Raw genomic sequence first — 230,686 nt, forward strand, 5'->3', positions numbered from 1 at the left:
CAGCCGCATCGACACCGAGACCGCGCACTCCGCGCGGATCTACGACTACATCCTGGGCGGCACGGACTACTACCCGGCGGACCAGGAGGCCGGCGACGCGATGATCCGGGAGTGGCCGGCCATGCCCGTGCACATGCGGGCCAACCGTGACTTCATGAACCGCGCGGTGCGGTATCTGGCCCAAGAGGCGGGGATACGGCAGTTCCTCGACGTCGGTACGGGCATCCCGACCTCGCCCAACATCCACGAGATCGCGCAGGCGGCGGCTCCGGACTCGCGGGTCGTGTACGTCGACAACGACCCGCTCGTTCTCGCCCTCTCCCAGGGCCTGTTGGACAGCACGCCCCAGGGCCGGACGGCGTACGTCGAGGCGGACATGCTGGACCCGGCGGCCATTCTGCGCACCCCGGAGTTCCGCGAGACGCTCGACCTCGGTGCGCCGGTCGCGCTGACCGTGATCGCGATCGTGCACTTCGTGCTGGACGCGGACGACGCCGTGGGCATCGTGCGCCGGCTCCTCGAACCCCTGCCCTCCGGCAGCTACTTGGCGATGTCGATCGGTACGGCGGAGTTCGCGCCGGACGAGGTGGGCCGGGTCGCCCGTGAGTACGCGGCGCGTGGGATGCCGATGCGACTGCGTACGTATCCGGAGGCCGAGGAGTTCTTCGAGGGGCTCGAACTCGTCGGGCCGGGTATCGTCCAGGTCCACAAGTGGCGTCCGGACGGGACGGACGCCGAACCGATCAGGGACGAGGACATCGCGATGTACGGGGCGGTGGCCCGCAAGCCGTAACCACCCGTCCGTCCACCCGTAACCTCCTCGTCCACTTCCTCAACTTCCGTACGACGTCGAGATGATCACAATGCGGCAGCAACAACTCACTCCATGTCGCTGCTCACTTGACTACCAGCGGTCACACACGATTGGCTCCGAGCCAGCGGGAGTCTCCCGGTCGGCGCACCGCATACGGCACCGGGCGCACTCTCCCCGTCCTCCAGCTCGGCCGCACAGCGAGGTGCCGCACTCCCCATGAACACTCCCCCCTCACCTCACGCCCCCTTCCGTCTCATACGCGGTACCGCGCCGACCGTCGCCGTCGCGGTGTGTCTGCTGCTCTCCGGCTGCTCCGGAACCGGTGGCGGCAAGTCCGGCACGGACGCGGCCGGTGCCGCGGGCGGCGCGCGGCTCAAGATCGCGCTGGTCACCCACGCGAGCAAGGGCGACGCCTTCTGGCTGTTGGTGCAGAAGGGTGCCGAGGCCGCCGCGGACAAGGACAACGTCGACCTGACGTACGCGAGCGACCCCGACGCCACCGGTCAGGCCGAGCTCGTGCGGGACTCGATCCGGGACGGGGTCGACGGCATCGCGGTGACGCTCGCCAAACCGGACGCGATGAAGGCGCCGATCGCGCAGGCCAAGGCCTCGGACATCCCCGTGGTCGGCCTCAACTCCGGTATCGACTCCTGGCAGTCGGAGGGCGTCCTGGAGTTCTTCGGGCAGGACGAGAGCGTCGCGGGCCGCGCCGTCGGCCAGAAACTGGACGACCTCAAGGCAAAGCACGCCCTGTGCGTGATCCACGAGCGGGGCAATGTCGCCCTGGAGGCGCGCTGCGCGGGCGTGAAGAAGACGTTCACCGGCGCGACCGACATGCTCTATGTGGACGGCACCGACATGGACGCCGTGTCCGCGGGGGTCACGGACCGGCTGAAGCAGGACCCCAGCATCGACGAAGTGGTCATGCTGGGCGCCCAGTTCGCGCTGGCCGCGGTCAAGTCCGTGAAGGCGGCGGGCAGCAAGGCCAAGGTCGCGACCTTCGACCTCAACCAGGACCTGGTCAAGGCCGTGCAGAGCGGCGACATACAGTTCGCTGTCGATCAACAGCCGTATCTGCAGGGCTATCTGGCCGTGGACTCGTTGTGGCTGTACAAGACCAACGGCAACATCAGTGGCGGCGGGGCGGCTCCCGTGCTCACCGGCCCGGCGTTCGTGACGAAGACGAACGTCGGCGCGGTCGCGAAGTTCGCGGCCAACGGAACGCGCTGACCGGACACTTCGTACGAGGATGTAGCGAGGACGACCACGATGTCTCCACGGACAGGTGCCCGGCGCCGCGTCGGTTCCATACGTCTTTCCCTGATCCTGCTCGCCCTGGTCCCCAGCGTCACGCTGGCCGCCATGTGGGGTGTGACGACGACCCAGATGTTCACGGAGGGCCTGCGGCTGCGCTCGCAGACGGAGTTGAGCAGGTCGACCGGCGCCATGGGCACCGAGGCCGCGCTCGCGCTCCAGAAGGAGCGCAGTCTGTCGGCGGCGTGGATGGCGAATCCGCACGGCTCCCAGGCCGCGTTGGAGAGCCAGCGCGCGGCGACGGACAAGGCGGTGGCCCAACTCGTGCGCCAGTCCGGCGCGATCAAGAAGGCGCCGTCCCGGATCAGGGACCGGATGTACTCGGTCGTCGCGTCGGTGGACAGCCTGGAGTACTACCGGAGCCAGGTGGACAAGCCCACCGACATCACGGCCCAGCAGGTGCTGGACCAGTACACCTCGATCATCGACGACCAGATCCAGGCGTTCCAGCAACTGTCCCAGGTCGACGACGGCGACCTCACCTCGCAGGCGGAGCCGCTCGTCGCGCTGGAGCACGGCGCGGAGTTGGTCTCCCAGGAGGACGCGCAGCTGACGCTGGCCTGGCACTCCGGGCGGCTCGACAACGCGTCGTGGGAGCAGTTCGCCGAGCTGGTGCACGCGCGGCGCTGGCTGGTCCAGGACCAGATCTCCACCGGGTTCCAGGGTGCCGCCAAGACGCGGATCGAGCACATTCTGCAGAGCGTCGAGTGGAGCACCCTGGAGTCCACGGAGGACGCGGTGCTCACGGCCGGTACGGCGGGCAAGGCGGACGTGGACAACGGCTCGGCCGGCCGGATCGCCCTGCCCGACGGGCAGAAGCAGTGGAACGCGGCACTGACCCAAGTCGGCGACGAGTACACGGCGTTGATCAGGCAGCAGACGGCCGGACTTCTCGACCGCAGCTCCGACAAGGCACACAGCCTGCTCGTCACGGCCGCCTCGCTGAGCGCGGGCGGACTCGCCGCCCTGCTGCTGTGCGTCGGCATGTCCTGGCGGATCACCCGCTCCCTGTCCCGTCGCCTGCGCGGCCTGAAGATGGCCACTCTGGGCCTGGCCGAGGACCGACTGCCCGACGTGGTCGCCCGGCTGAACCGGGGCGAGAAGATCGACGTCGAGTCGGCGACCCCGCCACTGGACTACGGCGACGACGAACTCGGCCAGGTGGCCCAGGCGTTCAACACCGCACAGCGCACGGCCGTACACACCGCGGTCGAACTCGCCGACACCCGGCGCGGGTTCCAGAAGGTCATCCTCGGCATCGCCCGGCAGAGCCAGAACCTGGTCAACCTCCAGCTCACCAAGCTCGACCAGCTGGAGCGCCGGCACGACGACCCCGAGGTCCTGCGCGGTCTGTACGAACTGGACTCCACGGCAAGCCAGTTGCGCCGCTACGAGGAGAACCTCGTCGTCATCAGCGGTGAGCAGCCGCGTCGCAGCTGGACCGAGCCGGTCGCGCTGATCGACATCCTGCGCAGTGCCGTGGGCGAGGTCGCCGAGTACCAGCGGGTGGAGGTGCACACCGAGGAGGAGGTGTGCCTGGCGCCGCCCGCGGTCGCGGACGTGATCCACCTGCTGGCCGAGCTGATCGACAACGCGACCGTGTACTCCCCCTCGCCCAGCCCGGTCGGGGTACGGGCGGGGATGGTCGCCAAGGGGCTCGCCGTCGAGGTCGAGGACCGCGGGCTCGGCATGTCGGACGAGGACTACGCCTCGCTCAACGAACAGCTGGCGGTGGCCCCGCAGTTCGACGTGGTCGCCCTCGCCGACGACCTCCGGCTCGGCATGTTCGTGATCGCCCGGCTCGCCACCCGGCACGGCATCGCGGTGACGCTGCGCTCCTCGCCGTACGGCGGCACGACCGCGATCGTGCTGATCCCGCACGAGATCGTCGTACCCGAGCCGACCGACGAGTCCGCGCCGGATGCCTCCCCGGCCGTAGACGCCTCGGATGCCGACGATGTCGCGGGCGGCACCGGGGCCCTCGCGGCGAAGAAGGCCGCGGCCCTGGCCGAGCGGGCGGGCAGGGTGCCGAGTCCCGTGGCCGAGAGCCTGCCCGGCATTCCCCCGGCCCGCTCGCCCGAGCCCGAACCGGACACCGCCGATCTCGGCGGGCTCACCCCGTTGCCGCGGCGGGTGCCGCAGACCAGTCTGGCCAGCGAGTTGCGGGAGGAGGCCGGGCAGGTCGAGGAGGACACGGAGCTGGAAGACTTCACCGCGGAGCGTGCGGCCTCCTCGCTGGCCGGGTTCCAGCGTGGCACGTTCCAGGCGCGTGACGAGGACGCGCAACCGCAGTACGACCGGGAGGAAGCAGCCGCCTCCTCGACTCCGCCCGCCGATCGCTCATGAAGGACTCCGCCATGACACGTCCTGTCCCCGCCACGCACACCCAACTCGACCAGTTGCTCACCGGACTCGTGGACCGGGTGGCCGAGGTGAACCAGGCCGTCGTGCTGTCCGAGGACGGCCTGGTCGTCAGCAAGTCCACCGGGTTCCTGCGCGACGACGCCGAGCGGCTCGCGGCCACCGCGTCCGGGCTGATGAGCCTCAGCAAGGGAGTCAGCATGGACTTCCGGGGCGGTCCGGTACGCCAGGCGCTGATCGAGATGGCGAACAGCTATCTGATCCTCACCTCGGCGGGCCCCGGCGCCCATCTGGTCGTCCTGACCGGTCCGGGCGCGGACGTCGGGGTCGTGGCGTACCAGATGAACATGCTGGTGAAGAAGATAGGCGAGCATCTCAGCGCCGCGCCGCGGGCCAACGTCGGCCCCGCGGCCGGCTCCGGCGAGTGAGGTGAGCGGTGGCGACGCGGCGGGGCGGCTCGTAAGGCCGTTCACGCTGACCGGTGGCAGAACCCGGCCCAGCCGCGCCGATTTCACCCTCATCACCACGGTGACCGCGGTCGAACCGGTGCCCGCGCGGGCGCCCCGGCCGCAGCCGGAGCAGTCGCGCATCCTGCGGCTGTGCGCCGAGCCGCTGGCGGTGGCGGAGGTCGCCGCTCTTGTCGACCTTCCGGTGAGCGTGGTAGTGATCATGCTCTGTGACCTGCTGGAGGCGGGTCTGATCACGGCCCGGCCGCCGCACCCGGTCTCCCGTACCAGCCCGGACCTGGACCTGCTGCAGAAAGTGAGGGAGGGCCTTGGCCGGCTCTGACACCATCGCCCCGGCACCCGCGCCGCCCGAGACGGTCAAGATCCTGATCGCGGGGGGCTTCGGCGTCGGCAAGACCACCATGGTCGGTTCGGTGAGCGAGATCGCGCCGCTGCGCACCGAGGAACCGCTGACCGTGGCGGGCCTCGCCGTCGACGACCTCGACGGCATCGAGGAGAAGCGGGCCACCACCGTGGCCCTGGACTTCGGCCGGATCACCATCGGCCAGGACCTGGTGCTGTACCTGTTCGGCACCCCGGGCCAGCAGCGCTTCTGGTTCATGTGGAACGACCTGGCGCTCGGCGCGCTCGGCGCGGTGGTCCTGATCGACGTCCGCCGCCCGAAGTCCAGTTTCGCCGCCGTCGACTTCTTCGAACGCCGGGGCATCCCCTTCGTGGTGGGCGTGAACGGCTTCTACGGCGAACACCCGTATCCCGCGGAGGCGGTGCGCGAGGCGCTGGCCCTCCCGGAGGACGTCCGGGTGCTGCTGTGCGACGCGCGGGAGCGCGACTCGTGCCGGAACGTACTGATCGCGCTGCTCGACCAGTTGATCGCCGCCGCCATCGAGGACGGCGGGGGCGGCAAGCTCACTCGTCCGCCCCGCTGAGCGGCTCGTCCGACGAGGCGATGACCCGGGCCGTGAGGTCCGGGTCGGGCATGTCCCGGTCGAAGGGGAACATGGGCCGCCGGATGCGGTGATGCCCGAGCCTGCCGAGGTCCTGGTCGACTCCGCCCGGGGTGAGGGCCATCTTCCAGTCGGCGGCCATGGCGAAGAGTTCGGGTTCGAGATAGCCGATCTTGACGAGCACGAGAGCGGCGGAGCGCGGGTCCAGCTCCAGGTCGGTGAAGTCGTGTTCGTGGTGGTACGGCTTCCGCAACCGGGTCAGGACGACGTACACGCTGCCGACTCTGAGGACGACCTCGGTCTCCGCGTCCCGGTCGCCGTGCCGCACCGAGTGCACGACACCGGTGAGGGTGAGCGGGCCCGCGTGCCGGTCGTCGACCTCGGCGCCCGCCGTGACGGTGACGGTGGCACCGACGCCGGCTCGCTCCGCTGTGGCTACGGCGGACGGTCCGGGGAGCGACGCGTAGATGACCGTCGGGCCGTCGTCGTCCTTGAACTCCGGGCGTTCCAGAACCTGTTGGAGTCCCCAGGTGACGTCGCCCGCGCCGCCCGCGGTCGGGTTGTCGCCGGTGTCGCTGATGAAGTACGGGCGGGCGGGGGAGGTTAGAGCTTCGTCGAGGCAGTCGGCCAGGGTGCCGGTGGGGGCGACGAACTCGAAGTCGTGCCTTGCATCCCAGAAGCCGCGGGCCAACTGCTCGGCGCCGGTGGTTACTTGGGCGGCGGACGGACCCGTGACGACGACTGCGGCTCGGTTGCGGGGCTCGTCCGCCCAGGCGTAGCCGACCCAGATCGCCGCGTCGGTGACTCCTGCTTTCGCCTCGACCTCTTCTACGGCCGCGTACACGCTCTTCGCTGGTTCGATGCGGGTGGAGGTCTGTTCGCCTGCCAGCAGTACCGGGACCGGGATCCAGGCCTTGACCGGGCGGGGGGCGCGGCTCTGTAGGAGGTCTACGAGGTTGCGGGCGGCGCGCTCTTTTGTGTCCATGGCGTCCTCGTGCGGGGCCATGCGGTAGCAGGTGATCAGGTCGCTCTGGTGGACGAGTTCGCGGGAGACGTTGCCGTGCAGGTCCATGGAGGTCGACACGAGGGTGTTCGGGCCGACGGTTTCCCGGATGCGGGTCAGTAGGAGGGCTTCGGCGTCGTCCATGCCCTCTACTGTCATCGCGCCGTGGATGTCGTACCAGAGGCCGTCTATGGGGCCCAACTGGCTTAGACGTGCGATGAGTTCGTCGGTCAGGTCGGCGTATGCGGCTGCCGTTACCGTGCCGCCGGGGAGTGCCTTGCCGACAAGGGCTCCGCGCCAGTCTGCGGCTTCCCTCAGCGGGGTGCCGGGGGCGAGGAAGGGGTAGCGGGTCAACACGTCGGCGGCGCGCTGGGGGTGGAAGGCGGGGGCTTCTGTGCGGGCCGGGGAGAAGGTTGAGGATTCGATGCCCAGGCCTGCGATGGCGATGACGGGACGAGAAGAAGGCAATGGGGGCTCCAGGTTGTGGGTCGAGTGCGGGTGCGTGGGGGCTGGTCGCGCAGTTCCCCGCGCCCCTAAAAGCAGCTCATCGCGTCGCCGGTTTGTCAGTGACCGTCTGGAGTGCTTGCGCCAATGCCCTCTGTAGCGCGAACTGGCCTGCGCCCACCAGACCCGCGTCCGCGCCCAGGCTCGCGCGCTCGATCGCCAGGTGCTCGGTGACCAGGGGGTGGCAGCCCTCGTACAGCTGGCTGCGGACTGCCGCTACGAAGGGTTCCAGGGTGGAGAGGATGCCGCCCAGATAGACGGCGTCGGGGTTGAAGAAGTTGACGTTGGCGGCGAGGACCTGGCCGAGGTAGCGGCCGGCCTGGCGGACCGCTCGGGTTGCCTCGGGGTGGGCGTCGGTGGCCAGGCGTACGACGTCCTCGGTGGACGTCACGTCGAGGCCGCGCTCGCGCAGGATGCGTACCAGGGCGGCACCGGAGGCGACGGTCTCCAGGCAGCCGGTGTTGCCGCAGGAGCAGGGGATGTCGTGGGCGGCCTCGACCCGGACGTGGGTGATCTCGCCGGCGGCGCCGGTGCCGCCGCGGTAGAGGCGGCCGTCGGCGATGACGCCGGCGCCGATCGCCGTGCCCGTCTTGACCATGATCGACTGACGTCGTCCTGCGGGCTGCACGGTGTGTTCGCCGACGGCCATGCAGTTGGCGTCGTTCTCGATGGCCGCCGGGACACCGAACCGGTCCTCCAGCCAGGCCCGGACGGGGAAGCGGTTCCAGCCGGGCATGCGGGACGGGAGGGTGACGACGCCGTTCGCGACGTCGACCGGGCCCGGCAGTGAGAGGCCGACCCCGCGCAGCAGTTCAAGCCCGCGTCGCTCGGCGAGACCCTGGAGCGTGTCGGCCAGTCCGGGCAGCGCGGCCTCCGGGCCCTCGGCCGTCGGGAAGGGCACGGTCGACACGTCGGTGAGGCCGCCGCCGGGCAGCACGACGCCCACGTGCGCGTGCTTGCCGCCGAGCTCGGCCGCCACCGCGAATCCGTCGCTGCCGCCCAGCCGCAGCACCTTGCGCGGCCGGCCGCCGGTGGAGGAGCGGGTGCCGTGCTCGGCGACCAGTCCCAGGGACACCAGCTGGCCCACGGCGAGGGAGATCGTCGAGGGCGCGGCGCCGAGCAGTTCGGCGAGTTCGGTGCGGGTGGCGGCCTGCCCGGAGGCGAGGAGTTCGAGGACGTGCTCGGCCAGTGAGGAGACGCCCGAGGTGCCCTTGCGGCGGTGCGCACTTTTTTCAGGCATAGAGGAAGTTACTTCCGGATCGGCGATCGAGGCGACGAGCGTAAGCCACCCGAACGGGCTCCCGGCTTTTTTCAGAACAGCAGAAACAGGCTTTTTACAGCGGCACGACTGTTTCTTCGACACCAGGGGTCGTTGACTGTCCTCACTCCCGCCTCCGCCCCTCTTTTTCCGAGGAGAACCATGTCCCCTGTTCGCCAGAGACTCCTCGCAGGTGCCTCCCTGACCACGGCCTCGCTGCTGCTCGCGGGCTGTTCCGGGTCGAGCGGTACGTCGTCGTCCGGGTCCCACGACTCGATCAACTACGCGCTCCCCGCGAACTTCACCCCGAACTGGATCCTGCCGATCGGCACCGCGGCCCACCTCAACAGCAACAACGTCGCCATCGCGAGCTCGCTGTGGGAGCCGCTCATCGCCTACGACGGCTCGACCGGCAGCATGGGCTGGAACAAGAAGGGCTCGGTGGCGACCGCCGCCGCCTTCGCGGCCGACAACAAGAGCGTCACGATCACCCTCGGCGACCGGCACTGGAGCGACGGGAAGCCGATCACCTCCGCCGACGTGAAGTTCTGGTTCGACGTCATCAAGGCGAACAAGGCGCAGTGGGCGGGCTACAACCCGGGCAAGGCACCGGACAACTGGACTTCTTTCAAGACCGTGGACGCCAGTCACTTCACGATCACCTTCGACAAGGCCTACAACCCGCAGTGGATGCTGGCCAACGAGTTGAGCCTGATCAACCCGCTCCCCCAGCACGCCTGGGACAAGACCGGGGACGCCAAGAAGGACTGGACGTACCTCAACAACGCGGCGAAGAACATCAGCGGTTACGCCACGAACGCCCTGTGGAAGACGGTCAGCGGCCCGTACACCGTGAAGTCCTTCTCCACGGCCGGCAAGGTCGTCCTGAGCGCCAACTCGAAGTACGACGGCGGCGAGAAGCCCGCCATCCCCACCGTGAACCTCCTCCCCTTCACGACAGCGGACGCCGAGAAGAACGCGCTGCGGTCCGGGAGCGTCGACTACGGCTACATCGAGGCGACCGACCTCGACCAGAAGGCGAGCTTCACCGCACAGGGCTACACGGTGAAGCCGTGGTCGGGCTGGGCGATCACCTACATGCCGTACAACTTCAACAACCCTGCCATGGGTGCCGTGTTCAAGCAGCTGTACGCCCGGCAGGCCGTGCAGAAGTCCATCGACCAGAGCGCGTTGGCGAAGGTCATCTTCAACGGTACGGCGGTGCCCGGATACGGGCCGATTCCGCAGGCGCAGAGTTCGTCGTTCCTGTCGGCCACGCAGAAGAGCAACCCGTACCCGTTCTCGGCCTCGGCCGCCAAGTCCCTGCTCAGCAGCCACGGTTGGAGTGAACAGGGCGGGGTCATGACCTGCACCAGCCCCGGTAGTGGCGCCTCGCAGTGCGGTGAGGGGGTCGCCAAGGGGACGAAGTTCCAGATGCAGGTGCTCTCGCAGTCCGGTTCGACGGTGACGGACAACATGATGAGCGCGATCCAGTCCTCGCTGGCGAAGACCGGGATCAAGTTCTCCATCAAGACCGCGCCGGTCAACTCCGTTCTGTCGCAGACCCCGCAGTGCACGGCCTCGCAGTCGATCTGCAAGTGGCAGCTGTCCTTCTTCGGTACGGCGGGCAGTTGGTACTTCCCTGCCTTCCCGACCGGCGACTCCCTGTTCCAGTCCAAGGGCGGCGCGAACTTCGGCAACTACTCCAACGCCGAGGTCGACAAGCTCATCTCCGCGTCCACGACGTCGAGTTCGACCCAGGCCATCCAGGACTACAGCGCGGCCCTCGCCAAGGATCTGCCGGTGATCTGGCTGCCCGAGCCGGACTACCAGATCTCCGTGATCAAGAACGGCCTCGGCGGCTTCTCGCAGGACCCGCTCGCCAACTTCCACCCGGCACAGTGGAAGTGGACCAGCTGAGGCATGGACACCCTCCTGTACCTCACCCGGCGCATCGCCCAGGCGCTGGTCGTGATCCTCATCGTGACGGTCGTGGTGTTCGGCCTGCTGCACGCGCTGCCCGGGGGGCCCGCGCGCGGGATCCTCGGCCCGCAGGCCACGCCCCAGCAGATCACGCTGTTCAACCACGACCAGGGGCTCGACCGGCCGCTGCCCGTCCAATACCTGTACTACCTGCGGCAGTTGCTGCACGGTGACCTCGGCACGTCGTACACCCTGAACGAGGCAGTGTCCCAGCTCATCGAGCAACGGCTGCCGAAGACACTGGTGTTGACCGTGTTGTCCGCGGTTCTCGGGCTGGTGCTCGCCATTCCGTTGGGCATGTGGCAGGCCGTGCGGCGGAACAAGCCGGCCGACTATGTCATCACCACGTTGAGCTTCGTCGCGTACTCGACTCCCGTGTACTTCCTGGGACTTGTGCTGGTGCTGGTCTTCACGCAGATGCTGCGGTGGTTTCCCTCGCAGGCGCCGCAGGGGGACACGGTGGGTCAAGTGTTCGCGGATCCTGTGGCGTTGGTGCTGCCGGTGGTAACGGGGGCGGCTTCCATGGTCGCCGTGTTCAGTCGGTATATGCGGGCTGCGACGTTGGAGAACCTGTCCGAGGACTACGTGCGGACGGCTCGGGCGGGGGGTTCTCGGCAGCGGGCGATTCTCTTCAAGCACGTTTTCCGGAACTCGCTTACGCCGGTGATCGCGATGTTGGGGTATTACGTGCCGGTGCTGTTCGGTGGGGCGTTGGTTGTTGAGCAGCTGTTCAACTACCCCGGGATGGGGCTGCTGTTCTGGAGTGCGGCTCAGTCTTCGGATTACCCGGTGCTCCTCGGGTGCGTGCTCGTCATTTCCGTCGCGACTGTGGTGGGGACGTTGCTTGCGGATGTCGTTCAGAGGGTTGTTGATCCTCGGGTCAAAGGGGGCCGCGCGTGAGTGTTCAGAGTGCACGCCGGTGGGGGCTGGTCGCGCAGTTCCCCGCGCCCCTAAATGCGCGCTTCGCGCGCAACAAGCTTGCCGTGGCCGGTCTCGTAGTCATTGTCCTCTTTTTTCTGTTCTGCTTTGTGGGGCCGCTCCTTTACTCCACCGATCAGATCCATACCGACCTCACTCAGGTGAATCTCCATCCCAGCGGGGCGCATTGGCTTGGTACCGATGCTGTCGGGCATGACGAGCTGGGGCGGCTCATGTACGGCGGGAAGGTGTCGTTGCTCGTCGGGCTTGCCGCTGGGGTGCTTGCCACCGTGATCGGGACCTTGTGGGGGGCTGTCGCCGGGTATGCGGGCGGCTGGCTCGATGCCGTGATGATGCGGGTCGTGGACGCGGGGATCGCCATCCCGGCGCTGTTCATCCTGCTTGTCGTGTCTGCCATCACCACGCCCGGTGTGCCTGGGCTGATCGTGATTCTGGGGCTGGTGTCCTGGCTCGTGCCGTCGCGGTTGGTGCGGGCGGAGACGTTGACCTTGAAGAGCCGTGACTATGTGCTGACCCTGCGCGCCATCGGCGGTTCGCACAGCCGGGCCATCACCCGGCACATCCTGCCCAACTCGGTGTCGACGATCGTCGTCGCGGCCACCTTCCAGGTCGCCGACGCGATTCTGCTCGTCGCCTATGTGTCCTATCTGGGGCTGGGAGTTCAGCCGCCGTCGACCGACTGGGGCGGCATGCTCTCGGCCGGGCTGACGGCCGCGTACTCGGGACGCTGGTGGCTGATCGTGCCACCGGGCCTCGCGATCATCCTCGTCGTCTGCGCGTTCAACGCGGTGGGCGACGGGCTTCGTGACGCCTTCGACGTGAAGGGACGGGGATGAACAGCATCCTGGAGATAGAGAATCTGGGCGTCACCTTCTCCACCGAGAGCGGTGATGTGCCCGCCGTGCGTGGGGTGTCCCTGCGGGTGGCAGCGGGGGAGACTCTTGCCCTCGTCGGTGAGTCCGGGTCCGGGAAATCGACCGTGGCCCTTGCCGCGCTCGGGTTGTTGCCCGGCAACGCCCGTGCCTCCGGGGGCGTTTCGGTCGGCGGTACGGATGTCGTGGGGGCCGGTGAGGCCGAACTCGCGCGGCTGCGGGGGCGTACGGCTTCGATGGTGTTCCAGGAGCCGGCCACCGCCCTTGATCCGCTGACCCGAATCGGCAAGCAGATAGCGGAAGTTGTGCGGAATCATCGGGATGTGTCGCGGCAGGAGGCTGCTGCCGAGGCAGTTGGGTTGCTGCGCCGGGTCGGGATTCCCGAGCCTGAGCGGCGGGCTTCCGCCTTTCCGTTCCAGTTGTCCGGTGGGCAGCGGCAGCGGGTTGTCATCGCCATGGCCATCGCCAACTCGCCCGGGCTGCTCGTCGCGGACGAGCCGACCACCGCGCTCGATGTCACCGTGCAGGCCGAAATCCTCGATCTGCTACGGGCGTTGGCCGTCGACTCCGGGACCGGGGTACTGCTGGTCACGCACAACATGGGGGTCGTCGCCGACTTCGCCGACCGGGTCGCCGTGATGCTGGAGGGGGAGGTCGTGGAAACGGGGGCGGTGGAGGAAGTGCTGTTGCGGCCGACTCATGAGTACACGCGGCGGCTGTTGGCTGCTGTGCCTCGGCTGGCCGTGACCGGGAGTGGGAGTGTCGTGGGCAAGGAGGCCGAGGGGGCTTCCGTGGTCGAACTGCGGGATGTCTCCGTGCAGTTCGGGCGTGGGCCTCGTGCCGTACGGGCGCTGGAGGACGTGTCGCTGACCGTGCGGGCCGGTGAGACCGTGGGGCTCGTCGGTGAGTCCGGGTCGGGGAAGTCGACGGCGGCTCGGGTCGCGCTGGGGTTGGTCGCGCCGGAGTCGGGAGGCGTCTCACTCTTCGGGGCCGATCTGCGTAAGGCGCGGGGGCGGGCGCGACGGGCCCTGTTGGCCGGGGTCGGTGTGGTGTTGCAGGATCCGGTGGCCTCGCTGGACGCGCGGATGAGTGTCGCGGAGTGCGTGGCCGAGCCGTTGCGGGTGCATCGGCGTGGGATGGGGGTTGCCGAGCGGCGGGAGCGGGTTGCCGAGGTGCTCGAACTGGTGCGGCTGCCGCGGGAGTTGGCGCGGCGTGGGCCTCGCGAGTTGTCCGGTGGGCAGCGGCAGCGGGTGAGTCTGGCGCGGGCGCTGGTCCTCGAACCGCGGCTGCTGGTCGCGGACGAGCCGACGAGCGCGCTGGACGTGAGTGTGCAGCAGACCGTGTTGGAGGTGATCGCCGAGTTGCAGGCGGAGCTCGGGTTCGCGTGTCTTTTCGTGTCGCACGACCTTGCCGTGGTGCAGCAGTTCGCGGGGCGCGTCGTCGTGATGCGGAGCGGACGCGTCGAGGAACAGGGGCCGACCATGAGCACGTTGCTGCATCCGGAGACCGAGTACACGCGTCGGCTCATCGCCGCCGTACCGGTCCCTGATCCGGTGCTTCAGCGTGAACGGAGAGAGCGCCGGGTGGCGTTGGGGACGGAGGCCGGCGCGTGAGGGACTCTCCCCAGGTGATCGTCGGCGTCGACATCGGCGGGACGACCACCCAGGTCGTGCTGTGCACGGCCGAACTCGACGTCCTGGACCGGACGGAGGTGCCGACCCCGGCGAGTGAGGGCGGGGCGGCGATGCTCGCCGCCGCACTCTCCGCGCTACGGCTGCTGCTGGACCGTACGCCCGCCCGGTTGCTCGGGGTCGGGGTCGGTGCGGCCGGGCTCGTGGACGCGCGGGCCGGGCGGATCCTCGTGGCGAGCGACTCCTTTCGCGACTGGGCCGGGTTCGAGGTGACCGCTGCCGTCGAACAGGCCCTGGGCGTACCGGCGTTCCTCGACAACGACGTCAACGCGTTTCTGCGCGGGGAGGTCGCGAAGGGTGCGGTCGCGGGTGCGGAGAACGTGCTCGGGATGACGCTCGGCACGGGGGTGGGCGGGGCGCTGTGGCTGAATGGCGCCCTGTACGAGGGGCCGCGCGGGGCGGCGGGCGAGATCGGGCATGTGCCCGGGTTCGGCGAACTGCCGTGTACGTGCGGCGGTCGGGGGCATCTGGAGACCCTCGCCTCGGGGCGGTCGATCGCGGCGCGGTACGGGGAGCGGACGGGGCGTGGGCGCACCGCCCGCGAGGTCGCCGAGGCGGCCCACCTGGGCGACCCGGACGCGCTCGCCGTGTACGAGGCCGCGGGCCGCGGCATCGCCCGTGCGCTGCTGATCACGGCGGGGATGCTGGATGTCACGACGTGTGTGATCGGCGGAGGTGTCAGCCGGTCGTGGGCGCTGATCGAGTCGGCCGTCCGGGGGACCCTGGCGTTGGAGCCGCCGGTCAGCGGTCACCCGGTGCGGGTGCTGCCGACGCGGCTGGGCGGTGACGCGGTGGCGGTCGGGGCGGCGGCCCGGGCGCGGACGGAACTCCTGATCCACACAGGAGGCCCTCAGCAGACGCCCAGGTGAAGGACGAGAACCGGCCAAGCACGACTGTGTGATTGACGCGCACGCGCCCCATCTCTACCTTCTGATCGACTTACCGAACCCTGTTCGGGATGTCGAACGATATGAATCAATGGGCCGCTCGTATCCCCTGGAGAACACATGGCCGTCCCCCCTCTCCCCCACCCGTCCCGCCGCCTCTTCCTCGGCATGGCCGCGACCGTCCCCCTCGCGGCCACCGGTGCCCTCACCCTCGGCGCCGGCAGCGCCCAGGCGGCCACCAACTCGGCTTATGTCATGTGCTACTTCACCGAGTCGCCGACCTTCCTGGGCGCCAACTACGGCCTGCACCTGGCCGTCAGCCCCGACGGTCTGCAGTGGACCCCGCTCAACCAGAACGCCCCCGTCGCCACCCCCACGGCGGGCTCCCTCGGCCTGCGCGACCCGTTCATCCTGCGCAAGCAGGACGGCACGTTCGTGGTCCTCGCGACCGACCTCAACGGCACCGACTGGTCGTACGTCAGCCAGTACATCCACGTCTGGGACTCCGCCGACCTGCGCACCTTCACCGGCTACCGGCGGATGAAGGTGCACAGCCTGGACACCCACGCCTGGGCGCCGGAGTCCTTCTGGGACGCGGGGCGGGGTCAGTACGGCGTGATCTACTCGGCCGTCAACGACAGCGGCCACAACGTCATCATGGTCAACTACACCAGCGACTTCGTGACCGCCGGGGATCCGCAGGTGTTCTTCGATCCCGGTTACGACGTCATCGACGGTGATCTCGCCGTAGGCGTGAACGGCGTCAACTACCTCTACTTCAAGAAGAGTTCGACACTGGTCGGCGCGAAGTCCACGTCACTGGACCCGGGCAGCTTCACGGAGTTCAGCACGGCGGTCTCGCACAACGGCACCGAGGCCCCGACCTTGGTCAAATCCCTTGCGTCCAGCTCGACTTGGTACCTCTGGGGCGACACCTGGGACCCCAACGGCGTCTTCTACGCCTGGCAGACCAGCAGCCTCGCCGCGGGCACCTGGACGGCCGTGGACCAGAAGCTCTACACGCAGCCGCTCAACTCCAAGCACTGCGGCATCCAGCCGATCACCACGGCCGAGTACAACAACCTGATCGCCAAGTGGGGCACGCCCGCCTGGAACCGGCTCAAGTCCTACAACTACCCGGCCCGTTACGTCCGCCACTCCAACTTCGTCGGGCGGATAGACGAGTACGCCTTCGACCCGTACACCGACTCCCAGTGGACCCTGGTGCCGGGCCTCGCGGACTCGACCGGGGTGTCCTTCCAGTCGGTCAACTACCCGACCCGGTATCTGCGGCACTACAACTACGCGCTCCAACTCGACGTGAACGACGGCACGTCGACGTTCGCCGGAGACGCCACGTTCTACCGGACCGCAGGGCTCGCCGACTCCTCCTGGACGTCCTTCCGGTCGTACAACAACCCGACGCGCTACATCCGGCACTCCGACTTCGTCCTGCGCATCGACCCGATCTCGACGGCCACGGATCAGCAGGACGCGACGTTCTACGTCGGGTACTGAGCACGACGCGGGTGCCTCCCGGAGAACGGAGGCACCCGCGTCGGCCGGAGAGAAGTCCTAGTCCAGGCCGGCCGTCTTCAGCCAGGCCTTCGCCACGTCCAGCGGGTCCTTGTTCTGGGACTGGACCTTGGTGTCGAGGTCCAGCAGGGTCGCCGTGTCGAGCTTCGCGGAGACCGCGTTGAGGGCGGCGACGCCGGCCGCGGAGAGGCCGCTCTTGTAGACGAGGGGCTGCACGTTCTCGAAGCCGAAGAGCCTCTTCGGGTCCTGGAGCGTGACGTGCTTCTCCTTGACGATGGTCGGGTCCGTGCTGAAGAGGTCCGCCGCCTGCACGGTGTTCTTCTTCAGCGCCGCCGCGGTCAGCGGGCCGCCCGCGTCCAGCGCCTTGAAGGACTTGAACTCCAGGCCGTAGACGGACTTCAGGCCCACCAGGCCCTGCTGCCGGGTCTGGAACTCCGGCGAGGCACCGATGACCAGGTCCTTGGCGATGGACTTGAGGTCCGCAATGCTGGAGTCGGACGTGAGGCTGTACTTCTTCGCGGTCTCCGCGTTGAGCGTGACCGTGTCCTTGTCCTCCGCCGCCGCGGGGTCCAGCAGCGTCAGCTTGGTGTCCAGCTTGGCGTTGATCGCGGCCGTGGTCGCGGCGAGGGTCGCCGGGGTGGCCTTCGGGTCGAGGTAGGCCAGCAGGGCGCCGTTGTACTCGGGCAGCACCGTGATGGAGCCGTTCTTGAGCAGGCCGTAGGTGGTCTCGCGGCTGCCGATGTTCGGCTTGTAAGTGACCTTGACGCCCTTGGCCTTGAGGGCCTCGCCGTAGATGTCGGCGATCAGGATGCTCTCGGCGAAGTTGTTGGAGCCGACGACGACCGTGTCACCACTGGCCTTGCCGCCCGAGAGCGGGTTGTCGGACTTGCTGTCGGAGGACGAACCACATCCCGTGACAAGCGCAGCCGTCGCGGCGAGCGCGATGGCGGCCGCGCCGGGGTACCTAGTACTGGACCAGCTGTTCTTCGCTTTAGAAGTCACAATTCCCGTTCCGGGTTTGGATGTTGGCACAGGCGTGCAGGCATGGCTGTGGCGACCACGCGCGGGGCGTGAACGCCGCACTCCGCTGATCCAATCCAGCCGGTTCTTGGTCAGTCAAGAGAAGTCTGGTCACCGATTGGCCTCAATGGGTGCCCAGTTGTGAAGGCAACGTAAACAGACCGGTCACGAACACAGGCGCTTTGTAATTGATTCTTGACGTAGGGCGACGCACTTGATCGTTCAATGAGGCGGTAGTCTCCCCGGAGTTGGCGTCGGTCACAGCGGTGTGCGGGGGCCGCTTCGATCAAAAACAGTCACGCGCGTCGCTACGCGTCACGTGACGACACCCCACGAAGGAGGCCTGGTGTCCATACGGGGCTTCGCAGACCGTTGGCCCTTCAGGCGCAAGCTCAATCTGCTCGTCGGCGTTCCCCTCGCGGTGGTCGCGGTGCTGCTGGCGTATCTCATCACCGATGAGATCGGGCAGTCGACGGACGCGAGCGACGCGGCCCGGCTGGTCCGTGACAGCGGGCAGGTCGCCAAGCTGGTGAACCTCGTGGAGGCGGAGCACCAGGAGGCCATCCTGCTCTCCGTCCGCTTCGAGGCCACGAACGACGGCGGCACCCCCTCGCAGAGCGCCTACCGGACGGCCCAGGTGGCCGTGGACAAGCAGGTCGAGAAGGTGCGCGACACCTTCGGCGACCGGCTGCCGGACAGCGAGGCCCAGGCCCTGAAGGAGATCAACGGCCTGGAGACCCTGCGCGACACCGTCGAGCAGAGCTATCTGCCCGCCGACAACATCGACCCGGCGTACACCAGCGCCTCCGACGGCCTGATCGACGGGCTCGACCTCGAACACAACGCGAACCTCGCCACCACCTTCACCGGCAACCTGCTGGACTCCGTGCTGCGGGCCGATGCGGCCCACAGCTCGTTCGAGACCAGCGTGTTCTCGGCGACGACCGGTGACAGCAACGCGCTCATCGAGTTCAACAACGCGGTCGGCTCCTACGACCTCTACACCTACCAGGCGGCCAGGTTCGCCCGGTTCGCCACCGCGGACCAGGCCGACCAGCTCTCCGGCATCGAGCACACCCCGGCGCAGCGGCTGATCGCCGAGTCCTACGCCGAGTTGCAGATCGACCCCAGCGGGCTGCAGGCCGAGACGCCCGGCGCCGTCCGCAAGGCCTTCGCGGACGCCATGAGCGACTACCCCTTCTACCCGCAGCAGGCCGCGAGCCGGTTGAAGATCACCACCTCGCTCATCGGCCAGATCGCCACCCGCGCCGACAGCGCCTCCAGCTCCGCGTCCTGGCGCGCCGGACTGCTGCTGAACCTCGCGCTGATCGGCTTCGCGCTGTGGCTCGTCTTCGTGGTGATCGTGCGCCGCTCGGTGGTCCGCCCGGTGCAGGCCCTGACCGGTGCCGCGAAGCAGGTCGCCGAGGTCGCGGGCCGGGAACTCGCCCGCGTGGCCGACGACGACGCCGAGGACGACGGGCCGCCGCTGCTGCGCGACATGCCGGTCACCGCGAAGGACGAGATCGGTGACCTCGCCGAGGCCTTCAACCACGTGCAGACCACGGCCGCCGCACTGCTGGCCCGCCAGGTGGTCAGCCGGCGCAACGTCGCCGAGATGTTCGGCAACGTCGGCCGCCGCGTCAGCAACCTGACGACCCGTCAACTCGCCCTGATCGACGCGGTGGAGCGCGGCGAGACGGACCCGGCGCTCCTGGAGCGCCTCTACTCCATCGACCACATCGCCGTACGCCTGCGCCGCAACGCGGACAGTCTGATGCTGCTCGCCGGCATCCGCGAGACGGTGATGGACGGCGGGCCCACCGAGCTCACCAACGTCGTACGGGCCGCGCTGGGCCAGATCGAGGGCTTCCAGCGGGTGAGTCTGCGCGCCGACACCGAGGTCATGGTGGAGCCCGACATCATCGGCGACCTCACGCTGATGGTGGCCGAACTCCTGGAGAACGCGGTCTCGTTCTCGCCCGCGGGCAGCCCCGTCGAGGTGGTCGTACGGACCGACGGCGACGACGCGCTGATCGTGGTCGCCGACCACGGTCTCGGGATGAGCGCCGACCGCATCGCCGAGGAGAACGCCCGGCTGATCCGCCGCGAGCGACTCGACCTGGTGCCGACGAAGGTGCTGGGCCTGTTCGTGGTCGGTACGCTCGCCCGCCGCTGGGACATCGACGTCACGCTGGCCCGCACACCGGGCGGCGGTGTGACGTCCGAGATCACGATCCCGGCGACGCTGCTGCTGCGTATGAGCGCGCTGGCCTCCGGCAGTTCGGCGGGAGAACACGCAGGGTCGGACAAGGCGCTCACGTCCGCCGCCGCGGGGGCGGGGGCCGTCAACTCGGCCCAGGACCAAGCCCGTCCGGCCCCTTCCTGGGCCACCTCGGACTCCGGTCCACGGCCGTCGATCACCCTGAGCAGGCCCGAGCCGATCACACCTGAGCACGTGCGCGCCGATGAGGAGCCCACCCCGCTCCCCCGCAGGGTCTCCCGGTACGAGACGGCCACGACCGCCGCGGCACCGCCGACCCCGCCGCCGGGCGACTCCGCCCTCGACGACGGCCCCGGAGGCTCCCGGCCGCTACGGCGCCGGGTCCGGGGTGCCACCCTACGTACGGGCGCCGACGCCGCCGCCCAGCAAGCCGCCCGGCAGGCCCCCCGGCCCGCCGACGCGGACGCCGTCCGCTCGGCCCTCGAAGAGTTCGAGGCCGCCGTGGAGCAAGCGCATCGGGACAGCGACACACTCGCTGGCCTGCGCATCCCGGACGGGGACAACCCGCACGACCAGAACCACCTCCCGAAAGGAGCGGAGCAGTGAGTACGTCGACAGGTGACACTCCCACGGGGGGCACCACGCCGGCCGAACTGCAGGCAGCCGCGGCCGATTTCAACTGGCTGCTCAACCGTTTCGCGACGGAGACCGCGGGTGTCGTCGACGCCATCGCGGTGTCCTCCGACGGTCTGCTGATCGCCGTGGCCGAACTGCGTGAGCACGCCCACTCCGAACGCCTCGGGGCCATCGTCTCCGGCATCACCAGCCTGGCCGCCGGAGCTTCGGGCAACTACGGTCTCGGCGGCCTGAACAAGGTCATCATCGACCTGGAGGGCGGCCACGTCCTCGTCTCCGCGATCGGCAGCGGCGCCGTCCTCGGCGTCGTCACCGACAAGGAGGCCAAGCTCGGCAACATCGCCTACGAGATGACGCTGTTCGCCAACCGTGCCGGTTCCGCGCTCAACCCCCAGCTGGTGCTCCAGCTGAAGAACAGCGTCGGCGCCGCTTCGGCTCGGTGACCGGTCCCCGACCGGTCGAGAGAGGAACAGCCACACATGCCCGACGGCCGCACTCCCAGCGGTGCCGGCGCGGACGGGGCCACACCCCCGGGTCGCGATCCGGTACGCCCGCCCTCCGCCGTACGGCCGTTCCTGGTCACCGCCGGCCGGGTGGCGGGCGCGGGAGCTGCTGCCTCCGGGCGGCCGATCCCCGTCGAGACCCAGGTGGTGGCCACCGCCGCCGGGCTCGACGTGCTCGACCGGCTCTCCTTCGAGCAGCACGACATCGTCGCCGCCTGCCGGCAGCCGCAGTCCCTCGCGGAGATCGCGGCCCGGCTGCGGCTGCACCTGAACGTGGTGCGGGTCCTCGCCGAAGACCTGCGCGCCGCAGGGCAGTTGACGGTGCACGTGCCCAACTCCGACATCACCCATGACGCAACGGTCCTGCGAAGGGTCATCGATGGCCTCCGCGCCATCCCCAACTCCCGGGGAGTACTCCGTGACACCGACTGAACCGGTCGCCCGCGGTGCGGCGCAGACCGTGGTACGCCCGCCGCTGCCGGTGAAGATGGTCGTCGCGGGCGGCTTCGGCGTGGGCAAGACCACCACCGTGGGCGCGATCTCCGAGATCGAGCCGCTCACCACCGAGGCCGCCATCACCGAGGTCGCGGCGGGCGTGGACGACCTGTCCCACACCCCGCGCAAGACCACGACCACGGTGGCGATGGACTTCGGCTGCATCACCATCGACCCGACCCTGAAGCTGTATCTGTTCGGTACGCCCGGGCAGGACCGGTTCGGCTTCATGTGGGACGACATCGTGGAGGGCGCGGTCGGCGGTCTCGTCATCGTCGACACCCGCCGGCTCGACGACTGCTACGCGGCCGTCGACTACTTCGAGCACAAGCAGATCCCGTTCGCGGTCGCCCTGAACGCCTTCGACGGCAGGATCGAGCACTCCCTCGACGAGGTCCGCTGGGCGCTGGACGTCAACGAGCGCGTCCCGGTCATCGCCTTCGACGCGCGCGAACGCGGCTCGGTACGGGACGCGTTGCTGGTCGTACTGGAGCTGGCGCTGGCGCGCACCGAGAACTGACGGCAACGGAAAAGGAGTTGGGGAGGGCCGCCCTGGGCCCTCCCCAACTCCCTTTGTTCACAAGGGTTCGCAGGGGTTCTCAGTTGCTCCTACGAACCCCTGGCGACACCGTCAGCCGCGCGATGCCCCAGAAGACTCCCAGCGTCACCAGGGCCATCCCGGCGACCAGGGTGGCGCCGCCGACGACCTTCTCGTAGTTCTTCTGGTAGAGGCCGTCGATGATGTAGCGGCCGAGGCCGCCGAGGCTGACGTAGGCCGCGATGGTGGCCGTGGAGACGATCTGGATGGCTGCCGAGCGCAGGCCGCTGAGGATCAGCGGGAGGGCGACCGGGAGTTCCACCTGGAACAGGATGTTCGCCTCGTTCATGCCCATGCCGCGGGCCGCGTCGACCGGGGACGGGTCGACGGAGCGCATCGCCTCGTACGTGGTGACCAGGATCGGCGGTACGGCGAGGACGACCAGCGGGATCATCACCGGGACCAGGCCGAAGCCGATCAGCACGAACATCAGCACCAGCAGACCGAAGCTGGGCAGGGCGCGGGCGGCGGTGGCGATGAGCGAGAGGGTGTTGCCGCCGCGTCCGGTGTGGCCCGTCAGCAGGCCGACGGGGAGGCCGATGGCGGCGGCGATGGCGAGCGCGATCAGCGAGTACTGGAGGTGCTCGCGCAGCCGGGTGGGGATGCCGTCGTAGCCGTGCCAGTGGGTGCTGTCGCTGAAGAACAGGTTGATGTAGTGGAGTACGTTCACCGGGCTGCGTCCTCCAGTGCGAGTTCGGCCGGTTCCGGCCGGTCCTCGGCGGGGCGGGCCTTGCGGGTACCGCGCGGCATCCAGGGCGTGAGGAGCAGGCGTACGCCGACCAGGACGGCGTCCACGACGATGGCGAGGACGGCCGTGGTGATCACGGAGAGCCAGATCAGGCGTGGTTGGTGGTAGATCTGACCGTCGTTGAGCAGGTTGCCCAGGGCGCCCTGGTTGCCGATGAGCATGCCGACGCTGACGAGGGAGATGCTGGACACGGTCGCCACTCGCAGGCCGGCGATGATCGCGGGCACGGCGATCGGCAACTGCACCTGGAGGTACCGGCGTACGGGCCCGAGGCCCATCGCGGTGGCCGCGTCCAGGGTCTCCTGGGGCACCGAGCGGACGCCGTCCACGATCGCCGGGACGAACACCACGAGGCTGTAGACGCCGAGCGGGATCATCACGGTGGTCTCGGTCTGGCCGGTGTAGTCGATGAGGACGACGAAGAAGGCCAGCGAGGGAATCGCGTAGAGCACGGTCGTCACCCAGAGCACCGGCGGGTACAACCAGCGCAGCCGCACGCAGAGTTGGGCGATGGGCAGCGCGACCACCAGGCCGACGAGGACCGGGATGACGGCCTCGCGCAGGTGCAGGCCGATCAGGCCGAAGTAGCTGTTCTGGAGGTCGCTGGGGATGCGGAACCAGTCGTTCATCCGGCGACCTTCGCGCCGCTGCGACCCGCCGCGTGCGCACTCCGGATCGCCTCGCCCACGGCCTGCTGCGATACGACGCCGACGACCCGGCCGGTGCCGTCCACGCCGACCGCCCAGCCGGTGGGCGACAGCACGGACCCGTCGAGCGCGGCGCGCAGCGAGTCCTTGCCGGCCGCGAAGGGGCGGCCGTACGACAGGAGTCGGGCGGTGTCGACGGCCCCGGCGGTGAGTGCGTCGGGCTCGCTCCAGCCGAGCGGCCTGCCGTCCAGGTCGGTGACGAGGAGGTATGGCACGTCGGGGGTGGTGCGTTCGGCGATCTGCTCGGCGGTGGAGTCGACGGCGATGATCGGGGAGGTCTTGAGGTCGAGGCCCGCGGAGGAGAAGAAGGAGAGGCGGCGGATGCCCCGGTCGGTGCCGAGGAAGTCCTCGACGAAGGCATCGGCCGGGTCGGACAACAGCTCGGCGGGCGGGGCGAATTGGGCGAGCTTGCCACCGGTGCGCAGGACCGCGACCATCGTGCCGAGCTTGATGGCCTCGTCGATGTCATGGGTGACGAAGACGATGGTCTTGCCCAACTCCTCCTGGAGACGCAGGAGTTCGTCCTGGAGACCCTTGCGGACCACGGGGTCGACGGCGGAGAAGGGCTCGTCCATGAGGAGGACGGGTGGGTCGGCGGCGAGGGCTCGGGCGACGCCGACGCGCTGCTGCTGGCCGCCGGAGAGCTGGTACGGGTACCGCTTGGCGAGGGAGGCGTCGAGCCCCACCCGCTCCATGAGTTCGGTGGCCCGCGCCCTGGCCTTCTCCTTGCCCCAGCCGAGCATGCGGGGGACGGTCGCGATGTTGTCGACGATCGTGCGGTGCTGGAAGAGTCCGGCGTTCTGGATGACGTAACCCATCGACCGCCGCAGGGTGTTGACCGGCTGCTTGGTGATGTCCGCGCCGTCGAGGAGGATCGTCCCCTCGCTGGGGTCGATCATCCGGTTGATCATGCGCAGCGTCGTGGTCTTGCCGCAGCCCGAAGGGCCGACGAGGACGGTGATCGAGCGGTCCGGTATGTCCAAGGACAGTTGGTCGACCGCCACCGTGCCGTCCGGGTACCGCTTGGTGACTGAATCTATCCGTATCAAAGCGCCGAATACCCTTCGGATGTGGCAGAAACTGCCCGTTCCTGGCCGCTGTCTCAGGCCGTTGAGGGGAGAGTCTAGACGGCTTGTGTTGCGGGAACTTGGCGGGCACCTGAGGGGTTTTGGGTGCCGCTTCCTGGGGGTTCGACGCGGATTGACTGTGCCCTTCCTGTGAGTCCGCTGATTCTCATCGGTCGTTCAGTGAAGGCTCAGTGACCGCACAGACAGCGGCCGGATCGTCACCGTCATGAACGAACAGAACGCGGGAGGCGTCCGGCAGCGGTCGGTCGAGATCGTGGTGCCGGTCTACAACGAGGCGCACGTCCTCGCCGGCAGTGTCGGCCGTCTCCACGCATACCTCGAAGCATCCTTCCCGTTCCCGTTCACGATCACCGTGGCGGACAACGCGAGCACCGACGGCACCTGGCAGGAGGCGCTCGACCTCACCCAGCGGCTGCCGCACGTGCACGCCGTGCACCTCGACGCCAAGGGCCGGGGCCGCGCCCTGAAGCAGGTGTGGAGCCGGTCCGAGGCGGACGTGGTCGCGTACATGGACGTCGACCTGTCCACCGGCCTCGAAGGCTTCCTGCCCCTGGTCGCCCCGCTCCTGTCCGGCCACAGCGACGTGGCGATCGGCAGCCGCCTGCATCGGCAGTCGGCCGTCGAGCGCGGTGCCAAGCGCGAGTTCATCTCCCGCTCCTACAACCTCCTCCTCAAGGCAGGCCTCGCGGCCCGCTTCTCGGACGCGCAGTGCGGCTTCAAGGCCGTCCGCACCGAGGTGTTCCGGGCGCTCGCCCCGCACATCGAGGACAACGCCTGGTTCTTCGACACCGAACTTCTCGTCCTCGCCCAGCGCAACAGGCTCCGCATCCACGAGGTCCCGGTCGACTGGATCGACGACCCCGACAGCCGCGTCGACATCGTCCGTACCGCCCTCGACGACCTCAAGGGCATGCGCCGCATGTTCAAGCAGACCGTCACCGGCCGCGCCCGCATCGCCGCCGTACCCCACCGCACCCGCACCACCACCCCTGTCCTGCCCGTCGGGGCGCCCGCCTCTTCCGCGGAACACCTGGAGTACGCGTCATGACGACCCTCGCCCCGCCCCCCAGCCAGGAAGACGCCCGGCGCTCGCACCGGGCCGGCCCGCCCGCCGACGGCGGCGTCGCCGCCCGCGCCAGAAGGCTCTTCACGGGCCCGGAGGACGACCCGCGCTGGGCCCGCCCGGCCCTGTGGGCGATCCTGCTGCTGGCCACGGCGCTCTACGCCTGGAACCTCACCTCGATCACCGGCAACACCTTCTACGACGCGGCCGTCTACAGCGGCACCAAGAGCTGGAAGGCGTTCTTCTTCGGCGCGCTCGACTCCGGCAGCTTCATCACCGTCGACAAACCACCGTTCGCCCTGTGGGTGATGGGCCTCTCTGCCCGCGTATTCGGTTACGGCACCTGGCAGTTGATGCTCCCGATGGTCGCGGCCGGCACCGGCTCGGTGGCCCTCCTCTACCGGAGCGTCAAGCGGGACTTCGGCGCGGTGGCGGGCACGATCTCCGCACTGGTCCTCACCCTCACCCCGATCACGGTCGCCATCACCCGCGACACCAACCCGGACCCGATCCTCGTCCTCCTGATGATGCTCGGCGCGGTCGCCCTCCTGAAGGCCGTCCGCAACGGCAGGTTGATGCCCCTGGTCTGGTCGGCGGTCGCGATCGGCTTCGCGTTCAACACCAAGATGATGCAGGCGTACGTCGTCCTGCCCGCGTTCTTCGTCGTCTACCTCTGGGCGACGAACGTCTCCCTCGGCAAGCGCATCCGCAACCTCGCCGTCGCCACCGTCGCGCTGGTCGTCTCCAGCGCCTGGTGGATGGTGATCGTCGACCTGATCCCCGCGTCCTCCCGCCCCTACATCGGCGGCTCGACCGACAACACGGTGTGGGACCTGGTCATCGGCTACAACGGCTTCGGCCGCATCTTCGGCGCCAGCTCGTCGGTCGGCTCGCAGGGCAACGGGGCGAGCTTCGGCGGCAGTTCGGGCCTGTACCGGATGTTCAACGAGATCATGGGCGGCCAGATCTCCTGGCTGATCCCCTTCGCGGCCATCGCGTTGATCGCCGGCCTGGTACTGCGCGGACGCGCTCCCCGTACGGACGCCAAGCGGGCGGCGCTGCTGCTCTGGGGCGGCTGGTTCGTCTTCCACTTCCTGACGTTCTCGCTCGCCGAGGGCACCTTCCACCCGTACTACGTCACCGCCATGGCGCCCGGTATCGCGGCCCTGGCCGGTGCGGGCGGGGTGCTGCTGTACCGCGCCTTCCGTGAGGGCGCGGCTGCGAAGTGGGCCTGGGTGCTGCCGGTCGCCATCGCGGCCAGCTCCGTCTGGGCGGTCGTCCTGCTCCAGCGGGTGTCCGGCTCCGGCACGGTGTACACGGTCGCGGAGATCGTGGTCGCCGTGGCAGGCGCGGCTTCTGTACTCGGCCTGCTGGTCGGCCGGTTCACCAAGCGCCACCGCCTGATGGGCTTCGCGGCCCTCGCGGCGATCGTCGCCCTCCTCGCGGGTCCCGCGGCCTACTCGGTCTCGGCGGCGACCTCCTCGACCAACGGCACCAACCCGACGGCCGGTCCGAGCACGGGTGGCGGTATGGGTGGCGGCGGTGGCGGCATGGGCGGCGCTCCGAGCGGCACCAAGTCCGGTACGAAGCCCAGCGGTTCGGCCCCGTCCGGCACCAGGCCCTCGGGCACCGGTTCGGCGCCTTCCTCCTCCTCGAACTCCTCGAAGTCCGGTACGCAGCAGGCCGGCGGCGGTATGGGCGGCGGCTCCCAGGTCTCGTCCGAGATGATCACGTACCTCAAGAAGCACCAGGACGGGGCGACTTGGCTGCTGGCGGTGTCCACCGACCAGACGGCTTCCTCGATCATCCTGGAGTCGGGTCAGCCCGTGATCTCCATGGGCGGCTGGTCCGGCAGCGACAACGCCATGACCCTCGCCAAGCTCAAGTCCCTGGTGAAGTCCGGCAAGTTGCACTACATCATCGTCAGCAGCGACGGCGGCCAGGGCACGAACTCCGCGATCACGGCCTGGGTCAAGGCCCACGGCACGGCGGTCAAGTCCTCGGCGTACAGCACCAGTTCGTCGACCTCGTCGTCGACGAGCAGCGGCCTGTACCGCCTGGACGCCTCCGACGTCAGCTGAACCACCAGCCACATTTCCCGACAGGACGGGCCGCCGGTCACCCCGGCGGCCCGTCCGCTTGTCCGCATCCGCTTGTCCGCATCCGCTTGTCCGCATCCGCGCGATGAAGGGCGTAGCGGCAGGCCCGCGCGGCCTCACATCCGGGATCTCAGCACGTCGACCTCGCAGCCCGGCGCGAACGGGTCGAAGCCGTGCCCGCTCAGCCAGCGGACCACCAGCAGGCTTCGCAACGACCACCACGCGCGGATGACATCGAGGTCGACGTCGGTGCCATAGCCGGCGAGGAGGTCACCGAGGTGCTCCTCGTGTCCGAGCGTGAAGGTGGCGAGGTCGTACAGGGCGTCGCCCGGGCCCGCCTCGGACCAGTCGATGATGCCGGTGACCTCGTCGCCGTCGACGAAGACATGCGCGATCTGGAGGTCGCCGTGCGTGAACGCCGGAGTCCACGGCCGGAGCGCGGCCTCGGCGACCTGGCGGTTGCGGGTGACCAGGTCGGCGGGCAGGACGCCGTTCGTCACGAGCGACTCGCACTCGTCGTCGAGTTCCGCCGTCAACGCGTCGACGCCCTTTCCCCGGCCGGGCCAGGGCGGCAGGGGCGCGTCGTGCAGCTTCCGGATGGCGGCGCCCGCCGCGGCCCACGCCGCCGGCGACCCGGTCGACGGCCCGCCGAGGCGACCGAGTGTCGTCCCCGGGACCGCCGCGAGCGCGAGCGCGGGTGGCTTGTGCCACAGGACCTCCGGCGTCGGGACCGGCGCGAGGGCCATCGCCTCGACCTCGGCGTCGATGCGCGCACGATCGGCGTCCACCTTCAGGAACACGTCGCCCACGCGCAGGGTCGCGCGCTCGGAATGGGCGACGACGACTTCGACCTCATCCATGGGCGATCAGTATCCCGGGGACGATCGCCGACATCGCCGGGTTTATGCGTGCGCCTACGCGGCGACCGTCGCGACCGGGAATCCCGGTGTACGGCGGACCCGTCGCTCGGCGTCGACCGCGAACACCTCGCAGCCGGGCCGGGCGGCGGCCCAGTCGACGCCCTCCGGGCCCATCGCGAAGGCCGCGGTGGCCGTGGCATCGGCCTCCGTGAGCGAGGCGGCCACGACGGAGATGCTGAGCAGGCCGGTCGCGGGAGTGCCGGTGCGGCCGTCGACGATGTGGTCGCCGCGCTCGTAGCGCGCGGAGGTCGCCACCGCCCCGTCGGTCAGCTCAAGGACCGTGCAGAGCTGGTCGGCGTGTTCGGGGTGCCGTACGCCCACCCGCCACGGGCCGCCGGCCACGACCACGTCGCCGCCGGCGTTGAGGATGAAGCGCCGGGCCCCGGCGGCGGTGAGGAGTTCCGCCGCCCGCTGCACCGACCAGCCCTTGACGACCGCGCAGGGGTCGAGGGGCCGGCCGGGCAGCCGGACGTCGAAGGCACCGCCGGTCGCGATCCGGTACTGCTCGCAGAGGTCGAGCACCTCGGTCAAGTCCGCGCTGAGGTCCCGGAGTTGCAGCTCGCCGCGGTCGTAACGGCAGACCTCGCTGTCCGGGCGGAACGGGCTGAAGCGAGCGTCGACCTCGCGCAGCCAGGCGAACAGCGCGTCCGCCACCTTGTCCTCGATGCCCTCGTCGTCGACCCGCAACGACACCGGGAACCCCATCACATGCTCAACTCGGCGCATCTCACGCGCCCTTGGCGTCGATCGCGGCCTGGAGCGACTGGACGTAGGCGTCGCTGGTGATCGTGGCGCCGGACACCGTGTCGATCTTCGAACTCTGCGCCTTCAAGGTCTCCTCGATCAGCACCGGGACCGCCGCCGTGGTCTGCGGGTGGTCCGGCTGCTGGAGCATGCTCACGGAGCTGATCTTGTCGCCCTCGAAGGTCACCTGCACCTGCACGGTGCCCTTGGACGTGTTGATCGCGGTGCCCTGGACGACCATCTTCGAGGACGCGGAGGGGGTCGACGAAGACCCGGACGACGCCCCGGACGACGAAGTAGCCGTAGGAGTCGGCGTCGGTGTCGAGACCGCCTCCGTGGTCGTCGTACTTGTCGAACTCGTCGTCGTCCCGATGGACGGCTCATAGCGCCACACGGGGATCAGACCCGCGACGGACAGCACCAGGACAGGTATGACTCGCTTCACGATTCTTCTCTCATCCCGCCAGGCTGAAGCGTTCGAAGTGGATCTGCTGCTTGGGCACGCCCATGTCGCCGAGGCTGCGCAGCACCGCGTTCATCATCGGCGGCGGTCCGCACAGGAAGACGTCGCGGTCGGCGATGTCCGGTACGAGGCGGGCGAGTTCGCGTGGGGCGAGCTTGTCGGGGACGGGTGGGCCGGTGACCAGGTGGAGTTGGGCGCCCTTGGCCTGGGCGAGTTCCACCAGCTCGTCGTAGAGGACGGCGTCCCGGTCGGTGGCGACGCGGTAGATGACGACCGCGTGGCCCTCCAGGTCCTCCAGCAGGGCGCGGATCGGGGTGACGCCGACGCCGCCCGCGATGAGCAGGGACTCCGACTTCGTGCGGTGCAGGGTGGTGAAGGCGCCGTAGGGGCCCTCGGCGAAGACGCGGGTGCCGACCTTCAGGTGGCGCAATGCGGCCGTACCGTCGCCTGCCGTCTTGGCGGTGAGGCGGAGGCGGGTGCCGTCGGGGGCGGCCGAGAGGGAGAAGGGGTTGGCCTGCCACCAGCGATCCTTCGTCAGGAAGCGCCAGAGGAAGAACTGGCCTGCCTGGGCCGGGAGTTGGTGGAGGTCGCGGCCGGTGATGTAGATCGAGACGACGTTGTCGGACTCGGGGACCACCGCCTCCACCCGGAGCTGGTGGCGGAGGTTGCGCCACAGAGGGAGGATCACGCGGCCCAGGGCGACCGAGCCGAGCGCGACGCCCCACACCGCGTACCAGTACGTCGTGGCGGCGGACGACGCGGTGAACGTCGTACCGACCGCGACCTGGTGGGTGAAGGCGAGGACCACGGCCACGTAGGTGTAGAGGTGGATGAAGTGCCAGGTCTCGTAGGCGAGTCGGCGTCGCGCGTAGCGGGCGGAGGTCGCGCCGATGACGAGGATCAGGGCGAAGGCGACGAGCGCGCGCAGGATGCCCTCGGTGGTCTCGGCGAGGTCGACGACCTCGCCGACCGGGCCGGTGTCGGTGCCCTCCGCGTAGCCGAAGGCGATGAACACGAGGTGCCCGAGCAGCGTCCAGAGGAGCGCGAAGCCGGTCCAGCGGTGCCAGTTGGTGAGCCGGTCCATGCCGATCCGGCGGTCGAGCCAGGGCAGGCGGGCCACCAGCAGCAGCTGGAAGGCCATGACGAGCGCGCCGTAGAGGCCGAGGAGGCGGCCGATGACGATGAGCGCGTTGGAGGCGAATCCCGCTTGGGCGAAGAAGACGGTCACCACGGCGACGTTCGCGGCCAGCACGGCGTACAGGCCCGTGCGGGCCACCACCCTGGGGCGTATCGCCGTGGGGGGCGCAGGGGGTGATTGGACGGTCGTCACGGACGGCAGCTCCTTGATCGGGTCCTGGGAGTCGAGCTTGACCTCGGGGAGCTGTCTTTTTCCTGTCGGACAACTTTCAAGTGGTTATCGATGTGGGTGGGACGGTGACGCGGGTCTGGCGTCCACCGGTGCGTGACGCAGTATGAGCGGGTGGACAAAGTACGACTCCTCGTCGTGGACGACGACCCGCCGATCGCCGACCTTGTCGCGACGGTCGCCCGGTACGAGGGCTGGGAGGCCGCGTGCGCGTACTCCGGTGAGGAGGCGCTGACCGTGGCCGCCGAGTTCGAACCGGACATCGTGGTGCTCGACCTGATGCTGCCCGGCCTCGACGGTTTCGGTGTGCTGGACCGGCTGCGGCGGTCCGGGACGATGGTGCCGGTGGTGTTCCTCACGGCGCGGGACGCGGTCGCCGACCGGGTCGCGGGGCTGACGCGGGGCGGGGACGACTACCTGGTCAAGCCGTTCGCGGTGGAGGAGCTGATGGCCCGGCTGCGGACCGTGCTGCGACGCAGCGCCGGACCCGGTTTCCCGCGCTCCGTGCTGCGGGTCGCGGACCTGACGATGGACGAGGACACCCGCGAGGTGCGACGCGGCGACCACCTCATCACGCTCACCCCCACCGAGTACGAGGTCCTGCGCTATCTGATGCGCAAGTCGCCGACCGTGCTGACCAAGGCGCAGATCCTCGACCATGTGTGGGAGTACGGCTTCGGTGGCCGCTCGAACGTGGTGGAGCTGGTGGTCAGCCGCCTGCGCCGCAAGCTCGACGAGGGGCACGATCCGCTGATCCACACCGTCCGCGGCTTCGGGTACGTGATCCGGCAGGCCGCCGAATGATCCGACGACTGCGCCACAACTGGCGCCGGGTACGCCTGGGCACCCGCCTCGCACTGGGCGTGGGGGTGCTCTCGCTGATCGTGTTCGCGGTCGTGGGGACGGCGCTGACGATGTACATGCGGGACTATCTGGAACGCCAGGTCAGCGACCAGATGAAGCTCGTCCAGGTCGTCCAGTCCAAGGACGCGGCGGCCCACGGCATCGTCCAGCGCAAGCCGTACTACGGCTGGTACACGGCGGTCTACGACGTCTCGGGCACGACCCCGAAACTGCGCCAGCCCTCCGACGTACCGGACGACACCCGCGCGCTCACCGCCCTCGCCAAGACGATGGCGCACTCCACCACGGAGATCTCCCGCACGGTGACGATCGACGGCAAGGGCACCTACCGGCTGCGGGCCTGCGAGGTCGAACCCGGTGTGGTGCTGGTGAGCGCGGCACCGCTGGCGGACGTGCAGAGCACGGTACGGCAGCTGGTCACGGTGCAGGTGGTGGCGTTCGCGCTGGCGCTGCTGGTGCTGGTGGTCATAGGGCGGAACCTGCTGCGGCGCGGGCTGCGACCGCTCAGCGACATGGCGACCACGGCCCACGGCATCGCCTCGCACGACCTCAGCGAGTCGGCGGCCCGGCTGCCGCTCCGCGCCGAGCGGGGCGACGGCGGGCCCGAGGTGGAGGAGCTGCGCACCGCGTTCAACACGATGCTGGAGCACATCGACGACTCCCTCGCGGTGCGCGCGGAGGCGGAGCAGCGGCTGCGCCGGTTCGTCGCGGACGCCTCGCACGAGCTGCGGACGCCGCTGATGTCGGTGCGCGGCTACGCGGACCTGTTCCAGTACGCGGCGGCCAACGTGCCCGAGGAGCGGGACAAGCACCTGGCCCGGCTGCGCGCCGAGGCCGCCCGGATGGGCATCCTCCTCGACGACCTCCTGCTGCTGGCCCGGCTCGACGCGGCGGATGTGGAGACTCCGCTGCGGCCGGAGAACACGGACCTGGTGGAGCTGGTGGCGCAGGCCGCGGACGCCTTCCGTGCCGGGCACCGGGACCATCCGCTGACGGTGACGGTTCCGCCGTCCCCGGTCCCGCTGCGCGTCGACCCGATCCGTATCCGGCAGGTGCTCGACAACCTCCTCACCAACGCGGCCGTGCACACCCCGCCCGGGACGCAGGTGTCGGTGACCTTGTCGGTCGCCGCCGGCACGGCGTCGGTGCGGGTCGCCGACGCGGGCCCCGGCATCCCGGAGGCCGACCGGGACCAGGTCTTCGACCGCTTCTACCGGGTCGACAAGGCCCGCAGCCGCGACCGGGGCGGCAGCGGGCTGGGCCTCGCGGTGGCGCGGTCGCTGGCGAAGGCGCACGGCGGCTCGGTCGAGCTGACGTCGGAGCCCGGCGCGACGGTGTTCACGGTGACGATTCCGTTGGGGGCGGCTTCGTCCCGGTGAACGCGGGCAGCGATCCCGGTGAACGCGGGTAGCGTGCGCCTTCGCTCGCTCTAGCTCAGCGCGGGGCTTGTGCCTACCATGGGTGACGTGGCGTCACTTGAGGCTCAGGACCATCAACTGGCTCTGTTTTATCGGCAGTTGTCGTGCTTCGAACCCGAGAAGCCACCGTCACATCCCGCGCCACACGTTGTCGTAGGCCGCGTCCTCGACGCTCTTGCGCTGTCGTACGGCCTCCAGCTCCGTCACCGCGTCGTGCACGAGGGCGAGGACGGTGTCCAGTGCCTCGTCGGTGACCTTCGCGGAGTCCTCGTCCGACACCTCACGGATGCCGACGGCCGCGGCGAGCTGGGCGAGGACGGGTTCGCCGGTGGCCCAGCGGTCCGCGGCCCGGCTGCGGGCCGGGGAGTCGACCAGGGCGGTCCGGCCGGTGCGGACCGGGATCCAGCGCCCGCGCTGCCGGGCGACCAGGCCCTCCTTCTCCAGCGCGGCGAGATACGCCGAGGACAGGCCACGCCCCCGACGCCACAGCCAGTCCTCGACCGACTCGTACGGCGTCTCCCGCACAAGGGCGGTCGCGGCCTCGTCCAACAGGCCGTCCGCCAAGGGAACTTGGAGGTTCGGCACGATCAGGTCGCCGTCCAGCGTGATGGCTTCGGCGGCGAGAAGGTCGATCACCTCCGCTCCCGCGAGCGCGAGCGAAAGATCACCCGACTCGACGGGGCGGTCGGGCGCGACATCCATGGCAACGATCAGCAGGTCCCGCGGTGTGCTCATGGGTGCCAACCTAGCGCGGCTCATGCGAGGGGGCATCGACACCCAACGTTTACATAATTCCTTCCCGCAGTCGGTCATGTTTCGGGACCATGAGCCTCTGATGAATACCGGGGGCTTTTGGACCGCTTGCGCCACTGCGGTCCGAATGGTGTGTCCTCTGAAGGAAATTGACAGGGTTTTCGGTTGTTTGGGGAGCCACTCCGGCTGGCCGGATCATTTCCCTGGGCGGGGTGCTTACCTTTCCGTTGTTGACCGCCGAGTAACAGTGGGGCTAGCTTTCAATCAGCCATCTCGCGTCTTTGCGATTCCGTTCGGCGCCTTCAGGCCGAAACCCCCCACCGTGCAGTTTCACCGTTTATTCGGAGAATCATGACGTCTGTCGCGCGCGCCGAAGACTTGATCATCGGAATCACCCCGTTCCATGACCCGAATGCCAGACTCGCGGCGTCCGTCAGCCGCGCCGGTGGGCTCGGGGTTCTCGACCTGGGAATTGGCGACCGAAGATCCAGAGAGGCACTGGCGCGAATCCGACGCTGGTCCCCTGGCCCTTTCGGGGTACGAGTCGGGGCCCACTGCCGGATCCGTCCGGGGGAGCTCCCGACGGCCGCTGCCGGCGGCCCGCACACCGTCGTTCTCGCCGTGGACGCCCCGTGGCAGGTCGGCGAGATCGCCGCGGAGCACCGGGTGCTGGTCGAGGTCACCGACCCGGACCAGGCATCGGCCGCGGTCCGGGCCGGTGCGCACGGGCTGATCGCCCGAGGTGCCGAGAGCGGCGGCCGGGTGGGCGAGCTGAGCACCTTCGTGCTGCTCCAACGCCTGCTCGCCGAGCCCGGTGTGGACGTCCCGGTCTGGGCCTGCGGCGGCATCGGCCCCCGTACGGCGGTCGCGGCCGTCGCCGGTGGCGCGGCCGGGGTCGTCCTGGACAGCCAGTTGGCGCTGCTCGCCGAGTCGGGGCTGCCGGAGGCGACGGCAGCGGTACTGCGCTCGATGGACGGTTCCGAGACCACGGTGGTGGCCGGTCACCGGGTACTGCACCGGCGCGGCCCGGACGCCCCTCGGGTGCCGGCCGAGCGGGTGTCCGAACTGCTCGGGGCGCGCGATCCGCGCACCCAGTTACTGCCGGTCGGCCAGGACGGTTTCCTCGCCGCGCGGTTCGCCGAGCGCTGGGGCGACACGGGCCGGACGGTGCGCGAACTGACCTCTGTGATACGGGAGTTCGCACGGGACGCCGGGCAGGACTCCCTGCAGTACGAAGGACCGGCCGCGGCCTTGCGCGCTGGTTCGCCGATGAGCCGGACGCTGGGCACCCGACTCCCCATCGCTCAGGGCCCGATGACCCGCGTCAGCGACCAGGCGGAGTTCGCCGCGGCCGTCGCCGGTGGCGGTGCGCTGCCGTTCGTCGCGCTGGCGCTGTCGAGCGGCGAGCAGTCGCGGGCGGTGCTGGCCGAGACCCGCGCCGCCGTGGGCGAACAGCCCTGGGGCGTCGGAGTGCTCGGCTTCGCACAGGAGGAGATGCGGAACGCCCAGCTGGAAGCCGTACGGGAGTTGGGCCCCACGCACGCGATCATCGCGGGCGGACGCCCCTCGCAGGCCGAGGCGCTGGAGCGGGCCGGGATCTCCACCTTCCTGCATGTGCCCTCGCCGGGGCTGCTGCGGCAGTTCCTGGACGCGGGGGTGCGCAGGTTCGTGTTCGAGGGCTCCGAGTGCGGCGGCCATGTCGGGCCGCGCGCCAGCTTCCCGCTGTGGGAGGCCCAACTCGCGGTCCTGGACGACTTCTTGGCGACGGCCGAGGCCGGCACGGCGGAGCGTGTCGAGGTGTTCTTCGCGGGCGGCGTCCACGACGGACGCTCGGCGGCGATGGTGGCCGCGCTCGCCGCACCGCTCACCGCACGTGGCGCCGCCGTCGGCGTGCTGATGGGCACGGCCTATCTGTTCACGGAGGAGGCGGTGACGCGCGGGGCGGTCCAGCCCCTGTTCCAGGAGCAGGTCGTACGGGCCACTCGGACCGCGTTGCTGGAGACGGCACCCGGTCACGCCACCCGCTGTGTGCCGAGCCCGTTCAGCGACAACTACCTCGATTTCGAAGCCCAGTTGCGCGAGCAGGGCGTACCCGATCGGCAGATCTGGGAGAAGCTGGAGCGGCTCAACGTCGGGCGGCTGCGCATCGCCAGCAAGGGTGTCGAGCGGGATGCCGCCGGAGCACTGGCCGCCGTGGACGAGCAACGCCAGCTCGCCGAGGGGATGTTCATGGCCGGAGAGGTCGCCGTGCTGCGTACGGCGACCACCACCATCGACGCCCTGCACCGCTCGGTGACCGAAGAGGCCGCCGACTTCCTGGCCGAGAGCGCGCGAACTTCCCGCGCCCGCCTGGGCGTTGAGGAGACCGTCGAGCCGGAGGCCCCGGCCCCCCTGGACATCGCTGTCATCGGCATGGCGTGCATGTTCCCGCAGGCCCCCGACCTCCCCACGTTCTGGGCGAACATCCTCGGCGCACGCGACGCCGTCGACGAGGTCCTGCCCGACCGCTGGGACCCCGCCGTGCACTACTCGGCCGACAAGGACGGCGCCACCCCGTCGAAGTGGGGCGGCTTCCTCCCGCGCATCCCCTTCGACCCGCTGCGCTACGGCATCCCGCCGACCTCCCTCGGCAGCATCGAACCGGTCCAGCTGCTGGCCCTCGAAGCGGCCCGGCGCTCTCTGGAGGACGCCGGATACGGGGACCGGGGGCGGGAGTTCGACCGTGCGCGCACCTCCGTGGTGTTCGGCGCGGAGGCGGGCAGCGACCTGTCCAACGCGACCACGCTGCGTGCCGTACTGCCCTCCTACTTCGGGAAGATCCCGCAGGGCATCGAGGAGCAACTCCCCACGCTCACCGAGGACTCCTTCCCCGGCATGCTCTCCAATGTGATCTCGGGCCGTATCGCCAACCGGCTCGACCTCGGCGGGGCCAACTTCACGGTCGACGCGGCCTGTGCGTCCTCGCTGGCCGCCGTCGACGTCGCCTGCAAGGAACTCGTGGGCGGCACCAGCGACATCGTGCTGTGCGGGGGCGCCGACCTCCACAACGGCATCAACGACTACGTCCTCTTCGCCTCCGTGCACGCCCTGTCCCCCACCGGCCGCTCCCGCGCCTTCGACAGCTCGGCGGACGGCATCGCGCTCGGCGAGGGCGTCGCGTGCGTGGTCCTCAAGCGGCTCGCGGACGCGGAGCGGGACGGCGACCGGATCTACGGCGTGATCAAGGGAGTCGGCAGCTCCAGCGACGGCCGCTCACTGGGCCTGACGGCACCCCGGCCCGAGGGCCAGCGGGCCGCGCTGGAGCGGGCGTACCGCAACGCGGGTGTCTCCCCCGCCGAGGTCGGCCTGGTCGAGGCGCACGGCACCGGCACGGTCGTCGGCGACCGCACCGAACTCTCCATCCTCAGCGAGGTGTTCACCGAGTCCGGTGCGGAGACGGGCAGTTGTGCGCTCGGCTCGGTCAAGTCGCAGATCGGCCACACGAAGTGCGCCGCGGGACTCGCCGGTCTCATCAAGACCGTGCTGTCCCTCTACACCGGCGTCAAGCCGCCCACCCTGCACATGAAGCAGCCCAACTCGGCGTGGAAGGAGGACAGCAGCCCGTTCGTCTTCCACGCCCGGCCACGGCCCTGGGCGGCTCCCGCCGAGGAACGCGTCGCGGGGCTCAGCGCGTTCGGCTTCGGCGGCACCAACTTCCATACGGTGATCCAGGCTTACGGCGAAGCCGTACCGCCGGCGCAGGGGCTGGACGCGTGGCCCGCCGAGCTGTTCACGTTCCGGGGTGCGGACCGGGGGGCGGCGCGCCGGAGCATCGAGGAGACCCTGAAGCTCGCGGAGACGGGCCACTGGAAGCTGCGCGACCTCGCGCTGAGCGCGTCACGGCGCTCGGACGCCCGGCAGGAGCCGGTGCAGGTGGCCGTCGTGGCCCGGGATGTGGAGGGGCTGGCCGGGCAACTGCGGCGGGCCCTCGACGGCGAGCACGACCCCACCTCGGGAATCCATGTGGCGGAACCGGAAGGAGACACGGGCCAAGTCGCCTTCCTCTTCCCCGGCCAGGGCAGTCAGCGGCCCGGCATGCTCGCCGACGTGTTCATCGCGTTCCCCGAGCTGCAGCACTATCTGCACCTCGGCCGCGACCACGCCGACGCGCTCTACCCGCCCACCGCCTTCGACGACGCCGCCCGCGACCGCCAGCAGGCCGGTCTCACCGACACCCGGGTCGCACAACCCGCCCTGGGCATCGCCGGGTTGGCCGCCCACGCCCTGCTCACCGAGGCGGGCGTGCGGCCCGACATGGCGGCCGGGCACAGTTACGGCGAGCTGGTCGCCCTGTGCGCGGCCGGTGCGATCACACCGGAAGCACTGCTGGAGCTGAGCGCCGAACGCGCGGCGGCGATCCTCGAAGCCACCGGCGCGGACGACCCGGGGACCATGGCCGCCGTCGCGGCCGGTGCCGAGGACGTCGCGCAGGCCCTGAAGACGGCGGGCGCACCCGACTCGGTCGTGGTCGCCAACCACAACTCCCCGCGCCAGACGGTGATTTCGGGCCCCACGGAGGCAGTCGCCACAGCCGTACGGCTGCTGCGCGACGCCGGTCTCGGCGCCAAGCGCATCCCCGTCGCCTGCGCCTTCCACAGCCCGCTGGTGGCGGGGGCGGGCGCGCGGTTCGCGCAGGCCCTCGCGCAACGGCCGGTGCTCACACCCGAGTTCCCGGTGTGGTCCAACCGTACGGCGGCTCCGTACGGCGAGGGCGCCGACGAGGTCCGGGCCGAACTCGCCGCGCAGATAGGCTCCCCGGTCGGCTTCGTCGCGCAGATCGAGGCGATGTACGAGACGGGGGCGCGGGTCTTCGTCGAGGCCGGTCCCGGCTCTGTGCTCACCCGGCTGGTCGACCAGATCCTCGGCGACCGTCCGCACCGCACGGTCGCGTGCGAGCCGCGGCAGGACAGCGGGCTGCGCGGCTGGCTCGACGCACTGGCCCAACTGGCCGTCGCCGGGCTGCCGGTGCGTACCGGATGGCTGTTCAACGGGCGCGACGCCGTCGACGCGGCCCGTACTCCTGTGCCCTCGCGACCCGGCTGGACGGTCGACGGACAGCTGGTCCGTACCGCCGCCGGAGCACTTCTGCCCGGTGCCCTCGCACCGGCCCGACGCGTTGTGGAGACGACTGTGACGACGAACCCCCAGGACGGTGTGCCCGTCGCGGCGAACAGGGACGCGCTCATCTCCGAATTCCTGCGCACCAGCCGGGAGATGGTAGCCGCGCAACGGGACGTACTGATGACGTACTTCGGCGCGGTGCAGGGAGGGGCGCCGCAGGGAACATGGGTGCCCGCACCCGCGCCCGCCGTGATCGAGGCGCTGCCGCAGACACCCGCGCTACCGGCCGCTGTCGAGACTCCGGCCGCTCAACAGCCCACCGCACCACCGGAGTCAGCGCCCGAGGCCGTCACCGAGGCCGATGTTCTCCGAGTCGTCCTGGAGATCATCAGCGAACGCACCGGCTATCCCGTCGACATGATCGAGCCCGACCTCGACCTGGAGGCGGACCTCAGCATCGACTCCATCAAGCGCGCCGAGATCGCCGGTGAACTGGCCGGGCGGCTCGGCATCGGCGGCGGGATGGATGTCGCGACGCTCGACGACACGGAGTTGGAGGACCTGGCGAAGGCGCGTACGGCGGCCTCCGTCACGGCCTGGCTGTCGGCGCGGCTGACACAACCCGCAGCGGCCGACGAAACGCCCCCGAGTGTCAGCGCCCCCCAGGACGAGGTCACCGGCACCGCACCGAAGCGGCTCCAACTCCGGCCGGTACTGCTGGCACACCAGGACGGCGACAACCCGGCGGACCCGGCATCCGTGCTGAGCGGCCGACGGTTCGTCCTCTACGGCAACGGTGACGGTGACGGCTCGCAGGCGCTCGCGGCCCGGCTCGCCACGTACGGCGCCGACGCGGTGATCGTCGCCCCCGAGCACCAACTCACCGACGCCGACGGCGCGTTCGACGGCGTCCTGTATCTCGTGCCGCTCACGGCGTCGGCGCCTGTGCTGCCCGACGCGTTCCCCGTGTTCCAGGCCGCCCTGCGGCACGGGCCGCGCCAACTGCTCGCGGTACAGCGGGCGGACGGCGGATCGGCGGGGCTGCACGGACTGTTCCGTACGGTGGGACGGGAGTATCCGGACACCGTCGCCCGGGTCGTCGAGCTGGCGGACACCGCGCCGGCCGCCGTCGCCGATGCGCTGATCGCCGAACTGCTGGCGCCCGGCACCGAGCCCGTCGTGTTGCGAACGGCCGCCGGGCGGCACGGACTTGAGCTGGTCGAGACGCCCCTCGGCGCCCTCGCGACCAACGGTGCGGGACCGGCCGGTGACGGGGTCGCGGAGGCCGCCGCGATCGGGCTCGACCGCGACTCGGTGGTACTGCTGGTGGGCGGAGCGCGGGGCATCACCGCGAAGTTCGCCGTCGCGCTCGCCGCGGCCTCCCGCTGCCGTATCGAACTCCTCGGCAGGACCGCCGCTCCGGCCGGCCCCGAGGACCCGGTGACCGCGGGCGCCCGCACCCCGGCCGAACTGCGCGCCGCCCTCGCCCGCAAGGGCGGTGGACTCACGCCCGCCGAGATCAACCGCACCGCCGAACTCCTGCTCGCCCAGCGGGAGATCACCGCGACCCTGGACGAACTCTCGGCCCTCGGCAGCCAGGCCCGCTACCACTCCGTCGACTTCCGCGAACCGGACGCCGCACTCCAGGCCGTGAAGGAGATCCACGCCGAACACGGCCGGCTCGACGGTGTCGTCTACGCCGCCGGAGTCATCGAGGACCGGCTGATCGCCGAGAAGACCACCGAGTCCTTCCAGCGGGTCTACGGCACGAAGACGCACGGCGCCGAAACCCTGCTGTCGGCGCTGGAGGAACTGCCGAACGGGCCCGCGTTCGCGGTGCTGTTCGGCTCCATCTCGGCGGTCCTCGGCAACCGGGGCCAGGTCGACTACGCCGCCGCCAACGACGCCCTCCAGAGCCTGGGTACCGACTGGTCCGCCCGCACCGGGCACCGTGCGCTCACCGTGCACTGGGGCCCGTGGGCGCCGACCGGCGGTCACCACGGCATGGTCACCCCGGAGTTGGGGCGCGAGTACGCCCGGCGCGGTATCTCGCTGATCGATCCCGAGGAGGGCACCGCGGCCCTGCTGCGCGAGCTCGCCTGGGGTGACGAGTCGGCCGGAGCCGTCGTCTACACCGCTTCGGGCTGGTGACATGACGGACCGTCAAGTGCCGGTGGCCATCGTGGGAATGTCGGTGCTGCTGCCCGGTGCCGCCGACCTCGACGCGTACTGGCGGAATCTGCTCAGCGGCACGGACGCCATCAGTGAGGTGCCGGACGGGCGTTGGGACGCGGACTACTACCGGCCGGACTCGGCGAGCGGTCCGGCCGTGGCCGACCAGGTGTACTGCCGGCGCGGCGGATTCGTGGACACGTTGGCCGAGGTCGAGGTCACCCGGTTCGGCATCATGCCGAACTCGGTGCCCGGCACCGAACCCGACCAGCTCATCGCCCTCCACGTGGCGGCTGCGGCCCTCGCGGACGCGGGAGGCGAGTCCCGACTGCCCGACCGGCGGCGCGTCGGTGTCGTGCTCGGCCGGGGCGGCTACCTCACCCCCGGCCTGGTCCGGCTCGACCAGCGAGTCCGTACGGCGGGCCAACTCGTCCGCACCCTGGGCGAGTTGCTGCCCGACCTGGACCCCGGCCAACTCGACCGTATCCGCACCGCGTTCACCGAACGGCTCGGCCCGGACAGTCCCGAGTCGGTCATCGGCCTGGTCCCGAACCTCGCGGCGTCCCGCGTCGCCAACCGCCTCGACCTGCGCGGCCCGGCGTACACGGTGGACGCGGCCTGCGCGTCCTCACTGATCGCCGTCGACCAGGCGGTCACCGAACTCGCCGCCGGGCGGTGTGACTTGATGCTCGCCGGAGGCGTGCACCACTGTCACGACATCACGTTGTGGAGCGTGTTCTCCCAGCTGCGCGCGCTCTCCCCGAGTCAGCGCATCCGCCCCTTCCACCGCGGCGCCGACGGCATCCTGATCGGCGAGGGCACGGGAGTGGTCGTCCTCAAGCGGCTCGCCGACGCCGAACGCGACGGTGACCGCGTCTACGCCGTCATCTGCGGCACCGGTGTGTCCAGCGACGGCCGCGCCGCGAGTCTCGTCAACCCCGACTCGACCGGCCAGACCCACGCCGTACGGCAGGCCTGGCAGGCGGCGGGGCTGGATCCCGCGCTGCCCGGTTCCATCGGCCTCCTTGAGGCGCACGGCACGGCGACGCCCGCCGGTGACGCGGCCGAACTGGCCACGCTGGCCGAGGTGTTCGGGGACACGGGGGCATCGGACGACCGTGCGGTGATCGGCTCCGTGAAGTCGATGATCGGTCACACGATGCCCGCCGCCGGAGTGGCCGGTCTGGTGAAGGCCGCCCTCGCCGTGCATCACGGGATGCTGCTGCCGACCCTGCACTGCGACGACCCGCATCCGGCGCTCGCGGCCACCCGGTTCCGTCCGCTGGAGAAGGCGGCACCCTGGGAGACGACTCCCGAACAGCCGGTGCGGCGGGCGGCGGTCAACGCGTTCGGCTTCGGCGGCATCAACGCGCATGTGGTGTTGGAGGAGGCACCCGGTGCGCGCGCAGCACGCTCGGCGGCGGTGGTCGTCGACGAACCGGAACGCGTGCTGATGCTCGCCGCCGACAGCCCCGAGGCTCTCGTCGCGCTGCTGGACGCCGACGACTCCGCCCTCCTGGCTGCGGGCAACCCCCCTGCCACCTCGGGCCGTTCCCGCCTCGGCATCGTCGCCCCGGACGCCAAGCGGCTCGCACTCGCCCGCCGGGCGGTGGCCAAGGGGCGGGCGTGGCAGGGCCGTAGCGATGTGTGGTTCACGCCGAGCCCGTTGATCGGGCCCGGCGCGGGCAAGCTGGCGTTCGTCTTCCCGGGCCTGGAGGGCGACTTCGCGCCCCGGGTCGAGGACGTGGCCGCGCACTTCGGTCTGCGCGAGAGCCGGTCCGCAACCCCCGCTCAGGTAGGGGATGTCGGCCGCCACGGGTTCGATGTGGTCGGCATCGGGCGACTGCTGGACGCCGCACTGCGCAAGATGGGCGTCGTACCGGACGCGGTCGCCGGACACAGCGTCGGCGAGTGGACGGCGATGACGGCCGCCGGGGTGTACTCGGCGGACGAGGTCAGCGACTTCATGGAGTCGTTCGACCCCGACTTGGTGACGGTCCCCGGCCTCGCGTTCGGTGCGATCGGTGCCCCGGCCGAGCGCGTGCTGGCGGCGCTCGCAGCCGACTGGCCGGACGCCGGGATCGTGCTCTCCCACGACAACGCGCCGGGCCAGTCGATGGTGTGCGGACCGGACAGGGCCGTGGACGAGTTCGTGCGGTCCTTCCGCGCGCAGGGTGTCCTGAGTCAGGTCCTGCCGTTCCAATCCGGCTTCCACACACCGATGTTGAAGCCCTACCTCGCGCCGATCGAGGAGGCCACGAATCGCTTCCGTCTCCATCCGCCGACGGTCCCGCTGTGGTCGGGGACGACCGCCTCGCCGTATCCCGGGGACGAGAAGGCGGTACGCGAACTCTTCATCCGCCACCTCCTGGAACCCGTGCGCTTCCGCCAACTCGTCGAGGCCATGTACACCGCCGGCCATCGCGCGTTCGTCCAGGTCGGCACGGGCCAACTCGGCTCCCTCATCGACGCCACGCTCAGTGGACGCGATCACCTGGTCGTGGCCGCCAACTCGCCCCACCGCTCCGGGCTGGCCCAACTCCGGCGCGTGGCGGTCGCGTTGTGGGCGGCGGGCGGAACAGTGGATCCGACGGCACTGGCCGCCCAGAAACCGGCGCCACGACGGGAGATGCCTCCGGTACGGCTCGACCTGGACGGCGCACTCGTGTCCCTGGACGCCCCGACCCTGGTGAAGCTGCGGGCGGAACTACGCACGCCGACCGCCGCGAACACACCGACCCTCGCCGCCCTGTCCCCCCTCGACGCACTCACCGACCGCTTCCCGGCCGCCGCCGAACTGCACGCCCTCATGCGCGACACCGCGGACACGGCCGCCCAACTCATCAGCGCGGGCAGCCGTCGTAGCGCACCGATCGCCACCGCACCCGTCCCCGCGCCCCGGGTGTCCGCCCCTGTTCCCCCGCCCCAACTCCCCACTCCCCCAAGGGAATGGCAGACCACGGTCCATGTCTCCCCCGAGTCGATGCCCTACCTCTTGGACCACTGCTTCTTCCCGCAGCGCCCCAACTGGCCGGACGTGGCGGACCGTTGGCCCGTGGTCCCCGCGACCACGATCGTCCAGCACATCATCGAGGCGGCGGAGCGGGCCGCCCCGGGCATGCGCGCGGTCGCCGTACATGACGCGAGGTTCGACCGGTGGCTGACGGCGACACCGTCGGTGGACGTGCCGGTGAAGGTGATCGCCCAAGCCCCCGACCGACTCGCCGTCTCCTTCGGCCCGCACGCCCGCGGTGTGGTCGAACTGGCCCCCGCCCACGCCACATCACCCCCACCGCACCCCCGCCTGGACCCCCGCACCGAACGCACCCCCGACCACACCGCGTCCCATCTCTACGACGAGCGCTGGATGTTCCACGGCCCGGCGTTCCAGGGCGTCACCGAACTCACCGCGATCGGCGACCGCCACGTACGCGGCGTGATCACCACGCCCTCAGCCCCCGGCGCCCTGCTCGACAACGTCGGTCAGATCCTCGGCTACTGGATCATGTCGACCCTCACCGAACGGACCGTCGTCTTCCCGGTCGGAATGCGCGAGATGCGCTTCTACGGCCCTCATCCGCGCCCCGGCACCGAGGTGGAGTGCCTGGTGCGGATCACCTCGCTCACCGACACCTCGCTCGAAGCCGACGTACAGCTCACGGTCGACGGCGAGGTGTGGGCGGACCTCACCGGCTGGCAGGACCGGCGCTTCGACAACGACCCGCAGACCAGGCCCGTCGAGCGCTTCCCGGAGCGCAACACCCTCTCCGAGTCCCGCCCCGGCGGCCGGACCCTGCTGAACGAGCGCTGGCCCGACCTCGCCTCCCGCGATTTGATCATGCGCAACTCCCTGAGCAGCGTGGAACGTTCGCAGTACGCCGAGCATCCGCCGCGCGGGCGCAGGCAGTGGTTGTTGGGGCGAATCGCGGTGAAGGACGCCGTACGGCAGTGGCTTTGGGGTCAAGGCGAGGGGCCGGTCTATCCGGCCGAGATCCGGGTCCACAACGACGAGTCGGGCCGCCCGTACGTCACCGGCCTGCACGGCCGGACCCTGCCCCCGCTGGACGTCTCGCTGGCCCACCGCGCCGAGGCCGCGGTCGCGATCGTACGGCCGCACGCCCCTGGTCCCGGCCCCGGGATCGACATCGAGGAGGTCGTGGAACGCCCCGCCACCACCCTCACCACCGCTCTCGGCGAGGAGGAACTGGCGCTCCTGCGGGCCCAGTTGACCGCCACCGGCGAGTCCGAGGCGCTGTGGTTCGCCCGCTTCTGGGCGGCGAAGGAGGCGGTCGCCAAGGCGGAGGGCACCGGGTTCCGCGGACGGCCGCGCGACTTCGCCGTCTTCCAAGTGGTCTCCGGATCACGGCTGTTGGTGTCGGGGCGCCTGGAACGCGCCTACACGGTGCACTGCGAGCCGGCCGGCAATCCCCCCAATCTGCCGGACAGGACCTACGTCGTGGCCTGGACGACGGGACCCGCGCACGAAGAGGAGTACGACCGATGACCCCCACCACCGAGGACGCCGTCCTCGCCGACCTCACCGGCATGCTGACCGCGCTCCTGGAGGACGAGTACGGCGTGGACGACGCCGAGATCACCATGACGACGACCTTCAACCGCGACCTGGAACTGGAGAGCATCGACCTGGTCACCCTGGCCGGTCTGCTCCAGGAGCACTACGGCACGAAGGTCAACTTCGCCGAGTTCCTGGCCGGAATGGAGTTCGACGAGATCATCGAACTCACCGTCGGCCGGCTCGTGGAGTACGTCGTGCAGAGCCTCAAGGCAGCCGAGGCGGGCTGAGCGATGGCGATGGTCGACACCGGTCAACTCCGGCTGCACGTACAGAGAATGAGCCCGCCCGCCGGTCGCCAGGTGACCGCCACGGCGGTGCTGGTGCACGGCCTGCTCACCGACAGCCTGGCCAGCTACTACTTCACCATCGCACCGCCGTTCGCGCTGGCCGGCGTCGACGTCGTCATGTACGACCTGCGCGGTCACGGCCGCAGCGGTCGCCCGGCCACCGGCTACACCCTCGACGACAACATCGACGACCTGGAGGCGCTGCTCGACCGCCTGGAGGTGACCGGCCCGGTCCACCTGGTCGGCAACTCCTATGGCGGGACAGTGGCGTTCGGCTACGCGGCCCGCCACCCCAAGCGCGCCGCGAGCGTCTCCCTCATCGAGTCGGAACCGGCGACCACCGCTTGGGCGCCGAAACTCGGCGGCATCCTGGACCGTGTACTGCACCAGCTGGCGCACAACGAGGACGACGCCATCGCCTGGATCAGCGCGAACCGCGGCCACAACACCGCCCGACTCGCGAAGGGCGCCGCCCGCCTGGCCCGCGAGACGTCCCTCTCTCAAGACATCCCGGCCAGCCGTGTGTTGACGGAGGATCAGATCGGGGCGGTCCACTGCCCCGTGCTCGGCATCTACGGCGGCGACTCGGACCTCGCCCTGCTCGCACCGTGGCTGGAGTCCGTGCTGCCCGACTGCCGGACCGTCGTCGTCCCCGGCCATGAGCACTCCGTGCTGGTCGAGGCGGCGGGCACGGTCGGCGGCCACATCCTCTCCCTGATCCAGGAGGCGAGCGCGACCGAGGTGGCCGTCCGGTGAGCCGCTTCCTCTTCGTCGTACCGCCGCTGGTCGGCCACATCAACCCGGCGACCGGCGTGGCCGCCGAACTCGCCGCGCGCGGCCATGAGTTGGCGTGGGCCTGCGCCGACCCCGCTCTCGTACGGCGGCTCGCGGGCGAGTCGGCGCGGGTGTTCCCGTGCGCAGGACCGGTCCCGGGCATGGACGAGGGCGTACGACCGCCGGACATCCGCGGACCGGAGGCGCTGAAGTTCCTGTGGGAGGCCTTCCTCGCGCCGCTCGCCGAGCAGATGGCGCCCGGAGTCACCGCCGCCGTCGAGGAGTTCAGGCCCGATGTGATTGTCGCCGACCAACAGGCCCTGGCCGGCGGCCTGGTGGCGGAACGTCTTGGGGTGCCGTGGGCGACCTCGGCCACCACCTCGGCAGAGTTCACCGACGTGTTCGCGGGCATCCCCAAAGTCGGCCTCTGGCTGGACGAGTTGCTGCACCGGCTCCGCACCGACCTCGGCGACCCGTCCGGCACCGGCGACCCCCGTTTCTCGCCGCATCTGGTGCTCGCGTTCAGCACCCCGGAACTCGTCGGCCCCGAAGCACGGCAGGGCGAACAGATCCGCTGGGTCGGCCCGTCGATCGCGCCCCGCCCGGCCGCGCCGGACTTCCCCTGGGACTGGCTGGACCGGTCCCGCTCCCTGGTCCTGGTCAGCCTCGGCACCGCCAACACCGATGTGGGCGCCCGCTTCCTCACCGAGTGCGTCACGGCACTGCGGGCGCGAACGGACCGCGTCCAGGCGGTGATCGCCGACCCGGGCGGCGCATTGGACCGGTCCAGCGAAGAGGACAAGGACCTCCTGGTCCTGCCCTCCATCCCCCAACTCCCGCTCCTCGAACGGGCGGACGCGGTCGTCTCCCACGCCGGGCACAACACGGTCTGCGAGGCGCTGTGGCACGGCGTCCCCCTCGTCGTGGCACCGATCCGCGACGACCAGCCGGTGATCGCCGGGCAGGTCACCGGCGCGGGTGCGGGCATCCGCGTCCGCTTCGGCCGGGTCACCGCCCCCAAGCTGGGCGCGGCGATCGACGCCGTACTCCACGAACCCGACCACCGCGCCGCGGCCGGCCGCATCCGTACGGCGTTCCGCGCGGCCGGAGGGCCCCGCGCGGCGGCGACCCACCTGGAGCAACTGGCCACCGGCGCGCCCCCGAAGGAGACCCCGTGAGCAACGAGGACGATCCCAAGCCCCCGAGCCGCAACGACCAGGTGGCGGCCCTACGGCCCACCTACCAGGCCGACTTGGCGGAGGGCCTGGACCGCTTCTTCGAACCCCGGCGCGAGACCTGCCCCTGGTGCGACTCGTCCCGGCTGCGGACCCGGCTGCGCACGAAGGACCTGATCCAGCACAAGCCCGGGACGTTCGTCCTGGACCGCTGCGAGGACTGCCGGCACACCTTCCAGAACCCCCGGCTCAGCCCGGCCGGGCTGGAGTTCTACTACAGGGACTTCTACGACGGCCTGGGCGAGAAGCAGTTGGGCAACACGTTCGCGGCCCGCACAAAGATGTACGAGCAGCGCGCGGAGTCACTCCTCCCGCACTCGCCAACCCCCAAGAACTGGCTGGACGTCGGGACGGGCCACGGTCACTTCTGCGAGTCGGCCCGCACGGTGTACCCCGACACCACCTTCGACGGCCTCGACTTCACCGACGGTGCCGAACTCGCCGAGCAGGCGGGGCGGGTGGAGCGCGGATATCGCGGCAGCTTCCCCGAGTTGGCCCCGGGTCTCTCGGGCCACTACGACGTGGTCAGCATGTTCCACTACCTGGAGCACAGCACGGAGCCCGAGCGCGAACTGGCGGCGGCCCACCAGGCCGTACGCCCCGGCGGTCACCTCCTGATCGAGGTCCCGGACCCCGACAGCCGCTACTCCCGTCTGCTGGGCCGCTGGTGGCTGCCGTGGCTCCAGCCGCAGCACCTGCACTTCATCCCGGTCGAGAACCTGCGCCGCCGACTCACCGACCTGGGCTTCACCGTCGTGGCGGAACAGCACGCGGAGCCCCACGACCCGGTCGATCTCCTGGCCGGCACCTGGCTGGCCCTGGACACGGCCGCGCCCCGCGACAACCTGCCGTGGCTGCCGAAACCCCCGACCGGACTGGCCCGTACGGGGCGCGCGGCGGTGCTGATCGCGGGGATACCGGTGCTGCTCCTTGGAACGTTCCTGGACCGGTTCGTGGTGAAGCGGCTGTCGCACCGGCTGGGGGTGTCGAACGCCTATCGGCTGGTGGCGCGGCGCGACTGAGCCATGACGCAGACGGTCAGGACAGGCTCTCCAGGGCACGGGCGACCGCGTCCGCCGTGACACCGTCGGACCGGTTGTCGAACACCAGCCGCCGGCCGTCCGCCCATTGGCACTCGTTCGCCTCGGCCGTCTTCCAGAACGTGTCCCAGTCGGCGAGCTTGGACCGGTCCCGGGCGCAGCCCCGGGCGCGGACGCGTTCGCGGGCGGTGTCCCTGTCGACCTGGACCTGGACTACGACCAACTCGACGTCGGACGGCCAGTTGTGACGGTATGTCACCTCGGCGAGATAGTCCGGCTGTTGGAAGTAGCGGCCGAACGGCGCGTCCAGGACGACCGGGCGCCCCAGCCGCAGATTGTCGGCGGCCAGGTCGAGGATCGTCGCGTATTCGAGGTCCATCACCACGGACTGGTAGTACGGGTTGAGGTCCCGCTCGTTACGGTCCGTGCCGGCGAGTTCGAGGAGCGCCTCGGTGAGACGGGTGCAGGCGGTGTCCTTGTCGATATAGGCGGCACCGCTCGACTCGGCGATCAGCCGGGCCACGCCGGTCTTGCCCGACCCGGCGGGGCCGATCACGAAGTAGACCCGTGGAGCGGTGGTCATGCGCGGCGTTCCTTCACGAAGAAGAGGTACGACAGGCCGCCGAGCAGCAGGAGTGCCCCGCCGACGAGGAAGACGTACGTGTAGTTGTTGCCCGTCGCGTCCAGGATGGCACCGGTGACGATGGGGGCCATCGCGGCGCCGAGGAAGCCGCCGAAGTTTTGGATCGCTCCAAGCGAGGCCACCTGGTGGGACTCGGCGATGTCGGAGGCCAGCGTCCACAGGCAGCCCATCGGGACCTGGGCGGCGAAGTAGCCGAGGGACAGCAGGGTGAGCGCGACCGGTGTGCTGTGGACGTACGCCACAGGGAGGACCGCAGCCGCCGCCAGCACGGCGCCGCCGACGATGGGGACCTTGCGGGAGACGACCGCGGAGTGGCCCCGGCGGATCAGCCGCCCGGAGAGCCAGCCGCCCAAGAGGACGCCGACGATGCCGCAGAGGTAGGGCAGTGAGGACAGCCAGCCGGTCTGCGAGAGGCTGAGGCCGCGGGAGGTCTGGAGGTAGCTGGGCAGCCAGGTCAGGTAGACCCACACCGTGTAGAAGATGCCGAAGGCGCCGAGGATCATGAAGTAGGTGTTGCGCTGCCGGAACAGCGCGCCCCAACTCGCGGGCTTGGCCTGCTCGTTCGCGCGGGCCTGAGCCAACTCCTCGCCCCGGATGATGGCCTGCTCGCGCAGGGTGGGGTCCCGGTACACGCGCAGCCACACCAGCATGACGAGGATGCCGAGGGCGCCCACGGCGACGAACATGCCGCGCCATCCGAACGTCAGCAGCAGTCCGGTGAGGATCGGCGGGGCGATGGCGTTGGCGATCTGCGAGCCGGTGTTGACGATGGAGATCGGCAGGGCGCGCTCGTCCTTGTTGAACCACCGCTCGTTGACCTTGAGGCTGGCCGTGAAGAACGGGGACTCGGCGACCCCGAGGGCGACCCGGGCCCCGTACAGCAGGCCGAAGGAGTGTGCGGCGGCCGTGACCATCGTCATCAGGGACCAGAGTCCGGCCGCCCAGGCGTACATCCGCTTGGGTCCGAAGCGGTCGACGAGGTAGCCGGCGGGGAGGTTGGCGATGGCGTACGGCCAGGAGAAGGCGGCGAGCAGCAGGCCCATCTCCGTTGCGTTGAGGCCGAATTCACCGGCGATGGTGGTGTTGGCGACGCTCAGAGTGGCGCGGTCGAGGTAGTTGACGACCCCGCCGATCACCAGGAGGGCGACCAGGACCCAGCGGATACGGATCGAGGCCCGGCGGGCGATGTCGCCCAGGTCGAGGGATTCGGGGGTGAGGGACTGCTGAGCCATGGAGAGCTCCTCGGTGAACCACCGTGCGGGTGTTGGGGACGTGAGGTGCGAGGACGGGGGGTGGGGATGAGCGGTGCGGGAAATGCCGTACGGGAAGCGGGAGTTACGCCCGCGCTCCCTCGATGGCGCGCAGCATCGCCGTAGCGGCATCCGTGACATGGCGGTAATTGCCGTCCGCGCGGGCGGCCTTGGTCACGAAGCTGCCGACGCCGACCGCGACGACACCGGCGTCGAACCATTCCTTGACGTTGTCGGCGGTGACGCCGCCCGCGGGCATGAGCGGGGCCTGCGGGAGCGGGGCGCGGACCGTGCGGACGTAGGCCGGGCCGACGAACTCGGCGGGGAAGAGCTTCACGATGTCGGCGCCGGCCTGCATGGTGTCGACGATCTCGGTCGGGGTGTAGGCGCCGCTGACCGTGACGGCCTGGTAGCGGTTGGCGGTGGTCAGCATCGCGGGGTTGAGGTTGGGGCTGACCAGGAGGCGGGCGCCGGCCGAGAGGCATTCGTACGCGGAGTGCTCGTCCAGGACCGTGCCGGCGCCGACGAGGATGCCGTCGTCGCCGTAGCGCTCGGAGAGCTTGTTGATGACGTCCAGCGCTCCGGGCACGGAGAGGGTGATCTCCAGGGCCCGGATGCCGCCCTCGATCGCCGCTTCCGAGACGGCGAGGGCTTCCTCGGCGCTCTCCAGGCGGACGATGAGCAGCGCGCCCGTACCGGTGATTGATTCCAGGGCGTTAAACTTTGTTACCATGGGAGCACACGTTAGAACATGAATTCACACGTTGTCACGCCCCCTGTCACACGAAGTTAGGCTGACCCCGATCCGCCGTCACGGCACCCAGGCTTCGAGGAGACGCATTGAGCAGGGCACCCCTGATCCCCGAGCAACGCCATCAGGAGCTGCTGCGCCTGCTGAGGGGCAGCGGGGTGCTGAGCATCCACGACCTGACCGCGGCGCTGAACGTCTCGCACATGACGGTGCGCCGGGACATCACCGCGCTGGAGAAGAGCGGCCAGGTGGTCTCCGTGCAGGGCGGGGTGCGGCTCGCGGACTGGACGGGCCATGTGCCGCCCCGCGAGCGGGCCTCACGCGCGGCGCTGGAGATGCCCCGTAAGCAGGCCATCGCCGGGCGGGCCGCGGAGCTCGTCGAGGACGGCATGGTCGTGTTCCTCGACGCGGGGACGACCTGTCAGTCGGTCGTGCCGTTCCTGGTCGGCCGCAAGGACCTCACCGTCGTCACCAACGACTTCCACGCCGTGCTCGCCCTGTGCGAACTGCCCTCCGTGCACACGGTCCACACCGGCGGCGAGGTCGACGTGTCGAGCGGTTCGAGCAGCGGGCCCCTCGCCGCCAGGACGGTCGGCGCGCTCAATCTCGACCTCGCCTTCCTGAGCGCCGGGTCCTGGGACCTGGCCCACGGCATCACGAGTTTCTCGATGGACAAGGTGCTGCTCAAGCAGGCGGTGATGGCGGCGGCCGGCTCGGTCGCGCTGCTCGCCGACAGTACGAAGTGGGGCACGGTGGAGCGGTTCAACGTGACCACGCTCGACCGGCTCGACACCGTCGTGACCGACGCGGGCCTGCCGTCGACCGTGGTCGACCGCATCGCGGAAGAGGGCCCTGCGGTGCTCCGCACGGGCTGAATACCGACCGAGTGGCGGCCGAGTAGTGCCCGAGTACCGGCTGACCCCCATTGAATGAAGCATTCACCGCGTCTAGCATCACTCGGTGATTCCAGCAATTCCCGTCTGACTCTCGCTCGTTGACGGGGGACGTGACGACGACGAGCGGCCGTGGCCCTGTTCCGGGGGCTCCGGCCGCTCGTCCACAGGGTCTCAACTCAGCTCGCGGTACGCCGAATTCGCCCCTCGTACCGCTTCTCCAGCTCCAGGTTGCCCTCGAAGCCGCCGGGCACATTGGCCGAGACGTACACCGGCGGGCGCTCCCCCGAGGCGAGCAGCCGGGCCGCCGCCTCCGCGACCGACAGCTGGACGAGCATCGCGCCGGTGAGCGTGGACAGGGCGCAGACGGCGCCGCCCGTGGGGAGTTCGAGGAGGGCGTCGCCGCGCGGGGCCGCGTTGTCGAGGACGACGTCGGCGAGGTCGGCGAGCTTCTTGCCGCTCGGGTGACCGGCCGGGACCGCGCGGGTGTGGGCGAGCGAGGTGATGGCCAGAAGGCGGTGGCCGCGTTCCTTCACCCGCAGGGCCATCTCCACGATCACCTTGTTCACACCGGAGTTGGAGATGATCACGAAGAGATCCTCGGGGCGGGGCGCCGCGAGGTCGTAGAGGCGCTCGGCGACCCCTGCCTGGCGCTCCAGCAGCGGGTCGTCGAGGACGCTGGGGGCGTCGCCGCCGTAGAGGACTAGGTCGGCGATGCTCAGGCGGTTGGTGGGCACCAATCCTCCGGCTCTGCCCGCGAGTTCGAGGACCATGGCCTGGGAGTGGCCGGTGCCGAAGGCCTGGATGACGCCGTCCGTGCGGACGCACTCCGCGATCAGTTCGGCGGCTCTGGACACGGTGTCCCGGCTGGATTCGGTGATGTGCTGGAGGACGGCCAGGCTCTCGCGCGCGAAGATCTCGGCGCTTACGGACTCGGCGGACACGCGATTCTCCCCACCGGTGGATCAAACCACCTGTTCTTCCTAGATCAATGAATCAATAAATCACACACGGTCCTGGTATTCAATCGATGGCCTGTGAGGTGGCTGATACCTTCTCCCCATGCCCCCGACCGACGTCACCACCCTCATCCGCACCGAGCTGCCCCGACTGGCCGGCTCACTGAGGAAGGTCGGCGAGCTGATCCTGGAGGATCCGGCCGCCGTCACCCACTGTTCGGCCGCCGAGCTGGGTCGCCGCACCGGCACTTCGCAGGCCACGGTGACCCGGTTCTGCCGGGCGGTCGGCCTCGACTCCTACCAGCATCTGCTGATCGAACTGGCCCAGGAGCGCGGTCGCGGCGAGGTCTCCGACTGGGGTACCGCCGAGATCGGCCCGGACATCTCCCCGGACGACGATCTGGAGCGGGTCGTGCAGGTCGTGGGCAGCGCGGACCTCCGCGCGGTGCAGCAGACGATCGACCGGATCGACCTCGACGCGGTGGAGCGCGCGGCCACGGCCGCGGCCCGCGCCCGGCGCATCGACGTCTACGGCACCGGCGGCAGCGGGGCGATCGCCCAGGAGACCGAGACCCGGCTGTTCCGCATCGGCTGCGCGGTGCGCGGCTGGACCGAGGTGCACGCCGCCGCCACCTCCGCGGCCCTGCTCACCCCGGCGGACGTGGCCATCGGCATCTCCCACTCCGGTTCGACGCGCGAGACCATCGAACCGTTCGAACTGGCCAAGGAACGCGGCGCCACCACCATCGCCCTCACCTCCGACCCGCGCTCACCGCTGGCCCGCGCCGCCGACATCCGGCTCATCTCCTCGTCCTCGGCGACCAGTTTCCCCACCGGCATCATCGGCGCCCGCCACTCGGTGCTGGTCCTCATCGACTGTCTCTACGTCCGTATCGCGCAGCTCTCCTACCAGCGCGCGAGCGCCTCGCTGGCCCTCACCGACCACATCGCCGGGGAGCACACGGTGAAGTCCCGCAGGGGCCGGTGATCTGAACCCGGACCGGCCGTGATCTCGGCCGAGTCTGCATGGATGAACCACCGAAGTTACGCGGGGATGGTTGTTTGAATCATCTTCGCGGTGTCAGGATGGGCGCTCCGCCGAGCCTCTGGTAGGAGACCCATGCGCGTCACCGCTGCTCTGTCGACCGAGTTGTTCGTCGGCACCGCCGAGCATCCGCTCCAGGTGGTGGCCGTCGAGCTGGCCCATGTCCCCGGCCGGCCGGTCCGCCTCACGGTCGAGGGCCCCGGCCTGCACGGCACCGCGGAGACGGTCGTGGGCGAGGACGGCACCGCGCGCGCCGAGATACCCGTGACTACAGACCTCGCGCCCGGCGAGCGGTGCACGATCGAGGTGACGGCGGCCGACGACGACCAACTGGCCACGTGCAGCGCCGAGTTCACGGCCGCCGAGCCCGGCTGGACCATGTTCATGGTCAGCCACTTCCACTACGACCCCGTCTGGTGGAACACACAGGGCGCCTACACCGAGACCTGGGACGTGGCAGACGACCCGGCCACGACCGGCCTCCCGGCCCGCACCTTCGACTCCCGCGGCCAGTCCGGCATGAGCCTGGTCCGGGCCCACTGCGACCTGGCCCGCCGCGACCCCGCGTACACCTTCGTGCTGGCCGAGGTCGACTACCTCAAGCCGTACTGGGACGCCTTCCCCGAAGAACGGGCTTTTCTACGGGAGTTGATCCGCACCCGCCGGGTCGAGATCATGGGCGGCACCTACAACGAGCCCAACACCAACCTCACCGGCGCCGAGGCGACCGTACGCAACGCCCTGTACGGGGACGGCTTCCAGCGCGGCATCCTGGGCGCCACCCCTGAAACCGCCTGGCAGTTGGACGCGTTCGGGCACGATCCGCAGTTCCCGGGGCTGATGGCGGACGCCGGAGTCACCTCCAGCTCGTGGGCGCGCGGCCCGTTCCACCAGTGGGGGCCGACGCTGTCCGTGTTCGGCGAGGAGCCCCGCGACCCCCAACGCATGCAGTTCCCGGCCGAGTTCAGCTGGATCGCCCCGTCCGGGCGCGGGCTGCTCACGGCCTACATGGTCAACCACTACGGCGCGGGCTGGGCGATCGACAACGCCCCCACACTCCCCGAGGCCGAAGCGGCTGCACTCAAACTCTTCAAGGGGCTGAAGAAGGTCGCGCTCACCCGCAACGTGCTGCTCCCGGTCGGCGGTGACTACGCGCCGCCGTGCCGCTGGGTGATGGACATCCACCGCGACTGGAACGCCCGTTACGTCTGGCCGCGCTTCGTCAGCGCGATCCCTCGGGACTTCTTCGCCGCCGTCCGCGCCCAGTTGGACGAGGAGGGCCGCAAGGCGTCCCCGCAGACCCGGGACATGAACCCGATCTACACCGGCAAGGACGTCTCCTACATCGACACCAAGCAGGCCCAGCGCTACGGCGAGACACTCCTCGCCGACGCCGAGGCCTGGGCGACCCTCGCCTCCCTCGTCGCCCAACACCCCTACCCCGACGCGGCGTTGGACAAGGCCTGGCGACAGCTCATCTACGGCGCCCACCACGACGCCATCACCGGCTCCGAGTCGGACCAGGTGTACATCGACCTGATGACCGGCTGGCGCGAGCTGTACGACCTGGCGGAGGCGGTGCACGCCGACGCGACGGAGGCCATCGCGGGGAAGGTCGCCCAACTCCCGGGTGCGACAAATGACTTGGTCGTGTTCAACGCGGCGACCTGGGAGCGCCGGGACGTCCTGACGGTCGCCGACCCGGGCCGCGTCCCGCTGGACGACACCGGCCTGCCCCTGCCCGCCGTACGCGAGGGCGACCGACTCCGCGTCGTCGTACCGGACGTGCCCGGTATGGGCCTCAAGGCCCTCCCGCTCGCGGAGGGTTCGGTACCCGAGTGGACGAGCGGCGATGGCCTCACCATCCGCAACGAGTTCTACGAGCTGACGGTCGACCCCGCGCGAGGTGGCGGCGTGAGTTCCCTGCGCGAACTCGCCGAGGACAGCCGGGAGTTGCTGCGCGCCGGTGACATCGGCAACGAACTCGTCGTACAGGAGGAGTACGCGCGGCACCCGCGCTTCGGCGAGGGGCCGTGGCATCTCACGCCGACCGGGACCACCGCCGCACGCAGCCGGGACGTCACCGCCGACATCGATGTCCAGCACTCCCCCGCCGGTTCACGCATCACCGTCACCGCCGACCTCGGACTGTTCCGGTACACCCAACGGCTGACGCTGTGGGCGGGAGTCCCGCGACTCGATGTGACGACCACCGTCGACGGGTACGACGGCGCCGACCGGCTGATCCGGGTGCGCTGGCCGTCCGACGTGACCGGCGGACTGCCGGTGCACGAGGTGGCGGACGCGGTGATCGGGCGCGGGTTCGGGTTCGTGGAGGTGGACAGCGAGCAGTTCCCGTGGACGCTCGACAACCCGGCCAACACCTGGTTCGGGCTGGGGTCCACCGCGCGGGTCGCGGTGCGGGACGAGTCGGGGCGGCTGCTGGGGCACCGGTCGATCGGTGTCGCCGAACTCGTCTACGTCGACTGGGACGAGGCCGGTGAACTCGGTGCCCCGCTCGCGGCTGCGCTGGTCCGCGCCGGGGTCACCGCGACCTCGACGATCGCCGGCGGCCCGCGCTACGGCGACCTCGAAGTCGACTCCAATCTCCCGGACTTCCGGATCGCCGTGGGTGCGCCCGAGCGCAACTCCGTGGTCGCCGAGGCCCTCGGCTGGGATCCGGCCGCCGGACGCGAGCTGCGCCGGCAACTGGCCGAGCGGGGCGTGGCGACGGTGTGGGTCGCGCCGCGTGCCGGGCTACGCGAGGAATGGGTCCCCGGCGCCGACCTGCGCGACCTCGAACGGCTGCCGCTGCTCGTGGTGGCCGGCGCCCGCCCCGAGGACGACGCCAAGGCCGTGGACGCGCTGATCGCCGACCTCAACGACGCGGTCCTCACGGCCACGGCGGCGGGCGGCTGCGAGGCCCTGCCGCCGGGTGACGCGTGGGACGGCCGCAGCTTCGCCGTCCTGAACCGGGGCACGCCCGGCTGTGTCGTCACCTCCTCCGGCGACCTCTACATGTCCCTCATGCGCTCCTGCACCGGCTGGCCCTCCGGCATCTGGGTCGACCCGCCCCGCCGCACGGCACCGGACGGCTCCGCCTTCCAACTCCAGCGCTGGACCCACGAGTTCGAGTACGCGGTGGTCGGGAGCGCCGGTGACTGGCGGGAGGCGCGACTCCCGCAGGCCGGACACGAGTTCAACCACCCGCTGACGGCCCGCCTGCGGACCTCCGCCCAACAGGGCACCCTGCCAAGGAAGTTTGCCCTGTTCGCCCTGGAACCGGCGGGCGAGGTCGTCCTCGACGCCCTCAAGCCGCTCGGCTCGCCGCTGGCCCGGGGCGGCACGGTGCCGGTCGACCCGGGGCGAGGTGTCGTCGTACGGATGCACGAGGTGAACGGGCGGCCGGTGCGGGCCCGGATACGCGGGCCGCGCGACTGGGCCGAGGGCGCCCGCGCCGACGTACTGGAGGCGCCCGGCGAGCAGTTGGCACCGGAGCGGGACGGCGGGCTCGCCCTAGACCTGACCGGATTCGAGGTCGCCACGGTACTGGCCACGCCCGAAGAAGGCACCGACTCCTCAACCGGCCCCGGAACAGCGGCACATGAGCCCGCGCAGCCCGTCCACACCCGCTACTGGCTCCACAACTCCGGCCCCGCGCCCCGCGGGAACATACCGGTGTCCGTGTACCTCTCCCCCGGCACGCTCACCGTGTCAGGACCCGTCACCGCGACCGTCCGGGTCGGCTCGGAACTCACCGACGCGCCGGTGTCGGGCACGGTGAGTGTCGAGGTCCCGCCCGGCTGGACCGCCGAGCCCGCCGAACTCCCGTACGCGCTGGGCCCGGGCGGGTTCACGATGGCCGAGGTGACCGTGACACCACCGCCGGAACCGGAACCCGGCCGGCACTGGCTCGCGGCCCGGTTGTCGTACGGCGGGCAGACGTACGAGGACGTCGTGGCGCTGGATGTGGCGGGCGGGCAGCACGGTCCAACGCTCGCGTCCGGGCTGGGAGTTGAACGGATCAGCGTGCGGGTGGGTGAGCGGGTCCAGGTTCCGGTGACCGTCCGCAACACCACCCGTGGGCCCATCAACGGCACCCTCTGGGCCGTCTCCTCGTGGGGCACCTGGGCTGGTGTCGAGCCGGGTTGCCAGGGGTTCACGGTGGCCGGAGGCGCGGAACAAGAGTGCCTCATCGAGGTGGACGGCTCCGCGGTGCCGCCGGGGTCGTACTGGCTGCTCGCGAAGGTCGCCTGGCACGGCTGTGTCGCCTACACGGAGGCCGTGGCGCTGGAGGTGACGCCGTGACGGAGCACGCGGCCGTGGTGCGGGGTGCGGCCATCGGCAAGAAACGGGTGGACGCGCTGCTGGCGGCCGTACCCGCCCGGGATCGGGAGAGCACCCGGCCCGAGGCGCTCGCGCGGGCCGAGCGGCAGCGACGGCGTTGGGCGACCCAGGTGGTGGTCATCGACGAACTGGCTCAACGGGCGTGTGGGGAACGGGGGTTGAAGCCCCCGGCGGAGGTGTCGCCGGATCGGGTGCTCGCCGTCGCCGAGACCGACGTAGCGGATCTCGGCAGTATCGTCGCGGCGGCGCTCGCGCACTCCCCGGCCGCCCGGCTGCTGCTGGCCGAGCTGGAGGGCGAGCAGGAGGTCGCGGAGGACGCCGTACGGGACTACTACGACCGCAACCGGGACCGCTTCCTCACCGCGGAGGCGCTACGGCGTGGTGTCAACCCGTTCGGCGGGACGACATCGGAGGACTTCCTGCCGTACGGGCAGGCCCGTGAGGGTGTCGCGCGGGAGTTGCGGCGGGCCGCGGGGCGGCGCGCCTTCTTCGGCTGGTTGGACCAGGCCAAGGTCGGAGTCGTGTATGCCGTGGGTCATGAGCACCCCGGCGACCCGGCGCACCCGGACCACGAGCACCGGCACTGATCACTCCCGGAACCTAAAAGCAACATGAGAACCCATTGACCTCCGATGAATTCTGGTCCACCTTTTCATCAATCGGAGTCGAAGTTGGTTAATTGAACCAGCTGTTGGCTGATGCTCAGGAGGGCAGCGATGCGCACAGGAAGACTGACCGGATCGATGGTGGGGATCATCGTCCTGACCCTGACGGCCGCCGGCTGCGGGCTGTCCGGCAGTTCGGGCGACAGCGACTCCACCGCGGGCGGCTGCAAGGTCGACAAGGGCAACGTGGGGTCCGGGAAGCTCACCGGTGAGGTGAAGGGCAACATCACCTTCCAGACCACCAACTTGAAGAAGGACTTCGGGAGTTTCTTCAACGGGGTCATCAAGTCCTTCGAGAAGGCGCACCCCGATACGTCGGTCAAGTGGATCGACGACCCGGGCGACAGCACCTTCACCCAGCGCAACGTGGCCGACGCCCAGGCCTGCACGCTGCCGGACGTCATCAACCTCAACTCCGAGACGGCGACGGCACTTACGAAGGCGGGCTATCTGCTCAACCTGGGCGTCAAGGACCCCTCGGCCGGCAAGCCGTTCGTCCCCGCGTTCTGGAAGTCCAGCACCTTCAAGGACGCCTCGGGCGCCTCACTGCACACCGTGCTCCCCTGGTACACCGGCGGCATCGTCCTGACGTACAACACCGACCTGCTGAAGAAGGCCGGGATCGACCCCGCGAAGCCGCCGACGACGATCTTCGGGCTGTTCGCCGACTACGAGAAGATCGCCAAGTCGGCCAAGGGCAAGTACTACGCGACGATGGCCAATCCGATCTGGCGCATCCCGGCCGACTTCGACCAGATGAACATCAAGACCCTTTCCGGCGACGGCAAGTCGGCCGTGTTCGCCGACGATCCGCGCACCACCCAGTGGGTCGCCTGGATGGCGAAGCTGTACAAGGAGGGCGCGATGCCGAAGGACTCGCTGTCCTCCAGCAACGACCCGTCCACGCCGTACACGCAGGGCAAGGTCGCCTACGGCTCGACCAACCCGAGCTATGTGCGGTTCGTGAAGCAGAACAGCCCCTCGATCTACGCCAGGACGGCGGTCGGACAGCAGCCCTTCGACGCGCTCGGGCACACCACCGGCGCCCCGCAGTACATCTCGGTCGCCGCGACCAGCAAACACGCCCCCGTGGCACTGGCGTTCGCGGAATACCTCACCAACGCCGAGAACCAGACGGCCTGGGCCAAGGACCCGGACGTGGTGATCTTCCCGACCACGACCACCTCGCTCAACGACCCGTTCTTCCAGAAGGTCAGCGGCAGCGACCAGTTCGCGCAGGCCCGCAAGCTCGTCGCCGACCAGCTCAAGACGACGACGGCCTACCAGACGAACCTCTCGCCGGCCGTGCAGAACGCGATCGTGTCCCAGGTGCAGCTGGCCATGCAGGGCAAGAAGAGCGCCGCGCAGGCCGTCAAGGACGCGCAGGCCAAGGCGAACGAGCTGCTGAAGCAGGCTGGTTGATGGTGGCGACGCAGACCGCGAAGCCGGTGTCCGTGCCCGGTGCGGAGGCCGTCGGCTCCGCACCGGGCACGGGCCCGTCCCGCATACGCCGACTCGCCCGCGCCGTCCTCCCCGGCCCCGCCCCCGGCGCCAACGGGGCGGCCCTGTACCGCCGTTGGTGGCTGCCCTGGCTGTGGACCGCGCCCGCGATCGTCTGCGCGGCGGTGTTCGGGGTGTTCCCGTTCCTCAACACCATGCTGCTGTCGTTCACGAACGCCAAGCCGCTGGGCGGCGCCGCGAGCTTCGTCGGGCTCTCCAACTACACCCGCATGCTGGGCGATTCGGACTTCTGGCTGGCGACCCGCAACAGCGTCCTGTACGCGGTGATCGTCGTCCCCCTGATGGTGCTGCTGCCCCTCCTGCTGGCCGTCCTGGTGGAGAAGAACCTCCCCGGCATCGGCTTCTTCCGTTCGGCCTTCTACACGCCGGTGCTCGCCTCCAGCGTGGTCGTCGGCCTGAGCTGGCAGTGGCTGCTCGCGGACGACGGACTGGTCAACACCTGGCTGGAGAAAGCCCACTTGATCCGGTCGGCGATCCCCTTCCTCTCCGACTCCTGGCTGATCCTGCTCTCGGCGATGGGCCTCACCCTGTGGAAGGGCCTCGGCTGGTACATGGTCTTCTACCTGGCCGCCCTCGGGAACGTTCCAAAAGAACTGCACGAGGCCGCCTCCATGGACGGCGCCGGTGCCGCCCGCCGCTTCTGGCACATCACCGTGCCCGGCGTACGGCAGGCGATGATGCTGGTCGGCACCCTCACCGGCATCGGTTCGCTGCGCGTGTTCACCGAGATCTACATGCTCGGCAGCTCCACCGGCGGCCCCGGCGGCGCCGACCGCACGCTGCCCTTCTACATCCGGGACGTCGGCCTGGACCCGATCACCGGAAACGCCGGTTACGGCTCGGCGGTGAGCGTGGCGCTGTTCGTCCTGACCCTGGGCCTGACCCTGCTGGCGCAGCGCCTGACGAAGGAGGACGAGTCATGACGACGACCGCAGTGCGGCCCAAGTCCCGCCGCCTGACGCCCCGTTGGCGTGACTACGGCCGCCCCCGCGAACTCCTCGTCCGCTACCTGCTGTTGCTCCTGGTCCTGGGCCTCACGGTCGGCCCCCTCATCTGGCAGTTCCTGGCCTCGCTGAAGGGCACCGGCGAGGACGTCTTCGGCGCGAACGCCTCCCTGCTGCCGCACCACCCGACCCTGCGCGCGTACCGCGAGGTCTTCAGCCAGGTCCCGGTGACCACGTACATCAGGAACAGCCTGATCGTCGTACTCCTGTCGGTGGCAAGCCAGTTGCTGTTCTCCACGACGGCCGGCTACATGCTCTCCAAGCCCGCCTGGAAGGGCCGCAGAGCGGTCTGGATCCTCCTCGTCGCCTCCATGATGTTCCCCTTCGAGTCGATCATGGTGTCGCTGTTCCTGAGCATCCGCGACCTGGGCCTGGTCGACAACCTGGCGGGCGTATGGCTGCCGGGGTTCGTCGGCGCCATCAACGTCCTGCTGATGCGCGGCGCGTTCCTGGCCGTCCCGCGCGAGATCGAGGACTCGGGGATGCTCGACGGCGCGAGCGAGTGGCAGCGCTTCCGCTACCTCTACCTCCCGTCCGCGTGGGGCGCGATCATGGTGGTCACCATCAACACGTTCATCAGCGCCTGGGACGACTTCCTCTGGCCGCTGATCGTGCTGCGCTCCGAGGACCACATGACGCTGACGCTGGGCCTGTCCCGACTGCAGAGTTCGTCGTTCGGCTACGACCAGCGGGTGGTGATGGCCGGTTCGGTGATCTCCGTGGTCCCGGTACTGATCCTGTTCGTCATCACCCAACGCTGGTTCTACAAGGGCGTTTCGGCCGGAGCCGTCAAACTCTGAGCCGTCAAGCTCCGAGCGTTACGACGACGGGTTCGACGCCCAGCGCGGCCCGAGCGGACTCCGCCACACGGATCTCCACGGCACCGACCTGCTCCAACTGGTCGGTGCCGAAGGGGATCTCGACCCTACGACGTTCCCCCGGGGCCAACTCGACGCCCTGGAAGGCATGCAGTTCGAGCGTGCGCGGCCAGACCCGGGTGAACAGTCGGCGGACGTACACCTGGACGACCGAACGACCGCTCCGCTTCCCGGTGTTGGTGACCTCGACCTCGATCACGTTCCCCGTGACGCGCGGCGGACCGTACGCGAAGCTCGTGTACGACAGCCCGTGGCCGAAGGAGTAGAGCGGCTCGGCGTCGGCGTCCACGTAGCCGCCGTACTCGGTGTCCTTGTGGTTGTAGTAGACGGGGAGTTGGGCCACAGAGCGGGGCACGGAGACGGGCAGGCGCCCGGTCGGTTCGGCCCTGCCGAGCAGTACCTCGGCGATGGCCTCGCCGCCCCACGGCCCGGGGTACCAGGCGGTGAGCAGCGCGCCGGCCCGTTCGGGTACGACATGCGGGCGGCCCTGGATCAGGACGAGCGCGGTGGGTGTGCCGGTGGCGGTGACCGCGTCGAGGAGGGCGTGCTGCGCCCGGCCGAGGCTCAGGCCCGCGAGGTCGACGCCCTCGCCGCAGGTCATCTCCGAAACGGCGTTCCGTGCCGCCCCGTTGGCGTCGAAGTCCGTGTCGGGGGTACGGGCGCTGCTGCCGCCCAGGACCAGGACGGCGAGGTCGGAGGCGGCTGCTGCTGCGACCGCCTCGGGGATGCCGGAGAGGTCGTCGCCGGTGAGGGCGCAGCCGGGGGCGTGGCGGATGTGGGTGCCGGGCGGGGCGAGTTGCCGTAGGCCTTCGAGGACGCTGACACCGGAGTTCTGTGGTGCCGTGTAGTCGCCCAACTGGTGGGCGGACGTGGCTGATTGGGGGCCGATGACCGCGATGCGGGAGACGGTCGCCGGGATGGGCAGGGCGTCGCCGTCGTTGTGGAGGAGGGTGACCGCGGCTCGGGCGAGGGCGGTGCTCAGCTCCCTGCCCTGCTGTGGGGCAGGGAACTCGCCTGTGCTGTAGGGCCGTTCGAAGAGGCCGAGGCGGAACTTCAGGCTGAGCACGCGCGCCACGGCGGCGTCGATGGCCTCCTCGGCCACCAGCCCCCGCTCGACCGCCTCCTCCAGATGCGTGAAGCCCTCGTCCCACAGGCTCAGGTCGACACCGGCGTTGAGCGCGAGGGCACCCGCCGAGACCTTGTCGCCGGTGATGCGGGCAAGGCGGTCCACGGCGAGGCCGTCGGCCATGACGAGCCCCTCGAACCCCCAGTCCGCACGCAGGAGTTCGGTCAGCAGGGCGCGGTTGCCGGAGCAGGGCAGGCCGTCGACCTCGTTGTAGGCGGACATGACGGCGGCGGCCCCGGCGCGGACTCCGGCGCGGGCGGCGGGGAGGTGGATCTCGTGGAGTTCACGGAGGCCGAGTTCGGACTCGGCGGAGTTGCGGCCGCCGACCGTGGCGCCCTGACCGGCGAAGTGCTTGAGGACGACGGGGGCCTTGTCGGGAGCGAACCCGACTGTCGTGTCGCCGCCCTGCATGCCTCTGACGAGCGCCTCGGTGAGGCGGGCGGCGAGGTGCGGGTCCTCGCCGAAGCACTCCTCCGTACGGCCCCAGCGCGGGTCGCGGGCGATGTCGAGGGCGGAGACGAGGGCCACATGGCCGCCACGGGCGCGGAGTTCGGCGGCGGCGTGGGCGGCGGCCCGCTCGTACAGCTCGGGGTCCCAGGTCGCGCCGACGGCCAGGTTGACCGGGAGGACCGTGCCGTCCAGGGCCATGTGCCCGTGCGGCATCTCCTCGACGAAGAGTGCCGGGATGCCGAGGCGGCTGCTCCCGATCACCTGGCGTTGCACCAACTCGGCCAGGGCGGCGCTGTCTTGGGCGCCGGGCCCGTTGGAGTGGTCGACGCCGGACCAGGCGTCGGCGCGGAACAGGCCGTAGAGCGCGCCGAGTCCGGCGAAGCGGTCGGTCTCGGCGCGGAGGGCGTCGGTGAGTTCGAAGCCGTCAGGAGTACCGGGGGTGCGTCGGTAGGCGTCCCAGCCGTACATCCGCTGGTTGAGCTGGCCGACCTTCTCGCGCAGGGTCATACGGGCGAGAAGGTCGCGAACCCGGGTGTCCTCGGGGGCGTTGGGGTCGCGGTAGACGGGGGTGGTGGGGTCGGTCATCGGGTGTCACCGTCGTGGGCGAGCCGGGCGAGGGCGACCGCGCCGCGGCAGCCGTCCGGGACCCAGTCGAGGGTGAGGCCGAGGGTGTGGAGGCGGGTGGTGAGGGGGGCGGTCAGCGGGCCTTCGGGGCCGAGCAGGCCGCCGGTCGCGACGATCCGCTCGCCGGGGTTCGGCTCCAACGCGCGCACGGTGTCGGTCAGTTGGTCTGCCGCCTCGTCGAGGATGCCTTCCGCCACGGTGTCCTTCTCGCCGGCCGCCTCGACGACCAGTGGGGCGAAGCGGGCGAGGCGGATGGGGAGTTCGGCCATGACGGCGGGGAGTACGTGCATGCGGTAGGCCTCGCGGTGGGCGCGGGACCAGTCGCCGTCGCCGGGGAGGGCCTCGCCCGGTACCCCGAGCGCCCGGCCGACGGACACAGCGAGGGCCGTAGCGGCTCCCCGCCCGTCCGCCATCCGCAGCGCCGCCCGTACCGCGCTCCGGCCGATCCAGAAGCCGCTGCCGTCGTCGCCGAGGAGCCAGCCGTCGCCGTCCACGGTGGCGGTGGAGCGGCGGTCGGTGATGCGCAGGGCGACCGCGCCGGTGCCGGCGACCAGGGCGAGGCCGTCGGCGGGGGTGCCGGGGGCGGAGGCGAAGGCCGCCTCGATGTCGCTGCAGACCCGCAACCGGTCGGCCGCGATGCCCAGGCGCCGTAGCGCGGCCGTGAGGGCGGCACGGGCGTTGACGTGTCCCGGTTCCTCGGTGGAGGCCGCCGTGGCGCCCGCGAAACCGCCGGACACGGCGACCACCCGGGCGCGCGCCCGCTCCTGCACCGCCTGCCCGATCGCTTCGGCGAGATGGTCGGTGAGTCGCGGCACCGGGACGGTCAGGGCGTTGCCGGGCCCGGCCGCGCCCTCGCCTAGAGGGCGCCCGTCCTCGGCGGCGGCGAGGACGGCGCGGGTGCGGGTGCCACCGGCGTCGAGACCGACGACGAGGTCACCGGTGAATTCTTGGTTCAAATCATTGCTCATCACTGACTATGGTGGTTGATACATTCGCGCAGAACAAGAGCCGAAGACCGCAGAACAAGAGCCAAAGCCACCGACAGGGCAAGACCGGACCTGGGGAGGATCCCATTCCTACGCTCCGCTTCGGCGTCAACTACACGCCGCGCCGCGGTTGGTTCCACTCCTGGCACGACTTCGACCCGGCGCACGCCCGCGAGGATCTGGCCCAGATAGCCGGGCTCGGCCTGGACCACGTCCGCGTCTTCCACCTCTGGCCGCTCCTCCAGCCCAACCGCACCCTCATCCGCAGGACCGCCGTGGACCAGTTGGTGCACCTGGTCGACCTGGCGGGCGAGGCGGGCCTCGACGTCCTCGTGGACGGCGTCCAGGGCCATCTGTCGAGCTTCGACTTCTACCCGGAGTGGACCCGCAGCTGGCACCACCGCAACGTGTTCACCGACCCGGAGGCCATCACCGCCCAGGCGGAGTTGCTGCGCACGCTGGGCCGCGCCCTCGCCGACCGCCCGAACCTGATCGGTCTCCAACTCGGCAACGAGCTCAACAACTTGGTGGAGCACAACCCGGTGACGGTGACCGAGGTGGACCACTATCTCGACACGTTGCTGGCCGCCGCCCGCGAGCACCTGCCACCGGACCGCCTGGTCACGCACTCCGCGTACGACGCCGCCTGGTACGGCGACGACCATCCGTTCACCCCGGAGGCCTCGGCCCGCAAGGGCGATCTGACGACCGTCCACCCGTGGGTGTTCTCCGGCGACTGCGCCCGCCGTTACGGCCCGCGTTCCCCGCAGGTGCTGCATCTCGCCGAGTACGGCACGGAGTTGGCCAAGGCGTACGCCACCGACCCGGCCCGGCCCGTCTGGGTCCAGGAGACCGGCGCGCCCGAGCCGCACATCCCGGCGGCCGACGCCCCGGAGTTCGCGCGCGCGACCGTGCGGAACGCGGCCGAGTGCGCGGGCCTGTGGGGTGTGACCTGGTGGTGCTCGCACGACGTGGACCGTTCGCTCGCCGACTACCCCGAACTCGAATACACGCTGGGCCTGTTCGACTCGTCGGGCCGCCCCAAGCCGATCGCCGAAGCCTTCGCCGAAGCCGCCGCGGAGCCGCACACCGTCCAACTCCGGGACACCGCACTGGTGTTGGACTGCACCCCGGGCACCCGCTCGGTGTCGGGACCGGGCGGGGCGTACTTCGAGGAGTGGATGCGGCTGCGCACGGAAGGCGTCCGGCCTGCGGTGGTTCTGGCCGAACGGGCGGAGGACGAGGGGTACTTGGCGGCACGAGGCATCAAGGAAGTCGTACGACCGCCTCGGTCGTCGTGACGGTCACACGCCCGCCAGTACCTCCGCGACCGCCCGCAGGTTGACCCGCCCCCGCCCGTAGGAGCAGAGGGTGCCGCCCTCCGGCAGCCCGCTGTCGACCAGCACAGCATCGGGTCGCCGGGCCACCAACTCGTCGCGCAGTCGCGCCTGCCAGGGGTGCAGGCCGGCGTCGGAGGTGGCGACGACCAGCGGGGCGCCCTCGCGCAGGATCGTGTCGACGAGGGCGGCGGGGTCGGCCGGTTCCGCGTTGAGTGCGGTGCCGGTGGCCGTGGGGTCGATGGCGCGCAATTCGGTGAGGAGGTCCTCGCCGCCCCAGTTCAGGGCGGGGTGCGGGGCGGGGAACAGGTCGACGACGTGGGCGCCGCGCAGCGGCGGCGGCAGGGTGCCGGTGCGCACGGCACGGCGGGCCGCCTCCAGCCCGGCGTCCGCGTCCCAGGCGGCGACCCGCCGGCGCGGGGTCGCGTACCGTTCGGCCAGCCGCTGCACCCGTCCCGCCGCCTCCCGCACCCGCTCCTCCGCCAGCACCTGCGAGTGCAGCGCGTCCAGCACGGCGTCCCGGCAGCCGAGCGTGACCGCCAAGTCCGGTACGGCGACGATGACTTGGTCCGCTCCCGCGGCGAGCGCGATCCGGGCACCGGCCGCCTCGCCGTACGCGTCGGCGATCGCCTTCATCTCCAGCGCGTCGCTCACCAGGACGCCGTCGAAGCCGAGTTCGAGGCGGAGCAGGTCACCGAGGATGCGGCGGCTCAGGGTGGCGGGGCGGTTGGTGTCCAGGGCCGGGAAGACGACATGGGCACTCATCAGCATCGGCACGCCCGCCGCGATGGACGCGCGGAACGGTTCGAGGTCGACGAGGAGTTCGTCGTACGGCCGCGGGTCGATCGCGATGCCGTGGTGGCTGTCGGTGACCGTGCCGCCGTGGCCCGGGAAGTGCTTGGCGCAGGACGCGATGCCACGCACGTCGGTGGCGGTGATCCAGGCGCGCAGATGGCGGGCGGCCAGGTCCGGGTCGGCGCCGAAGGAGCGGGTGCGCACGATCGGGTTGCGCGGCTGGTGCTGGAGGTCGGCGACGGGCGCGTACGAGGCGGTGATGCCGAGCGTGGCGAGGTGCCCGGCGAGCGCGTCGGCGCAACGGGCGGTCAGGGCGGGGTCGTCGACGACTCCGAGGGCGTAGGAGCCGGGGACGTCCGGGGCGCCCGCGCTCACCAGGTGTCCGATGCCGCCGCCCTCGTTGTCGATGGCCACGAGCAGGTCCGGGCGGATCGCGCGGAGTTCGTCGGTGAGCCGGCGCACCTGCTCGGCGTCCCGCACGTTGCGGGTGAACAGGATGACCCCGCCGAGGCCGCGGTCGACAAGTCGCTTGAGCGTGTCCGGCACGGTCGTCGTGCCGTCGAACCCCGCGACCAGACAGCGGTGCGCCGCCTCGTCGAGGTCGACAGGAAGGGCGGTGGCGGTGACGGACGAACGCTCGGCGTGGGTCATACTGGAATTGAAATGGCTCGCTCAACCTAAAGTCAACAAACCGATGGATTGTTGATTCAGGCAATGATCTGGGTGGCGACACGGGTGATACGGGTAATACGTTCACGCGGGCCGTTCGCATGCTGCGTGCCGTCCGCGTCGCCCAGCCGCCCGCGCTCCTTCCGCTTCCGGACACCACGACGTCATACCGGACGGGAACGTTTCGCCTCGTGCCCCTGCTTCCGCTCGAAGACATCCCCGGGCCGCTCCCCGCCTCCACCGCCGGCCCCGCCCCCGTCCCCCTCCGCCTCCCTTCCGCGGCGCGCCTCGCCACCAAGGTGCTGACCCTGCTGCCCCTGCTGCTGATCGCGGTGTGGGCGGCGGTCGACTGGCGTGCCATGTACGACGGCACGACCCGGCTCGCCTCCGCCGACCCCTGGTGGCTGCTCGCCGCGTTCTTCTTCACCTGCCTCGGCTGGGGCACCGCCGCCCTGGTCCGCCAGGGCGCCGTGCCGGAACGGCTGCCGACCGGCCTGCTGATCGCCTCGCAGTTTGCCGCCGGCGCCGCCAACCACGCCCTGCCGGCGAGCATCGGCGCCCACGCCGTGACGCTGCGCTTCCTCCAGGGCCGCGGCATCCCCCTCGCCCGCGCCACCGCCTCACTCGCCCTGTACTCACTGGTCAGGCCGATCGCGAAGACCCTCGTCCTCCTCGGCTTCCTCATCACCTTCCCCGAGATCCTGCGCTCCGGCCAACTCGTCCCGCGGGGCTGGTCGTTGGTCCTCGCCTTCGGGGGTCTGGGTGCCGCGCTCGGCACGGCCGGCATCCTCCTGGCGGTGGTGCCTCCCCTCCGCCGCCCGGCGCTGCGCTGCGTCCGCACCGCCCTGACCGACGTACGACAGCTGCACACCATGCCCAGCCGGATCCTCGCCCTGTGGGGCGGGGCGGCCGCCGCTCCGGTGCTGCAGGCGACCGTGATCTTCGCGGTCGGGGCCTCGCTCGGCCTGCCGCTGTCGTGGGCACAGGTGGTCCTCGCGTTCCTCGCCGCCAGCACCGCGGTCGGCGCCGTGCCCGCACCCGGCGGGATCGGTCCCGTGGACGCGGCGACGGTGTTCACGATGGTCGCGTTCGGCGCCCCCATGGACCTGGCCACGGCGAGCGTCATCGGCTACCGCGTCCTGACGGTGTGGGTGCCGTTGCTGCCGGGGGCGTTGATGCTGTCGGCGCTGGTCCACCGGAAGGTGCTGTGACCGAAAGCCACTTGTCCGGCCCCTCGTCCACCGTCTAACGTCGCTGCTCATCGACGTGTAGCTCAGTAGCAGAGCACCGGGCTCTTATCCCGGAGGGCGCAGGGGCAGGACCTGCCACGTCGGCTTATGGACGACGACGCTGACCAGCAGCACCTCACCGCGAACCCCGGCTATGCCCAGGGTCAGTTGGCCAAGGCCTTCAGGACCGCGCTGACCCACGAGGACGCCGACACCCGCCGCCGCGCGGAGGGCCGCGCGCAGCGCTGGCGTGACGTGCTCGCGGGGATGTCCGGCGGCCTGCTGACGATCGGTTCGCGCACCCCGGTGACCGGGCTCCCGGCCTGGGTCACCCCCGAGGTGGTGCACGGCGGCTTCGCCACGGGCACCCCGAGCGCGGGCGGCCCGCTCCAGCCGTACGAGACGCGGCTCACGGAGCAGTTCGGCGTGCCCGCGGACCGGCGGGCGCTGTTCGCGCACTGTCTGACCGACACCGGACTCACCTGGCTGTGGGGGCAGTTGAACAGTGGGCGGTACGAGGTGACCGTGCCGGAGGAGGGCGCGTTGCTCACCATGGCGTGGCTGGTGCGGCTCGGGGAGACGGCCGCCGCGCTGGACCTGGTCGCGGAGTTGGAGCCGTTCGCGGATCAACTCCGGTTCCTGCCCCGCCCGTCGACCGGCCGGGCCGCGTCGGATGTCACCGACGCGCTGTACCGCCGTACCGTCTCCGACACCGTGGACCGGCTGGTCCGGCGGCGCCCCAACGCGGCCGTGGAGGCACAGCGCGAGGCACTCGCCGTATGGCAGCCGTTCGGGGACGAGTTGCTCGTGCACTGGCTGGAGACGGCGGGCGGGGAGGACGGGCGGGTGCTCGAACTCGCCCCGGACGCGGACTGGTTGGCGCGGGGCGCCGCGCTGCTGGGTCGTTACCGGTCACTGGCCGAGGAGCACACCCGCTGCGGGAAGCACCGTAATCCCAAGGAGAACCTGGGCATTCTGCGCGGCGCGCTGGAAGAGACCGTCGCCGGGCGGCCGTTGGACGCGCGGCGGCTCGGGCTGCTGCGGCACGCCGTCGCGTCGATGGTGCGGCGGCGCGGTCTGCCGGGCTCGGCCCCGCACACGGAACTCCGCCGCGTGCAACGGGCCCAAGCCGCTCTCCCCTCCCACCACGCCCTGGCGCAAGTGCTGGTGGGCCGCCTCGCCGGGTTGCCCCAGGAGGCCGGCATCGCCGACCTCGGCCCCGTGCTCGCCCCCGTCTCCGAGCCTGAGCAGCGGGAGACCGGCCTGCCCGCCGGCGCCCAACTCCCGTCCGGGCTACGCCGGGTGGTCGAGGGCGCGCTGAGCGCACCGGTCGCCACCCTCGTGGAGCGGGGAGTCGTCCCCTCGGCCGAGGTACTGGCCGAACTGGTACCGCGGTTGGTCGCCGACGCCACCGCGCGGAGCTACGACGACGAGGCGCTGCGGACGCTGATGGCCGCGAACTACCGCGCGTTCCGCAACCGCCGTTCGCTGCTCCTGCTCAACCTGGAGGGGCAGGTCCGGATCGGGGAACTGCCCTGGGTGCGGGCGGTGTCCGCACAGCGCGGCGACGGCACGGCCGAAGCGGCCCTGCTGCTACGGCAGTTGGGCGAGCTGGCCGTGCAGGGGTTCCCGGGCACGATCCTCCCCAACCCGCTGGTGCGCGAACTCGGCGTGCTCGCCCGCCAGTCCGGCCTGGGCGCCCCACTGGTGGAGGAGCTGGCCGCCGACATCTTCATGGACGCCTTCGGCCCCAAGTTCCTTGTGGCGGCCCGGATCGCGGGCGAGTTGCTCGGCGGTTCGCTGTATGAGCGGTACTACGGCATCGACTACGCGGCGATCCGCGATCTGGCGATCGCCGAGGCGACGGTCGAGGAGGGCAAGGCGGCGGGCCGGCCGGACAAGGCCGGGGCCGGGCCCCGGACGTCCCCGGGGTTCGCGCGGCTGTGCGCGGAGCGGGCCACGGCGGCGTCCTCGGCCCCGGTGGGATCGACCGAGTCCTCGTCCGGGTTCTGGGTGGCGGGCAGCGGCAAGGTGATCGAGCAGTCCCAGATCCTGACCACCCACAACCTGGCCACGCTGGTCCACCGGGTCGGCATCGCCCCCGAGCCCGGGTGGGCCGACCTGGCGCGTCGCTGTTTCGTCACCGTGTGCCGGCTGACGGCACGGGTGCACCGCAACCCCTGGCCGTACTCCACGATCAAGGACGCGGCGTACGCCTGGCGGCAGTTGGTGTTCCACCTGTCCCTCTGCCCGCCCGCGGAACAGCGGCGCGTACTCACCGCCCTCGACGAGGAGGCGGCCCGCCACCCCGCCCACGTCGCCGCCCGCCTCGCACCCGCCCTGGCCGGGCTGCGCCTGGTCGCGGACGGCGGCGGCTTCGCCCCCGACGGCACGGCGGACGGAGGCCGGGCTCGCCGTCTCGTCGGCTGGACCACGGACGGCCACTGGCTGGCGACGGACCCAACTGCCGTAGCAGCGAAGGACAGTTGAGAGTTACCGACAGCCCCTAGCCCTCCGTCGCCGTGCGCACCGCCGCCTCCGTCAGGGTCGTCGCGGTGCGTACGGCGCTGGCGACGGCCTCGTCGGGGGTGAGCCCGCACTGGTCGGTGAGGGTGAACAGGGCGTCCGCGGCCATGACCACCGCGAGGCCCCGCTTGAGCTGCGTGAACGCGTCCGGGTCGGACTCCCCGAGGGTGCCCGCCAGGGGGGCGAGCGCGTGGTCGATGAGCCCGAAACGGATGCCGGGCCTCATCTTCGCCGCCTCGGGGCGGACGATGGTCGCGGCCATCATCGCGCGCACCCCGCCCTGGCGGGCCAGTGTGCCGCGGAGCAGGAACTCGCAGGCGAACGCGACTCGTTCGACCGGATCGCGGGAGTCGGCGACCGGGCCGAGCGCGTCGACGGGGTCGGGCCAGACGCCGGCCAGGGCCTCACCGATCAGCGAGGGCAGGTCGGGGAAGTAGCGGTAGGCGGTGGCCTCGGAGACCAGGGCGACGCGGGCGACCTCGGGCATCGTCACCTCGCTGCCCGTGCCGATCAGTCCGCGAGCCGCTTCGACGATCGCCGTACGGGTGCGCTTCTTCTGGTTGCTGCGGCCCGTGTCCGTCTGTGCTGTCGCCATCGGTGCGTCACTTCCCCGTATTCGCTCGTCGTTGCCGTCCGTCTCCCGCACCTTATCACGACAAGCTCTCATCATGAGAGTCTGCTTGCATAACGAGAGCTACCCGCCTACTGTGCTGAGGGCACAGCGCAGCGACGGACGCACAACTCGCGCCCAACACAAGGGAGTCGGCGATGAACGAGGTTTCCGTGGTCGGTCCGGACGACGGCGAGTCGATCCGCCTGGGGCCGGTCACGATGCGCATCCTGGAGGACGGCAGCACCACCGGCCACCGCCTCGGCATCGGCGAGATCACCCTCGCCCCGCACACCCAGGGCCCGCCGCAGCACCGCCACGCCCAGCACGACGAGGGCTTCTACGTCGTCTCCGGCACCGTGCACTTCACCATCGGCGAGACCGTCCACATCGCCCCGGCGGGCACCCTCGCGATGATCCCGCCCGGCGCCCCGCACACCTTCGCCAACCCTGGCGACGAACCCGCGGTGATGGTCAACACCTTCACGCCCGACCTGTTCGTGCAGTACTTCCGCGACCTGCGGGACATGATCGCCGGCGGCCGGGAGTTCAACGCCGAGTCGACGATCGAGATGATGAGCCGCTACGCCACGGTCCCCTCGACCGACTTCGTCTGAGGCACCCGGCGCCGTACGGGGCGACATCCTGTCCACTTCCTGTACGCGCGGGGTGTGCTGCGCGGCGGACAGCCCCCACCCGCACCGGTTCCGGGTCTCTCACGAACAGTGAGCGCCGGATCGCCGAACTGGCCGCCCTCGGCCGCACGAACACCGAGATCGCCGACCTGCCGCACCTCGCGCGCCGCACGGTGGAGACCCATCTCACCAGTTGCTAACGGAAGTTGGGCATCGGGCGGCGCGGCGAACTACCCGGCACGCTGGGGGCGGAGGGTGGCGGCCAACGCCCTTGAGGGAGACGTCACTTGCGCGTCCGCGCGGTCGGTGTGGGCTCGGTGCCCTCGGCGCGCACGGTGCTGTGGCCCTTCTTCTTCGCGGGGAGGTGCCGGGGCACGACGTCCTGGGGGAAGGTGAGTTGCTGGTTCATCCACTTCAGGGCGCCGGGCATCTCCCGTACCCAGGTGGGGAAGTTGTGGCTGCCCGAGTCGGGGAGGATCGACACGACGCGCATGGGCGCCTTGACGGCCTTGATGAAGGCGAGGGTCTGCGGGTAGCCGCGCTCGCCGTGCTTGCTCTCGGCGACCAGGACGGAGACCTGGGGTGCGGGCAGGTGCTTCAGCCGCCACATCAGGTCGTGCCCGTTGACCCGGTTGACGCGGCCGAGCCCGCTGCCGAAGAGGTTCCCGGTGGTGGGGTCGTCCTTGATCCGGTAGTCGGGCGAGAGGGCGGCGGCCGTCGTGTACACGTGCGGGTTGCGCATCGTCAGCTGCAGGGCACAGGTGCCGCCGGAGGAGTACCCCATGACGCCCCAGGCGCTGGCGTCGTGGCCGACCCGGTAGGCGGACTTCAGGGCCTGCGGGAGGTCCTTGGCGAGGAAGGTCTCGGTCTGCGGTCCCCCGGGGACGTTCACGCACTCGGTGTCGCGCGGCGGGGCGATCGTCGGCCGGATCATCACCATTATGGTCGGCTGCATCTGACCGCTCCGCTGCAGCTGCCCGGCGGTCTGTGACACCCGCAGGTACTGCGCGAGGTTGAAGATGCTGCCGGGGTAGCCGCTGAGGGCGACGACCACGGGGAAGCGCTGCCGCGCGTACGCCTTCTGGAAGTACTGCGGCGGCAGGTAGACGAACGCCGGGTCGACCACACCGGTGCGGCGGCCGATGACCTTCACCGACTCCACCTTCCCGTTCACCGCGGGATTGCCGGTGGGCAGTCCGCTGACCCGGTTCAACTGCTCGTCGGAGGCGGGCTGCACCAGCGCCCCCTTCACGGAGACGCCCGTCGCGCCGTCGCCGTTGTGGTCGGCCGCCTGGGTCACGCCGACGGGCGCGGTGTCGGTGTTGCCGAAGAGCTCGTCCCACGATCCGAAGAACTGGTACGAGGAGTTCAGCCAGCACGCGAATGCGGCGATAATCGTGACCTGTGTCACCCCGATGGCCGTCAGCCGCCCGAGCACCTGCCGCACCGTGGGCTTCGCCAGCCGCGGCCATACCCAGACAAGCAGCGCCACGCAGACGACGGCGACGGCCGCCATCACATAAACGGTAGTCTCGCTGGTCAAACCCATGCCACTCAGTCCCCGGTTCCTTGCCTGTGCTCGTTCCTTCACACAGAAGGAGGGCTATGGACCCTTCTGCGTTCCTCAACGAGCGCGAATAGGACAAAGAAGCGGGTCCGTCCCTGTTTCCACGGACGGACCCGTCACAGGTTTACGGCGTCGCGCCGGCGATCGGTCGAGTCGTCCGTAAGTCCGACGTAAGGTCTGGCCGTCCCCCATCGTCCGGCCCGAACCGGTAGGTTTCGCAGCGGCCCGAAGCGGTCGACTCCGGGGAGGGGAACGGCATGGCGAAGGGTGATTCCGCCTTGCGGTCCGGACCCGGCGGCAACTCGGCGGACGGGCACGGCAGATCGGGCGAGAGCAGCCGGCTGGCCGACCGGCTCGCGTCCGCCCGACTGCAGTACTTCGTCGGCAGGCGAGAGGAACTGGCCCTCTTTCGGCGGGCGTTGGCCGGAGAGCCCGGCGCCCCGATGGTCATCGTGCTGCACGGCCCGGGCGGCATGGGCAAGAGCGCGCTGCTGCAGCGCTTCGCCGCGGAGGCACGCGACGCCGGCCGGCCGGTCGTCGGCGTCGACGCCCGTACGGTCGACTTCTCTCCCGCGGCCTTCGAGGAAGCGACCGCCGAAGTGTTCGCCCAGGACAACGCTGTCCTGCTGGTCGACGACTTCGAGCGGTACCGGGACATGGAGGAGTGGATCCGCGACCGCTTCCTCCCCCGGTTGCCGGCCGGTGCCCTGGTCGTCGTCGCCGGCCGGCTCGCACCGGACCCCCTCTGGAAGGCGGACCTCGCGTGGAGCGAGGTCTTACAGGTCGTGCCGCTCAAGGAGTTGGGGCCCGCGGACTCGGCGGCCCTGCTCACGTCACAGGGCGCCGACCCCTCGCTGCACGCCGCGCTTCTCGGATTCGCCGCGGGCCATCCGCTCGCCCTACGACTGGCCGCCGAAGCCGCGACACACGACAACACCTCGACGGACGAGGTGTTCTGGGCTCCGTTGCGGGCGGTCGTCGACCGGCTGCTGACGCACATGGTGGGCAAGCCGCCGTCGTCCGCCCATCGACGGGCACTCGAAGTCTGCGGCCATGTCGTGGACACCACGGAGGAACTCCTGCGCGTGGTCCTCCCGGACGAGGACGCCACCGAACTGTTCGCCTGGCTACGGCAGTTGTCCTTCATGAAGTCGGGCCCCTTCGGGGTGTGCCCGTACGACGTCGTCCGTGACGCGCTCGACAGCGACTTCCGCTGGCGCGATCCGGAGCGGTACAAGGCCATGCACCGCACGCTGCGCCGGCACTTCGTGGAGCGCGTCCGCAACGCGCCGGAGAAGGAGGCGCTGCGGGCCGCCCGCGAGTTCAACCACATCGTCTCCAGGGCCCAGTGGCTGCGGGAGTTCCAGGGCGGCCGGGACGAAGCCGCCGTCCATGAACAGCCGATGCGGCCGGAGGACGCCCCCGCGCTGATCGACCTGACACTCAGGGTCGAGGGCGAGCACAACTCCCGTGTCGTCGCCCACTGGTTGAAGCGTCAGCCCGAGGCGTTCCACGTCCACCGGCGCTGCGACACGGGTCAACTGCTGGGATTCATCGCTTGGTTGAGGATCGACGACCTCGACGACGAGACACGGACGGTCGACCCGGTGACGGCGGAGGCATGGGAGCTGGTCTCCTCGATGACGCCCCCGCGGCAGGGCGAACACCTCGGTGTGGCCCGGTTCATGGTGCACGAGGAGAACTGTCACCGCCCCTCGCGGTCGTGGGACCTGGTGCGCATGCGGATCGTCTTCGAGCTGCTGCGCGCAAAGCACTGCGCCTGGTCCTGCGTCGTCAGCGCCGAACCGAAGTTCTGGGCGCCGCTCATGACGTACCTGGGCATGTTCCAGCCACCGCACCGAGCCGTCCGTGCCGATCGGGGCTACGGCCTGTTCTGCCACGACTGGCGGGCGGTGCGGGTGGACGAGTGGGCCGAGGGAATCGACGCCCGACTGCTCAGCGGGGCACCGGCGTTGGCGGCGAAGGAGCCCAAGTCCCGTCTCACGTCGCTGAGTCGGGAGGAGTCGGACGCCGCGGTCCGGGAGGCGCTGCGCAGTTGGCTGGACCCCGGCGGGCTCGCCGACAACCCGCTGCTGCGCAGCCGACTGGTGGAGGAGCTCAGCGAGGGCGACCCGGTGACCGCGCTGCGCGACCTGATCGGCAAGGCCGTCCAGCGCCTCAACTCCCATGCCCGCACCCGGCAGTTGCACGAGGTACTGACGATGACGTACCACTCGACGTCCACCCAGGACGCCGTGGCTCGGAGGCTGAACATGGCGTTCAGCACCTACCGCCGGCATCTGGCCCGCGCCCTGGACGAGGTGCGCGAGACGGTGTGGGACTGGGAGGTCCACGGCCGTATCAGGGCCGAACAGGAGCCGTCGCAAGGGAGTTGAGCCGGGCGGAGCGGAGCGGCACGGCAGCGACCCCCGGAGGATCACCGGGAAGCCGCCGCCTTCCGCACTGCCTACCGTGTCACTTGGCGGGCTTGTAGAACGCGTACGTCGCGGTGTACTGGACGCTGACCTGGTCCGTGCCGGTGCAGGCCGTGGTGGGAGCGACGCCGCCGCTCGTGCCGAGGCGCTGGACGTAGGAGACGTCGGCGAAGGTCCCGGTGCCACGGGTGGCGGTGGCCTTCAGCAGCAGCTCGGGGATGGTGCCGGTCTTGGGGGAGTTGGCTATCGCGGAGCCGTTGACGGCGCTGCCGTCGACCGTGGACACCCACACCGGGCCACGGGAGTGCAGGGCGACGGAACGCTTGGAACGGTCGTTCTTGGCCCACAGGGTGGCGGCGGGCTCCAGCAGCGTCCAGGCGCCGTTGGTGCAGGTGTAGGTCTGGACGCCGGCGGCGGAGAAGACGCCGGTGAGCTTGTTGCCGTCGGGGACCTTCAGCGCGTCGGGCACGGTGACGTCGAGGTGGACGGGCCGCTGCGGGGTGGCGGCCTGGCCGACGGTCGCGCTCACGAGCGTGCCGGCGGTCACGGCGGTGAGGGCCGCGGTGGTGAGGACGAGACGTTTGGCGATCTTCATCGGTGTGTCTCCAGAGCAATTTCTGAACAGGGTCGCGGGTCGGTCGCGGGTATCCGGACTTCTGGGCCGATCAGATGATCTTCGGCCCCGCTGCCGCAATGTACGGGGGAATACACGCGGCCGGGTTGCCAACTTCTGATCGACTTATGACCAGCACTGCTCACTGGACGCGTGTGTCAGCCCGCCGCCTGGAACGCCCGCCCGGCCGCGGTCGTCGTCGTACCGTCCGTGAAGAGACCACTGCTCGGCTTCGACGGGTCCGCACCCAGCCCGAACCAGGCGTAGCGCTGCACATACGACAGCCCGTCCAACGCCTTGGTGGACGCGGTCACGAAGGCGGCCTGTTGTTGCGCGGACGGGAAACGGGTCCCCTGGGAGAAGTCGATCAGCGCGTACTCGGTGAGCCAGATCGGCTTGTGATAGCGCGCGTACACGGCGGCCAGGTACGCCTTCAACTGCTCGACGGCCTGCGGGGTACGGAAGTCGCCGCCGTACCAGTGCAGCGTGATGAAGTCGACCCGGTACCCCTTCGCCCTGGCCCCGGACATGAACCGGTCCAGCCAGCCACCCGCCGTGTCCCCGCCGTAGGCGACCGCGGGGCTGCCCAGGATCTTGCCCGCCGCCATGAGCTTGGGCCACAGCTCCAGCGCCTGCTCGACCGTCATGTTCGACTGCTGCGCCATGTCCGGTTCGTTGAACCCCAGGAGATACGGCCCGTACTCCCGGGCCTGGGCCAGCGAGGAGTCGGTCACGGACTTCGCTCCCCAGATCATGGGCACGAACGACCCCGACGAGGGCGTCGTGATCCCCGAGTGCTGCGTGGACCAGGTGTAGTACCAACTCGCACCGCTCGCGGCGAGCGCCTGACTCACCCCGCCGAACGACCACACCCCGACGCCCTTCTTGGCACCGGAGGCGATGTGCGCGGGTGCGGCGGCGGTGTGCTTCGAGGGAGACGGACTCGGCTTGGCCATCGGCGTGGCGGACGGGCTCGGAGAAGCGCTCGGAGAAGCCGAGGGCGTGGGGCTCGCGGAGACGCTGACCGCCGGAGCGGGCGATGTCACAGCCGTCGTAGAAGAGGAACCCCCCGTCAGCCGTGGCGCGACCAACGCGGCCACCACGACGACGGCGACCGCCGCCGAACCACCCACGATCTGCTTGCCGCCGATACGGCCGGACCGGCGCCCGTGTCGCCGACGCGCTCCACCATGCCCTGAGGGAACGGCAGTTGGGACGGCGTCCAGGATCCGGGACACGTCGAACCGAGCCGGCACCGCCACCAGCGGCAGCCCGCTGAGCAGCCGGTCCATCGGAAGCAGCCCCTCGTCCAACCCCTGGCACACCCCACAACCACGGATGTGACGAGCAAACCGCTTACGCCACAAGGCACTTGGCGTGCCGTCCCACATGGAAGCCGTCTCGTCCAGCTCGGCACAGCGCGGCTCGGCCACCAGCGCCCGCACCACCACCCGCGAGACCTCCATCTGCTTCTTCATCCGCTGCACCCGGACGGAGGCATGCCGGTCGGACAGCCCCAACGCACCGGCGAGTTCGGCCCGTTCGAGTTCGCCGGTCTCCTCCAGCCACCACAGGGACAGCAGTTCCTGATCGTCCGGGTCGAGCCAGCGCGTGGCCTCGACGACCTCACGGCGCTGCTCGGTCAACCCCAGCCGCAGGATGGTCAGTCCGGCGAAGTCGAGCGCGGGGTCGGTGATCGCGTCCGCGTCCTCCAGCTGCGCCCTGCGGTCGCGGTCCGTGGCCCGCACCTGCTCACGGTCCCGAACCTGCCTGATCGTTATCGCCACCAGCCAGGACCGGAACGCGGAGGGGTCCCGCAGCTTCGGCAGCCCCCGCACCATGCGCAACAGCGTCTCCTGTACGACGTCATCGACATCGGCGTGACCGTTCAGGGCCCTGCCGACGATGTTGTAGACCAGCGGCAGGCACTGCGTCACCAGGTGGTCCAGGGCCGGTCGGTCCCCCGCGCAGGCGGCCGTCACCACGCCCGCGTCGGGTCCGCTTCTGGGCTTCTCGGGCATCTGGGTTCGTTCCTCCGCGTGTGGTCCGGCCGTGGCATCTCTCTGATTCGGAGACCGCTGACACGCGCAAGGACAACAGAAAACAGGACAACAAAAGAAATCAGCCGGTCGCGTCCGAATTTATGTTGTCGGGCCACCGCCGAGAAGGTCACCGATAGGCAGGACCGCATCTGGACCGCATCCGAAGAGCATCAGGAAGGCGCGAGGACGATGGCACGAGGACGCAGAAGACACGGCGCGAGCCCGGCGCGACACCGCCGACGCTGGTGGTACGTCGCGGCAGCCGCCGTCGCGACGGCCGCCACCGTGCTGATCGCCTACGGCGTGTGGACGCCGTCCGGAACGGGGAGCACCCGCACGACGGCCGACCAGGACACGGCAGCGCGCCCGGCCGTCTCCCGAGGAACGTCGCCCTCGCCGAGCCACAGCACCTCGGCCTCTCCCTCACCTTCGGCCTCCCCCAAGGCCACCGCGCCGAAGAAGAACACACCCAGGCCAACCGCCAAGGCCGCCGAACCGGCACCGGACCACCCCTCGACGGCCCCCGCCGGCAAGCGCCTCATCACGGTCGTCAACCGCACCCCGAAGACGGTCTGGGCGATAGTCACCAACACGTCCGTCTACCCGGCGGGCCGCCGACTCGCCCCGGGCCAGAGCCTGTCGGTGACGGTGGCGAACAACTGGGGCGGCCGCATCTGGGGCCGCACGGGCTGCACCGCCACGGCCGCCGGCCACTGCGCGACCGGTGACTGCACCAGCGTGTGCGAGGGCGCCAACCCGCCCACCACACTGGGTGAGTTCACGTTCGACGCGTACGCGGGGATGGACTTCTACGACGTGAGCATGGTCGACGGTTCGAACCTGCCGATGTACATCAACATCTCGCACACCACGACCGTCGACCCGGTCACTTCCTCGGGCTGCTACAAGGGCGTCTGCACCTCGGACGTCGACTGCCCCACCGCGATGCAGGCAGCGTCGGGCGGCCAGGTCGTCGGCTGCAAGCCGCCCTGCGCGGCGTTCGGCGGCGACACGTACTGCTGTCGCGGCGCCTGGGCGGGCCGCGACCACTGCGTCCCCGCGAAGTGGCCGGTCGACTACACCCAGGTCTTCAAGCGAGCGGCCCCCTACGCCTACTCGTACGCCTTCGACGACGGGGCGACGATGCCGTGCAAGGGGGCCTGCTACTACAAGATCACCTTCGGGACGACCGGCTCATGACCCGCGGTCACTCGCCTTCCGGCGTCAGCCGCAACGAGATGCTGTTGATGCAGTACCGCTGATCGGTCGGCGTCGCATACCCCTCACCTTCGAACACGTGCCCGAGATGCGACCCGCACCGAGCACACCGCACCTCGGTGCGCACCATGCCGTGCGAGCGGTCCTGGATCAGTTCGACCGCGTCGGTGTCCTTCGGGTCGTAGAAGGACGGCCAGCCGCAGTGGGACTCGAACTTCTCCGTGGAGGTGAAGAGTTCGGCGCCGCAGGCGCGACAGGAGTAGACGCCCTTCGTCTTGGTGTCGGTGTACTCACCGACGAAGGCTGGCTCCGTGCCGGCCTGCCGCAGCACCGCGTACTCGGCCGGGTTCAGCTCCGCGCGCCATTCCTCGTCCGGCTTTTCGACGTCGTACGACATGAAGCTCAGCCCCTTACTTCGCGAGACGGTCCAGGATCCGCGGGCCGAGGTCTGTCACATCGCCCGCTCCCATGGTGAGAACCAGATCACCGGGCTTCGCCATTCCCGCTACGGCCTCGGGTACGTCCGCCTTGTCGTGGACCGGGGTCACGTCGGCGCCCGCGACGCGCGCGGCCTCGATGATCAGGTCGCTGGTGACGCCGGGGATCGGGTCCTCGCGGGCCGGGTAGATGTCCAGGACCAGCGACGCGTCCGCGAGGGCGAGAGCCTGGCCCATCTCCTTGCCGAGCTCCTGGGTGCGGGAGAAGAGGTGGGGCTGGAAGACGACCAGCAGCCGCGCGGAGGAGGCCGCCGCGCGCATCGCCTCCAGGTCGGCGCTCATCTCCGTGGGGTGGTGGGCGTAGGAGTCGATCACCTGGACGCCGGCGGCCTCGCCCTTGAGCTGGAGGCGCCGCTTCACGCCCGTGTACGCGGCGAGCGCGGGCGCCAGTTCCGCCGCCGGGATGCCGAGCGCGACGCCCGCGGCGAGGGCCGCGACCGCGTTGCTGGCGTAGTGCCGGCCGGGGACCGAGACGGTGAAGGTGAGCTCCTCACCACCGAGGAGGACGGTCACCTCGCTCTTCAGGCCCTGTGCGACGACGGACAGGATGCGTACGTCGGCGTCCTCCGCCTCCCCGTACGTCACCGTCTTCAGCGAGGCCGGCGCCACCCGTCGCGTCAGCTCCCGCGCGCCCTCGTGGTCCGCCGAGATCACCAGGGTGCCGCCCGGCACGATCCGGTCGGCGAAGGTCTGGAAGGACTCGTAGATCTCTTCCATGGACGCGTAGTTGGCGTGGTGGTCGAGTTCGACGTTGAGGACGATCGCGACCTCGGGGGCGTACTTGTGGAAGCTGCGGTCCGATTCGTCCGCTTCGGCGACGAAGATCTCGCCGTCGCCGTGCAGCGCGTTCGAACCGGGGGCGTCCAGGTCGCCGCCGATCGCGTACGACGGGTCGAGACCCAGCTCGGTGAGGGACACCGCGAGCATCGACGTCGTGGTCGTCTTGCCGTGCGTGCCGGCCACGGCGATCGGGCGCAGCCCGTCCATCAGGCGGGCCAGGGCGTCCGAGCGGTGGACGACCGGGATGCCCAGCTCGGCCGCGCGCGCCAGCTCGGGGTTGTCCTTGCGGATCGCCGACGACACGACCACGGAGGTGGCGTCGTCGGCGAGGTGCTCCGCCGCGTGCCCGATGTGCACGGTGGCACCCAGGGCGCGCAGCGCGTCGGCGGTCGCGGAATCCTTGGCATCGCTGCCCGCGACCTTCGCCCCGCGCTGCGCGAGGATCTTGGCGATCCCCGACATCCCGGCCCCGCCGATGCCGATGAAGTGCGGTCGGTCCATGGCGGTGGGAAGGCCGGGTGCCATGTGTGTCTCCCTGTGCGTGCGTGCTCGTACGACTTGATCGCTGCTGGTTCGGCGGACGTTCAGCGGCAAGCCTATGCGGTGCCACTGACAATCACGGACACCCGTCGGCCGTCCCGCCGACCGCTACTCCTTGCTGTGCGAGAACAACTTCAGCACCGGTACACCGACCTTGTGACGCGCCCGCGACGCCCAGTCCCGGTGGAAGAACTCCTCCACGTAGTGGGGATCGGTCAGCACGATCACCTCGTCCGCGCCGATCTCGTCCACCAGGGTCTTCAGCGCGTCCAGCGGGTGGTCCTCGATGAGCCGCCCCTGCGCCTCGCTGCCGGCCGCGTGCAGGGCCGTCAGGGACACCTCCAGGGCCTGCGTGCCGAGTGCCGCCGCGTCCTTGCCCTCGGGGGTCTCCCGCTCGTGCGCCGCCTCGTCGAGTTCGCCGAGGGCGACGTCGTCGATGGCCCGCAGCAGGCGGTCCGCCTGGTCGCCGCGGGGCTGGAGCAACACGTGGAAGGAGACGGTCTCGTCACCGTGCAAGGTGGTGACGAACTCCACGTCGGCGGACGTAAGGGCCTTCTCGATCATCAGTACGCTTGTGAACACCAGGCGCCCCTTCTCCTTCGAGGACCCGCGGGTCCTCTCTCCTCCGTGGGCCGTCCAGGCCCTGCGGAAACCATCCTGCCCCGTGATCGCACGGGTACTGCCGGATTTAGTGTGCCCGTCGAAAGCCAAACGGAACGGATCATTCCGCCCGTTCTCAGGTCCGACGGTAGCGACCGAACAGGAACCCGGCCTCTTCCAGCAGGGACACCAGTTCGAAGTGCTGGGGAACCTTAACCGACGGCCCGCCCGCGATCCGCTGCGCCTCCCCCGCCACGAGCATCGGCGAGAGCGTCAGACACAGCTCGTCGAGCACCCCGGCGGCCACGAACTGCCCCAGCAGCCGCGGCCCGCCCTCGGTCAGCAGCCGGGTGTGCCCCAGGTCGGCGAGCGCCGCTACGGCCCGCGCGGGGTCCACTCCGGCACCGTCCCCGGCGACCACCACCCGGGCGCCCGCCTTCTCTGCGGCCACGATCCGGTCCGGCGCCGCCTGGGCGCCCGTCAGGATCAGCGTCGGCACCAGGGGTGAGGCGAAAAGCGGAAGCGCGAAGTCCAGGTCGAGGCTCGCGGTGACGACCGCGATCACGGGAGCCGGCCCCTGTCCGGCACGCGCGCGTGCCGCCGTGAACTCTTCACGCGCGCGTGCGGGCCGATAGCCCTCCTGGCGTACCGTTTCCGCACCGACGACCACGACATCGGCCAGCGCCCTCAGGGTGCCGAAGATCCGCATGTCGGCGTCACCGGAGATGGGCTGCGAGCGGCCCTCGTGCTGACCGGCCCCGTCGAGCGTGGACACCATGTTGGCGCGCAGCCAGGGGGCGCTCCCGGCGGGGTAGGCGTACGCCTCCGCCAGCTCCGAGAGCCCCCACTCCCGGTCCGTCCCACGCGCATCGGGGGCCCCGTTCGAGGCCTGGGCTGCTGTTTCATCCGTCACAGGGAACAGGCGTCGCATGTCGTGCAGTGTGGCACGGCCCTTAGAGTGGTGAACCGTGTCGTCCTCCACTGCCGCCTCCGGGATCAGCCCGATAGCAGACGCGGCCCCGCTGTCCCTGTGCGCCCGTGAGCCGTACGTCCCCGCGGACCGGCTGGTCGCCGAGATGGTGCCGCCGCCGCGCTTCGACTCGGTGCGCTTCGCCACGTACATCCCGGACCCGAACCAGCCCAGCCAGACCGAGGCGGTCGGCGTCCTGGAGACCTTCGCCGCCGGACTCGGCGGGGCACACGCCGCCGGCACCGCCAAGCGCGGCTTCCTGGGCTTCGGTAAGGGCAAGGCCGCCAAGACGCCCGCCGGCCCCCGTGGCGTCTACCTCGACGGCGGCTACGGCGTTGGCAAGACCCACCTCCTGGCCTCCCTCTGGCACGCGACCCCGGCCGAACCCTCGCTCAAGGCCTTCGGCACCTTCGTCGAGCTGACGAACCTGGTCGGCGCGCTCGGCTTCCAGAAGACCGTCCAGACCCTCTCCGGCCACCGCCTGCTGTGCATCGACGAGTTCGAACTGGACGACCCGGGCGACACCGTCCTCGTGTCGACCCTGCTCGGCAAGCTGGTCGACGCGGGCGTGGCGCTCGCCGCCACCTCCAACACCCTGCCGGGCAAGCTCGGCGAGGGCCGGTTCGCGTCCGTCGACTTCCTGCGCGAGATCCAGGGCCTGTCCGCGCACTTCCGCTCGCTGCGCATCGACGGCGACGACTACCGCCACCGCGGCCTGCCGGAGGCCCCGGCGCCGTTCTCCGACGAGCAGGTGACGAAGGCGGCGTACGCCACGGCCGGCGCCTCGTTGGACGACTTTCCGCACCTGCTGGACCACCTCGCCAAGGTCCACCCCAGCCGCTACGGCGCCCTCACCGACGACCTCAAGGCCGTCTGCCTCACCGACGTCCAGCCGATACCCGACCAGTCGACGGCGCTGCGGCTCGTCGTCCTCGCGGACCGGCTCTACGACCGTGAAGTGCCCGTCCTGGCCTCGGGGTTGCCCTTCGACCAGCTGTTCAGCGAGGAGATGCTGAACGGCGGCTACCGCAAGAAGTACTTCCGCGCGATCTCCCGGCTCACCGCGCTGGCCCGGGACGCCAAGGGCCTCGTCAAAACCGCTTAGTTCACGCCAGCCCAGGCATGCTTTTCACGCTCTCTCGCATCGGAAACGCCGCGTTAACCCTGCAAACAACTTCACTGGGCTACCGTGTTTCTTGACCAGCCATTGACCTGGCCTTGGTCCGTACTAGGAACACGAACCGGCCGGAGGGGGGCGCATGTTCCGAGGTAAGACGGCTCGGACCGTCGTCATGCTCCTCACTGTCGTCATGTTCGCCCTCCAGTTCTTCGCGTCCACGGAATCCTTCGCACCCGCGCACACAGCGCGTCATGCGGAGGCCAAAGCACAGCCCGCGCTCAAGCTCAGCGGCAAGGCCCTGCGCGCCGAGACCATCACGTTCCGCGACTGCGGCGCCGATGGGACTCCCACCGTCCCGCTGCGCCTGCGCGACCGTTACCGCTCCGCCGACTGCGGGCCCGAGACACCCGAGCGCCCGCTCCTCACAGAGGACCCGGCGGCCGTAGGCACATCAGCAGCGCCCGGCGCGGCGCGGCATCGCACATCGAGATCCTCGACAGCACACACTCCGGCGGCACTTCAGGTCTTCCGCTGCTGAGAGCTGGGCAGGCAGTCAATTCCCCCACGCACACTGTCATGCAAGCCCGACGCGCCCAGAGGGCGCGCCAGGAGGAACCAACACGCCATGCAGCCCCTCATCGACTACGCCCGTACGTTCGGACAACGCCCTGAGGAGTTCGCCAAACTCGCTGAAGGCCAGTCCCCGCAGGTGCTGTTCATCACCTGCTCCGACTCCAGGGTCGTCCCGGCCCTGATCACGGGCGCCCGCCCCGGCCAGCTCTTCGAGCTGCGCACCGCGGGCAACATCGTCCCGCCGTACGCCTCCGGCAACCCCACCAGCGAGGCGGCCACCATCGAGTACGCCGTAGAGGTGCTCGGCGTCCAGGACGTCGTCGTCTGCGGCCACTCCCACTGCGGTGCCGTCGGCGCGCTGGTGCGCGGCGACGACCTCGCCGCCGTACCGGCCGTACGCGACTGGCTCGCGCACGCCGCCGACGAGCCCGCCCCGAGCGACACGGACGACCCGACGGTCGCCCGGGCCGTGCAGAACCACGTGCTCGCCCAGTTGCTGCGGCTGCGCTCCTACCCTTGTGTGGAGCGGCGGTTGGCGGACGGACGGCTGCGGGTGCACGGCTGGTACTACGAGGTGCACACCGGTGCCGTGCTCGAACACAGCGCGGACACCGACCAGTTCGAGGCCCTGTGAGTCGCGCCATGGACCTGAAGAAGAACAAGAAGAACAAGAAGAACGACCTGAAGAAGAACAACGACACGACCAAGTTCCCTTATCTACGGCAGGACTTCGCGGCCTCGCTCGTCGTGTTCCTGGTCGCGCTCCCGCTGTGCGTGGGCGTGGCCGTGGCCTCCGGTGTACCGGCCGAACTGGGTCTGGTCACCGGCATCGTGGGCGGGCTCGTCACCGGATTCATGCGGGGCAGCAGCCTCCAGGTGTCCGGGCCCGCCGCGGGTCTGACCGTGCTGGTCTTCGAGGCGGTGCGGGAGTACGGGCTGCCCGCCCTCGGAGTGATCGTGCTCACCACCGGCGTGCTTCAAATCGCCATGGGCGTCCTGAAGTTGGGGCGCTACTTCCGGGCCATCTCGGTCTCGGTCGTCGAGGGCATGCTGGCCGGCATCGGACTGGTGCTGATCGCCGGGCAGTTGTACTCGGTGGCGGGGGCGAAGGCCCCCGCCTCGGGCCTGGACAAGATAGTCGAGCTGCCCGGCGCGCTCGTCGACGCCGTCGGGAACACGAAGGCACTGGCCTCGCTCGCGCTCGGCGCCGCCACCATCGCCGTACTGGTGCTGTGGAAGCGAATGCCGGCCAAGGTGCGTACGGTGCCGGGCCCGTTGGCCGCCGTAGGACTGGCGACGCTTGCCGCGCTCGTCTTCGGGCTGCCGGTGGCTACCGTCGAGGTGCAGGGGCTGCTCGGTTCACTCCAACCGCCGCCGCTGAGTGCGTTCGGTGAGCTGGCGCAGGTCGGTGTGCTGGGCACGATCGTCGCGTTCACGTTGATCGCGTCCGCGGAGTCGCTGTTCAGCGCGGCGGCCGTCGACCGGCTGCACTCCGGTCAACGCACCGAGTACGACAAGGAGTTGGTGGCGCAGGGCGCGGGCAACGCGCTGTGCGGGATGCTCGGCGCGCTGCCGATGACCGCGGTGATCGTGCGCAGCGCGGCGAACGTGCAGGCGGGCGCGCGGACGAAGGCGTCCCGGGTGCTGCACGGCGTATGGCTGCTGCTGTTCGCGGCGCTGCTGCCGAACGTCCTGGCGTACATCCCGATCCCGGCCCTGGCGGGCATCCTGGTGCACGCCGGCGCCAAGCTGATCCCCGTACGGGAGATCGTGTCGCTGTGGCGCGAGCACCGGGGCGAGGCGCTGATCCTGGTCGTCACGGCCCTGTCGATCGTCGCGGTCAGCATGTTCGAGGGCGTCCTCATCGGCCTCGCGCTGGCCGTCGCGAAGACGGCGTGGGAGGCCTCGCACATCAAGCTGGAGGTCGTCGACAAGGGCGCCGGCCCGGTGCAGGCGTATCTGTCGGGCAACGCGACCTTCCTACGGTTGCCGAAGATCCTCGACAGTCTGGAGGCGCTCCCCCAGGACCGGCCGATCGAACTGCACCTCTCCGGTCTGCACCACCTGGACCACGCCTGCCGTACGGCCCTGGAGAACTGGGCCGAGCGGCACAGCGCGGCCGGTACCGAGCCGGTGAAGGTCAACGCGCGATAACCGCGTCGGCACCTGCCCGGTGTCTGCTCCGAGGGTGATCGTGGCCCCGGAGCGGGCACCGGGCATACCCTTGCAGGAGCAGACAGAACGGCCTCTCGACGAGGGGGTCAGGATGCTCCAGGAACTGCTGGTGGCGGGCGCGGCGACCGGTTCCGCGTGCGTGGTGTACGTCGCTGCGGCGGCCAGGGTCGTCAAGCAGTACGAACGCGGGGTGGTGTTCCGTCTCGGGCGGGTGGCCGGCGAGGTGCGGGCACCCGGGTTCACCATGGTCGTCCCGTTCGTGGACAAGCTCCGCAAGGTCAACATGCAGATCGTGACGATGCCGATCCCCGCACAGGAGGGCATCACCCGTGACAACGTGACCGTCCGGGTGGACGCGGTCGTCTACTTCAAGGTCGTCAACGCGGCCGACGCGATCATCACGGTCGAGGACTACCGCTTCGCGGTCTCGCAGATGGCGCAGACCTCGCTGCGGTCGATCATCGGCAAGAGCGACCTCGACGACCTGCTCTCCAACCGCGAAAAGCTCAACCAGGGCCTGGAGTTGATGATCGACAGCCCCTCCGTCGGCTGGGGCGTGCAGATCGACCGCGTCGAGATCAAGGACGTGTCCCTCCCCGAGACCATGAAGCGCTCGATGGCCCGCCAGGCCGAGGCCGACCGCGAGCGGCGGGCCCGGATCATCAACGCGGACGCCGAGTTGCAGGCCTCGAAGAAACTCGCCGAGGCCGCCGGGGTGATGTCCGAACAGCCCGCCGCGCTCCAACTCCGCCTGCTGCAAACGGTGGTGGCGGTCGCGGCCGAGAAGAACTCGACCCTGGTGCTGCCCTTCCCGGTCGAACTGCTGCGCTTCCTGGAACGGGCGCAGCCACAGCCCCCTCCCCCTCCGGCCGTGGAGAAGTAGCCCGACCGGCGGTCACGGTCGCTGACTGGCGGGCCCCGCCCTCGCGCCGCACGATCGAGGGACCCGACCGGAAGGGACGCCCATGGCCAAGAAGGGCTCGAAGCGCGAGGACCGCAAGAAGAGCAAGGCACCCGCCCTCGGCGAGCTGCTGCGCATCCCCGCCGCCAAGCCGGTCGACCTCTCCTCCTACGACCCGGCGGGCACCCCCGCCGGCCCGGCCGACAAGGCGACCGGCCTGAAGGACACCGCCCGGATGGGCGAACACCTCGCCGACCTGCAGGAACGCCTGTGGGCCGCGAGTACGGCAGGCGACGGGCGACGCCTACTCCTGGTCCTCCAGGGCATGGACACCAGCGGCAAGGGCGGCACGGTCAAACACGTCATCGGCCTGTTCAACCCCTCCGGCTGCCGGATCAGCGCCTTCAAGGCACCCACACCGGAGGAGCGTAAACACGACTTCCTCTGGCGCATCAAACGCGCCCTCCCGCACCCCGGCGAGATCGGCATCTTCGACCGCTCCCACTACGAGGACGTCCTCATCGCCCGAGTCCGCGAACTCGCCCCGCACCGCGAGATCAACGACCGCTACGGCCGTATCAACCGCTTCGAGAAGTCCCTGGCCGACGACGGCGTGACGGTCGTCAAGTGCTTCCTCCACATCTCCTACGACCAACAACGCCGCCGCCTGCTCGAACGGCTCGACAACCCGGACAAGCACTGGAAGTTCAACCCCGGAGACATCGAGGAACGCGCACTGTGGCCCGCCTACCAGCAGGCGTACGAGATCGCCCTCGCCCGCTGCTCGACGCCGGAGGCCCCCTGGTACCTGATCCCCGCCGACCGCAAGTGGTACCGCAACTGGGCGATCAGCCGGCTGCTCCTGGACCACCTGACGGCACTGGATCCGCAGTACCCGAAGGCGGACTTCGACGTGGAGGCGTGCCGGGAACGGCTGCCGGCCTCGGACTGACCGCTCACCCCGTGTCATTGACCGAATAATTAGTTTTATCCTTCTATGTTCCTACGGTGACCATTCGAGTACGACGAGTCGCCGCCGCCTGTGCACTCGGCGCCGCGCTCACTGCCTGCGGGGCCCCCTCGGCGCCCCACGCCACCCGTCCGGCGCCGACCGCGCCCACCGCCGCGCCCTCGCGGCCTCCCACCCTCGCCCCCGGCCCGGCCGGCCTGACCCCCGTCTTCAAGAACGGTCCGCGGGCGGACGGCAAGACCGTCGCGCTGACCTTCGACGCCGACATGACCGCCGACGAGGGGCCGCGCGCGGCGGCGGGCGAGCACTTCGACAATCCGCAGCTCATCGCTACGCTGCGCAGGCTGAAGGTGCCGGCGACCGTGTTCATGACCGGCCGGTGGGCCGACGAGTATCCGGCCGAGGCTCGCGCCATCGGACGCGACCCGCAGTTCGAGATCGCCAACCACTCCTACAGCCACTACGCCTTCACCGGTGACTGCTACGGCCTGCCGACCGTGGCCCCGGACCGGATGAAGGCGGATGTGGAGCGGGCGTACACGGCCTTCAAGAAGGCGGGCGTGCCGAACGCGATGCCGTACTTCCGCTTCCCCGGCGGGTGTTACGACCGGAAGGCGCTGAAGACGCTGAGCGCGGTCGGTGTCACGGCGGTGCAGTGGGACGTGGTGAGTGGCGACGCGTTCGCGACGGACTCCGATGCCGTGGCCCAGCAGGTGCTGGAGGGTGTGAAGCCCGGGTCGGTCGTCGTGATGCACTGCACGCGCAGCGCCGCCCCGGCAACCGAGCGGGCCGTCCGCGTGATCGTGCCCGAGCTGCGGAAGAAGGGGTACCGGTTCGTGAAGGTCTCCGAGCTGATCGGGGCGGCGGACCGGCACCATTGAGCACCCTGCACTCCTCGTACGCTGGTCGTATGAGCGACGAAGAGCCGGCGCCGGCGTACGCGGAGTGTGTGCTGTGCCAGGAGCCGACCGAGTACCCGGAGTCGCACAAGGGGATCACGCTGTGCCCCGTGTGCGAGTGGCAGGAGGCGCAGCGCACCGCCTGTTCAGGCTGAGCGGCGGGAGGTGAGGGCGCAGGTCACGGCGGTCACGGCCGCCGTGACCAGGGCGGCCCCGGCCAGGGGCAGCAGCGGGTGCGGGTTCGTTGGGGCTGGTCGCGCAGTTCCCCGCGCCCCTGGGGAGATCCTCTGAGAGGTGCTTCCAGGGACCCGTTCTCCGCCTGGCAGACTGGAGCGTGTGACCAGTGATTCCACCGTTTCCGGCGACAATGCCGACCCCTTCCTCAACGAGCCCACCACGCGCGACGAGGCTCCTCAGTTCGTGTTGCCCCTGGTTGTGCGGATCGAGCGGGATGCTCCCCCGGCCCGTACGGACGCGCTGGAGACTGCCGCCCGGGCCGTGCTGACAATCCTCAGCGATGAGCGGGCCGTCGGGGACGGCGAGTGGGCGCAGGTCATGCGGGACTGGCAGGACGCGCGGATCCGGAAGGTGGTGCGGCGGGCGCGCGGGGCCGAGTGGCGGCGGGCCGAGGCGCTGCCGGGCATCAAGGTGACCGGGAAGTCGGCGGAGGTACGGGTCTTCCCGCCCGTCCCGCTCGACGGCTGGCCCAAGGACCTGGCCCGGCTCCAGGTGTCCGGCACCGACCTCGACGATCCCGAGCCGCCGGCCGACGCGGACCCGACGGCACCGGTGCTCTGGCTGAACCCCGACCTCGACATGTCCGCCGGCAAGACGATGGCCCAGACGGGCCACGGCGCCCAACTCGCCTGGTGGGAACTGTCGGACGAGGACCGCACCGCCTGGCGCCAGGCGGGCTTCCCCCTCTCCGTCCGCACCGCCGACCCCGCCCGGTGGCCCGAACTCACCGGCAGCGGGCTGCCGTTGGTCCGGGACGCGGGCTTCACGGAGATCGCGCCGGGCTCGGCGACCGTCGTGGCGGAGCATCCGGCGCTGGGGCACCGGGGCTGAAGCGCCGGCACCGACTGGTGCGGAAGGCGTACGGCCGTGTCAGCGGGCTGTACGGCCGGGGCGACGGCCGGTCCGCGGACATCGTGCCGCCCGATCGTCGACCGCTTCGGTACCGAGCGCGCCGCGACAGTCGCGGTGCCGAACACGTACCGGGTGCGCCACGCCGTCCGTCACCCCGTATGCGCCCGCTCAACTCGGCGCCGCCGCCACCTCCTCCTCGCCCTCGGGTGCCGCCTGTGTCGCCCGGGACCTGGCGTCGTGGCGGTCCAGTCGGCTCAGTACCGGAACCGTCATGATCGTGGTGACCAGGGCGACGAGGACGAGCGCCGTGAACAGTTCCTCGCTGACGATGCCGGCCGACAGCCCGATGTTGAGCGCGATCAGCTGCATCAGGCCGCGGGCGTTCATCAGGGCGCCGACCCGGACGGCCACCGGGCCGGGTTCGCCGCGCAGCCGGGCGGCGGCCCAGCAGCCGCCGAACTTGCCGACCACCGCCACGACGACCGCGGCCGCACCGAACACCAGCACGGACGGGTCGGAGAAGACGTCGAACCGGGTGTTCAGGCCGGAGTAGGTGAAGAACATCGGCACGAACACCACCTGGGTCACGGACCGGGTGGTCCGCACCAGCCGTTCGGACGCCTCGCCGCGCGGCATGGCCATCCCCACGCAGAACGCCCCGAACACGGAGTACAGGCCGCTGATGTCGGTGAACCAGGCCGCGCAGAACAGCACGGCGACCGTGCAGAGGAGACGGGTGTCGTCGCCGAGGCCCGGACGGTTCACGATCCAGGCCAGCAGGCGGCGCCCCAGCAGGAGCAGTACGGCCACGAACAGCAGGGTGCCGCCGACGGCCTCCAGGATGGGCTTCGCCTTGCCCGAGGCCGCGCTCAGCACCCCTGCCAGCATGATCCAGGCGACGGCGTCGTCCGTGGCCCCGGACGCCAGGGCCAGCGAGCCGAACCGCGATCCGGCCAGCCCGCGTTCGGTGATGATCCGGGCCAGCATCGGGAAGGCCGTGATCGCCAGGGCGACGCCGACGAACGCCGCCGTCACCCAGACCGAGACCCCGTCGACGAAGATGCCGACATGGCCGTGGGCCACGAGGGTCAGTCCCACGCCGAGTGTCAGCGGGATCGCCACCCCGGCCGAGGAGACGGCGACGGCGGTGCCGGCCAGGCCGCGTCCGGCGTGTGCCCGGAACTCGTAGCCGGCGCCGAACATCAGGGCCACCAGACCTATCTGGCCGGCCACGTACAGCACCGGCTTCAGCTCGGGCGGGAAGACGTGGGCGGAGGCCCCCGGGGCGACCAGCCCGAACAGGGAGGGGCCGAGCAGTACCCCGGCGATCATCTCGCCGACCACGGGCGGCTGGCCGAAGCGGCCGGCCAGCAGGACGACCAGACGGCAGGTCAGCAGAATCACGACGACGGCCAGGAAGAAGACGGGAGCGAGCTCCACGGGAGTCATGGTCTCGTTCCTCTCAACGGCCGGCGGGGACGGAGGGGGCGGGGCCGCCGGACGAGGCGGCGAAATAGTTCCGGCACAGTCCCTGGCGTCGGGCGTCCCACACCATGTAGCTGCCGAGGACGAGTTGGACGAGGCTGCGCCAGACGCCCTCCCAACTGTCGGCGAGGCGCATCACCGCGAGCCGGGTTCGGCTGCGGGCCGCACCGGGCTCGGTGCGCGGGACGAGCAGGCAGGGACCGCGGCTGGGGAGCGAACGGGTGTGTTCCACCGAGGAGTCGAGTCGGAAGCGGCGCAGGACCTCCTCCGCCGCGACCCGCATGGTGAGGACGGCGAAACCGCGCGCCGGGCAGGGGCGGTTGGCGGTCACCCCGAACGGGATGAAGGCGGACGGCCTGGTGTCCGGGTCCATCCACCGGTCCGGGTCGAACGCGTCACCTCCGGACCCCTGGTACTCGGGGTAGTTGAACAGCAGGACCGAACCCGCCGGGATGGGATCGCGCCCGTCCCTGGGGATCTCCCCCGAGGTGATCCGGTGGGCCACGCCGAAGAGCGGGAAGTGTTGCAGCGTCTCGTTGATCACCCGGTCGAGGAGGTCCGGGTCCTCCTCTCCCGCCGCCAGACGATCCTGCACCGGCTGGTGGGTGGCCAGGGCCAGCAACAGATGGGCCATCGCCTCCGACATCTGCACGACAGCGGTGTTGAAGAACGTGCCCTGCAGGTAGTACGCCTGCTCCCGCTGGGTGAGCGTGGCCGGCAGCGGCACGGGCGGCGGATCGTGCGCGAGCCGGTCCCTCAGGTGGGCGGTGAGGCGCGCCCGGCGGTCCATGTGCCGCAGACCGGTGCACTTCAGGGCGGTGACCACGTCGTCCGCGTTGCCGGTGATCAGGTCCCGGACGTGACGCGGGCAGGGGGCGCGGAAGACCACCTCGTAGTAGACCTCGGCCCAGACGGGCATCATCAGATCGCGCAGTCTGACCCGGTGCACGCGCGCGTGACCGTCGAGTTCGTCGAGCACCCGGCGGGTGCAGCGGCCGACCAGTTCCGTCCACTGCTCACGGGACAGTCCGGCCAGGATCTGCCGGGTGGTCCGGGCCACGTCGTCGTAGCGCGGTCCGGGTTCCAGGTGCTCCTGGTGCACTTCGGGGCCCGGCGACAGCCAGTACCAGAACAGGTCGGACAGCGCGGCGCCCCGGCTGCGACCGTTGGCCGCCGGATGTCCGTACACCTTCTTGAACTCCTCGGCGGGCACCTCCCGGCCCGGTGCCCGGATGCCTTCCTCGCCGCCCACGCGGGCGAAGATGCGGACCCGCAGTGCGATCACCGTCCTGGGCAGCCAGTACGGCAGACCGGCGACCAGGACCACGACCGCGCCGGTGATCAGCCATCCGGTGGGGCTCACGCGACCACCCCGCCGAATCGTCGGTCCGCCCCGGGCGTCAGGGCGGGACCGGGGATCGGACCCCACGCGGGCACCCGGACCAGATCGGGTGTCAGGTCGGCCAGCCCCGATGCGCCGCACAGGGCCAGGGTGTCGTCGAGTTCGTCGCGCAACAGATCGAGGAGACGCCGTACGCCCTTCTCTCCACCCTCGGCGAGCGCCCACATCACAGGACGGCCGATGCCCACCGCGGACGCGCCGAGCGCCAGCGCCTTGACCGCGTCGGTGCCGCGCCGTACGCCTCCGTCCAGCACGACCGGGATGCGGCCCCCGACGGCGGCGAGGATCTCGGGCAGCAGCTCCAACGTGGCGGGGACGGTGTCGAGTTGACGGCCTCCGTGGTTCGAGAGCAACAGCCCGTCGACGCCGTGCCGGACCGCGAGCCGGGCGTCCTCGGGGTGCAGGACGCCCTTGAGCAGGACGGGCAGCGAGGTGATGCCGCGCAGCCAGTCGATGTGCTCCCAGTTCAGCTCCGGGGACATGGCGATCTGCCGTACGTGGCCGCGCTCGCCGTCGCGCAGGTCCACCAGGTTCTCGCAGCGCAGGCCGGGCGGGAGGTCGTGGAAGCCGTTGCGCCGGTTGCGTTCGCCCGCGCCCAGCACCGGGGAGTCCACCGTGATCACCAGCGCGGTGCATCCCGCGTTGGTGGCCCGCCGTACCAGTGCCTCGGTGATCTCCAGATCGGGCTGGATGTAGAGCTGGAACCACAGCGGCACGTCGTCGTCGCCGGCCGCGCGGGCCGCGTCGGCGATCTCGCCCACCGCCACCGTGGACGCCATGGCCACGATCATGATGGCGCCGGCGGCGGCCGCTGCCCGAGCGGTCGCCAACTCCCCCTCCGGATCGACCAGTTTGTGAAACGCGGTCGGGGAGATCAGGACCGGCAGGCTCGCCCGGCTGCCGAGCAGACTGATGCCCAACTCCCGTACGGCACTGCCCCGCAGCACCCGGGGCAGCAACTGCAGCCGCCCGAACGCCGCCTCGTTTGCCCGTACGGTGATCTCGTCACGTGCCCCGCCGGCGATGAAGTCGGCGTACACGGGGTCCAGTTCGGCGCGTGCCGCGGTCTCGAAGTCGTGGACGGTGTACTGCACGCCGCTCACCGCCCCGCGGGGCTCGGTCGGCGGGCCTGCTCGCGGGCGAAGAACTCGGCCAGCGGGGCGTGGTGGGCCTCCGGGTGGTCCCAGTGGTTCTCCAGGTTCTCGGCCATGTGGTGGGTGCCGAGGAGTTCGCCGCCGCCGTGGTGACGGATCACCGGGTGGAGATACGCCGCGTCGAAGGCGTCGTCGACCGAGTTCTGGGCGGTGCGGCGCACGGTGATGTCGAAGGGGTCGACCTTGTCGTGGTCGGGGCCGTACTCCAGCGTGACGGTGAAGTAGTCGCCGCTCGTGGTGAGTTGGCTTTCGTGGGCGTAAGCGACCGGCACCTCCTCGTGGTAGCGGGCCGGTTCGCCGGGTGCCGTGACGATCACGTCGCCGAGGACACCGAACTGCTGCCAGAGTGCCGAGCTGCGGTTGACCCGGGCCACCACGGCGTCCGCCAGAGTGGCCGGGTCACTCTCCAACTGCCGGTGGGGCCAGGGCCGTTCGTGATGGCGTTCGTCGAGGATGTGGCTCAGGGCGCGTACGGCGTACCGGAAACCGTGGATGAAGCCGCCGGTGGACTTCTTGAAGTCGCGCTGCTGCATGAGTGTTCCGGCGAAGTAGAGGCCGGGCACGTCCGCCGACTCGTACGCCGGGGAGAGGGCGGCGAAGCGGTCGTCGATGACCAGGGCGGGACGGCACGACGGGTCGAACACCGAGGAGTCGAAGCGGAATCCGGTGCAGACGATCACCCGGTCGTAGCGCAGTTCCTTCACGACCTCGTCGGCCCGGGAGAAGCTGAAGCGGACGCGGTACATACCGTCGTCCTGGTCCTTCTCGACGGACAGTACGTTGCCGTCCAACAGGGCGTTCTGTGACTTGAGTTGGTAGGTGTCGAGGAAGTTGTTGTTGACCGCGCGGAGATGGCCGACGTAGTGGCTGTTCCAGGCCATGCGGACGGAGTGCGGGCCGGCGACATGGATGACCGCGGCGGTCTCGACAAGGTTGTCAGCGGTCTCCAGGGCGGAGTTGCCCTTGCCGATGATCAGGACACGTCGATCGATGAAGTCCTCGGGGTCCACGGAGACGACCGAGTAGTCCTCGGCGCTCTCGATGCCTGGAATGTCAGGGGTGTTGGGCCGGGTCAGTCCGGTGGCCATGATCAGCCGGCGGGCGCGGTGTTCGTGGCCGTGCTGATCGGTGACGGTGAAGCCGTCCTCGTCGCGCCGGATCCGCTCCGCCCGGGTGTCGTAGGTGATGTCCAGTTTGAACGCCTCGGCGAAGTCGGCGAGATAGCGCACGAGGTCGTCGGCGTGCGGGAAGTAGCGCTTGCTGTAGCGGCTGAAGAGCAGGTGCGGGTCCGGGGACAGCAGGGAGTTCCAGTCCATCCGGAGGTTCAGTTCGGGATCGTCGGTGCCGTTGTACACCTTGTTGATCGAGATCAGTTTGCGGTGGCGGGGGAAGGTGTCGAAGAACGTGCCGGGAGCGTGACCGCTCTCCAGGATCCGGTATCCGTGCCCGGCCGCCTGGAGTAACTGCCCGAGTTGGAGCCCGGCGGGACCGGCACCGACCACGAGGTAGTCCAGACGCTCGCTGTGCGTGGAGTTCACAGAACTCTCCTTCTGCTCCGGGCGAAGACATGCCTGGAGGAGGGTGGGGGGTGGGGGGTGAGGCGGATCAGACCGACGGGCCGACGCTGGGCCGGGACTGCGTGCGCCGAGCCGGGATGCCTGATCCCACGTGCGCATCAGTGGTGGCGGGTAAGCCGGTCAGCCGGAGCGGTCGTGCCTCGCCGCCGGGCAGAGCGATTCGGGAGCGGTCGCCGTGGCGGCCGGGGGCAGTGCGGCCGAGCGTTCTGGCAGGGGCATGGCAGACCCTCCATCAGATTTCCCTTTGAAATCTCAATGAGCACGGTAGTGAGGAGCTGTGGATGCGGGCAACAGTGGCACCGGGATGACAGCAATCCGACAGGTGCACCGAGCAACTGCCGTTCTCGGCAAGGAGATTGACGCCGACCGAGACCAACCGACCCACCTGGTACGACCCCGCCGTGGCGACCCGCCGGAGTGTGGGAACTCGGCCGAGCCCGGCCCGAATCGCCCCTACCGACTGCCGGCGGCCCGGTGCCCGACCGAGCCGGGTCGGGTCCACGGGATCAGCGCCGGGACGCGGGCGCGGTAGGCGTCGTAGGAAGCACCGAAGCGGTCGGCCATCATGCCGTCCTCGATCCGGACCCGGCGCAGCAGCCAGGGGACGGCGACGGCCAGGAACACGATCCAGACGCCGAAGCCGCAGGCCAGCATCCCGCCGAAGACCAGGCCCAGGAGCCCGGTGTAGATGGGGTGCCGCACTATTCGGTACGGGCCCTCGGTGCGCAGTTCGTGGTGTTCGTGGACCAGCGGGATGCTGGCCCACATGACGCCGAGAACCCAGCGGGCCCACAGCAGCAGAGCCGTGGAGGCGACGGCGAGCACCGCGCCGAGGAGTGCGAGTTCGGGCTGCCAGTACTGAAGGTGGTGCCAGAAGGAGTCCGGCGAGTGTCTGATCAGCAGGGAGAAGGCGTAGGCACCCACGATCAGCAGCGCCCGTCGGGGCAGGGTACGGCGCAGGCCGCGCACCCAGCCCCGCAGCCCGGCTTCGCTCTTCACGCCGAAGTAGACCGCGCCCGCGATCCAGGCCACGACGAAGATCGCGACACAGATGCCGGTGAGAACGACGAGTGCGGAATGTAGTGAGCCCATGGCACAAGGCTGCGCCCTGACCTGGGTCGATCACCACCACCCACGGGCTGATTCAACGGCTCCACCCCCGGGTGGAGGCCCCTCCCCGAAACCCGTCTGAACCCCCCTCACTCCCCCAGCATCTTCAGCGTCCGCCGATGCCAAACCAGCGGACTGCGCTCCTCGTCCGACCGCATCGCAAGCACCCGCAACACGATGATGTCGTGGTCGCCGGCCGGATAGCTGTGCTCGACGGTGCACTCCAGCCACACCGGTGCGCCGTCGAGGAAGATCGCGCCGGATGCCGCCTCCACCGTACGGAGGTCGGCGAAGCGGCCCGTCTTGCTGCGGGACGCGAGTTGGCGGGCCTTGTCGCTGTGTCCCTCGCCCAGGACGGAGATCCCGATCGCCGGCGCGCCGGAGAGTACCGGCCAGGTCGTCGAGGTGTGCTGTGCGGCGAAGGAGACCATGGGCGGGTTGTGGGAGACGCCAACCGCGAACGACGAGACGATCATGAGGGTCGGGTCGCCGTGGACGCGCGCGGAGAGGGCCGCGACCCCGGACGGGAACCCGGAGAACGCCCTCGTCATCTCCCCGGGGTCCGAGGTGATGCCGTCCAGATCCTCCAGGCCTTCCATTGCCGTCATCGTGCAACCCCCGTCTGCATCAGGCTTCATCAGGCGACTCCGGTGGGTAGCTGTGGCGCGGCGGACACCGTGAGGGGTCCGCTGCCGGGAGGCTCGGTTCGGAGCAGTGCGGACGCGAGCAGGCAGAGCAGTCCGACCGCCGCGAGCCCGCCCAGCGTGACCGCGTAGCCGTGACCGGCGAGCAGAACGGCGCAGACCGCGCTGCCCAGCACCGCGCCGAGTTGCTTCATGGCGTTGAAGGTTCCGGAGGCCGCCCCGACCTCGTGCGGACCCACCGAGGTCACCGCCGCGATCGAAAGGGGCGACCAGACAAAGGAGTTGGCCACTCCGTACACCGCGAAGGTGGCGGTCAGCGCGGGGATCGGGGCGTCCGTCGCGACCAGCACCGCCGACGTCCCGATGGACAGGACGAGTGCGAGGGAGCCGATGACGGCGACGGCGCGGGACCCGATGCCGTTGTTGAGCCGGGCCGACACCGGCGCGCCCAACAGGCAGACCACGCCCATCGGTACGAGGGTGAGGGCCGCCGCGCCCGCGTCGAGCCCGCGTTCCCGCTGGAGGTACAGCATCAGCGGGATCATGGCCGAGCCGGAGCAGAAGGCCGCGGCGGCACCGGCCCAGGCCGCGACGACGAACCCGCGGCTGCGCAGCAACTCGACCGGCACTAGGGCCCGTTGGCCGTCGCGGCGCTGGAGCCACACGACGGCCGCGACGACCAGTGTGCCTACGCCGGCGAGCAGCCACCGGGATACGCCCAGCACGTCCGCGCTCGCGCCGTCCGTGCCCTGGATGCCGATCACGAGCGCGCCGACACCGGTCGCGTTCGCGCAGATAGCCCACACGGGGATGCGCGCCTCCTGCCGTGGGAGGACCGGTACGAACACGGCCACGGCGACCAACGCGGCCACCCCGACAGGGACGTTGACCCAGAACGCCGCGGGCCAGCCGCCCGCGGCGACGAGGAGACCGCCGAACAGCGGACCGACGGCCACCGCCGCTCCGCCGACCGCACCCCAGACGCCGAGCGCGACGGCGAGGCGCGGCGGCCGGAACAGCGCCTTGATGAGGGTGAGGCACTGCGGTGTCATCAGCGCGGCACCGACGCCCTGGACCACCCGCCAGGCGACAAGTGCCGTGATGGAGGCGGACGTTGCGCACAGCAGCGACCCGAACGTGAAGGCCGCCAGCCCGACCATGTGGACGCGGCGGTGGCCGTACCGGTCACCCAGTCGTCCCGCGACGACCAGCGGCACCGCACAGGCGATGAGATAGCCGCTGTTGACCCACATCGCGGCGGTCTCGTCGGTGTGCAACCCGCTGATCAGTAACGGCAGCGCGACCGAGGTGATCGTGCTGTCGAGCAGCAGCATGAAGAAGCCCGTGCACAGGCTGCCGAGGGCGAGCCAGTCGCGCCGCGCGCTCACCGCAGGCATCTCAGACTGCCAGGTTCTCGCGGAGAGTTGAGCCCTGGTACGCCGGTGCGAGCGCGCCGCGGCGGCGCAGTTCGGGCAGCAGCAGTTCGCTGATCCCGGCGAGGCCGGAGGGCATGGCCAGCGGGCTGGAGAACATGAAGCCGCCGCGTGATCCGGTCGCGGCGAAGTTCTCCTCCAGCGCGTCGGCCACGGCTGCGGGGTCGCCGACGACGCTGTGGTCCAGGCCTGTCGCCCTTCCCTGCCCGTGCTCGAAGAACTCGCCCCGGCTCATGGTGTGGTCCGCGCCGAACTCCGCGACGAGCGAGCCGACGATCCCCGCGGGACTCGCGTGGGCCGCCGCCAACTCGTCGCGCAGTTCACCCAGTTGGAAGGAGCCGGGAAGCGTCGAGAAGTCGTAGCCGGCGTTGTGCGACAGGTAGGTGGCGACGGCCTCCTCGTTCCAGAACTCGTGCACCGCCTCGCAGCGCGCCGACGCCTCGGCCTTCGTGCGGCCGACGATCACCTGGGTCGCCCAGAGGATGCCCACGTGTTCGGGGTCCCGCCCCTCGGCGAGGAGCGCCTCGTCGAGCAGTTTGCGGTGGCGCTGCTGGCCGGCGAGGTTGCCGCCGAACCCGAAGACGAGATCGGCGAACCGGGCCGAAGCGGCAATGCCCCGGGGCGAGTTGCCCGCCTGGACGATCAGCGGATGGTACTGCGGACCGGGTACGGACGCGAGCGGGCCCCTGACGGTGAAGAAGGCCCCCTCGTGGTCGATGGGGTGCACCTTCGCGGGGTCCGCGAACCGGCCCGTGCTCCGGTCGCGGACGATGGCGTCCGGTGCCACCGAGTCCCACAGCGCCCGGCAGACGTCGACGAACTCCTCCATCCGCTCGTAGCGCAGGTCGTGGTCCATCAGTTCGGCGAACCCGTAGTTGGCCGCGTCCGCGCCGCGCGTCGAGGCGACCACGTTGAAGGCGATACGGCCGCCGGTCACATGGTCGAGCGAGTTCAACAGCCGGGCCACGTAGAAGGGATGCATGAACGTCGAGGAGTACGTCAGCCCGAAGCCGATCCGCTCGGTCACCGTGGACATCGCGGCGATCACCGGCGCCATGTCGTGGCGCGGCCACTGGATGCCCCACTCCACGGCCGGTGCGATGCTGCCCCGCCAGGTGCTGGGGATGCCGCTGCCGTCACCGAAGAACAGCAGGCCGACGCCCGCGCGTTCGGCGGTCTGCGCCAGTTCCATGAACATGCGGACGTCGGGGAAGTCCCGCCCGATCCAGGAGCCTTGGCGGGCCCAGGCGCCCTCGGTGTGGGTGAAGGAGAGGTCGTAGCCGATGTGCATGCCGGTCATGGCGCGACCTTCTTCCAGAGTTCGGCCACCTCGTCGGCGTCACTGAGCACGGCCACGTTCAGGCCCAGTTGGAACAGTGCGGCGGCGTTGACGTGATGGTCGTAGGCGGTCGTCGTGTCCTGCGGTACGACGACGGGCCAGTCGAGTTGGACGGCGTCCTGGGCGGTCGCGTACACACAGCACTCGCTCGTCAGGCCGACGACGGCGAGCCAGTCGCAGCCGGCCGCGCGCAGCCGCGCGTCGAGATCGGTCCCGAGGAAGCCGCTGTAGCCACGCTTGACGACACGCAACTCCCCCTCCTCCGGCTGCATTTGATACCACTCGGCGCCGGGCGTCCCGATGCGGCACGGCTCGTCCGGGCTCATGGGTGCGTCGAAGTCACCTTCACGCAGCCAGTTGCTCGACCGCCACGGCCGCGCCGGGTCACTGCCCAACTCGACCCAGACGACCGGGACTTCGGCGGCGCGGGCGATGTCGACGAGGTCGCGGATACGGGTGACCGTCCGGTCGAGTGTCGCGAGCGCGGCCTCCGTCAGGCCGTACGCCTCCAGCCGGTCCGGATCGGCGAAGTCGCGCTGTACGTCGACCACGACGAGCGCGGGCCTGCTGAACGACCCCGTGAGCTGGGCGAGTTGCCTGTCCCGCAGGTCGGACATCAGGCCGCCACCTCGTCGCGGGCGCGCAGCACGGGCAGCACGGTCTCGCCGAACAGCAGCATGTCCTCGTCGTACTCCGGGAAGATCAGCATGAGTCCGTCGAGGTCGGCCTCCCGCACGATGTACTCGATGTGCTCGGTGACCGTACGGGCCGAACCGGCGACGTACGGCGTCTGGAAGGCCGCCTCCCCGTCGGCGCCGTCGGCCCACGCACGGGCCTGGTCCGCGGGTACGCCCCAGGTGTGCCGCATATGGGCGAGCGCCTCGCGGTCGACGCCGACGCCCCACTCCTTGACCTTCTTGACGGCCAGTTCGTCGGTGTCGTCCTGGACGACGGTGAGCATCGAATACGTCTTGCAGACACGGCCGTTGGCCTTCGCCCGTGCGTGGACGTCGGCGGAGAGCGTCCGCATGTCGTCGAGGCTGTCGGCGGCCAGGAAGGCGCCGTCGGCGTACCGGGCCTGGAACCGCCGCGCGTCCTCGGACCGCCCCGCGCTGATGAGGGTCGGCCGGGTCGCGGGATGCGGACGGGACTCGCAGTCGACGAGGTCGAAGTACGGGGTGCGCATGGTGACCGAGTCCTCGGTCCACAGCCGGGTGACCGCCTCCGTCCACAGCTCCGTCATCCGGTAACGGTCCTCGTGACTCAACTCGGGGTCCCAGTCCCCGAATTGCTCGAACTCCCCCGCGTACGAGCCGTTCACGATGTTCATCCCGGCGCGGCCACCGGAGATGTCCTGGAGGGTGGTGAGCATCTTCGCCGCAACGGCGGGGTTGTGGATGTTGGCGTGCAGGGTCGCCCAGATCTTGACCCGGCTGGTCGCCTCGGCGAGCGCCGACATCATCGTCATCGACTCCAGCGAGCGGCCCCAGTGGTCCGTACTCCCGCCGAAACCACGCCACTTGGCCATCGACATGACGAAGTCGAGCCCGATGCTCTCCGCGTGCAGGGCGGCACGCTTGTTGTACGCGTAGGTCGCTTCGGGATGCGGCGCGGTGGTGGACAGCATCCAGCCGCCGTTCCCGATGGGGAGGAAGATTCCGTACTCTTTCGCGGGCACGTCATGGGCCTTTCTGCGGCTCTTTCAGGGGCGTTTCCACGGCTCTACGACCGTTACGGCGCGGGCCAGACCAGCTTGTCGCCGCTGTAGATGTCCTTGACGAACGAGGTGTCGAACCACGCCTCGGCCTTGGCGGCGGTCACACTGCTCGGCACGATCTTGAACTGGTGCAGCATGGCGACGAGTTGGGTGACGTTGTCGGTGTCGACACCGCCCAGCGGCTGTCCGGGCGTCGAGTTCTCCTTGACGACCTGTGTCTCGGTCTTCCAGATCGTCGCGTTCAGCTTCTTGTCGTAGGTCGGCCCGGACAACTTGGCCGCGTAGCCGACGCATTCGGTGATGTGCGCCTCGCCGGCGGAGCAGTACGCGTACGCGTGCAGGGCGGCCCGCAGGATGTCCTCGACGGCGTGCGGGTGGTCCTTGGCGAACGCCGGGTTGACCGCCATCGCGCCGATGGAGCTCGGGATCTTGTAGTCGACCGGCTTCCACACGGTGACGTCCTTGCCGGCCGCCTTGAGCTGGTTGGGCTCGTTGGAGATGAACCCGGTGAGCGCTTCGAGGCCGCCCTGCTTGCGGGGCAGTACGGAGGGGTCGTAGCCCTCCTTGACCAGCTTGAGCGAGTCCCACTTGACGCCGGCCTTGACCAGCATCGCCTCGACGGCGGCGGGGACGTATCCCTTGTGCCCGACGACCTTCCCGTCGAGCTGGGTCAGGTCGGTGATGTCCTTGTTGGTCATCAGAATGTCGAGCCCGGCATTCGAGTACGAGGAAATCCCCTTGATGTCAATGCCGTTGGCCTGCGCCTGAATGAGGTCCTGCTCGGAAATCGCGGACACGGTCGCCTGCCCACCGGCAAGCAGCTTGGTGTTCTGCGCGGTGTCACCGCTGCCGGGCTTGAGGTCGACGGTGAGGCAAAGGTCCTTGAAATAGCCCAACTTGGCGGCGGCGATGTACTCAAGGATCGAGACGGAGGACTGGAACTGGTAGCCGGAGAGGTACGTGATCTTCCCGGCGGCCTTGTTCTCGGCACAGCGCTTCGCGGAGATGGCAGAACCGGCCGCACCGGCGGAAGTACTGCCGTCCGAGCCGGAGCCACATCCGGCAACTCCGAACACCAACGCGGCGGTGACGAGAGCGGATCTGGTGAGGCGATGACGAGGCATGGGTGACTCCAAACTGGCGATGATGCCGGTGAGTTAATAGACAAGGGTCCAGACAGGCGCGCCCAAAGGGGCGCGGGGAACTGCGCGACCAGCCCCCACCGGCCCGCAGTTCACCACCGTGCTGTCAGTCAGTTATGCGTGCTGTCATGCCAATGCAGCACGCGACGCTCCACCACGGTGACGGCAAGCAACAACAGCACGCCCATCAACGCGAGGACGAAGATCGAGGCGTACACAACGGGAAGTTGATTCATCGAGGAGGCCACACTGATCGCGGTCCCCAATCCCCCCGTAGACCCGGACGCCGACATCTCGGCAACCACCGCCCCGATGATCGACAGCGGAAAGACGATACGCAGCGCGGCAAAGAGATACGGCAGCGCGTTGGGAACACGCACATGCCACAACAACTCGATCCGGCTGGCGTCCATCGTCCGATAAACCTGCAACACCTGCTGTGGCACAGACCGCAACCCGGTCGCGGTATTGATGAGAATCGGAAAGAAACAGATCAGCCCGGTGATGATCAGCTTGGGCATGGGCCCGAACCCGAAGGCGACAACCAGGGCCGGCGCAATGGCGACCAACGGCGTGACGTTGAGGACGACGGCGATCGGCATCACCGCCCGCCGCACCAACGGAAGTTCACTGGTCAGCACCGCAAGGACGAACGCCCCGACGAACCCCATCCCCAGCCCGGCCGTGGCTTCACCGAGGGTGACAAGGGCGTTGTGGACGTAGTAGCCGAAATTGCCGGAGAGCGAACTGCCGACGTCGGACAACGGCGGCAGCAGATAGGGAAGTTGTTCAGCCCCCCAGTGCCAGAGCCCGGCGAGCAGCGCCAGCATCACGACAAGGGGCAACCACACGGCCGGCCGGATCCACCCGATCCGCGACCTCGGGTGCTTCAAGCTGAAGCGGGACGGTTCGACGGGCGGCGGCGGTGTCTTCGCCGCCGGAGCGGTGGTGCGTTCGTCGGCTACGGTCATGTCCCTCACGCCCCCACTCACGCGGCTTCGCTGTGCCAGGCGCGGCGGAGCCGCTCTCTCACCAGGTCCTCGTACTCGTGGAACCGCCGTTCCCCGAAGAGCCGTTCACCACGCGGCCGGGGCAGGTCGATGTCGATGCTCTCGACGATGCGGCCGGGGCTCGGCGCCATGACGACGACGGTGTCGGAGAGCCGTACGGCCTCGGACACGGAGTGGGTGACGAACAGGACCGTCGTCTTCAACTCCTCCCAGAGGTCGAGGAGTTGGTCCTGCAGGCTCTCGCGGGTGAACTCGTCGAGCGCGGAGAAGGGTTCGTCCATCACGAGCACGTCGGGTTGCAGGCCGAACGCCCGCACGATCGCGGCGCGTTGGCGCATACCGCCGGACAGCTGGGCCGGAAGCTTGTGCAGGGCGTCACCGAGACCGGCCTTGACGAGGAGTTCCGTCATGTCGGGAGCCACCGTCTGCCGCTCGGCGAAGTCGGCGATGCGCTCACGCCGCTTCCCCGCACCCCGGTTGATCTTCTGCGGCAGCGTGACGTTCCGCAGGACGGACAGCCACGGCAGCAGCGCGGGGCTCTGCGGCACGAGTCCGATCATCTTGGCCGCACAGGCTTCCGCCGGTGTCACCCCGTGCACCAACACCTCACCGAGGTCCGGCTGTTCGAGGCCCGCGACAAGACGCAGCAGGGTGGACTTGCCGCAGCCGCTGGGGCCGATCAGGCTGACGAAACGGCCCGACGGCACCGTCAGATGCACGTCGTCGAGGGCTGTGGTCGCGGCCGACCCGAACCCGTAGACCCGTCGCACCGACCGCAGTTGGAGTGCTGGCGTACCAGTCACCTTCACGCTCCCATCCATGTCGCGGGCACGAGTGCCCGATCCTGGAAGTCGGAGAGCGTGCGTAGCGAGTGCGACTGACTGCCACGCGGAAATCCGCTTAGGTGCCCCCGACCGTAGGAAGATTCTGTTTCGGCGGACGGCAGTTGTCTGTTACGCGCGTTTTACGTCTGACCGCGACGGGGGCCGCAGCGGGACGATCGCGCCACCGTCGAAGACCTGGATCTCGATCCCGAGGTCCGCCGCGGCCCGCGCCACCCAGCCGCCGAGTGCCTGCACGATCACCTCGGTGACCAGCAGCACCGCGCGCTCGGCAGTCGGTACGGAGTCGCGCAGCCACAGCAGTTTGAACATGTCCGCCATGACCTTGTTGCGGTAGGCGGGCTTGTAGGCGCCCTGGTTGCTGACGAGTTGGACGAGCACGCGGCAGGCGGTGTCGATCCCCTCGACCTCGACGCGGCTGCCGTCGGGCAGCATGAGCGGTTTCGGGCGCAGCGGGGTGCCGAGCAGGTCGCCGAGCGCCAGCAGCATGCGGCGTTCGACAGAGCCCTCGGCGAACCGGCTCCACTCGTTGGGGGCGTCAAGGACGGTCAGGTGCACCCGCCGCATCCTAGGAAAGGCCCGTTTCCCCCGTGTTGCCTGCGGCGGACGGGCCGAACTCGCCCTCTTTGCCTGCCCTTTGGGCAACGATGCCTTCCCGTTGAACAAGCGGACCGTCCCGTGCGTACCTCCTGGCACTGGCCGAGCGTCAACTTCTCCAACGACCAGTTGGTTTCCCCGGGAGGGTCTCTTGCGTCGTATCAGCGGTACGGCTGTGTTCATCTCGACCATCGTCGCCACCACCGGCGCGCTCGTCTTCCCTCTGTGGTCGTACGCCGACCGTGCGGGCACCGGGCAGGCGAACGTGGCGGCGGGCACCGTGAACACCCAGTGGGGGCCGCTGACGGCCGCCGACCGGGACCTGATCGTCCGGGTGCGGCTGGCCGGGCTGTGGGAGCTGCCGGCCGGCCAGCAGGCCATCGAGCGCGCACCCAACCAGGCGATCAAGGAGGCCGGCGACCACCTCATCGTGGGCCACACCGACCTCGACAAGCGGGTGCGGATCATCGCGGCCCAGCTCAATGTCGCGCTGCCCAACGTGCCGAACGAGCAACAGCAGGGCTGGCTGCAGGAGTTGAGCGCGGCGACCGGCACCGAGTACGAGTACAAGTTCGCCAACCTGCTGCGGGCCGCGCACGGCAAGATCTTCCCGGCCATCGGCGCCGTACGGAACACCACCCGCAACACCCTGGTGCGGCAGCTGGCCTCGGACGCCAACCAGACCGTGCTCGACCACATCACGATGCTGGAGAAGACCGGGCGGGTCGACTTCGACGCCATCGCCAACGAGATCGCGAACGCCTCCACCGCCAGCCCGACCGGCCCGGCGGTGCCGGTGCCCGGCCAGGTGGCGCCCTCGGCGCCGGCCGCCGAGGCGAGCGCGAACATCGGAGCCACCTCGCGGCCGTCCCCGGCGGCGCCGGGCACGGTCAACACCGGCCGACCGGATCCGGTCGACTCGAACGGAGTGCTGGGGTAACCGACCCCTCCCCCGCCCCGAACCTCAAATGTTGCTCTGAAGGTGACCCGCACGCGGTTCGGGGCCCGGCGCCGGGGCGATACCTCCGTCACGCCGGAACAGCGGCCTTGTGGAGTTGATGAATTTCCTGGAGGACGGGGACGAACCATGGAGCGACTGGGGACAGGCATCGGCTGGCGGCCGGAGATCGCGGACGCCGTGGAACGCATGCCGGGCATCGACTGGGTCGAGGCCGTGGCCGAGAACGTCTGCCCCGGCCACCTCCCCGACTCGCTGCTACGGCTGCGCGAGCGCGGCGTGACCGTGATTCCGCACGGCGTCTCCCTCGGCCTCGGCGGCGCGGACCGGCCGGACGAGAGCAGGCTGACGGCGCTCGCCGAGCGGGCCGAGGCACTGGGCTCGCCGCTGGTCACGGAGCACATCGCGTTCGTCCGCGCGGGCGGCCCCCTGACCGCCTCCCCGCTCCTCGAAGCCGGCCACCTGCTGCCCGTCCCCCGCACCCGGGACGCCCTCGACGTGCTCTGCGAGAACATCCGTACCGCCCAGGACGCGCTGCCCGTACCCCTCGCCGTCGAGAACATCGCCGCACTGCTGGCCTGGCCTGGCGAGGAGATGACCGAGGGACAGTTCCTCTACGAACTCGCCGACCGCACCGGCGTACGGCTCCTCATCGACGTCGCCAACCTGCACACCAACCACGTCAACCGCGGCGAGGACCCGGCCAAGGCCCTCGCCGAACTCCCCGTCGAGGCCATCGCGTACGTCCATGTCGCGGGCGGCGTCGAGCGCGACGGCGTCTGGCACGACAGCCACGCCCACCCCGTCCCTACCCCGGTCCTCGACATCCTGACCGACCTGGCATCCCGTGTCTCCCCGCCCGGAGTACTGCTGGAGCGGGACGACAACTTCCCCGAACCAGCCGAGCTGGAGCGGGAGTTGATGTCGATCCGCGGGGCGCTGGTGAAGGGGCGAGTTCGAGCCACGACCACGGAGGAGCCGACGTCCGTCACGCCCCCGGCCGCACCACTGACCTCCGACTCCGCACCCGCCCGCCAGCGCGTCGCCCTCGCCCAGACCGCCCTGCTCTCCGCGCTGGTCGCCGGTACTCCGGTCCCCGAGGGGTTCGACCGGGTACGGCTCGGTGTGCAGGCGCGGGCACTCGGCGCGAAGCGGGCCGATGTCGTGGCGAAGGTGGCGCCCGAACTGCCGGAGATCCTCGGGGACGGGTACCGGCCGGCCTTCCTCGCGTACGCGCACACGCACCCGATGACCGGCGGCTACCGGCGTGACGCGCTGGACTTCGCCGGACAGTTGCTGCTCTCGGGCGGTCCGGAGAACGCCGAGGTCAGGCGGGAGTTGCGGGAGTGGTGGCTGGAGCGCTCAGGTCCGGTCCCGCGTGCGACGCGGCCCAGGGTCCGGCTCGCCCGCGCCACCCGGCGGGTACTGCTGCGCCGTTGACGGGTCGCGGGAGGGCCGAGAGGGGCCTTGGAAGGTGACAGTGACTCCACAGTAATATTGCGGTCCCGCACGAGAAGCGCACAGAAAGCACACTCACGTGCGGTGCCGTGACAGGAGGCACCCATGCGACCGCGACCCCCCGTGAAGGGCCGAGGCATATTCAGTGGCACCGGCGTCATCGTCATGGGCCTGACCGCGACCCTGGCCGCGCTCGTCTTCCCGGTCTGGTCCTACGCCGACCGGTCCGGGACGACCGGCGCGAGCGTGCTCAGCGACCAGACCGTGACGACGCAGTACGGACCGTTGTCCGCCCTGGACCGGGACTTCGTCACGAGGGTCCGGCTGGCCGGGCTGTGGGAGCTGCCGGCCGGCCAGCAGGCCGAGGAGAAGGGCACCACCGCGGCCGTACGGACGGCGGGGCAGCACCTCATCGACGGCCACACGTTCCTGGACGAGCGGGTGCGTGACGTCGCCTCCAAGCTCGGGCTGCCGCTGCCGAACCAGCCCAACGCCCAGCAACAGCAGTGGCTCGCCACACTGAACGCGGCGCAGGGCGTGGACTTCGACCGCAAGTTCGCCAACATCCTGCGCCTCGCCCACGGCAAGGTGTTCACGGTGGTGGCCCAGGTCCGCGCCACCACCCAGAACTCCCTGGTCCGCGCCCTCGCCGACGACGCGAACACGACCGTCCTGGACCACATCAAGGTCCTGGAGGCCACCGGGTACGTCGACTTCGCGACGCTGGCCCAGGACATGGCGGCGTCGAGTTCGCCTGTACCCAGCGTCTCCGCCGCGGCCGACCCCGGCCAGGTGGTCCCGCTGACCCCCTCGGTCTCCCCGACCTACACACTCCCGCCGGCCGCCTCCGCCCCACCGCCGTAGAACCGCTTCGGCCATAGTTCGTTTCCGGACAATCGGAACGTCACAGACCGACAACGCTCCGTCCGGATTGTGAACAAGGCATGGCGGTGCACTGGGCCTTTGGCATAGAAATTTGGCATGTTCTGGGTCCTTCTCCTGCTCCTGGCCTGGGCCGTCGCCGGCACAGCGTGCACACGGCTGTGCCTGGCCGCCGTCAGAGCGGCGGCCGTCGACGCGGACGACACGGGCAAAGGGCACGATCTGACGCTCTACGAGGCGGCGTTCCTGTCCGGCGGTCCCGCGCGGGTCGCCGATCTGACGCTGGTCTCCATGGCGCGGCAGCACCGGCTGCTGCTCGCCCACACCGGCTGGGCGACCGTCGTCGACCCGCGCGGCCGGGACGCCATCGAGCGGTCGGTGATAGGCGCCATCGGGCCCGAGGGGCAGTCCCGGATCGCCCCGGTGCGGGCCACCGCGGCGGCCACGGACGCGGTGCGCGACGTCGCGGTCCGGCTCGTCGACGCGGGTCTCGCCGTACCGGACGGCAGCAGTACGACAGTTGCGGCCGGGGTCCGGCAGGTGCGGGCCGCCGCGCTCGTCGTGCTCGCGCTGGGCGCGACCGCGCTGCTGACGCCGGGGGCCGAGATGCCGCGGGGTCTGGTCGCGCTCTGGTTCGCGCTGCCGCTGGCCCTCACGCTGAGCTGTCTGGCCATCGCGCGGGTCGAGGTGCACCCGTACTCGCGCTGGGCCTCCCCGGCCGGTCAGCGGCTGCTGGGCACGCTGGCCCGGCACGCTGGCAGCGGGGACGATCGTACGTATCTGACGTCCGTCGCCGTACGAGGTATCCGCGCGGTCGGCGAGCCGGATCTGCGGGCGGCCTTCGCGCACCGCGAGCAGTACCGGGAGCAGTTCGACGTGTGGCGCCGCTGACCACAGCGTGAAGGCGCTCCCGGGGGCGCACAGGGGTCATTGGGGCCGACACCGGCCCGATGGTGCTTGCCTTCGCCAACGACCGAACGAAACATCCCTTTTGTTGCTGCCGTGCTCCGAAGGGATACCCCACCATGCGAGCCGCCGCCCTGTACTCGGCCGCCGGGTCCTTGCTCCTGACCACCCTCGCCGCCGCCCCGGCCACCGGTACCCCGGGCGTTCCCGACGTCCGTGCCGCCGAGCTCACCGGCACCGCGCTCGCCGCCGCGCACGCCCGGGCGGCCGGCATCACCTTCGGCAAGTGCCCCGACGCGCAGGACCTGCCCGGCGTCATGGAGTGCGGCACGGTCTCCGTCCCGCTCGACTACGCGCACTCCGACGGCAAGCAGATCAAACTGACCGTCAGCCGCGCCCGCGCCACCCACAAGGACCCGCACAACAGCAAGCGCAGAGTGCCCGGCCAGGGCTCCCTGGTCTACAACCCCGGCGGCCCGGGCGCCTCCGGCCTCTACTTCCCGCTGATCGGCATGCTCCCCGAGTGGAAACGCATCGCGTCGGCCTACGACCTCGTCGGCTACGCCCCACGCGGCGTCGACAAGTCGGCGCCGCTGTCCTGCGAGGACCCCAAGCACTTCTTCAAGGCACCCTCGCAGTCACCGACGTACCCCTCGGAGTCGTACAAGAAGGAACGCATCGCCGAGGCCAAGAGCTACGCGCGCGGCTGCGCCAAACGCTCCGGCAGCAAGCTCCGCTTCTACACCTCCCTCAACAACGCCCGCGACCTGGACGTCCTGCGCGCCGCACTCGGCGAGGACAGGCTGACGTTCATGGGCGCGTCCTACGGCACCTACTTCGGGGCGCTGTACGCGACGCTGTTCCCCACGCACGTACGACGGATGGTGTTCGACTCGGCGGTGAACCCGGACCCCGAGCAGATCTGGTACCGCAACAACCTCGACCAGTCGGCCGCGTTCGAGGGCCGCTGGACGGACTTCCGGGAGTGGATCGCGAAGCACGACGACGTCTACGGCCTCGGCGACACGGCGGAGAAGGTGCTCGGCAGCTACCGCAAGGCCGAGGCGCGGCTCGCGGAGAAGCCCGCGGGCGGCAAGGTGGGTCCTGCGCAGTTGCAGGGCGCGATCCTGTCCGCCGGGTACTACGACGACTACTGGCCGCACAGCGCCGCCGCACTGTCGTCGTACCTGAAGGGCGACCCGAAGCAGCTCATCCAGCAGGCCGGGCCGACGCCGGAGGCGGCCGCGGAGGCGGAGAACGGCAACGCGGTCTACACGGCCGTCGAGTGCAATGACGCGGCCTGGCCTACCGAGTGGAGCGTCTGGGACCGGGACAACACTCGGCTCGCGCGCGAGGCGCCGTTCGAGACGTGGGACAACGTGTGGATGAATCTGCCGTGTGCGTATTGGCCCGAGCCGCGTCAGCAGCCCCTTGATGTGCGGACCGGGCCGGGTGAGTTGCCGCCTGTGCTGATCATGGCTGCTGAGCGGGATGCGGCTACGCCGTACGACGGGGCGCTTGAGTTGCAACGGCGGTTGTCCGACTCGGTGTTGGTGACCGAGCGGGATGCTGGGACTCATGGGATCGCGGGCGGGGCCAACAAGTGCGTCAACGGGTATTTGGACGCGTACTTGTTGGAGGGGCGGTTGCCGGAGCGGCGGGCTTCTTGTGCGCCGCATGCTGAGCCGAAGGCTGCGCGACCGGGCAGTCGGTAGACCGCGGGCCGGTGGGGGCTGGTCGCGCAGTTCCCCGCGCCCCTGAAAAAACTAGGCGAGGCCCGCGATCAGCTCGGCCACGTCCTTGCGGCGGCCCGTGTAGAAGGGGACCTCCTCGCGGACGTGCATGCGGGCCTCGGAGGCGCGCAGGTGGCGCATGAGGTCGACGATGCGGTACAGCTCGTCGGCCTCGAAGGCCAGGAGCCATTCGTAGTCGCCGAGCGAGAACGAGGCGACCGTGTTGGCGCGCACGTCCGGGAAGCCGCGGGCCATCTTGCCGTGGTCGGCGAGCATACGGCGACGGTCCTCGTCGGGCAGCAGGTACCAGTCGTAGGAGCGCACGAACGGGTACACGCTGATGTAGTTCCGCGGCGTCTCGTCGGCCAGGAAGGCCGGGACGTGCGAGCGGTTGAACTCGGCGGGGCGGTGCAGCGCCATGTTCGACCAGACCGGCTCCAGGGCGCGGCCGAGCTTCGTGCGGCGGAAGAGGTTGTACGCCTCCTGGAGCTGGTCGGCGGTCTCGGCGTGCCACCAGATCATGAGGTCGGCGTCGGCGCGCAGGCCCGACACGTCGTACGTGCCGCGGACCGTGACGTCCTTCGCGGCGAGCTGGTCGAACAGCTCCTGGACCTCGTCGGCGTATCCGGCGCGGTCCTCGGGCAGCACGTCCTTCAGCTTGAAGACGGACCACAGCGTGTAGCGGATGACCTCGTTGAGGTCCTTGGCCAGCTTGCCCTTGTTCGGGATGCGGCCGGGCTCGGTGGTGGGGGCGTCGTCGCTCATGGGGCTATTCTCCCGCTCCGCCGGGCGCGCTCGGCACCGGGTCACCGGTCAGCCGCTCGACGGCCGCGTACGCGCTCGCGATGGTGGCAGGGATGCCGACGCCGTCGTAGGCCGCGCCGCAGACTGCCAGGCCGGGGAGTTTGGCCACGTGCTCGCGGATACGGGCCACGCGCGCGTGGTGGCCGACCGGGTACTGGGGCAGGCCGTCGGTCCAGCGGGTGACTCGGGTTTCGAGGGGCGTGGCGTCGAGGCCGGTGGCCTCGCGCAGGTCGTGCCGGGAGACGTCCACGAGGCCGATGTCGTCGCGCTCCAGGATCGTCGTCTCTCCGTACCGGCCCACCGAGGTGCGCAGGACGACCACGTCCGGGTTCTCGTCGGCGATCCAGCCCCACTTCTGGGAGGCGAAGGTGGACGCCTTGATGGTGCGGCCGTCGACCGGTGGCACCAAGAAGCCGCTGCCTTCGGGGAGTTCGATGTCCGCTCGGCGGTAGGCGAGGGTGATCAGGGCCATCGAGGCGTACTCGACAGCGCCCAACTCGGCCGCGGCGCCCGGTGCTTCGGCGCGCAGCAACTCGGCGGCGACCGGGGCGGGTACGGCGACGATCACGCCGTCGGCGTCGAGCACGCGGTCCCCGGCGACGACCCGCCAGCCCGAGGTCCCCGTCCGGCGCAGCTCCGTGACCGGTGTCCCGGTGAGGATCCCGGCGCCCCGCGCGCGTGCCGACTCCGCGACGGCGAGCGGGAGTTGACCCACTCCGCCCTGGATGCCCATGAAGACCGGGCCGGTCTGCTGTGCGGCGGCGGCCCGCTCCTGGATGCCCCGGACGGCTTCGGTGAGGGAGTCGTGGGTCTTCGCGGCCTCGAACAGCTGCGGGACCGCGGAGCGCATCGAGATGCGGTACGCGTCGCCCGCGTAGACACCGCCCAGGAGGGGCTCCACGAGGCGGTCGACGACCTCGCGGCCGAGGCGTGCGGCCACGTACTCGCCGACCGCCACGTCGTCGCCGACCTCCGTGCGGGGCAGGTCGGTGTCGCGCTCGATGCGGTGCAGGCCCTCGTCCGAGAGGACTCCGGAGAGGGCGGAGGCGGTGCCGGGGACGCCCATGACATGGCCCTTGGGCATGGGGCGCAGGGCACCCCGGGTCCAGATCGACGCGGTGGCCGTGGCAGGCGGCTGAAGGCGGTCGGTGAGGCCCACCTCGCGGGCCAGCGCGACGGCCTCGGGGCGGCGGGCCAGCATCGACTCGGCACCGAGGTCCACGCGCGCGCCCGCGATCTCGCCGGGCAGCAGCTTGCCGCCGACCCGGTCCGACGCCTCGACGACGGTCACGCGCACGCCTCTGTCCAGCAGCCGGTGTGCGGCGGCCAGCCCGCCGATCCCGGCGCCGATGACGACGACATGCCCTGTGCCCGTACGGGTCTCCACTTCGCGCATGCCCCCAGCCTCTCAGACCCCACTGACAGTCCGACTCCGGCCCGGTGTCCGGCGCGGTGTCCGGCGCGAGTCCCGACCGTGACCGCATCGGGACCGTTTCCCGCCAACGTCCCGCCCCTTCCCTGCGTCGAAGGTGCGTCAGTCGTCACGACGACCCTCGGGGGTACCGACCCATGCGCACACGACACTCCATACGCCCCGTCCAGGCCCTGGCCGGCCTGCTGCTGGCCTCGGCCCTCGCGCTGGCCGGGTGCAGCAGCGGTGCGAACGACACGAGCGCCAGTGACGCCGGCGGGGGCGCCAAGGCCGCCGCTCCGGACAGCGCCCAGCAGGAGGGCGCCTCGGGCAGCGGCAACGCCAGGAACACCAAATCCGTGCCCAAGCTCACCGCCGGCAGCATCATCCGTACCGCCTCCCTCTCCGTGCGGGTCAAGGACGTGCCGAAGGCCCTCGACGAGGCCCGCACCACCACCGAGAACGCGGGCGGGTTCGTCGGCAACGAGACGACCACCCGCGACGGGCAGGGCCATGAGCGCACCCGGGTCGTCCTGCGGGTGCCCACCGACAAGTACGACGAGGTCCTCGCCGACCTGGAGGGCGCGGGCAAGCTCCTCGACCGGACCGCGAAGGCGCAGGACGTCACCGACCAGGTCGTGGACGTGGAGAGCCGCATCGCCTCGCAGCGGGCCAGCGTGGCACGCGTGCGTGAACTGATGGACCGGGCCACGAAGCTCAGTGATGTGGTGGAGCTGGAGGGCGAGTTGAGCACCCGCGAGTCCGACCTGGAGGCGCTGCTCGCCCAGCAGGCCTCCCTGAAGGACCGCACCAGCCTGGCCACCATCACGCTGTCCCTGTCGCAGACCCCGGTGGCGAAGGCCGCCGCGAAGGACGACAGCCCCGGCTTCGTGGACGCCGTGGCGGGCGGCTGGCACGTCTTCGTCACGATGCTGCGCTGGATCGCCCTGTCACTCGGCGCGGTACTGCCGTTCGCGGCCGTGGCGGCGCTGGCGCTCGTCGTGTGGCTGCGTCTCGTACGGCCGCGTCGGACCGCGACCGCTCCAGCGGCCTCCGGAGTGAGCGCTCTGCCGGAGGAGGGCGGACAGGACTGAAATCATCGGCGCCCGTAGCGTGTTCGCATGGACATGAGCCGTGCGAGTGGTATCCGGGAACGACTGGTCGTCATCGGCGGTGACGCCGCGGGCATGTCCGCGGCGTCGCAGGCCCGCCGCCTCAAGGGGCCGGACGAGCTGGAGATCGTCGCCTTCGAGCGCGGCCACTTCACCTCGTACTCGGCGTGCGGCATCCCGTACTGGGTGGGCGGCGACGTGTCCGCGCCGGAGGAGCTGATCGCCCGCACCCCCGAGGAGCACCGGGCGCGCGACATCGACCTGCGGATGCGCACCGAGGTCGTGGAGCTCGACGTCGCGGGCGGTCGGGTACGCGCGCGTGACGTCGATTCCGGGGTCGAGTCCTGGACGTCGTACGACAAGCTCGTGATCGGGACCGGGGCGCGGCCGATCCGCCCCGACATGCCCGGGGTGGACGCGCCCGGGGTGCACGGGGTGCAGACGCTCGACGACGGGCAGGCGTTGCTCGACTCGCTGGCACGCACGCGTGGGCGTCGGGCTGTGGTGGTCGGGGCCGGGTACATCGGGGTGGAGATGGCGGAGGCGTTCGTCAACCGCGGGTATGACGTGACCGTCGTCAACCGGGGCAAGGAGCCGATGTCGACGCTCGACCCGGACATGGGCCGGCTGGTGCACAAGGCGATGGAGGGCCTGGGCATCACCATGGTCAACGACGCCCGGGTCACCGAGCTGCTCACCGGGGACGACGGGCGGGTGCGGGCCGTGGTCACGGAGGACGCGGAGTATCCGGCGGACGTCGTGGTGATGGGGATCGGCGTACGGCCCGAGACGAGCCTCGCGAAGACGGCCGGGCTGCCGCTCGGGCAGCACGGCGGACTGCTCACCGACCTGGCGATGCGGGTGCGCGGGCACGAGAACATCTGGGCCGGTGGCGACTGCGTCGAGGTGCTCGACCTGGTCTCCGGGCAGGAGAGGCACATCGCCCTTGGGACCCATGCCAACAAGCACGGGCAGGTCATCGGCACCAATGTGGGCGGCGGTTACGCCACCTTCCCGGGGGTGGTCGGTACGGCCGTGAGCAAGGTGTGCGACCTGGAGATCGCCCGTACCGGGCTGCGGGAGAAGGACGCCCACCGCGCGGGGCTTCAGTTCGAGGCGGTCACCATCGAGTCGACCAGCCGCGCGGGCTACTACCCGGCGGCCTCCCTGATGACGGTGAAGATGCTCGCCGAACGCCGTACCGGCCGTCTCCTGGGCGTGCAGATCGTCGGCCGGGAGGGCGCCGCGAAGCGTGTCGACATCGCGGCGGTCGCCCTCACGGCCCGTATGACGGTGGAACAGATGACGGCCCTGGACCTGGGCTACGCCCCGCCGTTCTCTCCGGTGTGGGACCCGGTCCTGGTGGCGGCCCGAAAGGCGACCGCCAAGGTCCGGGCGAGCGGACATTGAAAATGCTTATGCCGTCCCGTTGATGCGGTCTATGGCCTGCCGTGCCTGCTCGGCCGGCGGCCTGGCGGGCAGCGAGGAGACCGACGCGCTCGGCGGCATCATCGCGGCGGGCTGTGCCGCCGCCGGCTTGGCGTGGGCGCCCAGCGCGTTGGACCGCAGCCGGTTGCTCACCGCCTCGTCCAGGGTCACCGGCCGCTGCATCTGCGCGGCAAGCCGGCCCGCCTCCTGGCCGAGCCTGGCGACGTCCTCCCAAGGGAGGCGCACCACCAGGGAGATCTCGGCCTCGCCGTCGGGCGTGGCGGTCATCTGAGGGGAAATACGGTCGTTCATCGCCTGTTCCTCACGTCGTCCCCGCGACACGCCTTCCCCGCACCGCGGGCGGTTGAGGAGTCATACGCACAGGCGGACGGCGGTGTTCACCGGTTCGCCGCGCGTATCGGGGGCACTAATGCCTTGTGGTCATCCCCGTCCATGACGTGAATCCGGTGCGCCGTACCCCTTGGGTGACGTATGCGCTCATCGCAGCGAACGTGCTCGTCTTCCTGTCCACGCCCGGAATGGCGGGTTCCGTGGCGGGCGGCAGCGACCTCGCGCAGCTGTGCCATCTGCAGGCGTTCCTGGACCACTACGCGGCCGTACCGCGGGAGTTGATCCACCACCAGATGCCCCAGGTGGTCCCGACCGGCACCGTCCAGTCCGGCCCCGGCGGCCCGGGCTGCGCGGTCGGCCCGCCGACCTACGACAAGTCGGCACCCCTGAGCGTCTTCACCGCGATGTTCCTGCACGGCAGCTGGATCCACCTGCTGGGCAACATGCTGTTCCTGATGATCTTCGGCAACAACGTCGAGGACCGCATGGGCCACATCCGCTTCACGCTCTTCTACGTCGTCTGCGGCTACGCGGCGGGCTACGGCTTCGCGCTGCTCAACGACACCTCCGGCGACCCGCTGATCGGCGCCTCCGGGGCCATCGCCGGAGTCCTGGGCGCCTATCTGGTGCTGTACACGAAGGCCAGGGTGTGGGTCCTGGTGCCGTTCCTGTTCTTCCTGCCGCTACGGCTGCCCGCCTGGCTGGTGCTGGGCTTCTGGTTCGTGCTCCAGGCGTTCTACTCGTCCGGCGAGGGCGTCTCCGACGCGGGCACGGTGGCGTACGAGGCGCATGTCGTCGGGTTCCTCGTGGGCATGCTGCTCGCATGGCCGCTCAAGGCGGGCACGCCCCCGCCGCCGGAACCGCGCGGCCTGCTGTTCGGCAGGCGGGCGAGGCCCCGGCACACGTGGTGAGCGCGACCTTCAGCGAGCCGTCTGCATGTGGACGTACTCGGTGAGCCGGGTGAGCGCGTCCGGGTCGGTGGACGGCATCACGCCGTGGCCGAGGTTGAAGATGTGCCCCTCCAGGCCCTTCGCCGAGTCGAGGACCTCGCGGGTCTTCGCCTCGACGGCCTCCGTGGGGGCGAACAGGACGGTCGAGTCGAGGTTGCCCTGGAGCGCCTTGCCGGGGCCGACGCGGCGGGCGGCCTCGTCCAGCGGGACGCGCCAGTCGACGCCCACGACGTCCGCACCGGCCTCGCTCATCAGGCCGAGCAGCTCGCCGGTGCCGACACCGAAGTGGATGCGCGGGACGCCGTAGCCCTCGACGGCCTTGAAGACCTTCGCGGAGGCGGGGAGCACCGAACGGCGGTAGTCGACCGGGGCGAGCGCGCCGGCCCAGGAGTCGAAGACCTGGACGGCGCTGGCGCCCGCCTCGATCTGGACCTTGAGGAAGGCGGCCGTGATGTCGGCGAGGCGGTCGAGGAGGTCGGCCCAGAGCTCGGGGTCGCCGTACATGATCGCCTTGGCGTTCTCGTACGTGCGGGACGGACCGCCCTCGATGAGGTAGCTCGCGAGGGTGAACGGCGCGCCGGCGAAGCCGATGAGGGGCGTCGAACCGAGCTCGGCGGTCAACAGGCCGATGGCCTCCGTGACGTAGGAGACGTCATCGGGGGTCAGGTCGCGCAGCCGGGCCAGGTCGGCGCGGGTGCGGATCGGCTTCTCGACGACCGGGCCGACGCCGGGCTTGATGTCGAGGTCGATGCCGATGGCCTTGAGCGGGACGACGATGTCACTGAAGTAGACCGCCGCGTCCACACCGTGCCTGCGCACGGGCTGGAGGGTGATCTCGGCGACCAGCTCGGGGCGCGTGCAGGAGTCGAGCATCCCGATGCCCTCGCGCGCCTTGTGGTACTCCGGCAGCGAGCGCCCGGCCTGCCGCATGAACCACACGGGCGTGTGCGGAACGGGCTCACGCCTGGCCGCCTTCATGAAGGCGGAGTCGTAAGTGGCGGTCGGCTGCTGGCCCGTAGGGCTCTGGTTGGCACTCACGGGGCAAGTCTCGCACGGCGCCAGAAGGCGATTACACGGTGTGCTGAGCGGAAGAGCGGGTGTCTAGTCCCGCACGATGCCTCCGTTCCCCTTAATCTTCCCGCATGGCTGCGGCTCAGGGACGATTGTCGGACGGCACTGGCGGAATGGACGACTCCAAGGAGGGGGACCGGGATGGAGGCGGTGGGGCTCCGCCGGCTTTCCAGGCCGCGGTCCAGGCCCTGCGGAACAGTCGGCTGCGGCCACAGATCGAGATCGATCCGACGCCGGCGCCACAGCGGCTCGCCCCCTTCGCGTACGCGCTGGAGGCCGCGGTCGTCGACGGCGACCAGGACCTGGCCGACGGCCGGCTGGTGCTGCTGCACGACCCGGACGGGCACGACGCCTGGCACGGCACGTTCCGGCTGGTGACGCTGGTGCGCGCGGAGCTGGAGCCGGAGATGGCGGCGGACCCACTGCTGCCCGACGTGTGCTGGTCGTGGCTGACCGGTGCGCTCCAGGCGCGCGGGCTGACATACGGCGAGGCGAGCGGCACCGTCACCCGGGCCAGCTCCCACTACTTCGGCGGGCTGTCCGAGCGGCCGTCCGCCTCCCAGATCGAGATCCGCGCCTCATGGACGCCGCGCGAGGGGCTCGGCGGTGTCCCGGACACGGCGGCACATCTGGCCTCCTGGTGCGATCTGCTGGCCCAGGTCGCGGGCCTGCCCCCGGCGGGTCCGGGCGACGCGTCCATCGTCACGCTGCCGCAGCGCCGCGGCCCGCAGTCACGCTGAGCCTTACCCGAGGCACACCGAGGTCTTACCGACCACTTGCGGTGTCTTTGTCGATACGGCCACTTTCAATCAGGAGTGGCCCATCGAACGAGCCGTTTCGTTCACCGAACGATCGACAGCGTGTCCGAATTGCACTGATTGCTACTCACTAAATCGTGATCTTTCTCTAAAGGACCGCGGGTTTGGTGCCGAAGACGACTGTGACCTTGAAAGTCGTCCCGCACCCCAGGAGGCCTGGTGTCCGTTCTTCTTGAGCAGCCCGCAAGCCTGGTCGCCTACCGCCCGAACAAGCCGACCGCCATGGTGGTCGTGGCCGACCCGCGCGTCCGCTCCACCGTCACCCGCCACCTGTGGGCGCTCGGTGTACGCGACGTCATCGAGGCCTCGTCCGTCGCGGAGGCTCGTCCCCGCATCGGCAACCCCCGCGACATCTGCGTGGCAGACGTCCACCTTCCCGACGGCTCCGGACTCACCCTGCTGTCCGAGACCAGAGCCGCAGGCTGGCCCAACGGCCTGGCCCTGTCCGCCGCCGACGACATCGGCGCCGTGCGCAACGCCCTCGCGGGCGGCGTCAAGGGCTACGTCGTCACCGGCACCCGCACCAACGTCGGGCTCCCCACCCGACCCGGCGCCGCCCCCATCGGCTCCGCCGCCGCCCGTATGCACCGCCGCCCCCCGGGTTCCCCGAGCCACCCGGGTGGCTACCGCGAACTGTCCGGCCGTGAGGTCGAGGTGCTTCGCCTGGTCGCGGAGGGCCAGTCGAACAAGGCGATCGGCGTCTCCATGGGCCTGTCCGCACTGACCGTCAAGAGCCACCTCGCCCGCATCGCCCGCAAGCTCGGCACGGGCGACCGCGCCGGCATGGTCGCGGTGGCCCTGCGCACCGGAATCATCCACTGACCCCGTCCCGGAACCACGTCCTCCACTCCCCCGCCCAGCCGTGAACCTGATCTTTCACTTACCTGACTGGTTTACGACCCTCAGACGCCCGTCGACGGAACGTTCCGTCGGCGGGCGTTGTCCATACACAGATACCCTTGACACGTGACCGACGCCCAAGAAACCGCAGCAGACAGCTCACTGCGAACCACCGGAGGCGCCCCTCCGGACGACGTCGAACCGGCGCCGATCCCTTTGCTTGAGCCCCGAGAGGGCATTCCGCCCGTAATCGCCGACGAGGACGCCCTCGCCGAGGTGATCGCCGCCTTCGCCGCCGGCACGGGACCGGTCGCCGTGGACGCCGAGCGCGCGTCCGGCTACCGCTACGGCCAGCGCGCCTATCTGGTGCAGCTGCGGCGTGAGGGCGCGGGCACCGCACTGATCGACCCCGTCGCCTGCCCCGACCTGTCGGGTCTCGGTGACGCCATCTCCGGCGTCGAGTGGGTGCTGCACGCCGCCACCCAGGACCTGCCCTGCCTGCGCGAGATAGGCATGGTGCCGACGCGGCTCTTCGACACCGAGCTGGCCGGACGGCTCGCCGGATTCCCGCGGGTCGGCCTGGGTGCGATGGTCGAAGGTGTGCTCGGTTTCGTCCTGGAGAAGGGACACTCCGCCGTCGACTGGTCCACCCGCCCGCTGCCCGAGCCGTGGCTGCGGTACGCGGCCCTCGACGTCGAACTCCTCGTCGACCTGCGCGACGCCCTGGAGAAGGAACTCGACCGGCAGGGCAAGCTGGACTGGGCCCGCCAGGAGTTCGACGCGATCGCGGCGGCGCCGCCCGCCGAGCCCCGCAAGGACCCGTGGCGCCGTACGTCCGGGATGCACAAGGTACGGCGGCGCCGGCAGCTCGGTGTCGTACGGGAGCTGTGGCAGACGCGGGACCGGATCGCGCAGCGGCGGGACGTGTCGCCGGGGAAGGTGCTGTCCGACGCGGCGATCGTGGAGGCGGCGCTTGCGCTGCCGCTGGACGTGCAGGCGCTGGCCGCGTTGACCGGGTTCGGGCATCGGATGGGGCGACGGCAGCTGGAGCAGTGGCAGGCGGCCGTTGATCGGGCGAAGGCGCTGCCCGACTCCGCGCTGCCGCAGCCGGGGCAGCCGGTCACCGGGCCGCCGCCGCCGCGTGCTTGGGCCGACAAGGATCCTGAGGCTGCGGCTCGGTTGTCTGCGGCGCGCGCTGCGGTGTCTGCGGTGGCCGAGGGGCTCAACATGCCTCAGGAGAACCTCATTACTCCGGATACTGTGCGGCGGGTTTGCTGGGAGCCGCCGAAGAGTGTGGATGTGGCTTCTGTGGGGGCCGCGCTTGCCGGGTATGGGGCTCGGGCTTGGCAGGTTGAGCAGGTTGCGCCGGTTTTGGTGGAGGCGTTGACCGCCAAGGCGCCGTAAGAGGTACCTGCCGTTTCGCGGGTGCGGGTCCGCTGTGGCTTGTCGCGCAGTTCCCCGCGCCCCTTAGGGGCGCGTCAACTGGCCCGGGAACGTCTAGATCGCGCCAAGATCCTTGGGTGACATCTGCAGTCATGTAGGGCGCAAGGCCCTGCGGAGTGTGACGTTCGCCGCTTGGGGCCCCGGGGGTGGGCAGGTTGGTTACCCGCAAGTAGCATGGGTGCTGAGCGCGCGCTCAGCGCATCGCAGCAGTGCCGATCCCGCACCCTGGAGGAGAGCCAATCGTGCCTCGTACCGTCAGGGACGTCGTCTTCGTCGACGGCGTCCGCACCCCGTTCGGCAAGGCGGGCCCGAAGGGCATCTACCACGAGACCCGGGCCGACGACCTCGTCGTGAAGGCGATCCGGGAGCTGCTGCGCCGCAACCCCGGTCTGGACCCCGCGAAGATCGACGAGGTCGCCATCGCCGCGACCACGCAGATCGGTGACCAGGGGCTGACCCTCGGTCGTACGGCCGGCATTCTCGCCGGGCTGCCGCAGTCCGTCCCGGGCTACTCCATCGACCGCATGTGTGCGGGCGCGCTGACCGCCGTCACGACCACCGCGGGCTCCATCGCCTTCGGTGCGTACGACGCCGTCATCGCCGGTGGTGTCGAGCACATGGGCCGCCACCCCATGGGCGAGGGCGTGGACCCGAACCCGCGGTTCGTGAGCGAGAAGCTGGTCGACGACTCCGCGCTGTTCATGGGCATGACCGCGGAGAACCTGCACGACCGCTACCCGCACATCACCAAGCAGCGCGCCGACGAGTACGCGGTGCGTTCGCAGGAGAAGGCCGCCAAGGCGTACGCCAACGGCAAGATCCAGCAGGACCTGGTGCCGATCTCGGTGCGCAACACCAACGAGCAGGTCGGCGAGGTCGGTTGGGGTCTCGTCACCGCCGACGAGCCGATGCGTCCGGGGACGACCCTGGAGAACCTCGCCGGGCTCAAGACGCCGTTCCGTGTGCACGGGCGGGTCACCGCCGGCAACGCGGCCGGTCTCAACGACGGTGCCACCGCGTCGATCATCGCGAGCGAGGACTTCGCGCGCGAGAACAACCTGCCGGTGAAGATGCGTCTCGTGTCGTACGCCTTCGCGGGTGTCGAGCCGGAGGTCATGGGCTACGGCCCGATCCCGGCGACCGAGAAGGCGCTCGCCAAGGCGGGCCTCGGTATCGAGGACATCAACCTCTTCGAGGTCAACGAGGCTTTCGCCGTACAGGTGCTGGCCTTCCTCGACCACTACGGCATCGCGGACGACGACGAGCGCGTCAACCAGTACGGCGGCGCGATCGCCTTCGGTCACCCGCTGGCCTCGTCGGGTGTGCGTCTGATGACGCAGCTGGCCCGGCAGTTCGAGGAGCAGCCGAACGTCCGCTACGGCCTGACCACCATGTGCGTCGGCTTCGGCATGGGCGCCACGGTCATCTGGGAGAACCCGCACTTCGAGGGGGACAAGTGAGCACCACCACCGAGCTTCTGAAGGGTGCGGCCGAGCTGTTCCCGGACGAGGTAGTGACGTCCGCGCACGTCCGTCACCTCGAACTGCCGTACAGCGCCGGGCGGTTCGCGCTCATCACGCTGGACAACGGCTTCGACCACACCAAGCCGACCACCTTCGGTCCGGCCTCGCTGGCGAACCTCAACACCGCCATCGACCAGGTCGAGAAGGAGGCCGCGGCCGGCGAGATCGTCGGTGTCGGCATCACCGGCAAGCCGTTCGTCTTCGCTGTCGGCGCAGACCTCAAGGGCGTAGAGCTCCTCAAGAACCACGACGACGCGCTCGCCATCGGCAAGGGCGGCCACGAGGTCTTCAAGCGCCTCGCGGACATCGCGGTCCCGACCTTCACGTACTACAACGGCGCGGCCATGGGCGGCGGCGTCGAGGTCGGTCTGCACTGCGAGTACCGCACGGTGTCGAAGCACATCGCGGCGTTCTCGCTGCCCGAGGTCTTCCTCGGTCTGGTCCCCGGCTGGGGTGGCTGCGCGCTGCTGCCGAACCTGATCGGCGCGGAGAAGGCCGTCTCGGTGATCATCGAGAACAGCCTCAACCAGAACAAGCAGCTCAAGGGCCAGCAGGTCTTCGACCTCGGGATCGCCGACGCGCTCTTCGAGGGCGCCGACTTCCTGGAGCAGTCGCTGATCTGGACGGCCAACGTCCTCAAGGGCGAGATCAAGGTCGAGCGTCCGGCGATCGACCGCGGCGAGGCCTGGGACCAGGCCGTCGCCAAGGGCCGTTTCGTCGCGGACTCCAAGGTGCACGGGGCCGCCCCGGCCGCCTACCGCGCCCTCGACATCATCGAGGCCGCGAAGAACGGCGACCTCCAGCAGGGCTACGACGCCGAGGACCTGGCGCTCGCCGACCTGATCATGGGTGGCGAACTCCGCGCCGGTATCTACGCGTTCAACCTCGTGCAGAAGCGCGGCAAGCGTCCGGCGGGTGCGCCCGACAAGTCCCTGGCACGTCCGGTCACCAAGGTGGGTGTGGTCGGCGCCGGTCTGATGGCCTCGCAGCTCGCCCTGCTCTTCCTGCGCCGCCTCGAAGTACCCGTCGTCCTCACGGACATCGACCAGGAACGCGTCGACAAGGGTGTGGGCTACGTCCACGCCGAGATCGAGAAGCTGCTCGGCAAGGGCCGTATCAACCAGGACAAGGCCAACCGCCTCACGGCCCTGGTCACCGGTGTGCTGGACAAGGCCGAGGGCTTCTCCGACGCCGACTTCATCATCGAGGCCGTCTTCGAGGAGATCGGCGTCAAGCAGCAGGTGTTCGCGGAGGTCGAGGCGGTCGCCCCGGCGCACGCGATCCTCGCCACCAACACCTCCTCGCTGTCGGTGAGCGAGATGGCGTCGAAGCTGAAGAACCCCGAGCGGGTCGTGGGCTTCCACTTCTTCAACCCCGTGGCGATTCTGCCCCTGTTGGAGATCGTGCGCGGCGAGCAGACGGACGACGCCTCGCTCGCGACCGCGTTCGCGGTGGCCAAGAAGCTGAAGAAGACAGCGGTGTTGGTGAAGGACGCCCCGGCGTTCGTCGTCAACCGCATCCTCACCCGCTTCATGGGCGAGATCCAGAACGTCATCGACGAGGGCACCCCGGTCGCGGTCGCGGAGAAGGCCGTCGAGCCGCTCGGTCTGCCCATGTCCCCGCTCGTTCTGCTGGAGTTGGTCGGTCCGGCCATCGGCCTGCATGTCTCGGAGACCCTCAACCGGGCCTTCCCGGACCGCTTCACGGTCTCCCCGAACCTCGCGGCCGTCGTCAAGGCGGGCAAGCGCGGCTTCTACGTCTACTCCGCCGAGAACGGGTTCAAGCCCGAACTCGACCCCGAGGTCGCCGCGTTGCTGCAGCAGGGCGACTCCGTGCTGACCGAGGAGCAGGTGCGGGATCGCGTCCTGGACGCGGTGGCGCAGGAGATCGGTCTGATGCTCGACGAGGGTGTCGTCGCCGAGGCCCAGGACATCGACCTCTGCCTGATCACCGGCGCCGGCTGGCCCTTCCACCTGGGCGGTATCACGCCGTACCTGGACCGGGAGGGTGTGTCGGAGCGGGTGAACGGGAAGCCGTTCCTGGCGCCGGGTGTGGCGAGCGTTCCGGCGTAACGACCGTCGTACGGACGTGACTTGACGTGAAGAGGGCCTCCGCTTTCGGGCGGGGGCCCTCTGTCGGTTACGGCCGCCACGGCCCCAGTGGGCTGCCCACCGTCGGGGACAGCTGGCGGCGCACCCGCAGCCGGCCGTCCGTGCCGATGACGGCGACGACCAGGGCGCCCGTCGCGTCGTAGGCCATCGCCGGGGCGTGGGCGAACATGTCGCCGGAATCGTGCCAGTGGGTGCCGGAGACGTCCTTGTCCCGGTCGGGCATCGAGACGACGAGCCGGCCACGGCTGCCCCGGTGGGCCAGGACGGCGTCGCGGGCACCACGTTCCGGAGCCCACAGCGCGGCCACCGCGCCCGTGCCGGCGGTAGGCCATGACCTGCTGGGTGCCGGCCTCCCGGAAGTACAGGCAGGTACGGCCGTCGCCCGAGTCGACGGCGGAGATGCCGCCGGTGGCGGGACAGCCCGTCTGCAGGGTGTCGTCGAGGAGGAAGGCGCCGCCGGGTTCGGCCTGGTGCCAGCGCCACACCGTGTTCTTGCCCGGCACGTACAGCTCGACGGTGCCGCGCTCGGTGGTCAGGGCCGTGCCCGCGTCCTGGACGAACCGTCCGCCGATGTTCTCCCACGGGCTCCAGGTGCAGTCGGTGTCCCGGCGGCGCACGCTGATGCCCTGGGCGAAGTCGCGGACGAAGACGTACAGGCGGCCGGCCGTGTCGACGGCGGCGGACGGCGCGCCCTCCTCTCGCCGGCGGCGGCCGTCGCCGTGCGCCCAGTCGGGGTTCTCCAGGGTCTGCCAGCCGCTGAAGCCGTTGCCACCCGGATCCTGGACGGTGTGGACGACATCGACGGTGACCCCGCCGCCCACCACCTGCCGGCGGCGCAGGCCGACGAGTTCGGCGGGGCCGCCGGGCAGCCCGGTCACGGCGAGGGTGGGCGCGATCCAGCCGTCGCCGAGGACGAAGGGGCCCTTCCACTCGCCGTCGCCCGGACTCGTCTCCGTCCAGAACGCGAGCCGTCCGCGTCGGGCGGCGCCGCGCCCGTCTCCCGGGGGCCAGCCGTGGCAGCGGGCAGGCTACGGAGCGACCCGCGCGAGCCCCGTCAGACCTCCCGCCACGCCTCCAACGCCAACCCGGCCTCCGCCTTCCGCCGCGTGACGAGGAGTTGACCGGTGGACGGCGACACCGTCGCCGCGGCCACCCGCTCGTCCTCGTCCAGGGTCAGCGACACCTCGGCGTCCGCCGGGAGTTGGGGGCCCGACTCGGTCCACCAGGCGCCCGCCGACTCCTCCTCCGTGGGGTACGCGGCGAAGGCGACCCGGCCGCTGGCCGAGCGCTGGGCGAGCAACGTGCAGTCGTAGCCGTCGAGTTCGCAGCGGACCGCGGAGACCGGGCCGGGGCCGGCGGTGGGGAGGAGGGTGACCGGCTTGGTGCCGGGGCGCCAGGCGCAGAGGTCGCCGGAGTCGTCCGTGTAGAAGAGGGTGGTGCTCTGCGGGGAGGTGGCCAGGGCGCGGAGTGTGCCCGGTCTGATCGTGGCCTCCATCGCCTCCTCCAGGACCGGCTGCCCGCCCGGCTCCAGCTGGCGCCAGTGCAGGATCGCGCCGGGTACCGCCGCGTACAGCTCGACCGTGCCGGACTCCCCCGTCACCGCCGCCAGGTCCTCGTGGACGTCACGCCCCTTGAGGTCGCGCCACGGGTCCCAGCCGCCCTTCTCCTTCTGGGCCAGCATGCTCACGCCGCGCCCGGCATTGCGCACGAAGAGGTGGGCCCGGCCCTCCGCGTCGACCGCGACCGCCGGGACACCGGTGCGGTCGCCCTTCTTGTTCGGGTGGCCGAGCGGGCTCCAGTCGAGGGCCGCGAGCCGGGGCCGGAAGTGCGTGGAGTGGACCAGCCCGGACTCGCCCGTCACCGTGGGGCGCCAGGACACCAGGTGGGCGTACCCGTCCGCGCCCTGCCCGATGCCGAGCAGCCCCGGGTGCAGCTTCTGGTCGCCGCCCACCCTGTGCGGGGCGCTCCAGAGGCCACCGGGTCCGCGTTCCGCCCGGCACAGGACGGCTTCGCCCGAGGGCAGATACACACTGAGCCGGCCGTCGCGGCCGCGTATGAGCCAGTCGCCGTTCACCGCTTCACTCTAATTGGGGCCCCCGGATCCGCGCCGGGCGGCCCCTGCCCGCGTGCGACCCTTGCCCCATGGACGAGGACACTCCCCTGCTGGTGATCGTCGACGGCGCGAACGTCGTCGGGTCGGTGCCCGACGGCTGGTGGCGCGACCGCAGGGGTGCCGCCGAGCGCCTTCGTGACCGGCTCGCCACGGACGGCCTGCCCGGCCGCACGGACCCCGTGGAGATCGTCCTCGTCGTGGAGGGCGCGGCGCGTGGGGTCGAGTCCGTACCGGGTGTACGGGTGGACTCGGCACCCGGCAGCGGCGACGACCGCATGGTCGAACTGGTCGCCGAGGCCGGCGGGCACCGGTGCCTGGTGGTCACCGCGGACCGTGAACTGCGGCGCAGGGTGGCGGAGTTGGGCGCGGAGGTCGCGGGGCCGAGGACTGTGCGGCCCTAGTCGGAGTCGTCCGGCCCCGCAGTCGCCGCCGGAGCGGGACGTACGGGGCCGGAGGGTCAACTCGGTTGGCTGCGGGGGTACTACGGGGTACTGCCGGTCGGCGGTGCCGCGGACTCGGCCGCCTCCGCCGCCTGTTGCTGCCCGAGTCGGCTGTGCGTGCGCCCGTAGAAGTAGTACACGAAGAAGCCGATCGCCATCCAGATGGCGAAGCGGAGCCAGGTCTCGGTGGGGAGGTTGAGCATCAGCCACAGGGAGGCCAGGACCGAGACGATCGGGAGGGCCGGGACCAGGGGGGTGCGGAAGGAGCGGGGCAGGTCGGGGCGGGAGCGACGGAGGATGACCACGCCGATCGCGACCACGATGAACGCGAACAGGGTGCCGATGTTGACCAGTTCGGCGAGTTCGCTGAGGCTCGTGAAGCCCGAGACGATCGCGATGACCACGCCCAGGAGGATGGTCGGGCGGTACGGGGTGCGGAAGCGCGGGTGGACGTGGGAGAAGAAGCGGGGCAGGAGTCCGTCGCGGCTCATCGCGAAGAAGACGCGGGCCTGGCCCAGGAGAAGGATCATGCAGACCGTCGTCAGGCCGATCGCGGCGCCGAAGCTGATGAGGCCCGCGAACCACGGGTGTCCGGTGGCCTTGAAGGCGTCGGCGAGGGGCGCGTCGATCGACAGCGAACTGTACTTCTGCATACCGGTCACGACGATCGACACGGCGACGTACAGCGTGGTGCAGATGATCAGTGAGCCGATGATGCCGCGGGGCACGTCGCGTTGCGGGTTGCGGGTCTCCTCGGCGGCGGTGGCGACGACGTCGAAGCCGATGAAGGCGAAGAAGACCACGGAGGCGGCGGTGAAGATGCCCATGACGCCGAAGTTGGAGGGCGCCCAGCCGAACATCAGCTGGATCAGCGGGGCCTTGAGGTTGCCGCCCGCCTCCACCGACTGCGCCTTGGGGATGAACGGCTTGTAGTTGTCGCCCTTGATGAAGAAGGCGCCGGCGATGATCACCACGAGGACGACGGCGACCTTGATGGCGACGACGACCGAGGTGACCCGGGCGGAGAGCTTCATGCCGAGCACGAGGATCGCGGTGAGGACGAGGACGAGCGCGGCGGCGAGGATGTCGAAGCCGAAGCCGTGGGCGCCGTCCCGGCCGCTGAGCCCCTCGGGCAGATGCCAGCCCGCGTTGTCCAGCAGGGAGTGGATGTAGCCGGACCAGCCGACCGCCACCACCGCCGTACCGAGGGCGAGTTCGAGGACCAGGTCCCAGCCGATGATCCAGGCGGGGAACTCGCCGAGCGAGGCGTACGAGAAGGTGTACGCGGAGCCCGCCACCGGCACCGTGGAGGCGAACTCGGCGTAGCAGAGGGCGGCGAGGGCACAGACGACGCCGGCCACGACGAAGGACAGGGAGACCGCCGGGCCGGCGTTGTTCTTGGCGGCCGTGCCGGTCAGGACGAAGATGCCGGTGCCGATCACGACGCCGACGCCGAACACGGTCAGATCCAGGGCCGAGAGGGACTTTCTGAGCGCGTGCTCCGGTTCCTCGGTGTCCTGGATGGACTGTTCGACTCTCTTCGTCCGGAAGAGGGTGCTGCTCACGGGTGTACCTCCCACGCTTGTCGTCCTCGACATGATCGAGAGGGGGCGTACTGCGTATGCCCCGGCGCGAGCGGATTCACGCGAACGGGCCTCTTTCACCACTGCGAAGAGTGGCGGAAGAGGCCCGTTCAGCGGTGCCGGCCGTGCCTCAGTCGCGGGCGGACTCCACCGAGTCGACCTCCGCCGTGGGCCGTTCGAAGCGGCCGTCCAGCTTCGAGACCAGGCCGGTGACCTGGCGGGCGATGTCGGGGGCGGTGAGGCCGATCTCCGTCATCACCTCGGCGCGCGAGGCGTGGTCGAGGAAGCGCGGCGGGATACCGAAGTCGCGCAACGGTACGTCGACGCCGGCGTCGCGCAACGCCTGTGCGATCGACGAACCGACGCCGCCGACACGGGAGTTGTCCTCGACGGTGACGACCACGCGGTGCTGCTCCGCGAGGGGGGCCATGGCCTCGTCGACGGGCTTGACCCAGCGCGGGTCGACGACGGTGGTGGAGATGCCCTGCTTGTCGAGCAGGTCGGCGATCTCCAGGCACATGGGCGCCAGCGCGCCGACCGAGACCAGCAGGACGTCGGGGGCGTCGGTGCCGGGCGCGCGCAGTACGTCCATGCCGCCGATGCGGCCCACGGCGGGTACGGCCGGTCCGACGGCGCCCTTGGAGAAGCGGACGACGGTCGGCGCGTCCTTGACCTGGACGGCCTCGCGGAGCTGGGCGCGGACCTGGTCGGCGTCGCGCGGCGCGGCGAGCCGGAGGCCCGGGACGACCTGGAGGATCGACATGTCCCACATGCCGTTGTGCGAGGCGCCGTCGGTGCCGGTGACGCCGGCCCGGTCCAGGACGAAGGTCACCCCGCACTTGTGCAGGGCCACGTCCATCAGCACCTGGTCGAAGGCGCGGTTGAGGAAGGTGGCGTAGACGGCGAAGACGGGGTGCAGTCCGCCGGTGGCGAGGCCGGCCGCGGAGACGGCGGCGTGCTGCTCGGCGATGCCGACGTCGTAGATGCGGTTGGGGAAGGCGTCGGCGAACTTCTTCAGGCCGACCGGCTGGAGCATCGCGGCGGTGATCGCGACGATGTCCTCGCGCTCCTGGCCGAGCGCGACCATCTCGTCGCCGAAGACGGAGGTCCAGTCGGCGCCGGAGGCCTTGATCGGCAGGCCGGTGTCGGGGTGGATGGGGCCGATGCCGTGGAAGCGGTCGGCCTCGTCCTGGAGGGCGGGCTGGTAGCCGCGGCCCTTCTCGGTGAGGACGTGGACGATCACCGGGCCGCCGAACCGCTTGGCGCGGGCCAGCGCGGACTCCGTCGCCTCGATGTCGTGGCCGTCGATCGGGCCGACGTACTTCAGACCCAGGTCCTCGAACATGCCCTGCGGGGCGATGAAGTCCTTCAGGCCCTTCTTCGCGCCGTGCAGCGTCTCGTAGAGGGGCTTGCCGACGACCGGAGTGCGCTCCAGGAGGTCCTTGCCGCGGGCCAGGAAGCGCTCGTAGCCGTCGGTGGTCCGCAGGGTCGCCAGGTGGTTCGCGAGGCCGCCGATGGTCGGTGCGTAGGAGCGCTCGTTGTCGTTGACGACGATGACGAGGGGGCGGTCCTTGGCGTCGGCGATGTTGTTCAGCGCCTCCCAGGCCATACCGCCGGTCAGGGCACCGTCACCGATGACGGCGACCACGTGGTCGTCGCGTTTGAGGACCTGGTTGGCCTTGGCGAGGCCGTCGGCCCAGCCGAGGACCGTCGAGGCGTGCGAGTTCTCGATGACGTCGTGCTCGGACTCGGCCTGCGACGGGTAGCCGGACAGGCCGCCCTTCATCTTCAGCTTGGAGAAGTCCTGGCGGCCGGTGAGCAGCTTGTGCACGTAGGACTGGTGGCCGGTGTCGAACAGCACCCGGTCCTTCGGGGACTCGAAGACGCGGTGCAGGGCGATGGTCAGCTCGACCACGCCGAGGTTCGGGCCGAGGTGGCCGCCGGTCTTGGAGACGGCGTCGACGAGGAAGGTCCGGATCTCCCCGGCCAGCTGGTCCAGCTGCTCCAGGCTGAGCCGGTCCAGATCGCGCGGTCCCCTGATGCGGGTCAGCAGCGGCACCCGTGCCTCCTTGCGAGTAGAGCTGATCGAGCTGTTGCCGGGCTTGTCGAGTCTAATGTTCCGCCTTTGCGAACGGCGCCCGGGCTCTGCGTCATACGTCACGCGATCGGCTGTACCCACGAACAGCCTTTCCTACGACATGACTGTGCCCGGCACCGCGTTCGGTACCGGGCACAGTCTGCGCGAAGGGGCAGGTCAGCCGCGACCGGACGCCTTCTGGCTCTTGCGGGACACCGAGTCGATGACGACCGCGCCGAGCAGAACACCGCCGGTGATCATGTACTGGATCGACGTGTTCATGTTGAGCAGGTCGAGGCCGGTCTGGATCGACTGGATGACCAGCATGCCCAGGAGGGCGGACCACACGGTGCCGCGACCGCCGAAGAGGCTCGTACCGCCGATGACCGCGGCCGCGATGGCCAGCATCAGGGTGTTGCCGCCGCCGGCGTTGAGCGTGGCGCTCTGGGTCTGACCGGCGAAGAACATACCGCCGATCGCCGCGAAGCCGCCGGAGATGGCGAACACGGTGATGCGGATCATCGGCACGTTGATACCGGCACGGCGCGCGGCCTCGATGCCGCCGCCGACCGCGAAGACCTTGCGGCCGTACGGGGTACGGCGGAGCACGAAGTCCACGATCACCAGGGACGCGAGGAAGATCACCAGGGCGTTGGAGACACCGGCGGACGAGTTCAGCACGTACGCGGTGACGAACGCGGCGACGGCGAGCAGGCCGACCCGCAGGCCGATCTCGCTGGTGGGCCTGAACGGCACCCCGGCGGCCTTGCGGCGGCGCTGCTCGCTGAGCGAGCCGAAGAGCAGCGAGCCGACGCCGAGAGCGGCCAGGATGTACGCACCGGCGATCGACTGGTTCATGAAGAACGAGCTCTGGCCGAAGAGGTGCACCGGACCGCTGTCCGGGATGTTGATGGTGCCGCTCGAACCGAGCAGCCACAGCATCAGCCCGTTCCAGCCCAGGAAGCCTGCCAGTGTCACGACGAACGCCGGTACACCGATCCTCGCGAAGAAGAAGCCGTGCAGTGCGCCGATGCCGATGCCGGTGACGATGGTGAGGATCAGCGCCAGCCAGCCGTTCATCCCGTGGTTGACCACGAAGACGGCGAACAGGGTGGACGCCAGACCGCTGACCGAGCCGACCGACAGGTCGATCTCGCCGAGCAGCAGCACGAAGACCAGGCCGATGGCCAGCATGCCGGTGGCCGACAGGTAGTAGCTGATGTTGGACAGGTTGTCCGCGCTCAGGAACCGGCTGTTCTGGACCTGGAAGATGATGCCGATGGCGATCAGGCCGGCGACGACCGGCAGCGAGCCGAGTTCACCGCCCTTGACCTTGCGCTTGAACTCGGTGATGTAGCCCTTGTAGCCCTCTTCGCGGACCAGCAGACGCGGGTCGACGACGGTGGCGGCCGCAGCGGCTGCCGTGGGGTCGTCGGCCGGGGCCGCGGCGGTCGGTTCGACCGCGTCCTTCTTCACGGTGCCTGACGTGTCGCTCACTTTGCCGCCTCCGTGCTGCGCACCGCACGACGGGTCACGGCGTTGTCCGTGGCACCGGTGATCGCGGCGATGATCGTTTCCTGACTGGTGTCCTTCACCGGGAAGGAGCCGTTGTTCTTGCCCAGGCGCAGCACGTTGACGGTGTCGGCGACCGCCTTGACGTCGGCCATGTTGTGGCTGATGAGGATGACGCCGAGGTTGCGCTCGCGCAGCCGCTCGACCAGGTCGAGGACCTGTGCGGTCTGCTCGACACCGAGGGCGGCGGTGGGCTCGTCGAGGATGACGACCTTGGGGTCACCGATCAGCGCGCGGGCGATGGCGACGACCTGCCGCTGGCCACCGGAGAGGCTGGCGATCGGGATCCGCACGCTGGGGATGCGGATGGAGAGCGTGCTCAGCAGTTCGCGTGAGTTCTTCTCCATCGTGACCTCGTCGATGATGCCGTGGCGCAGCAGCTCACGTCCGAGGTAGAGGTTGCCGACGACGTCGAGGTTGTCGCACAGCGCGAGGTCCTGGTAGACCGTCGCGACGCCGAGTCCCTGGGCGTCGTGCGGCTTGTTGATGCTGACCGGGTTGCCCTCCCACTCGATGACTCCCTCATCGATGGGGTGTACTCCGGCGATCGTCTTCACCAGAGTGGACTTTCCTGCGCCGTTGTCGCCCACCAGTGCGACTACTTCTCCGGCGTGAACCTCCAGCTCTACTTCGGTGAGGGCCTGCACCGCACCGAATCGCTTGGAGACTCCGCGCAACGCCAGCACGGGCGTAGCGGACACGTGAACCATCTCCTTCGCCGCCTGACCGGCGGGGATGCCGCGCTTGTCAAAAGCCGCGGAGGGTTGTGCCTAGGCACAGATTTACAAGATGAACATGCGCGCGGCCGATGCCTGTTGGCAACGGCTGCGTTCGCACGGGTTCCGATCGGCGCCCGCCCCACAGCGGGGTTTGAAGGTGGGACGGGCGCCGAAGGGGCTCTGTCACCGCTGAGCGGTGGTTACTGCAGACCGGCGGTCTTGCACGCCGCGGCGTACTCCGAGGTGCAGATCTGCGCGACGGTGTAGAGACCGTCCTTGATGACCGTGTCCTTGATGTTGGCCTTGGTGACCGACACCGGGGTCAGCAGCTGCGAGGGCACCTTGTTGCCGGAGCCGCTGGTCTGGGTCGTGGTGGCGAGCGAGGAGATGCTCTTGCCCTGCGCCAGGTCGACGGCGAGCGTGGCGGCCGCCTCGGCCTCCGGCTTGAAGGCCTTGTAGACGGTGCTGGACTGGGTACCGGCGACGATGCGCTGGATACCGGCGAGCTCCGCGTCCTGGCCCGTCAGCGGGATGCCGCTGATCTTGGCGCCCTTGAGGACGGTGGCGATGCCGCCGGCCATGCCGTCGTTGGCGGAGTAGACGCCCGCGATGTTCTTGGCACCCAGCTGGGTGATGGCCGCGGACATCTTCTGCCCGGCGACGCTGTCCTTCCAGAGGCCGGACTGCTCGTAGGCGATGTCGACCTTGCCGTCGAGGGCCTCGTGGGCGCCCTTCTTGAACTGCGCGGCGTTCGGGTCGGCGTCGTCACCGTTGATCATGACGACCTTCGACTTGGTGGTCGCCTTGGAGCCCAGCGAGGTGAGGAGCGCCTCGCCCTGGAGCTTGCCGACCTGCACGTTGTCGAAGGACACGTACGCGGAGACCGGGCCCTGGGCCAGACGGTCGTACGCGACGACCTTGATGCCCTTGTCCACGGCCTGCTGGATCGAGGACTTGATGGCGGCGGAGTCCTGGGCGCTGACCACGATCACCTTGACGCCCTTGGTGATCATCGTGCTGACCTGCTGGGCCTGCGTGGCGGCGCTGGCGTTGGCGTTGGCGTACTGGACGCTGCAGCCGGAGCACAGCTCCTTGACCTTGGCCTCGAAGTACGGCTTGTCGAACTTCTCGTACCGAGTGGTGACGCTGTCGGGCAGGAGCAGGCCGATCGAGGCGTTCGTACCGCCCGAGGAGCTGGAGCTGCTGTCAGACGACTTCTTGTCGCCCGCCTTGCCACAGGCGGCCATCGAAACGGCCATCGTGGTGGCGATCACTGCAACGGCGGCACGACGCATGCGCGTGTTCACTTTGAAACCTCCCTGACGAGGCCGCGTCGTTGCGGCCGAGGTGGCTGGAAGTCAACTCGGCCGCGCGTTCGGCGTCAAGAAGTAAATACTTAACGAGATGGCAACGGCGTCGTGCGTTCTCTAAGTGAAGACAGTTGTCGCTGCGGTCAGCGACCCGTCCAAAAGGGTCGAATCGCCCATCTCGCTGAGTGCGAGAGCGAGCGCTCCGAGCACCTCTGCACGGCCTCCAAGTGCCCCCGGGAGAACGGAAAGTTGACGCGCCGCACTGGGGATCGCGTAGCGGCCGACAGACTCCCTGATCGGCCCGAGCACCAGCTCACCGGCCTCGGCGAGATCGCCACCGAGGACCACTCGGCTCGGGTTCAGCAAATTGCAGAGATTGGCGACTCCACTGCCGATGTGTCGGCCGACGTCGGCGATCACCCGACGGCAACCAGGGTCTCCGTCCCGCGCCAGCCGTACGACTCCCTCCATGGTCAGGTCGGTACCGTGACTGGACTGGAGAAGCGGCAGCACATAGCGCGCGGCCGTGAAGGTCTCCAGGCAGCCCCGGTTTCCGCAGCGGCAGACAGGGCCGGACTCATCAAGAGTAATATGCCCGATTTCTCCCGCTGTGCCACCCGGGCCCCGGTAGATCGTGCCGTTGATGACCAGTCCCGCGCCGACCCCGCTCGCGACCTTGATGTACGCCAGGTCCCTGACGCCCCGCCCGCTGCCCCAGACCAGCTCACCGAGGGCGCCGAGGTTGGCGTCGTTGTCCACGTGCACCGGTACGCCCAGACGGCTGCCCAGCTCCTCCGCGGGTCTGGTGCCGGTCCAGCCCGGGAGGATGGCGGTGGAGCCCAGGGTGCCCGACTCGACGTCGATCGGTCCGGGCACGCCGAGGCCCACCCCGGCGATCTTGGAACGGTCCACTCCGGTCGCCGCGATCAGCCGGTTGACCAGCTCTTCCGCCCGGTCGAAGCCCTGCGTCGAGGAGGCGTCCACATCGACGGGTTCGGACTCCTCGGCCAGCACCTGGTGGGCGAGATTCCCGACCGCGACGCGCAAATGCGTGTGCCCGAAGTCGACGCCGATGACAATGCCGGCGTCCCCGCTCAGGGACACGCTGCGGGCCCGGCGCCCGCCCGCCGAGGTGGGTGTGACCTCGACCGTTCCGCCGTCCTTGAGCTCGCGCACGATGTTGGAGACCGTCGCGGCGGACAGGCCCGTCGTCCTCGCGATCTCCGCCTGCGTCAGCGACCCGGCCAGCCGCACCGCTCGCACGACCCGTTCGAGATTGGCTCGGTGCAGTGACGACTGCGACCCGGGAGTCTCCACGACGACCTCCTGCGCGCGGGACCGCATCGATGAGGCCCCGTCTATGTCCAACTAGTGAACTCTAAGCTGAGCCGTTCGGGCTGCCTCCCGTCAAGAGGTTGAACCGCATCCGGGTACTTGCACACATGCGTGCAAGCCGCTCCGGAGGCCCGGAGCGGCACACGCGAGGCAGGGGCGGGCCGCTACTTGAGCGCCCCCGCGGTCAGGCCCTGTACCACCTGACGCTGGAAGACGATGTAGGCGGCGAGCACCGGCAGCATGGCCATCACCAGACCGGCGAAGAGCCCGGACCAGTCGCCCTTGTAGCCCTGGCTGGCGGCCAGCTGCACCAGGCCCTGGGTGAGGACCCGCTTGTCCGGATCGGTGTTCAGGACCGTCGGCAGCATGTACTGGTTCCACTGGCCCAGGAAGTTGAAGATCCCCACGCTGATCAGGCCCGGCTTGGCCATCGGCAGCATGATCTGGAAGAACGTCCGGGTGTGCGAGGCCCCGTCCACGAACGCGGCCTCCGCCACCGAGGTGGGCAGCGTGCGGAAGAACGCGGTCAGGAAGAAGACCGTGAACGGCAGCGAGTAGGCGATGTAGACCAGGATCAGACCGTGGATCGTGTTCAGCAGTCCCATGTTGTTGACGACGTAGAACAGCGGGACCAGGGCGAGCATGATCGGGAAGCTCATGCCGCCGATGAACAGGAAGTAGATGAAGCGGTTGCCCGGGAAGTCGAACCGGGCGAGCACGTACGCGGCCATCGAACCGAGCACCAGCGTGCCGATGAGCGAACCACCCACCACCAGAATGGTGTTGAAGAAGTAGTCGCTCATGTTGGCGTCGGTCCAGGCCCGCGCCCAGTTGTCGAAGTGCAGTTTGTCCGGCAGCGCCCACGGCGAGCTGAAGATCGCGCCGTCGCTCTTGAAGGACGTCATCACCGCCCACGCGAGCGGCAGCACGACCATGAACGCCCACAGGATGAGCATGCCGTGCGAGAAGACGTTGAGGACGGTGCCCTCTTTCTTCCTCCGCTTCGGTGGATCTCCGGCCGGTGCACCGATCTCGGCGACGGGGACACCGGACTCGGCCGGCACGGGGGCGGGGGTCTCGGTCGTCTTCATGTGATCAGAACTCCAGCCGCTCACGACGGCCCAGCCGCATCACGACGGCCGCGAAGGCCAGCGTGACGACGAGCAGGGCGACGCCGATGGTGGTCGCGTAGGCGGCCTGTCCGTCTCGGAACGCCTTCTGGTACACGTACAGGACCATGACGGTGGTCGAGTAGTCGGGACCGCCCGGTCCGGTCGTCATGATCTGTACGACCGCGAACGACTCGGCGCCCAGCGCGATGATGCCCATGTAGACCCAGCCGGACATCACCGTGTCCCACAGGAGCGGCAGGGTGAGGCGGAAGAACGTGGTCAGCCGGTTGGCGCCGTCGAGCAGCGCCGCCTCGTACAACTCCGCCGGAATGGACGCCATACCCGCGGAGAAGAGGACCACGAAGAAGCCGACCGTGGACCAGACGAGGACCGCCATCACACACCACAGGGCGAGGCTCGGATCGCCGAGCCACAGCGGCTGGATGCTGTCGAGTCCGATTCCGCGCAGGAAGGAGTTGATCGCGCCGCTGTCCGGGTTGTACGCGAAGGCGAACAACAGGGCGACGATCGCGATCGAGAGGACCTGCGGGAAGAAATAGACGATCTTGTAGAAGGAGGAGCCGCGGACGCCCGAGACGACCGGGCCGCCCGTCCGGCGCCGTCCGCCCACATTGATCATGAAAGCGAAGAACAGCGCCAGACTGATCGTCACCAGCGGCAGCACCAACGCGAACAGGAGACTGTGCTGCAACGATTTCCAGAAGATCTCGTCGTGGAACATTCTCTTGTAGTTGTCGAAGCCGACCATTTTGAATTCCGGGCTCAGCCCCGTCCAGTCCGTGAACGAATAGTAGATGGACTGGATGAAGGGCCATACGACGAAAAGCACGTACAGCCCGAGGGGAACGGTCAGGAACCCCACGATGAACCGGTACTTGCCGTGCTGCATTGCTACCGACCCCGTTCTCTGGGCGGGCGCCGCCGCTGGTGACGGATCCTCACTGGTGCTTGTAGTGCTTGATCGACGTGTCCTTGGCCGCCGCGTCGGCGAAGCCCTGGATCTTCTTGATGGTCTCGGCCGGAGTGGCCCGCCCGGCCATCATCTCGCCGAGACCCGCCACACCGATCTGCTCCTTCTGCAACTGCACGTACCAGTCCTGCAGTCGCGGGTTGAGCACGTTGTCGCCGGCCAGCTTCAGCGCCGCCACACCGGAGGTGAGGCCCGGCGTGAGGGTGATCCCGTCGGTGCCGCCGTTGTACGCGGTCAGTGACTTCACCTTGCTGGTGAAGTTCTTCGAGGAGGCCTCGCTGAGCATGATGCGCAACTGCTCCATGCCACCGGCCGCGTTGGCCGCCTTGGCCGGGACGATGAAGGGTTCACCGCCGGACGCCCAGATGGTGCCGAAGGGCATCTTGTCCGAGCTGTCGATTCCGGTCGGCGCGGAGACGGCGAGGTTGAAGTCCTTGGGAATGACGTTGGCGGACTCGTTCTCCACCCAGGAGCCGTTCGGGATGAACAGCGCCTTGCCCTCGGCCCAAGCGGTCTGCGACTGGATGTGGTCGATACCGGGCGTGCCCTTGAGGATGTAGCCCTTCTTGAACAACTCGTAGTAGGCGTCGAAACAGGCCTTCACGGCCGGGTGCTTCCAGGCGTTCGGCTCCAGGTTGTCGATGGCGTCGAGCACCTCACGACCGCCGACCTTGCCGATCATCGGGTAGAGCGAGAACGGGAGGTAGTACGGGTACTTGCCCGCGTAGGTCCAGCCCGCCATGCCCTTCTTCTTGGCCTTGGCGCAGACCGCGAGCATCTGGTCCCAGGTCTCGGGGTACTTCTCGTCGAGCGAGTCCAGGGCCTTCTGCGAGTACCAGACGCCGTACACGGTGTAGGCGTAGTACATGATCCAGACGGGGTCGCCGTCGAACTGGCCCATCTCGACGATGCCCGGCCGCAGGGTGTCGCGGACCTTCTTCGACGGGTCGTCGAACGAGGCGGCGTCGAGCAGCGGTGTCAGGTCGGTCAGCTGCTTCTTGCCGACGAGAACACCCATGTCCATCTGCTCGGCACCGGAGTTGTCGATCAGGTCCGGCGGGGTGCCCTGGTTGAAGCGGGGCTGCAGCGTCGACTGGATCTTCTGCGTGGCGGAGAACTTGACCTTCGCCTTGGGGAAGTCCTTCTCGTAGATCTTGACGGCGTCCTGGGCGTACTCCTTTCCGAAGCCGCCGTCGAAGAGCACGAACTCCATCTGCGCGGTGGCGTTCACCGCGAGCGGGTTCTTGGCGGTCTTCGTGCCCGCCGTGGCCTTCTTGTCCGAGCCGCTGGAACTGCTCGCACAGGCCGAGAGGAAGCTCATGGCCGGAACGGAGATCAGACCGAGTGCGGCCGACCTCTTGATCAGATCGCGTCGGCCGACGCCTTCGGAACCGTTGTTCTGAGCGGAAGCGGAAGTGGATCCCATGCTCAAGTCCTCGCCTTCTCCAGGACTCAGGCGGTGAACCGGATCCTCCCCGGCACCGCGGTCAGGTCGAGCTGGTTCGTGCAGGGGTGGAACGCCGACAGGTATAGTCCACTTCTTGCCAACAGAGCAAGATCGAATGCAGGGTAGGTTGTCGGTCTTTTCCGAAGTGAGACCTCGCGGAAATATGCGGGCCCTGTGCGTTCGATGCCGGAGAAATCCCCGCTATTGCGCTCGAATGCCGCACCCAACACCCTTGACATCCCTGGCCACTTGACTCCCTACTGTTCCTTGCGCGTCGAATTTGACAACGTTGTCCAACGTGCAAGGAGGATGCCCTCGTATGCATCACAGATGGTGGGGTTCGGCGGCCGTGTCGGTGGCCGCCTTCGCTCTGGTCGCGGGCTCGCAGGGGGCGGCCACAGCGCTGCCCGTCAAGGCCCCTGCTCCGGCCCGGGAGTTCGCCTCCTCCTTCGAGGCGGGTGATCCGGCACCGGACTGGCTGAACACCGTGGACACCGCGCCGGACGGCAGCAAGCGGGCCTCCGGTGTCGACGGGGGATACACCAGCGGTATCCCCGGCAATGTGGACGACCATGTCACGGACCTGCGGGCCAGCGGGGAGAACACGGGTGCGGGCGAGGTGAAGGAGAACCTCGTCGACGGCGAGTCCGGCACCAAATGGCTCACCTTCGAGCCCACGGGCTGGGTCGAGTTCGACCTCGACAAGCCGCTCAAGATAGTGACCTACGCGCTGACTTCGGCCAACGACCACGACGAGCGCGACCCGCAGGACTGGACGCTCCAGGGGTCCACGGACGGCAAGGACTGGAAGACCGTCGACACCCGCTCCGGCGAGTCGTTCTCCACCCGGTTCCAGACCAAGTCGTACGACCTCGCCGAGCCGGCCGAGTACCAGCACTTCCGGCTGAACGTGAGCAAGAACAACGGCGGCGACATCCTGCAGATCGCCGACGTCCAGTTCTCGACGGGCGGCTCCACCGCCCCGGTCCCCGAGGACATGCTCTCGCTGGTCGACCACGGCCCGAGCGGCTCGCCCACCGCCAAGGCGGGCGCCGGCTTCACCGGGAAGCGGGCACTGCGCTACGCGGGCCGTCACACGGCCACGGGGCGGGCGTACTCGTACAACAAGGTCTTCGACGTGGACGTGGCGGTCGACAAGGACACCGCGCTCTCGTACAAGATCTTCCCGCAGATGGCCGACGGCGACCTCGACTACGACGCCACGAACGTCTCCGTCGACCTGGTCTTCACGGACGGCACCTATCTCAGCGACCTCGGCGCGAGCGACTCGCACGGCTTCGCGCTGACTCCGCAGGGGCAGGGCGCGGCGAAGATCCTCTACGTCAACCAGTGGAACAACGTCCTCTCGCGGATCGGTTCGGTCGCGGCCGGGAAGACCGTCGACCGGATTCTCATCGCCTACGACTCCCCCAGCGGCCCGGCGAAGTTCCGGGGCTGGCTGGACGATGTGAGCATCAAGTCGGTCGCACCGGAGAAGCCGAAGGCGCATCTGTCCGACTACGCGCTGACCACCCGGGGCACCAACTCCAGTGGCAGCTTCTCGCGCGGCAACAACTTCCCCGCGGCGGCGCTGCCGCACGGCTTCAACTTCTGGACCCCGGTGACGAATTCGTCGTCGCTCAGCTGGCTCTACGACTACGCACGAGCGAACAACGACGACAACCTCCCGACGCTCCAGGCGCTCAGCCTGAGCCATGAGCCCAGCCCCTGGATGGGCGACCGGCAGACCTTCCAGGTGATGCCGTCGGCCGCTTCCGGAACCCCCAACACCGACCCGACGGCACGAGAGTTGGCGTTCAAGCACGAGAACGAGATCGCGCGCCCGTACTACTACGGCGTCACGTTCGAGAACGGTCTCAAGGCCGAGATGGCCCCGACCGACCACGCGGCCTCGCTGCGCTTCACCTACCCCGGCGACGACGCGAGCGTCATCTTCGACAACGTCACCGAGCAGGCGGGCCTGACCCTCGACAAGACCAACGGGACCGTCACCGGCTACTCGGACGTCAAGTCGGGGCTGTCCACAGGCGCGACGCGGCTCTTCGTGTACGGCGTGTTCGACGCGCCGGTGACGGACGGCTCCTCCACCGGCGTCAAGGGCTACCTGAAGTTCAAGCCGGGCGCCGACCACACGGTCACCCTGCGCCTGGCCACCTCGCTGATCAGCGTCGACCAGGCGAAGGACAACCTGAGCCAGGAGATCCCGGACGGCACCTCCTTCGACACCGTCAAGCAGCAGGCCCAGCAGGTGTGGGACAAGCTGCTCGGCAAGGTCGAGGTGGAAGGGGCGACACCCGATCAGCTGACGACGCTCTACTCCAGCATGTACCGGCTGTATCTGTACCCCAACTCCGGCTTCGAGAAGGTCGGTTCGACGTACCAGTACGCGTCGCCGTTCTCCCCGATGACGAGCCAGGACACCCCGACGCACACCGGCGCCAAGATCGTCGACGGCAAGGTGTACGTCAACAACGGCTTCTGGGACACCTATCGGACGACCTGGCCGGCGTACTCGCTCCTGACGCCCGGTCAGGCGGGTGAGATGGTCGACGGGTTCGTGCAGCAGTACAAGGACGGCGGCTGGACCTCGCGCTGGTCCTCACCCGGCTACGCGGACCTGATGACCGGCACCTCCTCCGACGTCGCGTTCGCGGACGCGTACGTCAAGGGCGTGAAGTTCGACGCCAAGTCGGCCTACGACGCGGCCGTCAAGAACGCCACCGTCGTCCCGCCCTCCTCCGGTGTGGGCCGCAAGGGCATGACCACCTCGCCCTTCCTCGGCTACACGAGCACCGACACGAGCGAGGGCTTCTCCTGGGCGATGGAGGGCTACGTCAACGACTACGGCATCGCCGAGATGGGCCAGGCCCTCTACAAGAAGACCGGTGAGAAGCACTACAAGGAGGAGTCCGAGTACTTCCTCAACCGGGCCCAGGACTACGTGAACCTGTTCGACAAGCAGGTCGGCTTCTTCCAGGGCAAGAACGCGCAGGGCGACTGGCGCCTGGACGCGTCGAAGTACGACCCGCGCGTGTGGGGCTACGACTACACGGAGACCGACGGCTGGGGCTACGCCTTCACCGCCCCGCAGGACAGCCGCGGCCTGGCCAACCTCTACGGCGGCCAGAAGGCCCTCGGGGACAAGCTCGACCAGTACTTCTCCACCCCGGAGACGGCGTCCTCCGACTTCGTCGGCTCCTACGGCGGAGTCATCCACGAGATGACGGAGGCGCGGGACGTACGGATGGGCCAGTACGGGCACTCCAACCAGGTCGCCCACCACGTCACTTACATGTACGACGCGGCCGGCGAGCCCTGGAAGGCGCAGAAGGACGTGCGCGAGGTGATGTCGCGCCTCTACACCGGCAGCGAGATCGGGCAGGGCTACCACGGCGACGAGGACAACGGCGAGCAGTCGGCCTGGTACCTCTTCTCCGCGCTCGGCTTCTACCCGCTGGTGATGGGCAGCGGCGAATACGCCATCGGCTCCCCGCTGTTCACCAAGGCGACCGTCCACCTGGAGAACGGCAAGGACCTCGTCGTCAAGGCACCGAAGAACAGCACGAAGAACGTCTACGTGCAGGGTCTGAAGGTCAACGGGCAGACCTGGACGAAGACTTCACTCCCTCACTCGCTGCTGGAGAAGGGCGGAGTGCTGGACTTCTCCATGGGCTCCAAGCCCTCGTCGTGGGGCAGCGGCAAGAACGCGGCGCCGGTGTCGATCACCAAGAACGACCAGGTGCCGACGCCTCGCAGTGACCAACTCGCCGGTGACGGAGCCCTGTTCGACAACACGTCGGCCACGGACGCGACGGTGACCTCGGTGGACCTGCCGGTCTCGAAGGCCACCAAGGGCATCCAGTACACGCTGACGTCGTCTAAGGACCACACGCAGGCGCCGACCGGCTGGACCCTGCAGGGCTCGACCGACGGCACCACGTGGAAGACGCTCGACAAACGCTCCGGCGAATCCTTCACCTGGGACAAGCAGACGCGCGTCTTCTCGGTCAAGTCACCTGGCTCGTACGCGCATTACCGCCTGGTCCTGGACAGCTCCTCGACGCTCGCGGAGGTGGAACTGCTGGCCTGAGGCACGGTCACGGCACGGGGAGGCGGGGCAGCAACCGTCGCAACGCCTCCGCGTGCTGGTGAACCCGTTTGAGCACGCCTCTTCTGGTCGACGCGAAGACGGGGACGTCCTGGGCCGGGCCGCACGCGGCGGCCTTGTACAGGTCGTCGAGCCAAGCCCCGCTCCCCCTGGTGCCGTCCGGCGCCAGGGGGATCAGTCGTGTCAGGACCTCGGACTCCGCACCGCCCAGGAACCAGACCCGCACCATCAGATCCGCGCGCAGATAGCGCAGGCCGCCGTCTATGTCCTCCGGCGGCGAGAAGCCCTCGTCCCCGACCAGGAACGCGAAGGCCGTTCGCGCTTCGGCCCGGAACTCCTCGGGCAGCTGCGGCCGTTTCACCATCTGCGGATGCTCGCACGCGACGATGCGCCCCCGCCACCGGAACGGGCGAGGGCGCACATAGTGGACGTCAGTTCACCGCAAGGGTGAACACATGGAGATCCGTGTCGTCCGGAAGTGTCACGCTCTTGATGGTCTTGCCCGTCGGCGCCGCGAACGGCTTGGTGGCGAACACATAGGTGGCTACCGGGTCCTTGTCCGCACCCGCGACATTGCGGTACGCGGTCCTGGCGACGACCTCGTTGCCGTACTGCACGGTGCCGCCGCCCCCGCCGACCGTCCAGTCCGTGAAGGACAGGTCGATCGCGTCGGTGCTGCCGTCGGTGTAGGTGACGGTCGCCTTCGTCTGCTGGTTGCCGTTGACGGCGCTGCCGATAAAGGACAAGGTGCTTGCGGGCTGCGGGAGTTGGACGGTCTGACCGGCCGCCGAGACGTTGTCGGGGCGCCCGTTCGGCGAGTTGGGCCAGGTGAAGCCGAGCCCGTCCACCGTGCCCGTGCCGCCCGGGGTGAGCCCGGCGGCGGCGAGGGCCTGCAGCGAGTAACTCCAGCCGCCTCCGTCGTAGTCCGCCTCGTCGTGCTCGCCGGTGTCGTCGGAGACGCCGGTGTTGTTGTAGGCGGCGAGAAGGGTGCCGGGCGCGGCCACAGTGAGCGAAACCGGCTGCTCGTACGACGTGTCGCCCGAGGTGACGGTGACCTTCACGTCGTAGAAGCCCTGCTGGACGTCATTGGCGGCGGTCAGGGTGATGTCCTGGGAGCCGTCGACGACCGTTCCCTGCGCGGGAGTTGCCGTGACACCGGAGGGCGTTTCGACGCTGTAGCGGACCTCGGGGCCGGTGCCGCCGCTCAAGGACAGGGCCTTGATGTTCACCTTGGTGCTGTCGCCGGGGGCGAGGGTCGCGGCGGTCGGGCCGACGCCGATCTGGTACGGCTGTTCGCCGGTGCGGAAGGACGGCGGGGCGTCGGCCGGGTCGCTGCCCCAGGTGCGGTTCGGGGTGGTGGCGAGGGTGTAGTCGAGGGTGCCGCCGTTCTTGACGATCGAGGACGAGAGCCAAGGCTGTTGCGTGCTACGGCCGTTGACCTTCAGCGACTGGATGTACGGAGCGTCGGTCGCGGCGCCCTTCGCGCGGATGGAGATGTCGTTGCCGTGCGGGCGCTTGATCTCGATGCGCTCGAACAGCGGGGAGGCGAGGGTGAGTTCGGCGCGGGAGGGGACCTGGGGGTACATGCCGAGGGCGGAGAAGACGTACCAGGACGACATCTCGCCGAGGTCGTCGTTGCCGGGGATACCGGCCGGGTCGGTCGACCAGAGCTGCTTCATGGCCGCCCTGACCGTCTCCTGGGTCTTGTAGGGCGCGCCCGCGTAGTCGTAGAGGTAGGGGACGTTGACGGACGGCTCGTTGTCCAGCTCCGACTTGTCGCCGCCGCTGCCCGTGAAGGCCCAACTCCCGTCCGCCTCATGGAAGAAGGAGTCGAGGCGGGCAAGCGCCTTGTCCGTGCCGCCCATCGCCGCGAACAGCCCGGCGGGGTTGTGCTGGACCATCCACGTGTACTGGGCGGCCGTGCCCTCCACGAAGCCGTTGCCGGTGCCCGGGGTGAAGCCGGTGACCCAACTGCCGTCCGCCTTGCGGTTGGCGATGTAGCCGCCGGTGGGGTCGGCGGCGATGTTGAAGTTGTTCTGCCACCACTGGGCGCGCTTGGCGAAGTCGGCCGCCGTGCTCTTCTTCCCTGCCGCCGTGGCGAGTTGGGAGAGCGCGAAGTCCGCCGTGGACATCTCCAGCGTCTCGGCGGCGCCGCCCCAGGCGTTGGAGACGGACGGCATGTAGTGCAGGTTCAAGTACTTGTCGAGGGACGGGCGTTGGCCCACCGAGAGCACCGGCTTGCCCGAGGAGGACAGGTCCTGGGCGGTCGGTACGGTCGCCGCCTGGACGAGGGAAGCGAGTGCCCCCTTCAGGTCGAAGTCCGTGCCGCCGAAGGCGCGGATGCCGGCCAGGGCGGTGGGTGAGGGGTCGCCGTTCATGACGTGGGTGCCGCTCGCGCCGTGCAGCCAGCGGTCCCAGACTCCCCCGTTCTGCTGGGCGAGTTCGTAGAGGGACTGCGCGATGTCCGAGCCGGTGCGCGGGCTGAGGAGGGTGAGCAGTTGGACCTGCGACCGGTAGATGTCCCAGCCGGAGAAGGTGCCGTATTGCGCTTGATGACCCCGGCCCACCTTGTGCACCTTGCCGTCGCTGCCCGTGTATCTGCGGTCGGCGTCGCTGATGATGTTCGGGTGCAGGAGGGAGTGGTAGAGCGCGGTGTAGAAAGTGGTGCGCTCGGTGTCGGTACCGCCGCCGACCTTGATCGCGCCGAGCTGGTCGCGCCAGGCGCGGTGTGCTGCGTCCTGGACCGCGTCGAAGGAGCGCTTCGGCGGGTTCTCCGCCGCGAGGTTGGCCTGGGCGCCGGCCTGACTGACGTACGAGATACCGACCTTGACGCCGACCGGGCCGGTGCCGGGCTCGAACTCGACGTAGCCGCCCGCGCCCTTGCCCGCGACGGGACGGCCGCCGGTGGTGAAGCCGCCCGTGCCGCCGGTCGCATTCGTCGAACCCGGGGTCAGCTTGTCGTCCTGCCAGGTGCCGGTGGTCTTGAAGGCGCGGTCGAAGGTGGCGGTGAAGTACAGGGTGTAGTAGGCGCGTTGGCCCTCGGGGTCGAGGTAGCCGCAGAAGTTGCCGGAGGTGACCGAGCCGGAGACCGTGTTGGTCTTCGGGTCGATGGTGACCGACGAATCCGTGGACCCCACCTCGGAGTTGGCGGTCCGGATCAGCAACGAGGCGGGCTTGTCGGCCGGGTAGGTGAAGCGGCCGGAGCCGGTGCGGGCCGTCGCGGTGAGGTCGGCGGTGACGCCGGAGGCGAGGCCGACCTTGTAGTGGCCGGGTTCGGCGGTCTCGTCGGTGTGGCTGAAGTCGGAGGCGTAGACGGCGTCTTTGGTGTCGCTCGCCGGGGAGGAGGTGACCTCACCGGCGTACGGGTAGAACGGGATGTCGCCGCTGCCGCCCGCGCAGCCCGTGCCGGACATGTGGGTGAGGCTGAAGCCGCGGATGCGGGTGGCGTCGTACTGGTAGCCGCCTGGTGCGGCGGTGCTCGTCGCGCTGCCTCTGGTGTTCTCCGGGCTCCAGGAGAGCATGCCGAAGGGCACGACGGCGCCCGGGAAGACATTGCCGCCGTTCTTGGTGCCGATCAGCGGATCGACGTAGGCGCTGGGGTCCTTGACGAGTTGTGGCGGGGCGGTGGTGGCCGCCAGGGCGGGGGTGGCGCCGCCGACCGCGAGTGCGGCGGCGAGCAAAAGGGACATGGGACGGAAACGCATGATGCGGCCCCTCCTCCTTCGGACGGGTCGCGCACCACAGGTCGCACAAGCCGCAGGGACAGTAACGTGCGCCACCCGTACCACGGAAGAGCGCGGGCGCCGGTGAGGGCACGCGGGGCACCCACTCGGACGGCGCTCGCAGGCCAACTCGCTTGACATCGTTGTCTGTTGGGGCGGTAGAGTCATATGCAGACCATTCGACAACGTTGTCGCACCACAGCGTCGCCCCAAGCCACGCACCACCCGGGCAGGTTCAACCCCCATTGCCTGTCCGGCTCGCGGACCCGGTGGCCCCCGACCGCCGGGTCCGCCCCGAGCAACGACTCAACCGACGTCGAGGCCCAACCGACCTGGCGGGGCAGGGTAGTTGCCGGAGTTGGTGACGGCCACCTCGGACAGGTAGCCGCTGGGCCAGGTGCCCGTCGTACGTTCAAGAGAAGTCCGCCGCGGTGATGCCGTCGGGGTGTCCGGGTGGCCACTCCACCAGCTCGATCCGGTAGCCGTCCGGGTCGGTGAGCCACGACGTCTTCGGGCCGTGGGGGCCGCCCGGGTGCTGGGCAGGTCCCGGCTCCAGGCCGGCGTCGGTCAGCCGCTCCAGGGTGGCGGCCAGGGTGTCCACCTGGATCGCGAGGTGGTCGAAACCGCTGCCCACGTCGACGCGTCCGGCCACGGGACGGTGGACCAGTTCGAGCGAGGCCGCCGGTTCGCCGGGGAAGCCGAGGATCACGAGGCGAGCCCCGTCACCGATCTCGACCTTGCCCAACTCGACGTAGCCCAGGGCAGTGTAGAAGGCGAGCGAGCGGTCCAGTTCGGTGACGCGGCAGCTGACGAAGAGCGTCTTCATGCGGCCTCATCGGATCGGCGCACCCGGTAGCGGAGGTGCGTGACGTCTCGGTCCTCCAGCCGCCGGACGAGGTCGAGTTCGATGTGATCACCACCGAGGTGGTCGAAGAGCCGTCGGCCTTCCCCGAGGAGAACCTGCACCAGGTGGATCTCCATCTCGTCCAACTGCCCGGCCCGGAGGAGCGCTTGGGCCGCGCCCGCCCCATGGACCATGACCGGCCGGTCCCCGGCGGCGGCGCGAGCCTGACGGGCGCACTCCTCGACGTCGGTGACGAAACGCGCGTGGCCGGGTGGTACGTCCCCGTCGTCCACCTGGTGAGTGAGGACGAAGATCGGCACACCGTCGTGGTGGTCGCCCTGCCAGCGCCCGGCGAGTTCGAAGGTCCGACGGCCGGAGATCACCGCGCCGGTGGCCAGCGCCTCGCGATAGACCTGTCCGCTGGGACCGTCGGACTCCCGGTCGTCGAGCCAGTTGAAAAGGCGTCCACCGGCGCGTCCGAGCTCCTGGCCCGGTCGATCGTCCGGACCGGCGACACAGCCGTCGAGCGACATCGACATGTACAGCCGAATCGGATTGCTCATACTGACCTCCACCTCTCCTCCGTGGCATGGGGATGCTCCGCTTCCCGCCCCACGAGGGTGGGAGTGTCACAGGGGAAGACTTCGGCCGGCAGCCGAACTCATCGGCCCGACGAGATGCAGATCAGCACCGGGCGACCCAGGAACCCCACAGACTTGACCCAGTTTTGGCCAAGCGCGCTATGCGGTGACTCGCGTTCGGTCATGTTGACTTGCCGTGTCCACGGGGTTGGTTCTTGACGGTTTCTGAGTCAGGTGAGCGTTGCGATGGAGGAACAGCTCATGAGAAGACGGATCCGCGGTGTGCTGGCCGCGTTCGCGGGAGCGCTGCTGCTCACCAGTGGAGTCACCGCGACCGGTGGCCAGTCGGCGAGAGCCGATGACAACGGTGTCGGGCTCAAACCCGTGCTGGGGTGGAGCAGTTGGAGCTTTGTGCGGCGCAATCCGACCGCACAGACCATCGAGGCACAGGCGAAGGCGCTCAAGACCAGCGGCCTGGCGAAAAACGGCTTCGTCTACGCCAACGTCGACGACTTCTGGTACCAGTGCCCCGGCAGCCAGGGACCGGACGTCGACCAGTACGGCCGCTGGGTCACCGACCCCGTCAAGTTCCCGCCCCGCGGCGATGAGAACGGCATCCAGGTCGTCGCCGACTATGTGCACTCCCTGGGACTGAAGTTCGGCCTGTACGTCACCCCCGGCATCTCCCAGCAGGCGGTCGCCAAGAACACCGAGATCAAGGGAACGCCGTACCACGCGCGGGACATCGCCACCACGACGACGGAGAGCAACTACAACTGCGGTGGCATGGTGGGGATTGATTACGCCAAGCCCGGTGCGCAGACCTACATCGACTCGTGGGCCGGTCAGTTCGCCGGCTGGGGCATCGACTATCTGAAGATCGACGGTGTCGGCACGTCCGACCAACAGGACGTCCAGGCCTGGTCGGACGCCCTGCGGCACACCGGGCGGCCGATCCATCTGGAGCTGTCCAACAACCTCGACATCAACAACGCCGCCACCTGGAAGAAACTCTCCAACGGCTGGCGTACCGGCGGCGACATCGAGTGCTACTGCGGTCCGGACAGCAGCAGTTACCCCCTGACGACCTGGGCCTCCATCGCCTCCCGCTTCGACCAGGTCGCGGCCTGGGCACCGTACGGCGGGCCCGGCGGCTACAACGACTACGACTCATTGGAGATCGGGAACGGCGACAACAACGGCCTCACCCCCGACGAGCGCAGGACCCAGATGAGCCTGTGGTCGCTGGCCGCCTCCCCGCTCATTCTCGGCACCGATCTCACGCATCTCGACCCGGCCGACCTCGCGCTGCTGAAGAACACCGACGTCCTCGGGGTCGACCAGGACGGCATCGACGCCAAGCGGATCTCCTCGGACGCGAACGCGCAGGTGTTCGCCAAGACCGAGGCCGACGGGGATGTCGTGGTCGGCCTGTTCAACACTGGTTCCGCTCCTCGGGAGGTCGCCACGACCGCCGCCGCGCTGGGGCTGTCCGGCGCGCGCGACTACGCCCTGCGGGATCTGTGGAGCAAGCGGCTGACCGAGTCCGCGGGCCGGATCGCCGCCAATGTGCCGGCGCACGGTGTGGCCCTGTACCGGGTGCACGGCACCCACGGCGCGGTGGCGGGCGCGGCTCCGGACGTCTCGTTCGGGCTCAACTGGGCGCCCGCGTCGAGCGACAGCACCACGCGTACGGTGACCGCGGTCCTGTCCGACAACGGTTCGCGGTCGATCGCCGATGCCGATCTGACCCTCACCGGGCCGTCCGGAACGAAGATCACCACGCGTGACGTGACCCGGGCCCGGACGGTGCGTGGCGGCCATGCGTTGAAGGCCACCTACTCCGTGTCCATCCCGCCTTCGTCGAAGCTCTTCGCCTCCAACGACTTCCAGGGGACGGCGAGTTACCGCTTCCGGTCGACGGGGATGACCCGGCTGACCGCCGGTGACACGATCACCGTCAACCACCAAGTCACCGCCCCGTACCGGACGTTCGCCTCCACCACGGCGAGTTTCAGCGAGTCCGGCACTCAACTCGGTATCCGGGCGCAGGGTGCGGATCTGTACAACGGCACGAACGAATACGGCTCGATCTATCTGCCGGGCGCGGAGCACGACGGTTCGGTGACGACCGTGAAGCTCAACTCGCAGTCGGACACGGATGTCTGGGCGAAGGCCGGGATCATGGTCCGCAACGACATCACCCAGCCGAACACGTCCCCCGGGTATGTGGCCCTGGTCGCGACCCCGGGCAACGGCTATCTCCTCGACTGGGACAGTGACGGCGACGGAAAGCTCGACTCGCAGGACTCCACCGGTACCGCCGCCTACCCCTCGTGGCTGAAGCTCGTCCGTAACGGCACCTCGTACAGCGGCTACTACTCGACGGACGACGCCACTTGGAACCTGGTCGGCACCATCACCGTCCCGACCGCCGCCGCCACCCAGGACGTCGGCCTCACCCAGACCTCGCACGCCTCGGGCACCACGGGCGAGGCCGACTTCGACGGGTTCACGACCACGCCCTAGCTGTATTGGCCCGCAAGTTCCGTACGGCGCCCGGTGCTCTCCTAGACCGGCGCCGTGCGGGCGCGCATCGGCGTTTCGGCAGGCGGGAGTTGAGCGGCCGCCGGGAGTTCGATGGTGAACTCCGTGCGGCCCGGGACGCTGGTCACGTCGATGCGGCCGCCGTGGGCTCCCGTGATCGCCGTCGCGATGGCCAGGCCGAGGCCGGAGCCGCCCTCCTTGCCGCCGGACCGGGCGCGGGAGGCGTCGGCGCGGGTGAAGCGTTCGAAGACCGTGGGGAGGAGGGCCGGGGGGATGCCGGGGCCGTCGTCGCGTACCCGGATGACGACGGTGTGGGTGGCCGTGGCCTCGACGCTCGCCGTGACCGTCGTGCCAACAGGTGTGTGCATACGCGCGTTGGCCAACAAGTTGGCCAACACCTGGTGCAGGCGGGCCTCGTCGCCGACGACCAGGGCCGGGGCGTCCAGGGACAGCTGGAGCTGCCACTCGTGGCCGGTGCCCGCGGCGCGCGCGTCCCACACCGCCTCGGCGAGCACCGCCGCGAGGTCCACCTCGGCGGACTGCAGCGGCCGTCCCTCGTCGAGCCGGGCGAGCAGCAGCAGGTCCTCCACCAGGCCCGTCATCCGTGCCGACTCGGCGGTGACCCGGCGCCAGGCGAGACCCGGTTCGATGCGGTCGGTGCCGCGGTTCATCAGCTCGGCGTAGCCCGCGATCGAGGCCAACGGGGTGCGGAGTTCGTGGCTGGCGTCGGCGAGGAAGCGGCGCATGCGTTCCTCGCTGCGGCGCATCTGCTCCTCGCTGCGCTGGCGTTCGGCGAGCGAGGACTCGACGTGGTCGATCATGCAGTTGAGCGCGGCGCCGACCTGGCCGGCCTCGCTGCCGGGGTCGGTGTCCCGTTCGGGGACCCGGGTGAGGGCGGTGACCTCGCCGTGGCCGAGCGGTGAGCGGGAGACCTCGACCGCGGTGGCGGCGACCCGGCCGAGCGGCCGTAGCTGCCGTCGTATGACGACCGCGCACAGGCAGCCCGCCACGGTCAGGCCGGCGAGGGCGACGGCCGCCTCGACCAGCACCAACCCGCTGATCATGTTCTGTACGTCGTCCATCGGAAGGCCGGCGAGGACCCGGACCCCGTTGTCGTCGAGCACGGTGATCCGGTAGGTGCCGAGGCCGGGCACGGTGCGGGTGTGCTTCGCGCCGTCGGCCGTGATGCCCTTGAGGGCCGTGCGCTGGGCGGCGGTGAGGTTCTGGGGCGGAGCGTCCTGGCTGACGACGGCCGCGGCGATGATCGTGCCTTTGTCGTCCAGCCGCGCGGCGAGTGTCCCGGCCGCGTGGCCGTTCTCCGTGAGGAACCCGAGGTCGTCGTCGAAGCCCGGACGCAGTTCGGCCCCGCCCAGGCTTCGTTGGGCGGCATTGCCGACCCGGTCGTCCAAGTTGCCCAGCAGATAGGCGCGTTGGACGAGGACGGTGGTGAGGGACATCGCGGCGCACACCACGACCAGGCTGGCGCTGATGAAGAGCAGGAGGCGGGTGCGCAGTGAACGGCCGTGCAGGCGGCCTCGGTTGCGGATACGGAGGTTCATCTGGCGTCCTCCACGGGCCGTATGGCGTATCCCATCCCGCGCACGGTGTGGATCATAGGAGCGCGGCCCCGGTCTATCTTCCGGCGGAGGCTGGAGATGTAGACCTCGACGAGGTTGCCGCCGCCGTCGAAGGAGGTGCTCCACACGTGGTCGAGGATCTGGGCCTTGCTCAGCACCTGGCGGGGATGTTCGAGGAGCAGGGTGAGCAGGTCGAACTCCTTGGCGGTGAGCTGGATCGCCGCACCGGCGCGCCGCACCTCGCGGGTCTCGCCGGACAGCGCGAGATCGCCGAGGACCCGTACGGAGTCGTCGGTCGGGGTCCGTTCGCTGCCGGCCCGGCGCAGCAGTCCGCGCAGCCGCAGCACGACCTCCTCCAGGGAGAAGGGCTTGGTGACGTAGTCGTCGGCGCCCGCCTCCAGGCCGTCGAGGCGGTGCTCGATGGCGTCACGGGCGGTGAGCATGAGGACGGGCAGCTTCGGGTTCTCGTAGCGCAGCCTGCGCAGCACCTGTACGCCGTCCAGGTCGGGCAGCATGCCGTCGAGGACGACGGCGTGCGGGGCGCAGCTGCGGGCGATCCGCAGCGCGCTCTGCCCGTCCGGCGCGGGGTAGGGCCGCCAGCCGGCCTCGGTGACCGCGACGGAGAGCACTTCGGTGAGCGCGGGCTCGTCGTCGACGATGAGCACGCGTACGCGGCTGCTGCGGGACCCCGATGTGCCAGTCATGTCCTGATTCTGTCCCGGCCCGCTGGGGGAACCCTGTGTTCCACCTGAGCACTGGCGATGACCTGCGCGGACGTGCGGCGGACAAACGCGGAGGGCCGCACCCCCGTCACCGGGGATGCGGCCCTCAACTGCCGTACCGGAGCCGCTAGTTGCGGATCAGGTTGCGCAGGACGTACTGGAGGATGCCGCCGTTGCGGTAGTAGTCGGCCTCGCCGGGGGTGTCGATGCGGACGACCGCGTCGAACTCCACGCCGGTGTCGGTGGTGACCTTGACCGTGCTCGGGGTGGTGCCGTCGTTCAGCTCGGTGATGCCGGCCACGGAGAAGGACTCCTCGCCGGTGAGGCCGAGGGACTCGGCGGTCTGGCCCGCCGGGTACTGGAGCGGGATGACGCCCATGCCGATGAGGTTCGAGCGGTGGATGCGCTCGTACGACTCGGCGATGACGGCCTTGACGCCGAGGAGCGCGGTGCCCTTGGCGGCCCAGTCGCGGGACGAGCCGGAGCCGTACTCCTTGCCGGCCAGGATGACCAGCGGGATGCCCTGCTCGATGTAGTTGCGCGAGGCGTCGTAGATGAAGGAGACGGGCGCGTCGGCCTGCGTGAAGTCACGCGTGAAGCCGCCCTCGGTGCCCGGCGCGACCTGGTTGCGCAGGCGGATGTTGGCGAAGGTGCCGCGGATCATGACCTCGTGGTTGCCTCGGCGGGAGCCGTAGGAGTTGAAGTCACGCCGCTCGATGCCGTGCTCGGTGAGGTACTTGCCGGCCGGGGTGTCGGCCTTGATGGCGCCGGCGGGCGAGATGTGGTCCGTCGTCACCGAGTCGCCGAGCTTGGCCAGCACGCGGGCGCCGGCGATGTCCGAGACCGGGGTGGTCTCCATCGTCATGCCCTCGAAGTACGGGGGCTTGCGCACGTAGGTCGACTGGGCGTCCCACTCGAAGGTGTTGCCCTCCGGGATGGGCAGCGCCTGCCACTGGGCGTCGCCCGCGAAGACGTCGGCGTAGGACTTGTTGAACATGTCCTCGCCGATGGAGTTCGCGACGACGTCGTTGACCTCGGCCTCGGTCGGCCAGATGTCTTCCAGGTAGACCGGCTTGCCGTCCTGGTCGACGCCTAGCGCGTCCTTGGTGATGTCCACCTTCATGGAGCCCGCGAGGGCGTACGCGACGACCAGCGGCGGGGACGCCAGGTAGTTCATCTTGACGTCGGGGTTGATCCGGCCCTCGAAGTTGCGGTTGCCGGAGAGCACCGAAGTCACGGCCAGGTCATGGTCGTTGACGGCCTTGGAGACCTCTTCCGGCAGCGGGCCGGAGTTGCCGATGCAGGTGGTGCAGCCGTAGCCGACGAGGTTGAAGCCGACCTTGTCGAGGTAGGGGGTGAGCCCCGCCTTGTCGAAGTAGTCGGTGACGACCTTGGAGCCGGGCGCGAGGGTGGTCTTGACCCAGGGCTTCCGCGTCAGACCCTTCTCCACGGCCTTCTTCGCGACGAGCGCGGCGGCGACCATGACGTACGGGTTCGAGGTGTTGGTGCAGGAGGTGATGGCCGCGACCGTCACCGCGCCGTGGTCCAGCTCGTAGGTCGAGCCGTCGGGGGCCGTGACGGTGACCGGGTTGCTCGGCACACCGTTGCTGGCGGCCGGGGAGTCGGAGGCCGGGAAGGACTCCTTGCCCGCCTCGTCGTCGTCGGCGACGTAGTTGCGTACGTCGCTCTTGAACTGCTCGGAGGCGTTCGCGAGGACGATGCGGTCCTGCGGGCGCTTCGGTCCTGCGATCGACGGGACGACCGTCGAGAGGTCCAGCTCCAGCTTCTCGGAGAAGTCGGGCTCGGCGGCCGGGTCGAGCCAGAGGCCCTGCTCCTTGGCGTACGACTCGACGAGCGCGACCTGCTGGTCGCTGCGGCCGGTCAGACGCAGGTACTTCAGGGTCTCGTCGTCGATCGGGAAGATCGCGGCGGTGGAACCGAACTCCGGCGACATGTTGCCGATGGTGGCGCGGTTCGCGAGGGAGGTGGCGGCGACGCCCTCGCCGTAGAACTCGACGAACTTGCCGACGACGCCGTGCTTGCGCAGCATCTCGGTGATCGTGAGGACCAGGTCGGTGGCGGTGGTGCCCGGGGTCAGCTCGCCCGTGAGCTTGAAGCCGACGACGCGCGGGATGAGCATCGACACCGGCTGGCCGAGCATCGCGGCCTCGGCCTCGATGCCGCCGACGCCCCAGCCCAGCACACCGAGGCCGTTGACCATCGTGGTGTGCGAGTCGGTGCCGACGAGGGTGTCCGGGTACGCCTGGCCGTTGCGGACCATGACCGTGCGGGCCAGGTGCTCGATGTTGACCTGGTGGACGATGCCGGTGCCCGGCGGGACGACCTTGAACTCGTCGAACGCCGTCTGGCCCCAGCGCAGGAACTGGTAGCGCTCCCGGTTGCGGCCGTACTCCAGCTCGACGTTCTGCGCGAACGCCTCGTGGGTGCCGAACTTGTCCGCGATGACGGAGTGGTCGATGACCAGCTCGGCCGGCGCCAGGGGGTTGATCTTCGCCGGGTCGCCGCCCAGCTCCTTCACGGCCTCACGCATGGTCGCGAGGTCCACCACGCAGGGCACGCCGGTGAAGTCCTGCATGATCACACGGGCCGGCGTGAACTGGATCTCCTGCGACGGCTGGGCCTGCGAGTCCCAGGTGCCGAGGGCGCGGATGTGGTCGGCGGTGATGTTCGCGCCGTCCTCGGTGCGGAGCAGATTCTCCAGCAGGACCTTAAGGCTGTAGGGGAGCCGGGCCGAGCCCTCCACCTTGTCCAGGCGGAAGATCTCGTACGACTCGTCGCCCACCTGCAGCGTGCTGCGGGCGTCGAAGCTGTTCGCCGACACGACAGTCTCCTTCATTGATGTGCGCGTTCCCACCGCATCCTGCCGCCACTACGTCTTGGCCGATCCGCTAAGGTAAGGCTAAGTTAGGCAAGCCTTACTACTGGGCTCGGCGGAGTGTGCGGCTGCGGTGCACCTCGGCAGATATCTCGATGTCGAGATAACTCTAGTACATGGGGGCGGGCTGGTCATGCCCGGACCCTGCCACGCGCGAAAACCACTGGAGCCGACGCGCTGTCCATCCGTACCGTCCCGGGGGTGACCTATCTGAGCCCGCTCGGCTATCTGCTGGGACTTGAGGGTGCCGCGCTGCTGCGAGGCTTCAGGGAAGGGAGCGCCGACCGGGCTTTCGTCGAGGCGCGGACGGCCGAGATCCGCAGGCTGCTGGACACCCCGGGCCTTGCCGATGCCGAGGGTGTCACCGCGGAGCCCGGCACGATCAGCACGGCCGACGTCTACCAGGACTGGGCACCGCACTACGACACCCTCGGCAACACGATGATCGACATCGAGCAGCCCATCGTCCAGCGCATCCTGGACGGCCTGCCCGTCGGCGCGGCACTGGACGCCGCCTGCGGCACCGGCCGGCACACCGCCTATCTGCACCGGCTCGGCCATCGCGTGACCGGCTGCGACGCCTCGCCGGACATGCTCGCGCGGGCGCGCGAGCGGCTGCCGGACGTCGACCTCCGCGAGGCCGACCTGCGTCAACTGCCGCTTCCCGACGACGCAGTTGACACCGTCGTCTGCGCGCTCGCGCTGGCCCACGTCCCCGATCTGACGGCCGTGCTGGCCGAGTTCGCGCGCGTGTTGCGTCCCGGCGGGCACCTCGTGATCTCGGACGCGCACGTCATGGTGTCCTACCTCAGACCCACCCTCCCCCGTCGCCCCGGCCCGGACGGCCGCCCGACCCTGCTCACCGAATACCACCGCCCGCTCAGCGCCTACCTCGCAGCCGCCCTCCCCCTCGGATTCCAGGTCCGGCACTGCGAGGAACCCCGCCGCCCGCGCCACTCCCTCGATCCCGGCGCCGCCCCGGACCCGCTGCCCACCCATATGTCCTGGGACCTCCAGCACTGGTGCCCCGAGGCATCCGCCGCCGCCCTGGACGAATCCCCGGTCGTCGTCATCTGGCACTTCCAACTCGAAGACTGCAAGAGCGAAGACAGCAGGAGTGAGGAGGAGTGAGCAGCGATCCGCACACGATGCTCACGATCAAGGAGTCGGGTTCGGGCCCGACTCCTTGATGAGCGGCGGGGCCGGCCCGTGGCTAGCGCAGATGCCGGGTGAAGAACCGGGCCGCGTCATCCCCCGCGAACTGCGGGACGCCGGTGTGTCCGCCGAGGTTGGCGTGCAGGGACTTCTCCTTGGAGCCGAGAGCGTCGAACAGGTTCAGGGCCGCCTGCCGGTCGTTCCCCTCGTCGTCCCACTGCAGCAGGACATGCAGCGGAATGGTGACCTGCCGGGCCTCCTCGAACATGGCGCGAGGCACGAGACTCCCGGCGAACAGAACGGCCGCCGAGATGCGCGGCTCGACCACCGCCAGCCGGATGCCGATGGAGATCACTCCCCCCGAGTACCCGACCGGGCCGCCGATCTCGGGCAGCGAGAGGAGGGCGTCCAGGGCGGCCTGCCATTCCGGGACGGCCTTGTCGACCAGCGGGAGGACGAGGGCGTCGACGATGTCGTCGCCGACCGGCTCGCCGGCCTCCATCGCCCGGCGCAGGTCGGCGCGGGCCTGCTCGACGGCGGGCCAACGGGGCCGGTCGCCGCTTCCGGGGAGTTCGATGGTCGCCGTGGCGAAGCCGTCCGCCGCGGCGTGCCGGGCCCTGGCCACCAGTCGGGGGTACATCCTGCGCAGCCCGAGGTTCGGGTGGCCGAGCAGGATCAGCGGTGCCGGTGCGGCTGCGGCTGCGGAGCCGGGCGTCCACAGGATGCCGGGGATCTCGCCGAGGGTGAATTCACGTTCGAGGACGCCGTCGTCGAGGCGCTGCTCAGAAGTGTCCAGGCGTTGCTCTGAAGTGAAGTGCATGGTCGTGCCTTTCGGGAGGGCTCAGAAACGGCGCTCCCGGACGACGACCTATCGCCCGACCGTGACCCCGGAGGAGAGCACCCATGTCGATTCGTTCACGGGTACCACCTCCTCTTTCTCTCGCACGGCCTCCGGAAAAGTAGCAGCGGCCCCCGCGGTTCGCCAACGGGTTTTCGCGGAGGCCCGTCCTGCCGCCATACCCGCGCGTCTTCGGGGTACCCGGTGCGGGACGAAAGGAGGCGGGTATGCCGCTCACGTTCCGCAAGAGCTTCCGGATCCTGCCTTGGCTCCGGCTGAACATCAGCAAGGGGTCCATGTCGTTCACCACAGGCGGCAAGCGCGGCCCGCACTACACGCGCAGCACATCAGGACGTCGTACGACATCGATGAATTTGCCCGGACCTTTCGGGTGGCGCAAGACTCGCACCAAGAAGGACGACTGACCGGGCGTCACCCGAATGGACCCCCCAAGAGGCGCCATCTCATATCTGAGATAACCTCGGCCTCATGGCAGACGACTACCTCGTACGTATCGGCAAGCTCATCCGTGACGCCCGGCAGCATCGGGGCTGGACACAGACGCAGCTTGCCGAGGCGCTCGGCACCAGTCAGAGCGCCGTCAATCGCATCGAGCGCGGCAACCAAAACATCAGCCTTGAGATGATCGCTCGAATCGGTGAAGCCCTGGACAGCGAGATCGTCTCTCTGGGCTACGCCGGTCCGATGCATCTGCGGGTGGTCGGCGGTCGTCGACTGTCCGGCGCGATCGATGTGAAGACCAGCAAGAACGCGTGTGTGGCGCTGCTGTGCGCCTCGCTCCTCAACAAGGGGCGCACGGTGCTGCGCCGGGTCGCGCGGATCGAGGAGGTGTACCGCCTTCTGGAGGTACTCGGCTCGATCGGCGTCCGCACCCGCTGGATCAACGACGGCGTCGACCTGGAGATCGTGCCGCCGGCCGAGCTGGAGATGGCGTCGATCGACGCGGAGGCGGCCCGCCGTACGCGCTCGATCATCATGTTCCTCGGCCCACTGCTGCACCGCATGGACAGCTTCAAGCTGCCGTACGCGGGCGGCTGCGACCTCGGCACGCGCACCATCGAGCCGCACATGATCGCGCTGCGGCGGTTCGGCCTGGACATCGCCGCGACCGAGGGGCTCTACCACGCGCAGGTCGACCGGTCCGTCTCCCCCGACCGGCCGATCGTGCTGACCGAGCGCGGCGACACCGTCACCGAGAACGCGCTGCTGGCCGCCGCCCGCCACGACGGCGCCACGGTCATCCGCAACGCGTCCTCCAACTACATGGTCCAGGACCTCTGTTTCTTCCTGGAGGCGCTCGGCGTACGGGTCGAGGGCATCGGCACCACCACGCTCACCGTGCATGGCGTGCCGACCATCGACGTCGACGTGGACTACTCCCCCTCCGAGGACCCGGTCGAGGCGATGAGCCTGCTGGCCGCCGCCGTCGTCACCGAGTCGGAGCTGACGGTCCGCCGGGTGCCCATCGAGTTCCTGGAGATCGAGCTGGCGGTCCTGGAGGAGATGGGCCTCGACCACGACCGCACGCCCGAGTACGTCGCGGACAACGGGCGTACGCGCCTGGTGGACCTCACGGTCCGGCCCTCCAAGCTGGAGGCGCCGATCGACAAGATCCACCCGATGCCGTTCCCCGGCCTGAACATCGACAACGTGCCGTTCTTCGCGGCCATCGCGGCGGTCGCGCAGGGCCAGACCCTCATCCACGACTGGGTCTACGACAACCGCGCGATCTACCTCACCGACCTCAACCGCCTCGGCGGCCGTCTCCAACTCCTCGACCCGCACCGGGTGTTGGTCGAGGGCCCGACCCGCTGGCGGGCCGCCGAGATGATGTGCCCGCCGGCGCTGCGGCCCGCCGTGGTCGTGCTGCTCGCGATGATGGCGGCGGAGGGCACGTCGGTGCTGCGGAACGTGTATGTCATCAACCGCGGTTACGAGGATCTGGCGGAGCGGCTCAACTCGATCGGGGCGCAGATCGAGATCTTCCGCGACATCTAGCACCTGGCTTGAGCGTCTGGGTGTCCATGGTGCCGCCGTGCCTCTACGGGTGCGGCGGCACCGCCGTGTTCAGCGGGTGCTCCACTTCTGGTTGTCCTGGCCGTTGCAGTCCCAGAGTTGGAGCCGGGTGCCGTTGGCGGTTCCCTGGTCCTTGACGTCCACGCACTTGTTGGCCTGCGGATTGACCAGGTCGTTGCTGGAGTTGAGGCGGAACTGCTGGGCCGGGTTGCCGCTGCACACGGCGATCTGGATCACCGCGCCGTTCGCCGACGAGCCCCAGGCGACGTCCATGCACAGGCCCATGGAGCGGATCGTGCCGTCCGAGCGGAAGTCCCACTTCTGCCAGTTCTTGCCGGTGCAGCTGTTGATCTGCAGCGGTGAACCGTCGGCGCCCTTGTGGCCCACCATCTCGATGCACTTGTTGGAGGCGTGGCTGTAGATGGTGGTGCCGGGGGCGGTGGTCACCGTGGCGGTGGCCGTGACCTTGGTGGTGGACTTCTTCTTCGAACTCCCGCCGGAGGACGCCTTCTTGGGGGCGTCGGCCGTGCTGCCCGCGATCACTCCGGCACCGGCACCGCCGGCAGCCGCGGCGCCCGCGCCGTTCTTCACCGTGTTCTTCTTGCCGCCGCCCTTAGTAGGCGAGGCGGTCGGCGAGGCCGGGTCCGGGCTGGCCGAACCGTAGGCGCCCGCGCCGATGTTCGTCGTCGCCCCGTTCAACACGGTGCCCGCGTCGGCCACTTGGTCCGACGGCTTCGAGTCCGAGCTCGACCTGCCGAGCATGCCGGAGACCAGGAACGGCACGCCGATCAGCAGCGCGCCGGCTATCGCGGCTCCGGCGAGGAGGCCTCGGGAGGGGCGGCCGAAGGCGGGGGCCGCGGTGGCGGTGTCCTCGCCGGTGTCCGAGCCGGATCCGCTTGTGGCTTCGGTTGCCGCGGATGCGGCCAGGGCGTCGGGGCCCTGGTCGGGGTCGGCGTGGGTGTCGGGTGCGGCTTCGGGCGTCGCGCCTTCGTCGGTGCCCACGGCGGCTTCCGCGGTGGGGAGTTGGGCCGCGGCGGCGGGCTGCGAGGGAGGCGTCAGCGCCGCTTCCGCCTTCGCCGCGGTCTCCGGGGCGCCGGTGCGGGCGGCCGTCGACTCGCCACTGGTCGGCGGGAGTGCCGCCGCTTCGGTCTCGGGGGCGCCGCCCGCGGTGGTGTCCGGGGCCGGGGCGGGCTCCGTCCCGCCCGTCGCTGCCTGGTGCTGCGGGCTGTTCTTGCCGGACATGCTGGTCCTTCCAGAAAGGTGATCGGGTGACGACCGGTCAGTCGTCGTCCGGGGCGGGCGGGTTGACCGAGAACCGGTTGCCGTCAAAGTACAAGGTCAGCGGGGTGCCGTCGGCCGGGCCGAAGCGTTGGGTGGGACCGCCGGGACTGAGCACCTGGACCGGACGCCCGGTGTCCCGTACGACCAGCGCCGCCAAGGTGGCCACGTAGAAGGGGGTGTCGGGGCGGGCCAGCACCAGGGCGAGGCGCGCGACGTCGTCCAGTCCGGCCTCCGCGACGGTCACCATGCCGTTCTGGAGGATCGCCTGAGCTCTCAACTCCTCGGTGAGGGCCCCGATATGGGCCAGCGCGTCGGTCGACACCTCGGTGTCCGGGGCCGGGAATCTCGGGTCGTCGGGCGCGCCGTGAGCCGCCACATCGGCCTGGACCCAGCTGAGCAGCGCGCCGTGCGGGTCACGGTCCCGGGTCCACGCGGGAGCGGTGCCGGAGTCGGCGTCGGCGTCGGCGAGCAGCCGGGCCAGTGAACGGGCGAACGTCTCGGGGCGCGGCGCCCGCGACACGACGGGGCGGTAGCGGGCGCCGCCGGAGCCTTCTCCTCGGTGACCATGCGCACCGTCGCCATCGTCGTCGCTTTCCTCGTTGTCGCTTTCCTCGTCGCCGGACTCGCCTTCGCCGGACTCGCTCCCGTCGCCCAAGTCCTGGTCGTCCTGGACGGCCTGGTCGTCTTCGGCTTCCTCCGCGGTGTCGTTCCCGGCTCCGGCCGGCTGGAACTCCGTTTCCTGGGGCGCTACTTGGGGCTCGGCCACGGGTTCCTCGATGCGGGCCGGTGCCGGACGGGGGGTGCGGCGGGGCCATGTGGCCGGGGTAGCGGCCAGGGAACCCGTCGGCAGGGGTGCCGTGCCCTCGCCCGCCGCCGCTCGCCGGGCCTCCAACAGGGTGACGACATCGGTGAGATCGTGCTCCGCGTTGCGCTGCCGGGCCGCGTGCCTGGCCTGCTCGGCGAGGGAGTCGTCGATCTCGCGTCGGAGGGCGTCGAACGCCTGCTGGGCCTCGTCCCGTGCGGCGACCGCCTGGTCGTGGCGTGCGGTGGCCCCGATGAGCGCCGCCCGGGCCGTGCGGTTCGCCGTGGTCGCCAGCGCGGCCGTGTCGCGGGCGCGGGTCAGGATGCCGGCGGCGTGGCGTGCCACGTCCTCGGCCAGGCCGAGCCGGCGCCTGGTGTCGTTGACGGTGTGCCGGGCGGTCTCGACGGCGCGGTCGGCTGCCGCGGCCTCGATCCGTGCCTGGTCCAGCGTGGTATGGGCCCGGTTCCGGCGCGACTGACGCCGGGCGAGGGAACCGGGTTCGTTCGAGCGGGAGTTGCCAGGCTGTCGCGCGGCCTCCTCCGCCTCTCGTACGGCTTCCTCCGCCGTCCGGACCGCGTCGTGGAACCCCCCCGCCGCCCGGGTCGCCTCCGTCACACGCTCGGTCTGGTCCTGGAGATCCGTGGTCAACTGCGTTACGCGGACACGCCGTTCCTGATCGGTGCGTTCGGCGAGCGGGACGGCCCGCTGGGCGGCGGTGAGGTCGGCGGCCGCGGTCTCCGCGGCGGCACGGGCGTCGTTCCGGTCCAGCTCCGCCTGTGTCACCGGCGGCTCGGTCGCGTCCAACACCCTTTGGGTATCGGGCACTTGGTCATGGAGCCGGCCTTCCTGCGTGCGCGCGGCGTCCTCCGCCTGCGCGGCCTCCTCCAGTGTGCGCATCTGATCCCGTACGGCCGCCCAACCGGCGTCGTGGACCGTGTCGTCCCGGCCCACGCCGTCCCGACGCGCACCACCCTGCCCCGCGCTGCTCGGCCCCCCGCCGTCCCGCTCCTCGTCGCCGTGCTCCCCCGCCCCCGGCGTCCCCTCCGGGTCCCCGTTCACGTCGAACCGCCGGAACCGTACGCCCTCGCCGTCACGCAGCGCGAGTTCGACGGGCCGTCGTAGCAACGCGGCCGTGCCCGATGCGGCGTACAGCGCGCGGGCTGTCTGGCGCGGGCCGCCGTCGGTGGCCAGCCACAGTTGGAGCATGGCGGTGTCGTCGCGGGCCGGGTCCGGGTCCGTCTCGATGCCGTGGGCCAGCAGGGGCGGGAGGTCGCGGAGCGATACCGAGCGCCAGTCGCGCAGGACCGCGTGCGCGGGGGCGTTCTGTGCCTGGGCGTCGGCCGCCTCGCGGATCAGGGACGCGCCGTCGTAGACGCCCGTGTCGGTGCGGGCGGTGGTGACGCCGTGGCCGAGGAGGTCGCGCTCCAGGGGGCGCAGCCGGACCGTGCCGGAGACGTACCGGGTGCCGTTCGGGCCGTGGACGGTGACGAGGGCGTCGGCGAGGATCTCGTGGCTGCGGGTGCCGCGCGAGCCCTCCGGGGTGGAGGTGTTGCCGCGCTTGAGCCACTCGCGGCGGGTGCCCGCGACGGAGGCGCCCGAGCCGGGGTCCTGGGCCGGGCGGGCCAGTACCGGCGCGGTGAAGCCGAGGAGTTGGCGGTTGGAGTCGTGGAGGCTGAAGGCGCCCTGGGCCGCTAGGCCGCCGGTGAGGCCCGCGTGCGAGGCGGAGCCCGCGCTGACCGTGCTGAGCCGGACCCGGTCGATCGTCACGTCGCCGGTGTCGGTCTCCCGGCGCGGCCGGTACAGCTCCACGGTGAGCCGGGGCGGGGTGTCGGGATCGCCCTGGAACGGGTAGGCGCCCGGCATCGTGGTGGTGATCCCGGCGGGGCCGCGCGGGTGGTCCAGCTCGATCGTGCCCGCCTGGAGGAGTTCGCCGACCCGTACGGCGGTGGCGTCCGCGGAGTCGGAGGCGGCGAGCCGGCGCCACGAGCCGGTGAGGGCCGGGGCCACCTCGCCGAGCGCGGCGGCGAGTTCGGTGCCCGCGTCGAAGGAGAAGACCGGTGCGGGGCCGCCCGGCGTGAAGCGGTGTCCGGTCGGCGTCGGCCGGATCGCCGAGTGGTCCGCCGTCAACTGCCACTCGGGCTCGGCGGGTTCGGCGATCTCGCTGCCGGTGAAGCGGAGCGCGGCGGCGGTGTGCACGGTGATGCTGCGCGCCGGGCGGCCGAAGAAGAGGTGGGCGATGCGGTTGGCGAGCGGGGTGTCCGCGTCGGTGAGGCTGAGCACGCCGTGCTGGAGCACGCTGCCCGGCAGGTCCACCAGCCAGTCGACGGTCAGTGAGGACCGTACGGTGGCGACGATCCGGTACGGGACGCCGTGGAAGTCGGCGACGTTGTCGGTGCGCAGCCAGTGCCGGTCCTCGGCGGCCCGGGTGACCCGCGCCGAGTTGCCGCGCACGGTGTCGGCGCTGAGCAGTGCGGCCGCCCGGTCGGTGCGGGGGCCTCCGGTGGGCCTCGGGAGCCGGGTCTGGAGCTGGGCGAACGCGGAGTGCCGGGTGCTGTGGGAGGTCTTGTCGGTCACGGCGGACGGGGTGTGGCCGAGGTACTGCTCGATGCCGGCGCCCGGTGCCCCGGCGTGGCCGCGCACCTGTCGTAGCGCGTGGTCGTCGGCGTCCGGCTCTGCGGAGAGGGTGACCTCGACGAGGCGGGCGCCGCCGTAGCCGACGTGGCGGAAGCGGAAGCGCTGGACGCGGCCGGGGCCGCGGCCGGCCAGGGTGCGCAGGCCGGCCGTGGCGGTGAGGTCGGCGATGCGGGTGTCGACGCCGGAGAGGTACGACGCGTGGCCCGGGCTGGTCGTGCCGGGGGCCTCCTCCTCGATGAGGCCGAGGAGTTGCTGTCGGAGGAGGTCGGGGCGTTGCACGGTGCGAAGGGCGTCGGTGTACTGGTCCATCGCCTGGACGCTGCCGAGGCCCACCTCGCGGGAGGCGATGAAGCGGCGCGGCAGCGGCACGGAGCGCGGTACCGGCGCGGGCATGGTGAGTCCGGGCACGGTCGCGAACCAGGCGGGGTAGCGCCGGATCTGGGCCGGGCTGACGAAGAACCGTACGGCGTCCGGGAGTTCGACGGCCACCGTCACGGCGCGGCCCTCGCCCTGTCCGAACGCGTTGCCCACGGCGTTGCGGGTGCCGCGGCGGAACGTGACCAGCAGGAGCGCGTCGGCCGTGATGCGGTGCTGAGCGCCGCCCTCGGTGGCCGTGCGGTGTACGACCGTCGAGGAGGCGAGCGCCCGCCCCTTCTCCTGGCGGGTGGTGCGGGTGTAGCGGCCCGAGGGGTTGAAGGTCGCGCTGCGGGACGCGGAACCGGTCGTGGAGCTGCTGCCTTGTTGCTGTGCCGGGGTGTCGGCGCGGCGCTGCATGCCGCCGTCGCCGAGGCCGCCGATGTCGCCGTCGTTGCCTGCGGCCTGGTCGGAACTCGGCGTCTGGGCCGAGGAGTTGTTGCGGACCGCGGTGAAGCCGCCCGCCCACTGGGCGGCGCTCGACACCCCGCGCTGCTGCCCGGCGCCGTCGACGGCGTTGAGCCCGGTCTCGAAGTACTGCGTGATCTCGGCCGACGCCCGCGGCCTGCGCAGAGTGCCGCGGATCTCGACCGACAGCACCTCGTCCGCGGCGAGCCCCGGCAGGGTGAGCCCCTCGATCACATAGGCGCCCTTGAGCACCTGGTGGCCGCGGGCCAGCAGGGCGGCGGGGCTGCGGGCGGCGCTGAGCATCTCCGCCGTCACCGTGGTCGGATCGGTGGCCGCGGCGCCGGCCAGCGAATCGCTCACGGCACGTCCAACACGCGCCACCGGAGCGGGAGTCACGCCCCCGACCGCGTCCCGTACGCCGTCCAGCAGACCGCGCGCCGGATGCCCCTGGTAGGTGTTGCCGAGCACCGCGCGGAACGCGTCGTCCAGCGCGGCCGACGCCCGGAACACCTCCACCATCGAGTCGTCCGGCAGCGGTACCGAGTCGGGCAGCGGGGTGCCGTGCTCGTCGGTCAGGTCGAGCGCCGTGCGGTCGGCGTCGGTGGCGGCCCGCACGGTGTGCGCGGCGGGCGCCGCCGGGACGGCCTCGTCGGCGGGCAGCGTACGGAGCGTCGGCACCGCCAGCCGCAGGCTCCCCGCCACCCGGTCCGGCGGCGGAGGCACGGGCGGGTCGTCCGGGCCGGGCGCCGGGGCGCCGTGCGGGACATACGGCTCTACGGCCGTCAGGGGCGCGAACCGCACCAGGGGCTCCTCCCCCGGCCCCTCGTACAGGTCGAGCGCGAAGGTGGCCGGCACCTCGAACACCTCGGTGCGCTGTCCCGCCCCGGTGCCCTGGAACTGCTGGTCGTGCCCGAGGGACAACTGCACGCTGTTGTCGTGCTGCACCTGGTGGGAGCGCACATGGTCGGCGGTGCCGCCGAGGGTCCACGCGCCGTCGCGCACCGGTATGCCGAGCGAACCGCCGACGCCGTACGACACCCCGTACTGCGAGCCGTTCTGGTCGGTGGCGACCGTCGACAGCGAGACCAGGCCGATGCTCTCCACGTGCGGCAGCACTCTGGTGTGCCTGCTCTCGCCCTCGCCGCGCTCCGCGCCGAGCACCAGCCGCACCCGGCGGCTGCCGGTCAGGGTCGGGATCTCCAGGAAGAGCGAGTGGCCGCCGTCCAGCATGGCGTCCGTCGCGGCCCGCAGCCCGATCTGCGACCGGGTCTGCTCGAACCTGCGCAGGTTGTTCAACTGGGCCTGCACCAGCGCCTCGTCGGGCAGCACCCGGTTGCGGGCGTTGGTGTCGGCGGGCAGGAAACCCTCGCGGCGCAGCCAGTTCTCGGCGGGCACGAAGAGGGATTCGGCGTCCACCACGGCCAGCGGTGTCGCGCTGGCGCCGATCGACCGCAGATGCTCCAACTCGGCCGGGAGCCGCCGCAGTTCCTCCGGCGTCGGGACATGGCCCCGGGCGTCCTCGGCGGTCATCACCCGCAGGTGCATGCCGGCCCGCCACTCGCCCGGCTCGAAGGTGTCCCGCCCGCCGCCCGGCCGGTGGAACACCAGCGTGTGCTCCACCGAGGCCGGCGCCAGCAGGTGACTGCGCTTGGTGCGCACCTCGTGCATCAGCGACGCGCCGGCGCTCTGGTTCAGCGCGTCGCTCGTCCCCGCCTGGACCGAGACCCGCCCCAGCACACCGCCGCCGACCCGCCGCGTCGCCGCCGAGTGGCCCTCGCTGTGGTCGCCGGTGAGCGCCGGCCCGACGCTCCCGGACAGGGACGCGCCGCTGCTGAACTTCGACTGGGCGTCGATCTTCACCAGTTGTGTGAGGTGGCTCTCCAGGTTGACCTTCCCGTCGACAGTCCGCCGCTGCGGCTCGCCCACCGTCACCGTGGTCCGCAGCTCGAACATGCCGAGCGCGCGCCCCGACGCGTCGAGCAGCACCGGTGAGAAGACGCCCCCCTCCCGCTGCATCGGCAGGGTGCCCCGCAGCAACGGCTCCGACAGGAACGTCTCCAGCTCCGTCAGCGAGTCCTTGCCCAACTCCCGCAGCGGGTCGGCGAAGTGCTGCAGCGTCTCCGCGAGCAGCCGCCCCGGCTCCGCCACCGTGTCCACACCCCAGACCGGCAGCGCGTCCAGACCCGCCACCTCGGGAAGCTCCCCGTCCTCGTCCCGCGCCAGATGTTGCGGGAACCAGAGCGTCACCGGCCCGTGCGACTGCGCCGGCGACCAGTTGAGGGGCGCGGCCAGCACCGGAGTGTCGACCCGTACCTCCCATTCGGCGGTGAAGTCGTACGGCTCCGAAGGCTCGTTGCTGCGCTGCGCCGTCGTCGACGTCACGCCCGTGGTCACCGACGCGCTCGACGAGAGCTGGTTCAAGGTCAGCGCGAGGGTCAGCGCGGCATCGACACCGCGCACCGGGATCGCCCTGCCCACCGGGAACAGCGCGGTCCAAGGCAGCATCACCGTACGGATGTTGCCGGACGCCTCCGACGAAACCGACTCCTGCGAACCGATGCCACGCCGCTCCACCCGTACGTCCCGCTCGGCACCCTCGGCCTGCCCGTACCGGGCCGCCGCCCTCGGGTTCGAGAGCCCCATCCTCAGGTCCACGTCCCGGTCCCGGCCGTCCACGGTCACCCTGATCCGGAAACCCAGACTCCCGCGCAGATACGGCAGGTTGAGCACCAGCGTCTCGGCACTCGCCACCGTCCGCAACTGCTCCCGCACCGGGTGCGTGTCCGGCGCGGCCCCCAGCCCGAGCGCCGTCATCACCTGTTGGTGCAGCCCGCTGACGATCGCCGCCGACAGCGGTTCGAGGAGCACCAGGCCTACGTTGCCGTCCTGTTGGGAGCCGTAGTCGAGGACGAACGACGAAGACGGGGCAGCTACCGGGGCGTTGGAGGTGGGCCAGGTGAGAGGGGTGTCGGTGGGGATGGGGGTGGTGTCGGGGTTCTGGGCCGGGGTCGTGTCGTTCTGGCCTGTGTGGTCGTGGAGTTGGGGGCCGGCCGCGGTGACGTTCTCGATGGTGCGGAGGTAGCGGTGCGGGATGTGGACGGGGGTCTGGGTGTCCGCCATGACGCCGGTGGTGTGGACGGTGGTGCTGTTCGGGTGGTTGCGCAACAGGAAGTCGTTGTCGCGTTGCTCGTCCGGCAGGCCGAGGTAGTGGAGGACTTCGTGGAGGAGGTCCTCGTCGGAGTGGTGGGCGTCCAGGTGGAGTTGGTCGGCGCGGCCCGGGTTCGCGGTGTTGGTGAGGGTGATCGTCTCGGGGTGGGACGGGTCGGCGATGAGGTTGAGGTTGATGTGGAGCTGGTCGCGTGAACTGGGCAGCGCCAGGCCGGAGTTGAGGTGCGTGTCCAGGAGACCGCTAATGCGCTCATTGAGCTGCTGGGCGAGGTCCGGGTCCGTCGTGCTGACCGGGAGGTTGAGCGTGTAGTCCCGTATCCACTGGCCGTTCGGCGCCTGGATACGACGGATGGTGGCACGGACGAGGGTCGTCGCACCGCTGAGCGCCCCGGGCCGGGGCGAGTTGGACTGATCCGCGTGCGCATCGAACCGCTCCGTGCTGTGAACGGCGGGACGAGCGTGCGGGCGCAGGCCGTGCCAGGTGTCCTTCGGAGCGGGGTCGGCGACACGGGACGCGGGCCGCTCGTCGTCGGCGACACGGGTCGGTGCGGGACGGTAACGCCCGCCCGGCTGAACGCTGTTGGCATCTCCGGGACCCCGAGGCGCCTGGGACGTGGTGATGCTCGCGTTCGCGGCGCTCGCGCTGTAGTGGTTCAGGCCCGTGTAGTGGACCTCCAGGGCGGGCGTGTTGGTGGTCGGGCCGTAGCGCAGCACGATGCCTCGGGGGCCGCCGTTCACGGTGGTGCCGGCGAGCGGGGCGGGCATCGGCTGGAAGACGTGGATCGGGGCGTCGAGGGTGTCCGCGAGGAGGGGCAGGAAGGTGTCGCCGATCGGGTTCGCCCACGCGGCCGACCAGTTGCCCACCGCGCTGCCGAGCATGTTCGCTTCGTCCTGGCTGAGTGCGGCGGTGCTGCGGTGGTAGCCGGCGATCAGCAGCGACCGGCGTTCGTCCGTGGTCATGGTGGCGAGCGTCGGCAGGCCGTTCACCGCACGCAGATAGGCGAACATACGGCGGTTGCTCGGCGCGGCACCGGTCAGCGCGGGCGGTGCGCCCGGCGCCGAGACGGCTTGCAGATAGCGGGTCTGGAGGTCGACCGGGTCCAGGTCCTCGGCGTGGGTCACGCCCTGGATGCCGTAACGGACCAGTTCGTTGTCGATCTGGGCGGCGGTCATGTTCTGGACCGCCGCGGTGAAGGGGGTGACGAGGACGCCGCGGAGTTGGCCGAGGACCTGCGGCGGGAGCGGCCGGCTGCCGTCGCGGGCGGCCGCCAGGCGGGCGAGGACCAGGTTCTGCAACTCCTGCCGTGCGGCCCGTAGTTGATTGGATCCCCGGTCGCCGGCCTGCGGGTTCTGCGCCATCGTCCTGAGGGCCCGTTGTACTTCGTCGGGCCGGGCGAGCCAGGCGGCGGTAGCCGGGGCGAGGGCCTGGGTGGTGCCGGTGGCGGCGGCCTGCTGGAGGCGGGTGCGGACCAGGTGGGATGCGCTGCCGATGACGGCGTAGAGGAGGCAGTTGCCGTCGCCGGGGGTCTGGACGGCGTTGCCGGTGGGGTCGACGTAGGGGGTCAGGGGGGCGGCGGGGGTCGCGGAAGCGGGGGTCGCGGTCGTGCCGGGCGGCGAGGTCGTGGCCTTGGCCTTGCCCTTGTCGAGGCCTGTGCTCTTGCTGGTGTTCTTGTCGGCGGCCGGCTTCTTGTCCTTGCCTGCCTTACCCGTCTTGTCCGTCTTGGCGTTGCTCGTACCGGACTTGGGCGGCCCGCTCTTCTTCGGCTGCGGTTTCGTCGTGGTCGTAGTCGCAGGCGCCGGAGTGTGCGTCTGACCGCCCGCCGGGAGGGGCGCGGCGCGGCCGTCGGGGGCGGGCCAGCGGGGCGGGGTGGTGGCGAAGGTGGTCCGCAGGGACTGTTCGGGGGTCGGGGCGCTGTCCTGGACGTCACTGGAGAGACCCGGCAGCGCGGCAGTGGCCGCCATCTGGTCGGCCGCGGCCTGCAACTGCGCGGTGACGGCGGCGGCGACGAGCCCGTTGCGGCGGGCGACTTCAGCCTCGGCCGCGGTCACCCGGCCCCGGGCGACGGTCTCGTCCTGCGCGGCGAGCTGCACGTCGGCAGCCGCGTCGGCCTCAGCAGCCGCGGCCTCCTCCGCTTCCTCCACGGCCTCCTCGTGGTTATCCTCCTCCGCGCTGATGCGGTCCGGGCCGACCTCGACGATGCGCTCCGCCCCCGCCAGCACCGGCCGGGCGGCGGTGAGCGCGGCGGTGGCCCGTTGGATCGCGTTGTCGGCGGCGGTGATCGCCGGGAGTACGGCCTGTACGCGGGGGTCGTCGGCGACATCGGCCGCGGGAGTGTGGAGGCGCGGGGTGCCGGGTGCGACGGGAGCCGGTACAGGAGCGGGGGCGGGGACGGCACTCGACTGCCCGTTCTTCGCGCCCTGTTGAGCGGCGGCCCGTGCTGCGGCGGCGCGCTCTTCGCGCACGGTGTTCTCGGCCCGCGTCAGCGCGGCCAGAGCCGTCCGAAGGTCGTGGCGACCCTTGGTCTCGGCCCGCTCGTGCTGCTCGACGACCGACGGAAGGGTGGCGACTGTCTTCTGAGCCTCCGCATAGTCCCGCTTCAGCCGCGCCACCAGCGCCTCGGCCTTGCGCGCGGCCTCGGCGGCGTCTGCGGCCGTCTTCTTCGCGTCCGTGTGGGCGTCGGTCGTGTTCTTGACCGCGAGTTGCGCCTTCCCATGGGCTGCTACGGCGGCCGTGTGCGCCCGGTTGGCCTGCTGGAGGGAGGCGGTGAGGCGGTTCAGCCGTTGCGGGGTGTCGGCGAGGGTTTCGGTGGCGGTGTGCAGGAGTTCGGCCTGCGTGTCGAAGGCGTTCCATGCGGTGGTCAGGTCGGGGTCGGCAGTGACCAAGGCGCCGTCGGGGGTGAACTCCCAGCGGCGGATGCCCTGGGGGTCACGGGTCATGAGTTCCAGCGGGCGATTGCCGAGTACAGCCGTACGGGAGGCCGCGTAAAGCGCCTGGCCGAGGTGTTCGCCCTGCGGGTCGGCGCCGAGGGCCACCCAGACCTGGACGCCGTGACTGCCCGCGGGGATCGCGAAGTTGAGGCGTTCGGGCAGGGTGTGCGGCTCGGCCGTGGCCCAGTCGGGGACGAGCGCGGGCAGGTCGTGGAGGTTCGGCGGGGTCTCGGCGGGCGTGAGGAGCCCGTGGCCGAGGAGGTCACGTTCCTCGATGCGGAGGGTGACGGTGCCGGTGACGTGGCGGGTGCCCTGCGGTCCCTCCACGAGCAGATGGGCATCGGCATCGACGACGTAACTCCGCGTCCCGCGCGCCCCGTTGGCGGGCGCGGCAGTGCTGCCGGACTTCAGCCAGTCGCGACGACTGCCGGTGGTGGTGCCGCCGAAGGTCGAAGGCTGGGTCTGCCGTTGCGCGAGCGGGACGCTGATGCCGGCGATCTCGTGGTTGTCGTCGTCGCCGCTGAGGAGCTCCGTGAACGAGGTCGCCAAGGAGTGGTCGGCACCGGCCGCGGTGCTCACCGTGTCGGTGGTGTTGTGGAGCTGGTCGAGCGTGACGTCGTCGGCGTGGGTGGAGCGGCGCGGGTTGTAGAGCGTCACCGCGATCGAGGGAGCCTGATCGGGTGCCCCTTCGAAGGGCGCGGTGCCGGGCAGCTTGCGGGTGAGGTCGGCGGCCAGTCGGGGGCGGTCGAGGGAGACCCGTCCGGCCTGGATCAACTGGCCGAGCCGGACGGCCTGTCCCTCCACCGAGACGGACGTGATCTGCGAATGCCAGCCGCGACTACCGCGCGGCGCCACGTCGTTGAGCGCCGTCTCCAAGTGCGCCCAGCCGTCGAAGTGGAACGCCGGGGTCGGGCCCACCGGGTGGAACATCTGCGCGTCGGCGAGGTACGGCCCGGCGGCGGGGCCGGCCGGCCGCACGGTGTTGCGGGGGTCGGCGCCGGAGACGACGGACGGAGCGTTCACCGGAGCCGGACCGCCCGCGCCGGGCAGGGCGGTCTCGGTGCCGGTGAAGCGCAGCGTCAGCCGGACCGGGACAGTGCTGGTGCGCGGAGTGCCCCGGGCCATCAGTTCGTTGATCCACCGGTGTACGTCGCCGTCCGCGTCGGACCACGCGATGACGCCGTTCTGGATGAGACCGCCGATGACGTTGGGCGGCCAGTCGGTGACCAGCGCGGAGCGGACGGACAGCTCGTAGTCGTACTGGAGGCCGTCGAAGTCGGCGCCGTTGTCGGTGCGCAGCCAGAAGCGGTTGTCGGCGGTGGTGGCCCGCCGGGCGGAGATGCTGGTGGCCGCCTGCGGGGTGAACACGGGCGCCGCGCGGTCCGTCTTGGCCGGGTCGGGGCCCTGGTTGGGGCGGAGGTAGCGGGTCGTCAGCGTGACCGGGAGCTGCTTCTGCCGGACCGAGGCGCGGGTCGTGGTGCGGCCCGCGGAGGTGTGCGACTGCCACTGTTCGAGACCCGAGCCGGGGGTCGACGAACCCCGGACACCAGCCAGGTTCTGGGTCCGCCGGGGCCGTGCCGTGAGCGTGACCTCGACCAGCCGCTCGCCGCCGTGGCCGTGGTGCCGGAAGTGGAAGCGGGTAGTGGCCCGGCGCGGGGTGCCGTCCGGACCGCGCCCGGGCAGCGAGCGCAGTCCGGCGGACGAGGTGAGCTGGGCGATACGGCTGTGCACACCCTGCTGGTAGCCGGAGTGCCCGGGGGTGACCGCTCCGGGCGCCTCGGCCTCGACCAGCGCCAGCAGCTCGCGCCCGATCTGCCCGCGCCGCTCCCTCGGGTTGACCGGCCCCAGCGGGATCTGCCCGGCGGCGGGCCCGGTCGTGGGAACGGGGGCGGCAACGGGCCGGTCGTACTCGATGACCGAGAGGACGCCGCCGAGGCCCAGTTCGCGGTTGCGGGTGTACGGCGCCGGGAGGGCCGCCGTCAGCGCCGGGGCGGGCGCGGGGGTGAGCCCCTGCACCGAGCCCATCCACCGTGCGTCGCGCGCGAGTTGGCCCTGGGTCATGAGGAACTGAAGGCCGTCGGGGACGTCCACCGCGAAGGTGACGGGGTCGATCGTGCCGGGCTCGCCGACGCCGTTGAACAGGGTGCGGGAGCCCGCGCGGACCGTGACGAAGTAGGTGACGTCGGCGACCACCCGGTGCAGGGTGCCGCTCTCGGTGGGGGTGCGGTTGACGCCCGTACTGGCCGAGAGGGTGTCGGCGGTGTCGGTGCGGGCGACATAGCCGAGCCGTGCCGAGGGGTTGAAGAGGCCCTTGTACGACTTGCCGCTGGTCTGGCTGGTGGAGACCGAACCGTCCGACTCCGGACCGGTGTTGCCCTGCCCGGCCGGCTGCGGGGGCGGGTTCTGGGTGACCACCCCACTGCCGCCGAACTGGTGCGACTTTCCGAGGGACTTGAGCTGCTGGGCACTGTCGGTGGCCGAGACGCCGGTCTCCAGGTACTGCCGGGTGGTGTCCAGCAGGCGGGGCTGGTGCGCGATGGCCTGGATCTCCAGGGAGTACTGGCCGTCGGCGAGGGTTCCCGGCAGGCTCAGACCCTCAACTACGTAGGAATTCTTGAACAGTTCGTGTCCGTGCGCGACGAGACTGCCGGGCGTGATCGCGGCGTGCCGGGTCTCGGCGGCGCGCGTCCTGCTGTCCGTGAGCCCGCGCCCGGCGAGCGGGGAGATGCCGTCGCGAGCGGGCGGGGCGGGGGCGGCTCCGGTGGTCGCCGGGGCCGTGCCGGTGGTCGCGGGGGCGGTGACCGGGAGGATCGGGCCCGTGCCGGTACCCGTGGTGGCGGGGGGCGTCGGCTGGGCCTGGCGGCGGATGTCGGCGGCGGCCCGCTGGAAGGCCGACTCGACGGCCGCGGAGCCGCGCACGGTGTCGATCAGCGCGTCGTCCGGTATCCGCACCAGCTCCGGGCGCGGGATGCCGTTGGCGTCGGTCCCGTCGAGCCGGGCCCTGTCGACGACGTTGGCCGGGCGCGGCGCCCCGTCGGCACGGGCGGCGGGCTGAGCGAGAGTCGCCGAGGGCGCGTGGGTACGGCCGTTCGGCACCGCCAGCCGCAGTGAACCGGTGACCGTCGGCGGATGGACCACGGGAGGCGCGGGGGCAACGGGCGGCGCACCGGCGGCAGTTGGGGCCGGTACGACGACCGGTGCCGGGGCGAGGGCCTGGTTCACGTTCTGCCCGAACCGCTCGCTCGGCCGGTCACTGTCGTCCGCGTACAGGTCCAGGGCCAACCGCACCGGCACCCTGAACTCGTGACTGTCCTGACCGGTGCCGATGTAGAACTGGTCGTGCGAGGTCGCGCCGCCCACGGTGTCGCCGTGGGTGACCTGGTGGCCGTACTGGTAGTCGCCCCCGAACCCGATGGACCCCCAACTCCCCAGCGGCCCGCTGACACTGGCCATCGGCCCGAGCGCGCCGCCGTACGACTCACCGCGCTGCTCGGCGTCGCTGCCGGCCATCTGCGCCAGCCCCATGACCTGGATGCCCGGCAGGACCAGGTGATGGGTGCTGTTCTGCGTGGTGTCACGGTCGGCGGAGAGGAGCAGGCGGACCCGACGGACGCCGGTATCACTGCTGTTGGGCACCTCGAAGTGCAGGGCATGGCCGCCGTCGACCATGGCATCGGTCGCGGCACGCAACCCTGTGCGGGAACGGGCCTCGCGCAGTCGGCGCAGGTTGTTGAGCTGGGCGTGCAACCGGATCTGGTGCTCGGGCTCGTGGTTGCGTACGGCCTGCTTGAGCCGCGCGCCAACTCCGTTGGGGGCCGGGGCCGTTGGGCTGGGCGGCAGGAAACCCTCGCGGCGCAGCCACGTCTCGGCCTCGTCGAACAGACCGTCCGCGCCGGTGACTTCGAGCGGGGCCGCGCTCAGTCCAATGCCGTCCAACCGCTCAAGGGAGTCCGGGAGTTCGCGTGTCTCGGCGGCGGTCGGCGTGTGCCCCGTGGCGTCCGTCTTGCTCAGGAGCCGTAGGTCCATGCCGTGCGTCCGGGTGAGCGCCGGCGCCCGCGTCTCGGTGCCGTCCGGCCGGATCAGGGTGACCCGGTAGGTGACGCCGGAGGGGGTGAGGAGATGGCCGCGGTTGGTGCGGATGGCGTGCATCGTGCCGGCCGAACTGCTCGCGCTGTACGTGTTGGTGACGGTCGCCTGCGTCTGCCCACGCAGGCCGAGACTGCCGCCGATGGTGCTGGATGCGTCCGGGTGACCCTGACTGTGGTCACCGGTAAGAGCGGCAGCGCCACTCCCGCTGACGCCGATACCGCTGGTGTACTTCGAAGAGAGGTCCACCTTCGCAGTGTTGACCAGGTGGCTTTCGAGGTTGATCTGGCCGGGGGTGCTCTGCCGCAGCGGGGTACCGACAGCGGGCGTGGTGACCAGATGCAGCATGCCGACCGCGTTGCCGTCGGCATCGGTGATCACGGGAGAGTAGAGCCCGCCGTCCACCTGCATGGGCAACGTGCCCCGCAGCACCTGCTCCGAGAGGAAGTCCGAGACCTGTCCGGCGGCGGTGTCGTCCAGATCGGCATGGAAGGTCTGGTGGACGTGCTCGTACAGCGCCCGGGGGTCGATCACCGAGTCGACGCCGTAGAGCGGGAGATCGGCCATCGCTGCGGGCGCGGGCAGCGAACCCGGCGCTGGATCGGCGGTGGTGAGGTGCCGGGGGAACCAGATCGTGGTCGGACCGTGGGACTCCGCCGTGCCCCACCCGTCCGGTGCCGGGGTGGTCGTGGTGGTGGTGGTGGGCACGGTGGCGGCGGGCGCGTCGACACGCACGCGCCACCGGGTGCTGAACTCCACAGGATCAGAAGGCTCGTTGGAGCGCTGGGAGGACGTGGTCTGGACGGCCTGGGTGACGGTGGTGGCGTCGCTGGCCTGGTTGTGCGTGATCGCCGCCGTCAGCGATCCGTCTATGGCTCGCACGGCGGTCGGTGCGGTGATCGGCCAGGAACCGGTCCACGGCACCTGGAACGTCCGGTACGTACCCGCCGGCTGACTGGAGAAGTTCTCCCGCGTGCCGAACCCACGCCGCTCGACATGCTTGTCCGGGTCACGCGGATCGAAGCGGCCCTGCCGCAACGAGGCCCGGGCGTCGGAAAGCGTCAACTGGACGTCGACCGTGTGATCACGGCCGCCGACCCGGACGGTGATGCGGAGACCGCCGTTCGAGCGTAGATACGGCAGTTGGAGCGCGAGGTTCTCCCGGCTCAGCTCGCTCCGTACCTGCTCGCGCACCGACTCCGGCGGGTTCTCGGCATCCAGCCGGAGCGCCTCGTAGACCTGCCCGTGCAGCCCCTCGATCACCTCGTCCGAGAACGGCTCCGCGTACACGAGTCCGACCGTGCCGTCCGGAAGCGCGCCGTAGGAGTTCACGTAGGTGGACGGGAGTTGGACCTGCGCGGGTGGCTGTGCGGTCGGGGCGTTGGAGGTGGGCCAGGTGAGGGGGGCGTTCGTGGGGATGGGCGTGGCGTCGGGGTCGCGGACGGGCGTCGTGTCGTTCTGGCCTGTGTGGTCGTGGAGTTGGGGGCCGGCGGCGGTGACGTTCTCGATGGTGCGGAGGTAGCGGTGCGGGATGTGGACGGGGGTTTGGGTGTCGGCCATGAGGCCGGTGGTGTGGACGGTGGTGCTGTTGGGGTGGTTGCGGAGGAGGAAGTCGTTGTCGCGTTGCTCGTCCGGCAGGCCGAGGTAGTGGAGGACCTCGTGGAGGAGGTCCTCGTCGGAGTGGTGGGCGTCCAGGTGGAGTTGGTCGGCGCGGCCCGGGTTCGCGGTGTCGGTGAGGGTGATCGCCTCGGGGTGCGCGGGGTCGGCGATCAGGTTCAGGTTGATGTGAAGCTGGTCGCGTGAACTGGGCAGCGCCAGGCCGGAGTTGAGGTGCGTGTCCAGGAGACGGGTGATGCGGTTCTGGAGCTGGGTGGTGAGGTCCGGGTCGGTCGCGGTGACCGGGAGGTTGAGCGTGTAGTCGCGGACCCACTGGCCGTTGGGGGCTTGGATACGACGGACCTGCGTACGGATGAGAGTCGTCGCACCGCTGAGGGCACCGGGGCGGGGCGAGTTGGACTGATCCGCGTGCGCATCGAACCGCTCCGTGCTGTGAACGGCGGGGCGGGCATGCGGGCGCAGGCCGTGCCAGGTGTCCTTGGGGGCGGGATCAACGACACGGGACGCAGGCAGGTCGTCACCGGCGTGACGGGTCGGCGCGGGACGGTAACGGCCGCCCGGCTGAACGCTGTTGGCGTCCTCGGGACCCCGGGGTGCCTTCGACGTGGTGATGTTCGCCGGGGCGGCATCCGGGTTCGCGTCGCTCGCGCTGTAGTGGTTCAGGCCCGTGTAACGGACCTCCAGCGCTGGGGTGTTGGTGGTCGTCGGGCCGTAGCGCAGCACGATGCCACGGGGGCCGGCGGTTGTGTCGGTCACCGGTTCGAAGACGTGGATCGGGGCTTCGAGGGTGTCGGCGAGCAGCGGCAGGAAGGTGTCGCCGACCGGGTCCGCCCACGAGTCCGACCAGTTGTCCACCGCGCTGTCGAGCAGGCGCGCCTCGCCCTGGGTGAGGGGGACGGTGCTCCGGTGATAGCCGGCGGTGAGCAGCCACCGGCGGCCGGCCGATGTCATGGTGGCGGGCGTCGGCAGCGCGCCCATCGACCGCAGATAGGCGAACATCCGCCGGTTGCTCGGTGGGTTGCCGGTCAGCGGGGGCGGTGCGTTGGGTGCCGTGATGGCCTGTGTGTAGAGGATCTGGAGGTCGACCGGGTCCAGGTCCTCGGTGCGGGTGACGCCCTGGATGCCGTACACGCCCAGTTGGTTGGCGACAGCGGCGTCGGACGCGTCCTCCACCAGGCTCGCGAACTCACCGGCGAGGACGCCCCGGAGCTGGCCGAGCACCTGCGGCGGGAGCGGGCGGCTGCCGTCGCGTGCCCCTGCCAGCCGGGCCCGGACCAGGTTCTGCAACCCCCGCTGCGCGGCCCGCAGATGGCCTGTTCCCCGATTCGTGGTCTGCGACCGCGCCGTGAGTGTCCTCAGGGTGTCCCGTACGTCGTCGGGCCGGGCGAGCCAGGCGGCGGTGGCCGGAGAGAAGGCCGGGTCGGCCTGCCGCAGGCGGGTGCGGACCAGGTCCGGCGCGCTGCCGATGACGGCGTAGAGGAGGCAGTAGCCGTCGCCGGGGGTCGCGACGACGCGGCCGGCGGGGGCCACGTAGGGAGACTGCGCGGCGGCCGGGGTCGTGCCGGGGAGCGGGGGCGACTGGACGAGCGGGGACTTGACCTTGGCCTTGGCCTTGCCCTTGTCGACGGCCGTGCTCTTGCCGGTGGCAGGCTTGTTGTCCTTGTTGTCCTTGCCCTTGTTGTCCTTGGCCTTGTCCGTCTTGGCGTTGCTCGTACCGGACTTGGGCGGCCCGCTCTTCTTGGGCTGCGGCTTCGGCTTCGGCGTGGGTGTCGTGGTCGTCGCGGGGTTCGTCCCCGTGGTCCCGGTCACGGCGTTGGTGGTGCCGGTGACGGCGGCGGGCGGGGTGTGGCTCTGGCCGCCGGCCGGGAGGGGGGCGGCCGGGCCGTCGGGGGTGGGCCAGCGGGGCGAGGTGGTGGCGAAGGTCGTGCGCAGGGACTGTTCGGGGGTCGGGGCGCTGTCCTGGACGTCACCGGCCAGGTCCTCCAGCGCGTCGGTGGCCGCCATCTGGTCGGCGGCGGCCCGCTGTTGCGCGGTGACGGCGGCGGCGATCTCCCCGTCGCGGTCGGCGACTTCGTCCGCGGCCTCGGCCACCTCGCGCCGGGCGTCGGTCTCCTTCTCCGTGGCGACCTGGAGGTTGTCGGCCGCGACGGCCTCGGCCTCCGCGTCCTTCCGCTCCTTCTCCACGGCCTTCTCGTGGTTGTCCTCCTCCTCGCTGACGCGGTCCGGGCCGACCGCGACGATGTGCTCCGCCCTCGCCAGCACGGGCCGGGCTGCGGTGAGCGCGGCCGTGGCCTGCTGGATCGCGTTGTCGGCGGCGGTGATCGCCGGGAGCGCAGCCTGTACGCGAGGGTCGCCGGCGACATCGGGCGCGGGGGTGTGGGAGCGCGGGGCGCCGGATGCGGCAGGGGCCGGGGCGGGAGTGGTGCTCGACTGCCCGTTCGTCGCGGCCTGTTGGGCGGCCCGTGCGGCGTTCTCGGCCCGCGTCAGCGCGGCCAGGGCCGCCTGAAGATCGCGGTGGCCCTTGGTCTCGTCCCGCTCGTGCTGCTTGATGACCGGCGGCAGTGTCGTGGCGGTCCGCCGGGCCTCCGCGAGGTCGCGCTTCAGCCGCTCGACCAGTGCCTCCGCCTGACGCGCGGCCCTGGCGGAGTCGGCGGCCGTCTTCCTCGCCCGGGTATGGACGGTGGTCGCGTCCGTGACCGCGCGCTGCGTCGCCTCGTGGGTTTCCACGGCTTCCGCGTACGCCTGGTTGGCCTCCCGCCGGGCAGCGAAGCGGAGGTTCAGCAGCTGCGGGGTGTCGGCGAGCGTGTCCGTGGCGGTGTACAGGAGTTCGGCCTGGGCGTCGAAGGCGTTCCACGCGGTGCTCAGGTCGGGGTCGGCGGTGACGAGGGCACCGTCGGGGTTGAACTCCCAGCGGCGGATGCCCTGCGGGTCACGGGTCATCAGCTCCAGCGGGCGGTTGCCGAGCACGGCCGCACGCGAGGCCCCGTAGAGCGCCTGGCCGAGCCGGGTGCCCTGCGGGTCGGCGCCGAGGGCCACCCAGAGCTGGACGCCGTGACTGCCCGCGGGGATCGCGGAGTTGAGACGTTCGGGCAGGGTGTGCGGTTCTACGGTGGCCCAGTCGGGGACGAGCGCGGGCAGGTCGTGGAGGTTCGGCGGGGTCTCGGCCGGGGTGAGGAGCCCGTGACCGAGGAGGTCGCGTTCCTCGATGCGGAGAGTGACGGTGCCGGTGACGTGGCGGGTGCCCTGCGGTCCCTCCACGAGCAGATGCGCGTCGACGTCGACGACGTAACTCCGCGTCCCGCGCGCCCCGTTGGCGGGCGCGGCGGTGCTGCCGGACTTCAGCCAGTCACGGCGGCTGCCGGTGGTGGTGCCGCCGAAGGCCGAGGGCTGGGTCTGCCGTTGCGCGAGCGGGACATTGACCCCGCCGAGCTGGCGATTGTTGTCCTCACCGCTCAGGCGGTACGTGAGCGAGGTCGCGAGGGAGTGGTCCGCGCCCGCGGCGGTGCTCACCGTGTCGGTGGTGTTGTGGAGTTGGTCGAGGGTGACGTCGTCGGCGTTGGTGGAGCGGCGCGGGTTGTAGAGCGTCACCGCGATCGACGGGGCCTGGTCGGGTGCCCCTTCGAAGGGTTGCGTGCCGGGCATGGCGCGGGTGAGGTCGGCGACCAGCCGGGGACGGTCGAGGCTGACCCGTCCGGCCTGGATCAACTGGCCGAGCCGGACGGCCTGTCCCTCCACCGACACGGAGGTGATCTGCGCGTGCCAACCTCCCAGGCGGCGCGGCGCGACGTTGTTCAGCGCCGTCTCCAGATGTGCCCAGCCGTCGAAGTGGAACGCCGGGGTCGGGCCCACCGGGTGGAACATCTGCGCGTCGGTGAGATAGGGGCCGGCCGGCCGCACCGAGTTGCGCGGGTCGACGCCGGACTCGGCGGACGCGGCGGTCACCGTGGCCGTCGGTACGGGCACGTTGGTCTCGGTGCCGGTGAACCGCAGCGCCAGCCGGACCGGGACGGTGTCGGTGCGCTCGTTGCCGCCCGCCAGCAGCCGGTCGATCCACTGGCGTACGTCGCCTTCCGCGTCGGCCCAGGCGATGACGCCGTGCTGGATGAGACCGCCAATGACGTTGGGCGGCCAGTCGACGACCAGCGCGGAACGGACCGTCAGCTCGTAGTCGTACTGCAGGTTGTCGAAGTCGGCGCCGTTGTCCGTACGCAGCCAGAAGCGGTTGTCGGCCGTGGTCGCCCGCCGGGCCGAGATGCTGCTGGCCGACTGCGGGGTGAACCCCAGCTCCGCACGGTCCGTCGTCAGGGGATCGGGACCCTGGTCCGGACGGAGGTAGCGGACCGCCGGCGTGACCGGGAGCTGCGCCTGCCCGATCGAGGCGCGGACGGCACTGCGGCCCGCGGCGGTGTGCGACTGCCACTGTTCGAGGCCGGAACCGGGGGTGGAGGTGCCTCGGACACCGGCCAGGTTCTGGGCCGCCCGGGGCCTCGCCCGCAGCATGACCTCGACCAGCCGCTCACCGCCGTAACCGTGGTGACGGAAGTGGAAACGGGTGGTGGCCGGGTGCGGGGTGCCGTCCGGGCCGCGGCCGGGCAGTGAGCGCAGTCCGGCGGTGGAGGTGAGCTGGGCGATCCGGCTGAGCACACCGTGCTGGTGGCCGGCGTGCCCCGGGATGAACACTCCGGGTGCCTCGGTCTCGACCAGGGCCCGCAGCCGGCGCCCGACCTGGCCGCGCCGCTCCACCTCGTTGTTGAGCTGCACCAACGGGATCGGGGCGCCGGGAGCGGGAGCGGCGGGGGCGGGTGCGGTCTCGTACTCGCTGACCGAGAGGACGCCGCCGAGGCCCAGTTGGCGGTTGCGCACGTACGACGCCGGCAGCGGAGCCTGGCCCTGGACGGGCGCCGGGGTGAGACCGGTCACCGAGCCCATCCACCGTGCGTCACGGTCGAGTTGGCCCTGGGTCATGAGGAACTGGAGCCCGTCGGGGACGTCCACCGCGAAGGTGACGGGGTCGATCGTGCCGAGGTCGCCGATCCCGTTGCCCAGTGTGCGGGAGCCGGCCCGGACCGTGACCACATAGGTGACGTCGGCGACCACCCGGTGCAGGTCGCCGCTCTCGGTGGGGGTGCGGTTGACGCCCGTACTGGCGGCGAGCGTGTCGGAAGTGTCGGTGCGGGACACCTTGTTGAGCCGTACCGCCGGGTTGAGCTGGTCCTTGTTCGGCTTGGCGGCGCCCTGCTCCACCGGTGTGGTCGAGTTCTGGGTGGCCGACCCGGTGCCACCGAACTGGTTCGACTTTCCAAGGGACTTGAGCTGCTGGGCACTGTCGGTGGCCGAGACGCCGGTCTCCAGGTACTGCCGGGTCGTGTCCAGCAGGCGGGGCTGGTGCGCGATGGCCTGGATCTCCAGGGAGTACTGCCCGTCGGCGAGGGTTCCCGGCAGGCTCAGACCCTCAACTACGTAAGAATTCTTGAACAGTTCGTGGCCGTGCGCGACGAGACTGCCCGGCGTGATCGCCGCGTGCCGGGTCTCGGCGGCGCGCGTCGTGTTGTCCATCAGCCCGTGCCCGGCGAGCGGGAAGAGGCTCGCCCGCTGCGGCGCGGCGGGCGCGGGTGCCGTGCCGGAGGCGGGGGCGGTGACCGGGAGGATCGGGCCTGTGGCCGGGGTGGGGGGCGTCGCCTGCTGGGCCTGGTGGCGGATCTCCCGGGCGGCCCGCCGGAAGACCGACTCGATGGCCGCGGAGCCGCGCACGGTGTCGATCAGCGCGTCGTCCGGTATCCGCACCAGACCCGGACGCGGGGTGCCGGTGGCGTCGGTCGCGGCGAGACGGTCCGTGTCGGTCGCGTCGACCGGACGCGGCGCCCCGTCGGCACGTACGGGCGGCGCGGGGGTCGTCGCGGGTGCGTGGGTACGGCCGTGCGGCACCGCCAGCCGCAGCGTGCCGGTGACCGTCGGCGGGGCGGGCGGCACGGGGGCAACGGGCGGTGCGCCGGCAGCAGTTGGGTCCGGGGCAGCGGTCGGTGCCGGAGCGGCGGCCTGGTTCAGGTTCCGCCCGAACCGCTCGCTCGGCCGGTCACTGTCGTCCGCGTACAGGTCCAGGGCCAGTTGCACCGGCACGTCGAACGCGTGGCTGTCCTGGTTGGTGGCGATGAAGAACTGGTCGTGGCCGGTGGCGCCGCCCACGGTGTCGCCGTGCGTGATCTGCCGGCCGTGCTGGTAGTCGCCCCCGAACGCGATGGACCCCCAGCTGCGCAACGGCCCGCCGACACTGCCCAACGCTCCGAAGGCACCGCTGTACGACTCCCCGCGCTGCTCGGCGTCGCTGCCCGCCATCTGCGCCAGACCCATGACCTGGATACCCGGCAGAACGAGGTCATGAGTGCTGGCCTGCCCGGTGTCCCGTTCGGCGGTGAGCAGCAGGCGGACCCGACGGACGCCCGTGTCGGTGCTGTTGGGCACCTCGAAGTGCAGGGCATGGCCGCCGTCGACCATGGCGTCGGTCGCGGCGCGCAGCCCGGTTCGGGAACGGGCCTCCTGCAGCCGGCGCAGGTTGTTGAGCTGGGCGTGCAGCCGGACCTGGTGCTCGGGCTCGTGGCTGCGCACCACGCCGTGAGCGGACGGCAGGAAGCCCTCACGGCGCAGCCACGTCTCGGCCTCGTCGAACAGAGGATCCGTGCCGGTGACGTCGAGCGGCGCCGCGCTCAGCCCGATACCGTCCAACCGCTCCAGGGAGTCCGGGAGTTCACGCGTCTCGGCGGCCGTCGGCGGGTGCCCGGCGGCGGTCGTCCCGCTCAGGAGCCGTAGATCCATGCCGTGCGGCTTGCGAAGCGCGGGCGCCTGCAGCCGGTTGCCGTCCGGCTGGATCAGGGTGACCCGGTAGGTGACTGCGGTGGGGGCGAGCAGATGGCTCTGGTTGGTGCGGATGGCGTGCATCGTGCCGGCGGAACTGCTCGCGCTGTACGTGTTGGTGACGGTCGCCTGCCCCTGGACGCGCAGACCGAGGCTGCCGCTGATCATGCTCGACGCGTCCGGGTGACCCTGACTGTGGTCGCCGGTGAGGGCGACGGCGGCGGTGCCACTGACGCCGATCCCGCTGGTGTACTTCGAGGAGAGGTCCACCTTCGCGGTGTTGACCAGGTGGCTCTCAAGGTTGATCTGGCCCGCGGTGCTCTGCCGCTGCGGGGTGCTGGTCCCGGGCTCGGTGACCAGGTGCAGCATGCCGACCGCGTTGCCGTCGGCATCGGTGATCACGGGCGAGTAGAGCCCGCCGTGGATCTGCATGGGCAGCGTGCCCCGCAGCACCTGCTCGGAGAGGAAGTCCGCGACCTGTCCGGCGGCGGTGTCGTCCAGGTGGGTGTGGAACGCCTGGTGGACGTGCTCGTACAGCGCCCGGGGGTCGATCACGGAGTCGACGCCGTAGAGCGGGAGATCGGTCGGCGCGGCGGGGGCGGGCAGCGAACCCGGCGCCGGATCGGCGGTGGTGAGGTGCCGGGGGAACCAGATCGTGGTGGAACCGTGCGACACCGGTCCACGCCACCCGTCCGTCGCCGGGGCGGTGGTCGGCGCGGTGGGCCCAGTGGGCGCCGCGGTGACCGCGGGGCCGTCGACGCGCACGCGCCAGTGGGTGGTGAACTCCACCGGATCCGAAGGCTCGTTGGAGCGCTGGGCGGACGTGGTCTGGACGGCCTGGGTGACGGTCGTCGCGTCACTGGCCTGGTTGTGCGTGATGGACAGCGTCACCGACCCGTCCACCGCCCGCACCGGCGTCGGCGCGGTGATCGGGAACGTACCGGTCCACGGCGCCTGGATCGTGCGATACGTCCCCGACGGCTGGCTGGAGAAGTTCTCCCGCGTGCCGAACCCGCGCCGCTCGACATGCTTGTCCGGGTCACGCGGGTCGAAGCGCCCTTGCCGCAACGAGGCCCGCGCGTCGGAAAGCGTCAGCTGTACGTCGACGGTGCGATCGCGTCCGCCGACCTGGACGGTGATGCGGTGACCGCCGTTCGAGCGCAGGTACGGGAGTTGGAGCGCGAGGTTCTCCCGGCTCAGCGCATCCCGCACCTGCTCGCGCACCGGCTCGGGCGGGTTGTCGGCATCCAGCCCGAGCGCCTCGTAGACCTGCCCGTGCAGCCCCTGCATCACCTCGTCGGAGAACGGCTCCACGTACACCAGCCCGACCGTCCCGTCCGGCAGCGCGCCGTAGGAGTTCACGTAGCTCGACGGGAGTTGGCCGGGTACGGGCGGCTGTGCGGTCGGGGCCTGGGAGGTGGGCCAGGTGAGCGAGGCCTCGGTGGGGATGGGGGTCGTGTCGGGGTCCAGCGCGGGGGTGGTGGTGTTCTGGCCTGCGTGGTCGTGGAGTTGGGGGCCGGCGGAGGTGACGTTCTCGATCGTGCGGAGGTAGCGGCGGGGAATGTGGACGGACGTCTGGGTGGTGGCCATGAGGCCGGTGGTGTGGACGGTGGTGCTGTTGGGGTGGCTGCGGAGGAGGAAGTCGTTGTCGCGTTGCTCGTCCGGCAGGCCGAGGTAGTGCAGGACCTCGTGGAGGAGGTCCTCGTCGGAGTGGTGGGCGTCGAGGTGGAGTTGGTCGGCGCGGGCCGGGTTCGGAGTGTTGGTGAGGGTGATCGCCTCGGGGTGGGACGGGTCGGCGATCAGGTTGAGGTTGATGTGGAGTTGGTCGCGTGAACTGGGCAGCGCCAGGCCGGAGTTGAGGTGCGTGTCCAGGAGACCGCTGATGCGCTCATTGAGCTGCTGGGCAAGGTCCGGGTCCGTGGTTGTGACCGGGAGGTTGAGCGTGTAGTCCCGAATCCACTGGCCGTTGGGCGCCTGGATACGACGGACGGTGGCACGGACGAGGGTCGTCGCACCGCTGAGCGCCCCGGGCCGGGGCGAGTTGGACTGGTCCGCATGCGGATCGAACCGCTCCGTGGAGTGCACGGCGGGACGGGCATGCGGGCGCAGGCCGTGCCAGGTGTCCTTGGGGGCGGGATCGACGACACGGGACGCGGGCCGGTCGTCGTCGGCGTCACGGGTCGGCGCGGGACGGTAACGGCCGTTCGGCTGAACGCTGTTGGCGTCCCCGGGGCCCCTGGGTGCGGGCGCCGGGGTGATCGTGCTCGGGTCGACGGTGAGGGGTCCGGCGTCGGTGGCGTTGTAGTGGTTCAGGCCCGTGTAGTGGACCTCCAGGACCCGGGTGGCCGTGGGTGAGCCGACGCGGGTGACGGTGCCGAGGCCGGTCGACCGGTCCGGCCGCAGTACCTCGACGGCCACGTCCAGGGTGTCCGCCAGCAGCGGGAGGAACAACTCGCCCTGGTTGCTCTCGTACGCCTTGGACCAGTTCTGGACGGCGTCGAGCGCGTGGGCCAGTTCGGCGTCGGTGAACTGTGCGTCGCTGACGGTATAGCCGTGCCCGAGCAGCCTGCGGAGCTGGTCGTCGGAGAGGCGGTCCGGCGTGGGCAGTCGGCCGGTGTCGCGCAGGTACGCGAACATGTCCCGGACACTGGGATCCGCCGGGCCGATCGCGTTGTCGCCGGTCAGCGCCTCGATGTAGAGCGTGTCGAGATCGTCCCGCTCCAACTGGTCCGGCTCCGTGACCCCTGTGATGCCGTACTCGTCGAGGGTCGCCAGGAGTTCGGGCCGGTTCATGGTCGCCGTGCGCCCGTCGAACCACCCCGCGAGCGTCTGCCGTACCTGGCCCACCACCTCGTGCGGCAGCGGGCGTTCGCTGCGCGCGGTGAGCAGTCGGTCCTCGGCGAGGATGCGCAGGTGGTCGGCCGCGAGCATCAGGTGCCGGCCGGCCCTGGGCATCTGGGTGCCCGGCCGCCAGCGGGTGAACTGGGCCAGCCCGGCCCGGACTTGATTCGGGTCGCCCAGCCAGGCGTAGGTCTCCGGAGCCCGGGTCCGCAGTTCGGGCAACCGGTCGCGGACCCGCGCCGGGTCGGTGCCGATGAACGTGTAGAGAATGCATCGGCCGTCACCGCGGGTCGGCACCAAGTTGCCTCGCGGCGCCCGTACTTGGAAGGCGGCGGGCTGGGGCGCGGTGGGGATGGGGGTGGACGACGTGCCATTGGTGTCGTCCTGGGCAGGCGCCTTGCCCTTGCCCTTGCCCTTGCCCTCGATCTTGGGTGCGTCGGTGTCCGTGTCCGCCGTGTCTGCCATGTCCGTCGGCGCACTGTGCAAGTCGGCGGACGTGGCGGTGGTGTTGGTGTTGCCGACCAGGGCGTCGAACGCGCTGTCCTGGGCGGAGGTCGTGCCGGGGTCGCCGGACGTGCTGCCTTGGCCCCCGCCGGTGGTGTCGTTGTCGCCGGTCGCCGGGGGGTCCTTCGGCGGGACGAGGGACGTCGGGTCGGGAGTGGTCAGTTCGGTGTCCGCGTCCGAACTGTCGTCGCCCCCTGGGTCCTCGTCCCCCGAATCCTCGTCCCCGGTGGTCGAGTTGTCGCTCTCGGAGATGTTGTCTTCGCCGGGGAGCGGGGTGTTGTCGGTGGAGGGACCCGCCGTGCGGGGGCGGCCCGAGCCAGGCCAGCGCGGGCTGACCGAGGCCAGGGTCGTGTGTGAGGTGGGCAGCGCCGAGGGGCCGGAGGCCAGCACCGGGCCGGCCTCGCCGGGCAGCGCGGTCTCCGCCGCCGCCCGGCGGGCCGCGGCGTCGTCGCGCCTGCCGAGGGCGTTGCCGATCCGGGTGTCGATCTCGCCGAGCGTCCGCGCCGCCCTCTCATGGTTCTCGCGTGCGTCCTCGTGGACCAGGGCCGCGTCCGCCGCAAGCCCCCGAGCCGTGCCCGCGTCCGCACGCCGGGTCCCGGCCGTGGCCCGCACGCCGGGGAGCTGCGCCCGCGCCTCGTTGAGAGCCGCCACATCGCGGTCCAGGCCGGCCTGGGTGTCCCGGAGCGCGGCACGGTCCTGCTCAAGACCGGCCCGCACCTCGGTGAGATCGGCTTCCAACTTGCCGACTTGGGCGGTGACTTCGTCGATCTGCTGCGTGAGACGGGGGTCTACGGCGGGGGCGGGGGCGGGACCGGTGACGTCGTCCCCAACCGGCGGTCCTACGACCGTGCCCGGGGTGTCCGAGCCCTGCGTGACCGTGCCCGGCGCCGCGCTCTCGACCGTCGTAGCACCGTCCGTGTCAACGGAACCGGGGTCGGAGTCGGGGTCGGAGGCCCTCGTCGTCGCGGCCGCTTCGGCGCGGGCCGTGAGGTCGGCCAGTTGGCGTCGGGTGGTCTTGATCTGGGCGCTGAGACTCAGCTCCTGGCGCTCGCCCTCCGAGACCGTGTCGGTGAGCGGGCCGATCGTGCGGCGGGCCGCGGAGATCCCGCCGGTCAGGGTCTTCTCGCGGTCGATGAGGTTCCGGAGGTCCTGTTCGGCCTGGTCCGCGTCCTGCTCGGCGGTGGTCGCGGCCGTGTCGGTGCGGTGCGCCTCGTTCGCCGCGTTCGTGAGCGCGGTGACCGCGTCGTTCAGGGTGTTCTGCGCGTCGGGCCGCAGCCCCCGTTGCTCGTATTCGTCGTTGAGCGCCGCGGTGTGGTCGTCCTCGGCCTGGTCGAACGCGGCGGCCTCGCGCTCGAAGTCCGCCCATGCCTGGTCCAGGGACACGACACCGGTGGTGGAACCCGGCGCCATGCCGTCGGTCTCCGGCGCCCCCGAGTCCGTACCCGGCGGAGCCGTGAGCGTGCCGTCCGGGTCGAAGGTCCAGATGCGCAGGCCCTCCGGGCCCCGGGTGACGAGTTCGACCGGGCGCCCGTTGTCCCGGGCCGCCCGCGATGCGGCGTAGAGGGCCAGGGTCAGGCGGGAGCCGTCCGGGTCGGGGCCGGTGGCCACCCAGAACTGGAAGCCGTCGTCCGTGAGGTCGACGCCCGCGTTCAGGTTGTTCCGTACGTCCCGCAACCGGGTCGTCGCCCAGTCGTGCGGCGCGGTGTTGGTGCCCTCGGTGAGCAGGGCCGGGAGGTCGTAGACCTGGGGTACCGGATTGGGGTCGGTGATGCCGTGGCCGAGTGCGTCGCGCTCCTCGATGCGGATCGAGGCCGTACCGGTGACATGGCGTACGCCCTCGGGACCGGAGACCTCGATGTGGACGTCGGCCTGCACCTCGTAGCTCCGGGTGCCGCGGCCCTCGGCGGGCAGGCTGGTGCTGCCGGTCTTGAGCCAGTCGCGGCGCCCGCCGGAGACTCCGCTGCCGAAGTTGCTCGCGTCCACGGGCCGTTGGAGCACCGGCGGAGTCACGCCGAGGAGGTTGCGGTCGGGGTCGTCGGCGCTCATGACGAACGGCAGCGACAGACCGGTGGTGGTGTCGGCGCCGGAGACCGTGCTGCTGCTCTGCGTGTTGATCCGCAGCCGGTCGAGGGTCACGTCGCCGCCGTCGGTGACCACCCTCGGCCGGTACAACGAGACGGTGAGGGTGGGCCGTTGGTCCGGGGCGTTCTGCAACGGGAACGCGCCCGGCATCGACGGCAGCATCCCGCCGACCTGACGGGGTGTGTCCAGCGAGATCGTGCCGGCCTGGATGAGTTCGCCGAGCCGTACCGACGCGTTCTCGTCGGAGGTCGAGGCCGGCACGGAACGCCAACTGCTCCCCGTGTCCGGGGCCACCTGGTCGAGAGCGGTGTACAGCTCGCTCCACGCGTCGAAGCCGTAGACCGGGACGGAGCCGGTCGGGTGGAACAGGTCCGCGTCCTGCAACGCGGGCTGTGCGGCGGGCAGTTGGCGGGGGTCGACCCGGGACACCGCGGGCGGCGCGGGTGCGGGCAGCGGGGGTCGGGTGCTGTCGGTCTCGCTGCCGGTGAAGCGCAGGCTCACCTGGGCCGGTACCCGGACCTGGCCGCCGAGTTCGCCGGAGAGGGTGCGGCTGAGCCAGGAGAGGGTCGGCGCGTCGGCGTCGTCCCAGGCGATGACCCCGCGCTGCACGAGTGCGCCCAGCACGTTGGGGGGCCAGTCGGTGACCAGGGTGGAGCGGACGGTGGCGACCAACTCGTAGTCCAGGCCGTCGAAGTCGGCGGCGCTGTCGGTGCGCAGCCAGTACCGGTCCTCGGCGGTGCGTCCGCTCTTGTCGACCTTGCTGGACGAGGAGACCACAGTGGCGGAGGGGCCGAGCCGGTCCGTACGGTCGTCGGTGTCGGGGCGGCTGAACCGGGCCGTCGGGTTGCCGGTGAGACGGTGTGTCCGGCCCACCGAGGAGGAGAGCGAACGGCCCTCCGCCGTGTGTGAACCCCACTGCTCTATACCGGACTTGTCGCCCGGCACGGCGGTGCCCCGCACGGCGCCCCGGTCCGCGGCGGTGCTCGTGGGGCGGGCCGAGAACGTCACCTCGACCAGGGCCGCCCCGCCGAACCGGTGGTGCCGGAAGCTGAACCGGGCCTGTCCGCCGCCGCGCCCGATCAGCGCCCGCTTCCCGGCGACACCGGTGTTGTCGGCGATCAGCGCGGCGACACCGGGCAGGTAGGAGGCGTGGCCGGGGGTGGTCACTCCGGGGGCATACCGCTCCACCAACTGCCGCGTCTCGCTGTGGAGTCGGGCGCGCTGCTCGCTCTGCGGGGTCGGCGTCGGGCCCGTTCCCTGGTCGGAGAATTCGGTGACCGAGTTGACCGCGGCGAGGCCGAGGGTGCCGTCGTGGACGTACCGGTCGGGCAGTGACGGGCTCGTCAGATCGGTCGTCGACGGGTCGGCCGGGCGGTCGGGCAGAGCGCCCATCCACCGCCCGTCGCGCCGCAGTTGGCTCTCCGTCATCAGGAACTGGAGCCCGCGCGGCACGTCCACGGCGAGCGTGACGGTCTCCCCGGGACCGAAACCGAGGGAGTTGGCGACCACGTTGCGGTGCCCGGACCGTACGGTGATCAGGTAGGTGACGTCGGCCGTGATCCGGTGCTGGAGGCCCGACTGGGTGGGCGTCCGGTTGGTGCCGGTGCCGCTGGTGAGGGTGTCGGACTTGTCGCTCTTGCGGTCGTACTGGTAGCGCCCGGACGGGTTGAACCGGGACGGTGTGGACGGCGTGGGTGCCGGGGACCCGGCGGGCTGCGAACTAGCGGGAGGACTCGGCGGGTTGTTCTGGGTCGCCGAGCCGCCCACCCCGAACTGGTGTGTTTTTCCCAGGCCCTTGAGCTGCTGCGCCGAGTCGGCGGCGGAGATGCCGGTCTCCAGGTACTGGTTCACGCTCTGCGTCAGGTGGGGCGTGTGGGCGACGGCCTCGATCTCGATCGCGAGCTGCCCGTCGGCACCGAGCCCGGGCAGCGTCAGCCCCTCCACCACGTAGGTGCCGCTGAAGATCTGATGTCCCCGGCCGACCAGCGAGCCGGGCGAGAGCGCGGTGATACGGGACTCGGCGCTCACCGTGGTGGTGTCGCCGAACGGACTCCCGACCAGCGAACTGCTCAGGAATCCGGTGAAGTTGTCCACCAGCCGGGAGACGCGCCCGGGAGGGGCGGCCGGATCGGCACCGGCGTTGGTGTCGGTACTGGCGTCGGTGTCGGCATCAGTGCCGGCGTCGACACCGGCGCCCGTGACGATCCGCCGGAAGGCGTCCTGGAGCGCCCCCGAACCCCGCACCACGTCGATCAGCGCGTCGTCCGGGACGCGGACCACGTCCGGGTGCGGCGCGCCGGTGACCGGGTCCGTCATGGCCAGGCGGTCCCGGTCCTCCTGCGTGACCTGCCGTACGGTGAACGGCTCACCGACCGGCGCGGGCTCCGCGTCGGCCAGCGTGCGCTCGTGCGGTACGGCCAGCCGGATCGTGCCCGCGACACCCCTCTCCTGCGGGGCAGCCAGGCCCAACTCCGGGTCGGGCTCGCCTTGTTGGGCAGGCGGGGCCACCTCGCCGAACCGGGCCACCGGTTCCTGGCCCGAGCCCTCGTACAGGTCGAGCGTGAGGCGGGCCGGTACCCCGAACTCGTGGGTGTCCTGCCCGGTGCCGATGAAGAACTGGTCGTGGCCGAGCGTCGTGCCGGTGGTGTTGCCGAGCGTGGCCTGGCCGACGTACTGGTAGTCGCCGGTGGCGCTCAGGGTCCACGCGCCGCCGTGCGGTGTGGGCACGGTGAGGCCGCCGCCGAACCCGGCGCCCAGGCCGTAGGTGTTGCCGAGCCGGGCGGTGCCGCCGCCCGCCGCCTGCGCCAGGCCCATGACCTGGATGTTGGGCAGCACCGTGCGGTGCTCCACCGGCCGGTCGGGGTCGCGCTGCGCGCCCAGCTCCAGCCGTACCCGGCGCCGTCCCGTCACCGAGGGGATCTCCAGGAACAGCGAGTGGCCGCCGTCCACCATGGAGTCCGTCGCGGCGCGCAGCCCGAGCGGGGAGCGCAGCTCCTGCAGCCGCCGCAGATTGTTCAACTGGGCCTGCACCAGCGTCTCGTCGGGCAGTCGGCCGCGGTGCGGGGTGTCCGACGGCGGCGGCAGGAAGCCGTGGCCCCGCAGCCAGGTCTCCGCGTCCTCGAACAGCGGCTCCGCGTCGTTCTCGTCCACCCCGAGCGGCGCGATGGACTGGCCGATCGACTCCAGGTTGTCCAACTCGGGCGGCAGCACGCGCAGTTCGTCCGGACTCGGTTCGTGCCCCGCCGCGTCCTCGGCGCTGAGCACCCGCAGATCGAGAGCGTGGGTCCAAGTCCCGGGCGAATACGTGGAGATGGAGCCGTCGGGCCGGATCAGGGTGAGGGTGTACTCGACGTCCGCCTCGGTCAGCAGATGGCTGCGGTTGGTGCGCACCGCGTGCATGGTGCCCGCGAGGTTGCTGGTGCCGAACACGTTCTGCGCCGCGAGACTGGCGGTGCCCTTGCCGTTGACGGTGCCGCCGATGCCGTGGGAGGCGTTCGGGTGTCCCGCGCTGTGGTCGTTCGTGAAGGTCGGACCGACGCTGCCGCTGAAGGCCACCCCGCTGTTGAACGACGTGTTCTGGTCGTTCTTCACCGAGTTGACGACATGGCTTTCCAGGTTGATCTTCTTGTCGAGGCTCTTGGCCACCGGGGTGGTCCCCCGGACCGTCGCGTCCAGCCGCATCATCCCGACCGCACGTCCGCGCGCGTCGGTGAGCACCGGCGAGTACAGCCCGCCCTCGACCTGCATCGGCAAGGTGCCCCGCAGTATCGGTTCAGCAAGGAAGTCCGCGAGCTGGGCCGACGACGTGGCGTCCAGGTCGTCGCTGAAGTTCTCCGCGGCACCCTCGTACAGCCGCCGCGGGTTAAGCACCGAGTCCACGCCGTAGATCGGCAGTGTCCTGATGTCGGCGGGTTCGGGCAGCTCCTGACCGGGATCGCTGTCGGCGTCCACGAGGTGCTGCGGGAACCAGATGGTGACCGACCCGTGCTGCTCGGCCGGACTCCAGTCGGGCGCGGGATCGGGTGTCGCGACGTCTGTACTGCCTACGTCCGTGATCGCGGCCGGCGCGTCCTCCTGGACCGTGTCCGTGGCCGGCGCGTCCACGCGGACCTGCCAGTTGTCGGTGAAGTCGTAGGCGCGGGACGGCTCGTTGCTGCGCTGGGCGCTGGTGGTCTGCACGACCTGGGTGACGGTGGTCGAACCGTCCGCCTGGTTGTGGGTGATGGTCGCGCCCAGCGCGATGTCCACCCCGCGGACCGGGCCCGCCGCGGCGATCGGTATCGAACCGGTCCACGGCACCGGGATCGTCGAGAACGTGCCGGACGGCTGCGCCGAGACGATCTCCCGGGTGCCCTGCCCGCGCCGCTCCACATGCTTGTCGGGATCACTCGGGTCGAGCGCGCCCTGCCGTACGGACGGCCGCCTGTCGTCGAGCGTCAGCCGTACGTCCACCTCGCGGCCGACGCCGCCGACGTCCAGGACGATCCGGTGACCGCCGAGGCTGCGCAGATACGGCATGTTCAGCGCCATCTGCTCCGCCGACAGCACGTCCCGGAGCTGCGCGAGCACGGGGTCGTTCGGTTCCGGAGCGGGCCGGCCGAGCGCCGTGAGCACCTGGCGGTGCAGCCCGTCGACCATGTCCGGCGCGAACGGCTCCACGTGCACGAGCCCCAACTGGCCGTCGTGCCGCCGCCCGTAGCCACCGAGGTAGGAGGTATGAGGACGTCCACCGCCGACCACCGACTCGGTCGGCGAGGTGGTGTCGCCGTCCGGGGAGGTCAGGGTGATGTCAGGGACCGGCACGACCGCGGGGACGGTCTCGGTCCGGGTCTCCGTCTCCGTGTGCGGGTCCGCCGGATCGATGTCCGGCGAGTCCGTGTCGTGGAGCCCTGTCACGGGCGTGGACGTGGTGGCCACCGGCGTCGGTGTGGTGTCGCCCTGGTCGACGGTGGGGGTGAGCGGGGCGGGCGGGTCCGCGCCGGGGGCGCCCTTGACCGGTCCCCGACGTCCGGCACCCCGGTGGTCGTCCGCGGGATCGCCGACCAGGGTGCCGATCAGTGCGAGGTGACGGGGCCTCAGCCCACCCGGCTCGTACGCCGGGTCCGACGCGGGCGTGAACCGCGTGGGGTCGCCCATCAGGCTGGCCGTACCGCCGCGTTGCGGGGCGGCCGAGTCGAAGCCGCTCTCGTCGCGCAGCCCGAGCTGATGGCCGACCTCGTGGGCCAGGTCCGAGTCGGAGATGTCGGCCGGCCACGAGTGATGAGTCGCCGGATTCCCGTCCGTCGGGTCGGTGAGAGTGACATCGAGGTGCGCCGTCTCGCCGGGAGCGGCCGGCACGACGGTGACGTGCAACAGGCTCCCGTCCCCCAGCCGGTGGCCCGGGGTGTTGAACACCCGCTGCACACCGTCCGTCAGCCGCTGCTGGACGCCGCCGACCTGTGGCCCCAGGCCCGGGCTGCCGGTGAGCCGGTAGGTCACGGTGAGATCGGTGACCGGCACACCGTCGTGGGTGAAACGCCGTACGTCGAAACCGGCCCGCACGACGTACTGGGTGCGCGTGCCGTCCGCCCCGAGGGGCCGGGAGACCGGATCGACCCAGGTGTGACTGCGCTCCGAGGGCGTCACTCCGGCGCGCGCGTCCTCGAAACTGCCGGGTTCCGGCGCGGAGTTGGGGGTCACGGAGGGAGTCAGATCCACGGGCGGCACGGGGGCGGGCGTGCTGTTCGGCTCCGGTACGGCGGTGACATCGGAGGAGGTGGTGGTGGTCGTCTCGGTACTTGGCTCCCGGGTGGCAGTACCGGAGTGCGACGGCTGGGTCGCCTCCGGCGCGGAAGTCGTGTCCGGGGCCGAACTGGTCGTAGGGGGTGGGGTGTTGCTGGTGGTGGTGACGGGGGTGGGGAGGTCGGTGCCGGTGTGCGTGTCGGTGTTGTTGTCGGTCCCGGTGTTGGTGTTGGTACTGGTGCTGGATTCGGGCTGGGAGGTGCTGTTGCTCTCCGTACCCGAGGTGTCCGTGCTGTCGGTACCGGTGCCGTTCGTGGTGTCCGTGTGATCGGTGCCCGTGCCGTTGCCGTTGGACGTCGTGCTCTCCGGGCGCCCCGTTGTCGTGGCGCGCGGGTTGCCACCGCTGTGCGAGGGCGTACCGGAACCGGAACCGGAACCGGACGTCGGGCTGCCCGTGTTCGTCCCGCTCGACGTGGGGACCCCGGATCCGGTCGTACCTGTACCTGTACCTGTACCTGTACCCGTGCCCGTGCCCGTGCTCGCGACCGGAACGTCCGGTGAGGACACCGGAGTTGAGGTATCCGAGGTGTTCGGGGTGTCGTTCTGCTGACCAGCCCCCTGCACCTCGTCAGTCCCGCCCGCGTCGACCTGTTCCGGCGACCTCGTGGACGTACTGCTCGTGGACGTATTACTCGTCGGCGTACTGCTCGTCGGCGTATGGCTCGTAGGCGTGCTCGACGACGAGTTGCCCACGCCGGGCATGCTCGTCGTGCCGTGCGGGACGTTGTTCTGGAGGTCTCCCCCGTCGACCTTGACGTCGTCCAGGTCGGTGGACTGGATCGGCGTGGTGTTCGTGGACGTGCGTTGGGGGTTGCCGCTCGTCGACGAACTGCCGTTGCTCGACGATGTGTTGATGGGTCCCGGGCCCGACGTGGTCGTCGAGGTGTCGTCGGTCACGGACGAGTTGGACGACGGGCCGTTCGTCGAAGAGTCGTTGTGGGGGCCGGAGTTGGTGGTGGAGGTGGTGTCGTCCGGGATGTCCGCCATGCCCAGGGTGTTCACCTGCGGCGGGGTGGTGAAGTTGAACTTGTTGCCGATCGCGCCCGCGCCCTGGCCCAGGTGGCGTTCGCTCATCGAGCTGAGGCCGGCGCCCAGGAAGGTGTTCAGGGGGTCGATGGGGAAGCCGTAGATGGACGCCGTGGCGATCTCGCCGAGCGTCTCCGCGCCGCCCTCGGTGAGGAAGTGCTCGGCGTCCTCGCCGAGTTCGTGCTTCAGCTTGTCGCCGAAGGTCTTCGGCTTCGGCGTGGGCGTCGGAGTCGGCGTGAGGTGCGGGGTCGGGGTGGGCGTGGTCTTCGGGTTGGGGGTCGGCGTCGGCTTCGGGTTCGGCTTGGTGTTGAGGTCCGGGTTGTCGAACTTGTGGTTGTTGAACTTCTTCCCGTTGCCGCTGATGTCCTTGAACGGGTTGTGGGTGTTGAAGACGTTCTTGAAGTTGTTCTTCAGGCCCTTGCCGAGGTCGTGCAGCAGGCCGTGGAACAGGCCGGTGAACGCGCCGAAGACACCGTCCTGGATGATCTGCGACCAGTCGAAGCTGTGGGGCCGGCGCCCCTTGGGCGCGCCGAGCATCATGGCCAGCCGTACCGCGAAGGTCGTGAACGCCTCTTCGATCGCCTCGGTGATGCTGGGCATCAGATGCGTCTTCTTCATCAGCCATTCCAGCAGCGTGAGAATGGCGACCCGGCTGCGGGCCTTCGCCACCGCGGCCTGGCTGGAGGCGGAACCGCCGGTGAAGGCGGACAGCACCGCGATGACCAGCAACTCGATGAGCAGGCGGACCAGTTCGGCGATGATCTGCCACTTCGACTCCATGATGTCCATGGAGGACTTGGTGCGGGACTGTCCGATGCCGTCGAGCTGGTCGGCGAAATCTTTCAGGTAGTTGACGCCACCGCTGTCGAGGAACATGTGCATCGCCCGCACATAGTTGTTCCCGACCTGCGGCGGCAGCGCGCGCCCGACCCCACCGGCAGTCTGCTCGATCAGGTCCGAGAGGTCACGCATACGCCGGCCCAGCCGCTCGTACGGCTTGCCGTTGGCGAATGCCATGTCCTCGTCGGCCTGGAGGAACTTCTCGCCGATGAGCACGAACATGAGGTTGTTCAGCTGGGGCGACGCGTGGATGGTCATCAGGGGCGATCCGCTGCGTCAGTGCTTTCCGCCGTGCGAACCACCGTCGGTGTCGCCCGTGTTGATGTCGGAGCCGTGGATGGCGCTGAGTACGCCGTTCTGGGTGCCCAGCACGCTCTTCAGGTTGGTGAGGGTGCCGTCGCCGACGCTGACGATCGCCTCGGACAGGGAGGTGCCGGTCGTGACCGATCCCTCCCGCTGCTGCTTCTCCTGCGGAAGCATCTGCTTGGCGTAGCTGTCGTTCTGTCCGGGCCAGTGGGAGGTGGACGACACGTCCGTGATGAACTCGCTGATCATCTCGTTGGCCAGCCGGCTGATCTGCTCGATCTGCCGGGTACCGGCGATGAGCGCGGGCGGGCTGGCGGAGTAGGCGTTTTCCGACATCGTCTTCTCAGTCCTCCGGGTCTTCGCTGATCTCGTCGCGGAGCCGGCCGGCCCCGCGCCGTCGGCCGCCCTTGGGGCCCTCCAGGACACCGGGCCCGAAGATCTTGTTCCAGTCCACGTCGAAGCCGGTGATCTCGGGTGCCTCGGGGTTGGCCTTGGTGAAGGGTTCGAAGGTGGCCATGACGTGCCGGGCCATCCGCGCCCGTGCCTCCTGCACCGCCTCCAGCACGCTCGCGGCGAGCTGACCCGCGGGCATCGTGCGGTACTTGTCGTCCAGGAAGGTCAGCGCACGCAGGTCGCCCTGCGCGGAGACGGTCACCTCGACCGCGCGGTCCGCCGAGCGCACCGTGCTCTCGGCGTGGGCGAGTTCGCCCTCGGCGCGCGCCACCGCGGCCTCGGTGGCCTCCAGTTCGGCCACCGCCTTGGCCAGCCGCTGCTCGATCGACTCGCTGCTCATCGGCCGATCACCGCCGGCGAACCGCCCTCGTCCGTGCCCCAGACGTCCTCGTCCTCGGTGAGCCACGCCTCGCGGGCGCGGTCACCGCTCTCCGTGGAGCGGCCGTCCTGGCCCGCGCCGTTGCTGCCGGGCCCGCCCACCGGGTACGGGGCGCTGGACGTGGTCGGCCGGGTGTACACGACGTCCTCGTCCTCGTCCACGTTTGCCGCCCGGTTGGTCCGGCCGCGCCGAGTGGCGCCGTTGGACGGGTCGGTGAGGACGGCCCGGGTGCGCTCTGTGGTGCCGCCCTGTCCACCGCCGCCGCCACCGCCCATGCCGCCGCCCATGCCTCCCATGCCGCCCATCCCCATCGGGTTGAGCGGGGTGCCGCTCGACGCCTGTGCCGGGGTGGAGGCGTCGAGAGCGGCGGTGTCGAGGGCGTCGGAGCGCAGCGCGCCGCCGGTGTAGGGGGTGCTGTCGTAGTCGTCGTAGCCGCCGTCGAGGCCCGAATCCAGGCCGCCGCCGGACGTGTTGAGACCACCGCTGCTGAGGCCGCCGCTGTTGAGCCCGGTCGTGTTCAGGCCGCTCGTGTCGAGGCTGCTGCCGTTGTTCAGCCCACTCGTGTCGATGCCGTTACCGTTGAGGCCGCTGGTGTCGATCGAGGACGAGGGGAGGCCGCTGCCGTCGATGTCGGTGGTCGTCGTGTGGCCCGACGGGTCGGTGGTGGTGAGCTGGCCCGTGTCCGGGTTGAGGGTCTGCGTGGAGCCGTCCGGGAACTTCGTGGTGAGGGTGCCGTTGTCGTTCAGCGTGGTGGTCGAGCCGTCCGGGTTGGCGAAGCTGTCACCCGGGTTGAGATGCGACGTGGTGACGTTGCCCGAGGGGTCGGTGACGGAGATCTGACCGGTGTCCGGGTTGAGGGTCTCGGTGGAGCCGTCCGGGAAGTGGGTGGTCACCGAGCCGTCGGCGTTGAGCTGGGCCGTCGAGCCGTCCGGGGTGGTGAAGGAACCGTCGGTCGGGTTGAGCGTCGACGTACTGACGGTCCCGTCCGGGTTCGTGGTGGTGACCTGACCGGTGTCCGGGTTGAGGGTCTGGCTCGTGCCGTCCGGGAACTTGGTGGTGAGGGTTCCGTCGTCGTTGAGCGTGGTGGTCGAGCCGTCCGGGTTGGTGATCGTGCTGCCCGGGTTGAGCTGGGAGACCGAGGTGGTGCCGTCCGGGTTCGTGGTGGTGACCAGGCCGGTCGACGGGTCGATGGTCTGGGTGGAGCCGTCCGGGAACGTCGTGGTGAGGCTGCCGTCGCCGTTGAGCTGGGTGCTGCCCCCGGTCGGGGAGTTGAGCGTGGTCGAGCCGTCCTTGGTGGAGTCGTTGCCGGAGTTCAGGAGCGACGGGCCGAGGGTGTTCAGCGCGGTGTTGGCGAGGTTGCCCAGGTCGTTGCCGTTCGTACCGTCGTTGTTCAGCAGGCTGTCGTTGCCGAGGTTGTTGAGGTCGTCGAGCCCGCTGCCGACGTTGTTCAGGCTGTTGCCGAGATCGTCGTTCAGGTTGTTCAGGCTCGAATTCAGGCCGTCGCCAATGTTGTTGAGGCCATCGTTCAGGTTGGTGTTGAGGTTCGTGCCTAGGTTGTTGAGGCCGTCGCCGATGTTGTTCAGGTTGTCGTTCAGGCCGTTGTTCAGGTTGTTGAGGTTGTCACCCAGGTTGTTGAGGTTGTCGTTCAGGTTGTTGTTGAGGTTGTTGAAGTTGTCGTCGAGGTTGTTGAGGTTGTCCCCGAGGTTGTTCAGGTTGTCGTTGAGCTTGTCGTTGTTCTTTTTCGCCTCGTCCTCGGCGATCTCGTTGTCCTCCTTCTGGAGGACCTCGGAGAGCGTCTCGTTGTTCTTGTTCTTGACCTCTTGGTCGAAGGCGTCCTGTACGTCGGCCCAGGCGTTCTTCACATTGCTGAGCGCGTCGATGGACGGCTGCTTGAGCTTGGAGTCCGCGTGGTCGGACCAGCTCTTGACGGCGGCGTCGGCGACCTTCTGCCAGGTGGTGTGCTGGGTGAGGTCGCCGTAGTCGGGGACGCTCTGCTTGAACCCGGCGTCGGTGGAGTAGGAGGTGTAGTCGCCGCCTCCGTACTCGCTGTAGGTGGACTGCGTCGACGACAGCACGTGGTTGATGTTGTTGTTGATGACCCACTGACTGATCTCGTCGAGGATCTTCTTCACGTGGTAGTGCGGGTCGTGCTGGCCGTCGGACGCCCAGTCGTTCCACGCGGTCTGCAGCGCGGTGACCGCGTCCTTCAGGGCCAGTTGCGCGGCGGCGAGCGCGTCGCTCAGCTTCGACTTCGGGACGTAGCCGCCGAGGGTGCTGTTGGTCGCCGTGTAGTCGCTGCCGCCCAACTGGGAGACGTAGCCGTTGTAGTTGGTCTTCAGCTCGTCGAGGAGATGCCAGAAGAGGCTGGCCGCCTTGCCCTTCCAGGCCGCCTGGTCGTCGCCGAGCGAGGTCATCCACTGGTTCACGATGTCCGAGTGGTCCTTGAAGAACTGCACCACCCGGTCGAAGGACTGCCCGGTGTTCTCGAAGGACATCATGTCGACGGCGTTGGCGTCGATGACCGACAACCCGCTGTAGGAGAAGCCCTGCGTGTTGTACGGCGCCGCCAGCAGGTGGTCGAGGACCAGCTTGCTGCCCGAGATGTACTGGGCCATCGGCCCCGAGTCCCACTGGGTGTGCGTGTACGAGCCCTCGAAGGCGCCGCCGCCGGTGACCTCGCCGCCGCTCCAGAGCGTGGCGCGGCCGTTCTCGTCGACGGTGACGCCGATCATCACGATCCGGGCCTTCTTCATGCTGACGCTGTCGTGGGCGCCGTCCCCGCCGGCGTCGTAGAAGGCCAGGTCGTAGTCCTCGCCCGAGTTGACGTGCCAGCCGCCGATCGCCGAGTAGTCCGCCGCGGTCACCGCCCGCATGTCCATGCCGGAGATCTCCATCCGGAACAGCTTGAGGTCGGAGAAGTCGTCGTTGCTCGAACTGCTGAGCTTGGCGAACAGACTCGACCGGGCCGGGATCGTGTAGCCGGTGAAGTCGGTGACGGCCTGGGCGAAGTAGTCGTCCGGGTCGTAGTTGGCGGTCCCGGTTGTGGTGCTGTCGGCCATGGGGCGGACTCCGCTGCGGAGGAGGAAGGGGGACTGAGTGGGGGGCCGGGGTGCGGGGCCCGGGGCTCGGCAGGAGCCGGCGGGCCGCGCACCGGCCGCGTCAGGTCTTCGAGTCGCTGCCGCCCATGTCGCCGTCGACGGTGTCGAAGATGTCCAGCAGCTTCTCGCCGTCGATCGAGTCGAGGCTGTCGCCCTGTGTCTTCAGCAGGGTGGTGATCGTCTCGTCCAGCGCGCCGTCGATGTCGTCGAAGAGCGTCTTCTGGTCCGTGAGGATCTTGTCCAGCGCGGTCGCCTGCGTCTTGAGGGCCTCGACGAGCGTGGACCCGCCGACCGGGTCGCTGCTGTCGCCGCCGTTCATCAGACCGATCCGGAGGATCTTGGCGAGGCCCTGGGCCGAGCCGGCACCGGTCTCCGCGATCAGGTTCTTCAGGGACCGGACGCCCGCGTTGTCCTTGCGGATGGCCAGCAGATCGCTGATGAAGTCGGCGACGTCGTTGTTCTTGAAGTTCTTCAGCGCGGTCGAGTCGAGGTGGGTCAGGTCTGCCATGGGTGCCTCCGCGGGCGGAACGCGCCGACCCTGGCGTACGGCGCGGCGACGGAACGGGAAGGAGCCTGGACGACCGCACCGACCGCGAGGAGACCGGTCGGTGCGGCGGGGGCCGGCCGGCTCAGCGGCCGATGGTGACCTCGGACCACATCTGGCTGAGCGAGTTCTCGCTGTACTTGTAGCTGTTCGAGATCTCGTTGAGGAGCTGCGAGTGCGAGGTGAGCAGCGTCTCCATGTTCTGCACCGCGCCGTCCCAGGCCGCCTGCTTCTGGCGGTAGGTGTCGGCGTCGTTTCCGTACCAGGTCTTGGACAGCTCGCCGAGTTCCTGCTCAAGGTTGGACAGCGTCTGTGCAATCGCCTTGGTCTGCGCCACCATGTCGTCCGCGGCGTTCGACATGTGGTTGTAGCTGACGTAGATGACACCGTCGGTCAGGTTGTCTGCCACAGCTTGCCTCTCTTACACGATGCGGGGATCGGACGTGACCGTGAGGTCACGGGGACGCGGGGGTCGGTCAGCCGGCCAGCTGGTCGAAGGCCGACTGCGCCGCGTTGTACGCCTGGTTGATGGAGTCGTTCGAGGAACCCTGGGTCTTGTTGTGTTCCACGAGGCTCTGGTTCAGCCGGTCGATGACGTCCTCAAGGTTCTTGAGGATGACGTTGCACTGGCCGTCCCACTGTGCGAGGAGCTGGCCGTACTGGCCGCCGTCGCTGCCCTGGTAGCCGCTGCCCAGGGTGGAACGGGTGCTGTCGACGTCCTGACGGATCTTCACGATGCCGCTGAAAGCGCTCTCCAGGGCCTGGATTCCGTTCCGGGTCGAACCTTCGCTTGACTGCTGGCCATCTCCAGCCATCGTCCCACCTTTCGTAAGTCGATCTGAGGTACGAGTACAACTGAGCCTAGATTGACGGAAGTTGCGCGGACAACGAACTGAGGAAGATCTGAGGTTGCCAACCGCTTCCGTCCAAAGGCTTTTACCGGTAAGCAACTTGACCGGAACACGCGGTTCCGTGGTCGACGGTTCTGGAGTGATTCCAGTTTGGCGTGAACACGATCTCCATCGGCGTGAATTCGTCAGTTCCCGGCGCCCGAGGCCGAGTTGAGGGAACCGCCCGCCGGGGCCCGCCCGGCGACCGAGGGCAGACCGGCCTCGATGCCGGACCGGCCGCCGACACCGGCTCCCGTGCCGCACTGCGCCGCCGCGCCGCCCATGGCTCCGCCCACCGAGCCGGAGTCCGACGCCGCGGCCCGTGCGCTGAGTTCGGGCCCGGTCGGCAGCATCGACAGCAGCGTGGACGGCACCTTCACCGGCGTCGCCCCGCCGTAGCCGAGGGCGGCGAGCGCGCCCGCGTCCGGGATGCGGTACTTCACGCCGTCGTCGCCGACCAGGAACGTGGTGTCGCCGACCGTCTCGCCGGCCGCGCCCAACGCCCTTACCAGCGTGCCGTGTCCGGGCCGTGCGACCACCCGGTCCACCGTCACGCAGGCCGCGGTCAGCGCCGTCGGGTCGGCCTGCGCCGCCGGGGAGAGCGCGGTCTCCGCGACCCGTACCGAGGTCACCCGCACCTGCCCGTCGGCCGGGTCGACCTGGGCGCACACCGACTCCCCCGCCGCCAGGGCCAGCGCGCTCGGCGGAGTGTCCGGCAGCCCGGCGACCGACGGGTCGGTGCCGGCCGACCCCGGTGCCTGGTGGGCCCGCAGGTCGGAGACGTCGATCGTGACGACGTTCGGCGCGCCTCCGTCGTAGGCCTCCTTGCGGGTGTCCGGATCGCCGAGCAGCAGTGCCGACTGGGTGTCCGTCACCGGGTGCAGGCCGTCCTTCTGCAGGAGGTACTCCTGGTTCCCGGAGCCCGCCACCACGCGGAACACCTGCCCCATCCGGGTGGCCCGGCCGCCCAGTTCGGGCCCGGTCGTGCCACGCCCGTCGACCTTCGGGGTGGCCAGGTCCGGGCCGGTCACCAGGGCGTCGAGGAAGGCCGCCGACACCGGGCGGGGCGTCACGGGCGCGTAGCCGAGGGACTCCGCGGCACCCGAGTGCTCGTCCAACTCCAGGCGGCTGCCCTGCCACACCAAGTAGGTGTGTTTGTCAGGGCCCTTGACCACCAGCGCCGATGTCGCGCCGACCGGGTCCGTGTCCACGGGGGCGCCCGGTACGAGGGTCGTCGAGCTGCCGGAGCCGGTCGAGCAGACCTCCCACGGCGAGGTCTCCAGGTCGCCGGTGCCCGGCACGGAGTCGGGGGCGCCGGTGATCCCGACCGGCCTGCCGACCGGGGTGCCCGCGAGCGACTTGGAGCCGACCGACGTGGTCTTCAGGTCGGCGCCGCCGATCAGCACGGCCGACGCGTAGTTGCGCACCGGGCGCAGCCTGCCGTCGGCGTACAGGTAGCGGGCGCCGGTGTCCTTGTTGACGATCAGGGTGTCGCCGCTGCGCCAGGCGTCGTTGCCGCCGGGCCTGATCAGCCCGTACACCAGGGCGCCGCCGCAGACGAGCACGCCGACGATCAGGCCGACCAGCGCGCCGCGGCTGGTACGGCCCAGCGGGCTCTCCGGTGCGTCCGGGTCGGCCAGCAGCATGCCCGAGGTCAGGCGGCCCATCATGAACGTGTGCGCTTGCACCTGGTCGCGCTTCGACCGCACGCTTTCCTCCTGGCTCGGTCGTTCGGGTTCTGGTTCGCTCGGCCCTCGCGGGCGGTCAGCCCGTGATGCCGCGAAGGGTGCCGAAGACGCCCAGCAGCCACAGGGTCAGCGGCAGGAGGGCGATCGCCAGCAGGGAGTGCAGCAGTTCCGCCGCGCGCCCCCAGTACGGGACCATGCGCCGTCCCGGTACGGTCCACACCGCGACCGTGAGCGTCGCCGCCACCGCGAGCAGCCCCGCGACCAGCAGTGCCCGCTCGGTACCGGACAGCCGCAGCCCCCAGCCGAACGCCAGCAGCAGCAGGCCCCACGCGCCGGGCAGCACCAGCACCAGCCGCTGCGCGGTGTTCACCAGACCGCGGCCGTGCAGGAGCAGCAGCAGCGACAGGACCAGGGCGCACAGCAGCGCCGGGAGGTTCGGGCGGTGGGCGAGGGCCACCAGGCAGGCCGACGAGAGCACGCCCGTCGCGCCGTAGAGCGCGGTCATCCACTCACCGGCCAACTCGGTGCGTACGGCGACGTCGTTGCCCCGGTAGGGGTCGATGCCCTCCTGCAGCTGTTGCGCGTTGGTCGGCAGCGCCGGCATCCGCATCCCCGCGAACTTGAAGGACAGCGCGGGCACCAGACCGCCCAGCAGGACCGTCAGCGCCGCGACCACACCGGACGCGGCTGCCACGCGCACGTCGAACACCGTCATCAACACGCCGCCCACCGCTGTCGCGAGCGCCACCAGCGCCGACGCCAGGAACAGCGGGGTGCGGGCCGCGGAGGCCGCGAGGGCCAGTACCGCACCGCCCGCCCAGGCCGCCGCCGCCCCCAACAGCCGTGCCCCCAGCACCTGGTGGGCCTGCGGACCGCTCAACTCACCGCCCGGCACCAGCCAGCCCGCGAGCGCGAGCGCCGGGGACGCCAGCAGGCCCAGGACCACACCGGTCGCGGGATCGTCCACCGCCCGGCTCGCCGACGCGGCCCCGGCCAGCAGCAACAGACCTGTTCCTACGGCGGTGGCCGCGCGCAGCGACGCCGGGGCGCCCGGCAGGGCCAGCAGGACAAGACCGGCCAGCACGGCGACCGCGAGCAGGCCGCGCAGCAGGCGCCGGGCCGCCTCCGGGCTCCAGCCGTGCAGCCGGTCCCGGGTGACCGCGGCGATGCCGTCGACCAGGTCGTCGAGCCGTACCTCGGGCAACGCCTCGGTGCGCGGCCGGAGATGGAGCGCCTCGCCGTCGGTCAGCCCGAGCGAGGCGAGCGTCGCCTCGTCGTCGAGCGGCCGTCCGCCGAGGCGCTGGAGTATCCAGCCGTCGTGTTCGAGACCGGTCTCCTCCGCCTCCTCCCCCGCGTACCGCAGCACGGTGGGCAGCAGGTCGGCGACCGGTACGTCGGACGGCACGGCGAGGTCGATGGTGCGGGCCGGGGCCCGCACGGTCAGATGGCACAGGCCGGTCACGGAGGTGTCGGTCATACCGGGGCTCACGTCTCCTGAACATCGAAACGGGGGCACGCGGCGCGGCGTGCGAGGTGGGGGGAACGAGGTGCCTGTGAAGCGGGGGGTGACATGGACGTACGGAGTTGACGGGGTGCACACTACTGACACTCCCTACGACTCGTGTCAACGGGAGCCCCCACCAACGGTGTTGACAGCGTCCTCCGCCGTGCCAGTGCCGTGGCCTGATCCGGTGCACGCCCCCCACGTACCGCCGCGGTGCGCGAAGTCCGTTAGGAGCCCCAAGCGTTGAGCGTGGTCCTGTTCCGTCGTCCGGCCCGCCGTCGCGGACCCGACATGCCCGCCGGCGAGTTGGTCCTCCAGGAACCGCCGACCCTCATGGAGACCGTCCCGGACACGTCCGCGGTGTGGACGTATCTGCCGATGGGGATGATGTCCGTCTCGATGATGATGATGTTCCTGCGGTCGGGCGGCCAGTCCAGCGGCGTCTTCATGTACATCGCGCTCGGCGTGATGGTGATGGCCGTCGGCGCGATGATGGTCGGTCAGGTCATGCGCAAGGCCGGCGACCGCAAGCAGCGGCTGCGGGGTGAACGCCGCGACTATCTGCGCTACTTGGCGCAAAGTCGCCGTACCGTGCAGCGTGCCGTGGTCGAGCAGCAGCTCGCCCTGGCCTGGCGGCATCCCGAGCCCCGGGTGCTGCGCACGATGGTCCGCACCACGCGGCTGTGGGAACGCCGGGTCAAGGACGAGGACTTCGGCGAGGTGCGGATAGCGGTCGGCGACCAGCAGCTCGCGATGCGTCTGACTCCCGTCTCCAGCAAGCCGGTCGAGGACCTGGAACCGCTGTGCGCGCACGCTCTGCGCCGTTTCATCCGCGCCTACAGCACCGTTCCCGGCCAGCCCATCGCGCTGTATCTGCGGTCCTGGTCACGGGTGTTGGTGCACGGCGACCACGATTCCGCCCGCGGGATGCTCCGGGCCGCGCTGGCCCAACTGGCCCTGTTCCACCCGCCGGAGGAGCTGTGGATAGCGGTCTGCGTCGGTGACGAGGTGCGTGCCGAGTGGGAGTGGGTGAAGTGGCTGCCGCACAACCAGCACCCTCAGGAGACCGACGGCGCCGGGCCGTTGCGCATGGTGGCCTCCGCGTTCACCGATCTGGAGGACCAGCTCGGCAGCGAGTTCTCCGAGCGGCCCGCGTTCGATCCCGACGCCGTGCCCGGCCGTGACGAGCCGCTGGTGGTCGTCATCGTGGACGGCGCGAGCATCCCGGCAGGCCACCGCTTCGATGGGCCCGGTTACCGCAACGCCGTCGTCGTCGACCTCTCCGACAGCCTCACCTGGCGGCCCGGCCGCACCACCCTGCGTCTCGACGTCGCCCCGGACGCGGTCGCCCTGGTCCGCACCGACCGCAGCCGCAAGGAACAGTCCACCGTCCTGGGCCGCCCCGACCGGGTCGGTCCCGTCGCCGCCGAGGCGCTGGCCCGGCTGATCGCGCCGTACCGGATGAGTCTCAGCTCGGACGCGGTCGAACCGCTGTCGAACGACACGGAGTTGACCACGCTGCTCGGCATCGCCGACCTGCACCGGCTCGACCCCGACACGCTGTGGCGGCGGCACACCGGCTCCGGCCGGCTGCGCGTCCCGGTCGCGGTCGGTGCGGACGGCCGGCCCGTGGAGCTGGACATCAAGGAGTCCGCGCAGGGCGGCATGGGCCCGCACGGCATGCTGATCGGCGCCACCGGTTCCGGCAAGTCCGAGCTGCTGCGCACCCTGGTCCTCGGCCTGGCGCTCACCAACTCCTCCGAGACCCTGAACTTCGTCCTCGTGGACTTCAAGGGCGGCGCGACCTTCCTCGGTCTGGACGAACTCCCGCACACCTCCGCCGTCATCACCAACCTCGCCGACGAAGCCGCCCTGGTGGAGCGCATGCAGGACGCGCTGCACGGTGAACTCATCCGCCGCCAGGAGCTGTTGCGGTCCGCGGGCAACTACACCTCGGCCCTGGAGTACGAGAAGGCGCGGGCCGGCGGCGCCGATCTCGCCCCGCTGCCCAGCCTGTTCGTCGTCGTCGACGAGTTCAGCGAACTCCTCGCCTCGCACCGGGAGTTCATGGAGCTGTTCGTGATGATCGGCCGCCTCGGCCGGTCCCTCGGCGTGCATCTGCTGCTGGCCTCGCAGCGCCTGGACGAGGGCAGGATGCACCAGTTGGAGTCGCACCTGTCGTACCGGATCGGTCTGCGCACCTTCTCCGCGATGGAGTCCCGGGGCGTCCTCGGCGTCCCGGACGCGTACGAACTCCCCTCCCAGCCCGGCAGCGGCTACCTCAAGAGCGGCATCGAGGCCCTGACCCGGTTCCGCGCCGCCTACGTCTCCGGCCCCTACCGCAGGCGCGGGGGTGCCGTCGCGCAGGCCCGGGTCGCCACCCAGGTGGTGCCCTGGTCGACCGGGTACATCGTGCCGCGCGCTCCCGCACCGGCCGCGATCGTGCCGGAGCCCGAGGCGGAGGAGAGCGCCGAGAGCCTGCTGGCGGTGGCGCTGGACCGGCTGCGTGACTCCGGGCCGCCCGCGCACCGGGTGTGGCTGCCGCCGCTGGACACCGCGTCCCCGCTGGACGTGCTGCTCGGCGGTCTCGCCGAGGACCCGGACCGCGGTCTGACCGCGTCCCGCTGGACGGGCGCCGGGAAGCTGCGGGTTCCGGTCGGCCTGGTCGACAAGCCGTTCGACCAGCGCCGTGACCCGCTCGTGGTGGATCTCGCCGGGGCGGGCGGCCATGTCGCCGTCGCGGGTGGTTCGCAGAGCGGCAAGTCCACCGTCCTGCGCAGCCTCGTGATGGCGCTCGCGCTCACCCACACCCCGCGCGAAGTCCAGTTCTACTGCCTCGACTTCGGCGGCGGCACGCTCTCCCAGCTCACCGGCCTGCCGCACGTCGGCGGGGTCGCGGCCCGCCTCGACACCGAGCGGATCAGCCGTACGGTCGCCGAGGTCACCGCCGTCCTCACCCAGCGCGAGCAGTTCTTCCTCGACAACGGCATCGACTCGATGTCCACCTACCGGCGCCGCCGCGCGGCCGGGGAGTTCCCCGACGAACCGCACGGCGACATCTTCCTGGTGATCGACGGCTGGTCGGCGGTCCGCCAGAACTTCGACCAGTACATCCCCACGTTCAACCAGATCGCCACCAGCGGCCTCAACTACGGCATCCACCTGATCGTCGCGACCGCCCGCTGGCTGGAACTCACCGCCCCGGTCCGCGACCAGTCCGCGACCCGGCTCGAACTCCGGCTCGGCGACACGATGGACTCCGTCGTGGACATCCGCAAGGCGAGCGCGGTGCCGCAGATCCCGGGCCGCGGCCTGACCGTCGAGACGAAACTCCACTTCCTCTCGGCGCTGCCCCGCGGCGACGGCTCCACCGACCCGGAGACGCTCAGCGAGGGCGTCGCGGACCTGGTGGACCGGATCGCCACCGCCTGGCACGGCCCGCGCGCTCCCCAGGTCCGGATGCTCCCGCACCGGCTGCCCGCGGCGGACCTCCCCGAGCCCGAACTCGGCGACGGCGTCAGCCTCAAGCTGGCACTCGGCCAGGACGAGGAGACCCTCGGCACCGTCTGGCACGACTTCTCCCGCACCCCGCACCTGGTCGCCGTGGGCGACACGGAGAGCGGCAAGACGAACCTCCTCCGACTGGTCGCGGACTCCGTCATCGCCCGCTACACCCCGGCCGAGGCCCGCATCCTGGTCGTCGACTACCGCCGCGGCCTGGTCGACGCCGTCCCCGAGGAGTACCGCCTCGGCCACGCGGTCGCCCTGGAAGCCCTCAAACAACTGGTAGGCGGCTCGGCAAAGGCCCTCCGCACCCGCGTCCCCGGCCAGGAGATCACCCCGGCCCGCATGCGGCAGGCCGACTGGTGGACGGGCCCGCGCCTGTTCGTCCTCGTCGACGACTACGACATGGTCGGCGGCGGCACGGTCATGGACCACCCCTTCGCCCCGCTCTTCGAACACCTCGCCCTGGGCCACGAGTTGGGCCTCCACGTGGTCGTAGCCCGCTCCGCCACGGGCGCCGGCCGCGGCCTGAACGACCAGCTCCTCCGCCGCTTGGACGAGGTCAACACTCCGGGCATCCTGATGTCCTGCTCCCCGTCGGAGGGCTACGTCTTCGGCAACGTGAAGCCCCGGGTCCTGCCCCCGGGCCGGGCCCTCCACATCGTCCGCCGCAAGCCGTCCCTCATCCAGACGGCCCTGGCGGCGGGAGCGGAGGAGTAAGCGCCGACGACGAACGGAACGGCCCCGGGCGACTGTTGGTCGCCCGGGGCCGTTCCGTTCAGCGTGCACGACGGCTGAGGCCGAGCGCGCCGCTGTGCTCGCGGCGATCGGGGGATCGACAGTCGGCCGGACACCACCGGGCACGGGCCGCGTACGGGCATGCCGCGCGGTGTCCGAGAGGCGCTGCCGCCTCAGGACGGCGGCAGCCGACCAGGGGCGCGGGGCTGTGCCGATGTGCGGCTCCGCCGCGTGGGCGCGACCAGCCCCCACCGGCCCGCAGGTGCCCAGTGACCGGCCCGGCACCGCCGAAGGCCGTCAGCCTTCCAGGGGCGTGCCCACGCCCGCCGGGACCGCCGGATCCGCCGGATCCGCGACGACCGTGTTCCCTGTACTTTCCGGCCGGGCGGACGGGCGCCAGCCCAAGCGGCGCCCCCGGGGCAGGATCAGGCCCAGCCACACCACCGCGATGACCACGGCGAGGCCCGCCGCCGCGGGCCACAGAGCGCGGCGGAGGGGCCCGGCCGCCTTGTCTGCCGGGAGGTGGACCGGGGAGGCGGCGTCGCCTCGGGACGGTGCGGCGGCGGTGCCGGTCAGGATCGAGGTGACCGCCGCGTACGGGTCGAGGCGGGGCACGTCGGCCGGGTAGGCGGAGGTGCGGAGCAGGGTCGCGGTCTGCGTGGCCGTCAGCTCCGGGTGGACGGAGCGCACCAGCGCCGCCGCCCCCGCCACGAAACCGGCGGCCAGAGACGCGCCCGAGCCGATGTAGTGGCCGGCCTTCTTCGGGCCGATACCGACAACTCCGTCCCCGGGGGCGGCAATTGCGGCACTGGAAGTCGTGTACGCGCCGGTCGGCCGCTTGCCCGAGACGTCGACGTCGAGGACGGAGAGCACACCGTCGTCGGCGGCCGGGTAGTAGTCGCGGGCGGGCGGAACGTCCGTCGCCGAGGTCGCCGTCGCCGGTGTGTCCGGTACGGCCGCCGCGACCACCAGGACGTCCTTCTTCACGGCCAGCGCGACCGCCGACCGCAGCGCGGCGGAGTCACCGGCAAGAGCTGCCGACACCGTCACCACCTCGGCACCGCCGTCCACAGCGGCCCGGATGCCCTCCGCGACCTTGGCCGCCGTGACCGCCCCGCGCGCGTCGCTGCCCCGCACCGCGAGGATCCGCGCCTGCTGCGCCACCCCCGCGAACCGCACACCGTCCGCTACGGCCGCGCCGACCAGCCCGGCCACGAAGGTGCCGTGTCCCACGCAGTCGGTCCCGGCGTCGCCGACCGCCGTCACCCGCCCCTTCAGCGCGGGGGCGGAGGACGAGACCCCGGTGTCGACCACGCCGACGGTCACCCCGGTGCCCGACGCGAACGGCCAGGTCCGGCTGAGCTGGAGCGAGACCTGTTCCCAGGGCACGTCGGTGGCGCGCCGGTCCGAGCCCGTCGCACAGGCCGCGTCGGCGGCCAACTTGGATGCCAGCACGGGGAGTTGGACCGTGCCTCCGGCCGCAGCCGCGGATCCGACGCCGACGGCGCTCGCGGCGGCCGTGAGCAGCAGTGCCAGACCGGTGGCGAAGGCCTTGCCGTGTGTCGTCGTCATGCCCGGGCCGCCCCGCTGGAGGTGGGAGAGGTGGCCGTCGGGTCGGCGAGGTCCTCCGGGAGGAGCAGGCGCAGGTCGTCGAGGCTGGGCACGGCCAGTCTGCTGAGCCGGCCCGCCTGTCGGGTCATCATCCGCTCCAGGATCTGGCGGGCCGTGCGCGCGTTGCCGAACGACCGGTCGCGGGGCAGCCCGTCGAAGTACTGCCGGAGGACCGGTCCCAGTCCGGCCGCGCACTCGTAGCCGAGTTGTACGGCGTGCTCGCGGACGATGGTGACCAGTTCGTCGGAGGAGTAGTCGGCGAACTCGACCCGCCGCGAGAACCGGGAGGACAGGCCCGGGTTGGAGGCCAGGAAGGTCTCCATCTCCTGGGTGTACCCGGCGACGATGACGACCACCTTGTCGCGGTGGTCCTCCATCAGCTTCAGCAGGGTGTCCACGGCCTCCCGGCCGAAGTCGGAGCCGGACGCCTCACGCGGGGTGAGGGTGTACGCCTCGTCGACGAACAGCACACCGCCCAGGGCCCGTTCGAAGACCTCGCGGGTCAACTGCGCGGTGTGGCCCACGTATCGGCCCACGAGGTCGGCGCGGGACACCTCGACGAGTTGGCCGCGCGGCAACACTCCGAGGGAGGCGAGGAGTTCGCCGTAGAGGCGGGCCACGGTGGTCTTGCCGGTGCCGGGCGGGCCGGTGAAGACGAGGTGGTGGCTGAGGCGGGGCACCGGGAGTCCGGCAGCCTCGCGCTGCTTGGCCGTCGAGACGAGGTTGACGAGGTCGGTGACGTCCCGCTTCACCGCGTGCAGTCCGACCAGCGCGTCCAGCCTGCTGAGCGCGTCGTCGCCGGGGTCGGCGGCGTTCGGGCCGTCGGCGGCGGTGCGTGCCGCCTCCTCGCTGATGTCCTGCGGCAGCAGCAGGGAGAGGTCCTGCTCGGTGACATCGGTGAGCGCGGACAGCCGTACGGCCTGCCGGTCCACCATCTCCTCGAACACCTGCCGTGCGGCACGGCCGTTGCCGAACCCGGCGTCCTTCGGCAGGCGTTCGAAGTGCACCGCGAGTGCGTGTCGTGTCTCGTCGGCGAGTGCGTACTGGTGCCGTACGCACATGCTCTCCATGATCTCGACCAGCTCCGGCACCGAGTAGTTCTCGAACTCGACGGTGCGTGAGAAACGGGACGCCAGACCGGGGTTGGAGCCGAGGAAGCTGCGCATCTCGTCGGAGTAGCCCGCCGCCACGACCACCACGTCGTCGCGGTGGTCCTCCATCAGCTTGAGCAGGGTGTCGACCGCCTCGCGGCCGAAGTCGGCCCCGGAACCACGGGAGTCGGTGGTGAGCGTGTACGCCTCGTCGACGAACAGGACGCCGCCCAGGGCCCGTTCGAAGGCCTCGGTGGTCTTGATGGCCGTACCGCCGATGACCTGGGCGACGAGGTCGGCGCGGGAGACCTCGACGAGGTGTCCGGAGCGCAGGGCGCCCAGCTCGGCGAGGATCGTGCCGTAGAGGCGGGCGACGGTGGTCTTGCCGGTGCCGGGCGGGCCTGCGAAGACGAGGTGGCGGCCCATCGGCGGTGCGGACATGCCGAGTTGGGCGCGGCGCGCGGCCAGCTGGGTGAGGTTGACGAGGGTGCGGACCTGTTCCTTGACGTTGTCGAGGCCGATGAGGCTCTCCAGCGCGGCCATCGGTCCGTCGGGCCGGCCGGGGCCCTCGGAGGCGGACACGGTGCCCGCCGGGTCGGTGCCCTCGGCCTCGCCGAAGCCCCAGGCGTCGCGGGACTCGTTGCCGGTGCTGGTGAGGTTCTCCACCGCGAGCCGGCCGCCCGCCTTGGCCTGCACGAGGCCGCCGCCGCGGTTGTCGCGGACCGTGCAGCCCACGACCGAGACCGGCGCCTCCGACTCGACGCGGATGCCGTCGCGGTCGTTGCCCGCGGCCTCGCAGCCGTTCAGGGAGGCCCGGCCGCCGTCGCGGACCAGGAAGCCGTGCTCGGCGGAAGCGGCGGTCCGTACCCGGTTCGCCGTCAACTCGCCGCCGGTGTCCACGAGTACACCGCAGCCGCCGGCCGAGACCAGCTCGCCGTCGCGGATCGCCGCCGTGCCCTCGCCGCCGATCTCCAGACCGGCACCGCCGGGGTTGTTGACCCGGAATCCCGCGAGATAGACGTTGCCGCCCGCCGCGACCTCCGCGCCCGCGCCGCCCGGCGTCTCCACCGTGCAGTCCTCCACCCGGCCGCGACCGCCGTCGCGCACCGACACACCACAGCCGCCCGCGCCGGTGATCCGGGCGCGCCGCACCAGCGGGTTGGCGTTGCCGCGGATCACCACACCGGCGCCCTTGACGTCGATGACCTCCACACGCTCCAACTCGGCCGCCGAGTCCTCTTCGAGGAGTACGCCGTCCGACTCGCCGTCCCGGACGGTCAGCGAGGTCAGCGTGGGCGAGGAGGCCCCGGCCACCCGCAGCGCCGCCATCTGGGCGCCGGTCAGCCAGCAGTCCTCGTACGTGCCGCGTGAACGGTCCGTCACCAGCAGGCCGTTGCCCGTGGTGCGGGCGGTGCGGCAGCGGACCAGCACCGGGTCGCTGCCGTGCGAGACGATGATGCCGGGCCCGCTGCTGCCGGTGACCCGCACCTCCTCCAGCTCGCAGCGGGCGGCGCTGGTCACGTGCACACCGATCGAGGTGTCGCGGACCACGGTCCGAAGCACCCGTATCGCGCTGCGTTCCTCAAGTGCCAGCGACGGCTTGTCCGTTGAGGCGAGGTCGCAGTCCTCGACGGAGCCCTGGGCGTCGCCGTTGGCGAGCACACCGTTGCCGCGCGCGTCCCGCACGGTGCAGCCGCGCAGGGTGGCCCGGCCGCGCTCGCCGATCACCACCCCGCTGGTGCCGAAGTGTTCGAGAGTGCAGGACTCCAGCGAGCTCTCCGTCGGCGAGGTGACCACGACACCGGCGCCGGTGCGGTTGGAGACCCGGCACTCACGCATCGCCAACGAGCCGGAGTTGCGCGCCAGTACGGTCGTCCACGAGGCGCCGGACAGATCGCAGCCCTGCATCGCGACCTGCCCGTGCGAGGCGTCCACGGCCGGCTGTTCCTCGTCCTGGCCCTGCACCACCAGGTCGGTCAGCATCACCGCGTCCACGCGCAGCGAGATCACGGTGCCCTTGCGCGGCGCCAACCGGACGGTGCCGCGCGCCTGTTCGGCGACGATGGTGACCCGGGTGGTGACGACGAGATTCTCCTCGTACGTCCCCGGGCGCACACTCAGCACCGCGCCTCCGCGCGCCCTGGCCAGGGCCTCTCCGATCGTCCGGGCGTCCCCGGTGCCCTCCGGACAGACCGTCAGTACCTGGCGCACTCAGCTGACCTCCTCGTGTCGGCACCTGTCGGTTGCGGCAACCCCATCATGCCGTCCCCGCACGCGCGTTCCCACTCCGGTCCGGTCCGCGGAACGTACGGAGAGGGGGCGCGCGGTGCGGCACAACAGTGCCGTACGACGAATTATGGGCTGTTGCGCAACACCCGTACCAGCACCGGAGCTTGTGCGTGACGATTGTTAACTCCGGTGAAAGGAACCGCCGTTGGCGTATGCGCGTGAAGAGACGTGAATAGGATTGCGCGTACAGACGTATGACGAACTGTTGGGCGATTGAGGCGGACAGGGCGGATGACAGACCGGACCGGACCGGCCGCGCGGAACACGGCGGCAGAGAACTCTGTGACGGGTGCCCCGGCAGGGGAAGCGACGGCGGCGAACCCGACGACACCCGCATCGGCGACGACACCCGGATCGGCGGCGGCGTCCGCCGAGGAGACCGCCACCACGGCGAGCAGAGCGGCCGGCGCGGCGGGCGAGGCACCCAAGTCCCGTTCAGGGGCCGCCAGTTCGCCCGGGACCGTCTCCGCGGAGTCCGTCGCGGCGGAACTCTCGGCCGAGTCCGTCGCGGCGGAGCTGAGTCGTCCCGCGGCTGCGACCGCGGTCTCGGCTGCGGAGGCCGAAGCGCTCGCCGGTGGCCGTACGCCGGAGGAACCCGCAGGGCCGGCCGGCGCGGACCCCGCTTCCGCCCGACCCGCACGGCAGGAGGCCGCCGAGGCCGAGGCTCCCGCCGGGGTGCTGGCCGCGAGCGTCCCCGAGGGGGACGGACCCACCCCCGGAGCCACGGCGGCGGCTTCCGTCGGCCGCCCGGGCCGCCCGCTGCTGGCCGGCGCGGCGGTGCTCGGCGCGCTGCTGATCGCCGTACCGGGGCTGCTGATGAGCCGGGACCGGACGCCGGAGAGCCACGACCGTGTCGTGGCCGACCAGGCGGGCACCATTCTCGGCGACGGCGCCCCGACACAGGGCGCCGGGGCATACGCGTCGGACAGCCCTTCCGCTCCCGCGCCGCACACCACGTCGAAGGCCACCCCGCACCACACCGCTCCGGCCAAGTCGACCGTGGGGCAGCCGGTGAGCGAGCCGACGACGATCAAGAAGACGACGAAGCCGGTCGCGACTCCGAAGCCGAAGAAGACCACGACCAAGTCCGGGTCGAAGTCGACCACGACGACCAAGTCGACGTATCCGTCGGACATCCTCGTCACGGCCACCCGGGTGCTGAACTCCGGCCAGTCCCTCAACGCGAAGAAGGCCCGGCTGCGCATGCAGTCCGACGGCAACTTCGTCCTCTACGACGAGAACAACAAGGCTCGTTGGGCCACGAACACCTTCGGCTCGAACTTCCACGCGGTGTTCCAGGCGGACGGCAACCTCGTCGTCTACACCTCAAGCAACCAGGCCGTCTGGGCCAGCCAGACCGAGGGCCACAACGGCGCCATCCTCCGGCTCCAGGGCGACGGCAACCTGGTGATCTACTCCGGTTCGACCCCGATCTGGGCCAGCAACACCCAGCACTGACGGTCCCGAACCGCCTGTGGCCCGCCCCCACTTGGGGGCGGGCCACAGCCACGTGGCTCAGCTCTTGGTGAGGGTGATGTCCTGCCGCTGTACCGCGTGGAAGCGCGGCAGGGGCAGGCCGCCCCCGGAGGACAGTTCCATCACGGTGGCCTCGACCTGGGCCGCGCCGGGCGTGAGCGCGTCGGACGAGGGCTTGCCCGAGTTCTCCCAGCTGTGCTCGACGCCGTCGCAGACCGCCCGGGTGCCGCCGATGCCGTGCCGGACCGAGGGGTCGTTCTGGGAAACGGATGAACTGACGAAGGTGGCGCCCGAGTTGCCGAGACAGCGGTAGGTGCCGGAGAGGGTGACGGTGCCGTCCGGGGCGATACGGCCCGTGGGGTCGACCGTCACCGTCTCGTACGGGTCGACGGTCGCGGTCGCGGCGGGGGCGGCGGCCAGCAGGAGCAGCGTGGCACCGGCCGCCGTACCGAGGACGGAACGCAGGGACATGGGAATACCTCCTGGAGTCTGAGGCCTCCACTGGTACCGGGCGAGCGCCCCGACTCCCGTGATCGTCACTCCTTCGGTGGCGAGTCCGCACCGAGCGTCGTGGAACCGTCCGAGTGTTGTCCGCGTGTTGTCACGCTTCACAGCAGCCTGTTCCGATGAGTTCGCGGCGGGAGGATGGTCTGTATATGCGATGCGGGGCGGCGAAGGAGCCGCCGGAACGGATCGCATCCGACGTGGAGGTACGCCATGTGTTCCCACCAGTCCTCGTGCCCCGTGACCGACACCCACGCCGCGCATGTCGTCTCCGCCCACCCCGAGCAGGGCTGGACGCTGCTGTGCGACGGCGCGATCGTCTTCGACGACACGGGCGCCCTGCTGCCCGACGGCCGGATCGTCGCCCCGCACCGGGTACCGGCGGACCAACTCGCCGTCGCCGCCTGACCGTTCCCGCCCCTCGCGCCACGGCGTGAGCGCCGGGCCCGGCCCACGACATCCCCTCCCTCGCCGCGACCCGCGGACCGTAGAGGTTCAGCTTGCGCAGCCGAGGTGACCAGCAGTGATGCCGTCGGCCTAAGATGATCAACGTGTCCGACCAGCATGCTCCACGGTCTCTCATCGTCACGCTCTACGGCGCGTACGGCCGCTTCGTGCCCGGCCCGGTTCCGGTCGCGGAACTGATCCGGCTCCTGGCCGCCGCCGGCGTCGACGCGCCCTCGGTGCGTTCGTCGGTGTCCCGTCTCAAACGGCGCGGGCTGCTCCTGCCCGCCCGTACGGCACAGGGCGCCGCGGGCTACGAACTCTCGCCCGAGGCTCGGCAGTTGCTCGACGACGGCGACCGACGCATCTACGCGACCACGCCCCAGGACGACGAGGGCTGGGTGCTCGCGGTGTTCTCCGTACCCGAGTCGGAGCGGCAGAAGCGGCACGTCCTGCGCTCCCGGCTGTCCGGCCTCGGCTTCGGCACCGCCGCCCCGGGCGTGTGGATCGCGCCCGCCCGCCTGTACGAGGAGACCCGGCACATCCTCCAGCGGCTGCGGCTCGACCCGTACGTGGACTTCTTCCGCGGCGAGCACCTGGGTTTCGCCGCGACCGCGGAAGCCGTGGCCCGCTGGTGGGACCTGACGGCGATCGCCAAGGAGCACGAGGCGTTCCTCGACCGCCATGCGCCCGTGCTGCACGACTGGGAGCAGCGCGCGGACACCCCGCCCGAGGACGCCTACCGCGACTACCTCCTCGCCCTGGACTCCTGGCGCCACCTCCCCTACGCCGACCCCGGACTGCCGGCGAGCCTGCTCCCCCGGGACTGGCCGGGCGCCCGCTCGGCGGAGGTGTTCCGGGCGCTGCACGGGCGGCTGCGGGACGCGGGGGCGGCGTTCGCGGGCGTCATGAACAGTTCATGACGAACCACCGTGGCCTCTTGCGCACCACCGGTCACTCAGCTAAACCTCAGGTTCTTTAGCAGGTCCTCTCAGAGTTCTTACCTAACCTTCGACGACGTCGCTCGTCGGGTAAGAAAGAGGACTGTTGCGCATGACCACCACGGCAAGGGCTCAGGGAGCCACCGTCTGGCTCACCGGACTGCCGAGTGCGGGTAAGACGACGATCGCCCAGCATCTCGGGGAGCGTCTGAAGGCCGAGGGACATCGCGTGGAGGTGCTCGACGGCGACGAGGTGCGCCGCTTCCTCTCGGCCGGCCTCGGTTTCTCCCGAGAGGACCGCAACACCAACGTGCAGCGCATCGGCCTCGTCTCCGAGGTGCTCGCCCGCAACGGCGTGCTCTCCGTCGTCCCGGTCATCGCGCCGTACGCCGACAGCCGCGAGGCCGTCCGCAAGCGGCACGAGGCGAGCGGGACGCCGTACATCGAGGTGCATGTCGCGACCCCGGTCGAGGTGTGCAGCGAGCGCGACGTGAAGGGCCTCTACGCCCGCCAGGCCGCGGGTCACCTCACCGGCCTGACCGGCGTCGACGACCCGTACGAACCGCCCACGGACCCGGCGCTCACGCTGCCGACGCAGCTGCAGAGCCCGCAGGAATCCGCGGACGCGGTGTACGCGGTGCTGTCCGAGCGGGGGTTGGTGTGAGCGCGGTGCCGACCACAGAAGCCTTCACGCTCTCCCACCTCGATGCCCTTGAGTCCGAGGCGGTGCACATCTTCCGTGAGGTGGCGGGTGAGTTCGAGCGGCCGGTGATTCTGTTCTCGGGCGGCAAGGACTCCATCGTCATGCTGCACCTCGCGCTGAAGGCGTTCGCGCCGGCGCCGGTGCCCTTCACGCTGCTGCATGTGGACACGGGACACAACTTCCCCGAGGTGCTTGAGTACCGGGACCGTACGGTCGCCGCACATGGGCTGCGGCTCCATGTGGCCTCCGTACAGGACTACATCGATCGTGGTGTGCTGCGCGAACGTCCTGACGGGACGCGGAATCCGCTGCAGACCTTGCCGTTGACGGAGAAGATCCAGTCCGAGCGCTTTGACGCCGTGTTCGGTGGCGGACGGCGAGACGAGGAAAAAGCGCGGGCGAAGGAGCGGGTGTTCTCGTTGCGGGACGAGTTCTCGCAGTGGGACCCGCGGCGGCAGCGGCCCGAGCTGTGGAATCTGTACAACGGTCGCCACGCGCCCGGTGAGCACGTCCGGGTGTTCCCGCTGTCCAACTGGACCGAGCTGGACGTCTGGCAGTACATCGCCCGCGAAGGCATCGAACTCCCGCAGATCTACTTCGCCCACTACCGCGAGGTCTTCAACCGCGGCGGCATGTGGCTGACCGCCGGTGAGTGGGGCGGCCCGAAGGCGGAGGAGACCGTCGAGAAGCGCCAGGTGCGGTACCGGACCGTGGGCGACATGTCCTGCACCGGCGCCGTCGACTCCGACGCCGCAACGCTGGAGCAGGTCATCACCGAGATCGCCGCCTCCCGGGTCACCGAGCGGGGCGCGACGCGTGCCGACGACAAAATGTCCGAGGCCGCGATGGAAGACCGCAAGCGCGAGGGGTACTTCTAACCATGAGCACCATCACCATCGACACGCTGCGGTTCGCGACGGCCGGTTCGGTCGACGACGGCAAGTCCACCCTGGTCGGGCGGTTGTTGCACGACTCCGAGTCGGTGCTGACCGACCAACTGGAGGCGGTGGAGCGGGTGTCGGCCGACCGCGGCCAGGACGCTCCCGACCTCGCCCTTCTCACGGACGGGCTGCGCGCCGAGCGCGAGCAGGGCATCACCATCGACGTGGCGTACCGCTACTTCGCCACCCCGCGCAGGCGGTTCATCCTCGCCGACACCCCGGGCCATGTGCAGTACACCCGCAACATGGTGACGGGTGCCTCCACCGCCGAGTTGGCGATCATCCTGGTCGACGCGCGCAACGGTGTCGTGGAACAGACCCTGAGGCATGCCGCCGTAGCGGCGCTGCTGCGGGTGCCCAACGTGGTCCTGGCCGTCAACAAGATGGATCTCGTCGGGTACGAGCAGCGGGTGTTCGAGCGGATCGTCGAGGAATTCGCGGGCCACGCGGCCGAGTTGGGGCTGCCCTCTTTCACGCCGATCCCGGTGTCGGCGCTCGTCGGCGACAACGTCGTGGACCGTTCGGCGCACATGGACTGGTACGAGGGCCCGGCTCTGTTGGAGTTCCTGGAGGACGTCCCGGTCGGCGCGAATCCGTCCGACGCCCCGGCCCGTTTCCCGGTGCAGTACGTCATCCGTGACGGCGAAGTCCGTTGGTACGCGGGCCAGTTGGTGTCCGGCTCGCTGCGGGTCGGCGACCGTGTGACGGTGCACCCCTCCGGTGAGACCTCCGAGATCACCGGCATCTCCGTGCTCGGCACCGAGGCCGAGGCTGCGTACGCGCCCCAGTCGGTCAGCCTGCGCCTCGCCGACCAACGGGACGTGTCGCGCGGCGACATGATCACGGCCGGGGCCGACGCGCCCGCGCTCACGCAGGACGTCCGGGCCGCCGTATGCCATCTGGCGGACCGGCCGCTGCGGGTCGGTGACCGGGTGCTGCTGCGGCACACGACCCGCACGGTCAAGGCGATCGTCAGGGACCTCGGCGGCGCGGCCGAGCTGACCGCGAACGACCTGGGCCGGATCACCCTGCGCACGGCCGAGCCGCTCGCGCTCGACGACTACGCGGTCTCCCGCCGCACGGGCGCGTTTCTCGTGATCGACCCGGCGGACGGCGCGACGCTCACCGCGGGGATGGCCGACCTGGCCTGATCCTCGCCCGCAGAACGCCCGTAGAACGCCCTCGGGCCCCGTTTCGGACGGGGCCCGAGGGCGTTCTCGTGCCATGTCGAAATGACCTGTCGCCGTCGCATCCGTCACGAGTCGTCAATAGCGCGGTAACAACGGGAGCTGTCGTGCGAGGGGGACCGTTGAACGGGGTATGCCGCTCGGTACCGGGACGAAGGTCCCGTGCGGAGCCCGTCGACAGACTCTGACAAAGGGCGCCGTACCATTCATATAGTTGAAAGCAGGACAGCCTGCTCCATGAACGGACCCGCCTTGCAAGAACGCCCCTCCGCCTCCGCCTCCTGGCGCATCGCACTGCCGCACACCGCCGCGGCCGTGCCGGTGGCCCGCGCACTGGTCCGTACGGCTCTGTCCGAGGTGAAGCACGCGGCCGACAGCGACACCGCGGAGCTGCTGACGGCGGAGCTGGTCGCGAACGCGGTGGAGCACACCGCCGGTGACGCTCCCATAGAGCTCGTGGTCGAGCTGCTGCCCACCGGCTGCCAGGTCGAGGTGCACGACCCCGACCCGGAGCCGCCCGTGACCCTGACCAAGCCCGCCGACGAGGACCCCGACCCCTGGCTGGAGCACGGGCGCGGCCTGCTGCTGATCCGCGCCCTCAGCTCGTCGTGCGGCCACCGCCCCACCGAGTCGGGCAAGGCGGTGTGGTTCAGACTGCCCGTCGTACCGCCGCAGTGGCGGCCTGCGGGATAGCCGCCGTAGAACAAGAAGGCCTGGTCAGGCCAGTGTCGCCACCAGAATGGCCTTGATCGTGTGCAGTCGGTTCTCCGCCTGGTCGAAGACGACCGAGTGGGCCGACTCGAAGGCCTCGTCCGTGACCTCCAGGGAGTCGAGGCCGTGGGTCTCGTATATCTCGCGGCCGACCTTGGTGCCGAGGTCGTGGAAGGCCGGCAGGCAGTGCAGGAACTTGACGTCCGGGTTGCCGGTGGCCCGCAGGACGTCCATGGTCACGGCGTACGGCGCGAGGGCCGTGATCCGCTCGTCCCAGACCTGCTTGGGCTCGCCCATGGAGACCCACACGTCGGTGACGACGAAGTCGGCGCCCGCCACACCGTCCTCGACCCCCTCGGTGAGCGTGATGCGCGCACCGCTCCGCTCGGCGAGCGCGCGGGCGGCGGTGACGACCTCCTCGGCGGGCCAGTACGACTTCGGGGCGACGATCCGGACGTCCATGCCGAGCAGGGCGCCGGTGACCAGGTAGGAGTTGCCCATGTTGAAGCGGGCGTCGCCGAGGTAGGCGAAGGCGATCTCCTTGAGCGGCCTGTCGCTGTGCTCGGTCATGGTGAGCACGTCGGCGAGCATCTGGGTGGGGTGCCAGTCGTCGGTGAGCCCGTTGTATACAGGGACGCCGGCGTAGGCGCCCAGTTCTTCCACGGCGGCCTGGCTGTCCCCGCGGTACTCGATGCCGTCGAACATACGGCCGAGCACGCGCGCGGTGTCCTTCACGGACTCCTTGTGCCCGATCTGTGAGCCCGACGGGTCGAGGTAGGTCGTCGAGGCGCCCTGATCGGCCGCGGCGACCTCGAACGCGCAGCGGGTGCGCGTCGAGGTCTTCTCGAAGATCAGCGCGATGTTCTTCCCCCGCAGATACCGCGTCTCGCCCCCGGCCTTCTTGGCGGCCTTCAGCTCGGCGGCCAGCTCGATCAGGCCGCGGAACTCCTCCTCGGAGAAGTCCAGCTCCTTGAGGAAGTGGCGGCCGGCGAGGGCGGTCGGGACTGTCGCCATGGGGGCGCTCCAGAGATGCGGGTACAGGGGTACGGGGACACGGAAAAGCAGGGTCGATTGGAATTCTATACGATACCTCGAATTTCTATACGGCATCCCGTTCGACCGGGCAGCTCATGCAGCGCGGCCCGCCCCGGCCCCGGCCCAGCTCGCTGCCGGGGATCTCGATCACCTCGATGCCCTGCTTGCGCAGATACGTGTTGGTGGTGGCGTTCCGCTCGTAGGCGACGACGACGCCGGGCTCGACGGCGAGGACGTTGCAGCCGTCGTCCCACTGCTCGCGCGCTGCCGCGTGCACGTCCTGGGTGGCGGTCAGGACCCGGATCCCGTCAAGACCGAGGGCGGCGGCGATCGCGCGGTGCATGTGCTCCGGCGGATGGTCGGTGACCTTCAACTCCTTGTCGCCTACGCCCGGTTCGATGGTGTACGACCGGAGCATGCCGAGCCCCCCGTACTGGGTGAAGGTGTCGCCGTCGACCATCGTCATCACCGTGTCGAGGTGCATGAAGGCGCGCTGCTTGGGGATGTCGAGCGCCACGATCGTCCGCGCGGAGCCCTCGGCGAACAGCTTGTGCGCGAGCATCTCGACGGCCTGCGGGGTGGTCCGCTCGCTCATGCCGATGAGCACCGCGCCGTTCCCGATGACGAGTACGTCCCCGCCCTCGATGGTGGACGGATAGTCGGCCTGCCCCTCGGACCAGACGTGGAACTTCTCGGCGCGGAAGAGCGGGTGGTGCCGGTAGATCGCCTCGAAGTGGACGGTCTCGCGCTGCCGCGCCGGCCAGCGCATGGCGTTCACGGCGACGCCGTCGTAGATCCAGGCGGAGGTGTCGCGGGTGAAGAGGTGGTTGGGGAGGGGGGCCAGGAGGAAGTCGTCGAGGTCCATGACGTGGAAGCGGACGGAGATCGGCTCCGCGTGAGCCTCCAGGAACTCCCGCTTGGTCATGCCGCCGACGAGCGCCTCGGCCAGTTCGGGTGCGGGCAGGGCCTCGAAGACGGCGCGGAGGTGGTCGGTGGCGAGAGGGCCGTACTCCTTCTCGTCGAAGACGCGGTCCAGGACGAGCGATCTGGCCGCCGGGATCGCCAGGGACTCGGCGAGCAGGTCGCCGAAGAGGTGGACGGCGACGCCTCGGTCGCGCAGCACGTCCGCGAAGCCGTCGTGCTCGGCGCGCGCCCGGCGCACCCAGAGCACGTCGTCGAAGAGGAGGGCGTCCTTGTTGCCGGGGGTGAGCCTTTTGAGCTCCAGATCCGGCCGGTGCAGGATGACGCGGCGGAGCCGCCCGGTCTCGGAGTCGACATGGAGTGCCATGTCTCCATCCTGACCATCCGGGGCCGGGTTCACCCCCTTACTTCACATACCGCCACCACTTCACGTACCACCACTTCTTTTCGTCCCCTTGACGACAAGTGGCTCGCACGATTATCGTCTTACTGACGAGATTGATGAGGGATCTGAGGGATCCCACGGGAACTGAACTGACGGGATCTGAGGAACTCTGATGGCCGACATCACCCGGCGCCTGGGCTGGCGCCACCTGCGCGGAGCTCCTACGGCGCACATCCGGCACCACCGCTCGGGCAAGCTGCTGCACGACGGCCCCGGACTCAGCTTCTGGTTCCGCGCGTTGACCGCCGCACTCTCCGAAGTGCCGGTCGACGACCGGGAGTTGGCCATGACCTTCCATGCCCGTACGTCCGACTTCCAGGACGTGGCGGTCCAGGCGACCGTCACCTACCGGATCAGCGACCCGGCGCTGGCCTCCGCACGGCTCGACTTCTCCGTCGACCCGGACACGGGCGTGTGGCGAGGCGCGCCCCTTGAGCAACTCGGCACCCTGCTCACGGAGACGGCGCAGCAGCACGCGCTGGCCGTGCTCGCCCGTACGCCCCTCTCGTCCGCGCTGGTCGACGGGGTGACGGCGGTTCGGGAGCGGATCGCGGCGGGGCTCGGCGCCGAAGCGCGGCTGCCGGCCACCGGCATCGAGGTGGTCGCCGTCCGCGTGATGGCCATCCGGCCGGAGCCCGAGGTGGAGCGGGCGTTGCGCACCCCGGCGCGCGAGCAGATCCAGCAGGAGGCGGACCGGGCCACGTACGAACGGCGGGCGGTGGCCGTCGAGCGGGAGCGGGCGATCGCCGAGAACGAACTGGACAGCCAGATCGAACTCGCCCGCCGCGAGGAGCAGTTGGTCGACCAGCGCGGCACGAACGCCCGCCGCGAGGCCGAGGAGCACGCGGCGGCGGACGGGGTGCGGGCGGAGGCGGAGGCGGTGCGTTCCGTACGGCTCGCCCGTGCCGAGGCCGAAGGTGCACGCGAGCTGGGCGACGCGCGGGCGCAGGCCCAGGCGGCGTGGCTGCGGGTGCACGCCGACGTCGACGTCGCGATGCTGCACGCGCTGACCGGGACCCGGCTCGCGGAGAACCTGCCGAACATCGACAGCGTCACGATCTCGCCGGACGTGCTGACGGGACTGCTCGCCAAGCTCAGTACCGGAGAGCGGGAGTGAGTCTCGCCCCGCGGGTCGTCCTCGTCCACCGGACCACGGAGTACGAGGAGTTGGTGGCCCGGCACGGGACGCACGGCCAGGCCGCGTACTTCCTGAAGTCGCGGGGCCGGGACATCGAGGAGGTCGCCGAACGGCACCGCCGGACGCGGCGGGCGCTGGCCGAAGTGTCCTCGGCGATCCCTCTGACCTGGCGTCAGACGCAGGTCGAGCGGGCCGACTTGGACCGGTTCCTGTTCGCACCGGAGGACGTGGTGGTCGTGGTCGGGCAGGACGGCCTGGTCGCGAACGTCGCCAAGTACCTCACCGGACAACCGGTGTTGGGCTTCGACACGGACCCCGGCCGCAACCCGGGCGTCCTGGTGCGGCACCGCCCGTCGGCCGCCGCCACCCTGCTGCCCTCGGTACACACGGCCGGTACCGGTGTGGACGAACTCACCATGGTCGAGGCCGTCGCCGACGACACACAGCGGCTGGTCGCGCTCAACGAGATCTATCTGGGAGCCGTCGGACAT

General features: G+C 70.4%; 157 protein-coding genes, 1 tRNA gene and 1 pseudogene (2 of these 159 only partly in view). 81 read left to right on the forward strand and 78 right to left on the reverse strand.

Annotation, left to right across the window (positions count from 1 at the left end; translation table 11 throughout):
- From AB0I69_RS11295 to AB0I69_RS11320, 6 genes are all read left to right on the forward strand, one after another.
- Positions 1–793, forward strand: the 3' portion of a protein-coding gene (locus tag AB0I69_RS11295) for an SAM-dependent methyltransferase (RefSeq protein ID WP_363095343.1). It extends 11 nt beyond the left edge of the window; only the last 793 of its 804 coding nucleotides appear in the window; its start codon lies beyond the left edge, outside the window; its stop codon occupies positions 791–793.
- A 237-nt stretch (positions 794–1,030) separates the two neighbouring features.
- The gene (locus tag AB0I69_RS11300) at positions 1,031–2,044 is read left to right on the forward strand and encodes a substrate-binding domain-containing protein (RefSeq protein WP_363095344.1); all 1,014 of its coding nucleotides are present in this window, start codon (positions 1,031–1,033) and stop codon (positions 2,042–2,044) included.
- Between the two features lie 39 nt (positions 2,045–2,083).
- Complete coding sequence (locus AB0I69_RS11305) at positions 2,084–4,474, forward strand: nitrate- and nitrite sensing domain-containing protein (protein ID WP_363095345.1); 2,391 nt, start codon at positions 2,084–2,086, stop codon at positions 4,472–4,474.
- Between the two features lie 11 nt (positions 4,475–4,485).
- Positions 4,486–4,917, forward strand: coding sequence for a roadblock/LC7 domain-containing protein (locus AB0I69_RS11310; protein WP_019071426.1), 432 nt, complete (start codon positions 4,486–4,488; stop codon positions 4,915–4,917).
- Between the two features lies 1 nt (position 4,918).
- On the forward strand, positions 4,919–5,278 hold the full coding sequence (locus tag AB0I69_RS11315; RefSeq protein ID WP_363095346.1) for a DUF742 domain-containing protein: 360 nt from the start codon (positions 4,919–4,921) through the stop codon (positions 5,276–5,278).
- Entirely contained in the window at positions 5,265–5,882 is a 618-nt protein-coding gene (locus AB0I69_RS11320; RefSeq protein WP_019062797.1) for an ATP/GTP-binding protein, read from the forward strand. The genes AB0I69_RS11315 and AB0I69_RS11320 overlap by 14 nt, the downstream gene beginning before the upstream one ends.
- On the opposite strand, the gene AB0I69_RS11325 is transcribed toward AB0I69_RS11320, so the two are convergent.
- Together AB0I69_RS11325 and AB0I69_RS11330 are read right to left on the reverse strand one after the other, a co-directional pair.
- Positions 5,863–7,371 (reverse strand): M81 family metallopeptidase, encoded by a 1,509-nt coding sequence (locus AB0I69_RS11325; protein WP_363095347.1) that lies wholly within the window; start codon positions 7,369–7,371, stop codon positions 5,863–5,865. The two genes, AB0I69_RS11320 and AB0I69_RS11325, sit on opposite strands and share 20 nt — an antisense overlap.
- Positions 7,372–7,447: 76 nt before the next feature.
- Complete coding sequence (locus tag AB0I69_RS11330) at positions 7,448–8,647, reverse strand: ROK family protein (RefSeq protein WP_363095348.1); 1,200 nt, start codon at positions 8,645–8,647, stop codon at positions 7,448–7,450.
- A 180-nt stretch (positions 8,648–8,827) separates the two neighbouring features.
- Between AB0I69_RS11330 and AB0I69_RS11335 the strand changes: the two genes are divergently transcribed.
- The 6 genes from AB0I69_RS11335 to AB0I69_RS11360 all read left to right on the forward strand — a co-directional run bounded on the left by AB0I69_RS11335 (position 8,828) and on the right by AB0I69_RS11360 (position 16,555).
- On the forward strand, positions 8,828–10,585 hold the full coding sequence (locus AB0I69_RS11335) for a peptide ABC transporter substrate-binding protein (protein WP_363095349.1): 1,758 nt from the start codon (positions 8,828–8,830) through the stop codon (positions 10,583–10,585).
- Positions 10,586–10,588: 3 nt separating this feature from the next.
- Entirely contained in the window at positions 10,589–11,548 is a 960-nt protein-coding gene (locus AB0I69_RS11340) for an ABC transporter permease (RefSeq protein ID WP_363095350.1), read from the forward strand.
- 26 nt (positions 11,549–11,574) lie between these two features.
- Entirely contained in the window at positions 11,575–12,423 is an 849-nt protein-coding gene (locus AB0I69_RS11345; protein WP_363095579.1) for an ABC transporter permease, read from the forward strand.
- The gene (locus AB0I69_RS11350) at positions 12,420–14,072 is read left to right on the forward strand and encodes an ABC transporter ATP-binding protein (protein WP_363095351.1); all 1,653 of its coding nucleotides are present in this window, start codon (positions 12,420–12,422) and stop codon (positions 14,070–14,072) included. Before AB0I69_RS11345 ends, AB0I69_RS11350 begins: the two co-directional genes overlap by 4 nt.
- The gene (locus AB0I69_RS11355; RefSeq protein WP_363095352.1) at positions 14,069–15,019 is read left to right on the forward strand and encodes an ROK family protein; all 951 of its coding nucleotides are present in this window, start codon (positions 14,069–14,071) and stop codon (positions 15,017–15,019) included. The genes AB0I69_RS11350 and AB0I69_RS11355 overlap by 4 nt, the downstream gene beginning before the upstream one ends.
- 138 nt (positions 15,020–15,157) lie before the next feature.
- Positions 15,158–16,555, forward strand: a complete 1,398-nt coding sequence (locus tag AB0I69_RS11360; RefSeq protein ID WP_363095353.1) for a glycoside hydrolase family 43 protein — start codon at positions 15,158–15,160, stop codon at positions 16,553–16,555.
- A gap of 57 nt (positions 16,556–16,612) precedes the next feature.
- Here the strand turns inward: AB0I69_RS11360 and AB0I69_RS11365 are convergent, their stop codons facing one another.
- On the reverse strand, positions 16,613–17,575 hold the full coding sequence (locus AB0I69_RS11365) for an ABC transporter substrate-binding protein (RefSeq protein ID WP_363095354.1): 963 nt from the start codon (positions 17,573–17,575) through the stop codon (positions 16,613–16,615).
- 364 nt (positions 17,576–17,939) lie between these two features.
- Between AB0I69_RS11365 and AB0I69_RS11370 the strand changes: the two genes are divergently transcribed.
- From AB0I69_RS11370 to AB0I69_RS11385, 4 genes are read left to right on the forward strand one after another with little or no spacing between them, the layout of a single operon-like run.
- Positions 17,940–20,420, forward strand: a complete 2,481-nt coding sequence (locus AB0I69_RS11370) for a sensor histidine kinase (protein WP_363095355.1) — start codon at positions 17,940–17,942, stop codon at positions 20,418–20,420.
- Positions 20,417–20,893, forward strand: coding sequence for a roadblock/LC7 domain-containing protein (locus AB0I69_RS11375; protein ID WP_363095356.1), 477 nt, complete (start codon positions 20,417–20,419; stop codon positions 20,891–20,893). The genes AB0I69_RS11370 and AB0I69_RS11375 overlap by 4 nt, the downstream gene beginning before the upstream one ends.
- Before the next feature lie 36 nt (positions 20,894–20,929).
- Complete coding sequence (locus AB0I69_RS11380; RefSeq protein WP_363095357.1) at positions 20,930–21,385, forward strand: DUF742 domain-containing protein; 456 nt, start codon at positions 20,930–20,932, stop codon at positions 21,383–21,385.
- Positions 21,372–21,968, forward strand: a complete 597-nt coding sequence (locus AB0I69_RS11385) for an ATP/GTP-binding protein (RefSeq protein ID WP_363095358.1) — start codon at positions 21,372–21,374, stop codon at positions 21,966–21,968. Before AB0I69_RS11380 ends, AB0I69_RS11385 begins: the two co-directional genes overlap by 14 nt.
- A 79-nt stretch (positions 21,969–22,047) precedes the next feature.
- On the opposite strand, the gene AB0I69_RS11390 is transcribed toward AB0I69_RS11385, so the two are convergent.
- Genes AB0I69_RS11390 through AB0I69_RS11400 form a run of 3 tightly spaced genes read right to left on the reverse strand, consistent with a single transcriptional unit; the run spans position 22,048 to position 24,550 of the window.
- Positions 22,048–22,716 (reverse strand): ABC transporter permease, encoded by a 669-nt coding sequence (locus AB0I69_RS11390; RefSeq protein ID WP_363095359.1) that lies wholly within the window; start codon positions 22,714–22,716, stop codon positions 22,048–22,050.
- Entirely contained in the window at positions 22,713–23,423 is a 711-nt protein-coding gene (locus AB0I69_RS11395) for an ABC transporter permease subunit (protein ID WP_328677350.1), read from the reverse strand. Before AB0I69_RS11395 ends, AB0I69_RS11390 begins: the two co-directional genes overlap by 4 nt.
- The gene (locus AB0I69_RS11400; RefSeq protein WP_363095360.1) at positions 23,420–24,550 is read right to left on the reverse strand and encodes an ABC transporter ATP-binding protein; all 1,131 of its coding nucleotides are present in this window, start codon (positions 24,548–24,550) and stop codon (positions 23,420–23,422) included. The genes AB0I69_RS11395 and AB0I69_RS11400 overlap by 4 nt, the downstream gene beginning before the upstream one ends.
- A 244-nt stretch (positions 24,551–24,794) precedes the next feature.
- Here AB0I69_RS11400 and AB0I69_RS11405 point away from each other — a divergent pair, with 244 nt between their 5' ends.
- Positions 24,795–25,637 carry a dolichyl-phosphate beta-glucosyltransferase gene (locus tag AB0I69_RS11405; RefSeq protein ID WP_363095361.1) on the forward strand — a complete coding sequence of 281 codons (843 nt, stop codon included), beginning with the start codon at positions 24,795–24,797 and terminating at the stop codon, positions 25,635–25,637.
- Positions 25,634–27,733: a glycosyltransferase family 39 protein gene (locus tag AB0I69_RS11410; RefSeq protein ID WP_363095362.1), complete on the forward strand. Its 2,100-nt coding sequence runs from the start codon at positions 25,634–25,636 to the stop codon at positions 27,731–27,733. The genes AB0I69_RS11405 and AB0I69_RS11410 overlap by 4 nt, the downstream gene beginning before the upstream one ends.
- A 134-nt stretch (positions 27,734–27,867) precedes the next feature.
- Here the strand turns inward: AB0I69_RS11410 and AB0I69_RS11415 are convergent, their stop codons facing one another.
- The 3 genes from AB0I69_RS11415 to AB0I69_RS11425 are packed head-to-tail and all read right to left on the reverse strand — an operon-like array spanning position 27,868 to position 29,566.
- Positions 27,868–28,611, reverse strand: a complete 744-nt coding sequence (locus AB0I69_RS11415) for an aminoglycoside phosphotransferase family protein (protein ID WP_363095363.1) — start codon at positions 28,609–28,611, stop codon at positions 27,868–27,870.
- Positions 28,612–28,665: 54 nt separating this feature from the next.
- Positions 28,666–29,397 (reverse strand): FAD:protein FMN transferase, encoded by a 732-nt coding sequence (locus tag AB0I69_RS11420; RefSeq protein WP_363095364.1) that lies wholly within the window; start codon positions 29,395–29,397, stop codon positions 28,666–28,668.
- 1 nt (position 29,398) lies between these two features.
- On the reverse strand, positions 29,399–29,566 hold the full coding sequence (locus AB0I69_RS11425) for an FMN-binding protein (protein ID WP_363095580.1): 168 nt from the start codon (positions 29,564–29,566) through the stop codon (positions 29,399–29,401).
- Between the two features lie 16 nt (positions 29,567–29,582).
- On the opposite strand from AB0I69_RS11425, the gene AB0I69_RS11430 reads away from it, so the two are divergent.
- Entirely contained in the window at positions 29,583–29,801 is a 219-nt protein-coding gene (locus AB0I69_RS11430) for a hypothetical protein (RefSeq protein ID WP_363095365.1), read from the forward strand.
- Positions 29,802–29,870: 69 nt separating this feature from the next.
- Here AB0I69_RS11430 and AB0I69_RS11435 read toward each other — a convergent pair whose 3' ends face one another.
- A complete protein-coding gene (locus tag AB0I69_RS11435) occupies positions 29,871–31,208 on the reverse strand; it encodes a ferredoxin reductase family protein (RefSeq protein ID WP_363095366.1) in 1,338 nt (445 codons plus the stop codon).
- 150 nt (positions 31,209–31,358) lie between these two features.
- Here AB0I69_RS11435 and AB0I69_RS11440 point away from each other — a divergent pair, with 150 nt between their 5' ends.
- The gene (locus tag AB0I69_RS11440) at positions 31,359–32,048 is read left to right on the forward strand and encodes a response regulator transcription factor (RefSeq protein ID WP_363095367.1); all 690 of its coding nucleotides are present in this window, start codon (positions 31,359–31,361) and stop codon (positions 32,046–32,048) included.
- Positions 32,045–33,487 carry a HAMP domain-containing sensor histidine kinase gene (locus AB0I69_RS11445; RefSeq protein WP_363095368.1) on the forward strand — a complete coding sequence of 481 codons (1,443 nt, stop codon included), beginning with the start codon at positions 32,045–32,047 and terminating at the stop codon, positions 33,485–33,487. Before AB0I69_RS11440 ends, AB0I69_RS11445 begins: the two co-directional genes overlap by 4 nt.
- A gap of 168 nt (positions 33,488–33,655) precedes the next feature.
- On the opposite strand, the gene AB0I69_RS11450 is transcribed toward AB0I69_RS11445, so the two are convergent.
- A complete protein-coding gene (locus tag AB0I69_RS11450; protein WP_363095369.1) occupies positions 33,656–34,261 on the reverse strand; it encodes a GPP34 family phosphoprotein in 606 nt (201 codons plus the stop codon).
- Between the two features lie 369 nt (positions 34,262–34,630).
- Between AB0I69_RS11450 and AB0I69_RS11455 the strand changes: the two genes are divergently transcribed.
- From AB0I69_RS11455 to AB0I69_RS11480, 6 genes are read left to right on the forward strand one after another with little or no spacing between them, the layout of a single operon-like run.
- Positions 34,631–41,530 carry an SDR family NAD(P)-dependent oxidoreductase gene (locus AB0I69_RS11455; RefSeq protein WP_363095370.1) on the forward strand — a complete coding sequence of 2,300 codons (6,900 nt, stop codon included), beginning with the start codon at positions 34,631–34,633 and terminating at the stop codon, positions 41,528–41,530.
- A gap of 1 nt (position 41,531) precedes the next feature.
- Positions 41,532–46,055 carry a beta-ketoacyl synthase N-terminal-like domain-containing protein gene (locus AB0I69_RS11460; protein WP_363095371.1) on the forward strand — a complete coding sequence of 1,508 codons (4,524 nt, stop codon included), beginning with the start codon at positions 41,532–41,534 and terminating at the stop codon, positions 46,053–46,055.
- Entirely contained in the window at positions 46,052–46,354 is a 303-nt protein-coding gene (locus AB0I69_RS11465) for an acyl carrier protein (protein ID WP_363095372.1), read from the forward strand. Before AB0I69_RS11460 ends, AB0I69_RS11465 begins: the two co-directional genes overlap by 4 nt.
- A gap of 3 nt (positions 46,355–46,357) precedes the next feature.
- Positions 46,358–47,170, forward strand: a complete 813-nt coding sequence (locus AB0I69_RS11470; protein ID WP_363095373.1) for an alpha/beta fold hydrolase — start codon at positions 46,358–46,360, stop codon at positions 47,168–47,170.
- Positions 47,167–48,366, forward strand: coding sequence for a glycosyltransferase (locus AB0I69_RS11475; protein WP_363095374.1), 1,200 nt, complete (start codon positions 47,167–47,169; stop codon positions 48,364–48,366). Before AB0I69_RS11470 ends, AB0I69_RS11475 begins: the two co-directional genes overlap by 4 nt.
- On the forward strand, positions 48,363–49,445 hold the full coding sequence (locus tag AB0I69_RS11480) for a class I SAM-dependent methyltransferase (RefSeq protein ID WP_363095375.1): 1,083 nt from the start codon (positions 48,363–48,365) through the stop codon (positions 49,443–49,445). Before AB0I69_RS11475 ends, AB0I69_RS11480 begins: the two co-directional genes overlap by 4 nt.
- A gap of 16 nt (positions 49,446–49,461) precedes the next feature.
- Here the strand turns inward: AB0I69_RS11480 and AB0I69_RS11485 are convergent, their stop codons facing one another.
- From AB0I69_RS11485 to eda, 3 genes are all read right to left on the reverse strand, one after another.
- Complete coding sequence (locus AB0I69_RS11485; RefSeq protein WP_363095376.1) at positions 49,462–50,046, reverse strand: AAA family ATPase; 585 nt, start codon at positions 50,044–50,046, stop codon at positions 49,462–49,464.
- Complete coding sequence (locus AB0I69_RS11490; protein WP_363095377.1) at positions 50,043–51,338, reverse strand: MFS transporter; 1,296 nt, start codon at positions 51,336–51,338, stop codon at positions 50,043–50,045. Before AB0I69_RS11490 ends, AB0I69_RS11485 begins: the two co-directional genes overlap by 4 nt.
- Before the next feature lie 103 nt (positions 51,339–51,441).
- Complete coding sequence (gene eda / locus AB0I69_RS11495) at positions 51,442–52,089, reverse strand: bifunctional 4-hydroxy-2-oxoglutarate aldolase/2-dehydro-3-deoxy-phosphogluconate aldolase (RefSeq protein ID WP_363095378.1); 648 nt, start codon at positions 52,087–52,089, stop codon at positions 51,442–51,444.
- Positions 52,090–52,196: 107 nt separating this feature from the next.
- Here eda and AB0I69_RS11500 point away from each other — a divergent pair, with 107 nt between their 5' ends.
- Positions 52,197–52,982 (forward strand): DeoR/GlpR family DNA-binding transcription regulator, encoded by a 786-nt coding sequence (locus AB0I69_RS11500; protein ID WP_363095379.1) that lies wholly within the window; start codon positions 52,197–52,199, stop codon positions 52,980–52,982.
- 197 nt (positions 52,983–53,179) lie between these two features.
- Here the strand turns inward: AB0I69_RS11500 and AB0I69_RS11505 are convergent, their stop codons facing one another.
- Complete coding sequence (locus AB0I69_RS11505) at positions 53,180–53,944, reverse strand: SIS domain-containing protein (RefSeq protein ID WP_363095380.1); 765 nt, start codon at positions 53,942–53,944, stop codon at positions 53,180–53,182.
- A gap of 118 nt (positions 53,945–54,062) precedes the next feature.
- Here AB0I69_RS11505 and AB0I69_RS11510 point away from each other — a divergent pair, with 118 nt between their 5' ends.
- The 6 genes from AB0I69_RS11510 (at position 54,063) to AB0I69_RS11535 (ending at position 63,341) form a co-directional block, all read left to right on the forward strand.
- Positions 54,063–54,947 (forward strand): MurR/RpiR family transcriptional regulator, encoded by an 885-nt coding sequence (locus AB0I69_RS11510; RefSeq protein WP_363095381.1) that lies wholly within the window; start codon positions 54,063–54,065, stop codon positions 54,945–54,947.
- A gap of 132 nt (positions 54,948–55,079) precedes the next feature.
- Positions 55,080–59,312, forward strand: coding sequence for an NEW3 domain-containing protein (locus tag AB0I69_RS11515; RefSeq protein ID WP_363095382.1), 4,233 nt, complete (start codon positions 55,080–55,082; stop codon positions 59,310–59,312).
- Positions 59,309–59,938, forward strand: a complete 630-nt coding sequence (locus tag AB0I69_RS11520; RefSeq protein WP_363095383.1) for a peptidyl-prolyl cis-trans isomerase — start codon at positions 59,309–59,311, stop codon at positions 59,936–59,938. Before AB0I69_RS11515 ends, AB0I69_RS11520 begins: the two co-directional genes overlap by 4 nt.
- A gap of 129 nt (positions 59,939–60,067) precedes the next feature.
- Complete coding sequence (locus AB0I69_RS11525) at positions 60,068–61,438, forward strand: extracellular solute-binding protein (protein WP_363095384.1); 1,371 nt, start codon at positions 60,068–60,070, stop codon at positions 61,436–61,438.
- Positions 61,438–62,460: a sugar ABC transporter permease gene (locus AB0I69_RS11530; protein WP_363095385.1), complete on the forward strand. Its 1,023-nt coding sequence runs from the start codon at positions 61,438–61,440 to the stop codon at positions 62,458–62,460. The genes AB0I69_RS11525 and AB0I69_RS11530 overlap by 1 nt, the downstream gene beginning before the upstream one ends.
- Positions 62,457–63,341, forward strand: a complete 885-nt coding sequence (locus AB0I69_RS11535) for a carbohydrate ABC transporter permease (RefSeq protein ID WP_363095386.1) — start codon at positions 62,457–62,459, stop codon at positions 63,339–63,341. The genes AB0I69_RS11530 and AB0I69_RS11535 overlap by 4 nt, the downstream gene beginning before the upstream one ends.
- Before the next feature lie 4 nt (positions 63,342–63,345).
- Here the strand turns inward: AB0I69_RS11535 and AB0I69_RS11540 are convergent, their stop codons facing one another.
- Entirely contained in the window at positions 63,346–65,580 is a 2,235-nt protein-coding gene (locus AB0I69_RS11540) for a glycoside hydrolase family 3 N-terminal domain-containing protein (RefSeq protein WP_363095387.1), read from the reverse strand.
- Positions 65,577–66,587: a BadF/BadG/BcrA/BcrD ATPase family protein gene (locus AB0I69_RS11545; RefSeq protein ID WP_363095388.1), complete on the reverse strand. Its 1,011-nt coding sequence runs from the start codon at positions 66,585–66,587 to the stop codon at positions 65,577–65,579. The genes AB0I69_RS11540 and AB0I69_RS11545 overlap by 4 nt, the downstream gene beginning before the upstream one ends.
- Positions 66,588–66,595: 8 nt before the next feature.
- Here AB0I69_RS11545 and AB0I69_RS11550 point away from each other — a divergent pair, with 8 nt between their 5' ends.
- Positions 66,596–67,906, forward strand: a complete 1,311-nt coding sequence (locus tag AB0I69_RS11550; protein WP_363095389.1) for a glycosyl hydrolase — start codon at positions 66,596–66,598, stop codon at positions 67,904–67,906.
- 3 nt (positions 67,907–67,909) lie between these two features.
- On the opposite strand, the gene AB0I69_RS11555 is transcribed toward AB0I69_RS11550, so the two are convergent.
- On the reverse strand, positions 67,910–69,388 hold the full coding sequence (locus AB0I69_RS11555) for a glycoside hydrolase family 3 N-terminal domain-containing protein (protein ID WP_363095390.1): 1,479 nt from the start codon (positions 69,386–69,388) through the stop codon (positions 67,910–67,912).
- A 209-nt stretch (positions 69,389–69,597) separates the two neighbouring features.
- Between AB0I69_RS11555 and AB0I69_RS11560 the strand changes: the two genes are divergently transcribed.
- The 3 genes from AB0I69_RS11560 to AB0I69_RS11570 all read left to right on the forward strand — a co-directional run bounded on the left by AB0I69_RS11560 (position 69,598) and on the right by AB0I69_RS11570 (position 73,125).
- Positions 69,598–70,617 carry a lysylphosphatidylglycerol synthase transmembrane domain-containing protein gene (locus AB0I69_RS11560; RefSeq protein ID WP_363095391.1) on the forward strand — a complete coding sequence of 340 codons (1,020 nt, stop codon included), beginning with the start codon at positions 69,598–69,600 and terminating at the stop codon, positions 70,615–70,617.
- 51 nt (positions 70,618–70,668) lie between these two features.
- Positions 70,669–70,740, forward strand: a tRNA-Lys gene (locus AB0I69_RS11565).
- A 3-nt stretch (positions 70,741–70,743) separates the two neighbouring features.
- The gene (locus AB0I69_RS11570; protein ID WP_363095392.1) at positions 70,744–73,125 is read left to right on the forward strand and encodes a hypothetical protein; all 2,382 of its coding nucleotides are present in this window, start codon (positions 70,744–70,746) and stop codon (positions 73,123–73,125) included.
- Positions 73,126–73,141: 16 nt separating this feature from the next.
- Here the strand turns inward: AB0I69_RS11570 and AB0I69_RS11575 are convergent, their stop codons facing one another.
- Positions 73,142–73,756, reverse strand: a complete 615-nt coding sequence (locus AB0I69_RS11575; protein ID WP_363095393.1) for a TetR/AcrR family transcriptional regulator — start codon at positions 73,754–73,756, stop codon at positions 73,142–73,144.
- A gap of 173 nt (positions 73,757–73,929) precedes the next feature.
- On the opposite strand from AB0I69_RS11575, the gene AB0I69_RS11580 reads away from it, so the two are divergent.
- Both AB0I69_RS11580 and AB0I69_RS11585 read left to right on the forward strand, forming a co-directional pair.
- Positions 73,930–74,388 (forward strand): cupin domain-containing protein, encoded by a 459-nt coding sequence (locus AB0I69_RS11580; RefSeq protein ID WP_363095394.1) that lies wholly within the window; start codon positions 73,930–73,932, stop codon positions 74,386–74,388.
- A gap of 59 nt (positions 74,389–74,447) precedes the next feature.
- A pseudogene (locus AB0I69_RS11585) lies at positions 74,448–74,681 on the forward strand (helix-turn-helix transcriptional regulator); the annotation flags it as partial.
- An 8-nt stretch (positions 74,682–74,689) separates the two neighbouring features.
- Here AB0I69_RS11585 and AB0I69_RS11590 read toward each other — a convergent pair.
- Positions 74,690–75,955, reverse strand: coding sequence for an alpha/beta hydrolase-fold protein (locus AB0I69_RS11590; RefSeq protein ID WP_363095395.1), 1,266 nt, complete (start codon positions 75,953–75,955; stop codon positions 74,690–74,692).
- A 275-nt stretch (positions 75,956–76,230) separates the two neighbouring features.
- Between AB0I69_RS11590 and AB0I69_RS11595 the strand changes: the two genes are divergently transcribed.
- Positions 76,231–78,369, forward strand: a complete 2,139-nt coding sequence (locus AB0I69_RS11595; protein ID WP_363095396.1) for an ATP-binding protein — start codon at positions 76,231–76,233, stop codon at positions 78,367–78,369.
- 79 nt (positions 78,370–78,448) lie between these two features.
- On the opposite strand, the gene AB0I69_RS11600 is transcribed toward AB0I69_RS11595, so the two are convergent.
- Together AB0I69_RS11600 and AB0I69_RS11605 are read right to left on the reverse strand one after the other, a co-directional pair.
- Positions 78,449–79,003, reverse strand: a complete 555-nt coding sequence (locus tag AB0I69_RS11600) for a DUF3455 domain-containing protein (RefSeq protein ID WP_363095397.1) — start codon at positions 79,001–79,003, stop codon at positions 78,449–78,451.
- 176 nt (positions 79,004–79,179) lie between these two features.
- Entirely contained in the window at positions 79,180–81,042 is a 1,863-nt protein-coding gene (locus AB0I69_RS11605; protein ID WP_363095398.1) for a sigma-70 family RNA polymerase sigma factor, read from the reverse strand.
- Positions 81,043–81,252: 210 nt separating this feature from the next.
- Here AB0I69_RS11605 and AB0I69_RS11610 point away from each other — a divergent pair, with 210 nt between their 5' ends.
- Positions 81,253–82,263: a thaumatin family protein gene (locus AB0I69_RS11610; protein ID WP_363095399.1), complete on the forward strand. Its 1,011-nt coding sequence runs from the start codon at positions 81,253–81,255 to the stop codon at positions 82,261–82,263.
- Positions 82,264–82,270: 7 nt separating this feature from the next.
- Here the strand turns inward: AB0I69_RS11610 and msrB are convergent, their stop codons facing one another.
- The 4 genes from msrB to AB0I69_RS11630 form a co-directional block, all read right to left on the reverse strand.
- Positions 82,271–82,678, reverse strand: coding sequence for a peptide-methionine (R)-S-oxide reductase MsrB (gene msrB / locus AB0I69_RS11615; protein ID WP_363095400.1), 408 nt, complete (start codon positions 82,676–82,678; stop codon positions 82,271–82,273).
- 13 nt (positions 82,679–82,691) lie between these two features.
- On the reverse strand, positions 82,692–84,083 hold the full coding sequence (gene murC / locus AB0I69_RS11620; RefSeq protein ID WP_363095401.1) for a UDP-N-acetylmuramate--L-alanine ligase: 1,392 nt from the start codon (positions 84,081–84,083) through the stop codon (positions 82,692–82,694).
- Positions 84,084–84,206: 123 nt separating this feature from the next.
- Complete coding sequence (locus AB0I69_RS11625; protein ID WP_327400594.1) at positions 84,207–84,680, reverse strand: indole-3-glycerol phosphate synthase; 474 nt, start codon at positions 84,678–84,680, stop codon at positions 84,207–84,209.
- Between the two features lie 154 nt (positions 84,681–84,834).
- A complete protein-coding gene (locus AB0I69_RS11630) occupies positions 84,835–85,629 on the reverse strand; it encodes a pyrimidine reductase family protein (RefSeq protein WP_363095402.1) in 795 nt (264 codons plus the stop codon).
- A gap of 37 nt (positions 85,630–85,666) precedes the next feature.
- Here AB0I69_RS11630 and zapE point away from each other — a divergent pair, with 37 nt between their 5' ends.
- The 9 genes from zapE to AB0I69_RS11675 all read left to right on the forward strand — a co-directional run bounded on the left by zapE (position 85,667) and on the right by AB0I69_RS11675 (position 93,374).
- On the forward strand, positions 85,667–86,773 hold the full coding sequence (gene zapE, locus AB0I69_RS11635) for a cell division protein ZapE (protein ID WP_363095403.1): 1,107 nt from the start codon (positions 85,667–85,669) through the stop codon (positions 86,771–86,773).
- Positions 86,774–86,927: 154 nt separating this feature from the next.
- Entirely contained in the window at positions 86,928–87,326 is a 399-nt protein-coding gene (locus AB0I69_RS11640; protein ID WP_363095404.1) for a hypothetical protein, read from the forward strand.
- Positions 87,327–87,413: 87 nt separating this feature from the next.
- Entirely contained in the window at positions 87,414–87,995 is a 582-nt protein-coding gene (locus tag AB0I69_RS11645; protein WP_363095405.1) for a carbonic anhydrase, read from the forward strand.
- Positions 87,996–88,003: 8 nt separating this feature from the next.
- The gene (locus AB0I69_RS11650) at positions 88,004–89,515 is read left to right on the forward strand and encodes a SulP family inorganic anion transporter (RefSeq protein WP_363095406.1); all 1,512 of its coding nucleotides are present in this window, start codon (positions 88,004–88,006) and stop codon (positions 89,513–89,515) included.
- A 112-nt stretch (positions 89,516–89,627) separates the two neighbouring features.
- Positions 89,628–90,419: a slipin family protein gene (locus AB0I69_RS11655; RefSeq protein WP_363095407.1), complete on the forward strand. Its 792-nt coding sequence runs from the start codon at positions 89,628–89,630 to the stop codon at positions 90,417–90,419.
- 82 nt (positions 90,420–90,501) lie between these two features.
- Positions 90,502–91,389, forward strand: coding sequence for a PPK2 family polyphosphate kinase (locus AB0I69_RS11660; RefSeq protein WP_363095408.1), 888 nt, complete (start codon positions 90,502–90,504; stop codon positions 91,387–91,389).
- Positions 91,390–91,445: 56 nt separating this feature from the next.
- On the forward strand, positions 91,446–92,288 hold the full coding sequence (locus AB0I69_RS11665) for a polysaccharide deacetylase family protein (protein ID WP_363095409.1): 843 nt from the start codon (positions 91,446–91,448) through the stop codon (positions 92,286–92,288).
- A gap of 29 nt (positions 92,289–92,317) precedes the next feature.
- Positions 92,318–92,461 carry a hypothetical protein gene (locus AB0I69_RS11670; protein WP_363095410.1) on the forward strand — a complete coding sequence of 48 codons (144 nt, stop codon included), beginning with the start codon at positions 92,318–92,320 and terminating at the stop codon, positions 92,459–92,461.
- Positions 92,462–92,642: 181 nt separating this feature from the next.
- The gene (locus tag AB0I69_RS11675; RefSeq protein WP_363095411.1) at positions 92,643–93,374 is read left to right on the forward strand and encodes an aminoacyl-tRNA hydrolase; all 732 of its coding nucleotides are present in this window, start codon (positions 92,643–92,645) and stop codon (positions 93,372–93,374) included.
- Between the two features lie 189 nt (positions 93,375–93,563).
- Here AB0I69_RS11675 and AB0I69_RS11680 read toward each other — a convergent pair whose 3' ends face one another.
- The 14 genes from AB0I69_RS11680 to AB0I69_RS11745 form a co-directional block, all read right to left on the reverse strand.
- Positions 93,564–94,844 carry a cation:proton antiporter gene (locus AB0I69_RS11680; protein ID WP_363095412.1) on the reverse strand — a complete coding sequence of 427 codons (1,281 nt, stop codon included), beginning with the start codon at positions 94,842–94,844 and terminating at the stop codon, positions 93,564–93,566.
- Between the two features lie 13 nt (positions 94,845–94,857).
- Positions 94,858–96,243, reverse strand: a complete 1,386-nt coding sequence (locus AB0I69_RS11685; protein WP_363095413.1) for a cytochrome P450 — start codon at positions 96,241–96,243, stop codon at positions 94,858–94,860.
- Positions 96,240–97,376, reverse strand: a complete 1,137-nt coding sequence (locus tag AB0I69_RS11690) for an alpha-hydroxy acid oxidase (protein ID WP_363095414.1) — start codon at positions 97,374–97,376, stop codon at positions 96,240–96,242. The genes AB0I69_RS11685 and AB0I69_RS11690 overlap by 4 nt, the downstream gene beginning before the upstream one ends.
- 5 nt (positions 97,377–97,381) lie before the next feature.
- Positions 97,382–98,974, reverse strand: a complete 1,593-nt coding sequence (locus AB0I69_RS11695) for an NAD(P)-binding domain-containing protein (RefSeq protein ID WP_363095415.1) — start codon at positions 98,972–98,974, stop codon at positions 97,382–97,384.
- Positions 98,975–99,466: 492 nt separating this feature from the next.
- Entirely contained in the window at positions 99,467–100,105 is a 639-nt protein-coding gene (locus AB0I69_RS11700; RefSeq protein ID WP_363095416.1) for an isoprenylcysteine carboxylmethyltransferase family protein, read from the reverse strand.
- Positions 100,106–100,212: 107 nt separating this feature from the next.
- Complete coding sequence (locus tag AB0I69_RS11705) at positions 100,213–100,731, reverse strand: flavin reductase family protein (RefSeq protein WP_363095417.1); 519 nt, start codon at positions 100,729–100,731, stop codon at positions 100,213–100,215.
- 29 nt (positions 100,732–100,760) lie between these two features.
- Complete coding sequence (locus AB0I69_RS11710) at positions 100,761–102,164, reverse strand: MFS transporter (protein ID WP_363095418.1); 1,404 nt, start codon at positions 102,162–102,164, stop codon at positions 100,761–100,763.
- A gap of 1 nt (position 102,165) precedes the next feature.
- Positions 102,166–103,500 (reverse strand): NtaA/DmoA family FMN-dependent monooxygenase, encoded by a 1,335-nt coding sequence (locus AB0I69_RS11715; protein WP_363095419.1) that lies wholly within the window; start codon positions 103,498–103,500, stop codon positions 102,166–102,168.
- Positions 103,497–104,156: an isochorismatase family cysteine hydrolase gene (locus AB0I69_RS11720; protein WP_363095420.1), complete on the reverse strand. Its 660-nt coding sequence runs from the start codon at positions 104,154–104,156 to the stop codon at positions 103,497–103,499. Before AB0I69_RS11720 ends, AB0I69_RS11715 begins: the two co-directional genes overlap by 4 nt.
- Positions 104,156–105,217: an LLM class flavin-dependent oxidoreductase gene (locus AB0I69_RS11725; RefSeq protein ID WP_363095421.1), complete on the reverse strand. Its 1,062-nt coding sequence runs from the start codon at positions 105,215–105,217 to the stop codon at positions 104,156–104,158. Before AB0I69_RS11725 ends, AB0I69_RS11720 begins: the two co-directional genes overlap by 1 nt.
- Before the next feature lie 53 nt (positions 105,218–105,270).
- On the reverse strand, positions 105,271–106,380 hold the full coding sequence (locus AB0I69_RS11730) for an ABC transporter substrate-binding protein (RefSeq protein WP_363095422.1): 1,110 nt from the start codon (positions 106,378–106,380) through the stop codon (positions 105,271–105,273).
- 128 nt (positions 106,381–106,508) lie between these two features.
- Complete coding sequence (locus AB0I69_RS11735) at positions 106,509–107,369, reverse strand: ABC transporter permease (protein ID WP_363095423.1); 861 nt, start codon at positions 107,367–107,369, stop codon at positions 106,509–106,511.
- A 17-nt stretch (positions 107,370–107,386) separates the two neighbouring features.
- Complete coding sequence (locus tag AB0I69_RS11740; RefSeq protein ID WP_363095424.1) at positions 107,387–108,211, reverse strand: ABC transporter ATP-binding protein; 825 nt, start codon at positions 108,209–108,211, stop codon at positions 107,387–107,389.
- 150 nt (positions 108,212–108,361) lie between these two features.
- Positions 108,362–108,817, reverse strand: a complete 456-nt coding sequence (locus AB0I69_RS11745) for a hypothetical protein (RefSeq protein ID WP_363095425.1) — start codon at positions 108,815–108,817, stop codon at positions 108,362–108,364.
- 181 nt (positions 108,818–108,998) lie between these two features.
- Between AB0I69_RS11745 and AB0I69_RS11750 the strand changes: the two genes are divergently transcribed.
- The 5 genes from AB0I69_RS11750 (at position 108,999) to AB0I69_RS11770 (ending at position 114,766) form a co-directional block, all read left to right on the forward strand.
- Complete coding sequence (locus AB0I69_RS11750) at positions 108,999–109,787, forward strand: DUF4142 domain-containing protein (protein WP_363095426.1); 789 nt, start codon at positions 108,999–109,001, stop codon at positions 109,785–109,787.
- A 147-nt stretch (positions 109,788–109,934) separates the two neighbouring features.
- On the forward strand, positions 109,935–111,245 hold the full coding sequence (locus tag AB0I69_RS11755) for a DUF692 domain-containing protein (protein ID WP_363095427.1): 1,311 nt from the start codon (positions 109,935–109,937) through the stop codon (positions 111,243–111,245).
- A gap of 123 nt (positions 111,246–111,368) precedes the next feature.
- Positions 111,369–112,127: a DUF4142 domain-containing protein gene (locus tag AB0I69_RS11760; RefSeq protein ID WP_363095428.1), complete on the forward strand. Its 759-nt coding sequence runs from the start codon at positions 111,369–111,371 to the stop codon at positions 112,125–112,127.
- Positions 112,128–112,244: 117 nt separating this feature from the next.
- The gene (locus AB0I69_RS11765) at positions 112,245–113,036 is read left to right on the forward strand and encodes a TIGR04222 domain-containing membrane protein (protein ID WP_363095429.1); all 792 of its coding nucleotides are present in this window, start codon (positions 112,245–112,247) and stop codon (positions 113,034–113,036) included.
- A 134-nt stretch (positions 113,037–113,170) separates the two neighbouring features.
- Positions 113,171–114,766: an alpha/beta hydrolase gene (locus AB0I69_RS11770; RefSeq protein WP_363095430.1), complete on the forward strand. Its 1,596-nt coding sequence runs from the start codon at positions 113,171–113,173 to the stop codon at positions 114,764–114,766.
- A 51-nt stretch (positions 114,767–114,817) separates the two neighbouring features.
- Here AB0I69_RS11770 and hemQ read toward each other — a convergent pair whose 3' ends face one another.
- Together hemQ and hemG are read right to left on the reverse strand one after the other, a co-directional pair.
- On the reverse strand, positions 114,818–115,549 hold the full coding sequence (hemQ, locus tag AB0I69_RS11775) for a hydrogen peroxide-dependent heme synthase (protein WP_363095431.1): 732 nt from the start codon (positions 115,547–115,549) through the stop codon (positions 114,818–114,820).
- A gap of 4 nt (positions 115,550–115,553) precedes the next feature.
- Positions 115,554–116,984, reverse strand: a complete 1,431-nt coding sequence (gene hemG / locus AB0I69_RS11780; protein WP_363095432.1) for a protoporphyrinogen oxidase — start codon at positions 116,982–116,984, stop codon at positions 115,554–115,556.
- Positions 116,985–117,157: 173 nt separating this feature from the next.
- Here hemG and AB0I69_RS11785 point away from each other — a divergent pair, with 173 nt between their 5' ends.
- Positions 117,158–118,093 (forward strand): DUF4349 domain-containing protein, encoded by a 936-nt coding sequence (locus AB0I69_RS11785; RefSeq protein ID WP_363095433.1) that lies wholly within the window; start codon positions 117,158–117,160, stop codon positions 118,091–118,093.
- 27 nt (positions 118,094–118,120) lie between these two features.
- The gene (locus AB0I69_RS11790) at positions 118,121–119,521 is read left to right on the forward strand and encodes an FAD-dependent oxidoreductase (protein ID WP_363095434.1); all 1,401 of its coding nucleotides are present in this window, start codon (positions 118,121–118,123) and stop codon (positions 119,519–119,521) included.
- A gap of 6 nt (positions 119,522–119,527) precedes the next feature.
- On the opposite strand, the gene AB0I69_RS11795 is transcribed toward AB0I69_RS11790, so the two are convergent.
- Positions 119,528–119,851 carry a hypothetical protein gene (locus AB0I69_RS11795; protein ID WP_363095435.1) on the reverse strand — a complete coding sequence of 108 codons (324 nt, stop codon included), beginning with the start codon at positions 119,849–119,851 and terminating at the stop codon, positions 119,528–119,530.
- A 125-nt stretch (positions 119,852–119,976) separates the two neighbouring features.
- Here AB0I69_RS11795 and AB0I69_RS11800 point away from each other — a divergent pair, with 125 nt between their 5' ends.
- On the forward strand, positions 119,977–120,801 hold the full coding sequence (locus AB0I69_RS11800; RefSeq protein ID WP_363095436.1) for a rhomboid family intramembrane serine protease: 825 nt from the start codon (positions 119,977–119,979) through the stop codon (positions 120,799–120,801).
- A 9-nt stretch (positions 120,802–120,810) separates the two neighbouring features.
- On the opposite strand, the gene hemE is transcribed toward AB0I69_RS11800, so the two are convergent.
- Positions 120,811–121,878, reverse strand: coding sequence for a uroporphyrinogen decarboxylase (hemE, locus tag AB0I69_RS11805; protein WP_363095437.1), 1,068 nt, complete (start codon positions 121,876–121,878; stop codon positions 120,811–120,813).
- 104 nt (positions 121,879–121,982) lie between these two features.
- Here hemE and AB0I69_RS11810 point away from each other — a divergent pair, with 104 nt between their 5' ends.
- The 5 genes from AB0I69_RS11810 (at position 121,983) to AB0I69_RS11830 (ending at position 128,607) form a co-directional block, all read left to right on the forward strand.
- The gene (locus tag AB0I69_RS11810) at positions 121,983–122,651 is read left to right on the forward strand and encodes a DUF3000 domain-containing protein (RefSeq protein WP_363095438.1); all 669 of its coding nucleotides are present in this window, start codon (positions 121,983–121,985) and stop codon (positions 122,649–122,651) included.
- Between the two features lie 237 nt (positions 122,652–122,888).
- The gene (locus tag AB0I69_RS11815) at positions 122,889–123,551 is read left to right on the forward strand and encodes a response regulator transcription factor (protein ID WP_030605794.1); all 663 of its coding nucleotides are present in this window, start codon (positions 122,889–122,891) and stop codon (positions 123,549–123,551) included.
- A gap of 144 nt (positions 123,552–123,695) precedes the next feature.
- Positions 123,696–124,973: a ribonuclease D gene (locus tag AB0I69_RS11820; RefSeq protein WP_363095439.1), complete on the forward strand. Its 1,278-nt coding sequence runs from the start codon at positions 123,696–123,698 to the stop codon at positions 124,971–124,973.
- 281 nt (positions 124,974–125,254) lie between these two features.
- Positions 125,255–126,472, forward strand: coding sequence for an acetyl-CoA C-acyltransferase (locus tag AB0I69_RS11825; protein WP_363095440.1), 1,218 nt, complete (start codon positions 125,255–125,257; stop codon positions 126,470–126,472).
- Positions 126,469–128,607, forward strand: a complete 2,139-nt coding sequence (locus tag AB0I69_RS11830; RefSeq protein WP_363095441.1) for a 3-hydroxyacyl-CoA dehydrogenase NAD-binding domain-containing protein — start codon at positions 126,469–126,471, stop codon at positions 128,605–128,607. Before AB0I69_RS11825 ends, AB0I69_RS11830 begins: the two co-directional genes overlap by 4 nt.
- Positions 128,608–128,674: 67 nt before the next feature.
- On the opposite strand, the gene AB0I69_RS11835 is transcribed toward AB0I69_RS11830, so the two are convergent.
- Positions 128,675–128,953 carry a hypothetical protein gene (locus tag AB0I69_RS11835; protein ID WP_363095442.1) on the reverse strand — a complete coding sequence of 93 codons (279 nt, stop codon included), beginning with the start codon at positions 128,951–128,953 and terminating at the stop codon, positions 128,675–128,677.
- 7 nt (positions 128,954–128,960) lie between these two features.
- Between AB0I69_RS11835 and AB0I69_RS11840 the strand changes: the two genes are divergently transcribed.
- Positions 128,961–129,767 carry a hypothetical protein gene (locus tag AB0I69_RS11840; protein ID WP_363095443.1) on the forward strand — a complete coding sequence of 269 codons (807 nt, stop codon included), beginning with the start codon at positions 128,961–128,963 and terminating at the stop codon, positions 129,765–129,767.
- Here the strand turns inward: AB0I69_RS11840 and AB0I69_RS11845 are convergent.
- Positions 129,701–130,720 (reverse strand): hypothetical protein, encoded by a 1,020-nt coding sequence (locus AB0I69_RS11845; RefSeq protein ID WP_363095444.1) that lies wholly within the window; start codon positions 130,718–130,720, stop codon positions 129,701–129,703. The genes AB0I69_RS11840 and AB0I69_RS11845 overlap by 67 nt on opposite strands.
- Positions 130,721–130,788: 68 nt before the next feature.
- On the opposite strand from AB0I69_RS11845, the gene AB0I69_RS11850 reads away from it, so the two are divergent.
- On the forward strand, positions 130,789–131,160 hold the full coding sequence (locus AB0I69_RS11850) for an NTP pyrophosphohydrolase (RefSeq protein ID WP_363095445.1): 372 nt from the start codon (positions 130,789–130,791) through the stop codon (positions 131,158–131,160).
- Positions 131,161–131,240: 80 nt separating this feature from the next.
- Here AB0I69_RS11850 and AB0I69_RS11855 read toward each other — a convergent pair whose 3' ends face one another.
- The 9 genes from AB0I69_RS11855 to ngcE all read right to left on the reverse strand — a co-directional run bounded on the left by AB0I69_RS11855 (position 131,241) and on the right by ngcE (position 143,324).
- The gene (locus AB0I69_RS11855) at positions 131,241–132,764 is read right to left on the reverse strand and encodes an amino acid permease (RefSeq protein ID WP_363095446.1); all 1,524 of its coding nucleotides are present in this window, start codon (positions 132,762–132,764) and stop codon (positions 131,241–131,243) included.
- A gap of 148 nt (positions 132,765–132,912) precedes the next feature.
- The gene (gene dxs, locus AB0I69_RS11860; protein ID WP_363095447.1) at positions 132,913–134,841 is read right to left on the reverse strand and encodes a 1-deoxy-D-xylulose-5-phosphate synthase; all 1,929 of its coding nucleotides are present in this window, start codon (positions 134,839–134,841) and stop codon (positions 132,913–132,915) included.
- Positions 134,842–135,036: 195 nt separating this feature from the next.
- Positions 135,037–136,356 carry a sugar ABC transporter permease gene (locus AB0I69_RS11865; RefSeq protein ID WP_363095448.1) on the reverse strand — a complete coding sequence of 440 codons (1,320 nt, stop codon included), beginning with the start codon at positions 136,354–136,356 and terminating at the stop codon, positions 135,037–135,039.
- On the reverse strand, positions 136,353–137,141 hold the full coding sequence (locus AB0I69_RS11870) for an ATP-binding cassette domain-containing protein (RefSeq protein ID WP_363095449.1): 789 nt from the start codon (positions 137,139–137,141) through the stop codon (positions 136,353–136,355). Before AB0I69_RS11870 ends, AB0I69_RS11865 begins: the two co-directional genes overlap by 4 nt.
- Positions 137,142–137,350: 209 nt before the next feature.
- Complete coding sequence (locus AB0I69_RS11875) at positions 137,351–138,445, reverse strand: substrate-binding domain-containing protein (RefSeq protein ID WP_363095581.1); 1,095 nt, start codon at positions 138,443–138,445, stop codon at positions 137,351–137,353.
- 132 nt (positions 138,446–138,577) lie between these two features.
- Positions 138,578–139,777: an ROK family transcriptional regulator gene (locus AB0I69_RS11880; protein ID WP_363095450.1), complete on the reverse strand. Its 1,200-nt coding sequence runs from the start codon at positions 139,775–139,777 to the stop codon at positions 138,578–138,580.
- Between the two features lie 182 nt (positions 139,778–139,959).
- Complete coding sequence (locus AB0I69_RS11885; protein ID WP_363095451.1) at positions 139,960–140,886, reverse strand: carbohydrate ABC transporter permease; 927 nt, start codon at positions 140,884–140,886, stop codon at positions 139,960–139,962.
- Positions 140,887–140,890: 4 nt separating this feature from the next.
- The gene (locus tag AB0I69_RS11890; RefSeq protein ID WP_363095452.1) at positions 140,891–141,817 is read right to left on the reverse strand and encodes a sugar ABC transporter permease; all 927 of its coding nucleotides are present in this window, start codon (positions 141,815–141,817) and stop codon (positions 140,891–140,893) included.
- Between the two features lie 49 nt (positions 141,818–141,866).
- Entirely contained in the window at positions 141,867–143,324 is a 1,458-nt protein-coding gene (gene ngcE, locus AB0I69_RS11895; protein WP_363095453.1) for an N-acetylglucosamine/diacetylchitobiose ABC transporter substrate-binding protein, read from the reverse strand.
- Positions 143,325–143,664: 340 nt separating this feature from the next.
- On the opposite strand from ngcE, the gene AB0I69_RS11900 reads away from it, so the two are divergent.
- Positions 143,665–147,456 carry a GH92 family glycosyl hydrolase gene (locus tag AB0I69_RS11900; protein ID WP_363095454.1) on the forward strand — a complete coding sequence of 1,264 codons (3,792 nt, stop codon included), beginning with the start codon at positions 143,665–143,667 and terminating at the stop codon, positions 147,454–147,456.
- A 7-nt stretch (positions 147,457–147,463) separates the two neighbouring features.
- Here AB0I69_RS11900 and AB0I69_RS11905 read toward each other — a convergent pair whose 3' ends face one another.
- The 4 genes from AB0I69_RS11905 to AB0I69_RS11920 all read right to left on the reverse strand — a co-directional run bounded on the left by AB0I69_RS11905 (position 147,464) and on the right by AB0I69_RS11920 (position 152,603).
- Positions 147,464–147,838, reverse strand: a complete 375-nt coding sequence (locus AB0I69_RS11905; protein WP_363095455.1) for a hypothetical protein — start codon at positions 147,836–147,838, stop codon at positions 147,464–147,466.
- A 67-nt stretch (positions 147,839–147,905) separates the two neighbouring features.
- Positions 147,906–151,178 carry a GH92 family glycosyl hydrolase gene (locus tag AB0I69_RS11910; RefSeq protein WP_363095456.1) on the reverse strand — a complete coding sequence of 1,091 codons (3,273 nt, stop codon included), beginning with the start codon at positions 151,176–151,178 and terminating at the stop codon, positions 147,906–147,908.
- Positions 151,179–151,608: 430 nt separating this feature from the next.
- Positions 151,609–152,022 carry a VOC family protein gene (locus AB0I69_RS11915; protein ID WP_363095457.1) on the reverse strand — a complete coding sequence of 138 codons (414 nt, stop codon included), beginning with the start codon at positions 152,020–152,022 and terminating at the stop codon, positions 151,609–151,611.
- Positions 152,019–152,603, reverse strand: a complete 585-nt coding sequence (locus AB0I69_RS11920; protein WP_363095458.1) for a dihydrofolate reductase family protein — start codon at positions 152,601–152,603, stop codon at positions 152,019–152,021. Before AB0I69_RS11920 ends, AB0I69_RS11915 begins: the two co-directional genes overlap by 4 nt.
- 279 nt (positions 152,604–152,882) lie before the next feature.
- Here AB0I69_RS11920 and AB0I69_RS11925 point away from each other — a divergent pair, with 279 nt between their 5' ends.
- Positions 152,883–155,150: an NEW3 domain-containing protein gene (locus AB0I69_RS11925; RefSeq protein WP_363095459.1), complete on the forward strand. Its 2,268-nt coding sequence runs from the start codon at positions 152,883–152,885 to the stop codon at positions 155,148–155,150.
- A gap of 41 nt (positions 155,151–155,191) precedes the next feature.
- On the opposite strand, the gene AB0I69_RS11930 is transcribed toward AB0I69_RS11925, so the two are convergent.
- The 3 genes from AB0I69_RS11930 to acnA all read right to left on the reverse strand — a co-directional run bounded on the left by AB0I69_RS11930 (position 155,192) and on the right by acnA (position 160,309).
- Positions 155,192–156,727, reverse strand: coding sequence for an ATP-binding protein (locus AB0I69_RS11930; RefSeq protein WP_363095460.1), 1,536 nt, complete (start codon positions 156,725–156,727; stop codon positions 155,192–155,194).
- Positions 156,724–157,449, reverse strand: coding sequence for a response regulator transcription factor (locus AB0I69_RS11935; protein WP_363095461.1), 726 nt, complete (start codon positions 157,447–157,449; stop codon positions 156,724–156,726). The genes AB0I69_RS11930 and AB0I69_RS11935 overlap by 4 nt, the downstream gene beginning before the upstream one ends.
- Positions 157,450–157,594: 145 nt before the next feature.
- On the reverse strand, positions 157,595–160,309 hold the full coding sequence (gene acnA, locus AB0I69_RS11940; protein WP_363095462.1) for an aconitate hydratase AcnA: 2,715 nt from the start codon (positions 160,307–160,309) through the stop codon (positions 157,595–157,597).
- Between the two features lie 255 nt (positions 160,310–160,564).
- Between acnA and AB0I69_RS11945 the strand changes: the two genes are divergently transcribed.
- Positions 160,565–161,494, forward strand: coding sequence for a class I SAM-dependent methyltransferase (locus AB0I69_RS11945; protein ID WP_363095463.1), 930 nt, complete (start codon positions 160,565–160,567; stop codon positions 161,492–161,494).
- An 82-nt stretch (positions 161,495–161,576) separates the two neighbouring features.
- Here AB0I69_RS11945 and AB0I69_RS11950 read toward each other — a convergent pair whose 3' ends face one another.
- A complete protein-coding gene (locus AB0I69_RS11950) occupies positions 161,577–162,338 on the reverse strand; it encodes an alpha/beta hydrolase (protein ID WP_363095464.1) in 762 nt (253 codons plus the stop codon).
- Between the two features lie 245 nt (positions 162,339–162,583).
- Between AB0I69_RS11950 and AB0I69_RS11955 the strand changes: the two genes are divergently transcribed.
- Positions 162,584–162,781, forward strand: coding sequence for a DUF4236 domain-containing protein (locus AB0I69_RS11955; protein WP_363095465.1), 198 nt, complete (start codon positions 162,584–162,586; stop codon positions 162,779–162,781).
- 64 nt (positions 162,782–162,845) lie between these two features.
- Complete coding sequence (locus AB0I69_RS11960; protein ID WP_363095466.1) at positions 162,846–164,375, forward strand: UDP-N-acetylglucosamine 1-carboxyvinyltransferase; 1,530 nt, start codon at positions 162,846–162,848, stop codon at positions 164,373–164,375.
- A gap of 69 nt (positions 164,376–164,444) precedes the next feature.
- On the opposite strand, the gene AB0I69_RS11965 is transcribed toward AB0I69_RS11960, so the two are convergent.
- The 10 genes from AB0I69_RS11965 to eccD all read right to left on the reverse strand — a co-directional run bounded on the left by AB0I69_RS11965 (position 164,445) and on the right by eccD (position 210,489).
- Positions 164,445–165,635, reverse strand: a complete 1,191-nt coding sequence (locus AB0I69_RS11965) for a ricin-type beta-trefoil lectin domain protein (RefSeq protein WP_363095467.1) — start codon at positions 165,633–165,635, stop codon at positions 164,445–164,447.
- Between the two features lie 37 nt (positions 165,636–165,672).
- On the reverse strand, positions 165,673–201,912 hold the full coding sequence (locus AB0I69_RS11970; RefSeq protein ID WP_363095468.1) for a hypothetical protein: 36,240 nt from the start codon (positions 201,910–201,912) through the stop codon (positions 165,673–165,675).
- An 18-nt stretch (positions 201,913–201,930) separates the two neighbouring features.
- Positions 201,931–202,296: a hypothetical protein gene (locus AB0I69_RS11975; protein WP_363095469.1), complete on the reverse strand. Its 366-nt coding sequence runs from the start codon at positions 202,294–202,296 to the stop codon at positions 201,931–201,933.
- Positions 202,297–202,303: 7 nt separating this feature from the next.
- Complete coding sequence (locus AB0I69_RS11980) at positions 202,304–202,753, reverse strand: YbaB/EbfC family nucleoid-associated protein (RefSeq protein WP_043678273.1); 450 nt, start codon at positions 202,751–202,753, stop codon at positions 202,304–202,306.
- Positions 202,750–205,851: an AAWKG family protein gene (locus AB0I69_RS11985; protein WP_363095470.1), complete on the reverse strand. Its 3,102-nt coding sequence runs from the start codon at positions 205,849–205,851 to the stop codon at positions 202,750–202,752. Before AB0I69_RS11985 ends, AB0I69_RS11980 begins: the two co-directional genes overlap by 4 nt.
- A 100-nt stretch (positions 205,852–205,951) precedes the next feature.
- On the reverse strand, positions 205,952–206,398 hold the full coding sequence (locus AB0I69_RS11990; RefSeq protein ID WP_363095471.1) for a type VII secretion system-associated protein: 447 nt from the start codon (positions 206,396–206,398) through the stop codon (positions 205,952–205,954).
- 121 nt (positions 206,399–206,519) lie between these two features.
- Positions 206,520–206,843, reverse strand: coding sequence for a WXG100 family type VII secretion target (locus AB0I69_RS11995; RefSeq protein ID WP_363095472.1), 324 nt, complete (start codon positions 206,841–206,843; stop codon positions 206,520–206,522).
- A 67-nt stretch (positions 206,844–206,910) separates the two neighbouring features.
- Positions 206,911–207,249 (reverse strand): hypothetical protein, encoded by a 339-nt coding sequence (locus tag AB0I69_RS12000; RefSeq protein ID WP_033285066.1) that lies wholly within the window; start codon positions 207,247–207,249, stop codon positions 206,911–206,913.
- Between the two features lie 221 nt (positions 207,250–207,470).
- Positions 207,471–209,033: a type VII secretion protein EccB gene (gene eccB, locus AB0I69_RS12005; protein WP_363095473.1), complete on the reverse strand. Its 1,563-nt coding sequence runs from the start codon at positions 209,031–209,033 to the stop codon at positions 207,471–207,473.
- A gap of 55 nt (positions 209,034–209,088) precedes the next feature.
- Positions 209,089–210,489: a type VII secretion integral membrane protein EccD gene (gene eccD / locus AB0I69_RS12010; protein ID WP_363095474.1), complete on the reverse strand. Its 1,401-nt coding sequence runs from the start codon at positions 210,487–210,489 to the stop codon at positions 209,089–209,091.
- A 318-nt stretch (positions 210,490–210,807) separates the two neighbouring features.
- Here eccD and eccCa point away from each other — a divergent pair, with 318 nt between their 5' ends.
- Positions 210,808–214,740: a type VII secretion protein EccCa gene (gene eccCa, locus AB0I69_RS12015; protein WP_363095582.1), complete on the forward strand. Its 3,933-nt coding sequence runs from the start codon at positions 210,808–210,810 to the stop codon at positions 214,738–214,740.
- 315 nt (positions 214,741–215,055) lie between these two features.
- Here eccCa and AB0I69_RS12020 read toward each other — a convergent pair whose 3' ends face one another.
- Together AB0I69_RS12020 and AB0I69_RS12025 are read right to left on the reverse strand one after the other, a co-directional pair.
- Positions 215,056–216,330 (reverse strand): S8 family serine peptidase, encoded by a 1,275-nt coding sequence (locus AB0I69_RS12020; RefSeq protein ID WP_363095475.1) that lies wholly within the window; start codon positions 216,328–216,330, stop codon positions 215,056–215,058.
- Entirely contained in the window at positions 216,327–219,671 is a 3,345-nt protein-coding gene (locus tag AB0I69_RS12025) for a right-handed parallel beta-helix repeat-containing protein (RefSeq protein ID WP_363095476.1), read from the reverse strand. Before AB0I69_RS12025 ends, AB0I69_RS12020 begins: the two co-directional genes overlap by 4 nt.
- Before the next feature lie 309 nt (positions 219,672–219,980).
- Between AB0I69_RS12025 and AB0I69_RS12030 the strand changes: the two genes are divergently transcribed.
- Positions 219,981–221,207, forward strand: coding sequence for a hypothetical protein (locus AB0I69_RS12030; RefSeq protein ID WP_363095477.1), 1,227 nt, complete (start codon positions 219,981–219,983; stop codon positions 221,205–221,207).
- A 57-nt stretch (positions 221,208–221,264) separates the two neighbouring features.
- On the opposite strand, the gene AB0I69_RS12035 is transcribed toward AB0I69_RS12030, so the two are convergent.
- Positions 221,265–221,696 (reverse strand): DUF6299 family protein, encoded by a 432-nt coding sequence (locus AB0I69_RS12035; RefSeq protein WP_363095478.1) that lies wholly within the window; start codon positions 221,694–221,696, stop codon positions 221,265–221,267.
- 246 nt (positions 221,697–221,942) lie between these two features.
- Between AB0I69_RS12035 and AB0I69_RS12040 the strand changes: the two genes are divergently transcribed.
- The 6 genes from AB0I69_RS12040 (at position 221,943) to AB0I69_RS12065 (ending at position 226,638) form a co-directional block, all read left to right on the forward strand.
- The gene (locus AB0I69_RS12040; protein WP_363095479.1) at positions 221,943–222,137 is read left to right on the forward strand and encodes a DUF5999 family protein; all 195 of its coding nucleotides are present in this window, start codon (positions 221,943–221,945) and stop codon (positions 222,135–222,137) included.
- A gap of 134 nt (positions 222,138–222,271) precedes the next feature.
- Positions 222,272–223,096: a PaaX family transcriptional regulator C-terminal domain-containing protein gene (locus AB0I69_RS12045; protein WP_363095480.1), complete on the forward strand. Its 825-nt coding sequence runs from the start codon at positions 222,272–222,274 to the stop codon at positions 223,094–223,096.
- A gap of 130 nt (positions 223,097–223,226) precedes the next feature.
- A complete protein-coding gene (cysC, locus tag AB0I69_RS12050; RefSeq protein WP_363095481.1) occupies positions 223,227–223,778 on the forward strand; it encodes an adenylyl-sulfate kinase in 552 nt (183 codons plus the stop codon).
- A gap of 5 nt (positions 223,779–223,783) precedes the next feature.
- The gene (cysD, locus tag AB0I69_RS12055) at positions 223,784–224,695 is read left to right on the forward strand and encodes a sulfate adenylyltransferase subunit CysD (protein WP_363095482.1); all 912 of its coding nucleotides are present in this window, start codon (positions 223,784–223,786) and stop codon (positions 224,693–224,695) included.
- A 2-nt stretch (positions 224,696–224,697) separates the two neighbouring features.
- Positions 224,698–225,909 (forward strand): GTP-binding protein, encoded by a 1,212-nt coding sequence (locus tag AB0I69_RS12060; protein WP_363095483.1) that lies wholly within the window; start codon positions 224,698–224,700, stop codon positions 225,907–225,909.
- A 273-nt stretch (positions 225,910–226,182) separates the two neighbouring features.
- Positions 226,183–226,638, forward strand: a complete 456-nt coding sequence (locus tag AB0I69_RS12065; protein ID WP_363095484.1) for an ATP-binding protein — start codon at positions 226,183–226,185, stop codon at positions 226,636–226,638.
- A gap of 24 nt (positions 226,639–226,662) precedes the next feature.
- Here AB0I69_RS12065 and argF read toward each other — a convergent pair whose 3' ends face one another.
- Both argF and AB0I69_RS12075 read right to left on the reverse strand, forming a co-directional pair.
- Positions 226,663–227,670: an ornithine carbamoyltransferase gene (gene argF, locus AB0I69_RS12070; RefSeq protein WP_363095485.1), complete on the reverse strand. Its 1,008-nt coding sequence runs from the start codon at positions 227,668–227,670 to the stop codon at positions 226,663–226,665.
- An 85-nt stretch (positions 227,671–227,755) separates the two neighbouring features.
- A complete protein-coding gene (locus tag AB0I69_RS12075) occupies positions 227,756–228,979 on the reverse strand; it encodes an arginine deiminase (protein ID WP_363095486.1) in 1,224 nt (407 codons plus the stop codon).
- 190 nt (positions 228,980–229,169) lie between these two features.
- Here AB0I69_RS12075 and AB0I69_RS12080 point away from each other — a divergent pair, with 190 nt between their 5' ends.
- Positions 229,170–230,174: an SPFH domain-containing protein gene (locus AB0I69_RS12080; RefSeq protein ID WP_363095487.1), complete on the forward strand. Its 1,005-nt coding sequence runs from the start codon at positions 229,170–229,172 to the stop codon at positions 230,172–230,174.
- Positions 230,171–230,686: the 5' portion of a hypothetical protein gene (locus AB0I69_RS12085; RefSeq protein ID WP_363095488.1), read on the forward strand. It continues 384 nt past the right edge of the window; the window shows 516 of its 900 coding nt (coding positions 1–516); its start codon is at positions 230,171–230,173; its stop codon lies off the right edge, out of view. Before AB0I69_RS12080 ends, AB0I69_RS12085 begins: the two co-directional genes overlap by 4 nt.

The organism is Streptomyces sp. NPDC050508 (genome assembly GCF_040655155.1).
GTDB lineage: Bacteria > Actinomycetota > Actinomycetes > Streptomycetales > Streptomycetaceae > Streptomyces.

Excerpts from the sequence above, each read along its gene's own strand:
- AB0I69_RS11300 (WP_363095344.1), top strand. The coding sequence starts at position 1,031 with ATGAACACTCCCCCCTCACCTCACGCCCCCTTCCGTCTCATACGCGGT.
- AB0I69_RS11305 (WP_363095345.1), top strand. The coding sequence starts at position 2,084 with ATGTCTCCACGGACAGGTGCCCGGCGCCGCGTCGGTTCCATACGTCTT.
- AB0I69_RS11310 (WP_019071426.1), top strand. The coding sequence starts at position 4,486 with ATGACACGTCCTGTCCCCGCCACGCACACCCAACTCGACCAGTTGCTC.
- AB0I69_RS11330 (WP_363095348.1), bottom strand. The coding sequence starts at position 8,647 with ATGCCTGAAAAAAGTGCGCACCGCCGCAAGGGCACCTCGGGCGTCTCC.
- AB0I69_RS11335 (WP_363095349.1), top strand. The coding sequence starts at position 8,828 with ATGTCCCCTGTTCGCCAGAGACTCCTCGCAGGTGCCTCCCTGACCACG.
- AB0I69_RS11340 (WP_363095350.1), top strand. The coding sequence starts at position 10,589 with ATGGACACCCTCCTGTACCTCACCCGGCGCATCGCCCAGGCGCTGGTC.
- AB0I69_RS11350 (WP_363095351.1), top strand. The coding sequence starts at position 12,420 with ATGAACAGCATCCTGGAGATAGAGAATCTGGGCGTCACCTTCTCCACC.
- AB0I69_RS11360 (WP_363095353.1), top strand. The coding sequence starts at position 15,158 with ATGGCCGTCCCCCCTCTCCCCCACCCGTCCCGCCGCCTCTTCCTCGGC.
- AB0I69_RS11380 (WP_363095357.1), top strand. The coding sequence starts at position 20,930 with ATGCCCGACGGCCGCACTCCCAGCGGTGCCGGCGCGGACGGGGCCACA.
- AB0I69_RS11395 (WP_328677350.1), bottom strand. The coding sequence starts at position 23,423 with ATGAACGACTGGTTCCGCATCCCCAGCGACCTCCAGAACAGCTACTTC.
- AB0I69_RS11405 (WP_363095361.1), top strand. The coding sequence starts at position 24,795 with ATGAACGAACAGAACGCGGGAGGCGTCCGGCAGCGGTCGGTCGAGATC.
- AB0I69_RS11410 (WP_363095362.1), top strand. The coding sequence starts at position 25,634 with ATGACGACCCTCGCCCCGCCCCCCAGCCAGGAAGACGCCCGGCGCTCG.
- AB0I69_RS11415 (WP_363095363.1), bottom strand. The coding sequence starts at position 28,611 with ATGGATGAGGTCGAAGTCGTCGTCGCCCATTCCGAGCGCGCGACCCTG.
- AB0I69_RS11420 (WP_363095364.1), bottom strand. The coding sequence starts at position 29,397 with ATGCGCCGAGTTGAGCATGTGATGGGGTTCCCGGTGTCGTTGCGGGTC.
- AB0I69_RS11425 (WP_363095580.1), bottom strand. The coding sequence starts at position 29,566 with ATGCTCCAGCAGCCGGACCACCCGCAGACCACGGCGGCGGTCCCGGTG.
- AB0I69_RS11445 (WP_363095368.1), top strand. The coding sequence starts at position 32,045 with ATGATCCGACGACTGCGCCACAACTGGCGCCGGGTACGCCTGGGCACC.
- AB0I69_RS11450 (WP_363095369.1), bottom strand. The coding sequence starts at position 34,261 with ATGAGCACACCGCGGGACCTGCTGATCGTTGCCATGGATGTCGCGCCC.
- AB0I69_RS11455 (WP_363095370.1), top strand. The coding sequence starts at position 34,631 with ATGACGTCTGTCGCGCGCGCCGAAGACTTGATCATCGGAATCACCCCG.
- AB0I69_RS11460 (WP_363095371.1), top strand. The coding sequence starts at position 41,532 with ATGACGGACCGTCAAGTGCCGGTGGCCATCGTGGGAATGTCGGTGCTG.
- AB0I69_RS11465 (WP_363095372.1), top strand. The coding sequence starts at position 46,052 with ATGACCCCCACCACCGAGGACGCCGTCCTCGCCGACCTCACCGGCATG.
- AB0I69_RS11470 (WP_363095373.1), top strand. The coding sequence starts at position 46,358 with ATGGCGATGGTCGACACCGGTCAACTCCGGCTGCACGTACAGAGAATG.
- AB0I69_RS11485 (WP_363095376.1), bottom strand. The coding sequence starts at position 50,046 with ATGACCACCGCTCCACGGGTCTACTTCGTGATCGGCCCCGCCGGGTCG.
- AB0I69_RS11490 (WP_363095377.1), bottom strand. The coding sequence starts at position 51,338 with ATGGCTCAGCAGTCCCTCACCCCCGAATCCCTCGACCTGGGCGACATC.
- eda (WP_363095378.1), bottom strand. The coding sequence starts at position 52,089 with ATGGTAACAAAGTTTAACGCCCTGGAATCAATCACCGGTACGGGCGCG.
- AB0I69_RS11510 (WP_363095381.1), top strand. The coding sequence starts at position 54,063 with ATGCCCCCGACCGACGTCACCACCCTCATCCGCACCGAGCTGCCCCGA.
- AB0I69_RS11515 (WP_363095382.1), top strand. The coding sequence starts at position 55,080 with ATGCGCGTCACCGCTGCTCTGTCGACCGAGTTGTTCGTCGGCACCGCC.
- AB0I69_RS11525 (WP_363095384.1), top strand. The coding sequence starts at position 60,068 with ATGCGCACAGGAAGACTGACCGGATCGATGGTGGGGATCATCGTCCTG.
- AB0I69_RS11530 (WP_363095385.1), top strand. The coding sequence starts at position 61,438 with ATGGTGGCGACGCAGACCGCGAAGCCGGTGTCCGTGCCCGGTGCGGAG.
- AB0I69_RS11535 (WP_363095386.1), top strand. The coding sequence starts at position 62,457 with ATGACGACGACCGCAGTGCGGCCCAAGTCCCGCCGCCTGACGCCCCGT.
- AB0I69_RS11540 (WP_363095387.1), bottom strand. The coding sequence starts at position 65,580 with ATGACCGACCCCACCACCCCCGTCTACCGCGACCCCAACGCCCCCGAG.
- AB0I69_RS11545 (WP_363095388.1), bottom strand. The coding sequence starts at position 66,587 with ATGAGCAATGATTTGAACCAAGAATTCACCGGTGACCTCGTCGTCGGT.
- AB0I69_RS11550 (WP_363095389.1), top strand. The coding sequence starts at position 66,596 with ATGGTGGTTGATACATTCGCGCAGAACAAGAGCCGAAGACCGCAGAAC.
- AB0I69_RS11555 (WP_363095390.1), bottom strand. The coding sequence starts at position 69,388 with ATGACCCACGCCGAGCGTTCGTCCGTCACCGCCACCGCCCTTCCTGTC.
- AB0I69_RS11570 (WP_363095392.1), top strand. The coding sequence starts at position 70,744 with ATGGACGACGACGCTGACCAGCAGCACCTCACCGCGAACCCCGGCTAT.
- AB0I69_RS11575 (WP_363095393.1), bottom strand. The coding sequence starts at position 73,756 with ATGGCGACAGCACAGACGGACACGGGCCGCAGCAACCAGAAGAAGCGC.
- AB0I69_RS11580 (WP_363095394.1), top strand. The coding sequence starts at position 73,930 with ATGAACGAGGTTTCCGTGGTCGGTCCGGACGACGGCGAGTCGATCCGC.
- AB0I69_RS11590 (WP_363095395.1), bottom strand. The coding sequence starts at position 75,955 with ATGGGTTTGACCAGCGAGACTACCGTTTATGTGATGGCGGCCGTCGCC.
- AB0I69_RS11595 (WP_363095396.1), top strand. The coding sequence starts at position 76,231 with ATGGCGAAGGGTGATTCCGCCTTGCGGTCCGGACCCGGCGGCAACTCG.
- AB0I69_RS11600 (WP_363095397.1), bottom strand. The coding sequence starts at position 79,003 with ATGAAGATCGCCAAACGTCTCGTCCTCACCACCGCGGCCCTCACCGCC.
- AB0I69_RS11605 (WP_363095398.1), bottom strand. The coding sequence starts at position 81,042 with ATGCCCGAGAAGCCCAGAAGCGGACCCGACGCGGGCGTGGTGACGGCC.
- AB0I69_RS11610 (WP_363095399.1), top strand. The coding sequence starts at position 81,253 with ATGGCACGAGGACGCAGAAGACACGGCGCGAGCCCGGCGCGACACCGC.
- msrB (WP_363095400.1), bottom strand. The coding sequence starts at position 82,678 with ATGTCGTACGACGTCGAAAAGCCGGACGAGGAATGGCGCGCGGAGCTG.
- murC (WP_363095401.1), bottom strand. The coding sequence starts at position 84,083 with ATGGCACCCGGCCTTCCCACCGCCATGGACCGACCGCACTTCATCGGC.
- AB0I69_RS11630 (WP_363095402.1), bottom strand. The coding sequence starts at position 85,629 with ATGCGACGCCTGTTCCCTGTGACGGATGAAACAGCAGCCCAGGCCTCG.
- AB0I69_RS11640 (WP_363095404.1), top strand. The coding sequence starts at position 86,928 with ATGTTCCGAGGTAAGACGGCTCGGACCGTCGTCATGCTCCTCACTGTC.
- AB0I69_RS11645 (WP_363095405.1), top strand. The coding sequence starts at position 87,414 with ATGCAGCCCCTCATCGACTACGCCCGTACGTTCGGACAACGCCCTGAG.
- AB0I69_RS11650 (WP_363095406.1), top strand. The coding sequence starts at position 88,004 with ATGGACCTGAAGAAGAACAAGAAGAACAAGAAGAACGACCTGAAGAAG.
- AB0I69_RS11655 (WP_363095407.1), top strand. The coding sequence starts at position 89,628 with ATGCTCCAGGAACTGCTGGTGGCGGGCGCGGCGACCGGTTCCGCGTGC.
- AB0I69_RS11660 (WP_363095408.1), top strand. The coding sequence starts at position 90,502 with ATGGCCAAGAAGGGCTCGAAGCGCGAGGACCGCAAGAAGAGCAAGGCA.
- AB0I69_RS11670 (WP_363095410.1), top strand. The coding sequence starts at position 92,318 with ATGAGCGACGAAGAGCCGGCGCCGGCGTACGCGGAGTGTGTGCTGTGC.
- AB0I69_RS11680 (WP_363095412.1), bottom strand. The coding sequence starts at position 94,844 with ATGACTCCCGTGGAGCTCGCTCCCGTCTTCTTCCTGGCCGTCGTCGTG.
- AB0I69_RS11700 (WP_363095416.1), bottom strand. The coding sequence starts at position 100,105 with ATGGGCTCACTACATTCCGCACTCGTCGTTCTCACCGGCATCTGTGTC.
- AB0I69_RS11705 (WP_363095417.1), bottom strand. The coding sequence starts at position 100,731 with ATGACGGCAATGGAAGGCCTGGAGGATCTGGACGGCATCACCTCGGAC.
- AB0I69_RS11710 (WP_363095418.1), bottom strand. The coding sequence starts at position 102,164 with ATGCCTGCGGTGAGCGCGCGGCGCGACTGGCTCGCCCTCGGCAGCCTG.
- AB0I69_RS11715 (WP_363095419.1), bottom strand. The coding sequence starts at position 103,500 with ATGACCGGCATGCACATCGGCTACGACCTCTCCTTCACCCACACCGAG.
- AB0I69_RS11720 (WP_363095420.1), bottom strand. The coding sequence starts at position 104,156 with ATGTCCGACCTGCGGGACAGGCAACTCGCCCAGCTCACGGGGTCGTTC.
- AB0I69_RS11730 (WP_363095422.1), bottom strand. The coding sequence starts at position 106,380 with ATGCCTCGTCATCGCCTCACCAGATCCGCTCTCGTCACCGCCGCGTTG.
- AB0I69_RS11735 (WP_363095423.1), bottom strand. The coding sequence starts at position 107,369 with ATGACCGTAGCCGACGAACGCACCACCGCTCCGGCGGCGAAGACACCG.
- AB0I69_RS11745 (WP_363095425.1), bottom strand. The coding sequence starts at position 108,817 with ATGCGGCGGGTGCACCTGACCGTCCTTGACGCCCCCAACGAGTGGAGC.
- AB0I69_RS11755 (WP_363095427.1), top strand. The coding sequence starts at position 109,935 with ATGGAGCGACTGGGGACAGGCATCGGCTGGCGGCCGGAGATCGCGGAC.
- AB0I69_RS11760 (WP_363095428.1), top strand. The coding sequence starts at position 111,369 with ATGCGACCGCGACCCCCCGTGAAGGGCCGAGGCATATTCAGTGGCACC.
- AB0I69_RS11765 (WP_363095429.1), top strand. The coding sequence starts at position 112,245 with ATGTTCTGGGTCCTTCTCCTGCTCCTGGCCTGGGCCGTCGCCGGCACA.
- AB0I69_RS11770 (WP_363095430.1), top strand. The coding sequence starts at position 113,171 with ATGCGAGCCGCCGCCCTGTACTCGGCCGCCGGGTCCTTGCTCCTGACC.
- hemQ (WP_363095431.1), bottom strand. The coding sequence starts at position 115,549 with ATGAGCGACGACGCCCCCACCACCGAGCCCGGCCGCATCCCGAACAAG.
- hemG (WP_363095432.1), bottom strand. The coding sequence starts at position 116,984 with ATGCGCGAAGTGGAGACCCGTACGGGCACAGGGCATGTCGTCGTCATC.
- AB0I69_RS11785 (WP_363095433.1), top strand. The coding sequence starts at position 117,158 with ATGCGCACACGACACTCCATACGCCCCGTCCAGGCCCTGGCCGGCCTG.
- AB0I69_RS11790 (WP_363095434.1), top strand. The coding sequence starts at position 118,121 with ATGGACATGAGCCGTGCGAGTGGTATCCGGGAACGACTGGTCGTCATC.
- AB0I69_RS11795 (WP_363095435.1), bottom strand. The coding sequence starts at position 119,851 with ATGAACGACCGTATTTCCCCTCAGATGACCGCCACGCCCGACGGCGAG.
- AB0I69_RS11810 (WP_363095438.1), top strand. The coding sequence starts at position 121,983 with ATGGCTGCGGCTCAGGGACGATTGTCGGACGGCACTGGCGGAATGGAC.
- AB0I69_RS11850 (WP_363095445.1), top strand. The coding sequence starts at position 130,789 with ATGGACGAGGACACTCCCCTGCTGGTGATCGTCGACGGCGCGAACGTC.
- AB0I69_RS11870 (WP_363095449.1), bottom strand. The coding sequence starts at position 137,141 with ATGGTTCACGTGTCCGCTACGCCCGTGCTGGCGTTGCGCGGAGTCTCC.
- AB0I69_RS11875 (WP_363095581.1), bottom strand. The coding sequence starts at position 138,445 with ATGCGTCGTGCCGCCGTTGCAGTGATCGCCACCACGATGGCCGTTTCG.
- AB0I69_RS11885 (WP_363095451.1), bottom strand. The coding sequence starts at position 140,886 with ATGAAGACGACCGAGACCCCCGCCCCCGTGCCGGCCGAGTCCGGTGTC.
- AB0I69_RS11890 (WP_363095452.1), bottom strand. The coding sequence starts at position 141,817 with ATGCAGCACGGCAAGTACCGGTTCATCGTGGGGTTCCTGACCGTTCCC.
- ngcE (WP_363095453.1), bottom strand. The coding sequence starts at position 143,324 with ATGGGATCCACTTCCGCTTCCGCTCAGAACAACGGTTCCGAAGGCGTC.
- AB0I69_RS11900 (WP_363095454.1), top strand. The coding sequence starts at position 143,665 with ATGCATCACAGATGGTGGGGTTCGGCGGCCGTGTCGGTGGCCGCCTTC.
- AB0I69_RS11905 (WP_363095455.1), bottom strand. The coding sequence starts at position 147,838 with ATGGTGAAACGGCCGCAGCTGCCCGAGGAGTTCCGGGCCGAAGCGCGA.
- AB0I69_RS11910 (WP_363095456.1), bottom strand. The coding sequence starts at position 151,178 with ATGCGTTTCCGTCCCATGTCCCTTTTGCTCGCCGCCGCACTCGCGGTC.
- AB0I69_RS11915 (WP_363095457.1), bottom strand. The coding sequence starts at position 152,022 with ATGAAGACGCTCTTCGTCAGCTGCCGCGTCACCGAACTGGACCGCTCG.
- AB0I69_RS11920 (WP_363095458.1), bottom strand. The coding sequence starts at position 152,603 with ATGAGCAATCCGATTCGGCTGTACATGTCGATGTCGCTCGACGGCTGT.
- AB0I69_RS11925 (WP_363095459.1), top strand. The coding sequence starts at position 152,883 with ATGAGAAGACGGATCCGCGGTGTGCTGGCCGCGTTCGCGGGAGCGCTG.
- AB0I69_RS11930 (WP_363095460.1), bottom strand. The coding sequence starts at position 156,727 with ATGAACCTCCGTATCCGCAACCGAGGCCGCCTGCACGGCCGTTCACTG.
- AB0I69_RS11935 (WP_363095461.1), bottom strand. The coding sequence starts at position 157,449 with ATGACTGGCACATCGGGGTCCCGCAGCAGCCGCGTACGCGTGCTCATC.
- AB0I69_RS11950 (WP_363095464.1), bottom strand. The coding sequence starts at position 162,338 with ATGCACTTCACTTCAGAGCAACGCCTGGACACTTCTGAGCAGCGCCTC.
- AB0I69_RS11955 (WP_363095465.1), top strand. The coding sequence starts at position 162,584 with ATGCCGCTCACGTTCCGCAAGAGCTTCCGGATCCTGCCTTGGCTCCGG.
- AB0I69_RS11960 (WP_363095466.1), top strand. The coding sequence starts at position 162,846 with ATGGCAGACGACTACCTCGTACGTATCGGCAAGCTCATCCGTGACGCC.
- AB0I69_RS11965 (WP_363095467.1), bottom strand. The coding sequence starts at position 165,635 with ATGTCCGGCAAGAACAGCCCGCAGCACCAGGCAGCGACGGGCGGGACG.
- AB0I69_RS11970 (WP_363095468.1), bottom strand. The coding sequence starts at position 201,912 with ATGACCATCCACGCGTCGCCCCAGCTGAACAACCTCATGTTCGTGCTC.
- AB0I69_RS11975 (WP_363095469.1), bottom strand. The coding sequence starts at position 202,296 with ATGTCGGAAAACGCCTACTCCGCCAGCCCGCCCGCGCTCATCGCCGGT.
- AB0I69_RS11980 (WP_043678273.1), bottom strand. The coding sequence starts at position 202,753 with ATGAGCAGCGAGTCGATCGAGCAGCGGCTGGCCAAGGCGGTGGCCGAA.
- AB0I69_RS11985 (WP_363095470.1), bottom strand. The coding sequence starts at position 205,851 with ATGGCCGACAGCACCACAACCGGGACCGCCAACTACGACCCGGACGAC.
- AB0I69_RS11990 (WP_363095471.1), bottom strand. The coding sequence starts at position 206,398 with ATGGCAGACCTGACCCACCTCGACTCGACCGCGCTGAAGAACTTCAAG.
- AB0I69_RS12000 (WP_033285066.1), bottom strand. The coding sequence starts at position 207,249 with ATGGCTGGAGATGGCCAGCAGTCAAGCGAAGGTTCGACCCGGAACGGA.
- eccD (WP_363095474.1), bottom strand. The coding sequence starts at position 210,489 with ATGACCGACACCTCCGTGACCGGCCTGTGCCATCTGACCGTGCGGGCC.
- eccCa (WP_363095582.1), top strand. The coding sequence starts at position 210,808 with ATGCCCGCCGGCGAGTTGGTCCTCCAGGAACCGCCGACCCTCATGGAG.
- AB0I69_RS12020 (WP_363095475.1), bottom strand. The coding sequence starts at position 216,330 with ATGACGACGACACACGGCAAGGCCTTCGCCACCGGTCTGGCACTGCTG.
- AB0I69_RS12030 (WP_363095477.1), top strand. The coding sequence starts at position 219,981 with ATGACAGACCGGACCGGACCGGCCGCGCGGAACACGGCGGCAGAGAAC.
- AB0I69_RS12035 (WP_363095478.1), bottom strand. The coding sequence starts at position 221,696 with ATGTCCCTGCGTTCCGTCCTCGGTACGGCGGCCGGTGCCACGCTGCTC.
- AB0I69_RS12040 (WP_363095479.1), top strand. The coding sequence starts at position 221,943 with ATGTGTTCCCACCAGTCCTCGTGCCCCGTGACCGACACCCACGCCGCG.
- AB0I69_RS12045 (WP_363095480.1), top strand. The coding sequence starts at position 222,272 with ATGATCAACGTGTCCGACCAGCATGCTCCACGGTCTCTCATCGTCACG.
- cysC (WP_363095481.1), top strand. The coding sequence starts at position 223,227 with ATGACCACCACGGCAAGGGCTCAGGGAGCCACCGTCTGGCTCACCGGA.
- AB0I69_RS12060 (WP_363095483.1), top strand. The coding sequence starts at position 224,698 with ATGAGCACCATCACCATCGACACGCTGCGGTTCGCGACGGCCGGTTCG.
- AB0I69_RS12065 (WP_363095484.1), top strand. The coding sequence starts at position 226,183 with ATGAACGGACCCGCCTTGCAAGAACGCCCCTCCGCCTCCGCCTCCTGG.
- argF (WP_363095485.1), bottom strand. The coding sequence starts at position 227,670 with ATGGCGACAGTCCCGACCGCCCTCGCCGGCCGCCACTTCCTCAAGGAG.
- AB0I69_RS12075 (WP_363095486.1), bottom strand. The coding sequence starts at position 228,979 with ATGGCACTCCATGTCGACTCCGAGACCGGGCGGCTCCGCCGCGTCATC.
- AB0I69_RS12080 (WP_363095487.1), top strand. The coding sequence starts at position 229,170 with ATGGCCGACATCACCCGGCGCCTGGGCTGGCGCCACCTGCGCGGAGCT.